Consider the following 230,686-nt stretch of genomic DNA (forward strand, 5'->3'; position numbering starts at 1 on the left):
GTGTTCCGGGTGGAGCCGCGTCGGTGCCCGCGGGTGTGGTGACGCCGCCTGCTCCGCCTGTGCCCGGTGGTGGCGCCGGGGTGCCCGGTGGTGTGGTTTCGCCTCCGGCGCCGGGTGTTCCGGGTGGAGCCGCGTCGGTGCCCGCGGGTGTGGTGACGCCGCCTGCTCCGCCTGTGCCCGGTGGTGGCGCCGGCGTGCCCGGTGGTGTGGTTTCGCCTCCGGCGCCCGGAGTTCCGGGTGGAGCCGCGTCGGTTCCGAGCGGGGCTTCCACCCCCGCGACGCCGCCGCTGCCCCCGGGATCGACCAACACCTACGTCAACTACCCGGCCCCGCCGGTGCCGCCGACCCCGCCGAACGGGACGAGCGTCACTACGGGAACCCCCGGGTCGCCAACCCCCGGGACACCCGGCAACACCGTGACGCTCACGGACCTGCTCACGCCTCCGGGTATCGCCAGGACCGTGCAGAACTCGGCGTCCTCGGTCATGGGCCTCACGCCGCCGGGAACCCCGCCGGTGCCCGGCACGTCCGGTGCCGTGAACGTCAGCGTTCCCGGGCCTCCGAGCCCGTTCACTCCGCTCGCCGCGACCGGTCTGTCGAACCTGATCAACCCGCCGTCGCTGACCATCCCGTCGATCCCGGGGATGCCGATTCCGTTGCCCAGCACCGTGCCGGTACCGTCGGATCTCCTCTGCGTCGGCACGGATTGGTCTGCCTCGCAGGATGATTCGGCCGCTGCACCGCCGAACACCGAGGCGCCCAGGCCGGTGGCTGTGGGGTCGCCCGCAACCCAGGGCCGCGACCGCTGGGACACCCGGTAGTCCGCGCTGCGAGTACAGCGATCCGGCAGCGTCTGAGGTCACCCCTCAGGCGCTGCCGGAACTAACCGCCGTCGCCGTTGGGGGAGAGCCTCCCGGCCACCAGATCGGAGGCGACCGCAGTCAGCGGCACGTTGGAGTTCTGCGAGAGTTTGCGCAGCAGCTCGAACGCCTGAACCGCGTCCACCCGATAGCGCTCCATGATCATGCCCTTGGCCTGGCCGATCACATCGCGGCTGGCCAACGCCTTCTGGAACTGCGACTCCTGCCGGGCCGAATTCCATGCCACCGACGAATGCGCGGCGAAGATCAGGCCGAGGGTTCGCGATTCGTCGCCGAAGGCGTTGGGTTCCTCGGCGTAGATGTTCAGCGCGCCGAGGCTCTCGTCGGCGATGAAGAGCTGGAACGCCATGATGGAGCGGATGGGAGTTTCCGCCAACGCGTCCCTGCGGTAGTTCGGGAAGCGGTCATCGGTCTCCAGGTCGCGGACGTGGACAGTTTGCTCGTCCCACGCGGCGGTCAGACACGGTCCCTCCAGGTGCCGCTGCTGGATCTTGTCCAGCAGCAGCGGCCAATGATGGGTCGTGGCAGGGGTTTCCACGTGCTTGGCATTGCGCGTGAGGGTGATTCCGGCGTATTGCGCGCCGGGGATCTCGGCGGCCGCATGTTCGGCGAGCTCTGCCACCACCGTGTCGGAATCGGTGTCGGGTCTGTTGTGCAGACCCTGTACCAACTCGGCCACCCGAAGATGTGCGGCCTCCACATCGGCTGAACTTTCCACCGTCACCGTCCGATACTTGCGCGTCAATATGGCTCTCTAGGCTACCGCCGAGAGCCACCGCGGGCGCGCGCATGGACAATGTCACGCAGTGCCAGTATGTCGGCCGGTCAGCGGCGCCATCGGCGGACGGCCGGACAGCGTTCGGCAGCCAGCGCACACCCACATCGGGGCGATCACAGCGAAGTAGCAGACCTTGTCCGACGGGGCTCGTCAGAGGGCCCGCAGATAGCGACCGGTCACGAATCGCTGCACCGCCGACGTGACGGGCGATGCCAGCCTGCTCCACCACGTCGCGTGCTTCGAGAACGCCGCGACCTCGGCATGGACCTCGCCTGTCGTCGCGTCGAAGCGGACCACGAAGAGCTCTTCGCCGCACTCCGCGTGGCCCGGCAGCGTGCCGTATGCGAATCCGCGGCGGTCGGGTTCGTCGACGACGTAGACGACGCGGCACGGGGCCACCACGGGGCCGAGGTGCACCAGCACGTCGGCGCCCACGGCTGCTATCGGCGCCGTCGCCTCGACCCGCAGACCGGCGCCGCGCAACATCCCCCAGCGCATTCCCGCGGCCGCCGCCTGCTCGAAACGCTCACGGCCGCGGCCGATCACCGACGATTTACGGATGTGGCGGTAGCCCGCGGGCATCGCCCCCGCGGTGGCGCCCACCTCTGAATACGTCAGTGCCCGGTCTGCGAGGTCGGTCAGCTTCACGATGTCAGCTTGACACCATCCGCGTACCGTCGACGACGTGACCTCACCGACGTTCGCCCTCGGCGGCGACCTCACCGTCAACCGGCTCGGCTTCGGCGCGATGCGTCTCACCGGCAAGGGCGTCTGGGGGCCGCCTGCCGACCGCGACGAGTGCCTGCGCGTGCTACGGCGCGCCGTCGAGCTCGGCGTCGACTTCATCGACACCGCGGACTCCTACGGGCCCTACGTCTCCGAGGACCTGATCCGCGAGGCGCTGCATCCCTACGACGGGGTCGTCGTCGCGACCAAGGCGGGTCTGCTGCGCACCGGGCCGGATGACTGGACGCCGCTCGGATTCCCGGCCCACCTGCGCCAAGAATGCGAGATGAGCCTGCGCAGGCTCGGCGTCGACACCATCGAACTGTTCCAGTTGCATCGCATCGACTCGAAGTTTCCGGCCGAGGATCAGGTCGGTGAGCTGTTGAAGCTGCAGCAGGAGGGCAAGATTCGGCACATCGGGCTGTCGGAGGTCACCGCCGAGCAGCTCGCCGCCGCGCGATCTGTTGCCCCGATCGTGTCGGTGCAGAACATGTACAACCTGACGATGCGTGCCGCCGAGCCCGTTCTCGACGTCTGCGAAGCAGAGGGCATCGCGTTCATTCCGTGGTTCCCGCTGGCGGCCGGTCCGCTCGCCGCGCCTGACGGTCCGCTCCAGCGCATCGCGGACGACCATGATGCGAGCCCCTCTCAGCTGGCGTTGGCGTGGCTGCTCAAGCGGTCGCCGGTCATGGTGCCGATCCCCGGAACGTCCAAAGTCGCCCACCTGGAGGAGAACGTCGCCGCAGCCCACATCGAACTCGGCGATGACGAGTTCGAGACGCTGAGCAAAGCCGGTGCGGCTCAGGGCTGAGGCACCACCTACGGTGAGCTGGTGAGCACCAACGACGCGGCCGAGGCGCACGTGGGCGGGGGATTCAACCCGCCCGAACCCACCAACCACGGCGGTCCGGACTACGGCCGATTCGTGGCAGCGGTCCGCGATCTGCAGGATCACGCGCGGGCCGCCGACGCTCCGGATGCCGTGATCACCGAGGCCGCCGATCTGATCGAGAAGGTGTCGGCGATGCTGGCGCCCTATGACGCCGACGAATGGTCGTCACCGTCGGGTCGCCGGATGGATCTTCCCAATCGCGGCAACATCCTGGGTGTCCCCGTCGATCTGCGGGTGACCGACGACGACCGAATCGCAGGCACTGCCCGGTTCCGCCGATTCCACCTCGGCCGCAACGGTGCGGCGCACGGGGGTGCGGTCGCCCATCTCTTCGATTCCCTGCTCGGGTTCACCGCCTTCAAGCTCAGCCGCAGCAAGGCTCAACGCACCGCGTTCCTGCATGTCGACTACCGCAAGATCGCGCTCGTCGAGAAGGACCTGCAGGTCGAGGCGGGGATCGACGACATCGTCGACCGCAAGATCTTCGTGTCGGGGCGTCTGCTCGACGGGGAGCACGTGCTGGCCGAAGCCCACTCGCTGTTCGTGAAGCTGAAACCGGGGCAGCCATGACACAGGACGACACCGCCGAGAACAAGAAGTCGTCGCCGTCGCGCTGGTCGCTGTTGAAGCGCCGCTGGGGACGCTGGAGAGACCGCCTCCGGGAGCGGCCCAGGACCGAGTTCTTCTACCGGATCGCCGTCGGCGTCATCGGGCTGATCGTGTTCGGGCTCGGCATCCTGGCCATCCCGTACCCGGGCCCGGGATGGGCCATCGTGTTCATCGGCCTGGGCATCCTGGCCACCGAGTTCGACTGGGCGCGCAAGCTGCTGGCCTACGCCCGTGAGCGATACGACAAGGTGATGGAATGGTTCCACCGCCAGCCCGGATACGTCCAGATGCTGGGCGGGCTGCTCACCGCCGTGATCGTCGCGCTCACGCTGTGGTTGCTCGGGGCGATGGACTGGGGTGCCGAACTGGTCGGCCTCAACCCGGACTGGTTCAACAGTCCCATCGGCCTCGGTGACTAGCCGCGCTCCCCGATAGCATGGTCGCGGTCCATCCCCACCGCGTCACCCGCCCTGACAGTTTGGAGAGTCGCCCATGAGCGCCCCCGCCCGCCCCGCCCCAGCAGCCCCGATCCGGGTCGCTGCCGGGACGACCGCCGGGCAGGCGGTGCGCGACGCCGGGTTGCCCGCCCGCGGCGAGGTGGACGCCGTCGTCGTCGTCCGTGACGCCGACGGCCGCCTGCGCGATCTCTCCTGGGTGCCCGACGCCGACGCCGAGGTCGAACCGGTCGCGGCGAACACCGACGACGGGCGCAGCGTGATCCGGCACTCCGCCGCGCACGTGCTGGCGCAGGCGGTGCAGGACCTCTTCCCCGACGCCAAGCTCGGCATCGGACCGCCCATCACCGATGGCTTCTACTACGACTTCGACGTCGCCGAGCCTTTCACCCCTGAGGATCTCGCGGCGCTGGAGAAGAAGATGCGCAAGATCGTGAAGGACGGGCAGCTGTTCGAGCGCCGCGTCTTCGAGTCCAAGGATCAGGCGCGCGAGGAGCTGGCGGGCGAGCCGTACAAGCTCGAGCTCATCGACGACAAATCCGGCGCCGACGATCCCGAGGTCATGGAGGTCGGCGGCGACGAGCTCACCGCCTACGACAACCTCAATCCCCGTACCCGCGAGCGGGTTTGGGGCGATCTGTGCCGTGGTCCGCACATCCCGACCACCCGCTACATCCCGGCTTTCAAGCTGACCCGCAGCTCGGCGGCATACTGGCGCGGCGACCAGAGCAACGCCAGTCTGCAGCGCATCTACGGCACGGCCTGGGAGTCTCAGGACGCGCTGGACCACCATCTCGAGCTTCTCGAGGAAGCGCAGAAGCGCGACCACCGCAAGCTCGGTGTCGAACTCGACCTGTTCAGCTTTCCCGACGAATTGGGTTCGGGCCTCCCGGTTTTCCACCCCAAAGGCGGTGTGGTGCGACGCGAACTGGAGGAGTATTCGCGGCGCAAGCACATCGAGGCCGGCTACGAGTTCGTCAACACCCCGCACATCACCAAAGAACAGCTCTACATCACCTCGGGCCACCTCGAGTGGTACGCCGACGGCATGTTCCCGCCGATGCAGATCGACGCGGAGTACAACGAGGACGGCACCGTGCGCAAGCCCGGGCAGGACTACTACCTCAAGCCGATGAACTGCCCGATGCACCACCTGATCTATCGGTCGCGTGGGCGGTCTTATCGCGAACTTCCGTTGCGGCTCTTCGAGTTCGGCAGCGTCTACCGCTACGAGAAGTCCGGGGTCGTGCACGGGCTGACCCGCGTGCGGGGGATGACGCAGGATGATGCGCACATCTACACCACCCGCGAGGAGATGCGGGAAGAGCTGACGCGGCTGCTGCAGTTCGTCCTCGAGCTGCTCGCCGACTACGGTCTCGACGACTACTTCCTGGAGCTCTCGACCAAGGATCCGGACAAGTTCGTCGGTTCCGACGACATCTGGGAGGAGGCCACCGACACGCTGCGTGAGGTGGCTGAGGCGTCGGGCCTTGAGCTGGTTCCCGACCCGGGCGGGGCCGCGTTCTACGGACCGAAGATCTCCGTGCAGGTGCGGGACGCGCTGGGCCGCAGCTGGCAGATGTCGACGATTCAGCTCGACTTCAACATGCCCGACCGCTTCGAACTGGAGTACACCGCGGCCGACGGGACCCGCAAGAGGCCGGTGCTGATCCACCGCGCGCTGTTCGGGTCGATCGAGCGGTTCTTCGGCGTGCTGACCGAGCACTACGCCGGCGCGTTCCCGGCGTGGCTGGCACCGGTTCAGGTGGTCGGAATTCCTGTGGCAGAAGCCCATACGGAGTATCTGGAAGGCATTGCGACCGATCTGCGAAAGCTCGGCATCCGTATCGAGGTCGACGCCAGCGACGACCGGATGGCGAAGAAGATCGTCAACCACACCAACCAGAAGGTGCCGTTCATGCTCCTCGCGGGTGACCGCGACGTCGAGGCGGGCGCGGTGAGCTTCCGCTTCGGTGACCGCACCCAGATCAACGGGGTGCCGCGAGAGCAGGCGGTGGAGGCGATCGTGGACTGGGTGAGACGGCGCGAGAACGCCACCCCCACAGCCGAACTCGTCGAGGTCGGGTCCGGCGCCGAAGCAGGTGAGGGGTGACGTGGAGCCCGAGGAATCGATCGTAGACCGCGGCGTCGGCGATCCAGACCATCTGCAGAGGCTCTGGACACCACACCGGATGACCTACATCGCCGACGCGGTCAAAGTCGGATCGGCGTCCTCGTCGGAACCGTTCACCGACATCCCGACCATGTCCGACGAGGACGGCCTGGTGGTCGCGCGCGGCGAGCTCGTCTATGCGGTCCTCAACCTCTACCCGTACAACCCCGGCCATCTGATGGTGGTGCCCTACCGGCGGGTCGCGGAGCTGGAGAACCTGACGGAGGCGGAAAGCGCCGAGCTGATGGCGTTCACGCAGAAGGCGATTCGCGTGATGAAGGCGGTGTCGCGGCCGCACGGCTTCAATGTCGGACTGAATCTCGGCACGTCTGCCGGCGGGTCGCTGTCTGAGCATCTGCACATGCACGTGGTGCCGCGCTGGGGCGGCGATGCCAACTTCATCACCGTCATCGGGGACTCCAAGGTCATCCCCCAACTGCTTCGCGACACCCGCAAGCTCCTGGCCGCCGAGTGGGACAACCAGACGTGAGCGACTTCTACCTGATGACCCGCGCGGCCTATGCGAAACTCTCGCGGCCGGTGGCCAAGGGGGCGCTGAAGGTGGGGCTCACACCCGACAGCGTGACGATCCTCGGTACCGCGGGGTCGGTGCTCGGCGCGCTGACGCTCTTCCCGATCGGGCAGCTGTGGTGGGGCGCCTTCGCGGTGTTCGTCTTCGTGCTCGCCGACATGCTCGACGGTGCGATGGCGCGGGAGCGCGGCGGGGGAACGAGATTCGGGGCGGTACTGGACGCGACGTGCGACCGGATCAGCGACGGTGCGATCTTCTGCGGCCTGCTGTGGTGGGCGGCGTTCGGGCTGCACAGCGCCGAACTCGTGGTCGCCACCATGATCTGCCTGGTCTCCTCGCAGGTCATCTCCTACATCAAGGCGCGCGCCGAGGCCAGCGGCCTCTCGGGCGACGGCGGACTCATCGAGCGCCCGGAGCGGCTGGTCATCGTGCTTGTCGGGGCGGGCCTGTCGGGTCTGCCGTTCATTCCCGACGTGCTTCTGGACATCGCGATGTGGGTGCTCGCGGTCACCAGCGTGGTGACGATCGGGCAACGGCTACACAGCGTGCGCACCTCGGAGTCGGCCATGGAGCCGCTCACCGTGCCCGAGGCCGGCGAGAAGCCGGAAACCACCGAGAAATGACACAGCAACCGGGCGCGTCGGGCCGCAGCGTCTCGCGTCTGCTCACGCTGCCTGCGGCGGTGGGCGGCCAGCTCAGCGACTGGGGCTACGCAACGGGCTGGCGACTGGTTCGCGCGGCCCCGGAGTTCGTGGCCCGCAACACTTTCGATGCGGGCGCGCTGTGGGCGTCGCGCAACGGGGGTCCGGATCAGCTCCGCAAGAACCTCGCCCGGGTCACGGGCACCACTCCTGAGCGCGTTCCGGGTTCCCTGATGCGGGCGTCGCTGGCCTCCTACGCCAGGTACTGGCGTGAGGCGTTCCGGCTGCCGTCGATGGATCACGCCGAACTGGGCCGCCAGCTCTGGGTCGACGACATCGACACGGTCTTCGCATCGTTGGAAGCCGGCAAAGGCGCGGTGCTCGCACTGCCGCACAGCGGCAATTGGGACATGGCCGGGGTGTGGCTGGTGCAGAACTACGGCGCCTTCGCGACGGTCGCGGAACGCCTCAAACCGGAGTCGCTGTATCTGCGGTTCCTCGCCTACCGGGAGAGCTTGGGATTCCACGTGGTGCCGGCGTCGGGCGGCGAGCGCCCGGCCTACGACGTGGTGCGCGACTGGCTCCGCGACAACGGCATCGTGTGCCTGATGGCCGACAGGGATCTCAGCCGCCGCGGCGTGGAGGTCGACTTCTTCGGCGAGCCGACGCGTTTACCCGCCGGGCCCGCCAAACTGGCCCTCGAGACCGGCGCCGCCCTCTTCCCGGTGCACTGCTGGTTCGAAGAACAAGGGTGGCGGACACAGGTCTTTCCGCAGCTCGATACGTCCTCCGGCGACGTCACCGCGATCACGCAGGCGCTGGCCGGCCAATTCGCCACGAATATCGCGGCGCATCCGCAGGACTGGCACATGATGCAGCCGCAGTGGCTGGCAGATCTGTCCGACGAACGCAGGGCCCGGCTGGCGGGCGGGTGACCTGATGCGTATCGGGATGGTCTGCCCGTACTCGTTCGACGTGCCCGGTGGTGTGCAGTCGCACGTGCTGCAGCTGGCCACGGTGATGCGCGACGACGGACACGAGGTCAGCGTGCTCGCGCCCGCCTCACCCGAAGCCGACGGATTGCCCGACTTCGTCGTCTCGGGAGGAAAGGCGATACCGATTCCCTACAACGGATCGGTGGCCCGGCTGCGTTTCGGGCCCGCCACCCACCGCAAGGTGAAGCGGTGGCTGCAGCAGGGCCAGTTCGACGTGCTGCACCTGCACGAACCGAACGCGCCCAGCCTGTCGATGCTGGCGCTGAACATCGCGCAGGGTCCGATCGTGGCCACCTTCCACACGTCGACGACGAAGTCGTTGACATTGTCGGTGTTCGAGCCGATCCTGCGGCCGATGCACGAGAAGATCGTCGGCCGCATCGCGGTCTCCGATCTCGCCCGCCGCTGGCAGATGGAGTCGTTGGGAAGCGACGCCGTCCAGATTCCCAACGGCGTCGACGTCGACAGCTTCGCCTCGGCGTCGCCGCTGCCCGGATATCCGCGGCCCGGCCGGTCGGTGCTGTTCCTGGGCCGCTTCGACGAACCCCGCAAGGGGATGAACATCCTGCTCGGCGCGCTGCCCGCCGTCGTCGAGCGGTTCCCGGACATCGAGATCCTGGTCGTGGGTCGTGGCGACGAGGACGAACTACGCGGCGCCGCGGGCCCGAACGCCGGTCATCTGCGTTTCCTCGGGCAAGTCAGCGACGCCGACAAGGCCTCGGCCATGCGCAGCGCCGACGTCTACTGCGCGCCCAACACCGGTGGCGAGAGCTTCGGCATCGTGCTGGTCGAGGCCATGGCCGCAGGCACCGCCGTGGTCGCCAGCGACCTCGACGCGTTCCGCCGCGTGCTCGACGACGGCGAGGCCGGCCGGCTGGTGGCCGTCGACGATCCCGCCTCCCTGGCCGAGGGTCTGATCGACGTGCTGGCCGACGACGCGGCGCGGGAGCGATACATCGCGTGCGCTGCCGAGGCGGTCCGGCGCTACGACTGGTCGGTGGTGGCGGCCCAGATCATGCGGGTGTACGAGACGGTCGCTGGGGCGGGCGTCAAGGTGCAGGTCGAGCCGTGAGGCGCTGGGGGCACCTCCCGCGTGCGGGGGAGAGCGCAGTGACCGGGGGATCGAATTGATCCCGTGGGTGACGGCGGTCGTCATCGCCCTGGCCGTGGCGGCGGTGCTGCTGATCCTGGTCTGGGCCTATCAGACCGCCAACCGACTGGACCGGCTGCATGTCAGGTACGACCTGTCCTGGCAGGCACTCGACGGCGCTCTGGCCCGACGAGCGGTCGTCGCCCGGGCGGTGGCCGTCGAGGCATACGGCGGGGGACCCGAGGGCAAGCGGCTCGCCGCGCTGGCCGATGCCGCCGAACGGGCGCCCCGGTCCTCACGCGAGGTGGCTGAGAACGAACTCTCGGCCGCGCTCGCCCGCGTCAACCCGTCGTCGCTGGCGGTGGCGCTCGTCGCGGAACTCGCCGACGCCGAGGCGCGTGTCCTGCTGGCGCGCCGCTTTCACAACGATGCCGTCCGCGACACGCTTGCGCTGCGCGAGCGCCCCCTGGTGCGCATCCTGAGACTCGGCGGAACTGCTGCGCTGCCAAGCTATTTCGAGATCGCCGAGGGAGGAGAGGAGTCGGCGCGGGAGCCCGCGCCCGCACGCAGACGCACCTCGGCGCGGATCGTGCTGCTCGACGAGGGCGGTGCGGTCCTCCTGCTGTGTGGATCGGATCCGGCGGCCGCGGGCCGGGAGAAGCCCGCGCCCCGGTGGTGGTTCACGATCGGCGGCGCGGCTCAGGTGGGGGAATCGCTGGCCCAGGCGGCGGTGCGCGAACTGGAGGAGGAGACGGGTCTGGTCGTCGCGCCCGAGGCGGTGGTCGGGCCGGTGTGGCGCCGCGATGCGACCATCAACTTCAACGGCTCGGTGATCCGCAGCGAGGAGATGTATTTCCTGCACCGCACCCGGCGGTTCGAACCGTCCGACGCGGGCAGGTCGGGGCTGGAACGCACCTACATTCACGGTCACCGCTGGTGCGATGCGACAATGATCGAAAAGTTGGTCGCCAACGGTGAGACCGTGTACCCGCTGCAGTTGGGCGAGCTTCTCGACGAGGCGAATGCGCTGGCCGACGCACCGGATGCACTGCCGGCGGGATCGTTGCAATCCATCCGGTGATCTGCGGATCGAATCGATTTGCGGCCGCCTTTAGACTGGATCAGTAGCGATTTAAGGAGTAAGCAGTGGAATCCGAAACGTCCGGGGCTCCTGCTCGCGGTACCGCACGGGTGAAGCGCGGCATGGCCGAGATGCTCAAGGGCGGCGTCATCATGGACGTCGTCACCCCCGAACAGGCGCGGATCGCCGAGAGCGCAGGCGCCGTAGCCGTGATGGCGCTCGAGCGCGTGCCCGCCGACATCCGCGCCCAGGGTGGGGTGTCGCGGATGAGCGACCCCGACATGATCGAGGGCATCATCGACGCCGTCACGATTCCGGTGATGGCCAAGGCGCGGATCGGCCACTTCGTGGAGGCCCAGATCCTGCAGAGCCTCGGGGTCGACTACGTCGACGAGTCCGAGGTGCTGACCCCTGCCGACTACGCCAACCACATCGACAAGTGGAAGTTCACCGTGCCGTTCGTGTGCGGGGCCACCAACCTCGGCGAGGCCCTGCGGCGCATCACCGAGGGTGCGGCGATGATCCGCTCCAAGGGTGAGGCAGGCACCGGCGACGTTTCCAACGCCACCACCCACATGCGCAAGATCGGTGGCGAGATCCGCCGGCTGACGTCGCTCTCGGAAGACGAATTGTACGTCGCGGCAAAAGAATTGCAGGCACCGTATGACCTCGTGGTCGAGGTGGCCCAGGCTGGGAAGCTGCCCGTGACCCTGTTCACCGCCGGCGGTATCGCCACCCCCGCCGACGCGGCCATGATGATGCAGCTCGGTGCCGAGGGCGTGTTCGTCGGCTCGGGGATCTTCAAGTCCGGCAACCCCGCCGAACGTGCCGCGGCGATCGTCAAGGCCACCACGTTCTACGACGACCCCGACGTGCTGGCCAAGGTGTCGCGCGGCTTGGGCGAGGCGATGGTCGGCATCAACGTCGACGACATCCCGGTCCCGCACCGGCTCGCAGAACGCGGCTGGTAAACAGACCTGCATGGCGATTGAAGAGATCCTCGATCTGGAACAGATCGAGGTCAACATCTATCGCGGCGGCGTTTTCAGCCCCGAGTCGGGGTTCCTGCAGCGCACCTTCGGCGGTCACGTCGCCGGGCAGTCGCTGGTATCCGCCGTTCGCACCGTCGATCCGAAGTTTCAGGTGCACTCGCTGCACGGCTACTTCCTGCGTGCGGGCGACGCCCGATCTCCCTCGGTGTACACCGTCGAGCGGATCCGCGACGGCGGCTCGTTCTGCACCCGCCGGGTGACTGCGATCCAGCACGGCGAGACCATCTTCTCGATGTCGGCGTCCTTCCAGAGCGACCAGAGCGGCATCGAGCACCAGGACGCGATGCCGGTGGTGGTGCCGCCCGACGGCATCCCGGATTTCAAGTCCGTGAGCAAGGTTTTCGACGACGCCAGCTTCCGGCAGTTTGACGAGTGGGATGTCCGCATCGTGCCCCGGGAACTGTTGAACAAGGTGCCGGGCAAGGCTTCTCAGCAGCAGGTGTGGTTCCGGCATCGCGACCCGCTGCCCGATGATCCGGTGCTGCACATCTGCGCGCTGGCCTACATGAGCGACCTGACCCTGCTCGGGTCGGCGCAGGTGAACTATCCCGAGGAGCGCAAGCACCTGCAGGTCGCCTCGCTCGACCACGCGATGTGGTTCATGCGCCCGTTCCGCGCCGACGAGTGGCAGCTCTACGACCAGTCGTCCCCGTCGGCGTGCGGTGGCCGGTCGCTGACGCAGGGCAAGATCTTCAATCAATACGGCGAGATGGTCGCGGCGGTCATGCAGGAGGGGCTGACCCGCTACACGCGCGACTTCACGCCGCAGCGCGGGTGAGCACGCCCACCGTCGGGGTGCTCGCTTTACAGGGCGACACCCGAGAGCACCTCGCGGCGCTGCGCGAGGCAGGCGCCGACGCTGTCACCGTCCGCCGCCTTGCCGAACTGGAATCCGTCGACGCGCTGGTCATCCCCGGCGGCGAGTCCACGACGATGAGCCACCTGCTGCGGGAACTGGGGTTGCTGGAGCCGCTGAGGGCGAGGCTGGCCGACGGCATGCCGGCCTATGGATCGTGCGCGGGGATGATCCTGCTGGCCACCGAGATCGCCGACGCCGGGGTGCCGGGACGCGAGGCCCTTCCGCTGCGCGGAATCGATATCACGGTGCGCCGCAACGCCTTCGGGCGCCAGGTCGATTCGTTCGAAGACGACATCGAGTTCGAGGGACTCGAAGGGGCCATGCATGCGGTGTTCATCCGCGCGCCCTGGGTGGAGCGGGTCGGTTCGGACGTCGAGGTGCTTGCGCGGGCAGCGGGGCACCCCGTCGCGGTGCGTCAGGGGCGGATGCTCGCGACGGCCTTCCATCCGGAGGTGACGGGCGACCGTCGCGTGCACAAGCTGTTCGTGGACTCGCTGGGCTAGCGATTTCGGCGTGCTTTTCGCCGCTGAGCGACGATTTTCACGCCGAAACCGCTGTTAACGCAGGGGTAGTCCGGTGATCGCGCGGGCCATCACCAGACGCTGAATCTCGCTGGTTCCTTCGAAGATCGTGAAGATCTTGGCGTCGCGGTGCATCCGCTCGACGGGATATTCGCGGGTGTATCCGTTGCCGCCCAGGATCTGGATCGCCTCGTCGGTGACATAGACGGCCGTCTCGCTGGCGACCAGCTTGGCCATCGACCCTTCTGCCGACTCGAAGGCCTTGCCGTTGCGGGCCATCCACCCGGCCCGGTAGACGAGCAGGCGCGCGGCGTCGATGCGGGCCTTCATATCGGCCAGTTTGAAAGCGACCGCCTGGAATTCGCCGATCTTGCGACCGAATTGCTCACGCTCGGTGGCGTAGTCGCGGGCGTATTCGTAGGCCGCCCGGGCGACGCCGACGGCCATCGCGCCGACAGTGGGACGGGTGCGCTCGAAGGTCGCCATCGCCGCCTGGCCCGCGGCCCTTTTGCCATCGCGAACCTTGGCGATCCTGGCGTCGAATTTCTCCTTGCCGCCGACGATGAGACGCCCGGGGATGCGGACGTCGTCGAGCACCACCTCGGCGGTGTGCGAGGCGCGAATGCCGTGCTTGAGGAACTTCTGGCCCTGGCTGAGGCCCTTCGTGCCGGGCGGGATGATGAACGACGCCTGCCCGCGGGTGCCGAGTTCGGGGTGCACCGAGGCGACGACGATATGGACGTTGGCGATGCCGCCGTTGGTCGCCCACGTCTTCGTGCCGTTGAGCACCCACTCGTCGGTGGCCTCGTCGTAGCGGGCACGGGTCAGGATCGCGCCGACGTCGGAGCCCGCGTTGGGTTCGGAGGAGCAGAACGCGGCGACCTTGGGGTCGTCGACGGTGCCGAACATCTGCGGCACCCATTCACCGACCTGCTCGGGTGTCCCGTTCGCGGCGACGGACGCGGCCGCCAGTCCGGTGCCGAGGATGGCCAACGCGATGCCGGCGTCACCCCAGAACATCTCCTCGAAGGCGACGATCATGCCGAGGCCGCTCGGCTCGGCCGTCTGCTCGGCGAAGAACTCCATCGAGTAAAGGCCGACCTTGGCGGCCTCTTGAATGATCGGCCACGGCGTGGCTTCGCGCTCATCCCACTCCGCCGCGGCGGGGCGGATGACGTCGGCAGCAAATTCGTGGACCCACTTCTGCACGTCCAGCAGGTCTGAGGACAACTCCAGCGAGAATGTCATGGTTCAGCACCTTACTCCGGAGTAAGATACCCGGCCAGAGGATGTGTTTCAGCTAACAGACCCCAGTACCGGCAGCAGCAGTCGCGATCCCGAGAACACGGTGTTGACAGTGCTGGTTCCGACGCCGGCATGCCGGAAGTTCATGATTGCCGGGCTGGTGGGGTCTTGATCGTCGCTGGCGAGCACCAGCCGAACCCGGTGACCCTCCCGGAACCGACGGGCGTTCTGTACCAGAGGGATCCGATACGTCACCACCTCGCCGACAGGAACGGCCAGTGCGTAGGTGCACGGGAGTACAGGCAACCCGTCGCTGCTTGCGGCCCCATCGACCGTGCGTAGGCTGGCCCGCATCCACCCCGCGGTCACATCGGTGGCCTCGCCCTCAGGTGAGACATCCTGCAGCGTGGCGATCCACGCGGTGTCGCAGGCCGTAGCCGATGCCTCAAGGCGCAGTTCGATCGGTCCGGCCACGTCCAGGTCGCAATCCAACAGCGCGGATGTCCAGGTCAAGGTGGTCGGTGGGTCGATCGCGCTGGCCTTGATCCGGTTGAGTCCGGCGCCGAGCGTCAGGTACTCGCGCTGACCGGGCGCTCCCTCGTCCGCGGCGAGTGCGCCGTCGGCCCGTAATGCCCAGGACAGCTGGGTGGCAGCGGGCGGCCACGTCGGACTCGTCTGCCAACCGTCGGCTCCGGGCACGACGTACCGCACCGCCGGGCCGTCCATGATCCCGGTGTCGGCACCCTTGAGCCAGTGGTCGTACCACGCGAGCGCCTCACGGTGCAGGCTCTCCCACGGCCAGGTCAGGCCGAACTTTCCCAGCATGGCCATTCGCACATTCTGGTTGTGCTGCAACGCCTTCCACGTGGTGAACGTGGAAGGCAGGTGTAACGGAACGTTCTCCCAGTCGCAACCGAGGTACACGGGGATGTCGACCTTGCTCAGCAGCGGCAGGAGATTGCGTTCCTCCCACCATTCGTCCCGCAGCGGGTGTTTGACCATCGCGTCGAGCCACAGGTCGTCCCACGGATGCGCGCTGTGGGGGAGTCTGAGCAGCTGCCGCATCATCGTCACCGCGGCCTCGCCGTTCATGGTGGCGAACTTTTCGTGCAACGCCGGTGTGCTGAGCACCCGGCGTGCCAGGGCGATCAGCGGATTGCGGCGCCAGAACGCGTCGCTGCGGTCCGACGTCAAGCCCATCATCGACAGGAACGGGGTGAGGAACGACGAGCTTGCCAGCCCGTGGTGGGAGGCCGCGTCGTAGAGATCGGCAGTCACCGCGACGGGGAAAATCGCCTTCAGGTGGGGAGGCCTCTCAACGGCGGCCTCCAACTGGGTCATCGCGAAGTAGCTGATGCCGATCATGCCGATGTTGCCGTCGCACCAGGGCTGGGCCGCGGCCCATTCGACGAGGTCGTACATGTCGCGGCGTTCCTGGGCGTCGAAAAGTCCGAACGTGCCGCCCGATCCTCCTGTCCCGCGCAGGTTGGCGATGACGTGGACGTAGCCGCGGGAAACCCAGAAGTCGGTGGCGCCGGCCTCGATGAAGCCGGCTGGAGCGCCGAGGTCCTGCATCTGCCGCGGATACGGGGACGCGGCGATCAGTGCCGGGTGCCTGCCCCCGGTGGCCGGGTGGTGAATGTCGGCCAGCAGGTCTATGCCGTCCCGCATCGGGACGTGCTGATTGATCAGGTGCGCGATGCCATACCGCGGCTGGCTGAGGTTGCGGTATTCACGGCCCGTGTCCTGCGGGCCGTTGAGGAGCCGTTCGCCGATCGACATAATCTCACGCTACGTTCAAACTAGTTTCAACGCAACGTGAAATTCACGCTATGCTGGGGCCGTGCCGAAGGCCAGTCCCGGTCCCCGTGACGAACGCGGCGTGTTGTCCGCGCGCATCCTCCGCGCCGCGCAGGAAGCGTTCGCAGACGCCGGATACGCAGGGACGACGATGCGGGCGGTGGCCCGCGCCGCCGATGTCGACGCCGCGCTCGTGTACCACTATTTCGGATCCAAGGAAGCGCTTCTCGACGCCGCGACAGCGCCCCCGCAGCGATGGTTGGACAGTGTGGCGACGACCTGGACGATGCCGGTTCCGCAGCTCGGAGAGGCCCTTGTCCGGCTGATGCTCAGCGCATGGTCGGACGCCGAGATCGGGCCGGTGCTGCGGGCAATCCTGCAGACCGCCGCACACGAGGCTGCCACGCGTGAGAAGTTGCGCCTGGTGGTCGAGCGCAGCCTGATGGGCGTTTCCCAACTCGGCACCGATGAACGCGACCGCATGGTGCGCAGCGGTCTGATCTCGTCGCAGATCATGGGCTTGGCGATGATGCGTTACGTCTGGGGCATCGAGCCGGTCGCGTCGATGGACGAGGATGAGCTGGTGGCGGCCGTGGCCCCGAACCTGCAGCGCTACATCGAGGAGGACCTCGGGTGACAGGCACGTAGACTGGTCAACCGGACTTTGACTTCGCGAGCCAAACTTTTGAGCCAGAAGAGGTAGCACTGCATGAGCGGCCATTCCAAGTGGGCCACCACAAAGCACAAGAAGGCCGTGATCGACGCGCGCCGCGGCAAGAACTTTGCGAAGTTGATCAAGAACATCGAGGTGGCGGCCCGCACCGGCGGCGGCGACCCGGGCGGTAACCCGACGCTGTACGACGCGATCCAGAAGGCCAAGAAGAACTCGGTGCCCAACGACAACATCGAGCGCGCACGCAAGCGCGGCGCGGGCGAAGAAGCCGGCGGCGCCGACTGGCAGACCATCACCTACGAGGGCTACGGGCCCAACGGTGTCGCGATCCTCGTCGAGTGCCTGACTGACAACAAGAACCGGGCTGCCGGTGAAGTGCGCGTCGCGATGACCCGCAACGGGGGCAACATGGCCGATCCGGGCTCGGTCTCCTACCTGTTCACCCGCAAGGGTGTGGTCACGCTGGAGAAAAACGGGCTGACCGAGGACGACGTGCTGACCGCGGTTCTGGAGGCCGGCGCCGAGGACGTCAACGATCTCGGCGAGACTTTCGAGATCATTTCCGAGCCCACCGATCTTGTCGCCGTGCGCACCGCACTGCAGGACGCCGGCATCGAATACGACTCGGCCGAGGCCAGTTTCCAGCCGTCGGTGTCGGTGGCGGTCGACCTGGAGGGCGCCCGCAAGGTGCTCAAACTCGTCGACGCGCTGGAGGACAGCGACGACGTCCAGGACGTCTACACCAACGTCGACATCCCCGACGACGTCGCCGCCCAACTCGACGAGGACTGATCCGCAGCGTCAGCGATATCCGTGGCGGCCGCCCAGGCCGAACAGCGGTCCGAACGGATAGGCGCCCCACGACTGGTAGTACATCGGAGGTGGGGTCGCGACGATCTGGGCGTTTCCCGGGGATTCGCACACGCTGTTGCCGTCGCCGGGATACGTGCAGTGCTGCGGACCCGACGGTGCGGCTGCGGCGACCGGCGCGAACATGAGTGCGGCAGCCGAGACCGCGGCCACAGCGGTGTCGATTAAGCGGGTGAACGTCATGATCTCTCTCCTCGGTGAAACGCCGAACAATGCGTCTCACCGGGAAAACGCCCAAATCGGCCCGATCTGTGCGGCCGGAGGCATAATCCGTTCGTGGAGAAGGTGACTGATCCCGACGGGGTGCAGTGGCGGGTCCGCCGCTGGTGGTGGAAGACCGTGCCGTGGGAGACCGGCTTCGCCACCCTGGACGCGCTCATCTTCCTCGTCGTGTTGCCGTTCATGGTGATGTGGCCGTTCTGGCTCGCGTCCAAGTGGCTCGGCGCCTCGTGGACCATCCTGGTCGAGCGCGACGGCACCCGCATCAGCCGTGAGCAGGTGCGTGGCTGGAGGAGATCGGGTCAGCGTGTCCGCGAACTGGCCGCGCAGGCGCAGGCGGGAACGTTGGAACAGACTCCGGAGCTCTCCGAGCGGCCGTGACGGCGAGGAACTGCGCGATCGCCCGCGCTGTTCGTTCCGGCTGGTCCAGCATCACGAGCACGTAGGCGTCGGCGATGGTCTCCAGTCGGCCCTGCGGCAGCAACTGTGCCAGTCGACGTCCGTGGTCGGCGGGCATCACCGGGTTGTCGGTCCACAGGATGAGTGCCGGTCGGTCGAAGTCCGCCAGTCGTTCGGTGGCTCGGATGAGCTCGCCGTCGCAGAACTTGGTGCGGCAGTACTTGACCAGATCGCGCCGCACCGCCTTGTCGGTCAGACCGACTTCCACCCACTTGTCGAAGATAGGTTGGGGCACAGGCTTTTTCGACATCATGCCGAACATCGGCCACTGCCGCCGCAGCCATCCGATCTTCAGCTGGCGCATCGCCAGCCACACCGTGCCGGGGGTTCGACTGGCCACCCACGCGACCTTGCCGGGAAAGCCCGGCGGAAAATTGTCGAAGGCTTCCGACGGGCAGATCACCAGCCGTGAGACCCGCTGGTCGCGTTTCATGTCGGTCAGGAAGAGCGGGCCGCCCCAGTCGGTGACCACGAGCGTGACGTCGACCAGGTCCAACGCGTCCATGAAGTCGGCGACGATACCGATCATGCCCGGCAGGGTCAGGTCGGCGTCCTCGCGCATGGCGACGCGGTGCCCGCCCATCGGCAGCACCGGCAGCAGATAGCGGAACCCGCGGGGCAGATGGGGGAGCGCGAGGTCCCACTGGGCGTCGTTCATCAGCAGGCCGTGCAGCAGGACCACGGGCGGCCCCTCCGGGTCGCCCTCTTCGCGGAACTCGAGTGTGCCGGCTCGGACCTGGACTGCTCGCATCATTCCTCCACTAGAACGACCATTCTAGAACGTATGCTCTAGCCTGGCACGAGGAGGTGACGATGGCAAGGTCCACCAGGGAGTCGATCCTGACCGCGGCTGCTGAGTTGATGCGGCACCGGGGTTACGCCGGCGTGGGCATGAAGGACATCGCCGAGGCGTCGGGTGCGCCGATCGGATCGCTGTACCACCACTTCCGGGGCGGCAAGGTCGAGATCGCGCGCGAGGCGCTGACGAACGCCGGCCACGCATACGGACTGCTGATCCCCGCCGTCGTCGACGGCTACGACGACCTCGGCGCGGCCGTGGAGGGGATCTTCGCGCAGGCGGCCGAGGACATGGCCCAGACCGGCTTTGCGAACATGTGCCCGGTGGCCAGTGTGGCGGGCGAGATCGCCGACACCGTCGAGGAATTGCGCACCGCAACCCGGGACGTCTTCACCGCCTGGATCGACGGCGGCACGGCGTACTTCGTCTCGCGGGGACTCGGGAGAACGATGGGCAGGCAGGTGACTTTGGCCATCGTCGGCGCTTTGGAGGGAGCGTTCCTGCTCGCCAGGGCGATGCGTGACGCCGAGCCGCTCCTGGCCGCCGGGGCGACCATGGCGCCACAGTTCCGCGGCATCGCGCTGGTCCCGCCGGCGCATGTCGGCGGGGCGACGCGCTCGGTGGCGACCTAGGACCCCGTGGTCATTGCCCGGTCATGGCGGTGGTTCGCCCCTATGCTTCGCCCATGCCAGTCCTCACGGATCCATCGGGCGTGCAGTGGTCGGTGCACCGCAAGCTGTGGCCGTTCCCGTCGCTGGAAGCGCTGCTCGACAACTTCGATTTCTTCGGCTGGGCGATTGCGCTCATCCTCTTCCTGCCGTTCGTGCTGCTGTGGCCGTTCTGGCTGCTCACCAAGTTCCTCGGGGCACGGTGGGTCGTCGTCGTGCGGCGCGATCACCAGGAGGTCGATCGCGAGCTCGTGCGCGGCTGGCATCGCTCCGGCGGCCGCGTGGCCGAGCTCATGCTCCAGTTGTCTCAGGGCTGGCGCTCCGGGCATTTCGCCATCTGACGCGTGTCCCTGCCCGTCGTGGTCGCCCCGCACGGCTAAGCTCTCGAACAAATGTTCTCTTGGGAGGAAACGGCGTGCGGGTGATGGGAGTCGACCCGGGGTTGACCCGGTGCGGGCTGTCGGTCATCGAGAGCGGGCGCGGCCGTCAGGTCATCGCTCTCGACGTCGACGTCGTGCGCACCCCGTCCGATCATCCGCTGGCCCACCGGCTGCTCGCGATCAGCGATGCCGTCGAGCACTGGCTCGACACCCACAGGCCCGACGTCATCGCGATCGAGCGGGTGTTCTCCAACCAGAACGCCAACACCGCGATGGGCACCGCTCAGGCCGGCGGGGTCATAGCGCTGGCTGCCGCCCGCCGGGACATCGACGTGTTCTTCCACACTCCGAGTGAGGTCAAGGCCGCAGTCACCGGCAACGGGCGCGCGGACAAAGCTCAGGTGACCGAGATGGTGACCAGAATCCTTGCGCTGCAACAAAAGCCGACGCCAGCGGACGCGGCCGACGCATTGGCTCTCGCCATCTGTCACTGCTGGCGTGCGCCGATGATCTCGCGCATGGCCGCCGCCGAGGAGATGGCGGCCGAACAGCGCCGAAAGTACAGGGCGACGCTGAAGGCGGCAGCGGGATCCAAGGCGAGCCCGATGTCGAAGAGCGCACGATGATCGCATCGGTGCGGGGAGAGGTACTCGACATCGCGCTCGACCACGTCGTGATCGAGGCGGCGGGCGTCGGCTACAAGGTGATGGCCACCCCGTCGACGCTGGCGACGTTGCGCCGGGGCACCGAGGCCCGGCTGATCACCGCGATGATCGTGCGCGAGGATTCGCAGACCCTGTACGGATTCGCCGACTCCGATGCCCGCGACCTCTTCCTGATCCTGCTCGGGGTGTCGGGAATCGGGCCGAGCATCGCCCTCGGCGCCCTGGCCATGTACGACGGCCCCGCCCTGCGCCAGGCGATCGGCGACGGCGACGTCACCGCGCTGACCCGAATTCCCAAGGTGGGCAAGAAAACCGCGGAACTACTCGTCCTGACGTTGCGCGACAAGGTTGGAACGCCGGGCGCCTCCGGTTTGTCTTCGGCAGGCGGGCACGGCATTCGAGGCCCCGTGGTGGAGGCGCTCGTGGGTCTGGGCTTTGCGGTCAAACAGGCCGAAGAGGCCACGGACAAGGTGCTGGCCAACGATCCAGAGGCGACCACGTCGAGCGCGTTGCGTGCCGCCCTGTCGATGCTGGGAAAGAAGTAGGCGGTGGGTCGGTTCACCGAGGACGCCCAGAACGAGCCCGACGACCGGGAGATGTCGCCGGCGCTGACGGTCGGCGAGGGCGACATCGACGCCAGCCTGCGCCCGCGGTCGCTGGGGGAGTTCATCGGCCAACCCCGCGTGCGGGAACAGCTGCAGCTGGTCCTGGAGGGTGCCAAGAACCGCGGCGGCACCCCCGACCACATCCTGCTGTCCGGGCCGCCCGGGCTGGGCAAGACGTCGCTGGCGATGATCATCGCCGCGGAGCTCGGAACGTCGCTGCGCGTCACATCCGGGCCCGCGCTGGAACGAGCAGGCGACCTGGCCGCCATGTTGTCGAACCTCGTCGAACACGACGTGCTCTTCATCGACGAGATCCACCGGATAGCCCGGCCTGCCGAAGAAATGCTCTACCTCGCCATGGAGGACTTCCGGGTCGACGTCGTCGTCGGCAAAGGTCCTGGCGCGACGTCGATCCCGCTGGAGGTGGCGCCGTTCACGCTCGTCGGAGCGACCACCCGCTCCGGCGCCTTGACCGGTCCGCTTCGCGACCGGTTCGGCTTCACCGCGCACATGGACTTCTACGAGCCCGTCGAGCTGGAGCGCGTGCTGGCCCGTTCGGCCGGAATTCTCGGTATCGAGCTCGGCGCTGAGGCCGGTGCGGAGATCGCGCGCCGGTCCCGCGGCACGCCGCGTATCGCCAACCGTCTGTTGCGCCGCGTCCGTGACTACGCCGAGGTGCGCGCCGACGGTGTCATCACACGGGACATCGCCAAGTACGCGCTGGAGGTGTATGACGTCGACGAGCTCGGGCTCGACCGGCTCGACCGTGCGGTGCTGTCCGCGCTGACACGCAGTTTCGGCGGCGGGCCGGTGGGGGTGTCGACCCTTGCGGTGGCCGTCGGTGAGGAGGCCACGACGGTCGAGGAGGTCTGCGAGCCCTTCCTCGTGCGAGCCGGGATGATCGCGCGCACACCCCGCGGCCGCGTCGCAACGGCACAGGCCTGGACGCACCTGGGGATGACTCCGCCGGCCGGTGCCGGGGGTCTCGGCCAGGTCGGCTTGTTCGACTGACACGAGGAGGACACATGGTGACGGCCGGCCTGATCGTGGCGCTTCTCGCGGCCCTGTTGCACGGCTACATCTTCGTGATGGAGTCCGTCACGTGGACCTCGCCGCGGACCCGGGCGGTGTTCGGCATGACCGAGGACGAAGCGCAGACCACGAAGCTGCTCGCCTTCAACCAGGGCTTCTACAACCTGTTCCTCGGCATCGTCACAGTCGTCGGAGTCGTCGCCGCATTCACCGGTGCCACAGCCGTCGGGGTCGCGCTGGTGTTCGCAGGCGTGGGGTCGATGCTGGCCGCCGCCGTCGTCCTGCTGGTCTCCGCCCGCGACAAGGCCCGCGCCGCCGTCACCCAGGGGGCGCTGCCCCTGGTCGCCACGGTGTTGACCGCGATCGGGCTGGCGTTGTAGCGCCGTCCGCCGGTTACCTCCGGGGGTGTCTGGGTACTCGCTGTGCACTCGTCTGAGGAGGAACCATGGTTGACACAACGACCCGGGCGCGCCGGGGCTCTATGAAGATCCCGCGCAGTCGCGGCGCGGTCAGCGGTCTGCTGGTAGTGCTGCTGGGAATCTGGGGCGCTCTCGTCCCGTTCATCGGCCCGCTCTTCGATTTCGCGTTCAGCCCCGACCGTCCGTGGGCATGGACCATGGGCCGCGGCTGGCTGCAGGTGCTGCCCGGCGTAGTGGCCGTCGTCGGCGGCCTGCTGATGTTCGCGTCGCGCAATCGCGCGACGGCGATGCTCGGCAGCTGGATGGCGGTGGCCGCGGGCGCGTGGTTCGTCGTCGGGCGGGCCGTGGCAGGTCCGCTGGGTCTGGGCGACGCCGGCCAGCCGGTGGCCGCCGACGAGGCGCAACGGGTGTGGCTCGAGCTCACGTACTTCTCCGGCCTCGGCGCGCTCATCGTCTTCCTCGGTGCGCTCGCCGCGGGCCGGCTGTCGGTCCGCACGGCCCGCGACATCGCTTACCGCGAGGCCCACACCCAGACCGTCGACCCTGTCGCGACGCAGCACACCACCTCGTGGGATCAGCCCGCCACGGCGGACGAGCCGGCGGAACGCCGGCGGACCGGCCTGTTTGGGCGTCGCCGCCGGCGTGTCCGGGACAAGCTCCCGATTTAGAGCAGGCCGAGCAGCTCCAGATCCGTCAGATACTTGACGATGACCTGGCGGCTGACATGCGGAATGTCCTTGTCGGGCCCGATCTTTGCGTCCTGAACCGCCGATCGGAAGTGATCGGTCGGGGCGATCGAGCCGCGAATCGGTATTTCCGGCCGCTGGTAGTTGTGCAACAGCGGCAGCAGCGAGGCCCGCCGTTGGCGGTCGGGGAGTGCGTTGACCGACATCGTGAATCTCTGCAACCACGTCGCATAGTCGCCTACGCGCCGCACCGGGTAACCGGCCTCGATGATCCAGTCGACAAACTCGTCGAGTCCGATGCCGTCGTCGTAGGGGTTCATGACGTGGTAGGTCTCGAAGCCCGAGATCGAGTCCGTGCCGACAAGCGCTCCGAGCGTGGAGATCGCCTCGGCGATGAATTCGACGGGGAGACCGTCATAGTGGGCCCGCTGCCGCTGACCGTCCGCATCCGTCTGGTAGAAGGAATCCGGCGCCACACCCGTGGCGACCAGGCTCAGCATGAGCCGGGTGAACATGTCGGGCACGTTGAGCTGACCTGCGTAGCTGGTGTCCGCCAGAATCAGGTCGCACCGGAACACCGCCGCCGGAAGCCCGCACAGGTCGTGGGCTTCTCGGAGTAACACCTCGCCCGCCCACTTGCTGTTGCCGTAGCCGCTGGCGTAGGTGTCGTCGACGGCGCGGGTGGCGCTGATCTGCCTGATGTCACCGTGTTCGGTGAACTTGCCGGGCTCGATACCCGCCCCGACGCCGATCGTGGACACATAGATGAACGGTTTGAGGTGTGTGGTCAGAGCCAAGCGGATCAGTTCGGCGGTGCCGACTGCATTCGGTCCGAAGAGTTGGCTGTAGGGAAGCACATGGTTCACCAGAGCGGCGGGGTCGACGATGAGATCGACCGTGTCGGCGAGCCGTTGCCATGTCCGCGGGTCCAGTCCCAGATCCGGCTCCCCCTTGTCACCCGCGATGACCTCAAGGTGGCCGTCGGCCAAGCGCCGGTAGTGCTCCAGCAGTCGCGGGTCGCCGCTGTCGAAGGTGTTCGCGAGCCTTTCGCGCGCTGCCTCGTCGTCTTTGGCTCGGACGAGGCAGACCAGCGTGCCGCCGACGATGGACAGCCGTTCCAGCCATTCGAGCGCGAGATAGCGGCCCAGGAAACCGGTCGCCCCGGTCAGCAGGACGGTGCGCACCTCGCTTCGGGGCCCCGGTAATTCAGGGGCCTGCGCCAGGGTTGCCGCGTCGATGAATTTGTCGAGGGTCAGGTCGCGAGCGTGTGCCTGGGTAGCGCCCTCGCCGTGTACAGACGCGAAAGTGGGTCTTGCCGAACCATTTTCGCTTTCTGCTTCGATGTAGCCGGCGAGGGCGCGCAGGTCTGTCGCGGGGCTGACGATGACGCCCACAGGAACGTCGACTTCGAAGATGTCCCGTAGGAGATTCGCAAATGTCAACGCAGACAACGAATCTCCGCCCAGGTCGGTGAAATGTGCATCGGGTCGCAGGTCGCCGGCTCCGGTACCGAGCAGCGCTCCGGCGGCGCGGCTCACCGTCTCCAGCACTGGCCGGTCGGCACCGGCCAGACGGAGTGCGCGAAGTTCCTCAGCTTGTCCTTCGGCATGTTCGGAGTACAGCGTTTCGAGCCGATCGCCATAGCGTTCCTTCAATTTGGGCCGCGCCAGTTTGCGGATGCCGGTCAGCAAGCCGTTCTCCAGCGTGAACGGCGTGGCCTCGATCAGGAAGTCGCGCGGTATCTCGTAGGACTGCAGGTCCGCGGCCTTCGCGATGCTGTGCAGCGATTCACCGATGAGCGCCTTCACATCGTCGAGTGCCAAGGCCGCCTCGGTGGGGACGACCACCGCGAGCAGGTAGGGGCGGGCGCTGTTGCCGTAGAGGTAGATCTGGCGGATCAGCGGGCTGTCGCCGAATATCGCCTCCAATCTGGAGACGGCGACGAACTCGCCCTGGGACAGTTTCAAAACGTTGTTGCGCCGGTCGAGATAGACCAACTGGTCGGGCCCGGTCTCGGCGACGACGTCGCCCGTCCGGTAGTACCCGTCGTCGTCGAACATCTCGGCTGTCACCTCAGGCCGCCGGTAGTAGCCGGGAAACAGGCTGTCGGACTTGACCAGAAGCTCACCGCGCGGGTGCGGCCGATCGGTGTGGAAGTAGCCGAGGTCGGGGACGTCGGCCAGCTTGTAGTCGACCACCGGCGGACGCTGCACCTGTCCGTCGATGAACACCATGCCCGCTTCGGTCGATCCGTAGCCGTCGGTCAGATGCAGATCCAGGAGTTCTTCGACGAAGCGCTTCATCTCCGCCGACAGGGGCGCCGAACCCGAGAGGGCAGTCACATACCGGCCGCCGAGCAGATTCTGACGCACCTCGGCGTAGATCTCGGCCTCGGACTCGCTGCGGCTCTCGAGTTCTTTGGCGACCTCGGCGTAGATGGTGTCCCAAATTCTCGGGACGAACGACAGCTGTGTGGGCCTGACCAGTGCCAGATCGTCGAGGAACGTCGAAAGATCGCTTCTGGCAGCGAAATAGGCCGTCCCGCCGGACCCGAGCGTGCCGTAGAGCTGCATCCGGCCCATCACGTGGCTCATCGGCATGAAGTTCAAGGTGATCGATGGGTCTGCGCCGCGATCGCCCCAGCGGGCACGGCCAGACGGCCGCCACACGTTGGCCACCATCTGCTGGGTGTACATCGCACCTTTGGGGGCTCCCGTGCTGCCCGAGGTGTAGATCAACAGCGCCAGCGCGTCGAGGTCGGGGGAGACGGACGGCTGCGCCGTCGTTGCGCAGCCTGCGATGACGTCGGACAAAGTTGCCACCGTGATGGCGCTGCCAGCGTGGTCGAGACGCTCGCGTGCAGCTTCCAGCGCGTCTCGCTGGTCGTCGACCTGCGGCAGGTAGTCGAAGACGATGATGCGGGTCACGGTCGGCGCGCCCGCGGCGAGATCCAGCGCGTCGTCGAGGTAGTCGATGGACGAGGCGATCACCACGGGTTCGGTCTCGGCGATGATGGGCCGCAGTGCCGGCACCGCAGATGCGGTCTGCAACGGCACGGACACGGCGCCGCGCAGTATCAAGCCGATGTCGATGGTCGCGTAGTCGACGCTGGTGAACCCGAGGAGGGCGACGCGGTCGCCGGGTCGGACCTCGGTGAGTGCATCGGCGAGGGCGCGGGCCCGCTCTGACACCTCGGCGTAAGTGAGCGTCGTGAACGCAGGCAGCAGCTCCGTGGAGGTTCGCCCGGTGGCAGGATCCTCGACGAACCGAATCTCGCGCTGTCCCAACGCGGGTCGATCGGCATACCTGTCGAACACCGTCGCGACGATGGAGCCAAGACTCATGTCGGGTGCGTCGAGGGCGGCAGCGACGGCCGGGTCGGGCGCGGCTGCGGCGAATTGACGATCGGTGGAATACAAAGTGGTGATGCGGCGCTCGAGGTGATCCTCGCGAGTCGACATGATGCCTCCTCGAAGACAATTAGAAGGGAAAGGCGGCGCAACGCTGCGCCTACGAATTGCTACGTCGGTGAATCCCAAGGTATTCCGTGAAATAGCGGTATCGGCCTGTCAAAGCGCTGTGAGTGTGGTGTGGATGCAGGGAGGCCACTGTGACGGCAATCGCTCAGTACGGTCCGATGTGTCGCTCGACACCCATCGACGCTGATCGAGCTGTGTCGGATAATCGAATAATGTTCGTACAGAACAGCTTCCGATTTTTGGCCGTGCCTTTCCGGGACACGGGAGATGCTCGTCGAGATGTTCGCGGCGCTAGCGTGGAAGCATGGCGGGAAACGACATGAACGTCGAGATGGACACGGTGCCCCGCATGGTGGCCGCCCGACTGCCGGTCGCCACCGCTGATGATCCTGCGGTCATCGTTCTGGGCGAACGACTGCACGGGCTTCTCGTGGCGCTCGGTGTGCCGCCGCGGGATTGGCTGGGGATTGCCAGGAGACTGGATGTCGCGAACTGCCGCGACGCGATCGGCGGCTACGTCGACGTTCTGGTTGCCGACCGCTGCCGTTGCCCCGGTGAGGATCTCGTGTCCGATCTGGTGGCCGTCGAAGTCGACGGTGGCGGGTTGACCGCGGACGAGATCAGGGCGATAGTCGTCGACCTCCTGACGTCCTAGGCGCAGTCAGGCCGCCGCGGCGTCCCGTACCCCGGCGTGACAGACCGCATTCCCCCCGGACCGCTTTGCCGTGTACATGGCGGCATCGGCCCTGGCAACCAACCGGTCGAGAGCGGCCCGGATGGCGCGCGGGTCCCGGGGCAGGCGCGTGGCGCTGTCGACCCCGACGCTCGCCGTGACGCCGAACTTGCCGTCGTCGAGTGCAGCGAGAACACGGTCGCCGAGATCGCATCGCGCACCCGACTGCACTTCGGCGATGAGGAACTCCTCACCGCCGAATCGGACCACGAGGGCACCGTCGTCGGCGGCCGCCCGCAGCGCCGCCCCGACATCGCACAGAACCCGGTCTCCGGTCATGTGCCCGAGAGTGTCGTTGATCCGCTTGAAGTGGTCTAGGTCGACCAGGGCGATCGTCAGTCGTCCGCCGGCGGTCCGCGCCAGCTGCTGCGCGAGTTCGTCTGCCGCGCTGCGAAATCCATGCCTGTTGAGAAGGCCGGTGAGTGCGTCGGTGTCGGACCGGTGGGCGTCGGCGCCGAGCAGCCGCGCCAGTAACTGCCCGGCGAAAGGCAGGATCACCAGTGCCACGACCGCCACCGGAATGATGCTGAGCGCCATTGCGATATCTCCCGCCAGTGCGAGCCGGACGACACAGAGCGAGACGGTGGCGACACCTCCTGCGATGACGAGGGCGAGGAGGCGGGCGCTGTGAACGAACGCGACATAACCGGCCAACACGGCGAAACCGGTGGATCCCAGCAGGCCGGCCTCAGGACTGGACTGGGCAGAGCAGACGAGGATCAGCCCTATCAGTGACAGCACCACGATGGCGATCGACGCGCGGACGGTCGGCCACCGCGTCATCCAGTACGCCGAGATGAACGCCGAGAACGCCACCACCGTGATGCACAGGGCGACTGCGGGCCCGCCCTGCGGTCCGTGCGGACTGAACAGCATCGCCGTCGCGGCCGTTCCGTACGCGGCCGTTCCTGCGGCGGACAAGGCCTGCACGGCACGCTGCAGGCGCCGCCGCGCGAGGTATCTGGTCATCAGCCGATGATGGTCCGGCGATCGCCACCAGTGGTCTATACCGCGCGTCACGCGAGCAGGCTAACCGTTAGCTGAAAACCTGTCTACTCAAGGGATTTCCGCACATCGCCCTTCGCTGGTGTCAATTCTGAGCGCTACCCCCATGTGGTCTAACTGCAAACACGTCAGTTTGTGAAGGGCATCACACGTTGCTGGTCGCGCACGCCCATTGGCCGCCGAGGTTGGCTGGGGTGCGCGGCCGTGGTCGCTGCGCGGTCAGAGGTCCCGGAGGATGAGCTCCAGGACGTCAAGGCCTTCGATCAGGAGTTCGTCGCTGATGGCCAGCGGCGGCAGGAACCGCAACACGTTGCCGTAGGTGCCACAGGTCAGCACGATCACACCGGCCTGGTGCGCCGCCGTGCTGAGGTTCTTCGTCAGCTCCGCATCGGGTTCGGTGGTGCCCGGTTTGACGAGTTCGACCGCGATCATCGCCCCCCGGCCGCGGACGTCGCCGATCCGGTCGTCCTCGGCCTGCATCCGGCCCAGCTTGTCCTTCATCAGCGCCTCGATCTGGGCGGCACGCGCGACCAGTCCGTCGGCCTCGATCGTCTCGATGGTGGCCAACGCGGCCGCGCAGGCGATGGGATTGCCGCCGTAGGTGCCGCCGAGTCCACTGACATGCGGGGCATCCATGATGTCGGCGCGGCCGGTGACGGCCGACAGCGGCAGGCCGTCCGCGATGCCCTTCGCGGTGACGATCAGGTCGGGCACGATGCCTTCGTGCTCGCAGGCGAACCAGGCGCCGGTGCGCGCGAACCCGGTCTGCACCTCGTCGGCGATGAACACCACATCGTTGGCCCGGCACCAGTCCAGCAACGTCGGCAGAAAACCCTCGGCGGGAACGATGAAGCCGCCCTCGCCCTGGATCGGTTCGATGATCACCGCGGCCAGATTGCCCGCGCCGATCTGCTTGTCGATCACCGAGATCGCCCGCCGGGCGGCGAGTTCGCCATCGGTCGCGAGTTCCTTGCCGCCGAATTCCGCGTCGCGGAACGGATAGGACAGCGGCGCCCGGTAGATCTCCGGCGCGAACGGGCCGAAACCGTGCTTGTAGGGCATCGATTTCGCGGTCAGGGCCATCGTCAGGTTGGTGCGGCCGTGGTAGGCGTGGTCGAACGCGACGACGGCTTGCTTGCCGGTGAACGTCCTGGCGATCTTGACGGCGTTCTCGACGGCCTCCGAGCCGGAGTTGAACAGCGCCGAGCGTTTGTCGCCGTCGCCGGGGGTGAGACGGTTGAGAGCCTCGGCGACCGCCACGTACCCCTCGTAGGGGGTGACCATGAAGCAGGTGTGCGTGAACTTGGCCGCCTGTTCGGCCACCGCATCCACCACCTTGGGGGAGGCGTTCCCGATCGTGGTGACCGCGATACCCGACCCGAGATCGATCAATCGATTGCCGTCGACGTCTTCGACGATGCCGCCGAAGGCACGCGCCGTGTAGACGGGCATGGTGTTGCCGACCCCTCGGGCCACCGCAGCGCTCTTGCGCGCGATCAGTTCCGTCGACCGGGGGCCGGGGATGTCGGTGGCGAGGTGGCGGCTCTGTTCGAGAGCGCTCACAGGAGACCTCCTTGGGGAGCCGTGGAGAAACAGAAGAAATCGACGACTGTGCGTGCTGCTCGAGCGTAGCCGTTGCGTGCACTGATCCGGCGACGACCGTGCCACTTGATAGCGGAATCAGCGGTATGGGCCCTCACAGGCAACGAAATCCGTGGCGTGGCTGCGGGTGCTCCTTGTGGTCTGTGCGCACCGTGCTCCTCGTGATGCGTGCGCACGGTGCGCCGCTGGATCTCTTCTCCGAAGTCTCCCGCAGACCGGGGGGCACGGACCCGGGCGCCGCTGATGGCACACTGGACAACTGAGTCACGTACGACGGGCTCCCGCCTCCGTTGGTCCGGGATCTCCGCGCGCACCATCACGACACCCGAAAATTCACACGAAACTCGAAGATCTCGTAGAGACCTAGAAAGACACTGCCGCCATGGATCTGGTCGTATTCCTGCCCCTGCTCATCATCATGGGCGCATTCATGTTCTTCGCCTCAAGGCGCCAGAAGAAGGCAATGCAGGCCACCATCGATCTGCACAATTCGCTCGCGATCGGCGATCGTATCCACACCACATCGGGTCTGCAGGGCACGATCACGGGCATCGGCGACGACTACATCGATCTGGAGATCGCACCCGGCGTCGTCACCACGTGGATGAAGCTCGCAGTGCGCGACCGCATCGTCGACGAGGTCGAAGACGACGAGGATGACACCTTCAACGAGACCGAATCGTCGGGCGTCGAGCTGACGAAGAGCCCGAACGAGAAGACTGACGGCTGAGATCTCAGCTGCAGCACGTACTCTTTGCGGTGCTGACGACCTGATCTCGAGGAGACTCTGACACGTGGCATCGTCTTCGACGGTTCACCCTGCCCGCTACCTGGCGCTGTTCCTGGTGCTGCTCATCGGCGCCTACCTGCTGGTGTTTCTCACCGGGGACAAGAAGCCGGACCCCAAACTGGGCATCGACCTACAGGGTGGCACCCGCGTCACCCTGACCGCCCGCACGCCCGATGGCTCTCAGCCGTCGCGCGAGTCGCTGATCCAGGCCCAGGAGATCATCAGTTCCCGCGTCGACGGCCTCGGCGTCTCGGGCTCCGAGGTGATCATCGACGGCAACAACCTGGTGATCACCGTCCCCGGCGACGACACCAGCGAAGCCCGCAGCCTCGGCCAGACAGCACGCCTGTACATCCGCCCCGTGATCCATGTGATCCCCGCGGGCCAGCAGCCGCCGCCGGAGGCCGGACCGGAGGGCACGCCACCGGGCGCGATCCCGGGCATGCCCCCCGGCGCGATCCCCGGCATGCCGCCGGGTGCCATCCCTGGTATGCCTCCGGGAGGCGCCGCCCCCGGCGTGCCGCCGGCCGGCGGACCCGCCGCTCCGCAACCGCGCCCGTTTCCGCAGCAGCCGGCTCCGTCGCCGGAGCCCACGCCCGCGCCGGCACCGGCCCAGCAGGCGCCGCCTCCCGGACCGGGAGCTCCTCCGGCGCTGCCCGGTGAGCGCGGCGACAGGCCGATCGCCGAGCAGATCCAGGATGAGAAGCAGCTGCGTCAGAGCAGCGAGCAGGCCATCCAGATTCTGGCGCTGCAGTTCCAGGCCACCCGCTGCGGCGAGGAGGACGTGCTCGCCGGCAACGACGACCCCAACCTGCCGCTGATCACCTGCTCGCAGGACGGCAATGAGGTCTACCTGCTCGACAAGTCGATCATCAACGGCGAGGAGATCGAGAACGCCACCTCCGGGCTGAATCAGCAGGCCGGCGAGTATGTCGTGGACCTGTCGTTCAAGGACGCGGGCGCCAAGACGTGGGCGGACTTCACCGCCGCCAACGTCGGCACACAGACGGCCTTCGTGCTCGACTCACGGGTTGTCAGCGCTCCGGTGATCAACGAGCCGATCCCGGGCGGCAACACCCAGATCACCGGACAGTTCACGCAGGACACCGCCCGTGAGCTGGCGAACGTGCTCAAGTACGGCTCGTTGCCGCTGTCGTTCGATTCGAACGAGGCCGAGACCGTCTCGGCGACGTTGGGGCTGTCGTCGCTGCGGGCGGGTCTGATCGCCGGTGCCGTCGGGTTGGCCGCGGTATTGCTGTACTCGTTGCTCTACTACCGTGCGCTCGGCGCCTTGATCGCGCTGTCGCTGGTGGCCTCGGGCGCGATGGTGTTCGCCATCCTCGTGCTCCTCGGCAGATACATCGGCTACACGCTCGATCTCGCGGGCATCGCCGGTCTGATCATCGGCATCGGTATGACGGCGGACTCGTTTGTGGTGTTCTTCGAGCGAATCAAAGACGAGATCCGCGAGGGACGATCGTTCCGGTCCGCGGTGCCACGAGGCTGGGCGAGGGCGCGCAAGACGATCCTGTCCGGCAACGCCGTGACGTTCCTGGCCGCCGCGGTGCTGTACTTCCTGGCCGTCGGCCAGGTGAAGGGCTTCGCGTTCACGCTCGGACTGACCACCATCCTCGACGTCGTCATCGTGTTCCTGGTGACGTGGCCGCTGGTCTACATGGCGTCGAAGTCGCCGACCTGGGCCAAGCCGTCCCTCAACGGATTGGGAGCCGTCCAGCAGATCGCCCGCGAACGCCGAGCTGCCGCGAACGCGGCGGGACGGGGATAGACCATGGCCACCAAGAACCGCATCGACGAAGAGTCGACCGCCCAGGAAGCGCCCGACCTGGAGTCGACGCCGGGTGAGGCGTCCAAGCACGGCTTCTTCGTCCGCCTCTACACCGGTACCGGCGCCTTCGAGGTGATGGGCAAGCGCAAGCTCTGGTACACCATCAGCGGCCTGATCGTCGCGATCGCCATCGGCGCCATGGTCATTCGCGGGTTCACCTTCGGCATCGACTTCGAGGGCGGCACCAAGGTGTCCTTCCCGCGCGGCGAAGGTCAGACCACCACACAGCAGGTCGAGACCGTCTTCAGCGACACGATCGGCCGGGCGCCCGACTCCGTGGTGGTCGTCGGCAGCGGCAACGACGCGACGTTCCAGATCCGCGCAGAGACGCTGTCCAACGACGAGATGATCAGGTTGCGCACCGCGTTGTTCGACGCGTTCCAGCCGGTCGGATCCAATGGACAGCCCAGCGAGCAAGCGGTGAGCGACTCGGCGGTCTCCGAGACGTGGGGTGGTCAGATCACCCAGAAGGCGCTCATCGCGCTGGTGGTCTTCCTGGTGTTGGCTGCCATCTACATCACCATCCGCTACGAGCGGTTCATGGCCATCGCAGCGCTCGCGACCCTGGGCTTCGACCTTGTCGTCACCGCCGGTGTCTACGCGCTCGTCGGCTTCGAAGTCACCCCGGCAACCGTGATCGGTCTGTTGACGATCCTCGGCTTCTCGCTCTACGACACCGTCATCGTCTTCGACAAGGTTGAGGAGAACACCGACGGTTTCGAGCACAGCACGCGCCGGACGTTCGCCGAGCAGGCCAACCTCGCCGTGAACCAGACCTTCATGCGATCGATCAACACGAGCCTGATCTCGGTCCTCCCGATTGTCGCGCTGATGGTGATCGCGGTGTGGCTCCTCGGCGTCGGCACCCTGATGGACCTGGCGCTGGTGCAGCTTGTCGGCGTCATCGTCGGCACCTATTCGTCCATCTACTTCGCCACGCCGCTGCTGGTCAGCCTGCGCGAACGCACCGACGCGGTGCGCAAGCACACCCGCAGGGTCCTCAACCGCCGCAAGACCGCGGCGGCCAGGGCAACGGGAATCGAGACCGACGACGCGCCGGCCGACGGCATCGCCGAGCCTGCCTCCGTCGCCGCCGCGCCGCAGGCGCCGCCTCCCGACAAGCCGCAGCCCGGCGCTCGACCCGTTCGGCCCACCAGCAGCAGGACCGGGCGACCTTCGGGTAAGCGCACCCCGCGGAACCGGTAGCGGCCGATGGCTGGCCGTCGCGCTGTCGCCGTTGCGGCGGTACTCGCCCTTCTGGGCGGACTCGGTCTCACGTCGTGCTCGGAACAGACGGCCGACTCGGTCGACTACGCCGTGGACGGCGCGCTGATCAGTTACAACACCAACACGGTCGCCGGTGCGGCCTCGGGGGGCCCGCAGGCGTTCGCCCGGGTCCTGACCGGCTTCAACTATCACGGCCCCGACGGTCAGATCGTCGGCGACCACGACTTCGGCTCGATCTCCGTCGTCGGGCGGTCACCGCTGATCCTCGATTACGAGATCAAACCGGACGCGGTGTACTCCGACGGGAAACCGATCACCTGTGACGACATGGTGCTGGCCTGGGCCTCGCAGTCGGGCCGCTTCCCGTGGTTCGACGCCGCCAGCCGCGCGGGCTACTCCGACATCGCGACCATCGACTGCGCGCCGGGGCAGAAGAAGGCGAGGGTCTCGTTCGCCCCCGAGCGGGGCTTCACCGACTTCGGCCAGCTGTTCACGGCGACGTCGATGATGCCGGCGCACGTCATCGCCGACGTCCTGGGTCTCGGCGACGGCGCCGTGGCGACGGCAGTGCTCAACAACGACGGTCCGGCCGTCGAGCGGATCGCCCAGGTGTGGAACAGCACCTGGAACCTGACACCGGATCTCGATCTGAAAAAGTTCCCGTCCTCGGGGCCCTACAAGCTGGAGGCGGTCACCGCCGACGGCGCGGTCGTCCTGGTGGCCAACGACAAGTGGTGGGGCGCCAAACCGGTCACCCCCGAGATCACGGTGTGGCCCCGCAGGCCCGACATGCAGGATCGGGTGAACGAGGGCGCCTACGACGTCGTCGACATCGCGGCCGGATCGTCGGGCACCCTCAACCTGCCCGACGACTACGTGCGCACGGATTCCGCGTCGGCCGGTATCGAGCAGATGATCTTCGCCCCGCAGGGCCCGCTGGCGGCGGTGCCTGCGCGCAGGGCGCTGGCGCTGTGCACCCCGCGTGACGTGATCGCGCGCAACGCCGAGGTGCCGGTGGCCAACGCGCGGCTGAACGCGGCCACCGAGGACGCGTACAGCGCCGCCGAAGCCACCCCGCAGGCCGACGAGTTCGCGGTCGGCAACCCGGAGGCCGCCCGCGCGGCGCTGGGCGGTCAGCCACTGCGGGTGCGGATCGGCTATCAGTCACCCAACGCCCGACTGGCCGCCGTGGTCGGCACGATCGCACAGGCCTGCGCGCCCGCAGGCATCACCGTCGAGGAGGCCGCGGGGGAGGACACCGGGCCGCTGGCGCTGCGCGACAACGAGATCGACGTGCTGATCGCCGGCACCGGCGGTGCGGCGGGCAGCGGATCGTCGGGCTCGTCGGCGATGGACGCCTATACGTTGCACAGCGCGAACGGCAACAACCTGCCCCGCTACCGCAACGAACGCATCGACGCGATCATCGCGACGTTGGCCGTCACTTCCGATCCGAAGGAGACGGCGCGTCTGCTCGGTGAGGCGGGTCCGATCCTTTGGGGCGATATGCCGACGCTCCCGCTGTACCGTCAGCAGCGAACACTGCTCACATCGACGAAGATGTTCGCGGTGAGTGGTAACCCGACGCGATGGGGAGCGGGATGGAATATGGACCGCTGGAAGCTGAGTCAGTGAGCGCAGACGAAGACATCGCCGAGGTCATCAAATCGCTGATGCGCGAAGTCCCCGACTTCCCCGAACCCGGCGTCCAGTTCAAGGACCTCACTCCGGTGCTCGCTGACGCGCACGGCCTCGCGGCGGTGAGCAAGGCGATCGCCGACAGCGCGCGCGGCGCCGACCTGGTGGCCGGGGTGGATGCGCGGGGGTTCCTGCTGGGCGGCGCGGTGGCGGTCACGCTCGGCATCGGCGTGCTCGCCGTCCGCAAGGGCGGCAAACTGCCGCCGCCCGTGCTCGGGGAGACTTACACGCTCGAATACGGTTCGGCCACCCTCGAAGTGCCCGCCAACGGGGTCGAGCTCGCCGGCCGCTCCGTCGTCGTGATCGACGATGTGCTCGCCACCGGGGGAACCCTTGCCGCGACGCACCAACTGCTGACGAAGGCGGGCGCCGATGTGACGGGCGCGGTGGTGATGATGGAGCTGACGGCGCTCGGTGGACGCGCTGTCGTGGAACCGCTCGAGGTCACCAGCCTGTACACCGTCTGAGCGGATATCCTGCGAAGAGCACAGCTCCTGGAGGTGAACATGGCCGACAAGGTTCGGACGGATCCCATCGCGAACCAGGCTGTGCAAACACCTCCGTCCTCGCCGGTCTCCAGCCCGGAGACCCAGCCGATGGAGATCGTCAAGCCCGCACCCACCAGCGCGTCGCGGCGGGTGCGGGCGCGGCTGGCCCGGCGGATGACCTCCCAGCGCAGCACCGTCAACCCCGTGCTCGAACCGCTGGTGGCGGTGCACCGCGAGATCTACCCGAAGGCGGACCTGACGCTGCTGCAGCGGGCCTATGAGGTCGCCGAGCAACGCCACTCCGACCAGCTCCGCAAGTCGGGCGACCCCTACATCACCCACCCGCTGGCGGTGGCGAACATTCTCGCCGAACTCGGCATGGACACCACGACGCTGATCGCCGCCCTGCTGCACGACACCGTCGAGGACACCGGCTACACCCTCGAGGCGCTGACGCAGGAATTCGGCGTCGAGGTCGGTCATCTGGTCGACGGCGTGACCAAACTCGACAAGGTCGCGTTGGGGACGGCGGCCGAAGGCGAAACCATCCGCAAGATGATCATCGCGATGGCGCGCGACCCGCGCGTACTGGTGATCAAAGTGGCCGACCGGCTGCACAACATGCGGACCATGAGGTTCCTGCCCCCGGAAAAGCAAGCCCGCAAAGCGCGTGAAACGCTGGAAGTCATTGCGCCCCTGGCGCATCGGCTCGGCATGGCCACGGTCAAGTGGGAGCTTGAGGATCTGTCGTTCGCAATCTTGCACCCGAAGAAGTACGAGGAGATCGTCCGGCTGGTTGCCGACCGCGCGCCGTCGCGCGACACCTACCTGGCCAAGGTGCGCGCCGAGATCAACGCCACCCTGAACGCGTCGAAGATCAACGCGACCGTCGAGGGCCGGCCCAAGCACTACTGGTCGATCTACCAGAAGATGATCGTCAAGGGCCGCGACTTCGACGACATCCACGACCTTGTCGGCGTGCGGATCCTGTGCGACGAAGTCCGGGACTGCTACGCCGCCGTCGGGGTTGTCCACTCTCTGTGGCAGCCCATCGCCGGCCGGTTCAAGGACTACATCGCCCAGCCCCGGTTCGGGGTATACCAGTCGCTGCACACCACGGTCGTCGGACCTGAGGGCAAGCCGCTGGAAGTGCAGATCCGCACCATCGACATGCACAAGACCGCCGAATACGGTATCGCAGCACACTGGCGCTACAAGGAAACGAAGGGCCGCAACGGCGTTCCGGCCAACAACGGCGCCACCGAGATCGACGACATGGCCTGGATGCGGCAGCTGCTGGACTGGCAGCGGGAAGCCGCCGACCCGGGGGAGTTCCTCGAGTCGCTGCGCTACGACCTTGCCGTGCAGGAGATCTTCGTCTTCACCCCCAAGGGTGACGTCATCACCCTGCCCACCGGCTCCACCCCGGTCGACTTCGCCTACGCCGTACACACCGAGGTCGGGCACCGGTGCATCGGCGCCCGCGTCAACGGCCGCCTCGTCGCTCTTGAGCGCAAGCTCGAAAACGGAGAAGTGGTCGAGGTTTTCACCTCCAAAGCACCCAACGCCGGCCCGTCTCGGGACTGGCAGAGCTTCGTCGTGTCGCCTCGCGCGAAGGCCAAGATCCGCCAGTGGTTCGCCAAGGAGCGCCGCGAAGAGGCGCTCGACACCGGCAAGGAAGCCATCGCCCGCGAGGTGCGTCGAGGCGGACTTCCCTTGCAGCGCTTGATGAATGCCGAGACGATGTCGGCGCTGGCGCGCGAGCTGCGCTACACCGACGTGTCAGCCCTCTACACCGCGGTCGGCGAGGGGCATGTGTCCGCACGCCACGTGGTGCAGCGGCTGGTCGCGCAGCTCGGCGGGGATGACGAGGCCGCGGACGAAATCGCCGAGCGGTCGACGCCGGCGACGATGCCGATCCGGCAGCGCACCAGCGACGACGTGGGTGTGTCGGTGCCGGGTGCGCCGGGCGTGCTGACCAAGCTCGCCAAGTGTTGCACCCCGGTGCCCGGCGACAACATCATGGGCTTCGTCACCCGCGGCGGCGGGGTCAGCGTGCACCGCACCGATTGCACGAATGCCACGTCGCTGGAACAACAGTCGGAACGGATCATCGAGGTTCAGTGGGCGCCGTCGCCGTCGTCTGTGTTCCTGGTGGCCATCCAGGTGGAGGCTCTCGACCGGCATCGGTTGCTGTCCGACGTGACGCGGGTGCTGGCCGACGAAAAGGTCAACATTCTGTCGGCGTCGGTGACGACCTCGAACGACAGGGTCGCGATCAGCCGGTTCACCTTCGAGATGGGCGACCCCAAACATCTGGGCCACGTCCTCAACGTGGTGCGCAACGTGGAGGGCGTCTACGACGTCTACCGCGTCACGTCGGCGGCGTGAAAACCTAGCCGACCGTGACCGATTCGATGGTCACCTCGGCAGCCGGTTCGCCGTCGTCTCCGCCGCCGTCCACCCCGGTCGCCGCGATCTTCTCAAGCACCGCAATACCTTTCGCGTCGATCCTGCCGAACACCGTGTACTGCGGTGGCAGCAGGGAACCGTTGTAGACCAGGTAGAACTGGCTGCCATTGGTGCCGAGACCCGAATTCGCCATCGCGAGTGTGCCGCGCGGGTACACCACGTCGGACTTCAGCGCCGGGTCGGTCAGCCGGTACTGATTGCTCGGATATTCGTTGGGAAAGCGGTACCCCGGCCCGCCCGTGCCGGTGGCGGTCGGGTCCCCGCACTGCAGCAGGCGTAGCTCGGGTTCGGCGGTGAGTCGGTGGCAGCGGGTGTCGTCGAAGAAACCCTGATCGGCCAGGCTGGTGAAATTGCGTACGGTGCAGGGGGATTTGGCGTTGTCGAGGTCGAGGCCGATGTCGCCGTGGTCGGTGACGATGGTGGCCGGAATCGTCGCGGGTGTGGTCGAGGTCCGCCCGTTCTGCGGCGGCCGGGCCGGCTTGGCTGCCGGTTCCGTCGTCGCGGGGTACTGGCAGTTGGAGCCCAGCGTGGCCGGCGGATCGAACGCCGGCAGCGGAACCCCCGTTGCCGGGGTCGGTTCGGCACGCGGCCTGCGGTTGGCGTTGTCGAACTCCTCGAGGGACTGCGCGAGAAGCGCCACCATCGCCACGCCGACCACCACGACGACGACCGTCGCCACGATCATCACGTAGCCGACGATCAGTCCGGCGAGGGCCAGACCGCGACCCTGCTCGCCGGTCTTCTTGATCTGCGACAGGGACATGTGGCCGAACACGACGCCGAGCGGTGCGAGCACGAAGGCGCACACCAGCGAGGCGATCGCGAGCGAGTTCGTCGGCCGCGGATGGCCGCCGCCGGCCGGGTACCCGCCGTAACCCGTTGGGTAGAGCGCACTTTCGTCGTACGGCGGCGGGCTCGGCACTGGCGTCAGTCCAGCTGGATCGTCTTCACCGTCGTGGCGAGTTTCGGCGCGCCGTCGGGACCGCCGTCGGCGACACCTTCCGCGGCGATCTTGTCGAGAGTCGCCAGACCCGTCTCGTCGATGGTGCCGAACACCGTGTACTGCGGGGGCAGCTGCGAATCCTTGTAGACGAGGAAGAACTGGCTGCCGTTGGTGCCCGGGCCGGCATTGGCCATCGCAAGTGTCCCGCGGGGATAGACCACCGGAGCGTTCAGTGCCGGGTCGTCGGGCTGGTACTGGTCGGTCGGGTACTCATTGGCGAACTGGTAGCCGGGGCCGCCGGTGCCCTCGCCGGTCGGATCCCCGCACTGCAGCACGCCGAGCGAGTCAGAGGTCGTGAGGCGGTGGCAGGGGGTGTCGTTGAAGTAGCCCTGCTGGGCGAGGCTCGCGAAGCTGTTGACCGTGCACGGCGACTTGCCGTTGTCGAGCTGCAGCCCGATATTGCCCTGATCGGTCTCCATGCTGGCGCTGACCTGGGCAGGATCGGTCGGCACCTCACCGGTGCGCGGGGCGTTGTTCGGCTTGCTGGCCGACTCGGCGGACTGCGGGTACTGGCAGTCGCTACCCAGGCCCTCGGGGGCCACGAATTCCGGCAACGCGCCGGCCTCGGCGGGAGGCGGCACGTCGAACGGCGACGACGTCTCGGTGGTCGAGGTCGAGGCAGACGCGGTCTGCGGTCCCGAATCGCGGTTGACCAGCACCACGGTCGCCACGACAGCGGCGACGACGAGCACGGCGCCCACCGCCGACCCGATGATCGTGTACTGGCGGCGCTTACGCTCCCGCTCGGCCCGGTTCTCGAGCTGACGCTCGAGCTTGCGCTTCGCTGTTTCACGCCGTTGTTCGTTCGTGGGCACGGCCGGTGTCCTCCTCGCAGTTGATCCGGTCGGCACCGAGTGTGCCAGTTGACGCTGAGCGAACGTGGCGCGACCCTCGTGAACTGGGCCGCGACCTGGGCATGGGAAGCTGGGTCGGTGTTGATCACCGGATTCCCGGCCGGCATGTTGGCGTGCAATTGCTACGTGCTGGCCCCGCGGCAGGGCGCCGACGCCATCGTCGTCGACCCCGGTCAGCGGGCCATGGGTCCGCTGCGCAAGATCCTGGACGACAACCGGCTCACCCCGGCGGCGGTGCTACTCACCCACGGCCACATCGACCACATGTGGTCGGCGCAGAAGGCCGCGGACACCTACGGCTGCCCGGTCTACATCCACCCTGCCGACCGCTACATGCTGACGGACCCGATCAAGGGATTCGGCCGTGGCTTTCTCGGCGGCCTGGCCCGCACCGCGCTGGGGGCCCTGTTCCGCGAGCCCAGACAGGTCGTAGAACTCGACCGCGACGGCGACAAGATCGAGCTGGGCGGCATCACCGTCGCCGTCGACCACACACCCGGCCACACCAAGGGCTCGGTGGTGTTCCGGGTGGAGCAGGGAACCGACCACGTCGCCTTCACCGGTGACACGCTGTTTCGTCAGACGGTCGGGCGCACCGACCTGCCCGGCGGCAGCGGACGCGACCTGCTGGAGTCGATCGTGACAAAACTGTTGGTACTCGACGACGACACCCTGGTATTACCGGGGCACGGCGAACGAACCACGATCGGCACCGAACGCCACACCAACCCCTTTCTCGAAGGTTTGACCCGTGACTGACAGTTTCAAAGCGCCCAAGGGCGTTCCCGACTATCTGCCGCCCGACTCGGCCGAATTCGTCGCCGTGCGCAGCGGGCTGCTCGACGCCGCACGCCGCGCCGGATACGGCGACATCGAGTTGCCGATCTTCGAGGACACGGCGCTGTTCGCACGCGGGGTGGGGGAGTCCACCGACGTGGTCTCCAAGGAGATGTACACGTTCGCCGATCGCGGCGAACGCTCGGTGACGCTGCGCCCCGAAGGCACCGCGGGTGTGATGCGGGCCGTGATCGAACACGGCCTCGATCGCGGCGCGCTTCCGGTCAAGCTCTGCTATGCGGGGCCGTTCTTCCGCTACGAGCGGCCGCAGGCGGGCCGCTACCGCCAGCTGCAACAGGTCGGGATCGAGGCGATCGGCGTCGACGACCCGGCGCTGGACGCCGAGGTCATCGCGGTCGCCGACGCCGGATTCCGGTCGCTGGGGCTCGACGGGTTCCGGTTGGAGATCACCTCCCTCGGCGACGACAGCTGCCGGCCGCAGTACCGCGACCTTCTGCAGGAGTTTCTGTTCACGCTGGACCTCGACGAGGACACCCGGCGCCGGGCGCAGATCAACCCGTTGCGGGTCCTCGACGACAAACGCCCGCACGTCAAAGAGATGACCGCCGACGCGCCGGTGATGCTCGACCACCTTTCCGATGCGGCCAAGCAGCATTTCGACACGGTGCTGGCCCACCTCGACGCGCTGTCGGTGCCGTACGTCATCAACCCCCGCATGGTGCGAGGTCTGGACTACTACACGAAGACGACGTTCGAGTTCGTCCACGACGGTCTCGGCGCGCAGTCCGGCATCGGCGGCGGCGGCCGCTACGACGGGCTGATGGGCCAGCTCGGCGGGCGCGACCTGTCCGGTATCGGGTTCGGGCTCGGCGTGGATCGCACCCTGCTGGCATTGCGCGCAGAGGGCAGGACGGCCGGGCAGACCGCCAGAGTCGACGTGTACGCGGTGCCGCTGGGCACTGACGCGAAGGTGCGCATGGCAGTACTGGGTGCGCAGCTGCGCGCCGCGGGAGTGCGGGTCGACGTGGCCTACGGCGACCGCAGCCTCAAGGGCGCGATGAAGGGTGCCGACCGTTCCGGTGCGACGATCGCGCTGGTGGCCGGTGACCGGGACCTGGAGGCCGGTACCGTCGGGGTGAAGAACCTGGCTACCGGCGAACAGATCGACGTCCCCGCGGATGACGTTGTCGCCGTGGTTCTTTCCCGCCTGAGCTGACAGCGGTCCGCTGCACCTAGGAAGTGCGCTTCCCAGAGTCGCCAGATCTGCGTAGTGCACTACGCACGACACACACGCCCGCCATCGCGACCGTTCTTGTCAGCCCCCCGGACCGTCGCGGGGATTCCTGACGAAAGAGGTGCACGATGGGAGCAGTCGAACGACGTCCCGGGGTGGCGGTCGGCCCGCTCGGTGACCGGATGATCGCATTCTTGCGGCGCTATCCGAAGGCCGATCAGATCTACATCACCAGTGGCAGGGACGGCGATCACGGTGCCGTCTCGCACCACTACGGTCTGCACTATCAGGGCTCGCCCACCGCCGCACTCGACATCGGTGCGGGGTCGCCGCCGGATGCCGCCCAGATGCGTGACTTCGCGAAGTGGTTGTACGACAACTATTCCGATGCATCCGTCGAGTTGATCCATTCCACGCCCTTCGCCGACGATCAGGGCTTCTACGTCAAGAACCAGGTCAAGGATCCCGGCGGAAGCATCTATGGCGGGCCGCAGGCCATCAAGCATTTCGACCACATTCACTGGGCGACGTCCGAGGCGCTGCTGAGTCACATCGAGCGCGGTGGGGAGACATCGATGGGCACGATCGCCGCGCGCAGTGCCAACGACGTCGCAGGCGTCGCCGACGTCGACCTCGTATGGGGTTGGGACGCTTCGGATCACGACTGGAAGCGCGGACCGATGAACCTCGTCGCGGCCCAGCGCGACGGCATCTCGTTCTTCGTGCACAAAGCCACCGAGGGCCGCACGTGGAAGGCCGAGCACTACCGAGAAGCGCTCGAACGGGCCCGCGGCGCGGGGATTCCCGTCCTCGGCACCTACCACTACCTCTGGCCGGACGAGATCGAGGCACAGGTGACCGAGTGGATGGACTTCGTCGACGCGCAGACTCCCTGGTGGCGCGACGTCCCCTGGATCTGGCAGATCGATGCGGAGGTTCCGAAAGAGGGTGTCCGCCCGCCCGATCCCGCGGAGATCACAGCAGCGGTGAACGCCGTCAACCGTCGGATGGCCGCACAGGGGACGCGCGGATATGTGATCGTGTACGCCCCGAACTGGGTGTACGGCGACACGCTCCCGCCCGGCTACGACCTGTGGAACAGCAACTACAACGGATCGGGAGCGCCGCGTACGTTCAAGGAGCAGTACCAGGGTGTGACCAACGCGCAGGCCGGATGGAATCCGATGTCGGGCCGCAAGCCCAGAATTCTGCAGTTCGCCTCAGACGGCCGGGTCGGCGACCAGAACACCTGTGATGTCAACAAATTCGACGGATCGCTGCACGATCTGATCCGCCTGTGCGGCCGCGACCCGGGCCGTGTGGACAACGCCCTCGTGGTCCCGGCCACCGAGAAGGTGCTGCCCTACGATCGCTCGATCCCGCTGGTACGTCAGGACACGGGCTTCTTCTGCGGTCCGGCCGCAACGCAGATCGTGCTCGACTCCCTCGGTATCAGGGTCAGCGAGCAGGAACTGGCGCCGAGGATGGGCACCGACCAGAACGGCACCGACAGTGTGCACAACATCAGACCGGTACTTGACGAACTCGTCCCGGGAGCAGGCTTCACCGCGGTCGAGATGCCCCACGACCCACCGAGTGCCGACGATCGAGAACGGTTGTGGAACAACATCGTCCGGTCGGTCGACAGTGGCCACGGGGTGGTGATGAACTGGGTGGCGCCAGTGGGCAACCACCCCCGACCCGTCAAGGGCTCGGCGGGCCCGAACTACGGCAATCGCACGGTGTTCCATTACGTCGCCTGCATGGGCTATGACAGCAACCCGGCCTTGCGCGCCCTGTGGATCGCCGACTCCGGTTTCAGCCCCTTCGGGTACTGGATCAGCTTCGATCAGGCGGCCACGCTCATCCCGCCGAAGGGCTACATCTACGCCGCTGCGGCGCAGCCGGTCGTGCCTGCGGCGGCGGAGGCGCCACCGGCGTCGCCCGCGGCGCATTCGCCTTCCGAGTCGGAGATGCTTCGCCTCGCCGTGGCGGGTGTGGATTCGGCGGGATGGCCCCTGCAGTGGCGCTACGCCTTCTCACGGTCCTCACGGGCGTTCAACGAGATCGTCGCCGACCCCGGGCGCGGACCGTGGCAGCGTGTGCAGCCCGACGGCACCACGGTGGCCGGCCACACCGATGCGTTCGAGCAGATCGTCCCCATCAGCGAGCAGATCGCCTGGCGGCACACCTTCTCCGACGGCCTGACCCGTGATCTCGCCGACGTCATGCTGGAACTGATGGAGTTCGCCATCCAGTGGCGTCGCGAAAATGGGGTACCGACAAGCGCATTCGTCGCCGCCGAAAGCAACGGTGCGCCTGCCGGCCGGCGCCGGGCGAGGAAGGCCGCGTCCCGTCCGCCCCGGAAGGCGACATCGCCGGCAGCCGAGAGCCGCCCTGCCGATCCGATCACCAACTGACCCGAGGGAGGAGATCCCATGCCTGCTGACCAAGATGTCCTCAACGGCATCAACGGCACCCTGATCGACGGCAGTCCGCGCCCCTGGGCGTGGGTGCGTGTCCGTGCCCGCACGGTGTTCGGAAACCTGCAGAAGAACAAACCGTTCACGCGCACGGTCGACGGGCGGCCGGTGGCGTCGTCGACGTCGCAACTCGACCACGACATCGGCACCAGCGAACAGGTCAGCTGGCGCTACGTGGCGAGCAACGGAATGGTGTTCGATCTCAAGGATTTCGTGCTGCTGCAGATTGAGCACTTCATCGCCAGCACCGACGAGGCAACCTTGGACGCCTACGTCGAGCGTGCCAGGCAACTGCGTCCGTACCCCGTGGGCTTCCCCGGGGATGTGCCGGGCACATGAGCGGGCTGTGGGCCCGGATCCGCGCGGCCAAGGAAGGTGTCGTCTACGCACCCGCCGGAACGTTGTTGACCGTGAACGGAACCGGTGTCCCGGACCCGTTCGGTCCCGGCTTTCCGGCGGATCTTGCCAGAGCGCTCGCCGACGCAGCCGAGGGCATGTGGAACTGGCAGCCCGTCGGTTATCCGGCGGCGACCTTCCCGATGGGGCCTTCGGTGCGCGCAGGCCGGGCCGAGCTGTGCGCCCAGATCGAGCGGCATGCCGGTCCTGTCGCCCTGAGCGGGTACAGCCAGGGCGCCCTGATCGTCGACACGGTGTGGCGCGACGACATCCTGTCCGCCGGCGGGGGGTTGCACCACCGCCTCGCCGACGTCGTGGCGATCGTGAACTACGGCGACCCGATGCGCTGCCCCGGCATCGCCAACGGCAACGCGTTCGCCGGACGACCGTTGCCGCGCGACGTCAACGGGTTCGTCTCGGGCGGAATCGCCGGACCGGGAAACCTCACGCCGGATCAGACCCCGGACTTTTTCTTGTCGTTCGCCAATGACGGCGATCTCTACGCTTGTGCACCAACGGGTGTCGATCCGTGGAACGACGAAACCGAGGTCGGGCACAACGAACGGATCATCTTCGACGTCGTCCAGGATGCGACGATCACGAGCGTGCTTGCGATCGCGACCGAGGTGGCCGAGATACTTGCCGAACCGTTCGAACAGGTGGTCCCGCTGGTGCAGGCGGTCGCCAACGGTGCCTTCTTCCTCGGGGCCGGCGTCGGCGGCCCGCACGCGCGTTACGACATCGCACCCGCTGTCCGGTTCCTCACCGAGGTGGGCGCCGACCTCCGCGTGCGCGCACTGCTCGATGCCGAGATGGCGCCGGTCCTCTGACGGTGCACAACGCGGGTCCTGGGTTCACGAGGACACCTGCGAGCACCTCGATAGGAGGCCGAGCGGTTGCGCCCTAGCTTTCACTCATCGGAGCCGGGGCCCGACAGGGAGTGGTTCACCACCATGGCGAGATGTGTGAGGCCGCCCGAGAGCGGATTGCCCCTGGCGACGACGCGCGGGCCATCGGGAGTGACGACAGACAGCTTCGCGGCTCCGAAACCCGTTGCTGTGCAACGCACCTGGGACAACTGAGCGATCATCTCGCCGTTGCCGTCGATGTAGGCGGCGCTTTCGCGGTCGAAGACGGCGAGGGGAGCCACGGTGTTCAGCGGTGTGCGTCGAGCGCGGTGCAGTGCACCGTTGGCCTTGATCATGGTCCTGAACGAGACGATGCCGATGCCGAGGAACAGCGCGCCGGTGACAAGGGATCGCGGTGTGAACTCACCCCCGGCGGCGGTGAACAGGGACACCGCGCCGAAACCTCCGAAAACCAGCGTCGAGATCGCCAGCAGCAAGACGGTGACTTCCGACGGTGTTCGACCGCGGTCGAACAGCATCACCCTGGGGCCGAGTTCGGCCACCGCGAACCTGCCGTTCTCGGCGAGGACGATCGGTTCGGGGGGTTTGTTCACCGGCACAGCATGCCCGATGACGGGGCGGCGGGTATGCCACAGCGTGAAACCTCGAGAGCAGGGAACACGACCAGCGCGGGTAGCTAGCCCACCGATCCGCCGAATGCCGCGGCGAGCGTGCATATTTGCACACGCTGGGCGGCGTGTCGGCGTGCAGACGCGCGCGCTCGCGGTGCAAAACGTCAGATTGCCATCGCGGCGCGGACGTCGGCTTCCGACGCCGAACCGCCTGTGCCGCTGGTGGTCACGCGGCCGGCCTCCAGGATGTAATACCGCTGCGACGATTCCAGCGCGAACCCGATGTGCTGCTCCACCAGAAGCACGCCGAGGTCGCCACGGTCGGTCAGCGCCGTGATCGCCTGTTCGATCTCGTGGACGACCGACGGCTGGATGCCCTCGGTCGGTTCGTCGAGGATCAGGCATTTCGGGGAGGTGATCAGCGCGCGGGCGATCGCCAGCTGCTGACGCTGACCGCCCGAGAGCAGGCCTGCGCGCCGCGTGAGCAGCTCCTTCAGCGCGGGGAACAGGTCGAGCTGTTCGTCGATCAGCGCCTTGCCGTTCTTGCGGCCGTCGGCAACGACCTGGAGGTTCTCCGCGGTCGTCAGCTGCCCGAACGACTGCTGACCCTGCGGCACGTACGCCAGGCCTCGGCCGACCCGCGCGCTGGGCCTCAGCCTGGTGATGTCGTCCCCGTCGAAGAACACCGTGCCCGACGTGCACTTCAGGAGCCCGACGGCGGCGCGCAGCAGGGTGGTCTTGCCGGCGCCGTTGTGGCCCATCACCGCGGCGACGCCGTCGGTGGGCACCTCAAGGCTTACGCCGTGAATGACCTCGCTGCGGCCGTAGCCGGTGCGGACGTCGACAAGTTGCAGCATCAGGAAGTCTCCTCGGCGAGTTCGATGCCGTCGGCCCCAGCCGCGGCGGTGCCCAGGTAGACCTCCTGGACCTTCGGATTGGCCTGCACGTCGGCCACCGAGCCTTCCGCGATCACCTGACCGCGGGCCAGCACCGTCACCGACGTCGCGAACGCGCGCATGAAGTCCATGTCGTGTTCGACGACGACGACGGTGCGTTCAGCACCGATGCGCCGCAACAGGTTTCCGGTCTCCTCACGTTCCTCGGTGCTCATTCCGGCCACCGGCTCGTCGAGCAGCAGCACGTCGGCGTTCTGCACCAGCAGCATGCCGATCTCCAGCCACTGCTTCTGCCCATGGGCGAGCACCCCTGCGGGTTTGTCGGCCAGGTGGGTCAGGCCGATCGTGTGCAGCGCCTGCTCGATCGCGGGCAGCACGCCGTTGCGCCGCCGCAGCAGCGTCCACACCGAACGGCCTGCGCCGGCCGCGATGTCGAGGTTCTGCAGCACGGTGAGCTGTTCGAACACGCTCGCGGTCTGGAAGGTGCGCCCTACACCGCGCCGGGCGATCTGGTGCACCTTCTTCCCCAGCAGTTCGACCCCTGACTTGTTGACCGAGCCCGTCGCCGGCACCAGGCCGGTGATGGCGTCGATCACGGTCGTCTTGCCCGCGCCGTTGGGGCCGATGAGGAACCGCAGATCACCTTGGAACAACGTGAGATCGACGTCGCTGACGGCCTTGAAGCCGTCGAAATCGACCGTCAGTCCCCGAACTTCGAGGTACTGCGTCCCCATGCCCACATTGCCGCCGACGGCCGGCTCCTTGCCCGCAATGCTGGCTTCGACTTCGCTCATGAGCGGGCGCCCACCTTCTCTGCGTCGGGGTCGGAGTCGGCGGCGTCCTCCGGTGGCGGCTCGGCTTTGGCCTTTCGCCTGCGTTTCAGCAGCACCGCGAGGCCCGCGAAGCCGGCGGGGAAGAACCCGACGACGACGATGAACAGCAGCCCCTGGGCATAGGTCCATTCCGACGGGAACCGTTCGGAGAACAGGGTTTGCGCCCATGCGACACCGATCGCGCCGAGCACCGGCCCCAGCAGGGTGGTGCGGCCACCGATCGCGACGCCGATGAGGAACGCGATCGACGGCAGGATGCCTACCTGGGACGGGGCGATGAACCCCACGATCGGGGCGAACAGCGCGCCCGCGATGCTCGCGAACAGCGCCGCGACCGTGTAGGCCACCACCTTGATGTTGGCGGGGTCGTAGCCGAGGAAGCGCACCCGCTCCTCACCGTCGCGGACCGCCACGAGCAGTTCGCCGTAGCGGCTCTGCATGAGCTGGCGCACCACCGCGACGACGATCAGCAGCACCGCGGCGGCGATGAAGTACAGCATCTTGCGGTTCACCGGATCGTTGAGCGCGAACCCGAAGAATGTGCGGAACCTGTTGAGACCGTTGGACCCACCCAGGCTGGTCTGACCGACCAGCAGGATCGCGAGCGCCGCCGCGAGCGCCTGCGACAGGATCGCAAAGTACGCTCCCTTGACTTTGCGTTTGAACACGCCGAGGCCCAGCGCAGCGGCGATGCCTGTCGGGATGACGATGATCGCGATGAGCGTCACCGCGGGCGATGCGAATGGCGCCCAGTAGCCGGGCAGTTCGCGCACCCCTTGGATCTGCATGAAGTCGGGCACCTCGTCGCCGCGCAGTTGCGCGTCGGCGATCTTCAAGTGCATCGCCATCATGTAGCCGCCGAGCCCGAAGAACACGCCCTGGCCCAGGACCAGCATGCCGCCCCGGCCCCAGGCCAGGCCGATGCCGACCGCCACGATCGCAAAGCACAGGAACTTGCCCAGCAGGCTGAGCCGGAAGTCCGACAGCACCGCGGGAGCGATCACGAACAGCACCAGCGCAGCGACCCCGAAACCGGCCCAGGTCTGCCAACGTCCTAGAACGGTTCTCACACGAGACTCCTTGTCCGAACGGTGAACAGACCCTGCGGACGCGCCTGCAGGAAGATCACGATGATGACGAACACGATGACCTTGGCCAGCGACGCCGTGGTGTTGTACTCGATGAACGAGTTCAGGAATCCCAGGGCGAACGCTGCGATGACGGTGCCCTTGATCTGACCGAGACCACCGACCACCACGACGAGGAACGCGTCGATCAGATAGCTCTGGCCGATCGTCGGGCTCGTCGAGCCGATCAACGTCAGCGCCACACCGGCCACGGCCGCCAGGCCGGACCCGATGAAGAAGGTGGTGATGTCGGTCTTCCGTGACGAGATGCCGCTGGTCTCAGCAAGATCGCGGTTCTGCACGACGGCACGGATGCGCCGCCCCATCGGGCTGACCTTGAGCACTGCGGCCAGCACTGCGACACAGACCACCGCCAGCACCAGGATGAAGATGCGGGTCTTCGGCACGACGGCGCCGAGGATCTCCATGCCGCCGGAGAGCCATTCGGGCGCGATGACGTTGACGGCCGGGGCGCCGAAGACGTCGCGCGCCACCTGCTGCAGGATCAGGCCGACGCCGAAGGTCACCAGCAAGGTGTCCAGGGGTCGGTGGTACATGCGCTGGATCAGCGTCACCTCCAGCAGCGCGCCCATCGCTCCGCCGATGAAGAAGCCGAGGACCAGCGAGATGATCAGCGAGACACCGGCACTCGACACGATCTGCTGCACCACGTAGGCGGTGTAGCAGCCGGCCATGATGAACTCGCCGTGCGCCATGTTGATGACGCCCATCTGGCCGAAGGTCAGTGACAGTCCCAGTGCGGCCAGCAACAGGATCGAGCCGAGGCTCAATCCTGTTGCCAGCTGTCCGATGACGACATCCATACGTGATCAACCGGACAGGCCGGCGGCCCACGGGTACGACTTCAGGAACGGATCCGGCTCGATGGGGCCGGGCGATTCCCAGATCGTGTAGATCAGTCCGTCGGGACGGATCTCACCGATTCGTGCGGTCTTGGTGATGTGGTGGTTTTCGCCGTCGATGGTGACCAGACCCTCCGGAGCGTCGAAGGTGACGCCGTCGGCGTTGTCCTGAATCGCCTTGACGTCGAACGACTGCGCCTTCTCGACGGTGTTCTTCCACAGGTACACCGAGACGTACGCGGCTTCCATCGGATCCGAGGTCGGCTTGTCCGCACCGAACTTGGCCTTGTAGGCCTGGACGAATTCGTTGTTCACCGGGGTGTCGATGGTCTGGTAGTAGTTCCACGCCGTCAGCTGGTTGGTGATGTTCTGGACACCGATGCCCCCGACCTCTTCCTCGGCGATCGACACCGAGACCACCGGCATGTCCTGGGGTGTCAGGCCGACGTTCTTGTACTCACGGAAGAACGCCACATTCGAGTCGCCGTTGAGGGTGTTGAACACCGCGTCGGCGTCGGCGGAACGCACTTTGTTGACGATCGTGGAGAAGTCGGTGCTGCCGAGAGGCGTGTAGTCCTCACCCTTGATCTCGATGCCGTTGGCCTCCGCGTAGGCCTTGATGATGCGGTTGGCGGTCTGCGGGAACACGTAGTCGCTGCCCACCAGGTAGAGGGACTTGACGCCCTTCTCCTTCAGGTAGTCCAGCGCGGGCACGATCTGCTGGTTGGTGGTCGCGCCGGTGTAGAAGATGTTGGGGGAGGACTCGAGGCCCTCGTACTGCACGGGGTAGTAGAGCAACGAGTTGGCGCTCTCGAACACCGGCAGCATCGCCTTGCGGCTCGACGAGGTCCACCCGCCGAAGACCGCGGCGACGCAGTCGCTGCTGATCAGCTTCTCGGCCTTCTCGGCGAACACGGTGGGTTCCGACGCGCCGTCTTCGCCGACGAGCTGGATCTGCTTGCCCATCACGCCGCCCGAGGCGTTGATCTGCTCCACCGCCAGATCGATGGCGTTGCGGACCGTGACCTCGGAGATCGCCATGGTGCCCGACAGCGAGTTCAGAGCGCCGACCTTGATGGTTTCGCCGGAGGTGTCCACGCACGACTCTGCATTTGCTGAATCGGTCTCGGTAGCCTTGCTGCCGCAGCCGGCGAGCAGCAGACTGGCGACAGCCACCACGCTTCCTGCTGTCAGCGCTGATCTGTTGAACGGGTGGCGTCGGGCGTGTTGCATGAACGGCCTTTCTGGCAGTCGGCAGCGCTCATCCGCTGATGAGGAGCCGAGTGGAGAGACTTCTGAACGACGAAGTTCCGACACCGCCCCGGTGTCGAATCGGGACGTTAGAGCGCCTGTGTTTCTGCCAAATGTCTGTGTGTGACAGCCGCGTTAACCTGTTGCCAGAAATGGCAGTTGGTTTGCCGTTCACCAAGCGGGCGACGGTGAAAACGGCACGGTCGTAACAATCCGGTAGCGTCCGGCGATGTGACCAACATGCGATCAGCTTTGCGAAGCACTTCAGCCAAAGTAGGAGCGGCGGTCGGGGCGTCACTGTTGGCGGCGTCCACGTCGGTGATGGTCGGTGCGCCTACGGCGGGCGCGCAGCCCGCGGGTCATCAGGTCCGGTACACGCTCGTCTCGGGCGGCGCCTACCAGTTCGACCTCTTCTACCTGACGAGCCAGCCGCCGAGCCTGGAGGCCTTCAACGCCGACGCCTACGCGTTCGCCAAGCGCGAGAAGGTCAATCTGGCCCCGGGTGTGCCGTGGGTGTTCGAGACCACGCTGGAGGACCCGAACTGGGCCATCCTCCAGGTGAGCAGCACCACCAAGGGCGGCCAGGCGGCTCCGAACGCGCATTGCGACATCGCCGTCGACGGGGCGGTCCTCACCGAGCACAACGACCCGTACAACGTGCGCTGCCAGCTCGGCAACTGGTGACCTAGAGGCGGGTCAGTCCCGTCAGGGCGGTCGGGAGCTCGTCTCGATGGAGCACGCCGAGGCGCTGGGTGGCACGCGTCAGGGCGACGTACAGGTCGGCCGCCCCGCGAAACCCCTCGGCGAGAATGCGTTCCGGATACACCACGAGCACCGCGTCGAACTCGAGGCCCTTGGTCGCCGTGGGCGGGACCGTGCCCGGCACCCCTGGCGGCCCGATGACGATGCTGGTGCCGTCTCGGCCGCCTTCCGTGCGCACGAATTCCTCGACGGCCACGGGCAATTCGTCATCGCTGACCTGCCGCGCCCACGGAGCGACACCGGTGGACCGCACTGATTCCGGTGGCGATACCGTGGGTGCGAATTCCCTCAGCACCGCGGCTGCGACGGCCATGATCTCCGAGGGCGTGCGGTAGTTCACCGTCAGTGTCCGGTACATCCAGCGGTCGGCCACATAGGGTTTGAGCATCGCATCCCACGAGGTCGCGCCCGCCGGCGAGCGACGCTGCGCGAGATCTCCGACCGTGGTGAACGACCGGCTCGGGCAGCGCCGCATCAGCACCCTCCAGTCCATCTCGGAGAGTTCCTGTGCCTCGTCGACGACCACGTGCCCGTACGTCCAATCCCGGTCGGCGGCAGCCCGTTCGGCGAGTTCGCGGGTGTCACGCTCCAGGAATCGCTCCGCGAGATCCTCGGCGGCGATCACATCCTGGGCCATCAGCCGGTCCTCGTCGTCCATCATGTCCTCGCGCCCGATCATCAGATCGAGTACGCCCGCTGCGTAGGCGGCCTCCTCCACCCGTTCGCGTTCCGCGGCTTCCTCGCCGGACTTGTCCCGCCCCAGCAGGTCGACCAGTTCGTCGAGCAGGGGCACGTCCGACAAGGTCCACGCAGCACCGTCCGCGCGATACAGCGCCGGATCCGCACTCGCCGCGCGGAGTCGGTCAGGTGATGAATACAGTTCGGCTAGAAGGGTTTCCGGCGTCAGGACGGGCCAGAGCCGATCGAGCGCGGCCTTGAACGCGGCGTGGTCCTCGAGCTCGTCGATCAGGTCGGCGCGCAGGTGTTCCCACGCGGCCTTGTCTTCGCGGGTGAGCCACCCTCGGCCGATCTTGGCGATCGCCCGCTCGGTGAGCGCCCAGGTGATGACGTCGACGAACGTCGTGCGGGCGTCGTTGTGCGGTTGATCGGTGGCGCGTGCCTCCTGGACGGCCCACTGGGCGATGTCGGCGCCGATGCTCACCGACACGTCGGACAGGTCGATCGGCAGCGGATCCTCCGGGACGCGCTGCCGGTCGGCGACCGCGGCTGCGAGCACGTCGAGGATGGCGAGCGATCCCTTGAGCTGCGCCGCCTTCGGGGTGTCGGCGTCGGTGACATGCAGGCCGGGGTGGAGGTCGCCGACTGTCAGGAACACCACGTTGGTTTCGCCGAGCGACGGCAGCACCCGGCCGATGTGACGGAGGAACGCCGCGTTCGGACCGACGACCAGCACGCCGTGGCTCTCCATGCGTTTGCGCTGTGTGTACAGCAGGTAGGCGACGCGGTGCAGGGCGACGACGGTCTTACCGGTGCCGGGGCCGCCCTCGATGACCAGCACGCCGGGATGATCGAGGCGGATGATCGCGTCCTGCTCCGCCTGGATGGTGGCGACGATGTCGCGCATCCCTTCGCCGCGCGGGGCGTTGACCGCTGCCAGCAGAGCCACATCGCTGGAACTGCCGCGCTGGCCGTCGGTCTCGTCGGAGCCCGGCCGGCCGAACACCTCGTCGGTGAAGTCGATGACGCGGCGTCCGATGCTGCGGAACTGCCTGCGCCTGCGCATGTTCTCCGGATGGGCGCCCGTCGCCACGTAGAACGCACGGGCCGCGGGCGCACGCCAGTCGATGAGCAGCGGCTCGTACTCGTTCTGCTCGTCGAGCACGCCGATGCGGCCGATGTAGATCCGTTCGCCGTCGACGCTGTCGAGGCGGCCGAAGCAAAGGCCGGCATCGGCAATGTTGAGCCGGTCCATCCGGGCGGCCGCCGCGCGCACTTCGGCGTCCCGGTCCACCATGGTGCCGCCGTCCTGGGCGTCGACGGGGGCGCCGAGCGCGGCGGCATATCTGGCTTTCACGCGCTCGCGCTCGGCGTCGAGCCGTTCGTACAGGCCTTCGACATATCTGCGTTCCGACAGCAGCTCGGCGTCGTAGTTCGTCGGTGATTTCTGAGTTGACATGTGCCCCTTTGGATATTGCGCAACGGCTGCGATTTTACAGCGGGTCGCTTGACAGCATGTCGAACATATGTTCGCATAGCTTATGCGCTGGGCAGGCCAAGGCATCGACGTCGACGACGGCGCGCTGCCCGGGCTGCAGCGTATCGGCTTGATCCGGAGCGTCCGGACCCCGCAGTTCGAAGGAATCACGTTCCACGAGGTGCTCTGCAAGTCGGCGCTGAACAAGATTCCCGCCGCGTCGATGCTCCCGTTCAAGTACACCGTAAACGGCTACCGCGGTTGCTCACACGCGTGCCGGTACTGCTTCGCCCGGCCCACACACGAATATCTCGATTTCGACGCCGGCCGGGACTTCGACAGCGAAGTGGTCGTCAAGACGAACGTCGCCGACGTCCTTCGGCGTGAACTGCACAAGCCGTCGTGGACGCGGGAAACCGTTGCGCTGGGCACGAATACGGACCCCTATCAACGCGCCGAGGGTCGCTACGCGCTGATGCCCGGCATCATCGGCGCCCTCGCCGATTCCGGGACGCCGTTCTCCATCCTGACCAAGGGCACGATGCTGCGCCGGGACCTTCCGCTGCTCACCGAGGTGGGCCGCCGGGTCGACGTCAGCGTCGCCGTATCGCTGGCGGTGGGAGATCCGGAGCTTCACGGCCGGGTCGAACCGGGAACGCCGTCGCCCCAGGCGCGGCTGGGTTTGATCGCCGCGATCCGCGAAGCGGGCCTGGACTGCCACGTCATGGTCGCGCCGGTGCTGCCGCGGCTCACCGACTCCGTCGAGCATCTCGACGACCTACTGGGGCGAATTGCCGCCGCGGGGGCAACCAGCGTCACGGTGTTCAGGCTGCACCTGCGGGGCAGTACCCGCGGCTGGTTCATGGACTGGCTGGCAAGCGCGTATCCCCATCTCGTCGGCGAGTACCGCAACCTGTACCGACGGGGCGCCTACCTGCCTGCGGACTACCGGGCGATGCTGGCCCAACGTGCGGCGCCGCTGATCGCCAAGCACGGGCTGACCCGTGACGGTCGGTCCTTCCGAGGGGCGCCGGCAGCGCCGCCGGCTGCCGCCCAGTCGGTTCAACCGGCGCTGTTCTAAGGCGCGTTCAGCTCTTGTTGCGCTTGACCTGATTGAACGGCACACCGCGGTCGGCTGCCGCCTCACGCGGGAACCCGAGGATGCGTTCACCGATGACGTTGCGTGCCATCTCGGAGCTGCCGCCGCCGAGAGAGCCGGTCTGCCGGGACAGATACCGCACACCGATCTCGGCGAATTCGGTGCGGTCCGGGGCATCCTCGAAACCTTCGTCGATGACGCCCGCGGTGCCGGCGATGGCCAGCGCCGTGTCGACTTCGAGTTCCGTGGTCTCGGCGTGGAACAGGCGGATCAACGTGCCCGCGTTCGGCGGCAGTGAGCCGTCGGCGATCGCATGGAACACGTGGTCGATCAGCTGTTCTTTGACGATCCGGTGCGTCAGCGCGCGGCCGGCGAGATCCTGGACGCGCGGATCGTCGCCCTGACCCGTGGCCTCGGCAAGCCCGACGTGATCGGGCGGCATCTCGTTGGCGTTCTCCGCGGCCGTGCCGCTGGCGAACTCCGATCCGCCGCCCACCGCGCGGCGTTCGTGGTGCAGCTGACGGGTGGCGACCTCCCACCCCTTGTTCACCTCGCCGACGACGGCGTCTTCGCCGAGCTCGAGGCCGTCGAAGAACTCCTCGCAGAATTCTTCGTTGCCGTTGACCTCCTTGATGCGGCGCATAGTGATGCCGGGGGAGTTCAACGGCACGAGGAACATCGTCAGGCCTTCGTGCTTGGGCACGGTCCAGTCGGTGCGCGCCAGCAGCAGACCGTAGTCACCGGCGAATGCGCTCGTGCTCCAGGTCTTGGCGCCGTTGATTATCCACTTGCCGTCCTGGTGGTCGGCGCGGGTGATGACACCCGCGAGGTCGGAGCCGCCGCTGGGTTCGCTGAGCAGCTGGACCAGGATCTCGTCACCGCGAATCGCGGCCGAGATGCGGTCCCGCTTCTGGGCTTCGCTTCCCACGTCGAGGATGGTCGCCGCGCAGATCGTGAAGGTCGGCACATTCAGGATCAACGGCATCTCGTAGCGGCGGCATTCTGCGTTGAACGCACGCTGGTAGGCATGGTCGAGGCCCAGTCCGCCGTATTCGCGCGGGAAGCAGATGCCGGCGAATCCGCCTTCGTACAGGCGCTTCTGGAGCTCCTTGGCGCGATCCCAGGACGCCTGCTCGGCGCGCACCGAGAACGGTGGATGGTCGGGATCGATGGCGGGCATGTTCTCGGCCAGCCAGGCGCGTGCGCGGGCGGCGAAATCGGCGACCGACTCGGTCGCCCTGGTGGCGGTGACGGTGTCGGTCATGCCGGAACCTCTGCCTTCCTGCTCAGCTGATAGACGACGCGGTGGTGATCTTCCGGTGAGCCGAAGACGGCCCGGTACAACGCCACCCGCCGCAGGTAAAGGTGCAGATCGTGTTCCCACGTGACACCGATGCCACCGTGCAACTGAACGCAGTCCTGCAACATCACCGGGGCACGTTCGGCCACATAGGCTTTGGCGACACTGACCAGTTTCTCGGCGTCGGCGGAGCGTTGGGCGACCGCCGCAACCGCTGCCGCCGTGGTGCCGCGGCACGCCTCGAACCACATCTTCATGTCCGCCGCGCGGTGTTTGAGGGCTTGGTAGGACGCCAGCGGGCGGCCGAAGCTGTGACGGTCCGAGAGCCACTGGTTGGTCATCGCGAGCACCGAGTCGAGAATTCCGACGATCTCGGCGCACTGCAGGATCAGGGCGATCTGACGCTGACGTTCGACGATCGCCGCGGTCTGTTCGGCGGTTCCCACCGCCGCGGCCTCGGCGACCTGCACCCCGTCGAATCGCACACGCGCGTAACGCTTCACCATGTCGACGGACTTCTGCGCCGTCACGGTGACTCCCGGTGTGTCCGTCGGCACCAGGAACTGGCGCAGCGCACCGTCGCACGTGGCGGTGACGAGCACCGCGTCCGCGTCGGCGCCGGCTTCCACGCGATCCTTGACACCGTCGATCCGATACCCGGAATCGGTTCGGGTGGCCGTGGTTTCGGCCATCAGCGGGGCGAACGGGCGTTTGGGCTCGTATACGGCCCACGCGGCGATCAGCTCACCGGAGATGAGGCCCTCGATGGACTCTTCGTGACCGGCCGGTGCCTCGGCGAGTCCGGCGAGCACCACGCTGACCGGATGCAGGGGACCGGGTGCGACGGTGTGGCCGATCTGCTCGGCGACGAGGGCGAGGTCTGCGACCCCGTCTCCCGAGACGCTGCCACCTCCGAGTTCCTCCGGTACGAGCAGGCTGGTCCACCCCAGTTCCGCTGCCCGCTGCCACCAGTCGCGCTGGAACGACACCTCGGAGGCGTGCAGCCCCCGGACGTGGGTGAGCGAGCCCTGTTTCTCCAGGAACGTCTGGGTGGTCGAGGCGAACAGCAGCTGTTCGGGGTTTACCGCGTCGGTCATGCGAATTGTTCTGCCTCTCAGGCGATGACGAGTGCGGGCACGTCGGGCTTGTAGACCACCTTGTTCTCGACCTTGAACAGGTCCACCATGTTCTTGCCCATGACCTTGCGGACGCCCTCGGCATCGAGTCCGTGCGCCTCGAGATCGGAGACCAGGTTGATCGGGTCGGCGAGGCCTTCGGGGTGCGGCCAGTCGGAGCCGAAGATCGTGCGGTCGATACCGCACAATTCGGAGATCTGCTTGAAATCGTCCTCCCAGAACGGTGCGACATACACGGCGCGCTTGAACGCCTCGACTGGGTTCTCCGGAAATGCCTGCGGCATCTTGGAATACACGTCCTCGAACTGGTGGAACAGGTAAGGCACCCAGGATGCGCCATTCTCGATCGACAGGATGCGCAGATCGGGGTTGCGCGTCAGCGCGCCGTGGCAGACCAGCGCGGCCATGCTGTCCTCGATGGGACGCTTGCCCATCGACACCATGCGGAATGCTGTCGGCTTGAATGGCAGGTACTCGTCGGCGGGTTCCCAGTCGTTGAGGTACTCGGCGTATCCGCTGTCCGACGCGTGCATCGCCACGGGGATGCCGGCTTTCCCGCAGGCCTCCCAGAACGGGTCGAACTCTTCGGTGCCGAACGACCGCGTGCCGCGGAAGCCGGGCACCGGCGCGGGCCGGACCAGCACGGTCTTGGCCCCGCGCTCCAGGCACCATTCGAGCTCTTCGAGCGCACGGTCGACGATCGGCAACGTGATGACCGGTGTCGAGAAGATGCGGTCCTCGTAGTTGAATTGCCAAGTCTCATACATCCATTCGTTGAGGGCATGGATGATGTCGTGGATGAGTTCGGGGTCGTCTTTGAGGCGCTCTTCGACCAGCGAGGCGAGCGTGGGGAACATCAGCGTGTAGTCCAGGCCGAGTCCGTCCATCACCTCAAGGCGCGCTTCCGGGTTGCGGAAGGCGGGGATGGCCTTCATGGGCTGGCCCATGATCTCGCGGAAGCTCTTGCCGCCGCTGCCGTGCCGGAAATACTCCTCCTGTGCGCCGGGCCGCGCGACCACCTCGAACGTCGGGTTCGGGATGTAGTCGCTGATGTGGTTGCGCACCATGATCTTGGTGCGACCGTGCACGTCGATGTAGTCGATGACGCCCTTGCGGTTGTCCGGCAGGAACTTGGTCAGCGCTTCCTTGGGTTCGTAGAAGTGATTGTCGGCGTCGAACACCGGATAGTCGAGGATGCGTGACGGCATGGTGGGCTCTCCTGGCGCGTCGTATTTGCACGAAACGGTAATGGCATTACCGCTGGTGGTAACGACATTACCACGCCCCAGTGTAACGACGCTAGGACATGTTTACGCAGTTCAGGGGGTTAGCGTGCCAGGCCCCGTAGGCAGAAGGTGTGAACGTGGCTTCCCTCGATGGGCATGTCGTTGAGTTCGGCGCCGAGGTCGCGCATGCGCAGTGTGCCCAGCACCGTCTGCATCAGGATCGTGGCGTCGGTGTCGACGTCGAGGTCGGACCGGAACGTGCCGTCGGCGATGCCGCGTCGCAGGATCTCGGCGATCAGTCGCTGCAGCGGCGCGAGCACCGTGGCGAACTCCTTGGGCCGTGTCTCCAACAGGTGGTCGTTGTAATAGGTCAACCCGCGATTGATGCTGTCCTGGGTGCTCGACTCGGCCGGTGCGCTGATGCGTTCGATGAGCACACGTAACGCGTCGCCACTGGACATTGCGCCGGTCTCGGCGCGCCACCGCTCGGTGGCATCGGCCATGATCTTCTCGACGAGCGCGAGTAGCAGCTCGTCCTTGGTGGCGAAGTGTTGGTAGAACGCCCGCAGCGAGGTCTTGGACCGCTCGACGACTTCGAGAACGGTGAAGTCGGTGCGGCCGGTTTCGCCGAGAATGTCCAGCGCAGAACGCATGAAGCGATTGGCGCGAGACTCCTGCTGGGTGCCGTCGCGTCGGGCCGTCGGATTCGGCTGAGCCTTCGCGGTCATCGGCACGCCATCCCTTCCTGTCCCGGGCACCTGATGGTAATGACGTTACCGCTTTGGGGGAACCTCGGTTACTGTTCCCTGCGACGGTCACCCAACGGAGGCGATGGACACATGACACAGGCGCAATGGACGGTCCAGGCACTGCTCGACCTGTTCGATGCGGAACCCGCAGGCGAGAACACTTTTACGGCGCAGACCGGCCCCGCCGGTGAGGACGAGCGCCAGGTCGTCGAGGGCACCCAGGTCCTAGCGCAGTCGATTGTGGCTGCAGCCAAACGCTTTCCGGAGAAATCGATACGGTCGGTGTATGCGGTTTTTGCCCGCGCCGTCATGGTCGCCGCGGGGCCGGTGGAATTGGAGATCGACGTCGTCAGCGAAGGTCGTTCCACCGCAACGGCCGTCGTGACCGCCAGGCAGAACGGCAAGCGCTGCATCACCACGACGATTCTCGCCGACGTGCCCACCGGCGACGTCATCCGCCATCACCTGCCCAAGCCCGACGTCGCGGCGCCCGCCGACGCGAACGAGTCGCCGATGCCGATGCCGGGCCGTCAGCTCCGACTGGTCGACGTTGTCGATGTCAACAGCCCCGACGAGGTCGGGCCCCCCGAATTGTACGCATGGCTGCATTACGACCCGATTCCGTCCCGTGACGACCTGGCGAAGGCGCTCATCGCGTATTTCACCGGCCACCTTGGCATTTCGACAACCATGCGGGCGCACGAGGGCATCGGGACCAGCCAGGCGCACCTCACCGTCTCGACCGCGCCGATGACGGTGTCGGTCAGTTTCCACGAGCCCGTCACGTGGGACGGTTGGCTGCTGTACACCCATGAGAGCACGCAGGTCGGCGCCGGCATGTCCTACGTGCGTGGTGCCGTCCACACGGAGGAAGGCGAGCTGCTTGCGTCGTTCACCCAGGATGCGCTGATCCGCCCGCTGCGTACGACGGACACCGCCATCAAGGAACAGTCGCGACTCTAGGCCAGCGCCGATCGCAAGACATCCAGGGGCAGCCCACCGAGGTCGAGGGCCCGGCTGTGAAAGTCCTTGAGCGACACGCCCCGCGCCAGGCTCTCGTCGCGCAACTGCTGCCAGATGCGTTGGCCGATCGCGTAAGACGGTGCCTGACCCGGCCAGCCCAAATAGCGGTCGAGTTCGAAGCGCAGGTTCTCCTCGGCCATCGCGCTGTGGGTCTGTAGGAACGTCCACGCCTTCTCCGCATCCCACACCCCGCCGTCGGGTGCGGTCAGCCCGCAGTGCACCCCGATGTCGATGACCACCCGCGCAGCCCGGAAACGTTGGGCGTCAAGCATTCCCATGCGGTTGCCGGCGTCCTCCAGCCAGCCTAGCTCGGCCATCAGACGCTCGGCGTACAGCGCCCAGCCCTCGCCGTGGCCGGACACCCAGCACCCGAGCCTGCGCCACCGGTTGAGCTCGTCGCCCAGCACCACGGCACGGCCGATCTGCAGGTGATGTCCGGGCACTCCTTCGTGGAACACCGTCGTCATCTCCTGCCACGTGTGGAACGTGTGCACGCCCGGCGGCACCGACCACCACATCCGGCCGGGGCGGGACAGGTCCTCTGACGGGCCCGTGTAGTAGATCCCGCCGGTCTGCGTGGGCGCTATGCGGCATTCCAGGTTGCGCAACTCGGGAGCGATGTCGAAGTGCTTGTCGGCCAGCGCATCCACGACGCGGTCGGAGAGCTCCTGCATCCACCGCTGAAGTGCGTCCGTGCCGTGGATCAGATAGCGCTCCTCGGTGTCGAGCCGTTGCAGCGCTTCGCCCGCCGATGCCCCCGGATACAGCCTGTCGGCGATCTCGGCCTGTTCGGCGACGATGCTCTCCAGCAGCCCCATACCCCACTCGTAGGCCTCGTCGACATCGACGGCCGCTCCGAGGAAGGTCCGCGACAGCACCGCATAGGCGTCGCGTCCGCACCCGTCGACATCGCGTGCGTGCGGACCGATTTCGTCGCGCAGCACGGTGGTCAACGATGCGTAGGCGTTCGCGGCGTGCTCGGCATGCGCACGGAGTTCGGCGTGGAGCAGAGGATTGTCCGGTGCGGCGTCGGCGACCATGCCGATGAACAGGTTGGCGATCTGCCCCGCCTGCTGGATTCCGCGGCGGACCTGCCGGGCCGCCGGGGCATGCCCCGACCTCGCGGCCGCCCGCAAAGCGTCGGCGTAATCTCCCACTCGCTCCGGGATGTGCGCGAGCCGCCGGCCGAACACGGCCCAGTCGTCCTCGGTGTCGGTGGGCATCAGGTCGAAGACGTCGCGCATCGTCTGCAGCGGGGAGGCGATGACGTTCAGTTCGCCGACATCGAGGCCCGCGTCGTGCATGTCCACGAGAACCCCGAGCCGCTCCCGCATCGCGGCGGCGGTGACGACGTCGGCCGCGTCGGCAGGCTCGGCCGCGTCGAGTTCGCGCAGCGCGGACTTGGCGGCATCGACGCGCGCAGCCACCCCGTCGGGGGAGTAGTCGGTGATCTCGTCATCGTGACCGGCGATGCCCGATTCCGTTGCCGCGCAGGGATCCAGAGCAGCCCAGACGTCCAGGTAGCGCTCGGCGACGGCATCGACCGCGGTGGTCTGCCTAGCCAAGGTTGTTCGTCGCGAAGGTGTCGCACTGGGCCGGGTCGCCCGTCCGGTAACCGGTGGTGAACCACTTCTGCCGTTGTTCCGACGAACCGTGCGTCCACGACTCGGGGTTCACCCGGCCGGTCGCCGCTTCCTGGATCCGATCGTCGCCGACAGCCGACGCCGCGGAGAGCGCATCGGCGATGTCCTTGTCGGTCAACGGTTCCAGGAACGGAACGTCGGTGCTTTCCTGCTTGGTGATTGCGGCGTGGTGTGCCCACACGCCGGCGTAGCAGTCGGCCTGCAGTTCGGTGCGCACGCCGCCGCCGGTCGGTCCCGTCGGGTCCTGCTGCGCGCGGCCGAGAACCCCCTGCAGGTTCTGCACGTGGTGACCGAACTCGTGGGCGACAACGTACTCCTGGGCGAACGGCCCACCGCTGGAACCGAACTGGGTGACCAGCGTGTCGAAGAAGCCGGTGTCGAAGTAGGCCGTCTCATCGCGGGGGCAGTAGAAGGGGCCGACGTCGCTGGTCGCCGAACCGCAGCCGCCGGTGTTCACGCTGTTGGTGAAGATCTCGACCTTGGGTCGGGTGTAATCGGGCATCAACTGGGCCCACACTCCGTCGAGGGAGTTGCCGGTAGCCACGACGCGACACTGCACGATGGTGTTGGCGTCTTCACCGGTCTTGCACTGGCTCAGATCGAAGCCCGGGGTTTCGACGCCCTGGGTGTCCATCGGCTGCTGGGAGAGCACCGAGCTGGGGTCGACACCGAGGAACAGCGCCACCACCACGATCAGCAACCCGCCGACGCCGCCGCCGACAGCGATGCCGCGGCCCGGACCGCGGCCGCCGCCGCTCGTCGATGTGGTGCTGGTGTCGATCCGCATGCCTTCGTTGAAGGTCATCGCGCCACCTCCATCTGAGTCGAACCCACCGCCTGGCGCCCAGGCCCCGTCAGCTTCGCACACTAGGATTCGGCATGTGGCCTTCGTCGTGGGGGATATCGGGGGAGATGTCGCCGGAGATCGCCCCATCCTGTCCACCCCGTCCGGCGACCTTCGCGGCGACACCGAGGGCGGCATCGGGGTGTGGCGCGGGGTGCCCTACGCCGAACAGCCGATCGGCCTGCGGCGCTTCGTGGCGCCCGAGCCGCTGACCCCGTGGACCGGTGTGCGCGACGCGATCGAGCACGGACCGCTGCCGCCGCAGGCGAAATCGTTCGTGGGCGGGGGGCGCGACGATCCGAAGACGCGCGATGAGGCGTGCCTGACGTTGACGGTGTGGTCGCCGGACACCGCGAAGTCGTTGCCGGTCATGGTGTGGATCCCGGGCGGAGCGTTCGTCTACGGGGCCGGCCAGTTCCAGTTCTACAACGGGTCGCGGCTGGCCGCCAACGGCGACGTGGTGGTCGTCAATGTGACCTACCGGATCGGTGTGTTCGGCGGGTTCGAGCTGGGCGACCTCGGCGACGGCTTCGACGACAACCTCGCGTTGCGCGACCAGATCGCCGCACTGCGCTGGGTGCGCGACAACATCGCGGCCTTCGGCGGCGACCCTGACCGGGTCACCGTGTTCGGCGAGTCGGCAGGGGCGACGTCGGTGCTGGCCTTGATGGCCACCCCCGAGGCGAACGGCTTGTTCCACCGCGCGATCGCGCAGAGTCCGGCGCTGCCGTTGATCGCCGACCGCGAGTTCCGCGCCGCCAACGCCGAAGAGTTCGTGCGCCGCCTCGGTGTCGATGCCGGCGAGCTGAAGGCGCTCCCACAGCGCCAGCTGAGGCGGGCTGCAGGCATTCTGCAGCTCAAAAGCACCAGGACCACCCCGACGCTGGCCTACGGGCTCACCCACGGCACCGACCTGTTGCCGCTGCACCCGGTGGAGGCGGCGCGTCGAGCAAGCATCGCCCAGGTGCCGTTGATCATCGGCACCAACAGCCACGAGGCGTCCATGTTCGCGTGGACGAAGCCGCCGATGCTGCCCACCACCCGGGTGTCGATCGACAACTACTTCGCGCGGGTGGCTCCGCACGCCAAACAGGCGGTCCTACAGGCATATCCGGGCTATCCACGGCGGAGCGCGCTGGTCGCCCTCGGGTCCGATGCGATGTTCGGCGGCCCGACATGGGCCTTCGCCGACGCGTACGCCGAGCACGCGCCCACGCGGATGTACCGGTTCGACCACTTCGGGATGAGCTTGCGCATGCTCGGTCTCGGTGCGACCCACGGCAGCGAGATCGTGCACATCCACCACAGCTACGCATCGTTCGTGGGGCGCAAGCTGCATCCGCTGGGCCGCCGGATCCAGCCCGGAGTGGGACGCCGGATGCAGCGCGCCTGGCTGGATTTCGCGAAGAACACCCAGGGCGTGGACGCCGAGCACTGGCCGCGCTACGACACTGCCAAACGCATGACGCGCCTGATCGCCTCCACCCGCGACGTGATGTCGTCCGACCCCGACCAGTTGCGGCGGTCGGCTTGGTCGGCCGTCTACTAGGTGGTCGCGAAACGTTCGTCGGTGTAGCGCCGCAGGTTGTGCAGGAAGCCCTGGAACATGCGGCCCATGATGGGTCTGCCGGCCAGCAAGCCGAACCGTCCCGCTAGGCCTTTCGGTTTCATCGCCATGATCCAGGTGAGGTGGCACCCCTCGGCGGTGGGGACGACACGGTAGTCCTCGGCGAACGCGGCGATACTGCCCGTACTGGCCGCATTGAAACGAAACGCCATGCGCGTGAACGGTTCCCACGCCAGGAAAACCTCGTCGCCGGTGATGCCGCCGCGCATGTCGACGGTGCGGGTGGTGCCGATGCCCCGCGGTTCGGCGCTCGTCCACGTGACGTTGGTGATGACGCTGGCCCAGTGCGGCCAGGACGTCTCGTCGGCGAGGACCTCGAATAGCTGTTCGGGGGTGATGGCCAGGTCGACGGTGCTGACGAACCGGTACGGGGCGGTGTCGACGAAATCCAGGCCGACGCGCTCGCAAGCATGCATGGCCATACACTTTAGGCCATTGTGGTTGGTCTGCCGTCGGCAAACTGCTCGCGCGGCCCCTCTAGACTGATCAGCTGACATTCCGTGCCGAACTAGGAGTACTTCGTGCTGCGCACCCGCACCGCCGGTTCATTGCGTCCTGACGATTCCGGTCAGACGGTGACGCTGGCGGGCTGGGTGGCGCGCCGTCGCGACCACGGTGGCGTCATCTTCATCGACCTGCGCGACGCGTCCGGGGTTTCCCAGGTCGTGTTCCGCGAGGGTGAGGTGCTCAGCCAGGCGCACCGCCTCCGCTCGGAGTTCTGCGTCGCCGTCACCGGTGTCGTCGAGGTCCGCCCCGAGGGAAATGCGAATCCCGATATCCCCACCGGCGATGTCGAGGTCAACGCGACGTCGTTGACGGTGCTGGGGGAGAGTGCCGCGCTGCCGTTCCAGCTCGACGAGACGGCGGGCGAAGAAGCTCGCCTGAAGTACCGCTACCTCGACCTGCGCCGCGAAGGGCCGGGACACGCAATTCGCTTGCGTTCCAAGGTCAATGCTGCCGCGCGCAGTGTGCTGGCCCAGCACGAGTTCGTCGAGATCGAGACGCCGACACTGACTCGCTCCACGCCCGAAGGCGCCCGTGACTTCCTGGTGCCCGCGCGTCTGCAGCCCGGTTCGTTCTATGCGCTGCCGCAGAGCCCGCAGCTGTTCAAGCAGCTGCTGATGGTGGCAGGCATGGAGCGCTATTACCAGATCGCGCGCTGCTACCGCGACGAGGACTTCCGCGCTGACCGCCAGCCCGAGTTCACCCAGCTGGACATGGAGATGAGCTTCGTCGACGCCGACGACGTCATCGCGGTGTCCGAAGAGGTGCTGCGGGCGCTGTGGGCGCTCGTGGGTTACGACCTGCCCCTGCCGCTGCCGCGGATCAGCTATGCCGACGCGATGCGCCGGTTCGGGTCGGACAAGCCCGACCTGCGGTTCGGCCTCGAGCTCGTCGAGTGCACCGAGTACTTCAAGGACACACCTTTCCGGGTGTTCCAGTCCGACTATGTCGGTGCCGTCGTCATGCCCGGCGGGGCGTCGCAGCCGCGGCGCACACTCGACGGCTGGCAGGAATTCGCCAAGCAGCGCGGCCACAAGGGGTTGGCCTATGTGTTGGTCGGCGACGACGGCGAACTCGGCGGACCGGTCGCGAAGAACCTCTCGGACGCCGAGCGTGACGGGCTGGCGGCACACGTGGGGGCCAAGCCGGGCGACTGCGTGTTCTTCTCCGCAGGGGCGGCGAGGGCGGCCAGGGCGTTGCTCGGTGCGACCCGAATCGAGATCGCGAAACGCCTCGACATGATCGATCCGCAGGCGTGGGCGTTCACCTGGGTGGTCGACTTCCCGATGTTCGAGCCCGCCGCCGACGCGACCGCCTCCGGGGACGTCGCCGTCGGCTCGGGTGCGTGGACGGCGATGCATCATGCCTTCACCTCGCCGACGCCCGAGTCGGAGGCAACGTTCGACTCCGACCCCGCAAGCGCGCTGTCCAACGCGTACGACATCGTCTGCAACGGCAACGAGATCGGCGGCGGATCGATCCGTATCCATCGCCGCGACGTTCAGGAGCGGGTGTTCGCGATGATGGGCATCGACCACGACGAAGCTCAGGAGAAATTCGGATTCCTGTTGGACGCGTTCGCCTTTGGCGCCCCTCCGCACGGCGGCATCGCCTTCGGCTGGGATCGCATCGTGGCGCTGCTCGCCGGCGTCGACTCGATCCGCGAGGTGATCGCTTTCCCGAAGTCCGGCGGCGGCGTCGACCCGCTCACCGATGCGCCCGCGCCGATCACGCCGCAGCAGCGCAAGGAATCTGGGATCGACGCCAAACCCGGCAAGACGGAAGGCGGCTCGAAGAATGACTGAACAGGAAAATGGCGTCGACAAGTCCGCGCTCGTCTCAGACACGGCGGCACTCGACGAGTTCAACCGCAACATCGTCGAGGAATTCCGTGCCAACGGCGGCAAGGTCGGCGGTCCGTTCGAAAGCGCCACGCTGCTGCTCCTGCACACGACAGGGGCCAAGTCGGGCAAGTCGCGGCTGTCGCCGCTGGCGTACCTGACGATCGACGACAAGATGATCATCGTCGGGTCCTACGCGGGTGCTCCCAAGCATCCGGCGTGGGTGCACAATCTGCGCGCCAACCCGAAGGCCTTCATCGAGGTCGGTACCGAGGCCTATGACGTCGACGTCCGCGAACTCCCGGACGACGAGCGGGAGGCGACGTACCCGAAGCTGACCGAGCTCGCGCCGGTCTTCGCCGAGTATCAGGCCAATACGACGCGGGCGATTCCGCTGTTCGAGCTCACGCGGGCGTGATTTCGGCGTGGTTTTCGCCGCTGAGCGACGATTACCACGCCGAAATCACCGCGTCAGAGCCGTTCGATGATGGTGGCGTTGGCTATGCCCCCGCCTTCGCACATCGTCTGCAGCGCGTAGCGCCCGTCACGCTGCTCCAACGCGTTGACGAGCGTGGTCATGATCCGCGCGCCGCTGGCACCGAGCGGGTGTCCGATCGCGATCGCGCCGCCGTTGACGTTGGTCCGCGCGAGGTCTGCGCCGGTGTCCTGGGCCCAGCTCAGCACGACGGGGGCGAACGCTTCGTTGACCTCGAACAGGTCGATGTCGGACAGTTTCAGGCCCGAGCGTGCCAGCACCTTCTCCGTTGCGGGGATGACACCTGTCAGCATGTACAGCGGATCCGAGCCCACCGCGACGGTGGTGTGGATGCGGGCGAGCGGGCGCAGGCCGAGCCTGCGGGCCGCCGCACCGCTGGTGATCATCACCGCGGCGCTGCCATCCGACAGGGGCGACGAGTTGCCCGGCGTGATGTGCCACCCGATCTGCGGGAAGCGGGCGCCGATCGCCTCGTTGAAGAAGGCAGGACGCAGCCCCGCCAGCGTCTCGACCGTGGTGTCGGGGCGGACGATCTCGTCGGTGGCCAGGCCCGCGATCGGGGCGAGTTCGTTGTCGAAGAGACCGTCCTTGGCGGCGCGGGCCGCCTTCTGGTGGCTCTCGGCGGAGAACTCGTCGAGTTGGGTGCGCGAGAGGTTCCACTTCGCGGCGATCAGCTCGGCACTGATGCCCTGGGCCACCAGGCCTTCGGGGTAGCGCGCCGTCATGTCGAGCCCGAACGGATTGCTTCCGGGAAGCACCGAGGACCCCATCGGAACCCGGCTCATCGATTCCACGCCGGCGGCGACCACGATGTCGTAGGCGCCTGCCAGCACACCTTGGGCGGCGAAGCTGATCGCCTGCTGGCTGCTGCCGCACTGCCGGTCGACGGTGGTGCCGGGCACGGTCTCGGGGAAGCCCGCTCCGAGCAGGGCATTGCGCGCGATGTTGACGGCCTGGTCACCGACCTGGGTGACCGCGCCGGCGATGACGTCGTCGATCTCGGCCGGGTCGACGCCGGTGCGCTTCGTGAGTTCGCGCAGGCTGTGCGCCAGCAGGTCGGCGGGCAGCACGTCGTGCAGTGCGCCGCGGGCCTTGCCCTTGCCGACAGGGGTGCGTACCGCGCCGACGATGACGGCGTCGCGGTCTAAATAGTGCGCCATGATTACTCCTACGATGACTCGTCGCTGAGTACTGCTCTCTATACTTAGATGTAACACCTAGGTTTAGTCACAACAACCCAGCCGGGGAGTGATGTCCATGACAGTCCTGCAGGGGCCGCTGACCGACCGCACCACATGGTCGGCAGTCGGCCGGTGCCCGATCGAGAAGACGATGGCGCTGGTCGGCACCAAGTCGGCGATGCTGCTGATGCGCGAGGCCTACTACGGCACGACCCGGTTCGACGACTTCGCGCGCCGCGTCGGCATCACGAAGGCCGCGACGTCGGCGCGGCTGTCCGAACTCGTCGAGGCGGGCCTGCTGACCAAGCGCCCGTATCAGGAACCGGGACAGCGGGCCCGCGACGAGTACGTCCTCACCGAGGCGGGCACGGAGTTCATGCCGGTGGTGTTCGCTTTGTTCGAGTGGGGTCGCAAGCACATCGACGACACGCCGCTGCGGATGACGCACCTGGGCTGTGGCGCGCAGGCGAGCGTCGAGATCGTCTGCGCCGAAGGGCATCACGTCCCGCCTGACGAGCTCGGTGTCCGGCTCGTCAGGCGCAGACGCGACGACGGGTGATCACGCCAGCGACGCGCGGAACTCCCTGGCGGCACCCATCAGTTCTTCGACCCGCGACTTCTCCGCGGCGTTGGCGAACAGGCCGTCCTTCTTGAAATAGGTGCCGACCACCGCGCCGTCGGCGACACCGAGCTGGGTCGCCACGTTCTCGGCCCGCACACCGGTGTTGACGAAGACCGGCACCTGGCCTGCGGCGGATTTGACGATTCGCAGCGCCTCGGTATCCGTCGGAGCGCCAGCGGTGGCGCCCGAGACGCAGATCGCGTCGGGGAGGGTGGCGAACACCGTGGTCCGGGTGATGGAAGCCAGGTCGCGGTCGGCGAGGTAGGTGGCGGACTCGGGGACGATGTTGAAGAGCAGCTTCACATTCGATCCGCCGACACGGGCGCGGTGGCGTGCCACCTCGCCGACGTTGGTGTTCCACAATCCGAAGTCGCTGGCATAGACGCCGGTGAAGATCTCGCGGACGAACTTCGCGCCGGTGGCCACCGCGAGGTCGATCGATGCGCGGCCGTCCCACAGCACGTTCACGCCGTAGGGGACCGAGATGTCGGGAAGCAGTTCGCCGATGATGCGCGCCATCGTGATCGCCGTGATCGGTTCGGTTTTCGTCAGGTACGGCAAGCTGAACTCGTTGCTGATCATGACGCCGTCGACGCCGCCGCTCTGCAGCGCTTCGAGTTCGGTGCGGGCGCGGGCGACGACCGCGGCGATGCCGCCTGCGGAGTCGAAGCCGGGATCGCCAGGCAGCGCGGACAGGTGGAGCATGGCGATGACGGGCTTCGTGACGTTGAAGACCTCGTCGAGCCAGGTGGTGGTCACTCGTGTGCCTTTCTCTAACAGGAAATTTGGGGGCGGCTGCCGCGTCAGTCCATGTACGCGCCGCCGTTGACGGCCAGCGCTTCGCCGGTGATGAAACGGGCGTCGTCGGAGAGCAGGAAGGCCACGGCGCGGGCCACGTCGTCGGGCTGCTCGAGCCTGCCCAGCGGGGTGTCGGCGATCATCATGGCCCGCACGTTGTCTCCGGTGGTGCCGCGCAGTTCGGCCTCCCACTCCAATTCCCTTGACTGCATGGGGGTCTCGACGAATCCCGGGCACACGCAGTTGACCGTGATGTGGTGTTCGCCGAGTTCGTAGGCCATCGCCTGGGTCAGCCCCACCACGCCGAACTTGGACGCGACGTAATCGGCCAGGTACGGCACGCGACCCTGCTTGCCCGCCATGGAGGCCGTGTTGACGATGGCGCCCGCCACGCCGGACCGCACCATCTCGCGGGCGGCGGCCTGCCCGCAGACGAACACGCCTTTGAGGTTGACGTCCATCGTCTGCTCATAGCGTTCGACCGGGGCGTCGAGGAAGCGGTGCATGAACGAGATGCCGGCATTGCTGACCCACGCATCGAGACCGAATCGCCGAGCAACGTCGGAGGCCACCCGGGCCGCGGCTTCCGGGGAGGTGACGTCCAGTTGCGCGGGCTCGTGTCCCGCGGACGTATTCGGCAGACCCGCGGCGACCTCGCGCGCCGCGGTGTCGTCGACATCGGTGACGATGACCCGCCAATCCCGTTGCGCCAGTGTGGTGGCGATGGCCCGCCCGATACCGGAGCCCGCGCCGGTCACCACGACAGTTCTCGTCATCTGTAGCTCGTGTTCCTCTCTGGTGTTCTCAGCCGGCGATCCGCCGGCCGGTGGTGGAGTCGAAGAGGTGCGTCGCGCCCGGGCGCACCGCCAGGTCGACGGCGGTGCCCTCGGTGATGCCGGTCAGCCGGGCAGTCTCGACGACGCTGGTCAATTCGGTGCCGTGTACGTCGATCGTGACGATCGCGCGGGGGCCCAGGTGCTCGATCAGGATCACCCGTGCCGAACTGTCGTCGGACGCCGCGGTGGGCAGCAGGTCGTCGGGCCGAACACCGAGCGTCACGGGACCGTCCGCAGCTGCCTCGACCGACAGGGTGAGGCCGTCGGGGTGCGAGAAGGTCGTACCCGACAGTGTCCCGTCGACGAGGTTCATCTTCGGGCTGCCCACGAAGGCGGCCACGAATGTGTCTGCGGGGCGGGCGTATACCTCCTGCGGGGTGCCTTGCTGGGCGATCTTGCCGTCGCGCATGACGACCATGCGGTCCGACAGCGTCATCGCCTCTTCCTGGTCGTGGGTCACGTACACCGACGTGATGCCGAGGCGGCGCTGGATCTGCAGCAGTTCGGTCCTGGTCTCGACGCGCAGCTTGGCATCGAGATTGCTCAACGGTTCGTCGAACAGGAAAACCGACGGTTCGCGGATGATCGCGCGGCCGATCGCGACACGCTGCTGCTGCCCACCGCTGAGGTCCTTGGGCTTGCGTTCCAACAGTTTTCCCAGCCCCAGCGATTCGCCGATCTCGGCTGCCCGGGCCAGCGCCTGGCGCCGAGGTGTCTTGGTGGCACGCAACGGGAAGGCGATGTTCTCGGCCACCGACAGGTGCGGGTAGAGGGCGTAGTTCTGGAACACCATCGCGATGTCGCGCTCCCGCGGCTCCAGATGGGTGACGTCGCGGTCACCGATCGTGATCGTGCCGGACGTGACGGTCTCCAGACCGGCCAACATCCGCAGCGATGTCGACTTGCCGCATCCTGACGGCCCGACGAGCACGGTGAAGGATCCGTCGGGCAGCTCGAGATCGAGATCACTGACGACAGAGGTGTTTCCGTACGCCTTGTTGACGCCGGAGAAGCGGACTTGCGCCATGTGCCTTCCCTAGAACTTCACCGCGCCACCGCTGATGCCCTGCACCAGCTTGCGCTGGATGAAGAAACTCGCGATGACGACCGGGACGACCGCGATGAGGATCGCCGCGCTCATCGAGCCGATCTGCACCCCGCGGAATGTGTTGAAACCTGCAATGGCCACCGGCAGAATCGCTGCTTTGCCCGGGGCCAGGATGAGGCCGTAGAACAGGTCGTTCCACGACAGGGTGAAGCCGAAGATGGCCGCGGCGCCGATGCCGGGCAGAACCTGCGGGAGCACCACGAGTCGGAACGCGGCGAAGCGACTGAAGCCGTCGACCTGCGCCTGCTCCTCCAGGGACCGCGGCACCGCTTCGAAGAACCCGATGAGGAACCAGGTCACCACGGGCAGTACGAAACTGAGGTGGGCGAAGATCACCGGCACCAGCGTGTCGGTCAGACGCAGCGCGTACGCCATCGTCAGGAACGGGAACACGAGCACCGCGGGCGGCAGAACCTGCGCGGCGAGCATGCCGAACCGCGTCAGCGTGCCGCCGGCCCGGTAGCGCGCGATCGCATAGGCGCCCATGCTGCCGACCACGACACTGATGCCGACCGTCACCAGGGCCACCACAGCGCTGCGGCCCGCGGCGCCCAGAATCCCCGACGACAGCACGTTCTGCCAGGCAGCGAAGTCGGGGGTAAAGGACAGCAGGAACGGATCATTGAGCTGCTCAGGCGTTTTGACGCTGGCCAGCGCGATCCAGACGATCGGGAACAACACCGAGATCCCTGCCGCCCACAGCAGGGCGATGCGCAATACGGTGATCACCGAGGTGCGGTTCATCGCGTCCCGTCCGCTCTGGCCTTATCCATCCGCCGGAATGCGAGCACGATCACCGCGAGCACGAGGACCAGGACGACGAACGCCATCGACGACGCGGATCCGAGCCGAAAGAACTGGATGCCGGTCTGATAGATGAAGTACTGCAATGTCTCCGTTTCGGTGCCGGGACCGCCGCGGGTGGTCGCGAAGACGTATTCGAAGACTTTCATCGCGTCGAGGGAGCGCAGCAGGATGGCGACGACGAGCACCGGCGCCAGCAGCGGCAGCGTGACCCGCCGCAGCACGTAGAGCCCGCCCGCGCCGTCGACGCGGGCGGCGTCGAGCGGTTCCTTCGGAATCGATTCCAGCCCGGCGAGCAGCAGCAGCACCATGAACGGCGTCCACTGCCACACGTCGATCAGCGCGAGGGTGAACAACGCTTTGCCCGGCCCGAAGAAGTCGTAGGAGATGCCGATCGTGTCGAGCATCGCAGGGATCGCCCCGAGTTGGTCGTTGAGCAGGAAGCGAAAGGTGAGCCCCACCCCGATCGGTGTGATGAACATCGGTGCGAGAAGCATCGACCGGGTGAGATCTTTGGCCCAGCGCTGCTTTTGGAGTGCGAGTGCGATGGCCAGCCCGACGGCGAGCTCCAGGCCGACGGCGACGGCGACATAGAGCGCCGTGGTGCCGAAGGCGTTCCAGAAGGCGGCGTCGCCGAACGTCGCGACGAAGTTGTCGGCGCCGACAAGTGCGGGTGTTCCGCGATCGGTCAGCTTGTAGTCGGTAACGCTCAGATACGCGGCGTACAGCAGTGGGAAACCGACCACCCCGACGAAAAGGGCGACGAGGGGGGCGACCATGCCGTGGTGAAATCGCATGCGGGATCTCACGGTGGTCTCGCTCCTTTCGTGGGGTGGTCGGCTTCCGGATCGGGTGTCGGTCAGCCCTGGATCTTCTCCGCCTCGGCCTGCGCGGCCGCCAGGGCGTCGTCGACGCTCTTGGTGCCTGCGACGGCCTCGTTGAGCTGAGTTCCGACGGCCTGGATCATCTCCTCGCCGCTGGGTCCCTGGCTCAACGGCGACGAGTTGGCCAGCAGCTGCTCGACGGTCCGGTAGTACTCCTCGCCGAACTGACCCTGCAGGACAGCCGGATCCTGGAGCGTGCTCTGGCGGATCGCGGCGCCGCCCTTCTCCGTGCGCGCAACATCGTTCGGCTTGGCGGTGATCCACGAGACGAACGCCCATGCGGCGTCCGGGGTGGCCGAGTTGGCCGGGATGGCCCAGCTCCACGAGCCCAGCACCTGCTTGCCGCCAGGGATGGGCGCGAGCTTGATCTTGCCTGCCGCGGGGCCGGAACCCGGCTCGTTGAGCGCGGGCAGCTGCCAGTTGTAGTTGATCATCGATGCGGCCTGGTTGGCCGACACCGAACGCTGCGCCTCGTCCATGCTCCAGTTGAGGCTGTTGGCGGGTGCGGCGGTGGTGTAGGTGTCGATGTAGGCCTCGAGCGCGCGCTTGGCCTCGGGGGTGTTGAGCGTGATCTTGCCGTCGGCGTCGTAGATCGACCCGCCCGCGGCGAACAGCCAGTTGCCCCACTCCTCGAAGATCTTGTAGCCGCGCTGCGGTTGCATCGCGATTCCGGCCCGATCGCCGTTCTTGAGTGCCTTGCTGGTCGCGACCAGTTCGTCGAGGTTCGTCGGCACCTGCTGGTTGGCGGCGGCCAGATCATCGGTGTTGTACAGGTATCCGAGCGCGTAGTTGTAGAACGGCACGGCGTACCGGGCGCCGTCGACGGTGGTGATGTCGGTCAGCGGCTTGAAGAAGTCGGCGGCGTCGTAGTCCGGGGTGCTGTCGATACGCGCATCGAGCGGCTGCAGGAACTTCGCGTCGGCGAAGTCGACCATCCACGGGTTGTCGACGACGATGAGATCGTAAGTGGGCGAGGATGACTGGAATGAGGACACCAACTTGTCGCGCATCTGGTCGTAGGTCAGCGACTCGATGTTGATCTCGACGCCGGGATACTCGGAGTTGAAGTCGGCGACCATCGACTTGACGATGTCGGTGTCGGGCACGTTCTCCATCAGGATGCGAACCGTGCCGGAGACGTCTGCGGAGACCTCACCGGTTCCGGTGGCCTCGGCCTGTTCGGGTCCGCCGGAACCGGCGCACGCGGACATCGCCAGCGTGAGCACGGCGAACAGGGCCAGCATGGCGGAGCGGACACCTTTCCCGCCCCGCCGGGGAGGGGGACATTGAGCGAATCTCATGACAGTGCTGTTCCTTTCATCGGGTGGTGCGGGCGATGGCGTGGGATATCGGGGTCATGGCGGTGCTGAGCTCGCGCCACGTCGCGTAGGCGAGGTCATAGACGTCGCTGCGGACCGGGTCGGGGGTCAACGGTGCGTCCAAGGTGACGAAGCGGGCGGCATCCGACCAGTCGTCCAGCGCCCCGACGCCGATGGCCGCGATCACCGCGGCACCCAGTGACGCCCCGGGGTGGCCGCTGACCGGGTGCATGTCCTGGCCGAGCACATCGGCATGAATCTGCTTCCACAGCGTGGATTTCGATCCACCGTTGGTGATCATGACCCGGGTGAAGGGGATTCCGATCTGTCCGAAGACGTCGACATGGTGCCGGAATCCGAACGCGATGGCCTCGAGTACCGAGCGGTACATGTCGGCGCGGGTGTGCCCGAGGTGCATGCCGGCGAAAACGCCGCGCAGATCGGGGTCGTGCAGTGGGCTCTTCTCGCCGAGAAAATAGGGCAGACAGAGTATTTCGGCGGGAGAGCGCACGGCGGCCTCGTCGTCGAGGTCGGACAGCGAGGCGCCGCCGACGAGAGCCTGGAACCACCTGATCAAGCTGCCGCTGGTCGCCATGCACCCGTTGGGAAGCCAGTGCCCCGGAACCGGATGCGCGTCGAGATAGAGTCGCGCATCGACGACCGGGGTGTCGCTGGCGACCAGGATGTCGCCCGCCCCTCCGAGTTTGACCAGGGCGTCCCCGGGGTTGTTGACCCCCGCGGCGTAGGCCGACAGGACGTGGTCGGCCCCGCCCACGACGAGTGCGGTTCCGGCGCGGAGTCCGGTGGCCTCGGCAGCGTTCGCGCTCAATTCGCCGACATGGGTGCCGGGTCGGTGCACCGGCGCCAACGTCGCCGGGTCCAGCACCGCGACGTCGAGGACAGCGCCTGCGGTAGCGCCACCGATGCTGAACAGGCCCGATTCCAGCGCCCAGTTCTGTTCGGTGTGCAGGGGTGCCCCCAGTGCCGAGAGCACCCAGTCGTAGGAACCGACCCAGTGTGCGGTACGCCGGTAGACGTCGGGTTCGTGCTCGCGCAGCCACACGGTGGTCGGGGCGACGGACTGTTGGGTCAGCGCAGACCCGGTGAGGGACACCAGATCTGTTCCCGCGAGCGCCTGAGAAAGCTCGGCGACCTCGCGGTGGGCTCGTGCATCGTTCTGCAGGATGGCATGACGCAACGCGTTACCCGCGCCGTCGACCGGGATGACGGCGGGCACCATGCCCGAGGTGGCGACGGCACCGATCTGCTCGGCGGGGACGGCGCTCTGTGACAACACTTCCCGGATGGATTCGACGACATTGCGGTACCACTGCGCGGTGTCCGCTTCGGCGAAGCCCGGGCCGGGGGAGTGCAAGGCGGTCTCCCGGGACGCCGTCGCGACGATCCCCGCGCCGTCGGTATCCAGCAGCACCGTCTTGGTTCCGGTCGTACCGATGTCGATGCCGACGGTGTAGCGGGTCGCGCCCGGGTGGGAGGTCACAGCGCCGCCGCCGCATCGTCGATCGAATCGTTCTGTCCGGCAACGCAGATGACCTCGACACCCATACCGCGGGCGGCCACCAGCGCAGGGTGGTCGGGCTCGCCGTCGCTGACGATCGTGTGGATTTGCGACAGCGCGGAGATGCTCACGAACGTGACCCGTCCTAGCTTGCTCTTGTCGGCGGCGACGATGACCCGGTCCGCGCGGCGGCTGGCCGCCCGCTTCACCCGGCTCTCGGCCTGGTGGTAGTCGGAGATGCCGCGGTCACCGTCGATGCCGGCCACACCCATGACATAGGTGTCGCAGTTGTAGTTCGCCAGCGTGTCCTCGGCCGTGGGCCCGATGAGGCTGAGTTCCCCGGAGCGTAGCTCGCCGCCGGTCAGAACGACCGTGGTGTCGGGTTCGTCGACCAGGGCCAGCGCGGCGAGCACGCTGGGGGTGACGACCGTCAGGCCGAGGCCGCGCCCCTTGAGCGAGTTGGCGACGGCGAGGGCGGTGCTCCCGGAGTCCAGGATCAACGTCTCGTTGCGGCCGATCAGGTCGGCGACGATGTCGGCGATGTGGATCTTCTCCTGGGCGGCGTCGGCCATCCGGGTTGCGAAGGACGGTTCGGTGTCCTTGCCCTGCACGGCGATCGCGCCTCCGACCACGCGGCGGACCACGCCGAGGGATTCGAGCGCTTCGATGTCGCGGCGGATGGTCATCTCGGACACGTCGAACTCGGCCGCCAGGTCGGCGAAGTTGATCTCGCGGGCGGACCGGACGCGCTATTCGATCCGGTCCCTGCGGGTTTTGACGTCCACGGCCACCTAAGCCACCACTTGCCTCGTTTGTTGATATTTCACAGCAATCTGCTCGTTGATGTGAATCTATAACAAGAAGGTGTGCAGTGCCCACCTTTGGACGTCATCCGTTCACTTCCGGTGCACGGGGCGGTCACGGCGCAGCGGTGGGCGCGAGGGTCCTGGGGCCCGAATGCGGGCCGCTCGGCCGCTGATGCTGCGTCATCGCGGCAACCTCTTCCCGCGCTCGGTGCAGACCTGACGCGGTCTGCGCTGCACAGTCCGGTGTGGTGGGATTTAGCGCTATGGGTATCAAGGTGGCCCTGGAGCACCGCACCAGGTACACGTTCGACCGCCTCGTGGAGGTACATCCGCACGTGGTGCGACTGCGGCCGGCGCCGCATTCCCGTACGCCCATCGAGGCGTATTCGCTACAGGTCGACCCGGCGGATCACTTCGTCAACTGGCAGCAGGACGCCTTCGGAAACTTCATGGCCCGGTTGGTGTTCCCGTCGAGAGCTCGCAGCCTCACGATCACCGTCGGCCTGATCGCCGACATGAAGGTCATCAACCCGTTCGACTTCTTCATCGAGGACTACGCCGAGACGTTCCCGTTCGAGTATCCGAAGAACCTGCTCGAAGACCTCAAGCCCTACCTGCGGCCGGTCGACGAAACCGACGAGGGCGCGGGCCCGGGCGATCTCGCCGAGGCGTGGGTGAAGAACTTCGTGATCGCCGACGGTACCCGGACCATCGACTTCCTGGTCGCGCTCAACCGCGCCGTCAACGCCGACGTCGGTTACTCCCTGCGGATGGAGCCCGGTGTGCAGACACCGGATTTCACCCTGCGCACCGGAATCGGGTCCTGCAGGGACTCGGCGTGGCTCCTCGTCTCCCTCCTGCGTCAGATGGGTCTGGCCGCCCGCTTCGTCTCCGGTTATCTGGTGCAGCTGACCTCCGACGTGGAGGCGCTCGACGGCCCGTCCGGGCCCGCCGCCGATTTCACCGATCTGCACGCCTGGACCGAGGTCTACGTCCCCGGTGCCGGCTGGATCGGGCTGGACCCCACCTCCGGGTTGTTCGCCGGCGAAGGTCATATCCCGCTGTCGGCGACGCCGCACCCGGAGTCGGCCGCGCCGATCACCGGCGCCACCGAACCGTCCGAGACGACACTGGAGTTCAGCAACGTCGTCACCCGCATCCACGAAGACCCGCGTGTGACGCTGCCGTACACCGAGGAGTCGTGGGCGGCGATCAACGCCCTCGGTAGCCGGGTGGACGCGAGGTTGGCCGCAGGCGATGTTCGCCTGACCGTGGGCGGTGAACCCACCTTCGTCTCGATCGACAATCAGACCGACCCCGAGTGGACGACGGCCGCCGACGGGCCGCACAAACGCGAGCGGGCCTCGGCGCTCGCGGCGCTGTTGAAGAAGGTGTGGGCGCCGCAGGGGCTGGTGCAGCGCAGCCAGGGTAAGTGGTACCCCGGAGAACCGTTGCCGCGCTGGCAGATCGGCCTCCTCTGGCGCGCCGACGGGAAGCCGCTGTGGCATGGCGAAGCGCTGCTGGCAGATCCGTGGCGCGAGAAGAGCGACCAGCCGGCAGCCCCACCGCATGCCGCCGGGCGATTGCTCCGTGCGATCGCCGACGGTCTCGGGCTGCCGGACCGCAAGGTGCGGCCGGCGTACGAGGATGCGCTGGCGCGCCTGGCCGCCGCGGTCCGGCAGCCGGAGGGTCACCCCGTCGTCGCCGGCGACGACCTGGCGGACGACACCGCGGACGGGCGGGCTGCGCTGCTGGCGCGGCTCGAGTCGTCCGTCGAGGAACCGACCGCCTTCGTGCTGCCGCTGCACCGCGCCGACGACGAGGATCGCTGGGCGAGCGCCGACTGGACGTTCCGCCGGGGACGCATCGTGCTGCTCGACGGCGATTCACCGGCGGGACTGCGCCTTCCGCTGGACTCCATCAGCTGGCGTCCGCCCCCGCCCTCGTTCGACGCCGACCCGCTCGAGCGCCGCCCCGCGCTGCGAACGGGCAGAAGTGCCGGATCCGCGGAACCGGTGTCCGCCGTGGCAGAGGACGAGGAAGACGAATGGGTACCGACGACCGCGTTGGTCGCCGAGGTCCGGGACGGCCTGCTGTACGTATTCTTGCCGCCCACAGAAGAATTGGAGCACTTCGTCGACCTGGTCGAACGTATCGAGGCCGCCGCCGCCGCGATCGGCTGCCCCGTCGTGGTCGAGGGATACGGGCCGCCGAGCGACCCGCGCCTCCAGGCGATGACGATCACCCCCGACCCCGGCGTCATCGAGGTCAACGTCGCACCCACGAAGAGCTTCGCCGAGCAGCGCGCCCAGCTGGAGACGCTCTACAGGCAGGCTCGGCTGGCCCGACTTTCCACCGAGCAGTTCGACAACGACGGTTCCCACGGCGGAACCGGGGGCGGCAACCACATCACCCTCGGCGGCATCACTCCGGCCGACTCTCCGCTGCTGCGCCGGCCCGACCTGCTGGTCTCGCTTCTGACGTACTGGCAACGCCACCCGGCGCTGTCATACCTCTTCGCCGGCCGATTCATCGGCACGACGTCGCAGGCGCCCCGTGTCGACGAGGGCAGGCCCGAGTCCCTCTACGAGCTCGAGATCGCGTTCTCCGAGATCGCGCGGCTGGCGTCGTCGCCGGAGGGCGCCAAACCGTGGCACACGGATCGTGCCCTCCGCCACCTCCTGACCGACATCACCGGCAACACCCACCGTGCCGAGTTCTGCATCGACAAGCTCTACAGCCCGGACAGCGCGCGGGGTCGCCTCGGACTGTTGGAGCTGCGCGGTTTCGAGATGCCCCCGCACCACCAGATGGCGATGGTCCAGTCGCTGCTCGTGCGCGCACTGGTGGCCTGGTTCTGGGACGAGCCCCTGCGCGCTCCGCTGATCCGCCACGGCGCCAACCTGCACGGCCGTTATCTGTTGCCGCACTTCATCATCCACGACATCGCCGAAGTGGCCGCCGATCTACGCGCCCACGGCATCGAGTTCGACACCAGCTGGCTGGACCCCTTCACCGAGTTCCGTTTTCCACGGATCGGGACCGCGGTGTTCGGTGCGGTGGAAATCGAACTCCGCCAGGCGATCGAGCCGTGGAACGTGCTGGGGGAGGAGGCCACCGCCGGCGGCACCGCACGCTACGTCGACTCGTCGGTGGAGCGGCTGCAGGTCAGGCTGATCGGTGCCGACAGGGCCCGCTATCTCGTCACCGTCAACGGACACCCGATCCCGATGCTGGCCACCGACAACCCCGACATCCAGGTCGGCGGGGTGCGGTACAGGGCGTGGCAACCGCCCAGCGCGCTGCACCCGACCATCACCGTCGACGGCCCGCTGCGATTCGAGCTCGTCGACGCTGCGACCGGGGTGTCGCGCGGAGGCTGCACCTATCACGTCTCCCACCCCGGGGGACGTGCCTATGAGACGCCGCCGGTGAACGCCGTCGAAGCCGAATCGCGGCGCGGCAGACGCTTCGAGGCGAGCGGCTTCACACCGGGCAAGGTCGACCTGGCCGACCTCAGGGAGAAGCAGGCGCGGCAATCGACCGATGTGGGCGCGCCGGGCATCTTGGATCTGCGGCGAGTGCGTACCGTTCTGCAGTAATGGCTGTCCCCGCAACGTCTCCGACGCCTCCCATGAGCTTCGGGGCGACCGACTTCGACCCGCTGGAACCCTACGGCTCCATGCGGGCGCAACAGGCGCTGTTCGACGTGCGGCCCCCGGCGAGCGGGTACGACGAGTTCGTCGACGCAGCTGGAGATGTGCGGCCGGCGTGGCAGGAGCTGGCCGACTGCGTCCGCGAGCGCGGCCGTGACGGGCTCGCCCGGCTGCGTGCGGCGGTCCGCGGTCTGGTCGACAACGACGGCATCACCTACATCCAGGTCGACAGGCACGGGGAGGCGATCACCGACACCGACGGCACCGCGGTGCCGGGACCGTGGCAGCTCGACGCTCTGCCCTTGGTGATCTCGGCTCCGGACTGGGATCGGTTGGAAGCCGGTCTCGTCCAGCGCTCACGGCTGCTGGACGCTGTCCTGACCGACCTCTACGCGAATCGACGCTCGATCACCAGCGGGGTACTGCCACCGCAGCTGCTGTTCTCCCATCCCGGTTACGTGCGGGCGGCACGCGGCATCGAGGTGCCCGGGCGTCACCAGCTGTTCCTGCACGGCTGTGACATCAGCAGGGCGCGGTCCGGGGAGTTCCTCGTCAACGCCGACTGGACGCAGGCGCCGTCGGGAGCCGGTTACGCGCTGGCAGACCGTCGGGTGGTCGCGCACGCGATCCCCGACCTCTACGAGCAGATCGGGCCGCGGCCCGCATCGCCGTGGGCACAGGCGCTTCGGCTGGCCCTCGTCGACGCCGCGCCGGAATCCGCCGAGGAACCCGTCATCGTCGTGCTCAGCCCAGGGATCCATTCCGAGACGGCGTTCGACCAGGCGTATCTGGCCAGCGTGCTGGGCCTTCCGCTGGTCGAGAGCGCCGATCTGGTGGTACGCGACGGCAAGCTGTGGATGCGCTCGATGGGCACCCTCAAGCGGGTCGATGTGGTGCTGCGCCGGGTCGACGCCGAATACGCCGACCCGCTCGACCTTCGGCCGGACTCCCGGCTCGGCGTGGTCGGGCTGGTCGAGGTGCTGCGCCGTGGGGCGGTCACCGTGGTCAACACGCTCGGCAGCGGTGTGCTCGAAAGTGCCGGGCTGCTTCGCTTCCTGCCCGAGCTCGCCGAGAAGCTGTTGGGCGAGACCCCGCTGCTGCAGACGGCCCCGCTGTACTGGGCAGGTATCGACATCGAACGGTCCCACCTCTTGGCGCACCTCGCGGAACTGCTCATCAAGCCGGTGACCGGCGGGGACCCGATCGTCGGCCCCGAACTGTCCGCAGCACAACTGGAGTCCCTGGGGGCCCGGATCTCGGCCACGCCGTGGCAGTGGGTGGGTCAGGAGTTGCCTCAGTTCTCCTCCGCGCCATCGGATTTTCTGCCCGGCGGACTGTCGTCGGCGAGCGTCGGTATGCGGCTTTTCACGGTGTCCCAGCACAGCGGATATGCGCCGATGATCGGTGGGCTCGGCTACCTGCTGGCGCCGGGAACAACGGCATACCGATTGAAAACCATTGCTGCCAAAGATATCTGGATCCGAACGCCCACCCGCGTCACCGCCGAGAAGATCCCGTCGACCGTCACGGCGGATCTCACCGCACCCGACGTCGCGCGCCTTCCCGCGCCGGCGACGTCGAGCCCCACCCAGGAGGTCAGCTCACCCCGCGTGCTGTCCGACCTGTTCTGGATCGGGCGTTACGCCGAACGCGCCGAACACATGTCGCGCCTGCTGACGGTGACCCGCGAGCGCTATCACGAATACCGCTACCGCCGCACGATGGCGGGCAGCGAATGTGTGCCAGTGCTGCTCACCGCGCTCGGTGCGATCACCGGAACCGATACCGGCGCCGGTGCCGACTACGCGGAGATGGTGGCCACCGCTCCGACCACCCTGTGGTCACTGACCGCAGACCGGCACCGTCCCGGGTCGCTGGCCCAGTCGGTGGAGCGCCTCGGCCTGGCGGCCCGCGCGGTGCGCGACCAGATGTCCAACGACACATGGATGCTGCTGTCCGCGCTGGAACGGGCACTGCTCTACGGACCGGACACACCCCCGGACTCGAAGGCCGAAGGGGACGCGTTCCTCGCCTCGACGAGCACGCAGGCGCTGGCGGGCATGTTGGCACTGTCGGGGGTGGTCGCTGAGTCGATGGTCCACGACGTGGGCTGGACGATGCTCGACATCGGCAAACGCATCGAACGAGCCCAGGGGCTGACCGCGCTGCTGCGGGCCACCTTGACGACCGTCCGGGCGCCGGATGCCGAGCAGACCATCACGGAGTCGACCCTCGTGGCATGTGAGTCGCTGGTCATCTATCGCAGGCGCAACCCGGGCAAGTCCAGTGTCGCCGGTGTGGCCGAGCTCGTGCTCTTCGACGCGGCCAACCCGCGCTCGCTGGTCTACCAGCTGGAGCGCCTGCGGGCGCACCTGAAGTCGTTGCCCGGCTCCTCCGGGTCTTCGCGCCCTGAGCGGATGGTCGACGAGATCGCCGCGCGCCTGCGTCGGATCGCACCGGCGGACCTGGAGGACGTCAGCGCGGACGGTGCCCGCGACGACCTCGACAAGCTGCTCTCCGCGATACACCGGGACCTGCGCGAATTGTCTTCTGTCATCACGGCGATCCATCTGTCGCTACCCGGCGACATGCAGCCGCTGTGGGGACCGGACGAGAGGCGGGTGGTGCCATGACCGCATATCCCGACGGCCCGACCGCGTCCGGCTCATCCCGCAGCTATGAGATCACGCACCGCACCGCCTATCGCTATTCCGACGTCGTCACCAGTTCCTACGGGCGGGGCTTCCTGACACCGAGAGACTCAGCGCGTCAGCGTTGCCTGTTCCATGAACTCGTCATCGAGCCGGAGGCCGCCGACAGCTCGATCAGCCGAGACGGGTGGGGCAACGTCAGCTCGTATTTCCACGTCACCGAACGCCACGAGGAGCTGACGATCACCAGCCGCTCGGTGGTCGAGGTCGACCCGCCCCCGCCGGACCTGTATCAGGGACCCTCGGCACGGGCGCCGTGGGAAATCGCCCGCCCGGTGGGAGCGGACGGTGCGCTGGCGACCGAGTTCACCCTCGACCTGGCGCCCCCGGAGATCACCGAAGAGCTGCGGGCCTATGCCGCACCGAGTTTCGCCGCGGGCCGGCCGCTGATCGAGGTATTGCGCGACCTGACCGCGCGTATCTTCACCGACTTCACCTACAAATCGGGGTCGACGACGGTGTCCACCCAGGTGAGTGAGGTTTTGGCGGCGCGCGAAGGGGTATGTCAGGACTTCGCGCGGCTCGCGATCGCCTGCCTGCGTGCCAACGGTCTGGCCGCCAGTTACGTCTCGGGTTACCTGGCGACCGACCCTCCGCCCGGGAAGGAACGCATGGTGGGAGTTGACGCGACGCACGCATGGGCGTCGGTGTGGACACCTCAGAACCAATGGCTCGGATTGGATCCGACCAACAATCAGATGGTCGACGAACGTTACGTGACGGTCGGTTTCGGCCGTGACTATGCCGACGTCCCGCCGCTGCGCGGCATCATCTACACCGACTCGGAGAGCAGCGTGATCGACGTGTCGGTCGACGTCGCGCCATACCGCGGGGGTGTGCTGCATGCGTGACTTCACCTGTCCCAACTGCGGTCAGCGGTTGTCATTCGAGAACTCGGTGTGTCTGAACTGCAAGAGCGCACTGGGCTTTTCGCTCGACGACATGGCGCTGCTGGTGATCGCGCCGCCCGAGGAAAGCGAGCACGCCGGAGCGGTGAGCGAACGCCAGTACCAGCTGTGCGCGAATCTCCATCTCGCCGAATGCAACTGGCTGGTGGAGAAGGGGCCGATCGCCAAGCTGTGCGTGTCGTGCGCGTTGACCCGCACGCGACCCAACGACGCCGACACCATCGCGCTGGCGGCATTCGCGACCGCGGAGAGGGCCAAGCGGCGCCTGATCGCCGAACTTCACGAACTCAAGCTGCCGATCGTCGGACGCGACCTCGACCCCCAGTTCGGGCTCGCGTTCGACCTGCTGTCGAGTCAGTTCGAGAAGGTGTTCACCGGGCACGAGAACGGGGTCATCACACTGGATCTCGCCGAAGGCGACGATGTGCACCGCGAACAGCTGCGGATCTCGATGGACGAACCCTATCGGACGCTGCTGGGCCATTTCCGTCACGAGATCGGCCACTATTACCAGTACCGGCTGATCGGCACGTCGCAGGACTACCTGGATCGCTATCACGAACTCTTCGGCGACCCCGAGGCCGACTACCAGGCCGCGCTCGACCGGCACTACAGCGAGGGCGCCCCGGCGGGATGGGAGGACAATTACGTGTCCTCGTACGCGACGATGCACCCCGCCGAGGACTGGGCGGAAACCTTCGCCCATTACCTGCACATCCGGGACACACTCGACACCGCCGCCGCGTTCGGGTTCGCCCCGGCCACGGCAACCTACGACCGAAGGGTGTTGGGCCCCAGTGGTTTCGACACCCTGATCGACCTGTGGTTGCCGTTGTCGTGGGCGCTCAACCAGGTCAACCGGTCGATGGGCAAGGAGGATGTGTACCCGTTCGTCCTGCCGCCCCCGGTGTTGGAGAAAATGCGGTTCATCCACACCGTCATCGACGAGATCACCTCCAACCCGGCCAAACTGGCCGAGGTGGGCGCGCCGGCGGACGCGCAGAGCCAGCAGCTCAGCTGACGGTCACCCGTCGAGGTCCGGCGCCCACGCCACCCCGTTGATGTGGGCGCCGCCGTCGACGAACAGCGTGTTGCCCGTCAGATATCGCGACCCCTCACTCGCCAGGAAGACCGCGACGGGCGAGATGTCGTGATACGGATCGCCCATGCGCCCCATCGGATTGGCCGCGTCGGCGAGGGCGACGAGTTCCGGATGCTCGCCGAGCGCGCGAAAGAACGCCTGGCTCTTGGCCGCCGGGCAGAGCGCGTTGACAGTGACTCCGATCGAGGCCCATTCGCGAGCCGCCGTCCGGGTCAACGCGCGCAACGCTTCTTTGGCGGCGTTGTACTCCAGCGAACCGACGTGGGCGTTGACCCCGTTCAGGCTGCACAGGTTGACGATCCGGCCCCAACCCGCAGCCTTCATGTGGGGGTGCGCGGCACGCATCGCCCAGAACGGGCCGAAATAGCCGACCGCCATGCCGTCGGCGAGCTGACGGTCGGTCTTGTGCTCGACGCGACCGATGGCGCCACCGCCCCAGGCGTTGTTGACCAGGATTTCGATCGACCCGTACTCCGACACCGCAGCCTCGACGGCGTGCTCGACCTGCGCGCGGTCGGAGACATCGGTGCGTACGAAGAAGCCTCCGATGCCGTCGGCCACCGTCCGTCCCGCATCCTCGTCGAGCTCCGCGACCACCACCCGGGCGCCCTCGTCGGCAAAGCGCCGGGCGATGCCCTCGCCGATACCGGCACCGGCGCCCGTCACCAGCGCGACCCGTCCGTCCAGCGCACCGCTCATGCCGAGGCCCCATCTGAAAGCAGTTGACGTGACTGAGGTTTCCCGTCGAGCGCCGCAGTAGTCCGGCTCGTGATCTGCCAGCGTCCGTCGATGCGGCGCAGGCGAAACAGGTTCGCGCCGGCCCGGCCGACCACGAAGCGGCCGTCGCGGTGAACCAGCAGTGCCGATTCGCACACCGCCACCGCGGCGTCACCGTCGACGGTCACGACCGCAGGGCCCAGGAAGTGACAGCACCCGCCGCCGATGAGGCCCTGATGTTCCGGCGAGCGGACCATCGCGACGATGTCGGCGCGACTACGCATCGACCAGCCCTCGACCTCGTAGGTGCCATCCTCGGCCCAGAGTTCGCCCACCGTCTCGGCGTCGCCGGCATCGACGAGCGGGCCGTAGCGTGCGATCATCCGCTCGATCGCGCGCTCGTCCTCGATCACAGACATTCGGCGCTCCAGGTCGGCCAGGCGGTCGGTACCCATCTAGTGCTCACCCATCAGTTGTCGCATGAACTGGTGGGCGCCGAGGACCACCTTGGCTCTGTCGGGGTGGTTGCGCCGCGCGACGTCGGCCTCGTTACCGCCGGCGATGTGCACCGGACCGAACGGCAGCCGTTGCAGGCCTTCGGCAGCGACGTCGGCAGGTTCGGCGACCCGCAGTCCCGGCACGTCGAAGTTCAACCCGACCCGTTCCATGGCCGGTGTGCGGGTGACACCGAGCACCAGCTCGAGAACGTGAACGTCGTGGTCTCGCAACTCAAGCCAGAGGCCTTCGGCGAAGATCCGGCCGAACGCCTTCACTCCGCCGTACACGGTGTGACGCGTCGAGCCCAGGTAGCCCGCCATCGAGCCGACCATCAGGATGCCGCCGCGGCGGCGTTGCCGCATGGGCCCGGCGAAGTGGTGCACCAGCGCCGTCATCGCGGTGATGTTGAGGTCGATCACCCTGCCGAAGTCGGGCAGCCCGCCGTCGAGGAACTCCTCACTGCACGTGTTGGCGCCGGCGTTGTAGATCAGCAGGCCCACCTCAAGATCGGAGGTCGCTGCGATCACCTGGGCGACGTCGTCGACGAGATCGACTGCCAGCGTCCGGGTTTCGACGCCCTGGCGGCGGCATCGGGCCGCCGTCCGCTCCAAGGGCTCCGGCTTGCGTGCCACGAGCACCAGATTTACACCGGCCTCGGCCAGCAGCGCCGCGAACTCCGCGCCGACGCCCTCCGAACCGCCCGCGATCACTGCCCACGGTCCGTAGGCCGACAGATCTGTCACCGCTCGATCATGGCGCACCGTCGACCGGACGGGGCCAGGTTCAGGTCATCCGGAGAAATGCCCGCCCCCTGTGGCACGATTCCGCAACACACGGCCGATGTTGGGCGGAGAGGGCGCCTCGTCTCCCTAGGATCACCCGGTGGCCGATCGCTATGGAACCGACATACTCGCCAGCAATCCGCACCAGTCGCGGAAGCCGCGCTCGACCGAGCAGGCGATCGAGATCGGGATGGTCGTCGAGGACGCGCAGACCGGATTCGTCGGCGCCATCGTGCGCGTCGAGTACGGCCGCATGGAGCTCGAAGACCGCAACGGCCGCACCAAACCGTTCCCCGTCGGGCCCGGCTACCTGATCGACGGCAAGCCCGTCATCCTGACCCCGCCCAAGAAGGCGGGGCCCGCGGCGCCGACACGCACCGCGTCGGGTTCGGTCGCCGTCAGAGGTGGGCGCGCGAAAGTCGCACTGGCGAGCCGGATCTACGTCGAGGGCCGTCATGACGCCGAACTCGTCGAACAGGTCTGGGGCGAGGACCTGCGCATCGAAGGGGTCGTCGTCGAATACCTCGGGGGCGTTGACGATCTCGCCGCGATCGTCGCGGACTTCCGGCCCGGGCCGGGCCGCAGGCTCGGGGTTCTCGTCGACCATCTGGTGCCCGGATCCAAGGAGGCCCGCATCGCCGACTCGGTGCGTCGCGGCCCGGGAGGCGAGCACACCCTCGTCGTCGGGCATCCGTTCATCGACATCTGGGAGGCGGTCAAACCCGCGCGCATCGGCGTCGAATCATGGCCGGTGGTTCCGAAGGGTCAGGACTGGAAGCACGGCGTGTGTGAGGCGCTCGGCTGGAGGCACCGCGATCAGGCAGACATCGCGAACGTGTGGCAGAAGATCCGCGGGCGTGTGCGGGACTGGACGGACCTGGAGCCGGAGCTGATCGGCCGCGTCGAGGAGTTGATCGACTTCGTCACCGCTCCCGTGTAAGCAGGGAGCGTGCCCGACAGTCTGTTCGATGTTCCCGGAGAGGCTCCCGCGGCCGGCGGGGTGCCGGCGCCGGGGAGCTCGTCGCCGCTGGCGGTGCGTATGCGTCCGGCGTCCCTCGACGAGGTGGTGGGCCAGGGGCATCTGCTGAAGCCGAACTCGCCGCTGCGTCGTCTGATCGAGGGGTCGGGCGCCGCGTCGGTGATCCTGTACGGCCCGCCCGGCACGGGGAAGACGACGCTGGCGTCGATGATCTCGCAGGCGACCGGCCGCCGGTTCGAGGCCCTGTCGGCGCTGGCGGCGGGCGTGAAGGAAGTCCGCGCGGTGATAGACGTCGCCCGGCAGGCGGCGGTTCGCGGCGAACAGACCGTGCTGTTCATCGACGAGGTGCACCGGTTCTCCAAGACGCAGCAGGACGCCCTGCTGGCCGCCGTGGAGAACCGGGTGGTGCTGCTGGTGGCGGCGACCACCGAGAACCCGTCGTTCTCCGTCGTCGCGCCGCTGCTGAGCCGCTCGCTGATCCTGCAGCTGCAACCGCTCACCCCGGCCGATGTCGAGACGGTGATCCGACGCGCTGTCACCGACGGGCGCGGCCTGGCCGGCAAGGTCGCCGTCACCGACGCGGCGGTCGACCTGCTGGTGCAGCTGTCCGCCGGCGACGCGCGGCGGGCGCTGACGGCCCTGGAGGTGGCCAGCGAAACAGTCGCAGAGACCGGCGAAGAAGTCACCGTCGAGGTCATCGAGCAGTCGCTGGACCGGGCGGCGGTGCGGTACGACCGCGACGGCGATCAGCACTATGACGTCATCAGCGCGTTCATCAAGTCCGTCCGCGGCTCGGATGTCGATGCCGCGCTGCACTATCTGGCGCGGATGCTGGTGGCGGGGGAGGACCCGCGCTTCGTCGCACGTCGGCTGATGATTCTGGCCAGTGAGGACATCGGGATGGCCGATCCGACGGCCCTGCCGACAGCAGTCGCAGCCGCCCAGACCGTGCAGCTGATCGGCATGCCGGAAGCGCAGCTGACGCTTGCGCACGCAACCGTGCACCTCGCGACGGCGCCCAAATCCAACGCGGTGACCACCGCGCTCGGGGCGGCGATGGCCGATATCCGCGCGGGCAAGGCCGGGCTGGTGCCGGCTCACCTGCGTGACGGGCACTACTCGGGCGCCCAGAAATTGGGCAACGCCGTCGGTTACAAGTACGCCCACGATCAACCGGGTGGCGTTGCGGCGCAACAATATCCGCCTGACGAACTGGTGGGGGTCGATTACTACCAGCCGACCGGCCACGGTGCCGAGCGGGATATCTCGACGCGGCTGGAGAAGCTGCGCGCGATCATCCGCCGCAGCCGCTGACTTCCTGAACACCCTTGACTCCGGAGGACAGGCGCCCTACCGTTGTAGTCAACCAAATGATTGATCAATAGAAGGGTTGATTATTGGCGAGTGACGGCGAGGGAGACACTCGGCTCGATCGGGCTTTCATGGCACTGGCGGACCCGGTGCGGCGCGCGATGGTGGCGCGCCTGTCGCGGGGTCCGGCGACCGTCAACGAGTTGGCCGCTCCCTTCGACATCACGAAACAGGCGGTATCCAAACACATTCAGGTGCTCGAGCAAGCGGGTCTGGTCACCAGGACCCGGGATGCGCAGCGCCGGCCGGTGCACTTGGATGCCACGGCGCTGGAGTCCCTGACCGCATGGATCGACCAGTACCGGCTCAACGCCGAACGCAATTACCGCCGGCTCGATGCGCTGCTGGCCACGATGACAGAAGAGGAGAAACCCACATGACGAACGCCCTTGATCTGACCGCTCCGGTCGACACCCTGGCCATGGAGTTCTCGCGCGAGTTCGACGCTCCCGTCGACGCCCTGTATCGCGCCCACGCCGAACCAGAGCTGGTCAAGAGGTGGCTCGGTCCGCACGGCCTCGAGATGGATATCAGCGAGTGGAACTTCACCGACCACGGCGGTTACCGCTACTCGCACAGGAACGAGCACGGCACGTTCCACTTCAACGGCACGTTCCACACCGTGCGGGCCAACGAATTCATCGTGCAGACTTTCGAATTCGAGGGGGCGCCCGGCATGGTGAACATCGAGTTCATGTGGTTCGAGGACCTCGGCGGTGGCCGGTCGAGGCTTCGTGGCCGGTCGATCTGCCCCAACATCGAGGCGCGCGACGCGCTGCTGGCCTCGGGAATGGAGGGCGGGATGACGGAGGGTTACGAGAAGCTCGACGCGCTTCTGACGAACATGTAGACCCCGAACAGAGGTGATCCCGGCCGGTCGGGGGCCCAGCCGGGATCACCATGGGTGGTGTCGGAGGTCAGCGCATGATGGTGCGCCGACGGCCCGTCAATCCGGTCCTGCGGCGGCCCATCAGAGCCGCGACCAGTGCTACGCCGACGGCCGCGACGACGACCTGGACGAGCAGCTCGAGCCAGTCGATGCCCCCGGTCGCGGTGGGGATGCCGATCGCGCGGGCCAGCGCGGTCCCGATGAACGCGGACACGATGCCCACCAGGATGGTGAGGAGCATGCCGATCGGCTGCTTGCCGGGCAGCACGAGACGGCCCAGCGCGCCGACAACGATGCCGACGAGAATTGCGGTGATGATGCCGGTGATGGTCATTTCTGCCTCCGTGGGATGTGTGGCTGCGGCAGAAATACCCTGGGTTCAGACGGAATAAACGGCTACGTCAATCGGGGTCAATCGCGGTCAGTCGCGTGCCGAGCGGTCGAGCCGTTCGCGCGCTGTGCCTCGTAGAGTCGGCGCACCTCGGCTCTGAGCGCTTCGATCTGAGCCGCGGTCGCAGCCTGGTTGGCGGTGTCTTCCTCCGCGACGCGCTGCACGATCCAGGACGCCAGCGTCGCGGTCACGATGCCCAGCAGGCTTATGCCGCCGATCATCAACAGCGCGGCCACAACTCGCCCCGTGGTGGTCACCGGTGCGAGATCGCCGTAGCCGACGGTCGTCACAGTCGTGATCGCCCACCAGAGTGCCTTGCCGAACGACGTGATCGCCGAGCCGGGTTGCTCACGCTCGGCGTCGAGAACGGCCAGCGAAGCTACATAGATGAGCAGCACGGAACCGCCGACGGTGTACATCGCCACTCGTCCCCGGATGGCGTCGCCGGCAGCGCGATGCATCGCGGTGATCAAGACGACCAGCCGAAGCAGCCGCAGTGGTCGCAGAAAAGGAAGGACGACGATGGCCAGGTCGGGAAGGTGGCGCACGAACCACCTGCCGCGGTGGTCGGCCAGCGTCAGCCGCATGACGTAGTCACCGAGGAAGGCGAGGTAGAGCGCGGTGTTCACCCACTCGAGCACGCTGTCGACGTGTGGACCCGGCTGAGCCAAGACCTGGACCGAATAGGTGGCCAGGAAAAGGAGGGCGATTCCCGCCAACGGCCATTCGGACCGTTTCTCCCATTGCTGAAGCGTGGACGGCTGCGTGACGGTCGACATTTCTCTTCCTGTGACTCACGACCACGACAAGCAGGCCGATCGGGAAAGCCGCCTGCCGTTTAGACGCAGTTCGGCGTTCCTAAACACGGCAGATGCACTCCGTAGGCTGAGGTAGATGAACACCGAAGTGCTCGACGTGGACACCTCGCGCCGCCGAATCGTGGACCTGACGTCCGAGGTGCGCGATTTCTGCGCGGCCCAGCAGGACGGCCTCTGCAACGTTTTCGTGCCGCACGCCACGGCGGGAGTGGCCGTCATCGAGACCGGCGCGGGGTCCGACGACGACCTCATCGAGACGCTGGAGCGGCTGCTGCCACGCGACGACCGCTATCGCCACAGCCACGGCTCACCCGGCCATGGCGCCGACCACGTCCTGCCGGGGCTGGTGTCACCGTCGGTGACCCTCCCGGTGGCAGGCGGCGAACCCCTGCTGGGCACCTGGCAGAGCATCGTCCTGGTCGACCTGAACAGGGACAATCCCCACCGCTCGGTCCGGCTGAGCTTCGTGGCGGGCTGACCAGGTCGTGCACCCGGTTATCCATGGAAACCTCGGGGACCCAGACCGGTACTGTGGTGCGGTCGAGTATTCGCAGGTTAAGCCGAAGGACAACAGCACGTGCAGACACACGAGATCAGGAAGCGGTTCCTTGATCATTTCGTGAAGGCAGGACACACCGAGGTGCCGAGCGCCTCGGTGATCCTCGACGACCCGAACCTCCTGTTCGTCAACGCCGGCATGGTGCAGTTCGTCCCTTACTTCCTGGGGCAGCGCACGCCGCCGTACGACACCGCGACGAGCGTGCAGAAGTGCATCCGGACCCCCGACATCGAAGAGGTGGGCATCACCACCCGCCACAACACGTTCTTCCAGATGGCGGGCAACTTCAGCTTCGGCGACTACTTCAAGAAGCGCGCCATCGAGCTGGCCTGGTCACTGCTGACCAACCCGGTATCCGAAGGCGGCTACGGGTTCGACCCCGAAAAGCTCTGGGCCACAGTCTATCTCGATGACGATGAGGCCATCGGGCTGTGGCAGGAGATCGCCGGGCTGCCTCTTGAGCGCATCCAGCGTCGCGGGATGGCCGACAACTACTGGTCCATGGGCATCCCCGGACCGTGTGGGCCGTGCTCGGAGATCTACTACGACCGCGGCCCCGAATACGGCGTGGACGGCGGCCCGGAGGCCAACGAGGACCGCTACATCGAGATCTGGAATCTCGTGTTCATGCAGAACGAGCGCGGCGAGGGCACCTCGAAAGAGGACTTCGAGATCCTTGGCCCGCTGCCGCGCAAGAACATCGACACCGGCATGGGTGTGGAACGCATCGCATGCCTGCTGCAGGGCGTCGACAACGTCTACGAGACCGACCTGGTGCGTCCCGTCATCGACGTCGTCGCGAGCATTGCTCCGCGTGGCTACGGGCAGGGCAACCACGATGACGACGTCCGTTACCGCATCATCGGCGACCACAGTCGCACGGCGGCGATCATCATCGCCGACGGCGTCACCCCGGGTAACGAGGGTCGCGGTTACGTCCTGCGCCGCCTGCTGCGGCGCATCATCCGCGCAGCCAAGCTGCTCGGGGTGGACCGCCCGATCATGGGTGAGCTGATGGCCACGGTGCGCGACGAGATGGGCCCCTCCTATCCGGAGCTGGTCACCGATTTCGACCGCATCAACCGCATCGCCGTCGCCGAGGAGACGGCGTTCAACCGCACGCTCACCGCGGGATCGCGGCTCTTCGAGGACGCGGCCGCGTCGACCAAGAAGTCCGGTGCTTCGGTCCTGTCGGGCAGCGACGCGTTCACGCTGCACGACACCTACGGTTTCCCGATCGACCTGACGCTGGAAATGGCCGCCGAGGCCGGTCTCAGCGTCGACGAGGAGGGCTTCCGCGGCCTGATGGCCGAACAGCGCCGGCGCGCGAAGGCGGACGCCGCGGCGCGAAAGCAGGCCCACACCGACCTGTCGGCCTACCGCGAGCTCGTCGACGCCGGCCCCACCGAGTTCACCGGGTTCGACGAATTGACCACCGAGGCAAGGATTCTCGGGATCTTCGTCGACGGCAAGCGCGTGCCGGTGGTGTCGCATGACGGACTCGACGCCGATCGTGTCGAGCTGATCCTGGACCGCAGCCCGTTCTACGCAGAATCGGGCGGCCAGATCGCCGACGAGGGAACCGTGACCGGAACCGGTGCGTCCGAGACCGCCAAGGCCGCCGTCACCGACGTGCAGAAGATCGCGAAAACACTGTGGGCGCACCGCATCAACGTGGAGTCCGGCGAGTTCGTCGAAGGTGACACCGTCGTCGCTGCCGTCGATCCGCGGTGGCGCCACGGCGCGACCCAGGGGCACTCCGGTACCCACATGGTGCACGCCGCGCTGCGACAGGTGTTGGGCCCCAATGCCGTTCAGGCCGGTTCGTTGAACCGTCCGGGATACCTGCGTTTCGACTTCAACTGGCAGGGTGCGCTGTCCGACGAGCAGCGGACCCAGATAGAAGAGGTCACCAACCAGGCCGTCGAAGCCGACTACGAGGTCCACAACTTCACCACCGAGCTCGACAAGGCCAAGGCGATGGGTGCGATGGCGCTCTTCGGCGAGAACTATCCGGACGAGGTGCGGGTGGTCGAGATCGGCGGACCGTTCTCGATCGAGCTGTGCGGCGGAACGCACGTGCGCAGCTCGGCCCAGATCGGGCCCGTCACGATTCTGGGAGAGTCGTCGGTGGGCTCGGGTGTGCGCCGCGTCGAGGCCTACGTCGGCCTGGACTCCTTCAAGCACCTCGCCAAAGAGCGCGCGTTGATGGCCGGGCTGGCGTCGTCGCTGAAGGTGCCGTCCGACGAGGTGCCCGCCCGGGTGGAGAACCTCGTGGAGCGGCTGCGCGCCGCGGAGAAGGAACTCGACCGGCTGCGGCTGGCCAACGCCCGCGCGGCGGCGGCGAACGCAGCCGCCGGCGCCGAGGAGATCGGCAAGGTGCGGCTGGTCGCGCAGCGGATGGCCGGCGGGATCTCCGCGGGCGATCTGCGCTCACTCGTCGGAGACATTCGCGGCAAGCTGGGCAGTGATCCGGCAGTGGTGGCGCTGATGGCCGAGGGCGACGACGACGCGGTGCCGTTCGTGGTGGCCGTCAACCCCGCGGCGCAAGACCTCGGATTCAACGCCAACAACCTGGTCAAGGTCTTGGGGGCCGCGGTGAACGGGCGCGGCGGGGGTAAGGCCGATCTCGCACAGGGTTCGGGCAAGGGGGCGGCAGGCATCGACGCCGCATTGGCATCGATACGCGCGGAGATAGGCCGGAGCTAGCTTCGTGCCCGACACCGATTGGACCAGCCGTGTGCCCGACCGGCCTGGTGATCCACACGCGGCTCCCGACCCGGGCCGCGGTCGCCGCCTCGGTGTCGATGTCGGCACGGTCCGGATAGGCGTGGCGATCAGCGACCCCGACGCGATCCTGGCGACACCCGTCGAAACGGTGCCTCGCGACAAGCGCTCGGGCAGGCATCTGAAACGGCTGGCCGCGCTGGTGGCCGATCACCAGGCGGTGGAGGTCGTCGTCGGTCTGCCGCGCACGCTCGCAGATCGGGCGGGGACCTCGGCGCAGGACGCCGTGGAGGTCGCCGATCTGTTGGCGTCGCGGATCGCGCCGGTGCCGGTGCGGCTGGCCGACGAGCGGTTCACGACCGTGACCGCGCAGCGCACTCTGCGGGAGGCAGGAGTACGAGCCCGTGGTCAACGGTCGGTGATCGACCAGGCCGCGGCGGTGGGGATCCTTCAGAACTGGCTCGACCAGCGGCGGGCAGCGCTGCCCGCACACGGAGAGGTCTTGGATGACTGACGACTGGCAGAGTGACCGCGCCGAGCCTTTGGCGGTGGGGCCGCCGCGGCGGCAGATGACGCGGCGCGAGCGCGCCCGCCAGGAGCGCTACCGGCGCAGGCGCAAGACCGGTCTGGTGATCGCGCTGTCGATGCTCGTCGTCGTGGTCGTCGTGGCGGTGTTCCTGGGTTCGAAGATGTGGCATTCGCTCTTCGGCGGCACCACCGACGATTTCGCGGGATCGGGTGTCAACGACGTCGTGATCCAGGTGCACGACGGCGACTCGACCACGGCGATCGGGCAGACGCTGCACGACAGCAACGTGGTCGCCAACGTGAAGACGTTCGTCGACGCCGCCGACGGCAACACCGCGATCTCGGCGATCCAGCCCGGCTTCTACAAGGTTCGCACCGAGATCCCCGCGGCCAGCGCCGTCGAGCGCCTCGTCGATCCGTCCAGCCGCGTCGGCAAGCTCGTCATTCCCGAAGGGCGGCAGCTCGACGACCTCCGCGACGTCAAGACCAATGCCGTCACCGACGGCATCCTCACCCTGATCTCGAAAGCGTCCTGCGTGGACCTCGACGGTGACCGTCGGTGCGTGCCGGCCGACGAACTGAAAAACATTGCGGGCGCGGCGAATCCGTCGGATCTGGCGGTGCCGGGATGGGCCACCGAGGCCGTCGACCGGATGGGGGCAGACCATCGCAGGCTCGAGGGCTTGATCGCCCCCGGCACCTGGAACATCGACCCGTCGGCCGAGCCGCAGGCCATTCTGTCGACGCTGATCTCGGCCAGCGCCGGCCAGTATGAACAGAGCGGCCTGCTCACGACCGCGACCGCGCTGAACATGTCGCCCTACGAGATCCTGACGGTGGCCTCGCTCGTGCAGCGTGAATCCACACCCGAGGACTTCTCGAAGGTGGCCCGCGTCATCTACAACCGGCTGGCCGAACGGCGCACGCTGGAGTTCGACTCGACGGTGAACTACGCGCTGGACCGCATCGAGATCGCCACCACCGACGGGGACCGGGCTCAGGCCACGCCGTGGAACACCTATGTGCGCCCGGGCCTTCCCGCGACGCCGATCTGCTCACCGGGCGCGCCCGCGCTTCTCGCCGCCGAGCAGCCGGAGCCGGGAGACTGGTTGTACTTCGTCACCATCGACATGCAGGGCACGACGCTGTTCACGCGTGAGTACGAACAACACCTGGCGAACATCGAGGTGGCGCGACGCAATGGCGTTCTCGACTCTGCGCGGTAGGCCGTGAGCGCCGGGGCGCGCCGGGCCGCTGTGCTGGGGTCACCGATCGCGCATTCGCGATCCCCGCAGCTGCACCTCGCGGCCTACCGGGCGCTGGGCTTGCGCGATTGGACCTACGACCGCATCGAGTGCACCGAGGACGAACTCGCGGCGGTGGTCGCCGGGTTCGGCCCGGAGTGGGTCGGGGTGTCGGTGACGATGCCCGGCAAGTTCGCCGCCCTACGGTTCGCCGACGAGGCGACGGACCGGGCAAAGCTGGTCGGTGCGGCGAACACGCTGGTGCGCACCGAGACAGGCTGGCGGGCGGACAACACCGACGTCGACGGCGTCGCGGGGGCGCTGGGGTCCGTCAGCGGGCCGGCCGCGGTCGTCGGGTCCGGCGGCACCGCGCCCGCGGCGGTGGTCGGACTGGCCGCGCTCGGGGTCACCGACGTCCAGATCGTCGCGCGCAATCGCGACCGGGCAACACCGTTGGTGGCACTCGCCGAGCGGATCGGGATCGGGGCGCGGTGGGTCGAGCTCGGTCAACCCGTCCGGGACGTCGCTGCCGTGGTGAGCACCATTCCCGCCGATGTGGCTGCAACCCATGCGAAGTCGCTCGCCGCAACGCCGGTGCTGCTCGACGCCATCTACGACCCCTGGCCCACACCGCTGGCGCTGGCGGTGGAGGCGGCGGGGGGCCGGGCTGTCAGCGGGCTGCAGATGTTGCTCAATCAGGCTTTCGCCCAGGTGGAGCAGTTCACCGGCAGGCCCGCGCCCAGGGATGCGATGCGGACCGCGCTGGTCGGCTCCTGATTGGTGCTCCTGGCACCTCGGCATCCGCCCTAGTCTGGCCAGGTGGGGGAGATCGCCGCGGTGGCGGTGGGCGGGTGGCTTGTTGCGTTGAGCGCGTTCGACATTCGACACCATCGACTTCCCAACGCGCTGACGTTGCCCGGGGCCGTGGCGGTGATGATCGCTGCGATCCTGCACGGCCGCGGCATCGCCTCGCTGACGGGAGCCGCCGTCCTGACCGCGGCCTATCTCGTCGTGCACCTGCTTACGCCGTCCGGAATGGGCGCAGGCGATGTGAAGCTGGCCGTCGGGCTCGGCGCACTCAGTGGCGCCTTCGGCGTGGAGGCGTGGCTATTGGCCGCCTTCGGTGCGCCCACGTTCACGACATTGGCCGGGCTCGCGAGTCGGCGGCGGGTGCTGCCGCACGGTCCGTCGATGTGCATAGCGACGGCCTCGGCGGTGCTCGCCTACCTCTGAGGTAATGGCTTCGCCGCTGCTGTCCCGCCATACTCGCAGTCATGGCGCAACCACCGATCCTGTTGCTGCACGGCATATTCGGGCGGCCATCGCTGCTCGAGCCGTGGGTACGGTTCTTCACCGAGGCTGGATTGCGTTGCCACGCACCGGCATTACCCGGGCGAGACCCGTCCGATGACGGCGTGCTGAGCCGCACCGGCGTCGCCGACATGGTGGACGCCGCCCTGGAGGCGTACGACGCGATCGGCGAACCGGCGATCGTCATCGGACACAGCATGGGTGGTCTGCTGGCGCAGAAGGTGGCGGCCGCACGCGACCCGTTGGCGGTGGTGCTGCTGGCGTCGATCCCGCCCGGGGTGCTGTGGCCGCAAATGCGCGTGCTGCCCGACTTCGTCCCGCTGATGCCGACCGTGCTGGCCGGGCGCCCCTTTCTTCCGTCGCCGGACGTGATGCGCAAGGTTCCGCTGAACACGTTGCCCCCCGACGAGCAGGAGCGGCTCATCCCAGACCTGGTGCGCGACTCGGGCCGGGCTTTCCGGGCGCTGCTGCTCGGGTCGCCGGTCACCCGTGTCAAGGCGGCCGATGTGCGCTGTCCGGTGCTGTGTGTCAGCGCCGGTTCCGACCGCAACGTCGCCCCGTGGATGTCGCGCAGGATCGCGCGACGCTATGGCGCCGAGCATCAGGTGCACCCTGGGCTGCCGCACTGGATCATCGCGGAGTCCGCGGTTCAGCAGGTGGCGCCACCCGTGCTCGACTGGCTCCGCAGGACGCCGGCGCTGAGCTGAGTTCGTCGCCATTTCGGGGCAGGGTGCCTGCCGTGCGAAAATGGGCCGCGTGTTGCGATGGACTACTGCAGGTGAATCCCACGGCCGGGCGCTGGTGGCCATGGTCGAGGGCATGGTCGCGGGTGTCCACGTCACGTCGGCAGACATCTCCGCCCAGCTGGCCCGGCGCCGCCTCGGCTATGGTCGCGGCGCGCGGATGAAGTTCGAGCAGGACCAGGTCACCATGCTGACGGGTCTCCGGCACGGCGTCACGCTCGGCGGTCCCATCGCCATCGAGATCGGCAACACCGAATGGCCGAAATGGGAGACCGTGATGGCCCCCGACCCGGTCGATCCCAGCGAACTGGCCGACAGTGCTGCGCGCAACGCGCCGCTGACCAGGCCGCGACCCGGCCACGCCGACTATGCGGGCATGCTCAAGTACGGCTTCGACGACGCCCGGCCGGTGCTGGAGCGGGCCAGCGCACGCGAGACCGCGGCGCGCGTCGCGGCAGGTACCGTCGCGCGGGCCTTCCTCCAGCAGGCGCTCGGCGTCGAGATCGTCTCCCACGTCGTGTCCATTGGTGCGTCCAAGCCCTATGACGGTCCGCCGCCCCTGGCGTCCGACCTGGCCGCTGTCGACGACAGCCCGGTCCGCGCCTTCGACAAGGGCGCCGAAGAGCTGATGATCGCCGAGATCGAGGCCGCCAAGCGCGACGGTGACACGCTCGGCGGCGTGGTCGAGGTGGTCGCGCACGGGCTGCCGATCGGCCTGGGTTCGTTCACCAGCGGTGACAACAGGCTCGACAGCCAGCTTGCCGGAGCCGTCATGGGCATCCAGGCGATCAAGGGCGTCGAGATCGGAGACGGGTTCGAGACGGCGCGCCGCCGAGGCAGCGTCGCCCACGACGAGATCTATCCCGGCGCCGACGGGGTGATGCGCTCGACCAACCGGGCAGGCGGGCTCGAAGGCGGGATGACCAACGGCCAGCCCGTCCGGGTGCGGGCGGCGATGAAGCCGATCTCCACCGTTCCCCGCGCCCTCGCGACCATCGACATGGCCACCGGTGAGGAAGCCGTCGCCATCCACCAGCGCTCCGACGTGTGCGCGGTGCCCGCGGCCGCGGTCGTGGTCGAGACGATGGTCGCCCTGGTGCTCGCCCGCGCCGCGCTCGCAAAGTTCGGCGGCGACTCGCTGAACGAAACCCGAGCCAACATCGACGGTTACCTGCGTGCGGTCGCCGAGCGGGAGCCGTCCACCAACGGCGCGAGGGCGTCGGGCTGATGGCGCCGAAAGCGGTCCTGATCGGGCTGCCCGGCTCGGGCAAGTCCACGATCGGCCGGCGGCTGGCCAAGAGCATGGACCTGCCGTTGCTCGACACCGACATCGCGATCGAGAAGACGACCGGACGCACCATCGCCGACATTTTCGCCACCGACGGGGAACCCGAGTTCCGCCGCATCGAGGAGAGTGTGATCCGCGACGCGCTCGCCACCCATGACGGCGTGCTGTCGCTGGGCGGCGGCGCGGTGACCACCGAAGGCGTCCGCGACGCGCTCTCGGGCCACACCGTGGTCTATCTGGAGATCAGCGCTGCCGAAGGGGTGCGCCGCACGGGCGGTTCCACCGTTCGGCCGCTGCTTGCCGGCCCCGATCGCAGCGAGAAGTTCAAATCGCTCATGGCGGAACGGGTTCCGTTGTACCGCCAGGTCGCGACGATCAGGGTCAACACCAACCATCGCAATCCGGGCGCGGTGGTGCGTTACATAGCCGCGCGGCTGGAGAACCCAGACGCGAAGTCCGAGCGCCGCCGGCGTCGGCCGGTCTGGCGCCGTGCGCCGCTGTCGCTGTCGGCATCCCCCTCCACCGAGGCGCCGCCGAGCCCGGCCACGGTCGCGGCAAGAAAAGGACGCGGCACTTCCTGTATGCGAAAGGACGCGCAGTGACGGAGCCGGTGACCGTAGAGGTCGACACCGATCCGCCCTATCCGGTGATCATCGGCAGGGGCCTGCTCGGCGAGCTGGCCCGTGTGCTCGACGGCAGGCACAAGGTCGCGATCCTGCACCAGCCCACGCTGACCCAGACCGCGGAAGCCGTCCGGAAACACCTGTCGGAGAAGGGGATCGACGCCCACCGCATCGAGATTCCCGACGCCGAAGCCGGAAAAGAGCTGCCCGTCGTGGGGTTCATCTGGGAAGTGATGGGCCGCATCGGCATCGGACGTAAAGACGCGGTCGTCAGCCTCGGCGGGGGAGCGGCCACCGACGTCGCCGGGTTCGCCGCGGCCACGTGGCTGCGGGGTGTCGACATCGTGCACGTTCCGACCACGCTGTTGGGCATGGTGGATGCCGCGGTCGGCGGCAAGACCGGCATCAACACCGATGCGGGCAAGAACCTCGTCGGCGCGTTCCACCAGCCCTCCGCCGTACTGGTAGACCTCGCGACCCTGGAATCGTTGCCGCGCAATGAGATCGTCGCCGGCATGGCCGAGATCGTGAAGGCCGGCTTCATTGCCGACCCCGTGATCCTCGACATGATCGAGGACGACCCCGAAGCCGCCCTCGACCCGGCGGGATCGGTGCTGCCCGAGCTGATCCGCCGCGCGGTCGCGGTCAAGGCCGAGGTCGTCGCCGCGGACGAGAAGGAATCCGCCCTGCGCGAGATCCTCAACTACGGGCATACGCTGGCCCACGCCATCGAGCGCCGAGAGCGCTATCAGTGGCGCCACGGCGCCGCCGTGTCCGTCGGACTCGTGTACGCGGCCGAACTCGGCAGGCTCGCAGGGCGACTCGACGACGACACCGCCGCCCGGCACCGGGCGATATTGACCTCGCTGGGGTTGCCCGTCACCTACGACGCCGACGCGCTGCCGCAGCTGATGGAATCGATGCTCGGCGACAAGAAGACCCGCGCCGGTGTGCTGCGGTTCGTCGTCCTCGACGGCCTCGCCAAACCGGGACGGCTGGAAGGGCCGGATCCGGCGCTGCTGGCCGCCGCCTACGCCGAGGTGGCGCGGGGCGCCGAGTAGCTGATCGCCGCGGTGCTAGTTCTCGCGCCGATCGACGGGGCGGGTCTGGTCATCGTCGGCCACCGCGACCGAGGACGTCTGCTGCTCGGCTTCGGTGCCGGTCTGCCGGGTCTCGTAGTCCTGCTGGTCCCGGTCGTCACGCACCGCGGCGAAGACGTCGGTGTCGGCCCGGTCGTCGTCCTCACGGCGCCGCGGCTGGTCGGGGGTCTTGCGGTCGACCAACCAGTGGCCGAGTGCGACGCCGATGATCGCGAACACGAACACCAGCAGCGCGGTGAACGCCGCGAACGTGGTGATCTCGTTGATGAGGCCCTCGACGTAGAGGTTCTTGTAGAACAAGCCGATCAGCCAGGCGACCGCACCGCTGACCACACCGGCGAACAGGCCGGCCAGCAGCCACGTCATCGCCAGATCGTCGCGGCGGTCGGGGTCGGGATTTTTGCGGGCGTCGGCCCGGCCGTCGGCATAACCCCAGATCAACACCACGAGCGCGTACAGCGCGACAAGGATGGCGCTGATCATCGCGGCCTTGGTCTCCCACGCGTTGATCATGGCTCCCTGCAGCAATCGCACGATCACCATGAGAGCTGCAAACACCAGTCCGCGCACCAACCACTTACTCATGGGGCCTCACCTTAGCGAGTAGCGTCAGCCCCTGTGACGATATCTGCGCGCCGCGAACGGCTGCGTCAGCAACTCGCGGCGGCCGAGCTGGACGCCATTCTGGTATCCGACCTGGTCAACGTGCGTTACCTGTCCGGATTCACGGGGTCCAACGCGGCACTACTCGTACTGGCCGACGACGAAACGCCGGTGCTTGCCACCGATGGCCGCTACCGCACCCAGGCCGCGCAGCAGGCGCCCGACGCCGAAGTCGTGATCGAGCGCGCGTGCGGGCCGCATCTGGCGGCGCGGGCCGCGGAGGCGGGCGTCCGAAAACTCGGGTTCGAGAGCCACGTCGTCACGGTCGACGGGTTCGCGGCGCTGACGCGGGCCGCGGGCGACAGCTGCGAGTTCGTGCGGGCTGCGGGCATGATCGAAGGGCTGCGGGAGATCAAGGACGCCGGCGAGGTCGCGCTGCTGCGGCTGGCCTGCGAGGCGGCCGACGCGGCGCTGAAGGACCTCGTCGAAGGTGGTGGCCTGCGTGCGGGGCGTACCGAGAAGGAGGTGCGCAACGAGCTGGAGGCGTTGATGCTCGTGCACGGCGCCGACGGCGCGTCGTTCGAGACCATCGTCGCCGCGGGGGCGAACTCGGCCGTCCCGCATCACCGGCCCACCGACGCGGTGCTCGCCGCCGGAGACTTCGTGAAGATCGACTTCGGCGCACTGGTGGCCGGCTACCACTCGGACATGACGCGCACCTTCGTGCTGGCCCCGATCGCCGAATGGCAGCGCGACATCTACAACCTGGTCGCCGATTCCCAGCGCGCGGGCCGTGAGGCGTTGGCGCCCGGTGTCGGCCTCAAGGACGTCGACGGGGCATCGCGGCAGGTCATCGCCGACGCGGGCTTTGCGGACAACTTCGGTCACGGCCTCGGCCACGGGGTCGGGCTGCAGATCCACGAAGCGCCGGGAATCAACGCCTCAGCCGCCGGTACACTGCTTGCTGGCTCTGCGGTGACCGTGGAGCCCGGTGTCTACCTGCCCGACCGCGGCGGTGTCCGCATCGAAGACACGCTCGTGGTCGCCAAGCGCCCCGAACTACTCACCCGGTTCCCCAAGGAGCTGGTGATTCTCAGCTAGGTTAGCGTTGTGCTTGACCTGCGTAAACAGGCGATATGGCTAACCGCTGCGCGCTGATTATCTTGGGGATCAGCTAACGGTCTATGCGAGGTAAATCACACACCTGTAAAATTGGCAGTCTCCGCCACTGAAACAGGGGTACCTGATGAGCCAGCCTGCTCCGCTCTACGTCGCCGCCGTCGAGCTGCCATCGGAATACGTCTACTCGAACCGCTGGTTCAACGGCGGAGGGCAGCCCAGCGACACCTACCCCATACGGGTGGGATTCTCGCGCTCAGTGAACGACTTCGAAATTGTCCTCCTGGCTAGATACGGGTTTCACGTACTAGAAGACGGCCAGTACGCACGTGGCTGGGCTCTGAAGACGTCCAGCATCGACGCAGCAGCGACGAACATCAAACGATGGGACCGCGAACTAGCGGACGCCGCCCAGCAAGCGCACAGAGCAGCCCAGGACGCTCAGGCGAAGACGGAGCACGAGCTATCGCTCGTTAGCCGGATCAACGAGCAGTTGAAGACGAGTGTGCCGGATCGGTACAAGCAGTAAAGGGACACCCGTGCTCAACGAAAGTTGGCCCCATCAGTACAGGCGCATGCGACGCGCCTTCGATCAGCTATGCCAGGCAGCCGCCAAGACGAGCACTCCCCACATCGACGCACGGGATGTTCTCACCGACTTCTGCCACCAGGTCTTGAACCTCATGTACTGGATGAACCGACAAACGGATAAGAGCCCAGACGCAAGCAAGCTGGTCTTCAAGAACCAACAAAGCAGTGAATGGTCCCTCGCCGTCGCCATCTGCGCTGACTTATCTAACGGCGCGAAGCACTTTGGCCACACCAAGACCAGTGCCGTCACAGGCCGGAAGTCCGGGCATGCCATCGTCACGCGCCAGCGCATTCACAAGAAAATGGCTCAAACGTGGGGAAATCAGCCCACTGTGCCGGGATACAGCACCGTCGTATGGACTCTTGATGCTGACGGAATCGAATACGACGCGCTTGAGATTGCGACCCAGGCTGTTGACGATTGGGATACGTGGCTAACCGCGCACGGCTTCAGCATTCCGCCCCCACCAACGACATGGTGATGCCCCCGCAGTCCGCAGACCACGAGGGCACCACATCGGGATGCAGCCCGACTAACTACACCCTTCCCGCATCTGACGGGAAGCTGATACACAACGCCCCCGGCTCAACCTCGGGAGTGAATCGGGGGAACCCGGGGGCGTGTGCTCGGGTGCGTCCCAATCTCCCAAAAGTTCTGCACCCTACGCACCGCAGGCAAACGCCAATAAGCCACGGTGCGTTGTCTTCTACTTGTGTTCGTTCTTCGCAGCCTCTTCGGCACGGCGCTGGAACTTCTCCTCAGCGGCCTTGCCGTCCTTGCCGGTGAACGGCGCGACGGCGTAGTACCTATCGGCAGTGCCGCTGACACGGACGTTTCGTTCAGTCATGTTGAATCCTTAAGTAGTCGAACGGGCTTCCACCCAGTAGTGAGACGGGGTTGTCCCCGTCAATGTGTTCTCACCGGTCCATAGCCGATCTGAGATCACCGCGTACAGATGCCCGTCGACCACCAGGCGGTCGTGCTGCTCCACGACCACCCCGGACTCCTGATCGAACGGAATCCCGATTAGACCCTCAGTCGAGACAGTGCCCCAAAAGTTGCGGACGGGCTGCACTGACGGGCCACCTATCACAACGCCGGTCACATCACCGATGTGGTAGTCCTCAAGCTTGCCGATGATCTGACCCTTAAAATTGTCCCTCTGCGGGCGGAATACCTGTGCCGTAGCCACTATTCTGCCCTCTTGCGGTACCTGTTCAGAGTGAACGTCTCAGCAACCGTCCACCCGGTGAACGCACCACGGAACGAAACCGACTGTGGTCCAACGCTCTCCGCTAGGTCGATGCCACGCGGGTTAGCGATCATTCGGCATGCTGCGGACAGGATCACTGCCCGCAACTCGTCGTTAGGTACCCCGTCCGCGAATCCCTCGCGACGGGTGTATGCCTTGACCATTGCCGTGATGTTCTGAATAACGGCGTTGCCCTGCTCCGGGTTAACCGCCCTGCCCATCAGTGCGGCAAGGTCAGAATACGTTGCCGCTGGCATGATTACGCCTCAGTCAACAGAGTGACAGCCTTAGCCTGCAGAACAGCAACATCGAAACGAGCCGTCACACGAATGCCGACAGTGTCGTAGTCGCCGAAAGTCTGATCAAGCACAGTCACCGAAGGGTTCTGGTCGCGGGCAACAACAACCTTGGAGAAGTCGACCAGTGCCACGCGTGCCTTACCCGGTGCGGTACCAACGTTGCCGATGTAGTCGGTAACGATGACCGGTAGTCCGAAGAGCTGGAATCCAACGCCGTTGGCAATGGTGTTCGGTTCGATCACGTAGCGGCGGTCACCGGTACCAACCTTCACCTTACGAATCGCGGCGAAAGCTGCAGGGGTCATCACCCAGTGCGTCGGGGAGACGTGGTTGCCCTGCGCTGCGGCGAGACCGTCAATCAGGCTATCTGGGTCGGCCAAGTCCAGGACGCCGGTCTGAATGCCGGTCTGGCGAAGAATGCCCTTGATGGTGTCGCTAGTACCAGTGCCATCCCACAGTGCGGCGTCAAGCACGTTCGACACGTCGGTGACCAAACGCGTCTGGACGACCTGCTCAAGAGCGCCGACAGTGTGCGCCGACTCGCGGATCAGTTCGTTGCTCAGCTTGGTCAGCGACTTAATGCCCTTCAAAGTGCTCGGAAGCAACTGCACCTCATCAAAGGTGACGTTGGAGTCGGTGATCTGTGCGCCTGCCGCGACGAAATTGGCCGAAGCGCCGGATGCGATGCGCGGCACACGAACCGGGCCAGAGCTGTCGATGATCTGAGGGCCAGCCGACAGGAACGTGCTCTGCTGCTCAAGCGGCTCGACTAGGAGCTTGGCTACCTCGGCGGCGGTAAGTGATGGGTTATTGGCGGGAGTCTGAATTGCCATTTCTGAATGTCCTTGTGTTACAGACGGATACCACTGTCATCAGGACAGGAGTTCAGGTAATGAGCATCAGGCTCAGGAATGAGAAGGGTTGCGAGTCAATCGCATTGGATCTCTAACTACTATTGTACTACTACACGGCCTGCGAAAGCCGCCCCATGAGGGAGAATGGTTCGTCCTTGGTGCCGGTCACACCCTGACCCACCGTGCCACCAACCTTGCGCTTGGCGTAGTGGGGATGCTTAGCCAATAGGTCATCGACGGCGGCGTCGAGTGCGTCATCATCGGCCAGTAGTTCGGCGTCATACTTCAGGTCTTCGGGGTCCGCCAGCTTGCCGTTGCGCTCAACCTTGAAACGGAACAGCTCACGGAGCGTCGCATCCAGGTTGGCCTCAGCGGTCTTCGCCCGCTCGCGGTAACCCTTGGATTCCTTGCGCAGCTTCTCGACATACTCGCGGGGGAACGTCTCGGCGTCATCAGCCTCGGGGTGGTCCTCGTGCTTCGGGTCGCTTTCGGGTTCATCCTCGGGATGCCCTGCAGTTACCTCGGGCTCGTTCAGTGCCGGATCATCTTCTGCAGCCATCGGGGCCGTCCTCTCAATAGTGGTTCGCGGGGGCTGTAGTCCACGCTGGGCTACAAACAGGCGGGGTGTGCATAAGTCCATGTGCCGGTTACAGCACAGAGGCAATCAGGCGATGTTCTTACTCCTGAACAAGCCCATTTCGGATGCCATGTTCGCGGCCCTGGCATCTGCAACGGCCATCTGCTCAGCGGTCGACGCTGTCAACTCCTCGGCAATCTCGTCTTCGCTTAGGCCGAGACGCTTGAGGACGCCTCGACGGGACAGGATGCCTGCCTGGTACAGCTTTACTGCGTAATCCGCCTCCTGGGCCTGACTACGCGTATCGGCTGGACTCCAGACGCAGCGGGCCGTCACGGTGTGCGGGTCGACGTTGTCGCGAACCGCGATCAGCAGGCGGGCCACCTGCTCCCAACCCACGCCGAACTGACGCTGACGCGCCTCAGCACGGGCCACCAACGCTGCCTCGGCGGCACGCAACGCATCGGCACTCGTCACCGAGTCCTGCAGTAGCCCAACATAATGCGCGGGCAGGCCGCTAACCATCATCGCCTGCGAGATGAGGACACGAACACCAGATTCGAAAGTCCTAAGGTCAGCGGCAGGCAGAGCGCCGAAACGCGACTCAGCCGCCTCACTGATCATCATCCTGTTTTCCTCAGGGAACGGGTTCTGAGCTTCCATCACCACTTCGCCGCTGTCTGGATCGGTGACCACGTCGCCGTTGGCGTCCAGCTTCGGTGCTTCCCTCAACTCGATACCGGTTGCAAACCTCCTCGGGCGACCGGCGTACTCGCTTGCAACGAGCATGTCGGTAAGGAGCTTGTTGATACCGTCCTGAATGGTCAGCAGATCATCAATTGCGCTGGCCTTGTCCTCGTGACCGATAGCCACGACAGGCACCAAGCCGAGACTGTGCGGCACAGTCTCCATGAGTTCATATCCGGCGTTACCGGCTGACGGCGTCAATGCGCGCCAGTGCTCTACCCGGTCGGGGTAGTACACCCACGCCTCAGTCGTCTTGCCGGTACGAACGCGCTTCACTGCCTTAGTGATGTCACGTGTCACCGGGTCACGCTGAACTGTCACCTGCTTCGGAGACTCGACCGTGGCGCGAGGATTACCGCTGGCGTCCTCCCACACGAGCGCATAACCGACGCCGTACAGAAGCGCATCCTTGTGAACCTGCGCCGCCAACTGATCCAAATCGCTGTACTCAAACAATGTCCACGCGTCGCAGCCCTCAATACCACTGGGACGCAATCGCTCCTGCAGGGACAGGACAGCAGTACGGCACAGGTTGCTACTTAGCTGATCGAAGTTCTTCAGCGCTACCTTAGCCTCACGACTCAAAAAGCTGAGCGGGCTCACACCCTGAAAGTAGTTGTCCAACAGCCCGTATCGGTACTGTCGCGAATCGAGGGCCTGTAGAAGGCCAATCAGATCATCAGTCATTAGTAGTCCTCTTAGAACGATGCAGCCCGAAGATGCTTCTTAGGGTTCGCCAGATGCCAGGCGCGGCGGTCGTAGGCGATGATCGCGGCCACGGCGGCGTCAACCTTGCGCGGCGAACCACGCTTGTCCTTCATGATCACGTCACCCTGCGCAGTCGGGCGGGCAACACAATGCGCGACGTGCGCGGCAAGACGCGGATCACCATCCTGAGTCACCGAACCGTCCACGATGGCCTGATACAGGCGGTCAGTCGCCGGTGCCATACGACCAACGAAACCCGTGTTGTATTCGACAACGCGCTTTGTCCCGTGCCTCTTACCCCACTGCTCAATCTCAGACCGCCAACCCCACGGGTCACAGGCAAGAGACAGAACTTCGTAGCGGTCGAACATCAAATCGACTGCATCACTGACGCGTTCGCGGGGCACTCGATAGTCAGGTGTGCCGTCGTTCTCCCAGAGGCCGATCAAGAACAGGTGCCCGTCCATGGTGCAGCCCACAAGGGCGGTGCTGTCACCAGACGCGGAACCGTCGAAACCCGCCACGATGGGGCCACGGATGCTCTGCTCAGACGCACATGCTTCCCAAGCACCGAACGGCAACCAACCGTCAACACCAGTGACCCACTGACCCAACCGAAGCTGACGAAAAACAGGTTCCCTCAGTGTCTTACGAACAGCCGCGATACCATCCTCGGCGAGGAACGGGTTCTCACAGGACAATGCCGGGTTAGCGATGCGCCACGCCTCACGGTTATCGGCGTCGCAGCCTTCAGGTGCCGCGAACTCGCGGAAATAGAACGCCGGATCGGTACCGCTGCGGCCATGCTCCACCAACCGCCACATCACCGAATCCGCCGAACTGGCAGGCGTCGAGATAGCCAAAGTGAGCGACTCAGGACGCTTACCGGCCATCGACGTGATGGCCTCCCACACAGCCTCAGTCACCACGTGCAACTCATCCACGATCAGCAACGACGGGTCATGACCATGCAACGCGCCAGGCTCAGCCGGTAGAGGCAACAGGGTGGCGTCGTTCTCAGGCAGATACAGGTGATCGGAATACACCTGCACGCGTTCGGCGAGAACAGGATTCAACTCAACAATGCGCTTTGCGTACTTCAAGACGATGGACGCCTGACGGAGGTCAGACGCAACCACGATCACCTCAGCAGACGGCGGACCAACGAACATCTCGGCGAGGGCCAGAAACGCCGCCAACATGGTCTTGCCGTTGGCCCTTGGAATACTTACGAGCGCCGTACGTACACCGTCACCGAATGCACCCGCAATGATGTCCCGCTGAAACGTCCTCAACCGCACCTTGCGGCCCACGCCAGCACCGCGAGGAACCGTCAAATACGACTGAATGAAACGCATACGACGCTTCGCACGGTCACGCGGGAACCCCCGAAAGCTCAAGGGCGCAACGGAAACCGCTGCCTTAGGTCCGGCGTGCATTTTGCTGAGTCCTTCGGGAGAGTAATCCGAACTTTGCTATCGCGTGGGCGTCCGCTGTTGTCGCTGGTCAGGGGGTACTCCCCAGGTCCAACAGTCACCGCATCGCAAGGCGCTGACCTGCAAAGACACGGAATCTACGCGTAGGGTCGGCTCACGTGCTGTCCACGTGACGCACCACGCTTCCGATTGCACTCCGCACAGACCACGGTGAGCAGGCCTGCGGCGACGTGCTTCAGGGTTAGGCGCTTGCCTTGTCCGACAAGCGTCCAAGCTTGTGGGGAGTGGTCAAGAGTGAGCGGATTGTCCGCTGTGCCTGGCGTCAGGCAGTCTGAGCACCACGGCTGTAACTGTCGTGCCCGGGCCGATAGCCGTGCCCACCAAGCGGGATAGCCTCTTGCTGTCGCACTGGCCTGCGTTCTGCGCCGCTTGTGGTCGGGGCACCGTGATCCTTCACAGGGCGTCCCACATTCGACGCATACCTTCATGTTCGTTTCGCTTTCCCGGCCTTCTGGTCGTGCAACACTCGGCTATGGCAGAGGAACAGATCAGGGCTGATCGAATCGGCGTCGGCAACACGATCAAGCACCCTGAGACCAGCGAATCGGTCAAGGTCGCCGATACCCGGAAGTTCGGGCAAGGCTCGCATCGAGAAGAGCCGCAACCGGGCGAGCCAAGTCGGGAATGGACCGGGGTCTATGTGACCTTAGAGTCCGGCGAAGAACTCACGTTCAAGAACGAAGATGAGGTGACGCGACGCAGGGACTAACGCTCAGGGCGGCGGTTCGAGCCGCGTTCACCTAGCACATCAGCGAGTCCGCTGGGGATGCCCTGAACGGCGTTAGCGATGACGGTTGCTACCTGTCGCAATCGCGGCCCGGACAGGGTGTAAGTGGTGAGGGTGCCGTCATCATCCATGAGGGATAGGACGTAGCCGGGGCCGTGCTTGAATGCTGCGATTGCGTTCAGGCCGTGTGTTGGGATCTCGTCGCCGATGTCACTGTCCGACAAGGGAATCACCTGCATTCTTCTGGTTAAGCTTCGCCCGGAGGTGTGCGGCTAGGTCGGCGGTCAACCGGATGGTGGTCACCGGTTCGGCGGTACCGGCGTCGATGACTAGATCGAATACGGCGGGGCCACCGATCAGATGCACGTTGTGAGGGTTGATCTCACGTGTCGGGCGTGTGGGACGTGTCCGCTTCACCAACTGGGGTTCGAAGTGGGCGCTCATCGGGTCACTGCGTTCATGTTCACGTTGTGCTGCTGAGACAGCCAGTAGTGCGAAGTGAGAAGGTCACTCCAATGGCGGGGAATACCGAAACACACTTGGTTCGTGAGGTCCGGGGCGCATTCCTTGTGGTGGATCGCCCAGTGGGTCACGCCCGTGGTGTGAAGGTATCCGTCACCGGGTAGCACGCGTTCTCCGCAGCGCTGGCACCTATAGATGGTTTCTTCCACGGCTCTGCTCCTGATCGTGGGCGTAATGGGCTTGTATCGGTCCTGTGCCGGGGTTTTATGGCAGGGATAAGGGAATGTGTCGGGTTTAGCTTCTGGGGCCGCGTCAGCGGCCATTCCCTGTAGGTGAAAGGAGCGAAGCGACTGGAACCGATCAATCTCTAGACAAGACCCCGTGACCAACCCGGGCTATTCGTGCGGGCTGCTTACCTACCCGTCGTCCGGGCCACCGTTACTCGACTGATCACCTTGCCAACGGGCCGTTACGTCGCCAAGCGAGGCAAGTTCCGAAAGGTGAATCTTCTTTTGATCCCTCTTTGTCGGGGACGGTTGCGTTCCGTGGGCTGCCGCAGTTTCGTAACAGCCCGGAGGGGTTGAGGGGCCGTCAGGCTCCGAACGTTGATCAACTGTTCCGAGCGGGCGAGGAACACCACCTACGTAAAATTGGCGACGTGATTTCAGAAGTTCCGATTTTGTGTGCTCGGTTCCTTCGCTTCGCTCATGCACCTCGGGCGGAAATGAATCAATTAGTTGGAGTTCCTAGTATTTAATACTGCTGGACGTCAACGAATTTCGGCCTAGGGGTCGCTCACGGTCATTTCAGATCCGCTTAGGGTGAGTACGCCTTTAATGCCACCCGGTTGACGGAAACAAGTTTCCGCCCGTCCCTTTCGATGTCCCATTACGGCGGTGCGTTGGAAATACTAGAGGGTCGTCCACCACGTCCGGTTATAGCGCCGAACCTGCCCGCTTTTTGAAAGTCCTTGTGCTACTTACGCTTATAAGTGTTCGGCTTGTACGACCTGCCCGCTGGGCGGAAGTCGCTCGGCTTGTGATGCCTGAACACGGTGTGCGTGCCACCGCCGGTGCGGCGGGTTGCGTTGCTAGTCATCATCTTTGCTCTCTAAGGTCAGTCTAGTCGGCAGATTCACAGAATCGACGCAAAGTCAATGTGATGTTCGCCACATTTAGTGTGATCCATTGGGAGTGCAGGCAGTTTGATCCCAAACTCGGGGTGGACTGCGCGCCCGTCGAACAGGCACATGTTGATTGCCTGCCCAGGGGTGACGGTACCCCACAGGATGGGGGCCAGAACTGAAACGTCACCCGCAAAAATGCGTTGGTCTCACGCGCGTGGGAGTGGCTTCAGTTCCGTAGAACAGGCGTTCATTCCACTTGAGGTAATGAGCACAACGCTGACACCATCCGAACGCACCCTACGGGCGCAGATCGCCGCTAACGAATCTTGGGCGAACTGCGAAGACCGCTCAGCACGAACACTTCCCGCACGCCTAGCCATGATGGAGAAGTTTGAGAAGCAGGTAGACCCGGAGGGCAAGTTGCTCCCCGCTGAACGAGCAAGGAGGGCCGAGAACGCCCGCAAGGCCCATTACCAGCGGATGGCCCTAAGGTCGGCGCAGGCCCGCCGACGTTAACCACTAAAAGCCGTGTCATCCGCTCGCGGTAGCTTCGAAGCATGTCCGCAGAGCAATGGTCTATAGCGACCGGTACCCCTTGCAACGAAGTTGAGAACTGGACTTCAGTGTGGGCAGATTTGATGCTTGCCGACATGATGCTGCATGAACGGCGACAACTCCCGGACAAGCCCTCCTCTGTGTATCAACGTCGGGGTCTATGGGAAGCCGCAGTGATCGCCTATAGCCGTGCTGATCAGAGCCAGTTCGAACGCCCGGTGCCGTTCAAACAGTTCGTACTAGACGTTGCCGGTGAGGCGGGCATCAGGACCCATGACCGGATCATGGACTGGCGTCACGGGCATGTAGCCCACCGCAACAGAGCGGAGTTTGAGACGGCGGAAACGATGATCAAGTATGAAAAGGGTTCGCCTGTTGGGCTTTACGTCGCTGTGACCAGTGACATCGGACCGGCAAACGGCAACCCGTTTTTACTGCAAGTTGAGCAGCACATACAGGCCATCCGTAACGCCGTCTGCGAACAGAAAATGGTGCCCTCCGCAATTGATCTTGCGCACGTCGTGCTGTTCACAGATCAGGTCGCCCTCTCGACCCCCGGACCCGCTGTCAGCCGGTCAAGCAACGAAAATTTGGTGATCACCTACGATCTCGCGAAGATCGAAGAACAACGTTCTTAGAGGTCGCCCAACCCCAGACCGCGAGCCTCAACCGCTGCCCTCTCAGACGCACTCGCACCTGTGTAGCGGTCCACCATTGACCGGCTAGACCAACCCGCGACGGCCATCAAGCCGCCCTCGGAACCATTGCTACGCAACCACCGCGTAGCGAAAGTATGTCTAAGCAAATGCAGATGGAATCCGCCGATGCCCGCACGTGTTGCTCGGTCCCGCAGCGTGTCATTCAGACCGAAGTAGGCGAACGACTTCCCGCCAACTCCAACCCACAACGCGTCAGTGTCCGCGAGCTTGTGACTGCGTCGCATTCTCAGGTAGCGGTCCAACGCCGCAGCAGTCTGCGGTCCAAACGGAGCGATGCGCCCTTTCGCGCCCTTGCCGCGACGAATGGTGACCAGACCGCGTTGCAGGTCCAGATCAGATACGGCGAGTGCGATTAGCTCATTTGATCGGATACCCGTCTCCGCCATCAGGCGCACAATGGCCTCGTCCCTGCGGTCCCGCAGACCCTTCCCTTTGCAGGCCGCGATCAGGTCCCGAAGTTGGTCATCGGTGAGTGCTTCAACGACCTTGGTGGGGATCTTGGGCTGCTTGATGCCCACTAGCGGGTCGTCGCTCAGCTCGGCCTCTTCCACGAGCCAGCGGGCGAACGCTCGAAGTGCCGCCAGCCGCAGACGTACCGTATTGGCCTCTTTGCCTTCTTCGATCAGCTCGGCAATGTAGGTCTGTACAAGGGGGCGGGTAAGCTCTGCCCGGTGTTCGGTCCTTTCGCACCACTCGATGAACAGGCGTACGCCCCGCTTGTAGCTGGTAATCGTGGTGGGCGATTTGTTGACAGCCCTCAGGGACAGTTCCCACGAGTCCAGCAGGGGACGGAGTTCTGGCAAAGGTTCGGGCATGCCCATTATCTTGGCATGATGCGTTGCGCTAGTGTTGTTATCTTGGGAATGAGTTTAAATACGCAGGTCAGAACGATTTGACCGCTCACCCGGTTCCCCAAGGAACTGGTGATCATCTAGAAAGCTAGGAGTACAACCCACCGTGGCATCGACCGCCGACTTCAAGAACGGGCTCGTCCTTCAGATCGACGGCCAGCTGTGGCAGATCGTCGAATTCCAGCACGTCAAGCCCGGCAAGGGGCCGGCCTTCGTGCGCACCAAGCTGAAGAACGTGGTGTCCGGCAAAGTCGTCGACAAGACCTACAACGCAGGTGTGAAAGTGGAGACCGCGACGGTGGACCGCCGCGACGCGACCTACCTCTACCGCGACGGCAGCGATTTCGTGTTCATGGACTCCGAGGACTTCGAGCAGCATCCGCTGCCCGAGGCGCTGGTGGGCCGCCTCGCCGGCTTCCTGCTGGAGAGCATGCCGGTGCAGATCGCCTTCCACGACGGGGCACCCCTGTACCTGGAACTTCCGGTCACCGTGGAACTGCTCGTCGCCCACACCGAGCCGGGCCTGCAGGGGGACCGCTCCAGTGCGGGCACCAAGCCGGCGACGCTGGAGACCGGCGCCGAGATTCAGGTCCCGCTGTTCATTAACACCGGCGACAAGCTGAAGGTCGATTCTCGCGACGGCAGTTACCTGGGAAGGGTTAATGGCTAGGTTGGGCGAGCGCAGCGCAGCGGAGCGACGGGGTGAGTGACCGCAAAGGGGATCGCGGGCGGCATCAGGCACGCAAGCGCGCTGTCGACCTGCTGTTCGAGGCGGAAGCGCGTGGCACCACCGCCGCCGAAGTGGCAGAAGGTCGAAACGCTTTGGCGGAGAAGCAGACCGAGGACATCGCGCCGCTGAACCCGTACACGGTGACCGTGGCGCGCGGGGTGACCGACCACTCGGCGCACATCGACGATCTGATCTCGGCTCACCTTCAGGGCTGGACCCTGGACCGGCTGCCGGCCGTCGATCGGGCCATCCTTCGGGTTGCGGTGTGGGAACTCCTGCACGCCGAGGACGTGCCCGAGCCCGTGGCGGTGGACGAGGCCGTCGAGCTGGCCAAGCAGTTGTCCACCGATGACTCGCCGGGATTCGTCAACGGCGTGCTCGGCCAGGTGATGCTGGTGACGCCGCAGATCCGCGCCGCCGCGGCGGCGGTGCAGGCCGGCAACGACGGCGGTAGCGGCACGTAGTTCGTGCGTGAACAAAATGTGCGCAATCTGGCGGTTCGCGCCGGTGCTCGCGACGATGGAAGCGTGACGGTCTCACCCTCTGCTGAACGCACCCGCAGGCCGCATTGGTCGTTGGCTCGGACCTGGTTGCTACAACCGGGGCTCCCCGGCTTCGTGGCCGCGACGGACAGTGATGTCGACGTCGTCGTCCTCGACATCGAGGACGGTCTGCCTGCTGCGGTCAAAGCCGATGGACGTGGCGCCGTCGCCGAGTATTTGTACGACGGCGGCAGCGCGTGGGTGCGGATCAACGATGTGTCCACACCCGAGTGGACGGAAGACCTCGCTGCGCTGGCCTCGGCGCCCGGTCTGGCCGGAGTGATGCTTGCGAAGGCCGAATCTCCGGACGATGTCGCCGCGACAGCTGCGAGACTGCCCGCAGGCACCCCGATCGTCGCGTTGGTCGAATCCGCTCTCGGCATCGAATCCGCGCTCGACATCGCCCAGTCCTGCTCGCGAATTGCGTTTGGCATCGGCGACTTTCGCCGCGACACCGGTATGTCGGCCGATCCGATGGTGCTTGCCTACCCGCGTGCGCGACTTGTGATCGCGAGCCGCGCCGCCGGATTGCCCGCACCCATCGACGGGCCGACGTTGCGGGACCAGACGCGTCATCTCGCCCGCGAAACCGAGGTCGCCAAGGCGGCCGGCATGACCGGCAGGCTGTGTCTGGATCCGGCCCACGCCGAGACGATCAACACGTTGCTGAGCCCGTCCGCACTGGAGATCGACGAGGCGCGACGCACCCTTGCCCGACTCGACGAACCGACCGGAGCCTACGACGGCAGCGCGGGCCCTACCCGTGCGCGCGCTGAAGCCCTGCTCGACCTCGCTGTGAAACTGGATGTGCTGTAAGCACTTCCGCGGTCAGGCGGCTTCGAAGGTGACGAGGTCGATGGTGTGGTGGGTGATGCGGGTGCCTGGTGGCGGCGGGGCGATCGAGTAATAGGTCGCGCAGGTCGGGGTGACGAATTGCGCGGTGTGGGTGCCATCGCCGTCCCGCGTGTTGACCTTCCATCCGGGTGCTTCTTTGGCGTAGTTACAGGCTTCGCAGAGCCCGAGCCCGTTGAGCGCACTGGTCTGCCCGCCGTCGCGGTCAGGGGTGGCATGGTCGTGGTGGCGGATCTCGGCGTTGCAGTAGGGGGTGCGGCAGGTCTGATCCCGCAGTCCGATGAACATCGCCAACCCTTTCGGGAAGATCCGCGCTGCTGATTCCATCGCCACCAACTGACCGGACTTCGGGTGGCGATACAGCCGCCGCAACGTCGCCTTCGCCTGTTCGTCGGCCAGGGCGTCACCGATGAGTTGGCGTGCCACCGCTGCAGGCACCGGCCCGTAGCCGGGCACAACGGCGGGACAGTCATCGCGGCCGGAGAAGGTCGTATCGGCCATCACCAGGTTCAGGTGCACCTCGGCAGGTTCGGTGCTGCCGCGCCCGGTGATTCGCTCGTAGGCGGTGTCGCACATCACCTGTCCGCGGGAGCGGCCGTCGCCGCATACGTCGGCTTCGCGTTTGAGGGCGGCGTACATGCCGATGCCCTGGGCCAGCGGCATCAGGAACGTCACGTAGACCATGCCGTTCGGTGCCGGCCTGGTTGTCACGCAGCGGTCTTTGACGGCTTTGTTGTTGCGCTCGACCACCGCCGCGGCATCCAGACGCGCCGTGATCGCCTTGGCCTCAGCTGCCACCCGCCGGTTACCCCACCCGTGGAACCCCTGGGCCAGCTCGCTGAGTTCGGCGTCGAGGGTTAAGCGATCCTGGACCGACAAGCACGCCGATTCCCGCACGACCAGCAATGCCCGGTACTCCGAGAGGATCCCGGATTCCAAAGCCGCCATCGTGTGCGGCATTTCCTCGACCAGCGCCCTGGCCATGCCCAGGTGGGTGTTCCCACAGGCAGGCGCATCGCGGCGCGCCAGCGCAATCTCGGCGGTCAGGCCCTTGCCACGCCGCCTGGCCGGCACCCCGGCAGCCTGCTCCGCCGCGGCACGCTTGGCCGCCCACAACGCCGTTGCCCGCGCTTGGGCCGCAGCAGCTTTGGACTTCAGCCCTTCGAAGCGCTCGACGAGGGTCCGTAGCTCCTTCTCGGACGCCTCCGGATCCACATCGAACATAAATTCGAACATGAATCCGACGCTACACCGACCTCCCGACAAGTCGGGCGGCTAAATCTCCAGACCCTGATAGGTGTTACGGACGAACTTCGGCTGCGCGCTCTGCAGCTTGGCGAGAGAGGTGTTGCCTGCCACCGCCGCGGCGGCATCCGCGGTCAGGTTGGGCAGGTTCTGGATCAGATAGATGAGGATGAGATCGGCGGAAGGGTCTGCCTGCCACCAGGTCCCGTATGCGCCGGGCCAGGAGAAGGTTCCGGGCCCACCGGGGCCGAACAACTGTCGCGACTTCGCGGGGTCGGTCACGACCGACAGGTTCAGGCCGAAGCCGCGACCGATCCAGAACGGTGCTCCGAGGAAGTCGTGCCGCTTCTGCTCGTCGGTCAGCCGGTCGGTACGCATCAGCGAGACCGACTCCTCCGAGAGCACCCGCACGCCGTCGAGTGTGCCCCCGGCCAACAGCATCCGTGCGAAACGGAGGTAGTCGTCGGCCGTCGACCACAGACCGGCCCCCCCGGTGCAGAAGGGGGGATCCACGATCGGGGCGGGACCCATGACGTCGTGGCGCAGGGTGTTGTCCTTGTCGAGCTGATACATCGTTGCCGCACGGCGCCTCCCGGCGGCGCCGACGCTGAAGCCGGTGTCCGTCATGCCCAGCGGTTCGAGGATCCGTTCGTTGAGTACATCGCTCAGCGGCTTGCCTTCGATGCGGGACAGCGCGATGCCGAGTACGTCGGTCGCGTGGCTGTACGTCAGCCGTTCGCCCGGTTGATGCGCCAGCGGCAGCGCTGACAACTCGGCCAGCCATCTGTCCTGGTCCTGCCGGGTGGGCAGTTTGCGGTACGCGTCGGCCAGCGGGCCGAGCACCGAGAACATGTAGGCCAGCCCGCTGCGATGCGTCATCAGGTCGTCGATGGTGATGTGGCGCTGAGCGGGCACAGTCCGATCCAGCGGACCGCGTGGTTCCGCGAGCACCCGCATGTCGGCAAGTTCCGGCAGCCACGTCGTCACCCGGTCGGTGAGCGAGAGCTTCCCCTCTTCGATCAGCGACATGGCCGCGGCCACGGTGACCGGCTTGGTCATGGAGGCAATGCGGAAAATCGTGTCGCGCTGCATCGGCAGCCTGGCGTCGACATCGCGATAGCCGAGTTCGTTGACCTGACGCACCTCACCGGCGTGCCACACCAGCGTCACGGCGCCGGCGAGCAGGCCCGCATCGATCGCGTCGACGACGGAGGTCTTGTTGCGGTCGAGGTTCACCCGGCAGAGGCTACCTGCCGGTTATCGGCGGAGAAGATGCGTCCGTACGTCACGCATCGCCATTGGCGAATCCCCACCTATCGCAACGACTTCAGCCCGGCTTACGAGACGCGCAGGCAGGCACCCCCGCACACCTGCTAAGCTCCCCGCAGTTTTCCGACATCCTTTAACGATCCGTCCCGTGAGGCGGAGAAGGAGGTCCGGCTCACACGTGGGCGCGCCAGACCAGACCGGTCACGACCGGGAGTTGATGTCCGCAGCGGACGTCAGCCGAACCATCGCTCGTATCGCCCACCAGATTATCGAAAAGACCGCGCTCGACGGCGCAGACAGCCCCCGCGTCATCCTCCTGGGTATCCCGACGCGTGGCGTCACCCTCGCCACCCGGTTGGCCCGCAACATCGCCGATTTCAGCGGCACCGAGGTGGCCACCGGTGCCCTCGACACCACGCTGTACCGCGACGATTTGATGAGCAAGCCGCCCAGGGCGCTCGCGTCCACCTCCATCCCCGAGGGCGGCATCGACGGTGCGCTCGTCGTGCTCGTCGACGACGTCCTCTACACCGGCCGCTCTGTGCGCTCGGCCCTCGACGCGCTCCGCGATCTCGGCCGTCCCAAGATCGTCCAGCTGGCGGTGCTGGTCGACCGCGGCCACCGCGAGCTCCCGATCCGCGCCGACTACGTCGGCAAGAACGTGCCGACGTCCCGCAGCGAGAACGTCAAGGTGCGGCTGACCGAAGACGACGGACACGACGGCGTCCGCATCGCACCGACCGGAGGGCCTGCCCGGTGATGAAGCACCTGTTGACCGCGGCCGATCTCAGCCGCGACGACGCCACCGCGATCCTCGACAACGCCGACCGCTTCCGCGAGGCGCTGGTGGGCCGCGAGGTCAAGAAACTGCCGACACTTCGCGGCCGCACGATCATCACGATGTTCTACGAGAACTCCACCCGCACCCGGGTGTCGTTCGAGGTGGCGGGCAAATGGATGAGCGCCGACGTGATCAACGTCAGCGCCTCGGGATCGTCTGTCGCGAAAGGGGAGTCGCTGCGCGACACCGCGCTGACGCTGCGCGCCGCGGGCGCCGACGCACTCATCATCCGGCACCCGGCCTCCGGCGCGCCGCAGCAGCTCGCGGCGTGGACCCTCGACGAGCACGGCGGGCCGTCGGTGATCAACGCCGGCGACGGCATGCACGAGCACCCGACCCAGGCGCTGCTCGACGCGCTGACGATTCGGCAGCGCCTGGGGTCCGTCGAGGGTAAGCGCGTCGTCATCGTCGGCGACGTCCTGCACAGCCGCGTCGCCCGGTCCAACGTCTCCCTGCTGCACACCCTCGGCGCCGAGGTCGTCCTCGTCGCGCCGCCGACCCTGCTACCGGTGGGTGTCGCGGACTGGCCAGTCACCGTGTCCCACGAGCTCGACGCCGAGCTGCCCCTGGCCGACGTGGTGCTGATGTTGCGCGTGCAGGCCGAGCGGATGAACGGCGGCTTCTTCCCGTCCTCCCGCGAGTACTCGGTGCGCTACGGCCTGTCCGAGAAACGGCAGGCCCGACTGGCCGACCACGCCGTGGTGCTGCACCCCGGGCCGATGCTGCGAGGCATGGAGATCGCGCACTCGGTGGCGGACTCGTCGCAATCGGCGGTGCTGCAACAGGTTTCCAACGGTGTGCACGTCCGGATGGCGGTGCTCTTCCACCTCCTCGTCGGATCAGAGCAGGAAGCGATCAGCGCATGAGCGTGGTCTTGAGAGGCGTCCGTCCCTACGGCGAGGGCGATGCGGTCGACGTCCTGGTCCGCGACGGCCAGATCGGGCAGATCGGCGACGGGCTCACCGGTGACGAGGTCATCGACTGCGCGGGCCAGATCCTGCTTCCCGGGTTCGTCGACCTGCACACCCATCTGCGTGAGCCCGGTCGTGAATACGCCGAGGATATCGAAACTGGTTCGGCCGCAGCGGCTCTCGGCGGATACACCGCCGTGTTCGCCATGGCCAACACCGATCCGGTCGCCGACACCGCCGTGGTCACCGACCACGTGTGGCACCGCGGCCAGCAGGTCGGTCTCGTCGACGTCCATCCTGTGGGCGCGGTGACGGTCGGCCTGAAGGGCAAGCAGCTCACCGAGATGGGACTGATGGCCGCGGGTGCCGGTCAGGTCCGGATGTTCTCCGATGACGGTGTGTGCGTTGACGATCCGCTGATCATGCGGCGGGCCCTGGAGTACGCGTCCGGTCTGGGCGTGCTGATCGCCCAGCACGCGGAGGAGCCGCGTTTGACCGTCGGCGCCGTCGCCCACGAAGGTCCCAACGCCGCCAGGCTCGGACTGGCCGGGTGGCCGCGCGCCGCCGAGGAATCCATCGTCGCGCGCGACGCGCTGCTGGCCCGCGACGCCGGAGCCCGGGTGCACATCTGCCACGCCTCGACCGCGGGCAGTGTTGAACTCGTGCGCTGGGCCAAGGAACAGGGGATCTCCATCACCGCCGAGGTCACACCGCATCACCTGCTGCTGGACGACACCCGTTTGCAGTCTTATGACGGGCGAAACCGCGTCAATCCGCCGCTGCGAGAGGCGAGCGACGCCGTAGCGCTGCGTCAGGCACTGGCCGACGGTGTGATCGACTGTGTCGCAACAGATCACGCCCCCCATGCCGAGCACGAGAAGATGTGCGAATTCGCCAACGCCCGGCCCGGCATGCTCGGCCTGCAGACCGCGCTGTCGGTCGTCGTCGAGACCATGGTGAATCCCGGTCTGCTGACCTGGCGCGACGTCGCGCGCGTGATGAGTGAGGCGCCCGCCCGCATCGTCGGTCTCCCCGATCAGGGCAGGCCGCTGGAGGTCGGCGAGCCCGCGAACCTCACCGTCGTCGACCCGGGGGCGACCTGGACGGTGAAGGGCGCGGCACTGGCCAGTCGCTCGGACAACACGCCGTATCAGGACATGGAACTGCCCGGGGCCGTCACGGTCACGCTGCTGCGGGGGAAGATCACCGCCAGAGACGGAAAGGCCGCCTGGTGAACACGCCCACGTTGGTCGCCTCGCTGATCATGGCCGCCGTGCTGGCGGTGTTGATCGCAGTGCTGATCAACGCGATGATGCGCGGGTGGCGGCGCCGCATCGAGCGGCAGGCGCAGATGATCGGGATGATGCCGTCGCTGCCCGACACCGTCGGTCCGGCGCTCGTCGCGGCCACCAAAGGGCTCTATGTGGGCAGCACGCTGGTGCCGCACTGGAACGACCGGGTCGCCGCCGGCGACCTCGGGTTCCGCGCGAAGGCCGTCCTCACCCGTTATCCCGAAGGAATCATGTTGCAGCGCACCGGCGCCGGCCCGATCTGGATCCCCGACGACTCCATCTCGGCGATCCGCACCGAGAAGAACCTGGCCGGCAAGGCACTCACCCATGAGGGCATCCTGGCGATCCGCTGGCGCCTGCCGTCCGGCGTCGAAATCGACACCGGCTTCCGCGCCGACGACCGCCGTGACTATCTGAAGTGGCTCACCGAGGAGGTCGCATGACGACACACAAAGCCGTCCTGGTTCTGGAGGACGGCCGCATCTTCACCGGTACCCCGTTCGGAGCGGTGGGCGAGACCCTGGGCGAGGCGGTGTTCTCCACGGGCATGTCCGGCTACCAGGAGACGCTGACCGACCCCAGCTACCACCGCCAGATCGTCGTGGCGACCGCGCCCCAGATCGGCAACACCGGCTGGAATCTCGAGGACAGCGAGAGCCGCGGCGACAAGATCTGGGTCGCCGGCTACGCCGTGCGCGACCCTTCGCCGCGGGCGTCGAACTGGCGTGCCACCAGCACGCTCGACGACGAGTTGCAGCGGCAGGGCGTCGTCGGGATCGCAGGCATCGACACCCGCGCCGTGGTGCGGCACCTGCGCAGCCGCGGCTCGATGAAGGCCGGCGTGTTCAGCGGGGCGGCCGCCGATGCTCCGGCAGACGAGTTGGTGGCCCGCGTCCGCGGACAGGAGGCGATGCTCGGCGCCGACCTGGCGGGCGAGGTCAGCACGGACACCGACTACGAAGTGGATCCCGGAGGGGCGCAACGGTTCACCGTCGCGGCACTCGACCTGGGTATCAAGACGAACACGCCGCGCAACTTCGCCGCGCGTGGTGTCCGCAGCGTGGTGCTGCCCTCGTCGGCGACCTTCGAGCAGATCGCGCAGCTCAAACCCGACGGAGTGTTCCTGTCGAACGGGCCGGGCGACCCGGCCACCGCCGACCACATCGTGGCGGTCACCCGCGAGGTCCTCGGTGCGGGCATCCCGCTGTTCGGCATCTGCTTCGGCAATCAGATCCTCGGGCGGGCACTCGGGCTATCGACCTACAAGATGGTCTTCGGCCACCGCGGCATCAACATCCCCGTCATGGACCACACGACCGGGCGGGTGGCCATCACCGCGCAGAACCACGGATTCGCCCTCGAAGGTGAAGCCGGCCAGACGTTCGACACCGAGTTCGGTCGGGCCGAAGTCAGCCACACCTGCGCGAACGACGGTGTGGTGGAAGGTGTCCGGTTGTCCAACGGACGCGCCTTCTCGGTGCAGTACCACCCCGAGGCGGCCGCGGGCCCGCGGGACGCCGAGTACCTGTTCGACCAGTTCATCGATGTGATGGCGGACGGTAAATGACAGTGAACGCACGGTCGTCGCGCGTGAGTGAGCGCTTTTGTACGGATTTTCGCGGAGTGTCGTGTGCAGACACGCGCGCTCGCGGTGAAAGGGGACAGTAGATGCCGCGTCGCTCAGACCTCAACCACGTCCTGGTGATCGGGTCCGGCCCGATCCTGATCGGCCAGGCCGCCGAGTTCGACTACTCCGGCACCCAGGCGTGCCGTGTGCTGCGGGCCGAGGGCCTGCAGGTCACGCTGATCAACTCGAATCCGGCGACGATCATGACCGATCCCGAGTACGCCGACCACACCTATGTCGAGCCCATCACGGCCGACTTCGTCGAGAAGGTCATCGCCCAGCAAGCCGAGCGCGGCAACAAGATCGACGCGCTGCTGGCCACCCTGGGCGGGCAGACCGCGCTGAACACGGCGGTCAAGCTCTACGAGACCGGCATCCTGGAGAAGTACGGCGTCGAGATGATCGGCGCGGACTTCGACGCCATCCAACGCGGTGAGGACCGGCAGAAGTTCAAGGACATCGTCAGCAAGGTCGGCGGCGAATCCGCGCGCTCGCGAGTCTGTTTCACGATGGAAGAGGTTCGCGAGACCGTGGCCGACGTGGGGCTGCCCGTGGTGGTCCGGCCCAGCTTCACGATGGGTGGCCTCGGCTCCGGCATGGCGTACTCGGTCGAGGACGTCGAACGGATGGCGGGCGAGGGCCTCGCCGCGTCGCCGACGGCCAACGTGCTGATCGAGGAGTCCATCTTCGGGTGGAAAGAGTACGAACTCGAGCTGATGCGCGACCACCACGACAACGTGGTCGTCGTCTGCTCGATCGAGAACTTCGACCCGATGGGCGTACACACCGGTGATTCCGTGACGGTCGCTCCGGCGATGACGCTGACCGACCGCGAGTACCAGACGATGCGCACACTCGGCATCGAGATCCTGCGCGAGGTCGGCGTCGACACCGGCGGCTGCAACATCCAGTTCGCCGTGAACCCGAGAGACGGTCGGCTGATCGTCATCGAGATGAACCCGCGCGTGTCGCGCTCGTCGGCGCTGGCGTCCAAGGCGACCGGTTTCCCGATCGCCAAGATCGCCGCCAAGCTGGCGATCGGCTACACGCTCGACGAAATCGTCAATGACATCACCAAGGAGACGCCCGCCTGCTTCGAGCCCACCCTCGACTACGTCGTGGTCAAGGCGCCCCGCTTCGCGTTCGAGAAGTTCCCCGGCGCCGACGCCACCCTGACCACGACGATGAAGTCGGTCGGCGAGGCGATGTCGTTGGGCCGCAACTTCATCGAGGCACTCGGCAAGGTGATGCGCTCGCTGGAGGCCACCAAGGCCGGCTTCTGGACGGGCCCTGACCCCGACGGCGACGTGGCCGAGGTGCTGGGACGGCTCCGCACGCCCACCGACGGGCGGCTCTACGACATGGAGTACGCGCTGCGCCTGGGCGCGACCGTCGAAGAGGTCGCCGAGGCCTCAGGCGTCGACCCATGGTTCGTCGAGCAGATCGCCGGGCTGGTCGCGTTGCGCACCGAGCTGATCGACGCGCCGGTCCTTGAAGCCGAACTGCTGCGCCGCAGCAAGCACAACGGGCTCTCGGACCGCCAGATCGCAGCCCTGCGACCGGAGTTGGCGGGGGAGATGGGCGTGCGCTCCCTGCGTCAGCGTCTCGGCATCCATCCCGTCTACAAGACCGTCGACACCTGCGCCGCCGAGTTCGAGGCCAAGACGCCGTATCACTACAGCAGCTACGAACTCGACCCCGCGGCCGAGACCGAGGTCGCCCCGCAGACCGACCGTCCCAAGGTCCTCATCCTCGGATCGGGCCCCAACCGCATCGGACAGGGCATCGAGTTCGATTACAGCTGTGTGCACGCCGCGACGACGTTGAGCGAGGCCGGGTTCGAGACGGTGATGATCAACTGCAACCCCGAGACGGTGTCGACCGACTACGACACCGCCGACCGGTTGTACTTCGAACCGCTGACGTTCGAGGACGTGCTGGAGATCTACTACGCCGAACAAGGCTCGGGCGCAGGGGGTCCCGGCGTCGTCGGCGTGATCGTCCAGCTCGGTGGGCAGACCCCCCTCGGGCTCGCCGAACGGTTGGAGAAGGCCGGGGTGCCGATCGTCGGCACCAAGCCCGAAGCGATCGACCTGGCCGAGGACCGCGGTGAGTTCGGCGAGGTGCTGCGCCGCGCCGGGTTGCCCGCACCGCGGTTCGGCATGGCGACCAGTTTCGACCAGGCCCGCCGGATCGCCGCCGAGATCGGCTACCCGGTGCTGGTGCGGCCCTCCTACGTCCTCGGTGGACGAGGCATGGAGATCGTCTACGACGAGAGCACCCTGGAGGGCTACATCACCAGGGCGACCCAGCTCTCGCCGGAGCATCCCGTGCTGGTCGACCGCTTCCTCGAGGATGCGATCGAGATCGACGTGGACGCTCTGTGCGACGGCACCGAGGTCTACATCGGCGGCGTCATGGAGCACATCGAGGAAGCCGGCATCCACTCGGGCGACTCCGCGTGCGCGCTGCCTCCGGTGACGCTCGGCCGCAGCGACATCGACGCGGTGCGCCGCGCCACCGAGGCGATCGCGTTCGGGATCGGGGTTGTCGGACTGCTCAACGTGCAGTACGCGCTCAAGGACGACGTCCTGTATGTGCTCGAAGCCAACCCGCGTGCCAGCCGCACCGTGCCGTTCGTCTCCAAGGCGACCGCGGTGCCGCTGGCCAAGGCGTGCGCCCGGGTCATGCTGGGCGCCACCATCGCGCAGCTCCGTGAGGAAGGGGTGCTGGCCAAGACCGGCGACGGTGCCACCACCGCCCGCAACGCGCCCGTCGCGGTGAAGGAAGCAGTCCTTCCGTTCCACCGGTTCCGCAAGTCCGACGGCAGCCAGATCGACTCCCTGCTCGGTCCCGAGATGAAGTCGACCGGCGAGGTGATGGGTATCGCGCACGACTTCGGTAGCGCGTTCGCCAAGAGTCAGACCGCCGCCTACGGCTCGCTGCCCGCCCAGGGGACCGTGTTCGTGTCGGTGGCCAACCGCGACAAGCGCTCGCTGGTGTTCCCGGTCAAGCGTCTCGCCGACCTCGGATTCAAGATCCTGGCCACCGAAGGCACAGCGGAGATGTTGCGGCGCAACGGAATTCCGTGCGACGAGGTGCGCAAGCACTTCGAGGAACCCAGCCCGGACCGGCCGGCGCTGTCGGCGGTCGACGCGATCAAGGCCGGTCAGGTCGACATGGTGCTCAACACTCCGTACGGCAACTCCGGGCCGCGCATCGACGGTTACGAGATCCGTTCGGCAGCGGTGTCGATGAACATCCCGTGCGTGACGACCGTGCAGGGCGCCTCGGCGGCCGTGCAGGGCATCGAAGCGGGCATCCGCGGGGACATCGGCGTGATGTCGCTGCAGGAACTGCACAGCACTCTGGGCTCCTGACCGTGGACGGGTTCGGGGACCGCCTGGCGGCCGCGATCGCGGCGCGAGGCCCGCTGTGCCTGGGCATCGACCCGCACCCCGAACTGCTACGCGCATGGGGTCTCGGCGTCGACCCCGACGGCCTCGCGCGGTTCAGCGAGATCTGCGTGACAGCCTTCGGCGGCTTTGCCGTGGTCAAGCCCCAGGTCGCGTTCTTCGAGGCCTACGGGGCGGCGGGGTACGCAGTGCTGGAGACCACCATCGCGGGGTTGCGCGGCGCGGGAGTTCTGGTGCTCGCCGACGCCAAACGCGGCGACATCGGCTCGACGATGGCCGCCTACGCCGCCGCATGGGCAGGGGAGTCCCCGCTGGCCTCCGATGCGGTCACGGCATCGCCCTACCTCGGCTTCGGGTCGCTGCAGCCCCTGCTCGACGTCGCCTCCGAACACGGGCGCGGCGTCTTCGTCCTCGCGGCGACGTCGAACCCCGAGGGGGCGTCGGTGCAGCGCGCCGACCACGGCGGACGCACCGTCGCCCAGTCGATCGTGGACGCCGCCGCCGCACTCAACCGGTCCGGTGGTCCCGGCTCGGTCGGCGTCGTCGTCGGTGCGACGTTGACCTGCCCGCCCGATGTCAGCGGGCTGAACGGGCCGGTCCTGGTGCCCGGTGTCGGCGCTCAGGGCGGCCGTCCCGACGCCCTGGCCGGCCTGGGAGGGGCCACCGCGGGGCAACTGCTGCCCGCCGTCTCCCGGGAGGTGTTGCGCGCGGGTCCGGACGGCCCTGCCTTGCGGGACGCCGCCGAGCGGATGCGCGACGCCGTCGCCTACCTCGCCTGAGCTGCGTTCGTTACCGGGCCGATGCGCAACCGCGACACGCCCGACACGCTTGACCTGGGAAAATTCTCAGCCCGACGGACGCTTGGCGCTCACTGTGCGGCGGAGCGGCCTGCACCGGCGCGGTGCCGGCGACGCCGAACATGCCGTAAAACCGGCGATAAGCAGGTGCTTTGCCGCAGGCCGGCAGTCCTGGACAACCCTTCCGGTTGCGGCGGCCCAGGGCTGCCGTGGTGGGTCCGCCCGGCCTACACGCTGGGCTTTTGACGCGACAAGCCGGGGGTGGGGTTAGCTTTCGTCAGCGTGCGTGGGTACGGTCGTCCACGCTGGCTGGTTATGGTTCCGCCACTACCAGCCGAGACAAATCAGTAATGGTGACGAAGACGGAGGAACCCGTGGCCCTTCCCCAGTTGACCGACGAACAGCGCGCGGCAGCGTTGGAGAAGGCTGCTGCCGCACGGCGAGCGCGAGCAGAGCTCAAGGACCGGCTCAAGCGCGGCGGCACCAACCTCAAGCAGGTGCTCAAGGACGCCGAGACCGACGAGGTCTTGGGCAAGATGAAGGTTTCCGCACTCCTGGAGGCCCTGCCGAAGGTGGGCAAGGTCAAGGCGCAGGAAATCATGACCGAGCTCGAGATCGCCCCGACCCGCCGCCTGCGCGGTCTGGGAGATCGTCAGCGCAAGGCCCTGCTGGAAAAGTTCGACTTCTCGTAAAGGGAGGTCAGTGAGCGAAGGCGGAGGGCCGGGCGACACGTCCGGGGCCGCGGTCCTGGTGTTGTCCGGCCCGTCTGCCGTCGGGAAGTCCACCGTCGTCCGGTGCCTGCGGGAGCGTGTCGCCGACCTCTATTTCAGCGTCTCGGTGACGACGCGGGCGCCGCGCCCCGGCGAGGTCGACGGCGTGGACTACAGCTTCGTGACGGCAGAGCAGTTTCAGCAGCTCATCGATGACGGCGCCCTGCTGGAGTGGGCGGAGATCCACGGCGGTCTGCACCGCTCGGGAACACCCGCCGGGCCCGTCCGGGCTGCGACGGCGGCCGGCCGCCCCGTCCTCATCGAGGTGGACCTCGCCGGCGCGCGAGCAGTCAAGCAGGCGATGCCCGAAGCCACCACGGTGTTTCTCGCCCCTCCCAGCTGGGAGGCGTTGGAAAGCCGCTTGACCGGGCGCGGCACCGAGACGCCCGAGGCGATGGCCCGCCGGTTGGAGACGGCGAAGGCAGAACTCGCCGCTCAGGGCGACTTCGACGAGGTGGTCGTTAACAGTCAATTGGAGTCTGCCTGCGCGGAATTGGTATCCTTGCTGGTGGCCCACGCGCCGGCACGGCGCGATCAGCCCTAACATCCAGAACTTTTTCAGGAGATTTTCTACGTGAGCACCCCCGATACGCGGCTCGCCGCGGTGGACATCGATCCGTCCGCCGCCAGCGCCTACGACACGCCGCTGGGCATCACCAACCCGCCCATCGACGAGTTGCTGGACCGCGCGTCGAGCAAGTATGCGCTGGTCATCTACGCCGCCAAGCGTGCTCGCCAGATCAACGACTACTACAACCAGCTCGGCGACGGCATCCTCGAGTACGTCGGACCGCTGGTTGAGCCGGGCCTGCAGGAGAAGCCGCTCTCGATCGCGATGCGCGAGATCCACGGCGACCTTCTCGAACACACCGAGGGCGAGTAGCAGAGCAGACCGCGGTGAGCCCCAAGCGGATCATCGTCGGCGTCGCCGGCGGAATCGCCGCCTACAAGGCGGCGACAGTCGTCCGTCAGCTCACCGAGGCCGGGCATTCCGTCCGGGTCGTCCCGACTGAATCCGCGTTGAAATTCGTCGGGGCCGCGACCTTCGAGGCCCTCTCCGGAAACCCTGTTCACACCGGGGTCTTCGAGGACGTCCACGAAGTTCCCCACGTCCGCATCGGCCAGGCCGCCGACCTCGTTGTGGTCGCCCCCGCCACCGCTGACCTGCTCGCCCGCGCCGCGAGCGGACGCGCCGACGACCTGTTGACCGCGACGCTGCTGACCGCGCGATGTCCGGTGCTCTACGCCCCGGCGATGCACACCGAGATGTGGTTGCACCCCGCCACCAGCGACAACGTCGCAACCCTGCGCAGGCGCGGGTGCACGGTGATGGAACCGGCATCCGGCCGGCTGACCGGCGCCGACACCGGGCCGGGCCGGCTGCCCGAAGCCGAGGAGATCACCACGCTGTCGCAGTTGCTGCTCGCGCGCAACGATGCCCTGCCCTACGACCTCGCCGGGGTGAAGGTCCTCGTGACCGCGGGGGGAACCCGCGAACCGATCGACCCTGTGCGCTTCATCGGAAACCGCAGCTCGGGCAAGCAGGGTTATGCGATGGCCCGCGTGATGGCACAGCGCGGCGCGGAGGTGACGCTGATCGCGGGCAACACCGCGGGGCTCATCGATCCAGCCGGTGTGCACGTCACGCATGTCGGCTCCGCCGCGCAACTCAGGGACGCGGTGTCCAAACACGCTCCGGACGCGAACGTTCTCGTGATGGCCGCCGCGGTCGCCGACTTCCGGCCTGCTCATCTGGCTACGAGCAAGATCAAGAAGGGGCCTGACTCCACGACTGACCCGGCGATCGAGCTGGTCCGCAACGACGACGTGCTCGCCGGCGCGGTCCGTGCCCGCCAAGACGGGCAGCTCCCGAACATGGCTGCCATCGTCGGGTTCGCCGCGGAGACCGGCGACGCCAACGGCGACGTCCTGTTTCACGCCAGGGCAAAGCTGAAGCGCAAGGGATGCGATCTGCTCGTCGTCAATGCCGTCGGCGAGAACCGGGCCTTCGAGGTCGACCACAACGACGGCTGGTTGTTGTCGGCCGACGGAACGGAGGCGGCCTTGGAGCACGGGTCGAAGACCGTGATCGCGAGCCGTATTGTGGACGCGATCGTGGCTTTCCTGCACACCGGTGCAAGGTAGAGCGACGAGCGCACATCGTCAGCATGCGCGTAAGGGTTGCGCGCAGCGGGGGGACACGCTTGGGTGCTTAGGGCGCCGGAGTCTCGTGCCATCGCGACAGGTATAGGTTGACTGACAGTTATCAGTTGACTGACTAACTATCTCAGGCGTGCTTGAGTGAAAGGGATCGAACGTGAGTGAAGCTCGGCTGTTTACCAGTGAGTCGGTGACCGAAGGGCACCCCGACAAAATCTGTGACGCCATCAGCGACTCGGTGCTGGACGCTCTGCTCGCCGGAGACCCGAAGTCCCGCGTCGCCGTCGAGACGCTGGTCACCACCGGCCAGGTGCATGTTGTGGGCGAGGTGACCACCTCGGCCAGGGAGGCGTTCGCCGACATCACCAACACGGTCCGGGCCAGGGTCCTCGAGATCGGCTACGACCACTCCGACAAGGGCTTCGACGGCCTCACCTGCGGCGTGAACATCGGCATCGGCGCGCAGTCGCCCGACATCGCGCAGGGCGTCGACACCGCTCACGAGACGCGCGTCGAGGGCGCGGGCGATCCGCTCGACGCCCAGGGCGCGGGCGACCAGGGCCTGATGTTCGGCTACGCGATCGCCGACACTCCCGAGCTCATGCCGCTGCCGATCGCGCTGGCACACCGGCTCTCGCGCAAGCTGACCGACGTCCGCAAGAACGGCACGCTGGACTACCTGCGCCCCGACGGCAAGACCCAGGTCACCGTGCAGTACGACGGCACCACCCCGGTGCGGCTCGACACCGTCGTGCTGTCCACCCAGCACGCCGACGGCATCGATCTCGACGGCCAGCTGACCCCGGACATCAAGCAGCACGTCATCGACACGGTCCTCACCGAGTTGGCCCATGACACGTTGGACATCTCGAACCCGCGGATCCTGGTCAACCCGACCGGCAAGTTCGTGCTCGGCGGCCCGATGGGCGACGCCGGCCTGACCGGCCGCAAGATCATCGTCGACACCTACGGCGGATGGGCCCGGCACGGCGGCGGCGCCTTCTCCGGCAAGGATCCGTCGAAGGTCGACCGTTCCGCGGCGTACGCGATGCGTTGGGTGGCCAAGAACGTCGTGGCCGCAGGGCTGGCTCAGCGCGTCGAGGTCCAGGTCGCCTACGCCATCGGCAAGGCCGCCCCGGTGGGCCTGTTCGTCGAGACGTTCGGCTCGGAGACCGTCGATCCGGTCAAGATCGAGAAGGCGATCGGCGAGGTGTTCGACCTGCGTCCCGGTGCGATCATCCGCGACCTCGATCTGCTGCGCCCGATCTATGCGCCCACGGCCGCCTACGGTCATTTCGGCCGCACCGACATCGAACTGCCCTGGGAGCAGCTCGACAAGGTCGACGACCTCAAGTCCGCGGTCTAGACACACATCGCGAAAGCCCCGTGGCCGGATGGCCACGGGGCTTTTCGCGTCGGTGCGCAAGCTGGGCTATAGTCCAGAAAACCTCTTCCGCGTGCATGCGTGCCGCATGAGCAGTCAGATGTTGGTGGAGATGAGCAACGAGCAAACGCTGGATGATCCGCGGGCCTCGAGCGTCGAGCAGCGGCGCCCGTCACGGGCGCGGTGGGCGCCGGTCGTCGCGATCGGCACGCCCACGTTGCTCGTGGGTCTGCACGCGCTGGTGTATGGCCGCTGGATCATCGACGACGCCGCGATCACCTTCGCGTACGTGCGCTCCATCTCGACCGGCCTCGGGCCGGTGCTGCAGGCAGGAGCCGACCCCGTCGAGGGGTACTCCAACCCCGCCTGGCTGGCGCTGCTGGTCGCCGGGCACAAGTTGGCGCTGTTCGATCACAGCACCCTCTTCGGTATCCCCGACGTCGTCGCGTTCCCGAAGCTGCTCGCCCTGATCGCCTGCGCGGCGCTCTACGCCGCGTTCTACCGCACGGCCAAGGCGCTCACGCGGTGGCCGGTCACGGTGACAATCGTGGCGGGGGCGATCACCGCGGCGATCCCGTCGTTCGTCATCTGGTGCTTCTCCGGGCTGGAGAACTCCCTGCTGGCCGCCGCCGTCGGATGGCTCGCCGCATGCATCGCCACGGCGGTGGCCGGCGGCCGGTTGCTCACGGTCCGGACCGCGGTGGTCTGCGGCCTCGTCGCTGCCCTTGCGGGCCTGACCCGCCCCGACGGGATGATCTACCTGCTGGCCTATCCGCTGGCGGTGTTGCTGCTGGGACGCGCGCCGCGCTCTGACACACTGCGCTTCGCGGCCATCGGTGCCGGCGCCTTCGCGATCCCACTCGGCGCGTTCCTGCTGGGGCGTTACGCGACCTTCGGCGAACTGGTGCCCAACACCGCCATCGCCAAGGCGCAGGGCCTGCCCGATCTCATCGGCATCGCGCGTCCCTTCGAACTCGTGCTGTTCACCGGGGTGGCGCCGGCGGTGCTCGGCACCGCGTTCGTCGTGGTTGCGGTGCGCCGCAAGGCCGTCGGGACCCGCGGACTTCTCGCGTTGCTCCTGGTGTTCGGGCTGGCTGCGCTGGCGTTCGCGATCCTCGAAGGCGACTGGATGGGGCAGCGCAGATTCGCGACGCCCATCTGGGCGACCGGCGCGCTGATCATCGCGGTAGCCGGCGCCCAGGTCCTCGCAGGTGCCGACGCGCGGGAACGGCGCCGCCTGTGGATCGCAGGCGCGGTGACCGTTGCCGTCGCCGCGCCCGTTCTCGCGCACTCCGCCTTGACTTTTCGTGCCGATCCAACGGTGCCGATGTGCGCCGTCGCCAGCTATGCCGGGTGGACTGTCAACGAGTACGCCGAGACGCTGGGCCTGAACGAGGCGACGGTCGCCACACCCGACATCGGAGGAACCGCTCTGGTCAGCGATCTGCGGATCATCGACCTCGGGGGACTGGCGGACGCCCAACTCGCACGCCGCTGGGCGGCGGGAGACGCGGCCGGACTGCGTGACGACGTGTTCGCGGCCCGCCCCGAGTTCATCGAGACCCACCACGAGTGGTCGGATACCACCGGGCTGATCGACGACCCGCGCCTGGCCGCCGATTACGTGGAAATCGTCCGCACCTCGCGTACCGACGGCCTGTGGGTGCGCCGCGACCTGGCCGCGCGGCTCGAGGCGCACGGCTTGCCGGTAGCGCCGAAGTCGTTGCCGCTCAAGGCCGATGACCCCTATCAGCTCGCCGATCCGCTGGCCTCCTGCGGACGGATGCGACCCTAGGAGGCGAACACGTAGTCGTCGATCGGGAACCGGCGACTGCGCCAGTGGGCTTCGACGGTGGTGGCTGGGCGCAGCGGCACGTCGCCGTGCTTGTCGAAGTAATAGCTGTTGGCGAGACGGCAGCTGTCCTGCCAGAAGATCTGCCGGTGCCGCTTGCGCATCATCTCCGCGAAGTAGCGGTCGTTGGCTTCCCGGCGCACCTCGACGCGGATGGCCCCGCGCCCCCTGGCCGTTTCCAGGCAGCGCACGATATGGCCGGTCTGCGCTTCGATCAGCGCGAAGTACGACGAGCCGACGTACCCGTAGGGCCCGAACACGGTGAAGAAGTTCGGGAAGCCCGGAACGCTCACGCCTTCGTAGGCCTGCATCCGGTTCTCGTCCCAGAATCGGGCCAGCGAGAGGCCGCCCGGTCCGATCACCGGGAACGTCGGGACATTCTCGGTATCCAGCACTTTGAACCCGGTTGCCAGGATCAGCACGTCGACCTCACGGAGCGCGCCGTCGTCGGTGGCCACCCCCGAGTCGGTGATCTTGTCGATCGGCTCGGTCACCAGCTCGACGTTGTCGCGGTTGAATGTCGACAGATAGGTGTTGTGGAATCCGGGGCGCTTGCAGCCGACCGCGTAGCGGGGCGTGAGCTTGTTGCGGACCTCCGGATCGTCGACCTGCTTGCGCAGATAGGCTTCGCCCAGCGACCCCATACGCTTGGCCATCGGGTTGACCGTGAAGTACTGCGCGGCAAGCGGAAACGTCAGCTCGACGTAGGCCTGGCTGACGAAGCGCTGCAGCGTCTGGCCGAACGGCAGCCGCATCATCGCCCTGGCCGCCCTGGACAACGGAACGTCGAACTTCGGGAAGCACCAGATCGGGGTGCGCTGAAACACGCTGAGCTGCTTGACGATCGGTGCGATTTCCGGGATCACCTGCACCGCCGACGCGCCGGTGCCGATGATCGCGACGCGCTTTCCCGCGAGGTCCTGGCCGTGGTCCCAGCGTGCGGTGTGCATGGTGATACCGGCGAACGAGTCGACGCCCGGGATGTCGGGCAGCTTCGGGACGGTCAGGACGCCGCTGGCATTGACCACGAAACGCGCGGTCACCTCGGTGGTGCTGCCGCCAGATTCCAGTGCGAGGCGCCAGATGTCCTCGGCCTCGTCGAATTCGGCGCCGCAGACCTTCGTCGCGAACCGGATCTTGGGCCGCAGGCCGTACTTGTCGACGCAATGCGCCGCGTAGGCCTTCAGTTCGTGGCCTGGCGCGTAGGTGCGCGACCACGCGGTGCTCTTCTCGAAGGAGAACTGGTAGGAAAACGATGGGATGTCCACCGCGATGCCGGGGTAGGTGTTCCAATACCACGTCCCGCCGGGCTCCTCGCCGGCCTCGATGACGAGATAGTCGGGCATACCCGCACGGTCGAGCTGAATCGCCGTTCCGATGCCCGAGAATCCGGCACCGACGATCACCGTTTCGTAATCAGGCACCGTTTCGTAATCAGGCACGGTCATTCTTTCACGCTAGCGCGGCATGCAACGCTTTCAGGCCGCGTTCGGTGGCTTCGGTGGCTGCGGGCACGATTCCGGCGTACCCGAGGTACCCGTGGACCAGTGTCTCCGCGTTGTGCAGTTCGACCGAAACCCCTGCAGCGGTCAGAAGTTCCGCGTAGCGAGCGCCGTCGTCGCGCAGCGGGTCGTGCCCCGCGACGGCGATGTAGGCCGGGGGCAGCCCCGCGAGTTCGCCGCGGGCCGGGATCAGGGTGACGGGCGGGTCTGAGAGGTCCAGGTCGCCGACGTACCAGCGGCTGAAGCCCTTGCACGACGCGAGGTCGAGGATCGGCGCGTGTGCGTTCTCGGCGAACGACGGCAGTGACGTGTCGAACGTCGTCGACGGATACCACAGCAGCTGGAAGCGCAGGGGTATCCCGGCGTCGCGGGCCGATTGGGCGACGACGGCGGCCAGGTTTCCACCCGCGGAGTCACCGGCGACCGCGATCCGGGCCGCATCGACGCCGATGTCCGAGGCGTTCTCCGTCACCCAGAGGAGAGTCGCCCACACGTCCTCGACCGCTGCGGGGAAGGGATGTTCGGGCGCGAGCCGGTAGTCGACCGCGATCACGACGGCGTCGGCGCCGGTGGCGTGCATGCGTGCCTGGCCGTCGTAGGTGTCGAGGTCGCCGACCGTCCAACCGCCGCCGTGGATGAACATCACGGCGGGAAGCGTCGGCGCGTCGGACGGAGGCCGGTAGATGCGCACGGTCAACGGGCCGCCCGGGCCCTCGATGGTGCGGTCGTGGGCTTCGACCTCGGGCAGGATCGGGCTGCGCGGCAGCTCGTTGAAACGCCGGCGGGCCTCTTCGGGTCCTCCGTCCGTCGTCAGCTGGAACGGAACGACCTCGAGGACCTGCTGCAGCACGGGATCAAGGGAAGCCATGGCACACACCGTACGCACCCGGCCCCGCCCCGGGCCGCCGGACGTAGGCCCCTACGACGGCTGCACTTCCTCGACAATCGACGCAACCGACAGAGAGAGGATCGCCGTGAGGTTTGCGTCCGGCCGTCGCCCGATCTCGCTGGCCCCGTTGACCGTTCTGGAACTGAGCCCTCCCGAACTCGTGGCGTGCGCCGCCGAGACCGGCTACGACGCCGTCGGCCTGAGGCTCATCCGCGCCACCCAGGAAGAGCCGCTGCGTCCCACGATCGGGTCGACACCGATGATCCGCGAAACGCGGCAGCGGCTCGACGACAGCGGACTGTTCCTGCTGGACATCGAGGTGCTGCGGCTTCGCCCGGACACCAGGGTGCGCGACCATTTCGGTGGGTTCCTGGAGACGGGTGCCTACCTGGGTGCCCAGCAGATCCTGGTCACGGGCAACGATCCCGACCACGCGCGCCTCGCCGACAACCTGGCCGAACTCGGCGTGTTCGCAGGGGAATTCGGTATGGCGCCGAACCTGGAACCGATGCCGTGGACCGACGTCCGCGATCTCGACGAAGCCGCCGCGATCATCCGCCGCTGCGCCGGCGGCAATGTCGGCGTGCTGGTGGACGCGATCCACTACGACCGCGCGCTGGCCACGCCCGAGGATCTGAGGTCCCTGCCCCGCGCGTGGACGCGGTACGTGCAGATCTGCGACGCGGTGCTTCCCCGGCCGACATCGATCCACGAGTTGCGCCATCAGGGCCGCAACGCCCGGCTGCTTCCCGGTGAGGGCAGCATCGATCTGGTGGCGATGCTGCAGGCACTGCCCACGGTGCCGGCCAGCATCGAGGCACCCGTCGAGTGGAAGGCCCCGCCGGGTGTGCGCGCTCGGGCCGCCCTGCGTGCCGCGCGCGACGTCGTGACACGCGCCGACGCGGGTCGGCCACAATTGTCTGCGTGACGGATGGCCTGACACCGACTCCGGCCGACGCGCCCCCCACACCAGCTCGCCCGTTTCGAACGTTCGCAGCCCTTGTAGGTATCGGATGCTCGGTCTGCGCCGGCCTCGGCGTGGCCGCGCATTTCTTCGGTCCCGTGAGCACCGCCGTCACACTGCTCGCATCGTTCACACCGCTGTTCGTAGCGCTCGCGGCGGTGTCCGCGGTGATTCTCGCTGCCGCGCGCTTCTGGTTCGCGGCCCTCGCCACCGCAACCGTTGTCGCGGTCGGGGTGGGGTCACAGCTTCCCCTCTACGTCGGCAGGCATCCGACCGGGTCTGCGGGACACCCGACGATCAGGGTTCTGCAGGCCAATCTGCGGCTCGGTGAGGCCGACTCTCGCCCCCTGGTGGATCTGGTTCGCGACACCCGGGTCGACGTTCTCACCGTCGCCGAGCTGACCGGCTCCGCGGTCAGGAAGCTGGCGGCAGCCGGCATCGAGCAGTGGCTGCCGTACTCGTATCTGCAACCGCGCCACGGTGGCGGCGGCGAGGGCATCTACTCGCGTCATCCGCTCACTGACACCGCCGAACTCCCGGGTCTGCAGCACAGCAACCTGCGCGCAACGATCCGGCCGCCCGGCTCGGGTGTGGTCGCCGTGTACGCGCTACACCCGCTGCCGCCCTATCCGGAGCCGGCGTGGCGGTGGGCTGCAGAGCTCGAAAGGATCGGAAAGATCCTGGCCGACGAGGCACACCCTCTCATCGTCGGGGCCGATTTCAATTCGACCTACGACCATGAGCGCTATCGGCGCCTGGTGAGGGCGAGCAGCAGGGACGGGGCGGCGCTCGTCGACGCCGCCGAGTATCTCGGCTCTGGCATCGTCGCCACTTTTCCCGCCGACAGGTGGTTTCCCGCGGTGCTCGCGATCGACAAGATCCTCGCCCGCGGTGCCACGCCGCTGTCGTTCGGCCGCGTCGACCTTCCGGGCTCTGACCACCACGGAGTCCTGGGGGAGATCCAGGTGGAGCCCGCTGCACGCTGAGTGGCAGGCGCGACTGTCCGCGTCGCGAATCCGCGTGCGCCCCTCGCCGTAGTCCGGTTCGCACGGCAGCGTTGTTCCCATGTGCAAAATTTGTCGCGACCGTGCAATGAGGGCTAATGCAGATAGCTGTTGCTAAAAATGCGCGTGCTGCGTCAATTTACGGAGTGCAACCGGTTGTCGTACGTCGGTGGCTGACGGCACTCCACGCCCCGCAGCATTCGTGTCAGGCGGCTGCCACTTTCGGTTGACACTTCATTTGAGCACGTAAACGACCGCGCCTGGCGCAGCTGTAATGACAGCGAAGATTACTTAGGTCTACCAATTTTGTGATGCTGGTCATAAGGTGTGCGGCAGGGGTGACAAATTTCTCTGATGTTCGCTAACGTTCACTCCAGTTACGCAAGCGACCTATTTGACGGCGGCGTCAGTCAGTGGTGGCCCGCGTCTCGACTTCGGAGCCGAATATGCAAGCGAAAAGGAGATCCGCGACGTGACGGATATTGCCCCGGAGGCTCTGCGGCCCGCGACGTCCGACTTCGGCGCACCAGCGTGCGATCTCCACGAACCCTCGTCCGGGTCGGCGAACGCACCCACCGTGACGGTGGTGCTACCCACCAGGAACGAAGCCAAGAATTTGCCCTACGTGGCGAAACGCATGCCGCCCGTGGACCAGATCGTGGTGATCGACGGGGGATCTGTCGACGGCACCGCCGATGTGGCCCGCCGGCTGTGGCCTGACGCCACCATCATCGAGCAGACGAGGGCAGGAAAGGGCAACGCGCTCGCGTGTGGCTTCCTCGCTGCCACCGGCGACATCATCGTCATGATCGACGGCGACGGCTCGACCGACCCCGCGGAGATACCGCTGTTCGTGGCGGCACTCGTGGCCGGTGCGGACTTGGCGAAAGGCAGCCGGTTCTCCCGCGGCGGCGGCAGCGATGACATCACCCACCTTCGGCGCCTGGGCAACAAAGGCCTCAACGGGCTCGTCAACTGGTTGTTCAAGACCGAGTTCAGCGATCTCTGCTATGGCTACAACGCCTTCTGGCGGCGCAATCTCGAAAGCCTGGCCCTGCCCCCGGTCGAACTGGCCGAGCCGCAGTGGGGTGACGGTTTCGAGATCGAGACCGTCATCAACGTGCGGGCGGCCCGCAGTGGCTGGGCCATCCGCGAGGTGGGCAGTTTCGAAGGCAAGCGCATCTATGGGCGCAGCAATCTGAATGCAGTCTCCGACGGCTTGCGCGTGTTGCGCACCATCGGCCGCGAGCGCCGCGAACACCGGGCGGCGCGCGCCGCAACGGTTGCCGGCTGGGCATAGTGGCTGCGCCGTCCGTCCCGCGTGACCATCTCTGTGCTGCTGCGATCTCGGTCAGCGTGGTCATTTGTTGCTATACGCAGCAGCGGCGCCGAAGCCTGGCGGCCGCAACCGATGCCGCACTCGCTCAGCTGGCTTTCGGTGACGAACTGATCCTCGTCGTCGACGGCAACGACGACCTCTTCCGGGAATTACGCGACTCCTACGGCGATCGACTGCACGTCGTGCAGAACCGTTTCCAGCGCGGTCTGTCGGGAGCCCGCAACACCGGACTCGACGTGGCAGCCGGTGACGTCGTTGTCTATCTGGACGACGACGCGGTGCTCCTGCCCGAGGCGCTGGAGTGTGTTCGCTCGTCTTTCGCCGACGTCGGCATCGCCGCGCTGGGCGGAGCGGTACACCCTGCCTGGCAATGCGGCTCGCGGCCGGCGTGGTTTCCGCCCGAGTTCGGCTGGGTTGTCGGATGCGACTACCGGGGGCTGCCGGCGGACGGCTCGCAGATACGAAATCCGATCGGTGCCGCGATGGCCGTCCGGCGTGAGGACCTCATTGCCATCGGAGGATTCAGCGACCGGCTCGGCCGCGTCGGGGCCCTCCCGACGGGCTGCGAGGAAACCATGATGGGCATCGAGCTCGTGCGCCGAAATCCGCAGGCCCGGATCGTGCGCCAGACACGTTTCGGTGTCGCGCACGAGGTCCCAAGGAATCGCTCCACCGTGTCGTACTTTTTGCATCGGTGCTACTACGAGGGCCGAAGCAAGGCCATCCTCAGCCGGCTGTGCGGCCAGCGATCCTCGCTGGAGAGCGAACGCGCGTACACGACGCGAACGCTGCCTTCCGGTATGTGGCACGCCCGCAGGAATCCCCGGCGCGCCCTGGCGCTCGTCGCGGGACTGCTCGTCACCGCCATCGGCTACCTCGTGGGTCTCGCTCATACGGTGCGAACCTCTTCGAGTCGATAATGCTCAGAGCCTCAGGCTGGCTCGTCAACCCTCGTGTCACCGGGTGGATATCGCTGACGACGCTGTTGTTCTTCACCGCCGAATGGATCGTCTCGGCGACCTGGCGCGGGCACTACAGCTACGTCCAGGACCTGCTGGGTCCGCTCGGGGTCGCGTTCTGCGGGCCGATGGGAAACTGGCCGTGCAGCCGGCTCTACCCGCTGATGAACGTCAGCCTGCTCGCCACAGGCTTCGCCGTCACCGTCGTCGCGGCGAGCTTCCTCGTCCAGCGGGTGACCGATCGTGGCCACGCGATCCTGCTGATGGCCGCCGGCGTCGGCATGTACTTCTCCGGCTTGTTCACCAACGATGTCGACTACTCCTGGAACCTCACCGCGATCCTGGCGTTCATGTCGCTGGGGTCGGTGAGCGTGCTGTTCGTCGCGATGGGGTCGAGGACGAAGATGACCGTGGAGCGCCGCGGCGTGGCGGTGATCGCAGGCGGCGTCAGCATCCTGGGCTTCCTGGCCTTCGTGGGCGGGACGAACCTGTTCGGGCCTGGTGGTGCGCAGCGCATGGCCGTATACGGCATCCTGGTGGCCGTGACCGCGTTGGGTACTGCACAGATACGGCATCGGCCGCCCGCAGGGCGGCACGCCGCGACGCGGGAGCTCGCAGGAGCGTCGCGGTGACACGAAATCGGCTTCCGCTCAGGCTGTGCCGCGTAGCCGTCATGATGTGCGTCCTCGCGGCGACCGGGTGCGGTGTTCCCACCGTCGGGCGCGCCGAACCGGCCGGACCGCAGGTCGTGTTCTCCGACGACTTCGACGGACCGGCGGGCGCGTCACCTTCTCCCCAGTGGCGATTCCAAACCGGTGGAGGCGGTTGGGGCAACAACGAGATGCAGACCTACACCGACGATCCCGCGAACGTCGGCCTCGACGGCGCCGGCCATCTGGCCATCTCGGCGCGGGGCACCGCGCTCGATCGGATCACGTCGGCGCGCATCACCACGCAGGGCACCTTCGACTTCATCTCGGGACGGGCCGAAGCGCGGATCCAGTTGCCCGGCGGGGCCGGCCTCCATCCGGCGTTCTGGCTGTTGGGCAGCAACATCGACGAGGTCGGGTGGCCCGAAGCGGGCGAGATCGACGTGATCGAAACCCTCAACGACGCACCGGAATTCCACACCGGCATCCACACCCCGAGCCTGGGATCCGAACGGGGGGAGCAGGTCTCGGCCTCCGGGCCGGTGCCGTTCCCGCTCGCCGGTCAGTTCCACACCTACTGGGTGGACCGGAGCCCGGGCCGGATCGTCACCGGCATCGACGAACTCACGCTGTTCACCGTCACCCCCGCCGACCTGGCTCCCGAGAGCCGCTGGGTGTTCGACGCGCCATTCTTTCTGCTGCTCAACGTCGCCGTCGGAGGCGACTGGCCGGGCCCGCCGGACGCGTCGACCCCAAATCCGTCCACGATGTTGGTCGACTGGGTGCGGGTGACGGCCCGATGAGTTCCCCGATCTCGCTCGAACCGGCGATGCCCCCGCAGGCCGTATCGACCTGGCCGCGTGGGCGCTGGATCGGCATGCTCGATGTCGACGATTGCGCCGTGGGGGATGCGGTCGAGTTCACGCCCCTGCACGCGGACGGGTACGAGCAGGTGCGCGTGCTGGTCCGGCACCGCGGCACACCGGTCGGCTTCGTCGAGGCCCCGATCACCGAGGGCGTCGTGCGTCTGCCGATTCCTCAGTGCCAGACCGTTCACGAGCCGGCGCCGGAGGTTGAGCTGCCCGCCATCTCGGTGGTGCTGTGCACCAGAGACCGGCCCGAGCAGGTGGCCGATGCGCTGCGCTCGATTTCGATGTTGGACTACTCGGACTATGAGGTCGTGGTCGTCGACAATGCGGCGCGCACCGACGCCACCGCAGAGGTGGTGCGCCGTCTCGGCGATCCTCGGGTCCGATTGGTCTCCGAACCTGTGCCGGGACTGTCGACCGCGCGCAACACCGGCCTTCGGGCCGCCCGTCATCAGGTGGTGGCCTTCACCGACGACGACGTGGTCGTCGATCCGCTGTGGCTGCGAGCCATCGCCCGGGGTTTCTCCCGCGCTCCGTTCGTCACCTGCGTTTCGGGTCTCGTACCGAGCGGGGAACTGCGCACCGCCGCGCAGGCATACTTCGATCAGCGGGTCTCCTGGGCGGGATCGCTGGATCCGCGGCTGTACAGCATGGCCGAACCACCCGCTGACCAACCGTTGTTTCCTTTCCAGGTGGGCAGATTCGGGACCGGGGCCAATTTCGCCGTCAGACGTGACCGGATCCTCGAGCTCGGCGGGTTCGACGAAGCTCTCGGTGCAGGCACCGCCTCACAGGGCGGCGAGGATCTCGACATCTTCTTCCGGGTGCTCACCGCCGGCGACATCCTGGCGACCGAACCGGCGGCGATCGTGTGGCACCGGCACCGCAGCGACAACGACGCGCTGTTGAAGCAGGCCCGGGGCTACGGCCTGGGGCTGGGCGCCTGGCTCACGAAGGTCGGCATGAACCCGGCGCACCGCCGACTCGCGGCTCGGATCATCCGCCGCAGATTCGGCTCGTCGCTACGGGCAGGCGCCGACTACGGCGCGATGGCATCGCCGAACCGGATCCCTCGCGGCCTCGGCAACGACGTCCCACCGTCGGTGGGACGCACCGAGGTGCTGGCCGTGCTCGCCGGACCCAAAGCGCTGTGGCAGGGCAGGCGGCAACAGGCGCGCAACGTCGCGCTGTCGGGCCGCCGATGACGGCGACGCTCGAGCGACATGCGGAGGTGGCGTCGCAGCCACCCAGGCGTCACCGAGCGTCCTCCACGACAGGCCCGACACCTCCCGGACACCGCAAACCGGCCGCACACCGCAAGGCTCCGACGGGACGGCGCATTCCCGCCATGCCCGTCCGCATGGTCGACCTGGCGGCGGTCGGCGCGGTTGCCGGCACCGTCGCCCTGATGTCGCTGCCCAGTACGGTCCGCGCGATCGCGCTCGTGGTGTTCATCGCGATCGGACCGGGCGCCGCGGTGCTGACGTGGGTGCGCATCCCGCGACGTGCGCTGCTCTCGACGGTTCCCGTCCTCGGCATGGCGATCGTGACGCTGGTGGCGATCACCGCGATGTGGTCCTACCGCTGGAACCCCGTCCTGATCTTGTGGGTGCAGGTGGTCGGCGTCGGGGGCAGCACCGTCTACTGGTACTACCAGCACCGCGACAGCATCGTCAGCGCTGCGCGCCGCTGGCACTGGCGCCGTGTCGGGGGGCACCGGTGGCTGCGGAAAAGCTTTGTCCTGCGGCATCTGTCGCTGTTTCTGAGCGCGGCGGCCGTCGCGGTCTGGGCGGCGGCCGTTCCGGGACTGCCGGGTGTGGACGCCGGCTACTACGGCCTGTTGTTCTCGGGGACGGGACCGCTGCTGGCCGTGTCCATCGTGCTGTGCACATGGGCGATGCTCGTCGCGGTCCGGCAGCGGCAGCTCATGCCGGCCGCGGTCGCGCTGATCGCCGCGATCATCGTCGCGCGGGTGACGACGGTGGTGGCCACCGAGGTTCCGCTCTACGACTGGACGTACAAACATCTGGCCGTCGTGGACTACATCATGGTCTACGGGCGAATCCAGCCCGATGGCACCGACATCTACGCGCAATGGGCAGCGTTCTTCACGACCTGGGCGTGGTTCTGCGACGTGACCGGCATCCCCGCGATCACCGTCGCGCACGTGTTCGCCCCGGCGATGCACGTATTGGTGGCGCTGACCGTCTACACGGCCGCCAGGGTCATCGGCCGATCCCGCCGCACGGCACTGACGGCGGCGTTCATCGCGGAGATCGTGAACTGGGTGGGGCAGGACTACTTCTCGCCCCAGGCGTGGACCATCGTGCTGGTGTTCGGCATGTTCGTGCTGCTGCTCGCATCGCCGCGTAGCCGGGCGTGCGGCGTCCTCGCGATCCCGGTGTTCGCCGCGACGGTACCGACCCACCAGCTCACGCCGTTCTGGGCGATGGGCGCGGCGTGCCTGCTGTGCCTGTTGAAACGGGCCAGGCCCCGGTGGGTGGGTCTGGTGATGGTGCTGATCGCCGTGTGTTATCTGCTGCTCAACCTGGAAGCGGTGGCGCCCTACGGCCTGCTGTCGGGGGGCAGTCCGATCAGCAACGCGTCCAGCAACATCGAGTCGTCAGGCCTGCCCGCCAAGGACTTCACCTCGGCCGTGGTTCGAGGGTTGTCGATCGTTGTGGTGCTGACCGCTTGTGCATGCGCGGTCTGGATGTGGCGCCGGAAACGGCCCGTGTTGACGCTGTCCATCATGGCGTTCAGCTCGTTCGGCCTGCTGCTGGGGCAGAGCTACGGCGGCGAGGCGATCTTCCGGGTGTACCTGTACTCGATCCTGGGGTGCGCGCTGCTGATCGCACCCGCTGTCGTTGCGGCGATCGACGGTGTCAGGGGGCGAGCGCGGTTGCCTGCGCGCACGGCGGCGGTGCTCGGCGTGACCGGTGCGTCGGTGGCGGGATTGCACGGCTATGTCGCGTTGTGGCCCATGATCTTCGAGACCCGTGCCCAGGTCGACCTGATGGACGGCCTCACCAGGGACGCCGACATCCGGACCCGGTTCGTCATGCTCCGCATCGGCGGGATGCCGTCGCGACTCAATGCCGGCTATGCCGATGTGACCCTGTTCAACCCGTACTTCGACGAGCCCGTGAGCTATGACCTGTGGGACCCGTCGGATCCGAACCTGGCAGAGCGCAAGGCGACGTTCCCCAACGAAGAAGATCTCAAGACGCTCAACACCGAGATGACCAGTGGCGGCTATGTGGTGTACGTGATCTTCAGCGAGCAGTCCAACAAGGCGATCCGGTACTACGGCGACTTCCGCCCCGACGCCGTGGAGGTCGTCCAGGACGCGCTTCGTGGGGCACCCCAGTGGACGTTGATCTACGACGAGGGGCAGACCAAGGTGTGGCGCAGCGTCAACGAGGACCTGGCACCGGAGAACCGCACCGGGCCCTAGCGCAGGTCCTGGCGCAGTAGTTGCGCCGCGTGCTCGGGCACCGAATCCAGTGCCGCGCCGACCTTCTCGGCGTCGAACAAGGTGTCGTGGAACTCGGCGGTCAGCCACAGCGACCCCATGACCGACGCGGTCGTGACCGTGACACCGCACGGGCTGACCGGGTCACTGGCCACCATGATGCCTGCGCGTGCGGGATCGCTGAACGACCATGGTCCGTGGGGAACGTTCCCGACGCTGGAGTGCAGCAGCTGTACCCGCCGCCGCGACGGGACGAGCCACCGAGGGTGCCGTCGTGAGCGCATCGCCATGCGCGTCTTCGCCGTCCCCGCCATGAGGTTGGCGACCGGACGTGCCATCTGCGCCGCCGCGGCCATGTCGGACTGCAGGCCGCGGGGGCCCGAATCGCGGCCCAACCGGAAGTCCAGCCCCGCGGAGAACGACGCGAGTGTGCTGCGGCCCTCCGGCAAATAACGCCGCACGTCGAACGGGAGCGTCACGGTGGGATCGACGTCGAATCCTGTGGCGGCGAAGGCGTCGTGCAGTGCGCAGGTGTAGAGGGCGAACATGGAGACATCGGGCAGCGCGGAATCCCGTTGGCGGCGAAGGTCGGTCACGACGTCGGCAGGGATCCGCGCGAACCGGGTCGCGGGTGACGGCGCGATGTCGGTGCCGCCGGCATCGACGAACCCGTCGTGCAGCGCGGAGTTCCGGCGGTGCTGACGCCACAGCGGCAGGAGCCGTTGTGGCCGACCCCCGATCGCACGAGCACCCGCAACGACAAGCGGCGAGAGGCGATGCCGGTAGGGCACCCACACCGCGTCGTCCGTGGGATCCACCGCGCCCAGCAGCACCCCGATGAGCAGATCGAGAAGTGGTACCTCGCCGAGGCCGTGGCTGAAGTCGATGGCGAGATAGTCCCCACCCGCCAGGATCCGGATCCCGTCACCCGGGCGCCGGCGCAGCGCAGACAGCAGCGCGAGCGGATCCGAGCCCGGCGGGCGGGTCGTGGTGGCGAAGACCTCACCGGCCAGGGCGGGAGTGTGCCGCCAGCGGGTGGCCGCGGTGGACGGTTGCAGACAGATCCTGGCCTCGGGCCCGGCGGCTGCCATCGCCGCGAAGCGCGCGGTGAGCAGGTCGACGGGCGGCACGTCGACAGGTCCGAGAACGACTGCCGACCGCCGGTAGCTGTGTTGCACATCGAGTGTCGAGACCCTGACGGTGCCCGGTTGCGGGCTCCGTCGAAGTCTGGGCATTGCCTGTGAACCTATCAGAGCAGCCCCCCAGCCCGATCTGATGAATTTAGTAAGTTTCTCCCCATGACACGCACGCTGTGGACGGCTGCTGCGATCGTTGCGGCCTGCTATGGCGTCTTTCTCATCGTAACCGCGACCCGGGTGCCCGCAGGCGCCGAGCTCACCGGCCAGTTCGCGCTGCAGCCCGCCGTCAAGGCGCTCGCCGCGGTGCTGCTCGCGGGTGCAGCGCTTTTCCATCACATCGCGCGGGAGCGGACCTGGCTGGTCGCGGCACTGCTGTTCTCTGCCGCAGGCGACTACCTACTGGCAATGCCGTGGTGGGAGCCGTCGTTCGTGTTCGGGCTGGCCGCGTTCCTGATCGCCCACCTGTGTTTCCTGGCGGCGCTGCTACCGCTGGCCACCCGTACCCCGAAGCGGCTCGTCGCTGTCGCGGCGACGGCGGCCGCGTGCGTGGTGCTGCTGGTGTGGTTCTGGCCGCGGCTGCTGGAGCAGGGGATGGCGCTGCCGGTGACCGTCTACATCGCGGTACTGGGCGCGATGGTCAGCGTGGCGCTGCTGTCCGATCTGCCGACGCCGTGGACCGCGCTCGGGGCGGTGTGTTTCGCGGTGTCGGACGCGATGATCGGCATCAGTAAGTTCGTTCTCCAATCCGAGGCGCTGGCGGTGCCGATCTGGTGGGCCTACGCGGCGTCGCTGCTGCTGATCACGGCGGGTTTGCTGTTCGGCAGGGCGTCTGTGCCGTCTGCTACACCTGCGCTGTGACGAATCTTCGGCAGCCCGCCGAACACGAGCCGATCGCCCGTGTTCTGCCGATGCTGACGGTGCCGCACCTCGACCGCGAGTTCGACTACCAGGTGTCCGCCGAGCAATCCGACGACGCGCAACCGGGCGTTCGAGTCAAGGTCCGGTTCCACGGCCGGCTCGTCGATGCGTTTGTACTCGAAAGGCGTTCGGACACCGATCATGTCGGCAAGCTCGGCTGGCTGGAGAAAGTTGTCTCGCCCGAGTGCGTGCTGACGCGCGACGTGCGCAGGCTCGTCGATGCGGTGACGGCCCGCTACGCCGGGACACGCGCCGATGTTCTCCGGTTGGCCGTGCCTCCGCGGCATGCCAGTGTCGAGAAGCGAGCCACTGAACCTCTGGAGCCGTTGTCTGCCAGAGACATCGACACCGCGGCGTGGGACGCCTACAGCGGGGGAGCGCAGTTCGTCGCGGCGTTGAGGGACGCCCGGGCCGCCCGCGCGGTCTGGCAGGCCCTGCCCGGCGAATCCTGGCCTCACCGGTTGGCGGAGGCGGCCGCGGTCACGGTGAACTCCGGTCGCGGCGTGCTGGCCGTGGTGCCCGATCAGCGCGACGTCGACCTGCTCCACGCGGCCGCCGTCGAACACGTCGAGGGCGCGAGGGTGGTGGCGCTGTCGGCCGGCCTCGGTCCCGCGGAACGCTACCGGCGCTGGCTGTCGGTTCTCCGGGGCAACGCTCGTTTCGTGATCGGTACGCGCAGTGCGGGTTTCGCGCCGGTGGGCGACCTGGGTCTGGTGATGGTGTGGGACGACGGTGACGACTCGCTGGCCGAGCCCCGCGCGCCCTATCCGCACGCCCGCGAGGTCGCGATGCTGCGCGCCCATCAGTTGCGGTGCGCGGCGATGATCGGCGGCTATGCGCGCACCGCGGAAGCGCACGCGTTGGTGCGCAGCGGCTGGGCGCACGACCTGACCGCGACAAGGCAGACGGTGCGCGTGCATGCGCCACGCGTGATTGCGTTGGAGGACAGTGCTTTTGCGCACGAGCGCGACGCGGCCGCCCGCACCGCGCGGCTGCCGACCGTCGCTCTGGACGCAGCCCGCGCGGCGCTCGCCGCCGATGCGCCGGTCCTTGTCCAGGTGCCCCGACGTGGCTACGTGCCCGCACTGTCCTGCGCGAAATGCCGCACCGTCGCCCGTTGCAGGCATTGCACCGGGCCGTTGTCGCTGCCCGGCCGCGACGCCCCGGGCGCGGTGTGCCGGTGGTGTGGCAGGGAGGAGTTGGCGCTGCGCTGCGCGCGATGCGGATCCGACGCTGTGCGTGCCGTCGTCGTCGGGGCCCGCCGCACGGCCGAGGAACTCGGAAGGGCGTTTCCGGGAGCCCAGGTCATCACGTCCGGCGGAGACGACGTCGTCGCCTCGGTGCCGCAGCGCGCGGCCGTCGTCGTCGCGACACCGGGGGTGGAGCCCGCCGCCGCGGGTGGTTACGGCGCCGCGCTGCTGCTGGACAGCTGGGCGTTGCTGGGGCGCCAGGACCTCCGGGCCGCCGAGGACACGTTGCGGCGCTGGATGGCCGCGGCCGCGCTGGTCCGCAGTCGCGCCGACGGCGGTGTGGTCGCTGTCGTCGCGGAATCCGCGATCCCGACCGTGCAGGCGCTGATCCGGTGGGATCCGGTCGGTCATGCCGACGCCGAACTGGACGCGCGCACCGAGGTCGGGTTGCCGCCCGCCGTGCACATCGCGGCCGTCGACGGTGCGCCTGCAGCGGTGGATGCGCTCCTCGAGGCCGCCGCACTGCCCGACACCGCCGACGCGCTGGGGCCCGTCGAGCTTCCGCTCGGCGCGCGCAGACCCGCGGGGCTGGCGGCGGACGCGCCTGTGAGCAGGATGCTGGTCCGTGTCGCGCGCAACGGTGGGCTGGAACTGGCGGCCGCGCTGCGCCGGGCCACCGCGGTGCAGAGCGCCCGCCACGATCAGGAGCCGGTTCGCGTCCAGATCGACCCGTTGCACATAGGGTGATGCCCATGACGGCGGGGCGGGTGCTCAAGGCGCTGATTCCGTTGATCTTGATTGCGCTCGGTGTGCTGTGGCCGGTGATGTTCTCGTCCGGCTCCGGCAGCTCCACCGGGATCGACGACCCGGTGGTGATCACCGATTACGACGTGAACATGGTCGTGGATGCCGCGGGTGAGATGAGCGCGGTCGAGACGATCACCACCGCGTTCTACAGCACCGACCGCCACGGCATCTTCCGGTACTGGGATGTCGCCAACCAGAACGATCCGCGGCTGCGGCAGAAGCCCGAGATCGAATCCATCACCCTCGACGGCGAACCGGTGTCCTATCAGATGCTCTGGGAGGACGGCGGGCGGTTCCGGGTGGCCAAGATCGGCGACCCCGACGTGTACCTGAGCGACGGCACCCACGTCTTCGAGATCCGCTACACGATTCCCGGGGTGCTCGATCCGGGCAGCCTGGGCGCCGAGCGCACGTTCGCGGCGGCGACGGGCCGGGGCCCGTCGCCCTCGGTCTTCTTTTGGAACGTCATCGCCCCTGCCTGGAACAACCGCATCGAGCGCGCCGACATCACGCTCACCCTGCCCGGAGACGTCGGAAACGCCCAGTGCTCGGTCGGTTTCGGGACGGGCACCGCCTGCGACGGCCTGTCGGTGAACGGCAACCGGGTCCGGTTCAGCGCCGAGGAGCTGCCGCCGCGCACGCCGGTGACGGTCCGCGCGGGTGTCGACGTCCCGACCCCACCCCAGGTGCGGCTGCCGTGGCCCTACACCTGGGACCGGGTGCTGGGTCAGTCGGTGACCGGCGCCATCGTGGTCGGCGCGCTGACCGTGCTGTTCGGTGCCGTCGCGCTGATCTGGTTCCGCAGTGTGCTGGAGAAATCGCCGGGCTTCCCGCTGCAGTACGCGCCCCCGCCGGGGCTGGGGCCGGTGCAGACCGAGTACATCCGCACCGAGTCCGTCCCCGAGCACGGGCTCACGGCCACGCTGTTCTTTCTCGCCGATCGCGGCCTGATCACACTGCGGCAGGTCAGCGACAAGCACTGGACCATCAAGAGCATCGCCGAGCCCGGGGCCTGGGCCGACGTCGACCCGGTCAGCATCGCGGTGGCCTCCCGGTTGAAAGTCCTCAACAAGGGCTCCGAATTCGAGGCCAAGAAGACGGTCACATCGGGCAAGAAGCTCAACAGCGCCAAGGAAGACATGGCCACGGCCGTCAAGAAGTGGGCGACCGAGGAAGGCCTGTTGGTGCCACGCAAGAAGGAACTGTGGCTGCGGGCCCTCAACGCGGGCGCCTTCATCCTGATGGTCTGCGGCTTTTTCCGCTGGGGCTTCCCAACCACTATGTGGGCGCTGCCGTTCGCCGCCTTCTTTCTGCTGTCGGTGGGTTCGTGGCGCGACGGCATCGGCACCCGTCGCACCCCCGCGGGTCGCCAATTGTGGTCGCGCGCCGGCGGATTCCATCGCGTGCTGTCCACCGACTCGGCCGAGACGCGGTTCGACTTCTCGGCGCGCAAAGACCTCTACATCGCCTACGTTCCGTTCGCGGTCGCGGCAGGGGTCGCGGCGCTGTGGGCCAAGAAATACCAGACCGACACGGGTACCGTTGCGCCGCAACCGGACTGGTACACCACCTCGGCAGCATCGTCTAGCGGGTCGAGCATCGCCGGCGGATCCGGCGGCGCCGATTTCGACAGCTTCGAATCGGCGCTGTCGTCGTCCATCGGCGCATACACCGCGTCGCAGGCATCATCCTCGTCGTCATCGGGCAGCAGCGGCGGGAGCAGTTTCAGCGGTGGTGGCGGCGGTGGCGGCGGCGGAGGAGGAGGCGGTTCATGGTGAGTTTTCTGCTCATCGTCATTCTGGTGTTGGCTGTCCTGGTGCTCATCGGATTCGTGATGGGATACAACAGGATCCGCTCGGCCGACGTGCGGGTCGCCGAAGCGCTGTCGGGCATCGACGTGGAGCTCACGCGCCGCGCGTCGCTGATCCCGAGCCTGGTTCACACCGTGCAGACGTTCGCGGCGCACGAGAAGGGCATCCTCGATCACGTGACCACCGCCCGGGCGGCGCTGACGTCGGCCACCAGCGGGAAATCGGTCGCCGAACGCAGCGCGGCCGAAAAGCAGCTGGACTCGGCGTTGGCTCCGCTGCTGGCGCTGGGGCAGAGCTACCCGCAGCTGAACTCGTCGAACAACTTTCTCGACCTGCAGCGCAACCTCGCCGACACCGAGGACAAGCTGGCGTTCGCCCGGCAGTACTACAACGACGCGGTGGCCACGCTGAACCGGCAGCTGACCACGATTCCGTGGATGTTCGTCGCCCCGCTGGCCGGGGTGGGCGAGAAGGAGTACTACCAGACGCCGCGCTGAGGTCCGGCGATCGTCGCTCCCTAGACTGGCGCGGTGCGTCTCGTCTTCGCCGGCACCCCGGAGCCCGCCCTGCCGTCCCTGCAACGGTTGATCGATTCCTCGCGCCACGACGTCGTCGCGGTGCTGACCCGTCCGGATGCCGCAGCGGGCCGACGCGGCAAGCCGTCTCCGTCACCGGTGGCGGAATTGGCCGCCGAGCACGGCATACCGGTGTTGAAGCCCGAACGTCCCAATTCGGAGGAGTTCGTCGCCGAGTTGAAAGCCTTGTCCCCGGACTGCTGCGCCGTCGTCGCCTACGGAGCGCTCCTGAAGGAGGCGTTGCTCGACGTACCCGACCACGGGTGGGTGAACCTGCACTTCTCGGTCCTTCCGGCCTGGCGTGGCGCGGCACCGGTGCAGGCGGCCCTCGCCGCGGGTGATGAGGTCACGGGTGCGACGACGTTCCAGATCGAACTCAGCCTGGATTCCGGACCGGTCTACGGTGTCGTGACCGAGACCATCCGTCCCTCCGACACCGCGGGCGACCTGCTCGATCGCCTCTCGGTGTCGGGTGCCGGCTTACTGGAGGCGACCATGGACGGCATCGAAGGCGGGACCCTCAATGCGGTTCCGCAGCCGACCGAGGGGGTCAGCGTCGCGCCCAAGGTCACGGTGGACGATGCGCGGATCCGCTGGGAGCTGCCCGCGCACGTGGTCGATCGGCGGATCCGCTCGGTCACCCCGAACCCCGGCGCCTGGACGATGATCGATGAGCAGCGTGTCAAGGTCGGCCCCGTCAGCGTGCCCGCCGACGGGCCGAAAGGACTTGCCCCGGGCGAGATCTCGGTGGACAAGAAGTACGTCCATGTCGGCACCGGCTCGGATGCTGTGCTGCTCGGCGCGGTGCAGCCGCCCGGCAAGAAATCCATGGGCGCGGCGGACTGGGCCAGGGGAGCCCACCCGCAGGGGCCGGCGCGATGACACGGCCCGACAGGAAGCGCCATCCCAGGCGCAAGCGGCTCGACCCCGCGCGGCAGGCCGCCTTCGACGTCCTGCGTGCGGTGTCCGAGCGGGACGCGTACGCCAACCTCGCCCTGCCCGCAATGCTGCGCGAGCGTGGAATCACCGGTCTGGACGCGGCTTTCGCGACCGAGTTGACCTACGGCACCTGCCGCAGCCAGGGCCTGCTCGACGCGGTGATCGCGGCGGCCGCGGGCCGGCCGGTGGACCGGATCGACCCGGTGCTGCTGGACCTGCTGCGGCTCGGCGCCTACCAGATCCTGCGGACGAGAGTCGAAGATCACGCCGCGGTGTCCACCACCGTCGAGCAGGCAGGAATCGAATTCGACACGGCGCGGGCGGGATTCGTCAACGGCGTGCTGCGCACCATCGCGCGCCGCGACGAGGCGTCCTGGGTCGGGGAGCTCGCCCCGTCGGCGAAAACCGACCCCGTCGGGCATCTGGCCTTCGTGCACGCCCATCCGCGGTGGATCGCCCAGGCGTTCACCGATGCGCTGGGCGCGCGCGCCGGCGAGCTCGGGGACCTGCTCGCCAGCGACGACGCCCGGCCCGAGGTGCACCTGGCGGCACGTCCCGGTGCGATGACGGCCGCCGAACTCGCCGCACAGGTCGACGGAACCGAAGGCGCCTATTCGCCGTATGCGGTGTATCTGCGTGAGGGCGATCCCGGCGAGCTGGCCGCGGTGCGCGCCGGCAGTGCGCTGGTGCAGGACGAGGGCAGCCAGATGGTCGCGCGGGCGCTGACGCTGGCGCCGCTGGAGGGCGCCGACGGCGGCCGGTGGCTGGATCTGTGTGCCGGGCCCGGAGGCAAGACGGCCCTGCTCGCCGCGCTCGGCCAACCCGCAGGCGCCTCGGTCACGGCGGTGGAACCCGCGCCGCGGCGCGCCGAACTCGTCGAACGCAACACCGCCGGCCTCCCGGTCGAGGTGCTCCGCGTGGACGGCCGCGAGTCAGGGCTGACACCGGGATTCGACCGCGTCCTCGTCGACGCACCGTGCACCGGGCTGGGCGCGTTGCGCCGCAGGCCGGAGGCGCGCTGGCGGCGCCGGCCCGGCGATGTCCCGCAGCTGGCTAAGTTGCAGCGCGAGTTGCTCTCCGCGGCGATCCGCCTGACCCGGCCCGGCGGCGTCGTGGTGTACGCGACGTGCTCGCCCCATCTTGCCGAGACGGCGGGCGTCGTCGCCGACGCGGTGCGAAGGCATCCGGTGGCCCCGCTGGACACCCGCGAGCTGTTTGAGCCCGCGCAGCACACCGGTGACGGTCTGTCGGCACAGTTGTGGCCGCATCGCCACGGCACCGACGCGATGTTCGCCGCCGCCCTGCGGGTGGATGCGCCCGGTTAGGCTGGGCGAATGCCGAAACCCCTCATCGCACCCTCGATTCTGGCCGCCGACTTCGCACGGTTGGCCGACGAGTCCGCCGCGGTCGAGGGCGCCGACTGGCTGCACGTCGACGTCATGGACAACCATTTCGTGCCCAACCTGACGCTCGGTCTGCCGGTGGTGGAATCGCTGCTCAAGGTCACCGACATCCCGATGGACTGCCATCTGATGATCGAGAACCCCGAGCGGTGGGCCCCGCCGTATGCCGAGGCGGGCGCCTACAACGTGACCATCCACGCCGAGGCGACCGACAACCCGGTCGGGGTGGCCCGCGACATCCGAGCGGCGGGGGCCAAAGCGGGGCTCTCGATCAAGCCGGGGACGCCCATCGAGCCGTACCTGGAGATTCTGCGGGAGTTCGACACCCTGCTGGTGATGTCGGTGGAGCCCGGTTTCGGCGGACAGAAGTTCATCGCCGAGGTGCTGCCGAAGGTCGGCACCGCGCGCCGTCTCATCGACGCGGGGGAGCTGACCATCGTGATCGAGATCGACGGCGGTATCAACGCTGACACCATCGAGGCCGCCGCCGAGGCGGGGGTGGACTGTTTCGTCGCCGGATCGGCGGTCTACAGCGCCGACGACCCAGCGGTCGCGGTCCAGGCACTGCGCAAGAAGGCTGCTGCGGCGTCCAAGCACCTGACGTTATGAACCTCGACGCCGCGATGGCTGCGGCCGTCGAGCAGTCCGACGGCGTGAAGGGCCGCACCTATCCCAATCCCCCTGTGGGAGCGGTGATTCTGGACCGCGACGGCGAGATCGCCGGGGTCGGGGCCACGGAACCGCCCGGCGGCCCGCACGCCGAGATCCTGGCGCTGCGGCGCGCGGGGGAGCGGGCCGTCGGCGGAACCGCGGTGGTCACGCTGGAACCCTGCAACCACTTCGGGCGCACCCCACCGTGTGTCGATGCACTCCTGGCGGCCGGGGTCACCGACGTCGCGTTCGCCGTCGCGGATCCGAACCCGGTGGCAGCAGGCGGTGCGGCCCGGCTGGCCGAGTCCGGTGTCCGCGTCCATCCCGGCGTGCTGTCCGACGCGGTCGCCGGCGGGCCGCTTCGGGAGTGGCTGCACAAGCAGCGCACCGGAATGCCGCATGTGACATGGAAATTCGCAACCAGCGTGGACGGTCGCAGCGCTGCCGCCGACGGGACGAGCCAGTGGATCACCAGCGAGGCTGCCCGCGCAGACGTGCACCGCAGGCGCGCGACGGCCGACGCGATCATCGTCGGTACGGGCACGGTGTTCGTCGACGATCCGGCGCTGACCGCGCGGCGCTCCGACGGCAGCCTTGCCGATCACCAGCCGTTGCGCGTCGTGGTCGGCATGCGCGAAATCTCGCCTGATGCAACGGTTCTCAATGACGACTCGCGCACGATGGTGATCCGCACCCGCGACCCCCACGAAGTCATCAAGGCGCTCTCGGATCGCACCGATGTGCTGCTCGAAGGTGGGCCGACACTGGCCGGTGCGTTCCTGCGGGCCGGGGTGATCGACAGGATCCTGGCCTACGTCGCCCCGATCCTGTTGGGTGGACCGATCACGGCGGTCGACGACGTCGGGGTGTTCAGCATCGCCCAGGCGCAGCGCTGGCGGTACGACGGCGTGCAGCCGGTGGGGCCCGACGTGTTGCTGAGCCTCACCCGCAACTAGCGCAATTCTGGTTGTTATCCAATCGTTTTCATGTGTTAACCGATTGTTTCCCCTCAGACATGGGTGCTGCGTCTCACACCCGCACCGCCGCGCCGCAGACCCCGTTCCGGCGGTGCCGGACCGGTAGACTCGGTCGGGAATTCGCGCCTTCACCGACGAGTTGCGCATGGTGAGCACGAGCAAAGGACAACGAGCATGACTGCACTGCAGGACTGGCTCAGCTTCAGTCCGGTCGATCCCCGCACCATCACCGGTGCGATCCGCGATGCGTGGCGAGGACTGACCACGGACGACGCGGCGCCGACCGACGAACCTCAGCTGATGGGCCGCGGGCTGGAGCGCTGCTGATCCAGATCGGCGGGCTCCGGATCGTCGGCGTGCTCATTCTTGCCGGCGATCAATAGTCCGAGCACCGCACCGACCACGCACACGATCGCTGTGATCGTGAAGATCTCGCCGTACTGCAGGACGTAGGCCTCCCGCACCCTGGTCGCTTCGGCCGCCAGCCGTTCCGCCAGCGAGCCCCCCGCCGTGCTGGCCGGCAGGTCCGCCAGGTGCTGGTTGAAGCGGTACAGGCCCCATGCCGACAGCGACGCGATACCGATCAGCATGCCGATCATGCGGGCCACCACGACGGCGGCAGAGGCGATGCCGTGCTGTGCGGCGGGCACCACCCGCAGCGTGGCCGACGTCAGCGGCCCGATGACGAGACCGAGGCCCAGGCCCGCGATCGCGAGGTCGGTGTCGAAGGTGGGGAGGGCAACGATGCCCAGATCGTGGTGGTCGGTCAGCACGTCGATGGTCCAGTGGGAGATCAGCCAGTAGCCGCCCGCGGCGATGAGCAGGCCGACACACGCGACGATCCGGTCGCCGATCCTGGTGGCCAGCCAGCCGCCCAACAGCGCGCCGATCGGGAGGGCGCCCAGGAACCACAGCAGCATGAAGACCGCTTCGCTCTGCTCCTTGCCCAGGACACCCTGGGCGAACAGCTCGATGTTGACCAGTGTCACCATCAGCGCGGCGCCCGCGGTCAGCGAGGCGCCCAGCGCAGCCAGGAACGGCCGGAACCGCACCCCGGCGGGCTCGATGAGCCTGGTGGCGGCGAATTTCTCCCACACGAAGAACGCGATCGCGGCGACGGCTGCCGCGAGCAGCACCGGAAGGCCGTAGCTGGGCAGTACCTGCTTGCCGTCCGGTGTCTGGTTGTAGAGGCCCACGACAGCGAGTCCCAGCGCCAACGCCAGCAGCAGCCCGCCCACCACGTCGACCTTCTCGGAGGGCGCGTCCTTGGCTCGACCGGGGAGGCTGAAGTGGATCATCACCATCGCCACGGCGGCCAGCGGCAGGTTGACCCAGAACACGGCCTGCCAGTGGCTGAAAAGCGCGACGAGGGCGACCCCATAGAGCGGACCGAGCACGCTGCCGAGTTCCTGGGCGGCGCCGACCCCGCCGAGGACGGCGGCACGGTTTCGCCTGACCCACAGATCCGCTGCGAGAGCCAAGGTGACGGGCAGCAGCGCGCCGCTGGCGGCGCCCTGGACCGTGCGGCCGATGACCATCATCACCAGATCGGTCGACATCGCGGTAATCACCGACCCGACCGCGAATGCAGCCAGGCTGACCTGGATCAGAGCTTTGCGGCCGAACTTGTCCGAGGCACGGCCCAGCAGCGGCATCGCCGCGATGTAGCCCAGCAGGTAGCTCGTGATGATCGGCGTCACCCGCTGGATCTCGTTGATGCCGATGCCGACATCGCTCATGATGTCGCGGATCACCGAGATCACCACGTAGGTGTCGAGCGCGCCCAGCATCACCGCGAGGCTGCCCGCACTGATGGCCATCCAGCGGTTGGTCGCTCCCTGCGCGACCGGGGGAGCCTGGTGCATCACGCCACAGGTTTGTCGACGGTGACCGGCTCGCCCCACTTCGACAGCGTCATCGTGACGCTGTTACCGGGGCTGGGTTCCAGCCGGACCTGCATGAGCTCGTGGTCGCCCTCCTCGGTCACCCAGGCCGTGCCGGGAACCGGTCCTGTCGCGCCGATCTGCGGCGCGATCTTGTTCACCGCGTCGGCGCTGACCTCCCCGGTGATACGGACGGTCTGGGTCCCTTCGACCGTCTCGCGGCCGTCGGCGCTGGGGTTCGAGAAGTTCGCGAGCACGTTGGCGAGGCCCACGTCGGGGTTCAGGATCGCAGCGACGTCGTAGACGTCGGCGGCGGGCCCGAAGTTGGACAGGGCGCCGCCGGCGGTGATCGTGGCCCACAGATCGCCGTCGGAGACGACGAACTCCACGTCGTTGAGGCGCTGGCCGAGGAAGATGATGTTCGCGGTGCCCTTGGCCGCGACGGCGGGCGCCTGGGTCAGGTCGCCTTCGAGGGTTTCGACGGGTAGCTCGGGGATCTGGCCCTGTACCGACAGCTTGAGGTGGGCGCTGGTCTGACCCTTCGTGGTCTCGCTGGACTCCGAGAGGAGGGTCGCGGCGTCGGGGAGGTCCTTCCCGGAGTTCTCCGACGAAGATCCCGAGCACCCTGCGACGAGGGCGGCGACAGCGAAAAGGGCGGCGAAGATCGCCAACAGGCGGGTCTGCATGCCTGCATCGTAGAGGGTGGGAAGGGATGGACGTGCGCTCCGGTGCCCGGCGGCGCGCCGGTTAACTGCGTCTGACCTGCAGGTTCAGCACGTCTGGCCGGACCTCAAATGATCGGGGGTTCGTCGGGCCGCAGCACCCGCAGCCACCGGTAGCCGTAGGGGTCGAGCTGCATTTCGACGCGCCCGCGTTCATCGAGAGGAAATTCCCCGCGCCCGTCCAGCAGATCCACCAGCACCGAACCGGGCGGGACGTCCTGCAGCTGCAGCGGCACCAGGCATCCTTCGGTGCCGAAGTTGTGCAGGCCCACCATCGCCCATCCGGACGGTTCCCGGCAGACGTGCGCGAGCACGGCGGGGTTGGGCTGTTCGAGGATCTCCGGGGTGGACCAGCCGATCTCGGGTTGCTGGCGGTAGGTGTAGATGAGGTCGCGCACGAACCACCAGAAGGACTCGTGGTCGTGGCGCTGGTCGGCGGCGTTGACGTGCTCCGGTCCATAGAGTCCGTCGGGCAGGGGTCGTGTCAGCCGGCGTTTGGCGGCCGTGGAGAACCCGCCGTTGGTGCCCGCGGTCCACTGCATGGGCGTGCGCACCGACAGCCGGCCGGGGATGTCGAGGTTCTCGGCCATGCCGATCTCCTCGCCGTAGAACAGCACCGGGGTGCCCGGCAGCGAGAACGCCAGCGAGTAGACCATGCGCATCCGGCGCTCGTCGCCACCGAGCATGGCGGGCAGCCGCCGCCGCAGGCCGCGCCCGTAGAGCTGCATCTCGGGTTCGGGGCCGAAGGCGTCGAACACCTCCTGGCGCTCGGTGTCGCTGAGCTTGTCGAGGGTGAGTTCGTCGTGGTTGCGCACGAAGTTGGCCCACTGGCTGGTGATGTCGAGGGGAGGCCGCTCCTGCAGGGCTTCGGCGATCGGGCCTGCGTCGCCGCGTGCCAGCGACAGGTACATCCGTTGCATGCCGATGAAGTCGAACTGCATGTTCAGCCCGTCGCCGTCGGGCCCGCCGAAGAACGACTTCTGGTCCTCGTATTCGACGTTGACCTCGCCCAGCAGCACGGCGTCGCCGAGCCGGCGGGTGATGAAGTTGCGGACGTCGCCGAGGTATTCGTAGGGATCGAACGCGCCGGGGTCGCCCGGTGCGCCGTCGCGGGCGAACAGGAACGGGACCGCGTCGACGCGGAAACCCGAGACGCCGAGCTGCAGCCAGAAGCCTAGGGTCCGTGAGATCTCCTCCTGCACAGCAGGATTGGCGATGTTCAGGTCGGGCTGATGCTTGTAGAAGTGGTGCAGGTACCACTCGCCGGTCTTCGGGTCGCGCTCCCACAGGCTGTCCTCCTGGTCGGGGAACACGACGTCGGCCGAGGTGTCTGGCGGTTCGGTGTCGGTCCAGACGTAGTAGTCGCGGTAGGCGTCGTCGGTGCTGCGGCGGGCGGACTTGAACCACGGATGGGCGTCCGAGGTGTGGTTCATGACGAAGTCGACGATCACCCTGATCCCGTTGGACCTGGCCGTCCGGACCAGTTCGACGAAGTCGCCGAGGGTGCCCAACCGGCTGTCCACGCCGAAGAAGTCGGTGATGTCATAACCGTCGTCTTTGCGGGATGTCGGATAGAACGGCATCAGCCACAGGCAGGTGATGCCGAGGTCGGCGAGGTACTCGATGCGTTCGGTCATGCCGCGGATGTCGCCGCAGCCGTCGCCGTTCCAGTCGTAGAACGTCTCCACGTCGGCGCAGTAGAAGACGGCGTTCTTCCACCACAGGTCGCCGGTCTCGATCTTCCTCATGCCGGAACCGCCGGTGCCGTCGGGGACAGCTGCGGAAGGACGTGCTCTCCGAACGCATCGATGAACGGCTGTTGGTGCTGTCCGACGAAATGCAGGTACAGCTCGTCCCAGCCCTGCTCGAGGTACTCGTTGAGCCACGCGGCGTGCCTGCTGAGGTCGCTGGATATCAGCACCGACTGGGCGACCTGCTCGAGCGTCACGTTCTCGCCGACGACGTCGAACGCGTCTACGGTCTCCAGGTCCCAGCACGCCGGAGGAGCGAAGACGTTGGTGCGCCACTGGTCGTGCGCGATGGCCGCGGCGTCGTCTTCGGTGGGTGCCCAGCTCAGGTGGATCTGAAGGCGCGCCGGCCCGCGGCCGCCTGCGGACCGATACGAGTCCAGGACCTTCTTCAGCGTCTCGTGTGGCTGGTTGACGGTGATCAGCGCGTCCGCCCATGACGCATGACGGGCGGCCGTCGCCGGCGTCACGGCAGGGCCGACGAGGTCGGGCACCCGGTCGGGCAGCGTCCACAGCCTGGCGCGGTTGACGTGGATGAGACCGTCGAAGCTGACTTCCTCGCCGTTGAGCAGGCGGCGAATCACGTCGACACATTCGACGAGACGTTGATCGCGAACCTCTTTGCGGGGCCACACTTCGCCGTTGATGCGTTCGTTGGACGCCTCACCGGAACCCAGTGCGGCCCAGAACCGGCCGGGGAACATCTCCGCAAGCGTCGCGATCGCCTGGGCGATGATCGCGGGGTGGTAGCGCTGCCCGGGGGCGTTGACGACGCCGAACGGAAGGTTCGTCGTGGCCAGCGCCGCGCCGAGGAACGACCACGCGAACCCCGACTCGTTCTGGCGCTCACTCCATGGGCTGAAGTGGTCCGACGACATCCCGGCCGTGAAGCCGGCGCGTTCGGCGTGCTGGACGTCGCGCAGCAGTTGCCCGGGCGCGATCTGTTCGTGGGAGCAGTGGAATCCGATGACCGCCATGCGCACCCCATACCCCGATCCGGGCCGGTCTAGGCTGGTCTGCGTGTTCACCGGAATCGTCGAGGAGCTGGGCGAGGTCGTCGGCAAGGAGGAACTCGCCGACGCCGCGCGGTTCGTGATCCGCGGGCCGGTCGTGACCGCCGATGCGAGCCACGGGGATTCGATCGCGGTCAACGGCGTGTGTCTGACGGTGGTCGACGTGCTCGCCGACGGATCGTTCAGCGCGGACGTGATGGCCGAGACGCTCGACCGGTCGAGCCTGGCGAAGGTAGACGTCGGATCCGTGGTCAACCTCGAACGAGCGGCGGCCCTCAACAGCAGGCTCGGCGGCCACATCGTCCAGGGGCACGTCGACGACACCGGTTTCGTGATCTCACGGGCACCGTCCGAGCACTGGGACGTCGTGCGGATCTCACTTCCGGTCGCGCTCGCCCGCTACGTCGTCGAGAAGGGCTCCATCACCGTCGACGGCATCTCGTTGACCGTGTCGGGTCTGGGGCCGGACTGGTTCGAGGTGTCGCTGATCCCGACGACCCTGCAGCTGACGACGCTGGGGCGCGCCGAGGTCGGAACGCCGGTCAATCTGGAAGTCGACGTCATCGCCAAGTACGTCGAGCGACTCCTGGGCAACCGGGACACCGCCGGGCAATAACCGCCCACCTTCTGTGGTTCATACTGAAGGGTATTGACACGTGGTTCCGGCCTGTCCGGGGCCGGCAAGGGTGGTGAGGATGACGAGGCTGGATTCGGTCGAGCGCGCGGTGGCCGACATCGCCGCAGGCAAGGCCGTCGTCGTCATCGACGACGAGGACCGGGAGAACGAAGGCGACCTGATCTTCGCCGCCGAAAAGGCGACGCCCGAGCTTGTGGCCTTCATGGTGCGCTACACCTCCGGCTACCTGTGCGTCCCACTGGACGGCGAAATCTGCGACAGGCTCGGCCTACTGCCGATGTACGCGGTCAACCAGGACAAGCACGGCACCGCCTACACCGTCACCGTAGACGCGAAAAAGGATGTGGGAACTGGCATTTCGGCCTCGGACCGCGCCAAGACGATGCGGCTGCTCGCCGATCCGGACGCCGTCGCCGACGACTTCTCCAAGCCGGGCCACGTGGTGCCGTTGCGCGCCAAGGACGGTGGCGTGCTGCGCAGGCCCGGTCACACCGAGGCGGCGGTCGATCTGGCCAGGCTGGCCGGTCTGCAACCCGCGGGTGCGATCTGCGAGATTGTCAGCCAGAAAGACGAAGGGGAGATGGCGCAGACCGACGAGCTGCGGATCTTCGCCGACGAGCACGACCTCGCGCTGATCTCGATCGCCGACCTGATCGAGTGGCGCCGCAAACACGAAAAGCACATCACCCGCGTCGCGGAGGCGCGCATCCCGACCCGCCACGGCGAATTCCGGGCGGTCGGCTACCAGAGCATCTACGAAGACGTCGAGCACGTCGCGCTGGTCAAAGGTGAGCTGTCGGGGCCGCACAGCGACGGGCACGACGTGCTGGTGCGGGTGCACTCCGAATGCCTGACCGGGGACGTGTTCGGTTCGCGGCGGTGCGACTGCGGGCCCCAGCTCGATGCGGCGCTGGCCATGGTGGCCCGTGAGGGCCGCGGCGTCGTGCTGTACATGCGCGGCCACGAAGGCCGCGGCATCGGCCTCATGCACAAGCTGCAGGCCTACCAACTCCAGGACGCCGGCGACGACACCGTCGACGCCAACCTGAAGCTCGGCCTGCCTGCCGACGCCCGCGACTACGGCATCGGCGCGCAGATCCTCGTCGACCTCGGAGTGCGCTCGATGCGCCTGTTGACCAACAACCCGGCCAAGCGCGTCGGGCTGGACGGCTACGGCCTGCACATCATCGAGCGGGTGCCGCTTCCGGTGCGGGCCAATGCCGAGAACATCCGCTACCTGATGACCAAGCGCGACCGCATGGGCCATGACCTGGTGGGCCTGGAGGACTTCGACGAAGCCGTGCCGGGTGAGTTCGGCGGTGCGGTATGAGCGGAGGCGGCGTTCCCGATCTGCCCGCACTCGACGGCAAGGACCTGAAGCTCGCGATCGTCGCGAGCACCTGGCACGAGACCATCTGCGACGCCCTTCTCGACGGCGCGCGCAAGGTGGCCGCCGACGCCGGGGTGAGCGACCCGACAGTCGTCCGGGTGCTCGGTGCGATCGAGATCCCAGTCGTCGCACAGGCTTTGGCTCGGACCCATGACGCGGTGGTCGCGCTCGGTGTGGTGATCCGGGGCGAGACACCGCATTTCGACTACGTCTGTGACGCCGTCACCCAGGGGCTGACCCGCGTGTCACTCGACGAGTCCAAGCCGATCGCCAACGGCGTGCTCACCGTCAACACCGAACACCAGGCGCTCGATCGGGCCGGGCTTCCGCACTCCGGTGAGGACAAGGGTGCCCAGGCGGCGGCCGCGGCGCTGTCGACCGCGCTGACGCTGCGTGCGCTGAAGTCGCGCTCATGAGCCGGGACCAGTGGGACCTTGAGGTCAAGCCGCACCTGACGCCGTACTTCGCCTGGGGGGCAGCGGTAGTGATCGTGGCGGCGCACGTTGTCGTCGGCGCGCTGCTCAAGATCGGCTCCACCGGGGTCGTGTTCCGCACCTACGACCAGGTCGCCATCGCGATGGTCGGGGTCGTCATCGCCTGCTTCGTGTCGCTGTTCGCCCGGCCGCGGCTGCGAGTCGGGCCGTCCGGGGTGGCGGTGCGAAACCTGTTCGGCTACCGACTGTTTCCGTGGGACGAAGTGGTCGACGTGTCGTTCCACGAGGGTGCACGCTGGGCGCGGCTGGATCTTCCCGACGACGAATATGTCGCTGTGATGGCGATTCAGGCCGTCGACAAGGGGCGCGCCGTCGAATCGATGGACAACGTTCGCGCGCTGCTGGACCGCTACAAGAACGACGTCAATTCACGTCGCCCATGACGACGCCTTCACGGCGGGGGTCGGCGCCGCCCGTCCACCCCGACGCGGTGCGCACGATGGCTGACAACCCGCTCGACTGATCGGCCAGATCGACCTTGTGGCCGAGTTCGCGAAGCCCTCGGACCAGCGGATCGCTGCTGCCGTCATCGGACGTGTCGATGACCGGATGCTCGCCTCCGACATTGGTTTCGGGTGAATTGTCCGCGCCGAAGTCCACCATTGACACCGCCTGCTGCGGATCGAGGCCCCAGTCCAGCATCCCTACGATCGTCTTGACCACGAACTGGATGATCGTGCCGCCGCCGGGGGAGCCCGCGACGGCGTACAAGGTGCGGGGAGCGCCGGGCGTGGCCGGGTCGAAGATCAGCGTCGGCGCCATCGTGCTGCGCGGACGCTTCCCGGGCTGTACCCGGTTGGCGAGCGGTACGCCGTCGGGGCCCGCGGGTTCGGCGGAGAAGTCGGTGAGTTCGTTGTTGAGCAGGAATCCGTCGACCATGTGAAAGGACCCGAACGCGGATTCGATGGTGGTGGTCAGGGAAGCGGCGTTGCCCTGCTTGTCGACGACGCTGACGTGGCTGGTGCCGTGCTCGGGAATCGGCGGCACCGGTGCGGCGGGCGGTCCGAACTCGCCGGGTTTCGCGGTTCCCATGGAGCGGTCGGGTGAGATCAGTGCCGCGCGGCCGGCGAGATAATCGCTGCCGAGGAGCGTTTCGGGTGACCCGCCCGGCAGCGCCACGAAGTCGGTGTCCGCGACGTAGCGGTCCCGGTCGGCATAGGCGAGCCGTTCGGCCTCGGAGATGAGGTGTACGCCCATCACGGACGGCCGGCCGCCGTTGCGGTCCACATCGGTGGGCTTGTGCGCACCCATCGGGAAGTGTTCGAGCATGCCGAGAGTGGCGGCGACCGCGATCCCGCCCGACGACGGCGGGGGCATGCCGCAGATTTCTCTGCCTCGATAGGGCGCGCACAGCGGTTCCCGCTGTTTTGTGGTGTAGGTCGCGAGATCCTCGGCCGTCATCAGGCTGGGGGTTCGCCCGGCGGAGGTATCGGCCGCCTCGGCCACGATGTTGCGGGCGATCTCGCCGGTGTAGAAGTTGTCGGGATCGGTTGCGATGGCGCCCAACGTCTTTGCGTAGGCCGGGTTGGTGAGCCTGGTGTCGGTGGGCTTCGGGGATCCATCGGCGTTGAGGAAGTAGTCGGCCGCCTCCCGATCGATGCGCAACCTCGGGGCAGCGTCTTCTATGGCGGCGGCCAGCCGCGCGCTGATGTCGAATCCGTCGTCGGCAAGCCTCACCGCAGGCGCGAACAGGTCTCGCCAGGGCGTCGTCCCGTGCTCGGCGTGCACGTCGGCCAACATCCGCACGATTCCGGGGACCCCGATGGAGCGCCCGGACGAGCGGGCGTCGGGAACGGGTTCTGTCCGGTCGGTGTCCGAGATCCAGCGCAGGTAGTTCTCGGTCGCGGCCGCGGGGGCGGTTTCGCGGCCGTCGAAGGCCTGCACGGAGTCGGCGGCGGCGTCGTAGTACAGCAGGAACCCGCCGCCTCCGATGCCCGAGGATTGCGGCTCGACGAGGCCGAGCACCGCTTGCGCGGTCACGACCGCGTCGGCCGCGGTGCCACCGTCGCGCAGGATCTCGCAGGCGGCCTTCGTGGCGAGTGGATTCGCGGTAACGACCGCGAAGGTCTTCGTGCGCACCGCTTCCATGTCGCTGCGGTATCCCGTCGCGGTTTCGGGGGCGGACGCGTCGTCGCGGGTCTGGTCCTTGGACTCGGGCGTGCCGTTCGTCACGATCTCGCACGGCCCGGTGCGGGACACGAGGTTGTCCGGTCCGGAGGCGCACGCGGCAAGCACCAACATCAGGCCCAGGGCTGGGGCAATCGTCCGACGGGTGGCCCGCATCACTGCCACGGTAGTGGCTCTACCCCGTCGGAGCGCGGCAGTAACCTGGGACCGTGCCCGATCCAGCGACGTACCGACCCGCTCCCGGGTCCATCCCCGTCGAACCGGGCGTCTACCGCTTCCGCGACCCGCACGCCCGCGTCATCTATGTCGGCAAGGCCAAGAGCCTGCGCAGCCGGCTCAACTCGTACTTCGCCGACCTCTCGGGTCTGGCACCGCGCACGCGCCAGATGGTGACGACCGCAGCCAGTGTCGAGTGGACGGTGGTCACCACCGAAGTCGAGGCGCTGCAGCTCGAATACAACTGGATCAAGGAATTCGATCCGCGGTTCAACATCCGCTACCGCGACGACAAGTCCTATCCGGTGTTGGCCGTGACCCTCAACGAGGAGTATCCGCGGCTCAAGGTGTATCGGGGTCCGCGCCGCAAGGGCGTGCGTTACTTCGGCCCGTACTCGCACGCGTGGGCGATCCGGGAGACGCTGGATCTGCTCACCCGGGTGTTCCCGGCCCGCACCTGCTCCAACGGAGTGTTCAAGCGGCACAGCCAGATTGATCGCCCCTGCCTACTGGGTTACATCGACAAGTGCTCGGCGCCGTGCGTCGGTCGGGTCAGTGCCGAGGAGCATCGCCGCATCGTCGGGGACTTCTGCGACTTCCTGGCAGGCAAGACCGATCGGCTGATCCGCGAGATGGAACAGCAGATGAACGCGGCGGCCGAGGACCTCGACTTCGAGAGGGCCGCCCGGCTTCGCGACAACATCGGGGCGATGCGTCGGGCGATGGAGAAGCAGACGGTGGTGTTCGGCGACGGCACCGACGCCGACGTGGTGGCCTTCGCCGACGACGACCTCGAGGCCGCCGTGCAGGTGTTCCACGTCCGCGGCGGCCGGGTTCGCGGCCAGCGCGGCTGGGTCATCGAAAAGTCCGGCGAACCAGGCGAATCCACGCTGGAGTACCTCGTCGAGCAGTTCCTCACCCAGTTCTACGGCGACCAGGCCGAACTCCGCGGTGCTGCCGATGAAGGAGGGGACGAGGCGACGAACCCGGTGCCCAAGCAGGTGCTCGTCCCGGTGCTGCCCGACACCGCCCACGAACTGGAGACGTGGCTGTGCCAGCTGCGCGGGTCCCGGGTGGCGCTGCGCGTGCCCCAGCGGGGGGACAAGCGGGCGCTCGCCGAGACCGTCAAGCGCAACGCCGAGCAGGCGCTCAATCAGCACAAGCTCAAGCGGGCTGGTGATTTCAACGCCAGAAGTGCTGCGTTGCAGAGCATTCAGGAGGCGCTGGGGTTGGAGGACGCCCCGCTGCGCATCGAGTGCGTCGACATCAGCCATGTGCAGGGCACCGACGTCGTCGCCTCGCTGGTGGTGTTCGAGGACGGTCTGCCGCGCAAGTCCGACTACCGCCACTACGCGATCCGGGAGGCCGCCGGCGGCGGGCGCTCCGATGACGTCGCGTCGATCGCGGAGGTGACGCGGCGCCGGTTCTACCGCCACCTGCGCGACTCGGAGGAAACCGCCGATGTCGCCGCCGGGACGGCTCCGGAAGGACGTCCGCGCCGATTCGCCTACCCGCCCAACCTGTTCGTCGTCGACGGTGGCGCCCCGCAGGTCAATGCCGCGCAGGCGGTGCTCGACGACCTGGGAGTCACCGACGTCGCGGTGATCGGGTTGGCGAAACGCCTCGAAGAGGTGTGGGTACCGGTCGAACCGGATCCCGTCATCTTCCCGCGCAACAGCGACGGCCTCTATCTTCTGCAGCGGGTGCGCGACGAGGCGCACCGGTTCGCAATTTCCTACCACCGCAGCAAGCGCTCGAAGCGGATGACCGCGTCGGCGCTGGACTCGGTGCGCGGCCTCGGGGAGCACCGCCGCAAGGCGCTGGTCACCCATTTCGGCTCGCTGGCACGGCTCAAGCAGGCCACCGTGGAGGAGATCACCGCTGTCCCGGGCATCGGGGCCGCCACGGCAAGGGCCGTGCTGGAAGCCCTCGGGATGGAGACGACGCCCGATTCGGGCGCGCCCGAGGCGGTTATCGGCAATGATCAGAGCAGGGCATCGGGATGACAGAGCGGGGCATGCACGAGGAACTGGGTGGGGGAGCCGTCGGCGGTGCCGAAGACAACGGGATAGACACCGGGATAGATGTGGTCCTGGTGACGGGTCTGTCCGGCGCGGGCCGAGGCACCGCCGCCAAGGTGCTCGAAGACCTCGGCTGGTATGTCGCCGACAACCTGCCCCCAGAGCTCATCGCGCGCATGGTCGACCTAGGCCTGGCGGCGGGATCGCGCATCACCCAGCTCGCCGCCGTGATGGACGTGCGGTCGCGTGGCTTCACCGGTGACCTCGACTGGGTGCGCAGCGAATTGGCCACCCGCGGCATCGTGCCTCGTGTCCTGTTCCTGGAGGCCTCCGACGACATCCTGGTGCGGCGCTATGAGCAGAACCGCCGCAGCCATCCGCTGCAGGGCAACCAGACGCTGGCCGAAGGTATCGCCGCCGAACGCACGATGCTGGCACCGGTGCGGGCGACGGCCGACCTGGTGATCGACACGTCGTCGCTGTCGGTGCACGGACTGCGCGAGAGCATCGAGCGGGCGTTTGCCGCGGAGACCGTCGCGCACACCAATGTGACCGTCGAATCCTTCGGCTACAAATACGGTCTGCCGATGGACGCCGACACCGTGATGGACGTCCGCTTCCTGCCCAACCCGCACTGGGTGGACCGGTTGCGCCCGCACACCGGACAGCACGCCGAGGTCCGCGATTACGTGCTCGGCCAACCCGGCGCCGTGGAGTTCCTCGACTCCTACCATCAGCTGCTGGACGTCGTGATCGACGGCTACCGCCGGGAGGGAAAGCGCTACATGACCGTCGCCATCGGCTGCACGGGCGGCAAGCACCGCAGTGTAGCCATGGCCGAGGCGCTGGCGGAGCGCCTGCAGGACGCGGCGCTGACGGTCCGGGTGCTGCACCGGGATCTGGGGCGCGAGTGAGCGCCCGCATCGTGGCACTGGGCGGCGGGCACGGTCTCTACGCCACACTGTCGGCGGCGCGCCGCCTCACCCCGCACGTCACCGCGATCGTCACGGTCGCCGACGACGGCGGATCGTCGGGTCGGCTGCGCAGCGAGCTCGATGTCGTCCCACCCGGTGATCTGCGAATGGCGTTGGCCGCGTTGGCTTCCGACAGTCCTCACGGCAGGCTGTGGGCGACGATCATCCAGCACCGCTTCGGCGGCAGCGGCGCGCTGGCGGGCCACCCCATCGGTAACCTGATGCTCGCCGGCCTCAACGAGGTGCTCGCCGATCCGGTGGCCGCGCTCGACGAGCTCGGCAGAGTCCTCGGCGTCAAGGGTCGGGTGTTGCCGATGTGCCCGGTCGGGCTCGGCATCGAGGCCGACGTCGTCGGTCTCGAATCGGATCCCCGGGTGAGCCGTTCGATCCGCGGTCAGGTCGCCATCGCCACCACCGTGGGCAAGGTGCGCCGGGTTCGGCTGCTCCCGCCCGACCCGCCGGCGACACACCAGGCGATCGACGCGATCATGAACGCCGATCTGGTCGTGCTCGGCCCCGGCTCCTGGTTCACCAGCGTCATCCCGCACGTGCTGGTGCCGCAGCTGCTGGCCGCGTTGCAGGCGACGACGGCGCGGCGCGCCCTCGTGCTCAACCTGGTGGCCGAGCCCGGAGAGACGGCAGGCTTCTCGGTGGAACGTCACATCCACGTGCTGGCCCAGCATGCACCCGGCTTCACCGTGGATGACATCATCGTCGACACGGCGCGCGTTCCCAGCGACCGCGAACGCGAACAACTGCGTCGGACCGCCACAATCCTCGATGCTCACGTTCAGTTCGCCGACGTCTCCAGACCTGGTACACCTTTACATGACCCGGCGCGGTTGGCCGCGGCCTTGGAGGGGGTCCGCAAGCGGGGCGCGGCGCCGAGTGCAACGGCGCAGCCGACGCAACCGACCCCGACAGTGAACGGACCGAGAGGTGACGACCCGTGGCGATGACTGCCGAGGTCAAAGATGAACTGAGCCGCTTGGTGGTGAACTCGGTCAGCGCGCGTCGCGCCGAGGTCGCATCGCTGCTGCGGTTCGCCGGCGGATTGCACATCGTGTCGGGACGTGTCGTCGTCGAAGCGGAGGTCGACCTGGGCATCATCGCGCGCCGGCTGCGCAAGGACATCTACGACCTGTACGGCTACAACGCGGTGGTGCACGTGCTGTCGGCCAGCGGTATCCGCAAGAGCACGCGCTACGTGGTGCGGGTGGCCAAGGACGGGGAGGCGTTGGCCCGACAGACCGGCCTGCTCGATCTGCGTGGCCGCCCGGTGCGGGGACTACCCGCGCAGGTCGTCGGCGGCAGCGTCGCGGATGCCGAAGCTGCTTGGCGTGGAGCGTTTTTGGCGCACGGCTCGCTCACCGAGCCCGGCCGCTCGTCGGCGCTGGAGGTCAGCTGCCCGGGGCCCGAGGCGGCGCTGGCGCTTGTCGGCGCGGCCCGCAGGCTCGGGGTCAGCGCCAAGGCCCGCGAGGTGCGCGGCAGCGACCGGGTGGTGGTGCGCGACGGCGAGGCCATCGGGGCGCTGCTGACCAGGATGGGCGCCCAGGACACGCGACTCACCTGGGAGGAGCGCCGCATGCGCCGCGAGGTGCGCGCGACGGCGAACCGGCTGGCCAATTTCGACGACGCGAATCTTCGGCGGTCGGCGCGCGCGGCTGTGGCCGCCGCAGCGCGGGTGGAACGCGCGCTGGAGATCCTCGGCGACACCGTGCCCGACCACCTGGCCGCCGCGGGCAGCTTGCGCGTCGCCCACCGGCAGGCCTCCCTGGAGGAACTGGGCCGCCTCGCCGAGCCGCCGATGACCAAAGATGCTGTCGCAGGCCGCATTCGGCGTCTGCTGTCGATGGCCGACCGTAAGGCCAAGCAGGACGGCATCCCCGACACCGAGTCGGCCGTCACGCCGGATCTGCTGGAAGACGCTTAGCGCGTCCAGCGTGGGGGATATGCACGCAGAAATGCCCGTTGTGCGTGCACAGCACCCACGCTGGCCCGCCGATCACCGACGGAGGCGGGACCCCAGCTGGCGAAACGCCTCCCACAGCAGAAGGCCGGCCTGGATGCCCAGCGCAATCGAGATCATCGAGATCAGCGTGACGGCAACGGCGCCGTCGCTGCTGCCCCCGACGAGTTCGGTGACGCCGATGAATCCCAGCGACCCCGGCACCAGCAGCCAGAAGCCGGGAAGCAGCAGCGTCGCCGCCGGCGGGGTGTCGGGTCGGTGCGCAACCAGCAGGGCGCACACGGTCAGCGCGATCCCGCCGCCGAAGCCGCTGGCGTAGCTGCCCAGACCGGCGTTCGCGACGACCTGACCCGTGTACGAGACGAACAGGATCAGCACCATCCAGCCCATGAAGCGGGTCGGAGGCCCGTGGTACAGGAACAGCCCGACGGCGTAGACCGCGACGCCCAGCCACGGCGACCACGGCCCGAAGCGGTCCACGGATGCGACGCTGAGCTCGTCGGTGGACAGGCCGACCACCTGGGCCGCGATGAGAATGCCGAATGCCAACTGCGCGAACCGAATTGCACCGGCCATGAGGCGCGCGGACCCGGCTACCACGTCGCGCCCGCTGAGCTCGATGACAGCCAGCGTGATCGCCGAGCCCGGCAGGAACATCACGAGCGCGGGCGCCAGCGCGCGCAGGCTGCCCTCACCGAGATGCAGCAACCGACCCATGAGAAACGCATAAAGCGCCACGAGGAACGCCGCGATCACCGGCAGCAGCTGTGTCAACGGCTCACTGCGGCGGGCGAACAGGCCGAGCAGCCCGACGCCGAGGCCGAGGGTGATGGCCGCCAGCAGCGCGATCACGTTGGGTTGCAGGATCAACGCGAATGCCGCGCTCTGCAGCATGTAGCCCAGCACGAACGCCCACGCCGAGAACCGCGGACGCATCGCTTCGATGCGGTCCAGTTCCGCCAGGCCCTCGTCCGCGGTGACCTGGCCGCGCTCCGCCCGCTCCACGAGCACGGCCAGTGGGAACGTCTGGTCGAAACGCAGGCTCTTCTCGGCGCTCTCGACGCGCATCGTGGTGCCGTCGGGGTGTTCGCCGCCGCCCCCGAGCTGGATGTAGTTGGGCAGGATCAGCATTTCGCGCGACACCCCGTAGCCGTCGGCAGCGGCGGCCAGCGCGCGCCGGACCATGCCGATCGGGTAGCCGGCGGCGATCATCGCCGCGCCCAGCCGGGCCAGGAAGGCCATCGGCTTGCCGTGTGCCGCCATCGGCTGCGAGCCAACCTCCGGTACGTCCTCCACGGGCCGGACAGTAGACCTCTACCGTGGCCTCATGAGTGATTTGCGGGTCGGTGTGGCCTATCCGGATCCGCCCTTCAACGCCATGCCCGGTCACGGCGGCCTCGACATCGACGTGATGACGGCGTTGGCGGGCGCGGTGGGCGAACGGGCCGAGTTCGTCGCCTATGACGGCGCGGACTTCGACGGCATCTTCGACCGGCTCGCCGCCGGCGACTACGACTGCGTCATCGCAGGCACCACCGTCACCCCCGAACGACAGAGCCGGGCGGCGTTCCTGCCCCCGTATGTGATCACCGGGCAGGGCCTGGCGGTCGACACGTCCCGGCTGCCCCACGTCCGGTCGGTCGACGACCTGGCAGGTCTGACCATCGGCGTGCAGCGCGGCAACACGAGCGAACCGATCGCCCGTCAGTTGGTCGCCGACGGGAAGGCCGAGCGTGTCCGCGTCTACGACCACGGCGCGATCAGCACCGCGATCGCCGACCTGCTGACCGGCGGCTGCGATGCCGTCATGAAGCTTGCGCCTGCACTGGTCGAGCTCGTCAAGGCGGTACCCGAGGTGGAGGTCGTGCAACGCGGCCTGTCCGTCGAGGACATCGCGATCGCCGTCAACCCGGCCGACCAGCAGCTTCTCGCGCGACTGCAGGTCGCGCAGGCCGAACTCGAAGCCAGTGGCGAGTTCCAGCGCATCCGGCGCAAGTGGCTCGGCAACCCGTATGTCGACCAGAGTTCAGGGGTGCTGTAGCAGCGGTCCGGGGCGAGCCGCGCGGCGTGCAGGCCAACTACTAGGCTGAGTGCCGAGCTGTGCAGGAGCATCGAGTCAAGAGGAGAGACACGTGACGATCCGGGTAGGCGTGAACGGCTTCGGCCGCATCGGGCGCAACTTCTTCCGCGCACTGGACGCGCAGAAGGCCGAGGGCAAGAACACCGACATCGAGATCATCGCGGTCAACGACCTCACCGACAACGCCACGCTGGCGCACCTGCTGAAGTTCGACTCCATCCTGGGCCGGCTGCCCTATGACGTCAGCCTCGAAGGCGACGACACCATCGTCGTCGGCGACCACAAGATCAAGGCGCTCGAGGTCAAGGAAGGTCCGTCGGCGCTGCCGTGGGGCGACCTGGGCGTCGACGTCGTCGTCGAGTCGACCGGCATCTTCACCGCCCGCGCCAAGGCGCAGGGCCACCTCGACGCCGGCGCCAAGAAGGTCATCATCTCGGCGCCCGCCAGCGACGAGGACATCACGATCGTTCTCGGCGTCAACGACGACAAGTACGACGGCAGCCAGAACATCATCTCCAACGCCTCCTGCACCACGAACTGCCTCGGGCCGCTGGCCAAGGTGCTCAACGACGAGTTCGGCATCGTCAAGGGCCTGATGACGACGATCCACGCCTACACCCAGGACCAGAACCTGCAGGACGGTCCGCACAAGGACCTGCGCCGCGCCCGCGCCGCCGCGGTCAACATCGTGCCGACCTCCACCGGCGCCGCCAAGGCCATCGGCCTGGTGCTCCCGGAGCTCAAGGGCAAGCTCGACGGGTACGCGCTGCGCGTGCCGATCCCCACCGGTTCGGTCACCGACCTGACCGCTGAGCTGAGCAAGTCGGCAACCGTCGACGAGATCAACGCCGCGTTCAAGGCCGCCGCCGACGGCCCGCTCAAGGGCATCCTCAAGTACTACGACGCGCCGATCGTGTCCAGCGACATCGTCACCGATCCGCACAGCTCGCTGTTCGACTCCGGCCTGACCAAGGTCATCGACAACCAGGCCAAGGTCGTCTCCTGGTACGACAACGAGTGGGGCTACTCCAACCGCCTCGTCGACCTGGTCGGCCTGGTCGGCAAGTCGCTGTAGACGATGGCTATCAAGTCCCTCGAAGACCTGCTCGCAGAGGGAGTTTCGGGTCGGGGCGTGCTGGTGCGCTCCGATCTGAACGTCCCGCTCGACGGGGACACCATCTCTGACCCGGGGCGCATCATCGCGTCGGTTCCGACGTTGAAGGCGCTCAGTGACGCCGGTGCGAAGGTCGTCGTGACCGCGCACCTCGGCAGGCCCAAGGGCGAGCCGGACCCGAAGTTCTCTCTCGGCCCTGTCGCGAAAGCGTTGGGGGACAAGCTCGGAAGGCATGTGCAGCTGGCCGGCGACGTGGTCGGCAGCGACGCACTCGCGCGCGCCGAAGGGCTGACCGACGGCGACATCCTGCTGCTGGAGAACATCCGCTTCGATGCCCGCGAGACCAGCAAGGACGACGCCGAGCGGCTGAAGCTGGCCAAGGCGCTCGTCGAACTCGTCGGCGAGGACGGCGCGTTTGTCTCCGACGGCTTCGGGGTCGTGCACCGCAAGCAGGCGTCGGTGTACGACGTCGCGACGCTTCTGCCGCACTACGCGGGCACTCTGGTCGACACCGAGGTCAAGGTGTTGGCGCAGCTGACAGAGTCCACCGAACGCCCGTACGCGGTGGTACTGGGCGGATCGAAGGTGTCCGACAAGCTCGCGGTCATCGAGAACCTCGCCACCAAGGCCGACAGCCTCGTCATCGGCGGCGGGATGTGCTTCACCTTCCTTGCCGCGCAGGGTCTTTCGGTGGGCAGCTCGCTGCTCGAAGAAGGCATGATCGAGACCTGCCGCAAGCTGCTCGACGACTACGGCGACGTGCTGCACCTCCCTGTCGACATCGTCGTCGCCGAGAAGTTCGCGGCTGATTCGCCTGCCGAGACGGTGGCCGCCGACAAGATCCCGTCCGACAAGATGGGCCTCGACATCGGCCCTGAGTCGGTGAAGCGGTTCACCGCGCTGCTGTCCAACGCGAAGACCATTTTCTGGAACGGCCCGATGGGCGTGTTCGAGTTCCCGGCGTTCGCCGCGGGCACCAAGGGAGTGGCCGAGGCCATCATCGGCGCCACGGGCAAGGGTGCGTTCAGTGTCGTGGGCGGTGGCGATTCCGCCGCCGCGGTGCGTCAGCTCGGCCTTGCCGAGGACGGTTTCTCGCACATTTCCACCGGTGGCGGCGCCTCGCTGGAATACCTTGAGGGCAAGACGCTGCCCGGCATCGACGTTCTGAACTAGAACTAGGAGACTCACGTGTCCCGCAAGCCGCTGATCGCCGGCAACTGGAAGATGAACCTGAACCACTTCGAGGCGATCGCGCTGGTTCAGAAGATCGCATTCTCGTTGCCGGACAAGTACTTCGACAAGGTCGACGTCACGGTCATCCCGCCGTTCACCGATCTGCGCAGCGTGCAGACGCTGGTGGACGGCGACAAGCTGCGGCTGACCTACGGGGCGCAGGACGTCTCGCAGCACGACTCCGGCGCGTACACCGGCGAGATCAGCGGCGCGTTCCTGGCCAAGCTGGGGTGCACCTTTGCCGTTGTCGGACACTCGGAGCGGCGGACCTACCACGGCGAGACCGACGAGCTGGTCGCCGCCAAGGCGCTTGCCGCGCTCAAGCACGGGCTGTCGCCGATCGTCTGCATCGGCGAGCAGCTCGAGGTGCGCGAGGCGGGTGACCACGTCGAGTTCAACGTGAACTCGCTGCGCGGGTCGCTGGCCGGCCTGTCCGCCGAGCAGATCGGCCAGTCGGTCATCGCCTACGAGCCGGTGTGGGCGATCGGCACCGGCAGGGTCGCAAGCGCAGCGGACGCGCAGGAGGTCTGCAAGGCCATCCGCGACGAGCTCGCCAACCTGGCGTCCCCCGAGATCGCTGCCGGCGTCCGCGTGCTCTACGGCGGCTCGGTCAACGCCAAGAACGTCGGCGAGATCGTCGGGCAGGGCGACGTCGATGGCGCGCTGGTCGGCGGCGCCTCACTGGACGGCGAGCAGTTCGCGACGCTGTCGGCGATCGCCGCGGGCGGGCCCCTGCCCTGACTCTGACAGTGCCGTACCCCTGATAAAGTTGCCCCCATGCAATTGGCTCTGCAGATCACCCTGGTCGTGACCAGTGTTCTGGTCGTGCTCCTGGTCCTGCTGCACCGCGCCAAGGGCGGCGGCCTGTCCAGCCTGTTCGGCGGCGGTGTGCAATCAAGCCTGTCCGGCTCCACCGTGGTCGAGAAGAACCTCGACCGGCTGACGCTGTTCGTCACCGGCATCTGGATCGTCTCCATCATCGGCATGGCTCTGTCCATCAAGTACGGCGTCTAGAGCGTTCACGCCTGACGAGCCTCGCTCTGCGGGGCCGACGGGCAACCCGGATACTTGACCGATGTCTTCCCCTTCGGCTGTTCCCGACCTGTCCTTGGAGCCGATCGGCGCCGTCCAGCGCACCCAGGTGGGCCGGGAAGCCACCGAACCGATGCGCGAGGACATCCGGTTGCTCGGGGCCATCCTGGGCGACACGGTCCGTGAGCAGAACGGTGACGACGTCTTCGATCTCGTCGAACGTGCCCGCGTCGAGGCTTTCCGGGTGCGTCGTTCCGAGATCGACCGCGCCGACGTGGCCAAGCTGTTCGACGGTGTCGACGTCCACCTCGCGATCCCGGTGATCCGCGCGTTCACCCACTTCGCCCTGCTGGCGAACGTCGCCGAGGACATCCACCGCGAGCGCCGGCGCAGAATCCACGAGGCGGCGGGGGAGCCACCCCAGGACAGCCGGCTTGCCGCCACCTACCTCAAACTCGACGACGCCGACCTCGACGCCGCGACCGTGACCGAAGCGCTGCGTGGCGCATTGGTGTCCCCGGTGATCACGGCACACCCGACCGAGACGCGCCGTCGCACCGTGTTCGACACCCAGCACCGCATCACCGAGCTGATGCGGCTGCGCCTGCACGGCCAGACCGAGACCGCCGACGGTCGTGATGTCGAGCGCGAGCTGCGCCGCCACATCCTCACCCTGTGGCAGACCGCGCTGATCCGGTTGTCCCGGTTGAAGATCCAGGACGAGATCGAGACCGGGCTGCGCTATTACCCGGCCGCGCTGTTCGAGGTGATCCCGCAGGTCAACGCCGAAGTGCGTGCGGCGCTTGCGCAGCGGTGGCCCGACGCGGACCTGCTGGAGGAGCCGATCGTGCGGCCCGGTTCCTGGATCGGCGGCGACCGTGACGGCAACCCGAACGTCACCGCCGAGGTCGTCAGGCTCGCCACCGGCAACGCCGCATACACCGCGTTCGCCCACTACCTCGCGGAGCTGACCGCGCTCGAGCAGGAGTTGTCGATGTCGGTGCGCCTTGTGCACATCAGCGACGGCTTGGCCCAGCTCGCCGATGCGTGCAGCGAGCCTGCCCGTGCCGACGAACCGTACCGCCGGGCCCTGCGTGTGGTGCATGCCCGGCTGACCGCCACCGCGCAACAGATCCTCGACCGTCAGCCCGAGCACGAACTCGACCTCGGCATGGACGCCTACCTCGCACCGGGTGAACTACTCGACGACCTCGACACCGTCGATGAGTCGCTGCGCGCCAACGGCAGCGCCGCCCTGGCCGACGACCGGCTGGCGCGGCTGCGAGAGGCCGTGCGCGCCTTCGGTTTTCACCTGTCCGGGCTGGACATGCGGCAGAACTCCGACGTGCACGAGGAGGTCATCGCCGAGTTGCTGGCCTGGGCCGGGGTGCATTCCGACTACGCCTCGCTCAGCGAGGACGAACGGGTCGAGGTGCTGGCGGCCGAACTGGCCACCCGCAGGCCGCTCATCGGGCCGGACGCCGACCTGTCCGAGCTTGCGCGCAAGGAGCTCGACATCGTGTTCGCCGCCGCCCGCGCGGTGCACGTCTTCGGGCCGCAGGCCGTGCCGAACTACATCATCTCGATGTGCCAATCCGTCTCGGACATGCTCGAAGCCGCCATCCTGCTCAAAGAGGCGGGGCTCCTCGACGCATCCTCGGAGCATCCGTACGCGCCCGTGGGGGTCGTGCCGCTGTTCGAAACCATCGACGACCTCCAGCGCGGCTCGTCGATTCTCGAAGCAGCACTGGACCTTCCGCTGTACCGGGCGGTCGTGGCCGCCCGCGGCGACAGCCAGGAGGTGATGCTCGGCTACTCGGATTCCAACAAGGACGGCGGCTACCTGGCCGCAAACTGGGCGCTCTACCGCGCCGAACTCGACCTCGTCGACACGTCGCGCAAGACCGGAATCCGGCTGCGGCTCTTCCACGGCCGCGGCGGTACCGTCGGGCGAGGCGGGGGTCCGAGCTACGACGCCATCCTGGCGCAGCCGCCGGGTGCGGTGCAGGGATCGCTGCGCATCACCGAGCAGGGCGAGGTGATCGCCGCCAAGTACGCCGAGCCGAGGATCGCGCACCGCAACCTGGAGACGCTGCTGGCCGCCACGCTGGAAGCGACACTGCTCGATGTCGAAGGACTCGGTGACGCCGCCGAACCCGCCTACGAGGTCCTCGACGACCTCGCGGCGCGGGCGCAACGTGCCTACGCCGAACTCGTGCACGACACACCGGGATTCGTCGACTACTTCAAGGCGTCCACGCCCGTCAGCGAGATCGGTGCCCTCAACATCGGCAGCCGGCCCACCTCCCGCAAGCCGACGACGTCGATCTCGGATCTGCGGGCGATCCCGTGGGTGCTGGCCTGGAGCCAGTCCCGGGTGATGCTGCCGGGCTGGTACGGCACCGGGACGGCATTCGAGGACTGGGTGGCTGAAGAGGACGGCAGGCTGGAGATCCTGCAGGACCTCTACCGGCGCTGGCCCTTCTTCGCCACGGTGCTGTCCAACATGGCCCAGGTCCTGTCGAAGTCGGATCTCGGCCTGGCGGCGCGGTACTCGGAGCTCGTCGAGGATGAGGCGTTGCGGCGCAGGGTGTTCGACAAGATCGTCGACGAGCACGCCCGCACGATTCGTATGCACAAGCTGATCACCGGGCAGGACGACCTGCTTGCCGACAACCCCGCGCTCGCCCGCTCGGTGTTCAATCGCTTCCCGTACCTGGAGCCGCTGAACCACCTGCAGGTGGAGTTGTTGCGCCGCTACCGGTCTGGCGACGAGGACGAGCTCGTGCAGCGAGGCATCCTGCTGACGATGAGCGGTCTGGCTACCGCACTGCGCAACAGCGGATAGGCAGCGGTCGGCGGCTCGTGCGAGGCCGCCGATCTGCGCCGGCGCCGACCTGGGGTGGCTGGCCCAGTGGGGCGTGATGGTCTAGCGGCTGAGCAGAAAGCCCGTCGCGGTCAGCGAGAACGGTCCGTCGTCCGTCACAGGCCGGCGGTGCGGCGGACTCTGTCGAGAGCCCCGCGGATCGCCTGCTCGGTCGCCGCCAGCGGCAGGATGACCGACTCGCCCAGTCCGACGATGCGCTCCACGCGGGAGACGATGCCTTCCATCCGGTCGACGACGGCGATGAGGCGAGGGGCCAGCTCGTTGATCTGGCTGATGGTGCCGTTGAACCGTTCCAGGGTGGCGTCGAGCTTCTCCGTGGAGTGGTTGAGATCCTCGAGCGTCTCGCTCAACCCCTCCAGGATCGTGTCGACCTGCTCCACGGTGACGTCTGCGTTCAGTGCCGCCTGCGCCAGCTTGCGGATGCGCTCGGGACCGGTCCGAACCGGTCTGCCCCCTTTGTCTGCCATCCGGCCAGTATGGCCCAATCATGTTGCGTCGAATGCAGTGCGGGGCAATGTCGGATGTCAATATGTACTTGACAATATCCGGAACGTTAAGGAATGGTTGACGTATGTCGGATTCGTTCTCGGAGACCGGTCAGCAACTGCACCGGCAGCTCGGCCAGATCTTGGCCGCTCCGGTTCTGCGCGGTGAGCACGACCCGCTCGGCCTGGTGCGGGCCGCCCGCGAGGTTCAGGACGGGGCCGAGTTGCTGATGAAGGCGGCGGTGCGGCAAGCGCGCGATGCGGGGCGCACCTGGCAGGAGATCGGTGACGTGCTCGGCGTGACGCGCCAGGCCGTCTTTCAGCGGTACGGCAAGCCGATCGACCCACGGACCGGAGAAGCAATGAACACCATCGCACTTCGCGACGCTGACGAGCTGGCCAGGACCGTCATCGATGACCTCGCGCACGCGCGCTGGTCCGATGTCAGTGCCCGCTTCGACGCGACGATGCGTGAGCGACTCACCGACGAGGGACTTGCCGAGGCGTGGGCCTACATCGCGGGCCTGGCGGGGGCCTACGAGAACCATGGCGACACGGAGGTCGTGCGCGCGGGCGACTTCACCACCACCAACACGCCTCTGAGCTTCGAGGCCGGCGATTTCGTCGCGCGCATCACCTTTCGTGACGACCGCACGATCGCCGGGTTGTTCATTCTCGATCCCGACGCTGCCCGCCGCTAGCTACGGCAGTTTCGACGCGGCTGCCTCGTCGAGAAGCCACACCGTGGCCTCGCTGCCCGCCGCACCGGCCGCTGGGATGTCGACAGGTTCGGCCCCGCCGACCGCGGCCGCCACCGCCTCTGCCTTGCCTTCTCCCGAGACCACCAGCCAGACCTCACGGGACCGCGCGATCGCGGGCAGCGTCAGGGTGATCCGCCTCGGCGGTGGCTTGGGGGAATCCGTGACGCCGACGACGAACCGCTCGGTTTCCTTGACGGCGGCTGTGTCCGGGAACAGCGAGTTGACGTGTCCCTCAGGGCCCATGCCCAACAGGTGCACATCGAACTGGGGCCCGGTGGTCTCGAAATTGCCGATGACGACCTGCTCGTAACCCGCCGCTGCCGCGTCCAGATCGTCGCCGAACTCACCGTCGGTCGCCGCCACGGCGTGCACGTTGGTCTCGGGGATGCCGACGTGATCCAGCAGCGCCTCACGCGCCTGCTTGTCGTTGCGTTCGTCGTCGTCGGCAGGAACGAATCGCTCGTCGCCCCAGTAGATGTGAACCTTCGTCCAGTCGATCTCGCCGCTGCGCTCACCGACGCGCTTCAGCAGGCCGATGCCGGTGCCACCGCCGGTGAGCACGATGGTCGCCTCGTTGCGCTCCGAGATCGCCGCATTGATGGCATCCACCAGCCTGTCGCCGGCCGCGGCGACCAGGGCGTCGGTGTCGGCGTACTTCTCGATTGTCATCGTCATACGTACTGCACCTTCTCGATTCCCTTCAGTGCTTCGAAATAGATCTCGTCGGCATCGAGGCGACGCATGTCCTCGGCCAGACATTCACGAGTTTCCCTGCGCGCCAACGGCACCAGTGCCTCCGGCTTCGCGGTTCGGGTGATCTTCGCGGTCACCCCCTCCTGCGGGCGGCTCAGGACGATCGTCTCGCTGTCGCGAACGAGTTCGACTTTGAGTTCGCCGACCGCGCGCTGGACCGGCCCGTCGATCCGGCTGGCCAACCAGCCCGCAAGGACGTCGAGTGCGGGTTCGGTGGCCAGGCCCGAGACCACGGCCGAATTGATCGGCTCGTGTGGCGATTCGTCGACCGCAGCGGCAAGCAGCGCCCTCCAGTAGGTGATCCGGCTCCACGCCAGATCGGTGTCACCCGGGGTATAGCCCTGCAGCCGGCCCTTGATCGACTCCAGGGGGTCGGGACCGTTGGTGGCGTCGGTGATCCGGCGAAGTGCCAGCCGGCCCAGGGGATCCTGCGCGGGCACAGGGGGAGCGACGTCGGGCCACCAGGTGACCACCGGGGTGTCGGGAAGCAGGAACGGCATCACCACGCTGCTGGCATGGTTGGCCAGTGGTCCCGAAAGTCGCAGTACCACAACCTCGTTGGCGCCGGCATCGCTGCCGACGCGCAGCTGGGCATCGAGCCGGGCCTTGTCCGCCCGCCGATCGCCCGGCGCGACGACGATGACGCGGCAGGGGTGCTCACGGCTCGCCGCATTGGCCGCATCGATGGACTCCTCGAGAACGGCTTCCGTGTCCGGTGCGATCACCAGGGTCAGCACGCGACCCAGGGTGATGGCGCCACCCTCTTCGCGCAGAGCCTGAATTCTCTTGTTGATGGCCCCGGTATCCGAGTCCGGCATGTCGATGAGCATCAGAGTCTCCGGTTCCTCGCGCGAGCGCTTGTCACGGCCGCCTCCATTCCCGGCCCGTGCGGCGCAGCATCTCGAACGCCGAATCCGGGCCCCAGCCCCCGGACTCGTAGGGGTCGGGTTTGCCATGGGACGCCCAGTACTCGAGCGCGGGATCGAGGATCTTCCAGGCCAACTCGACCTCTTCGTTGACCGGGAACAGCGACGGCTCTCCCAGCAGCACGTCCAGGATCAGGCGTTCGTAGGCCTCCGGCGATTCCTCGGCGAACGCCGAGCCGTACGAGAAGTCCATGCTGACGTCGCGGACTTCCATCTTGTTCCCCGGCACCTTGGAGCCGAAGCGCATGGTGATGCCCTCGTCGGGCTGTACTCGGATCACCAGCGCGTTCTGCCCGAGTTCCTCGGTCATGGTCGCGTCGAACGGCAGGTGCGGCGCCCGCTTGAAAATGAGCGCGATCTCGGTCACCCTGCGCCCCAGGCGTTTTCCGGTGCGCAGATAGAACGGCACGCCCGCCCAGCGACGTGTGTCCACGTCGACGGTGATCGCCGCGTACGTCTCCGTCGTCGACGTCGTCGAGAAGCCCTCCTCTTCGAGCAGCCCCACGACGCGCTCGCCGCCCTGCCACCCCGCCGTGTACTGGCCGCGCGCAGTGGTCTGGTCGAGCGGTTCGGCGAGACGGCTGGCCGACAGGACCTTGATCTTCTCGGCCTGCAATTCGTTGGGGGAGAAGCTGACCGGTTCTTCCATGGCGGTCAGCGCGAGCAGCTGCAGCAGGTGGTTCTGGATGACGTCGCGGGCTGCTCCGACGCCGTCGTAGTAGCCGCCTCGCCCGCCGAGACCGATGTCCTCGGCCATGGTGATCTGCACGCTGTCCACGTAGTGCGAGTTCCACACCGGTTCGAACAACTCGTTCGCAAAGCGCAGCGCCAGGATGTTCTGCACCGTCTCCTTGCCGAGGTAGTGGTCGATCCGGAAGACCGATGACTCGGGAAAGACGTCGTTGACGATGGAGTTGAGCTCCTCGGCGCTCTTGAGATCGTGGCCGAAGGGCTTCTCGATCACCACCCGGCTCCAGTGGCCGTCGGCCTTCTTGGCCAGCCCGGTGCGCGAAAGCTGTTCGAGCACCTGGGGAAACGCCTTCGGTGGGATCGACAGATAGAACGCGTGGTTGCCGCCCGTGCCGCGTTCGGCGTCGAGTTTGTCCAGCGTCTCGGCCAACCGGGCGAACCCGGCCTCGTCGTCGAAGGTGCCCTGGACGAACCGGAAGCCCTCGGCGAGGCGATCCCACACCTCCTGCCGGAACGGTGTGCGGGCGTGCTGCTTGACGGCGTCATAGACGACCTGCCCGAAATCCTCGTCGGCCCAGTCCCGCCTGGCGAACCCGACCAGTGCGAACGACGGCGGGAGGAGGCCGCGGTTGGCGAGGTCGTAGATCGCGGGCATCAGCTTCTTGCGTGCCAGATCGCCGGTCACGCCGAAGATCACCACGCTGCACGGTCCCGCGATGCGAGGCATGCGCTTGTCGCGCTTGTCCCGCAGCGGGTTTTGCCAAGCGCTCATCGGCACGTGCGCCTCACTTCTTTTCGTCGAGCTGACCCTGAGTGGCTTCCAGCAGTTCGTGCCAGGACTTTTCGAACTTCTCGACGCCCTCGTTCTCCAATACCAGGAAGACGTCGGTCAGGTCGATGCCGATCGCGGTGAGCTGGTCGAACACCTGCTGCGCCTCGTCGGAGCGGCCGGTGACCGTGTCGCCGGTGACCACGCCGTGGTCGGCAACGGCGTCAAGGGTCTTCTCCGGCATGGTGTTCACCGTGTTCGGCGCCACCAGCTCGGTGACGTAGAGCGTGTCGGAGTAGTCGGGATTCTTCACACCGGTCGATGCCCACAGCGGCCGCTGCACGCGGGCGCCGTCCTGCTTCAGGGCTTCGAACCGGTCGCCGCCGAGGAAGATCTCCTCGTAGGCGGCGTAGGCGAGCCGGGCGTTGGCGACACCCGCTTTGCCACGCAGTCCCAGCGCCTCATCATTTCCGATCTTTTCCAGCCGGTTGTCGATCTCGGTGTCGACGCGGGACACGAAGAACGAGGCGACGGAATGGATTCGGGACAGATCGTGACCCGCCTCCTTGGCCTTCTCCAGGCCCTGCAGGTAGGCGTCCATCACCAGGCGGTAGCGCTCGACGGAGAAGATCAGCGTCACGTTCACCGAGATGCCCTCGGCCAGAACGGAAGCGATGGCGGGTACGCCCGCCTCTGTGGCGGGGATCTTGATCAGCAGGTTGGGCCGGTCGACGATCTTCCACAGCTCGATCGCCTGCAGGATCGTCTTGTCGGTGTCGTGCGCGAGCCTCGGGTCGACCTCGATGGACACCCGGCCGTCGACACCGCCCGACTGCTCGTAGATCTTGGCGAACACGTCGCAGGCGTTGCGGACGTCGTCGGTGGTCACGGTGCGGATCGTCGCGTCGACGTCCGCACCCCGTTCGGCGAGTTCCTTGATCTGGTCGTCGTAGGCGTCACCCTTGGACAGGGCGGCCTGGAAGATCGACGGGTTCGTGGTGACCCCGACGATGCTCTTGGTGTCGATCAGCTCCTGCAGGTTGCCCGTCTGCAGCCGTTCCCTCGACAGGTCGTCGAGCCAGACGGATACGCCGGCTTCGGACAGTGCGGCCAGATTCTCGTTCTGGGTCATGATGGTTGCCCTTCGTATGGGTTTGTCAGTTCGCGATGGAACGTTCGGCCGCGGCTGCCACTGCCTCGGGGGTGAAGCCGAACTCGCGGAACAATGTCTTGTCGTCGGCGGATTCGCCGTAGTGCTCGATCGAGACGATCTCGCCGGTGTCTCCGACGAGCTTGTACCAACTCTGCGCGACCGCCGCCTCCACCGCGACCCTGGCCGACACCCCGGGCGGAAGGACGCTGTCGCGGTACTCCTTCGGCTGGGACTCGAACCACTCGACGCACGGCATGGAAACCACCGCGGCGGTGATGTCCTTCTCCGCCAGCAATTTCTTCGCTTCGACCGCCAACTGCAGTTCCGATCCGGTTCCGATGAGGATGACGTCGGCGGCTGTGGCGTCGTCTCCACCGAGCACGTACCCGCCGCGTCCCACGCCCTCGGCGTCGGTGCCCTCCAGAACCGGGATGCCCTGCCGGGTCAGGATGAAACCGACCGGACCGCTGCCGTTTCCGCGCGCGATGATGCTTCTCCACGCGTATGCGGTCTCGTTCGGATCACCCGGCCGGACCACCGACAGGTTCGGGATCGCCCGCAGCGCGGCGAGGTGCTCGATCGGCTGGTGGGTCGGTCCGTCCTCACCGAGCCCGATCGAGTCGTGGGTCCAGATGTAGATCGTGTCGATGTCCATCAGGGACGCCAGCCGGACCGCGGGACGCATGTAGTCGGAGAACTGCAGGAACGTGCCGCCGAAGGCGCGGGTGGGCCCGTGCAGCACGATGCCCGACAGGATCGAGCCCATCGCGTGCTCACGGATGCCGAAGTGCAGCACCCGGCCGTACCAGTCGGCGGTGAAGTCGTCGGTCGAAATCGACGGCGGTCCAAAGGACTTCACGTCCTTGATCGTGGTGTTGTTGGAGCCCGCGAGGTCCGCGGAACCACCCCACAGTTCCGGGAGCTTGGGCGCGACGTCGTTGAGCACCTGGCCGAACGCCGCGCGGGTGGCCACGGCCTTGGAGCCCGGCTCCCAGTAGGTGAGGTCGGAATCCCAGCCTTCGGGCAGCTCCTGGGCCAGCAACCGGTCGAGCAGCTTCTTGCGCTCGGGTTCGCGCTCGGCCCAGGCGTCGAACTCCGGCTGCCACTTCTCGTGCGCTTCCTTGCCGCGCGCCTGCAGCCCGCGGGTGTGCGCGATGACCTCGTCGGTCACCTCGAAGGTCTTGTCGGGATCGAACCCGAGGATCTTCTTCGTCGCGGCCACCTCGTCGTCACCGAGTGCCGAACCGTGCACCCCGCCGGTGTTCATCTTGTTCGGCGCGGGATAGCCGATGATGGTGCGCAACGCGATGAACGACGGCTTGTCGGTGACCTTCTTGGCCTCCTCGATGGCCTGCTCTATTGCGGTGACGTTCTCGCCGCCCTCGATCTCCTGGACGTGCCAGCCGTAGGCGCGGTAGCGGGCGGCCACGTCCTCCGACAGGGCGATGTCGGTGTCGTGCTCGATGGAGATCTGGTTCTTGTCGTAGAACACGATCAGGTTGCCCAGCTGCTGAGTCCCCGCCAGCGAGGACGCCTCGCTGGTGACGCCTTCCTCGATGTCGCCGTCGGAGGCGATGACGAAGATGTGGTGGTCGAACGGGCTGGTGCCGGGTGCGGCGTCGGGGTCGAACAGCCCCCGCTCATAGCGGGCGGCCATCGCCATCCCGACCGCGGAAGCCAGGCCCTGGCCGAGCGGACCGGTGGTGATCTCCACTCCGGCCGTGTGGCGGAACTCGGGGTGCCCAGGCGTCTTCGACTTGAAGGTCCTCAGCGACTCGATGTCGGAGAGCTCCAGCCCGAACCCACCCAGGTAGAGCTGGATGTAGAGGGTCAGGCTCGAGTGGCCGCAGGACAGCACGAAGCGGTCGCGCCCCAGCCAGTGCACGTCGTTGGGGTCGTGGCGCATCTGGCGCTGGAACAGCGTGTAGGCCAGCGGGGCCAGGCTCATCGCGGTACCCGGGTGACCGTTTCCGACCTTCTGCACGGCGTCGGCGGCCAGGACGCGGACGGTATCGACCGCGCGCGTATCGAGTTCTGTCCAGTCGTCCGGGTGGTTAGGGCGGGTGAGGGAATTGATCTCTTCGATCGTGGTCACGAAGCGCGCTCCTAAAGCTCGACGGGCGGTGTCAATCCGCTTTTTCCACCCTAGTGGTGAACGCTGCGGCGTCGCAGAGGTCATCCCTCCTTTCCAGGTGAACGGACCCTGCATTTTCAGACACCGCCCTCGGCGGTCTACCATCCTCTGTAGTAGACGCCTGCCGGGGTCATCGCCGTGTTGCTGAGGAGTTGGTTGCGTGAGGATTCGCGAAGGCCACCTCATCGACGATGCCGCCGAGGGGCCGATCCGATTCCGCACCCGCCTCATGGGTTACATCGGGCTGACTAAGCCCCGCGTCATCGAGCTCCTTCTCGTCACGACCATCCCGGCGATGCTGCTGGCCGACCGCGGAACGGTCGACCCTCTGCTGATCCTCAACACGCTGGTGGGCGGCTTGCTGGCCGCAGCGGGCGCCAACACGCTCAACTGCGTCGCCGACGCGGACATCGACAAGAAGATGAAGCGCACCGAGCGCCGGGCCCTGGCCCGCGCCACCGTGCCCCGCAGCCACGCGCTGATCTTCGGTCTGACGCTCTCGGTCGCCTCGTTCTTCTGGCTGTGGTGGACCACGAACATGCTCTCGGCGCACCTTGCCGGCGCCACCATCGCCTTCTACGTGCTTGTCTACACACTGCTGCTGAAGCGGCGGACCTCGCAGAACGTCGTATGGGGCGGTGCGGCCGGCTGCATGCCGGTGATGATCGGCTGGTCTGCGGTGACCGGCACGATCCAGTGGCCCGCCCTGGTGATGTTCCTGATCATCTTCTTCTGGACGCCACCGCACACCTGGGCGCTGGCAATGCGCTACAAGGAGGATTACGAGGCCGCCGGTGTGCCGATGCTGCCCGTGGTGGCCACCGAGCAGCAGGTCACCAAGCAGATCCTGGTGTACACCTGGCTGACCGTCGCCGCGACGCTCGCGCTCGCGTTGACGACAGGCTGGCTCTACACCTCGGTCGCGATCCTGGCGGGCACCTGGTTCCTGGTCATGGCTCATCAGCTCTACGCCGGGGTGCGCCGCGGCGAGCCGGTGAAACCCCTGCGGCTGTTCCTGCAGTCCAACAACTACCTGGCCGTGGTCTTCTGCGCGCTCGCGGTGGACTCGGCGCTGGCCCTGCCGACGCTGCTGCCCGTCTGACCTTTCAGCAGGCGGTTCCGGACTAGGGGACCAGCACCACCGAACCGACGGTCTTGCGTCCCTGCAGATCGCGGTGCGCCTGCTCGGCCTCGGGCAGTGAGTACCGGTGACTGACGGTGACGTTCAGGGTGCCGTCGGCGATGGCGGTGAGCAGTTCGCCTGCGCGCCAGGAGAATTCGTCGGGAGTCCGGGTGTGATGCGCGAGGTTGGGCCTGGTGAGGAACACCGAGCCCGCCGTGTTGAGCCGCTGCGGGTCCACCGGCGGCACCGGCCCGCTGGCGGCGCCGAACAGCGCGAGCGTACCTCTGACGGCAAGGCTGGCGAGACTCGCCTCGAACGTCGACGCGCCCACTCCGTCGTACACAGCCGCGACACCCTCGCCGTCGGTCAGCTCCCGGATCCGGTCGCCGAACGCCTTCGGATCCTCGGGATAGTCGAGTACCTCGACGGCGCCCGCCTGCCGCGACAACTCGGCCTTGTCCGGGGTGGACACCGTCGTGATCACCGACGCGGCCAAGCTGGTGATCCATTGCGTCAGGATCAGACCGACGCCGCCTGCGCCGGCGTGCACCAGCACGGCGTCGCCCTGCTGCACCGGGTAGGTCGACTTGATGAGGTAGTGGGCCGTCATGCCTTTCAGCAGGGCCGATGCCGCCACCTCCGCCGCCACGCCGTCCGGCACGTACGCCACGAAATCTGCAGGCGCCAACGAGTATTCGGCGTAGGCGCCGAGGGCTTTGTCGGTGACCACCCGATCGCCGACATTGAGCGCCGCGACGTCGTCCCCGACCGCCTCGATGACCCCGCACACCTCCGAGCCGACGACGAACGGCGTCTCACGCGGGTAGAGCCCGGAGCGGAAGTAGGTGTCGATGAAGTTCACGCCGATCGCCTCGGCCCTGATGAGCACCTGGCCCGGCCCCGGCTCGGGTCGGGGCTTCTCGACAAAGGACAGGACTTCGGGTCCGCCGGTCTCGGCGACTTCAATGGCGTGCATGCGAACTATCATCCTCTCGTCATGAAACTCGCACGCCCCGACGTCTACCATCCACGCATCGTGCTGGCAGGCTGCCCGGCGCTGCCCGGCGGCGACGGCGACGACGCCGGACTTGTCGAGGCGCTGCGCGGCCGCGGTCTGCACGCGCGGTGGCTGCCGTGGGACGACCAGGCGACCCTGGACGCAGACCTGGTGATCTTGCGTGCCACGTGGGATTACATCGATCGACTCGACGACTTCCTGGCCTGGACCCGGCAGGTGAAGAACCTGCTCAACGCGCCTGATGTAGTGGCATGGAATGCCGACAAGACGTACATGGCAGACCTGGGTGCGGCGGGTGTCCCCATCGTGCCGAGTGCGTTCTTCGCGCCGGGGGAACGGGTCCGCATCCCAGACGGTGAAGTCGTCGTCAAACCATCCGTCGGCGCCGGTTCGGTGGGAGCGCTGCGATTCTCCGACGCCGACTCCGCACACACCCACGCAGAGTCGCTACAGGCGGCCGGACGCACCGCGGTGGTGCAGCCCTACGACCCGCGCGTGGGTGACGGAGAGACCGCACTGGTTTTTCTGGGCGGTCAGCAGTCCCACGCCTTCACCAAGGGACCGATGTTGCCGCCGCCGGGGCAGTCGCCGGTGTTCGACGAATCCGGCACCTACGCCGAGGAGAGCCTGCAGCCCGCCGACCCGGATTTCGAACTGTGGGACCTCGGGCACCGGGCCCTTGCCGCGGCAGCGGCGCATTTGGGCATCGACGTCACCGACCTGCTGTACGCGCGCGTCGACGTGCTGGGCGCGGCGGACGCTGCTGTGCTGCTCGAACTCGAGCTCATCGAACCCTCGTTGGGATGGCGGCAGCTCTGCGCCGGCGACAGGCGGGCCGCGCAACGCCGATTCGCTCTCGGCGTCGAATCAGCTCTGGCGCGCCGCGGTCTCGGTCCGCTCTCGCATCGACGCCCATAGCGCCGCGGTGGCCGCGGTGCACGCAGCTGCCCCCGCCACGTGGAGAGCCACCAGTGCCTCGGGGACGCCGGTGAAGAACTGGATCGCGCCGAGCGAGCCCTGCGCGGCCACGAGGACCACGACGACCGCCAGCCGGGTCCTCACCGGCTGTGGCGCGTGCACCGCCAGCAACGCGAATCCCAGGGCCACCAGCAACGCTAGATACGCCACCAGCAGCGACGAATGCATGTGCACCAGCGTGGTGATCTCGATCTGCAGGCGGGGCACCGGTCGGTCGAGGCTCTTGTCCCCGGCGTGCGGGCCCGCGCCGGTCACCATCGTTCCGGTCACGAGCACGGCCGACAGCGTCACCGCCGACAGAACCGTCAACTGCCGCAGCGGTTTCGGGACGCGCGTCGTGTACACCCCGGCGTCGGGCTCGCCGATCTTGGCGTAGAGCAGCACGGCCAGCCACACCATCGCCATCGACACCAGCAGGTGGATCGCGACCGTCCACCAGAGCAGACCGGTCAGCACCGTGATCCCGCCGATGACGGCTTGCACCACTGTCGACGCCGGCATCAGCCAGGCGTAGACGAGCACCTCGCGACGACGCCGGGCCCGAGTGACGGCGACGACCGCCGCGGCCGCGGTCAGCACGACCAGGAACGTCAGCAGGCGGTTGCCGAACTCGACCGCCTGATGAATGCCGGGGACCTCGGCATGAGGCACCGGCGTGAAGCTGCCGGGAAAACACTGCGGCCAGGTCGGGCATCCGAGTCCGGACGCGGTGACCCGCACGATGGCCCCGGTCACGGCGATCCCGCCCTGGGTCAGGATGACCGCCGCGGCGACGATCCGCTGCACGCGCAGGCTCGGTTCGGGAAGCACATCGACGAGCCGCAAGAAAAGTCGACCGACGGGCACGCTCCGATCGTAGAGGCTCGTTAACTACCGCTCGTAGTAGGGGGCGTTCGAGGGATGCGCCAGTGGCAACATCACCTCGTCGACCAGCCGGGTCACGAGGTCGTCGTCGATCGGGTCACCGGTGATCAGAAGGCGGTGCCACAGCACGCTTTGGCCGAGCTCGCGGAGCAGCCCGACAGGAGCGTCGGCGCGGACCTCACCCCGCTCGATGCCGCGGTCAAAGATCGCATCCATCTCCTGCTTGCGCATCCCGATCACCTCGGTGCGGAATGTCTGCTCCAGCTCCGGGTCGGCGGCGACCGCCATCAGCACCGACCTCATCAGCGGCCCGCTGTCGCCGGTGAACAGCCTTTTCCACGCGTGCAGCACCGCGACGATGTCCCCGCGGAAGCTTCCGGTGTCCTCGCTGGGCAACGAGGTGGTGGCGACGCCCATGAGCGTGTCGCGCAGCAGCGCCCGGCGGTCGGGCCAGCGCCGGTAGAGGACGGGCTTGCTGGTGTGAGCGCCTGCTGCGACGGCCTCCATCGTGACCGCGTCGGGCCCGTGCGCGGCGAGCAGTTCCAGCACCGCCGTCCGGATGGCGGAGTCGAGTTCCGCGCCGCGTCGTCTAGTCATGTGTGATCCCGGTCTCCGTTTGTAGAAACGCTTGCGTATCTTATGCGCTCGTCTTACCGTCTCCAATATAAGAAACGCAAACGTATCTTGGAGGACCTCATGAACGCTACTCCGTCGCTACCGGTGCTGTATCCGCTCCGCGCGGTGGACACCGCCACCGTCCACTTCACGGACTGTGCGCGGGGACGTCGACGGATCACCATCGACCACCGACCGCTCGCCGGGGTGACCCCGGCGATGCTGCTCGACTGGTTCACGCATCTGGGCGGCACGATGGAGTACGGCGGCGCGGTCGTCGACCGCTATCACGCCTGGCATCCGATCGACCACATCCGTTGGGAGCTGGCCCGGCCCGCACCGACGGGCGGTGCCGGTGAAGGAGCCCGGTTCCACATGGTCGAGGCTTTCGGCGCACGCCCCGAGTTCACGGTCGACGAGGTGGCCCGCGTGGAGAAGCTCGACGAGACCGGCATCAGGTTGGTGCTCCGCATCGCCGGGGTTCCGATCTTCCAGCTGGAGCACACCTGGTCCGCCGGTGCCGACGGCGCGCACTACGTGACCGTGATGGATCTCGGCGTCCGGTCGCCCCTGCTGGCGCCGCTCAACCGCGTGCTGCACCGCAAATTCTCGGGCGAGAAGGCCCTCGCGTGGGTCAAGCACAACATCGAAGAGGTGGGCCAGCTGGAATACCTGCTGCCGTCGCTCAGCTCGTCAGGTGAACCTGAACCACCTCAGGGCGCCGAGTGCGGCGACAGCGCCCCAGACGGCCAGCGTGGCGAGGCCGAACCAGTCCACGGACAGCTCCATCGCGCGTGACAGCGCTTCGGTGAGCGCGCCCGACGGCGTCAGGCGAGCCACCCACTGCACGGCTGTGGGCACCATGCCGCCCTCCAGCGTCAGCGCGCCCAGACCTGCGAAGACGAACCACAGCAGGTTGGCGACGGCCAACACGATCTCGGCGCGCAGCGTGCCGCCGAGAAGGAGGCCGAGTGCGGCGAACACCGCGGTGCCCAGCGCGATGATCACCGCACCGAGCGCGAGGCCCGCGAGGGGTGGACGCCAGCCGAGCGCAAAACCGATGGCGCCGAACAGAATCGACTGCAGGAACACGACAGCCACCACCGCCAGCGATTTCCCGGCGACGATGCCCCAGACCGGCAGCGCGGTGGCCCCCAGCCGCTTGAGGGCGCCATACCGGCGGTCGAATGCGACCGCGATGGCCTGACCCGTGAACGCCGTCGAGATGACCGCGAGCGCCATGATGGCGGGGACGAAGGTGGCGGCGCGGTCGGGGCCGAAGGATCCGAGGGGCAGCAGCGTCAGACCGATCAGCAGCGTGATCGGGATGAACATCGTCAACAGCAGCTGCTCGCCGTTGCGCAGCAGTAGTCGAAGCTCGAGACCGAACTGCGCGGCCACCATCTTCGATACCGCGGCGGGGCGCGGATCCGGCGTGAAAGTGCCTGGTGCGAAACGATTCACGAGCGAAGGTCCCGTCCGGTTAAGTCGAGGAACACGTCTTCGAGGCTGCGCTGTTCGACGCGCATGTCGGTGGCGAGCACGTCGAGGCGCGCGCACCAGGCGGTGACGGTGGCCAGCACCTGAGGGTCGATGTGTCCCTCGACGAGATATTCGCCGGGTGCGGTCTCGGAAGCGCGGTAGTCCTCGGGCAATGCCGAGATCAGCAGCGAGAGGTCGAGCATGCGCGGCGCGCGGAACCTCAGCTGGTTCTCGGCGCCGCTGCGCATCAGCTCGGCCGGACTGCCGGTCGCGACGGCGGAGCCGTGGTCGATGATCAGAATGCGGTCGGCGAGTTCCTCGGCCTCGGCGAGCTGATGGGTGGTCAGCACCACCGTGACCCCGTCGCGGCGCAGCGCATCGATTAACTCCCACACCACGATGCGTGCGTGGGCGTCCATCCCGGCGGTCGGCTCGTCGAGGAAGACCAACTCTGGGCGCCCCACCACCGCGCAGGCCAGCGCGAGGCGCTGTTGCTGCCCGCCGGAGAGGCGGCGATAGGTGGTCCGCGCCGACTCGGTGAGGCCCAAGGTGTCCAGCAACCACTGGGGATCCAGCGGGTTGGCGGCGTAGGAGGCGACCAGGTCGAGCATCTCGCCCGCCCGCGCCGCCGGATACGCGCCACCGCCCTGCAGCATGACGCCGACGCGGGCCCGCACCTCGGCGTTGTCGGCGACCGGATCGAGGCCCAGGATCCTGATCGACCCGGCGTCCGGCTTCAGGAAGCCTTCGCACATTTCGACCGTCGTCGTCTTGCCCGCGCCGTTGGGGCCCAGCAGCGCGAAAACCTCCGCGGCCTGCACGTCGAGATCGAGCTCCGAGACGGCGGTCGTCGACCCGTAGCGCTTGCTCACCCCGCGCAACAAGACGGGAGGAGAGCCAGGAGGAACGGAGGTCACGAAGACTCAGCGTAGGCGTCGGCCTTGGCCCTGGGCGGTGCCGGTTCCTCCGGCACCGGCCGCCACGGCAGCCAGCGATACGTCACCACGACCAGCATCACCAGGATCAGGAAGCTCGCGGCCGTCGCGAGCGCTATCTGGAACAGCGCGAATCTGTCCCCGTTGGCGGTGGGCCCGAAGATCCCGACGACGAGCGTGACCGCGATGGCCGCCGCCCGGAACCGGGGGCGGGTGGCCCATGCCGCGAGCGGGATGATCGCCCACAGCACATACCAGGGCTGGACCACCGGGAACAGCAACAGGGTGGCGCCCAGCGCGACGCCGAGTCCGCCGACCGGGTGCAGCCGGCCGCGCAGCACCGCGAAGAGCAGCCACAGCACGATCACCGCGATGAGGCTGACGCCGATAGCGCGGGTCAGTGCGAGCACCGCAGTGGTGTGGTCACCCAGCCCGAGCAGGATGCCGACCTGACCGGTGCCCAGTGCCAGCAGCGTCGGGGGAGACATCCAGCTGCGGACGACGTTGGCGGTGCCCAGGGTGAACAACCAGCCGAAGCCCAGTCCGCTGGCCCAGCCGATCAGCGCCATGACCGCCAGCGCCACCGCGCCCAGAGACCCGCCGGCCAGGAAGAACGCTTTGACCGTGCCGCCCCAGCGGCAGGCCAGCGCCATCGCCACGAATCCGAGTGCCAGCAGCGAGGGGAGTTTGACCTGAGACGACAGCGCGATCAACACGGTTCCCGCCAACAACATCGCCACCGGATACCAGCCCAGCCACTGCTCGCGGTCACGCGGCCACGCCAGCGGTCGCGGGATCAACCGGGTCGCGGCGTCGACCCCGCGCAACGCGAATTCGGTGCCCGCGAGCATCAGGCCCAGCATCAGTGCCTCGTTGTGAATGCCGGCCACCAGGTGCATGAACAGCAGCGGATTGGCCGCGCCGAGCCACAGTGCGCTGACCTCGGCGACGCCGCAGCGGCGCGCCAGGCGCGGGGTGGCCCACACGATCATGCCGACACCGAGCAGCACGACGAGGCGGTGGAAGAGCACGGCCTCGACGATGTTCTCGCCCGTGATCTGTGAGATGCCACGCCCGATCCACAGGAACAGCGGCCCGTACGGCGCCGGGGTCTCGCGCCACATGCTGGGCACCGAGAGGGTGAAGACGTGATCCAGCCCGAGGCCGGGTGCGGGACCCACCTTGTAAGGGTCGTTGCCCTGCAGCGAGATCTCGCTCTGGGCCAGATAGGAGTAGACGTCCTTGCTGTACATGGGCGGGGCCAACAGCAGCGGTATCGCCCACAGCAGCAGCGTGCGGTCCAGCTGGCTACGCGTCATCTTGCGCTTGCCGAGGGCGAACCGGCCCAGCATCAGCCAGGCCAAAGCCATCATCACCGCGCCGGTCGTCGTCATCGTCAGCGACACGGTCGCGATGCGGGAGGGCAGGTTGAGCAGCCGGACGCCGAAGGTCGGGTCCTGCACGACGGGACGGGCTCCGGCGCCGAGAGCGCCGATCGCCATCAGCACGGTGCCGGTCGCGCCGAACAGGCGCGTCCGTCGCATCGACACCAGCTCGGCGGCGGTCAGCGGGCTGCCGACAGTTCGCTCATCGCCGTGCAGGCCGGCGATGGTCGAGCTGAGGGAATGCTGGCGAGCTGCCACGAGGGCAGCGTAGCGGGCGCTTATTCCCAGGATCCGACCGTGACAGCTGTGACTTTTCTGACCCGACGCTAAGGGTCCCCTTGCTAGACCCACTTCTGTAATTGCGTCACACTGGTGTTGTGAAAATCCGTTCGCAGAGCTCGGGCGCGCCGACACCGGTGCCGTCCCATGCCGGCGACGGTGACACCAGGCAGGCGATCATCAGGCTCCTGCTGGAATCCGGCCCGACCACCGCAAGCCATATCGGTGAGCGCCTCGGACTGTCGGCGGCCGGTGTGCGCAGGCATCTCGACGCGCTGATCGACACCGGCGAGGCGCAGGCCAACGCCGCCGCGGCGTGGCAGCAGGAAGGCCGCGGCAGGCCCGCCAAGCGTTATCAACTCACCGCCGCGGGCCGGGCCAAGCTGGAGCACACCTACGACGATCTGGCCTCGGCGGCGATGCGCCAACTGCGGGAGATCGGGGGCGACGACGCCATCCGTACATTCGCACGCAGACGCATCGATGCGATCCTGGCCGACGTCGAGCCTGTGAGCAGCGCAGCGTCGGGGGACGAGGTCGAAGCAGCGGCCGACCGGGTCGCCGACGCGCTGACGGGCGCGGGCTATGCGACGACGACCACCCGGGTGGGCGGTCCGTTGCGCGGGGTCCAGATCTGCCAGCATCACTGCCCGGTCTCGCACGTCGCCGAGCAGTTCCCCGAATTGTGCGAGGCCGAGCAGCAGGCGATGTCCGAGGTTCTGGGTACTCACGTACAGCGGCTGGCGACCATCGTCAACGGAGACTGTGCCTGTACCACCCACGTCCCGCTTGTGCCGGCCGAACGATAGCCAAGAGCGAAACCTTCGGCGCACAGCCCGTGCCGGAGGCCACAACAAAGCAAAAGGAGTGTGTCGCAATGACACTCACACCGGAGGTCAAGCCAGAGGCGCTGACCCAGGAAGAGACCATCGCGTCCCTGGGTAAGTACGGCTACGGCTGGGCCGATTCCGATGTCGCAGGCGCCAGCGCGCAGCGGGGGCTGTCCGAGGCCGTGGTCCGCGACATCTCGGCGAAGAAGAGCGAGCCGGAGTGGATGCTCGACATTCGACTCAAGGCGCTGCGCACCTTCGACAAGAAGCCGATGCCGAACTGGGGCTCCGACCTCGACGGCATCGACTTCGACAACATCAAGTACTTCGTGCGCTCCAGCGAGAAGCAGGCCGCCACGTGGGACGACCTGCCCGCCGACATCAAGAACACCTACGACAAGCTGGGCATCCCCGAGGCGGAGAAGCAGCGACTGGTGTCCGGTGTCGCGGCGCAGTACGAATCCGAGGTCGTCTACCACTCGATCCGGGAAGATCTCGAGGCTCAGGGCGTCGTCTTCCTCGACACCGACACCGCGCTCAAGGAGCACCCCGAGCTGTTCAAGCAGTACTTCGGCACTGTCATCCCGGCCGGCGACAACAAGTTCTCCGCCCTGAACACCGCGGTGTGGTCGGGAGGCTCGTTCATCTATGTGCCGAAGGGTGTGCACGTCGACATCCCGCTGCAGGCCTACTTCCGGATCAACACCGAGAACATGGGCCAGTTCGAGCGGACTCTGATCATCGTCGACGAAGACGCCTACGTGCACTACGTCGAGGGCTGCACCGCGCCGATCTACAAGAGCGACTCGCTGCACAGCGCCGTCGTCGAGATCATCGTCAAGCCGGGCGGCCGTTGCCGCTACACGACCATCCAGAACTGGTCGAACAACGTGTTCAACCTCGTCACCAAGCGTGCCCGCGCCGAGGCAGGCGCCACCATGGAGTGGGTCGACGGCAACATCGGCTCGAAGGTCACCATGAAATACCCGGCCGTGTGGATGACCGGTGAGCACGCCAAGGGCGAGGTGCTCTCGGTCGCATTCGCCGGTGAGGGTCAGCACCAGGACACCGGCGCCAAGATGCTGCACCTGGCGCCCAACACGTCGAGCAACATCGTCTCGAAGTCGGTGGCCCGCGGCGGTGGCCGTGCGTCCTACCGCGGCCTGGTTCAGGTCAACAAGGGTGCGCACGGCTCGAAGTCGAGCGTGAAATGCGATGCGCTGCTGGTCGACACGGTCAGCCGCTCCGACACCTACCCGTACGTCGACATCCGCGAGGACGACGTGACGATGGGCCACGAGGCGACGGTGTCCAAGGTCAGCGAGGACCAGATGTTCTATCTGATGAGCCGCGGCCTGACCGAGGACGAGGCCATGGCGATGGTGGTGCGCGGCTTCGTCGAGCCGATCGCCAAGGAACTCCCGATGGAGTACGCGCTGGAGCTCAACCGGCTGATCGAGCTGCAGATGGAAGGCGCGGTCGGATAACAGTGACATCGAACCTTACTGAGGCAGCCGAAGGGATCATCAAGAACAAGGGCGAGCTGTTTTCGTCCTTCGACGTGAACGCCTTCGAGGTTCCCGGCGGCCGCGACGAGCTCTGGCGCTTCACCCCGTTGAAGCGGCTGCGTGGGCTGCACGACGGATCGGCACCCGCTACAGGCACGGCGGGGATCACCGTCAGCGAAGCTCCCGGCGTCACCGTCGAGACGGTGCAGCGCGGCGACGAGCGGCTCGGGCAGGCCGGCGTGCCGTCCGACCGCGTTGCGGCGCAGGCATTCTCGTCGTTCGAGTCGGCGACCATCGTCACCGTCGCACGTGACACCGAGATCGCCGAACCCGTCGAGATCACCATCGACGGTCCCGGCGAGGGTGCGGTCGCTTACGGGCACCTGCAGATCCGGGTCGAGGAACTCTCGCGGGCGATCATCGTCGTGGACCTGCGCGGCAGCGGCATCTACGCCGACAACGTCGAGATCATCGTCGGCGACTCGGCCGGCGTGGGCGTCATCTGGATCGCCGACTGGGCCGATGACACGGTGCACGTCAGCTCCCACCATGCCCGGCTGGGCAAGGACGCCGTCCTCGGGCACGTCAACGTCACCCTCGGCGGCGATGTCGTCCGCACGACGGCCGCGGTGCGCTATGACGGGCCCGGCGGCGACGCCCAGATGCTCGGCACATACTTCGCCGACGACGGACAGCACTTCGAGGCGCGACTGCTGGTCGACCACTCCCAGCCCAACTGCAAGTCCGATGTGCTGTACAAGGGTGCGCTGCAAGGCGATCCGGAATCCAAGAAACCCGATGCGCACACCGTGTGGATCGGCGACGTGCTGATCCGGGCCGAGGCGACCGGTACCGAAACCTTCGAGGTGAACCGCAATCTGGTGCTGACCGACGGCGCTCGCGCCGACTCGGTGCCCAACCTCGAGATCGAGACGGGCGAGATCGCCGGCGCCGGGCATGCCAGCGCCACAGGGCGTTTCGACGATGAACAACTTTTCTACCTGCGTGCGCGCGGCATCCCCGAGGATGTGGCCCGACGCCTGGTGGTGCGCGGCTTCTTCAACGAGATCATCGCGAAGATCGCCGTTCCCGCTGTGCGCGAACGCCTCACCGAAGCCATCGAACGAGAACTAGCAATCACCGAAGCGAGAAGTAACTAGCCATGACCACACTCGAAATCAAGGACCTGCACGCCTCCGTCTTCACGCCTGAAGGGGACGAGGTGCCGATCCTCAAGGGCGTCAACCTGACTGTGAAGTCGGGGGAGACCCACGCGGTGATGGGCCCCAACGGCTCCGGCAAGTCGACGCTGTCCTATGCGATCGCCGGCCACCCCAAGTACACCGTCACCTCCGGCTCGATCACCCTCGACGGTGAGGACGTGCTGGAGATGAGCATCGACGAGCGTGCCCGCGCCGGCCTCTTCCTCGCGATGCAGTACCCGGTCGAGGTGCCTGGCGTGTCGATGTCGAACTTCCTGCGCACCGCGGCAACTGCTGTTCGCGGTGAAGCGCCGAAGCTGCGGCACTGGGTCAAAGAGGTCAAGGGTGCGATGACCGACCTCGACATCGACCCGTCGTTCGGCGAACGCAGTGTCAACGAAGGCTTTTCGGGCGGCGAGAAGAAGCGCCACGAGATCCTGCAGCTCGGTCTGCTGAAGCCGAAGATCGCCATCCTCGACGAGACGGACTCCGGTCTGGACGTCGACGCGCTGCGCGTCGTCAGCGAAGGCGTGAACCGGTACAAGGGCGCCGAAGACGGTGGCGTTCTGCTGATCACCCACTACACGCGGATCCTGCGCTACATCAAGCCGCAGTTCGTGCACGTGTTCGTCGGCGGCCGGATCATCGAATCCGGCGGCCCCGAGCTGGCCGACGAGCTCGAAGAGAACGGCTACGAGCGCTTCACGCAGGCTGCCTCCGCAGGAGCCTGACATGACGGCCGTTCGGGACCTCACAGGGCTGGCCAGGGTCAGGGCCGACTTCCCGATCCTGAGCCGGGTGATGCGCGGCGGGAACCAACTGGCGTATCTGGACTCCGGGGCGACGTCACAGAAACCGCTTGCCGTGCTCGACGCCGAGCGGGAGTTCCTGCTGAACTCCAACGGCGCGGTGCACCGCGGCGCGCATCAGCTCATGGAGGAGGCCACCGACGCCTACGAGCAGGGGCGCGAGGACATCGCGTCGTTCGTGGGCGCCGACTCCGACGAGCTGGTGTTCACCAAGAATGCCACCGAGGCGATCAACCTCGTCGCGTACACGCTGGGGGACAAGCGTTTCGAGCACGCCGTCGGGCCCGGCGACGTCATCGTGACCACCGAGCTGGAGCACCACGCGAACCTCGTGCCGTGGCAGGAACTCGCGCAGCGCACCGGGGCAAAGCTGAAGTGGTACGGCGTTACTTCTGAAGGGCCTGAAGCCGGTCGCATCGACCTCGATTCGCTGCAGCTCGACGACAACGTCAAAGTCGTTGCCTTCAGCCATCATTCGAATGTAACGGGCGCTGTCGCGCCTGTCGCCGAACTGGTGTCGCGGGCCAGAGCCGTGGGTGCGCTGGTGGTTCTGGACGCGTGCCAGTCGGTTCCGCATCAGCCGGTCGACTTCCATGCTCTCGATGTCGACTTCGCCGCCTTCTCAGGGCACAAGATGCTCGGCCCCACCGGGATCGGTGTGCTCTATGGGCGGCGCGGGCTGCTGAACGCGATGCCGCCGTTCCTCACCGGCGGGTCGATGATCGAGACCGTCACCATGGAAGCGACGACGTTCGCACCTGCGCCGCAGCGTTTCGAGGCGGGCACCCCGATGACGTCGCAGGTGGTCGGATTGGCTGCTGCAGCAAGGTATCTGGACTCGATCGGCATGCCTGCCGTGCAACAGCACGAGAACGAGTTGGTGGCGGCCGCACTGGACGGTCTGGTGGGTATCGACGGGGTCCGGATCATCGGGCCGATGTCGATGGAGCACCGCGGTTCGCCGGTGTCGTTCGTGGTGGACGGCGTGCATGCGCACGACGTCGGCCAAGTTCTCGACGACGACGGCGTCGCCGTCCGGGTGGGCCACCACTGCGCGTGGCCACTGCACCGCCGCTTCGGTATCGCCGCCACCGCGCGGGCATCGTTCGCGGTGTACAACACCCTCGACGAGGTGGACAGGCTGGTCTCCGGTGTGCGCCGCGCCGTCGAGTTCTTCGGGCGGGACTGACTCGTGCGGCTCGAGCAGATCTACCAGGAAGTGATCCTGGATCACTACAAGCACCCGCACCACCGCGGTCTGCGGGAACCGTTCGCCGCGGAGGTGCATCACGTCAATCCGACGTGCGGTGACGAGGTGACGCTGCGGGTGGCGCTGTCCGACGACGGTGACACCGTCACCGACATCTCCTATGACGGTCAGGGCTGCTCAATCAGCCAGGCGTCGACGTCGGTGCTCACCGATCAGGTCATCGGGCAGACGGTGGGGGATGCGCTCAAGACGGTGGCGGCGTTCTCCGAGATGGTGTCGTCCCGCGGGAAGGTCGACGGTGACGAGGATGTCCTGGGCGACGGCATTGCGTTCGCGGGCGTCGCAAAGTATCCGGCCCGGGTGAAGTGTGCGCTGCTGGGATGGACAGCCTTCAAGGCAGCATTGGCGGAGGCCCACGGGCCCGAGAATTCCGAGGAGAACCGATGAGTGACACGGCAGTCCCGAATGAAGAATTGCTCGCCGACGTCGAGGAGGCGATGCGCGACGTCGTCGATCCCGAGTTGGGGATCAACGTCGTCGATCTGGGTCTGGTCTACGGCATCAACCTGGAGAGCAGCGATGACGGGCAGGTGGCGTTGATCGACATGACGCTGACGTCCGCCGCGTGTCCGTTGACCGACGTCATCGAGGATCAGTCCCGCACTGCGCTCGTGGGAGCGGGCCTGGTCAATGAGATCAAGATCAACTGGGTGTGGAATCCCCCGTGGGGTCCCGACAAGATCACCGATGACGGTCGCGAGCAGCTGAGGGCGCTCGGCTTCACGGTCTAGCGGACCCCGAGCTGTTCGGGTCCTCGGCGGAAGGTTCGACCGTCCCCGTGCGGTCGCCGACAACGGGATGGTGGTGGCTCTTGGACCCCATCCCGCCCGCCCAGCAAGCCATCTGAGCCCCGCGGGCGACAATCGAGCCGTGGTCACCATCCCTGCCTTCGTATGGCGCGGCGGCGTAGTTCGCCGTGCGTTGACTCTCGGCGGATCGGTCGGACTGTGCCTGGGCGTGCTCGCCTGGCTCGATTCCGGTTTCTGGTTGACCGGCGTGATCGTGTTCGTGGTCGTCGGCGCCTTCTACGGCACCTGGATGGCCAGGCGAATGACGAAATACTGGCCGCAGTGGGTCGACCTCGCCGCCGACGAGCGAGTGTCGGTCGTGTCCGCGGCGCGCACCGGAGGGCAGCTCGCCGAGGCGCGGCTTGCCCCTGCGCTCGTCACCTACGTCCGCGGACTGCACGCCGCAGCCGAGGACGCCCGTCCCTTGCGATGGGTCGTCATCGTGGTCCTCATCGTCGCGATCGGGACAGCCGTGTGGGACGTCGTCCTCGGCACGTGGGGCAACGCGATCGTCTCCGCGGTCTATCTTTTCGCACTGATGATCGAAATTCTGTGGTGGCCGAAGAGGCAGAAAACGCTTCTCGACAACGCGGACAGAGCAGCGCGGCCGCGGCCCTGACCTGCTGCGTGTTTTGCTCCCACCCTGTCGGCAATTTTTGCTTCGCTGCGCTCGATCGGCCGCCGGCGGTGAATGACGTTGTGTTCCAGCGATATTCGGTGGGCAGGCTCCCGCCGCGGCTACCTTAGCAAATCAAAGAGCCTGCGCCATAAATACATTTACCGAATTGTAATTACGCACTTCTACGTTGCCACTCTACAATGGCATTCACATTCTGTCGACCATTTAATGTGAAATCGCGCGCAGACGTCGAGGCTTCGATAACGTTTGCTGTGCACACCACGTTGGCCGCAGAGGGGAGCTGGCAGAGGGTATGTTTACTGGCTTGTAGCTCGGTGCTGGGCTTATGTCGCGTCACGCACCGCTAGACGGATCGATTCGCTCATTAAATCGGGTTAATCAATGGCAAATTCATTGTCGATTTCGAATTTTGTTACCTAAATAGGAATTGGATGTGCAATGAAAAGAGGTCGGCGCACCAAGCCTCGCGTCGCGGGCGGCAAACACTGGTTGGCGGGCGGTGTGATGGCGGCAGGGCTCGGTGCCGCGGTCATGACCGGAACGGCGACGGCATCGGCAAGCACCGATGATCCGAGTTCTCCGGGAACTGCCACCTCGGCAAGTGCCGACACGGAGACGTCGCAGTCGACACGCGAGCGGACGACCAAGCGCTCGCGGGCGGTGGCCGAGACCGAAAAGGGCACCGACGACACCTCAGACGTCGCCGCCGAGGATGCCGACGCCGCCCCCGACGAGACGGACCAGGCGGATGGTCAGGACGATGCCGACGTTCCGGCTGACGATGCCGCCGAGGAATCGACCGACGACGTGGTCATTCGGGACGACGAAGACTCCGAACCCGCGATCGAACGCACCACGACGAAGGAGAGCGCACCCGCGTCCGGGACTGCCCACGAACCGGCCGCGGAACCCGCCACCGCCGCAGTGGAATTGCGCTCCACCGTGACCACTGCCACCACCGCCGTGGCGGATCCGGTGCTGGTCGCCGCGGCCACATCCACCAAGGTGACGCTCGGGTCGATGATCGTCGACATGCTGTACTCCTGGGGCATCCGAAGCAGCAAGATGGGTACCGACTGGCTGGACATCAAGGTGTCCAACTCCACCGCCACCCGGTGGCTCGCGCGGCGCGCGGAGATCTACCGCAACGTCGTGATCCCCCAGCCGGAGGATCCGACAGGCCCATCGGATCCGAAGTTGTTGTGGGAGACCAATTTCTCCAGCCTCGAAGAGGCGATGCGCTACTGGGGTTTCCACACCGGACGCTGGGGCCAGTCGGCGGGGGAGAACCAGTACTACACCGACGGGGACAACGTCTACATCGACGCCGACGGCAATCTCGTCATCGAAGCGCGCCGGGAGGCGGCGCCCGACGGCCTCGGCGCCCCCTACAACTACACCTCGGCTCGCGTCGTGACGATGGGCAAGCAGTCGTTCGGTGTCGGCACCCGTGTGGTGGCTCGTATCCAGATGCCGGTCGACAAAGGGGTGCTGCCGGCGTTCTGGTCGGTCGGGCTCGAGCCCGGCCACGAATACGACTGGCCCCGCCAGGGCGAGATCGACATCGTCGAGATCCCCACGGTGGGTACGCCGTCCTCGGCATCGACCTGGACGGGGAACATCCACGGTCCCTCTGCCGCGAACAACACCGTCGACGTCAAACTGCACAACGTCTTCAAGGACATCGGGGTCGACCTGTCACAGGGCTTCCACGACTACGGCATCGACTGGCACGCCGACAAGATCGTGTGGCACGTCGACGGCATCGAGGTGGGCCGGATCACCAAGGCCCAGTACGAGGCGCTGGGCGGCAACTGGACACCGTTCTCAGGAGCGTGGGAGCACTACCTGATCCTCAACGTCGCCGTCGGCAACCCGTGGAACGGTGACCCGGATCCGACGCAGCCCTTCGAGGCGCAGATGAAGGTCGACTGGGTGAAGGCCTACTCTTTGGGGTAGGGACACAGGTGAAGGAACATCACACCCGGACGAGACGTTGAGGTACACGTGGCTACCAGAGACATCACCGCACAAGAGTTCAACGACACCATCAACGACAACGACATCGTTCTGGTGGACTTCTGGGCGTCGTGGTGCGGGCCGTGTAAGGCGTTCGCACCCACTTTCGCCGCCTCGTCGGAAAAGCACCCCGACGTCACCTATGTGAAGGTCGACACCGAGGCCGAGCAGCAGCTCGCCGCTGCGGCCGACATCCGCTCCATCCCGACGCTGATGGCCTTCAAGAAGGGCAAGCTGGTGTTCAACCAGGCTGGTGCGCTTCCGCCTGCCGCCCTCGAGGACCTCATCCAACAGGTGAAGGACTTCGACGTGGACGCCGCCATCGCCGCCCAGGACAACGGGCAGAGCTGACCCGCTAACGTGCATCCCGTGACCGAAGCCACGGGATTCGTCCTCGTCGAACGACCGCGACCCCACGTCGCACTGGTGACGCTGAATCGCCCCGAGCGGATGAACTCGATGGCGTTCGACGTGATGGTGCCGTTGAAGGCCACGCTCGACGAACTGACCTACGACAACGACGTCCGCGTGGTGGTGCTCACCGGCGCGGGCGCCGGCTTCTCTTCGGGCGCCGATCACAAATCCGCCGGTTCGGTTCCCCACGTCGACGGGCTGACCCGCCCCACCTTCGGGCTGCGGTCCATGGAGGTCCTCGACGACGTCATCTTGGCGCTGCGGAAGATGCACCAGCCGGTCATCGCCGCTGTCAACGGCGCCGCCATCGGGGGCGGACTGTGCCTGGCGCTGGCCGCCGACATCCGCATCGCCTCGACCGAGGCCTATTTCCGGGCGGCGGGCATCAACAACGGGCTCACCGCCAGCGAGTTGGGTCTGAGTTATCTCCTGCCCCGGGCGATCGGGTCCTCGCGGGCGTTCGAGATCATGCTGACCGGGCGAGACGTCGATGCCGCGGAGGCGGAACGGGTGGGCCTGGTGTCGCGCTGCGTGCAGCCGGGGGAGCTGCTGGAGACGTGTTATGCACTCGCCGAACGGATCGCAGCATTCTCCCGTCCCGGAACCGAGCTGACCAAGCGAACGCTGTGGAGCGGTCTGGACGCCGGTTCGTTGGAGGCGCACATGCAGGCCGAAGGACTCGGGCAGCTCTACATTCGCTTACTGACGAGCAACTTCGAGGAAGCCGTGGCAGCCAGGAAGGGCAGGCGGGCGCCGGTCTTCACCGACGACAAGCGCGAGACTCCATGAGTGCGCCGACGACGGCGTCGATGTGGGGTGTCCGCACGATCGAGTGGTGATCGCAGTCGAGCACCATCGACCGCACGTCGCCCGTCAGGATCCGCGGCCACAGTCGCGGGTCGTCGGCGTTGAGGTGGCTCAGGATCAGCAGCGTGCGCCCACCCCACGGCAGCGGGCGGTGCCGGTAGCCCGCGATCATCCCGACCTCCTCCACCGCACGGGTCTTGCGGTCGTGGTCACCGGAGAACAGGCCGGCCAGCGGAACCGTCTTCTGACGTTCCCACCAGGTCCTGAATCCGTTCGCGTCGTCGGTCTGCAAGGTGACGGTGGCACCGGGAATCTCTCGTGCGACTCGGGGAGACAGCCACGGGTCCAGCATCACGACCAACTCGACGGTTTCGCCTTCGGCCTCCAGTTGGCGGGCCGTTTCCAGCGCGATGTGCGCCCCCAGGGAGTGGCCTATCAACGTGTACGGTCCGCGGGGCTGAATGCGACGCAGATCTGCGCGGTGCCGCTGCACCGCACGCTGGATCGACCAGTCGGGAAAGGCGCCCCTGTTCAAGCCGCTGGGTTCGAACGCATACACGGCGGTCTCGGCGCCGACTCGCTGGGCGAGCGGAACGAAGCACAGCGCCGAGGCGCCCGCCCCGGTGAAGCAGAACAGCGGAGCGCCGGTGGTGCGGGGCGAAACCGGCCTCAGTGCCACCGTGGTCGGCCGGAATTCGGCGACGGGACGGCCCTGCCCGAGCCGCTGGGCGAATTCGGCGACGGTGGGGGCGCCGGCCAGGTCCGACGGCTGAAGCGCGACGCCGTGCGAGTGACGGAGTTCGACCAGCATCTCGGCCACCGACAGCGAATCGCCACCGAGGGCGTAGAAGCTGTCCGCTCGACCCACCGTCTCGACGCGCAGGACCCGCGCCCAGACCATCGCCACCGTCGATTCGTCAGGCCCGCAGGGAGATTCGAAAGGGATACGGTGCGGCTTCGGCAGCGCCATCCGATCGACCTTGCCCCGGTCCCCGCGCGGTAGCGCGGCGAGGACGTCGATGTGGGCGGGCACCATCCAGGGCGGCAGGTCGCGGTGCAGGCGGGTGCGCAGATCCGCGACCGACGGTGTCCGTGCCGTCGCGCTGGGAGCGACGTAGGCCACGAGCTCGGGCGTTCCGGATGTGCTCGGTGCGGCGACGACCGCGACTTCACGGATGTCGTCGTACGACGCGAGCGTTGCCTCGACCTCGGCGGGCTCCACGAGGTATCCGCGGATCTTGACGGTGTTGTCGGCGCGGCCGGAGAACACCAGATGTCCGTTGTCGTCCCACCGTCCGACGTCACCGCCCGAGTACGTGGTCGTGCCGTCACCGTTGTCGACGAACGTCGCCGTCGACGCAGAGCTGTCGAGGTACCCGCGGCCCAGATACGGCGAGGTGACGGAGACGGCTCCCGTGTCTGAGATGTCGATTCTCTTGTGCGGCGCGGGGATCCCGACCGGAACGATGCCGCGCGGCAGCGGCGCCGAAGGCGCGATGTCGTGGCTGGCGATCGCCAGGGTCTCGGTCGATCCGACCCAGTTGGTGATGACCGCCCCGGGTGCGAGCTCTCGGGCCAGTTTCACGTGCCGCGCCTGGATCGGCTCGCCGGTGGTGACGATGCGTTCGACAGACGGTGCGGTGGCCCCCCGCGCAGCGTGGTGCAGCGTATCCACGAACGACGGTGTGCAGGCGATCACCTGGGCGCGTGACGCCCGGATACGTTCGAACGCCTCCGCCGCGGTGTACTCCCGCGGATCGACCGCGACGATCTCGGCGCCCCCCATCAGCGAACCGAGGAGGACGTTGAGGCCGCCGGCGAAGCTGATCGGCATGCACAGCGCGACCCTGCGACCGGCGGCAAGCCCGAACCGATCGTTGAGCAACTGCGCGTCGGCCAGCCAGAGACCGTTGGTGTGCAAGACCGCCTTGGGTGTGCCGGTCGATCCGGAGGTGAACTGGATGCTGGTGACCACGTCGGGGGTGAACCCTCCGCACAGCGGCGGGAGGTCGGCGATCGCGTCGGGGGCCGAGCGCGGAATGTCCGGCGGGACATCCATCGGTGTCACACCGTAGCCGTGCCCGGTGAGGATCTCTGCGAGCTTCGCTACGCGATTGGTCGGCATCTCGGCGTCCAGGGACACCAGCGTGGTGCCGTGGGCGAACAGTCCGAGGATCACCGATACCGTTGCGGGAGTGAGGGATCCGGGTACCAGCGCGGCCCGGGGCGCGGCGTCGCGCAGGGTTGCCGCACCGCGTGCGGCGTGGGCGGCGACGAGCAGCTCGCCGTAGGTCACCGATCGATCCGGGAAATGGAGCGCGATGCGCGCGGGGTCGCGGCGCGCAGTCGCCTCGAAGTGCGCTGCGACCGTGGGATGGTCGAGCGGGCGTTCGGGCGGGACGGCGGTCGGGGCCGGGGGCCGGGCGACCCGCGGTTCGGTGGACCGCGCTCCGTCGCCGCGTCCCCCCGCCCGCGTGGCGGCGACGGCGAGAATTCCCGCTGCGGCCAGGCAGCCGGCGAACGTGATCTGGCGTCGTAGAGGCGTCCTTCGCACGTGCAGGGACCCTAGCGTAGGTTAGCCTAACCATGTCAATCGTCGGTGTGGCGAGATGGGTAGCCCCCACAGCGGCGCGGAAAGCGGTTAGTGTGCTCGGTCGCAGGCGCCGGCAGGTGAGCGCCAGGGGGACGAGATTTGCCAGGAGGCTGACCGGCGTGCCTAGGCATGGCGCTGCCGAGCTCGACCTGTCGCCGCGGCAACATTGCGCAGGTTTGCCGTAATCTGCTGTAAGGCAATCACTTTGAATTACCTGACCGCGATGCAGAGACGCGAGGGTAGTGCTCGCATGTTCGCTTAGCCTGTGCTAACTTTCCTCAAATTGACTTTGCCGTTGGTTCGTGGGGCCGTCACGGGCGAGCCCGGGCCTGCGCGTGGAACGCGTGGAAGAGGTAGGGAACTTCGTGGTCGAGAGGTCGTCTTTGACCCCCATCGCCGTGATCGGGATGGGGTGCCGACTGCCAGGAGGCATCGAGTCGCCGCAGCGACTGTGGGAAGCGTTGCTCAGCGGCGCAGACCTGGTCACCGAAGTTCCGCCTGCCCGCTGGGACGCCGAAGAGTTCTACGACCCCGAGCCCGGCGTGCCCGGCCGATCGGTCTCCAAGTGGGGCGGCTTCCTCGACGACGTGGCGGGTTTCGACGCCGCCTTCTTCGGGATCGCCGAGCGCGAGGCGACGGCGATCGACCCCCAGCACCGACTGCTCCTCGAAGCATCCTGGGAGGCCGTCGAGCACGCCGGCATCGACCCGGTGACCCTGGCGGGCTCGGCGACCGGCGTCTTCGTCGGGATGACGCACAACGACTATCAGTTGGTCACCGCCGACGCGGATGCGATCGCGGGGCCCTACGGATTCACCGGCAGCAACTACGGTCTGGCATCGGGGCGCATCGCCTACCACCTGGGCACGCACGGGCCGGCATTCACCGTCGACTCGGCGTGCTCCTCCGGACTGCTCGCCGTGCACATGGCGTGCCGCAGCCTGCACGACGGGGAGAGCTCAGTCGCGCTCGCCGGCGGGGTCAACATCCTTCTCGAACCGCGCAAGCTCTCGTCCGGATCGGCTCAGGGAATGCTGTCGGCGACCGGAAGATGCCGCGCGTTCGACGCAGGAGCCGACGGGTTCGTCTCCGGCGAGGCAGCGGTGATGCTGCTCTTCAAGCGCCTTTCCGACGCGGTGCGCGACGGGGACCGGGTGCTCGCCGTCGTGCGCGGCACCGCGACCAACCAGGACGGCCACACCGTCAACATCGCCACACCGTCTCGCTCCGCGCAGACGGCGGTCTACCGGTCGGCTCTCGACGTGGCGGGTATCGACCCCACCACGGTCGGCTACGTCGAGGCGCACGGCACCGGAACGCCGGTCGGCGATCCGATCGAGTACGCCGGCCTCGCCGAGGTGTACGGCACGGCGGCGCCCTGCGCACTCGGTTCGGCGAAGACGAACTTCGGGCATTCGCAATCCGCCTCGGGGGCAGTCGGGCTGATGAAGGCCGCGCTGGCGCTCAGCCACGCGCAGGTGCCCGCCAGTCTGCATTTCCGGCAGCTGTCCGACGAGACGGCAGGGATCGACACCGGCCTTTTCGTCCCACTGGACGTGACGGAATGGCCGCGGACCGGCGATCACCCCCGCCGTGCGGCAGTGTCGTCCTACGGACTGTCCGGCACGAACGTACACGTCGTCCTAGAGCAGGCCCCCGACCACGCACCGGCGGCGGCAACCGGCGAGGCCATCGCTGCGCCGTGGTTGTTCCCGTTGTCGGCCACCTCAGCAGAAGCATTGTGCAGCACCGCTTCTCAACTCGCCGACTGGGTGTGTGCCCGACCGGACGAGCTGGACCTCCGAGACCTTGCCTACACGCTCGCGCGCCGGCGCGCTCACCGCACCGTGCGCACCGCCGCGCTGGCGGGTACCGCCGACGAGCTCGTCGGTGCGCTGCGTGCGATAGCGGCCGGCGATGTGCCGCCACAGGCGACCGCGCCGGATCCCGGCCGCGGCCCGGTCTGGGTCTTCTCGGGGCAGGGGTCGCAGTGGTCGGCAATGGGCGCGGGGCTCCTCGCCGCCGAACCGCAGTTCGCAGCGTCGATCGCCGAGATCGAACCGCTGATCGCGGCGGAGTCCGGCTTCTCGGTGACCGAAGCCATGACCGTCCCCGAGCCGGTCAGCGGCATCGACCGCGTTCAGCCCACGGTGTTCGCGCTCCAGGTGGCCCTCGCCCGCACCCTGGCCGCGTACGGGGTCCGCCCCGGCGCGGTCATCGGTCATTCGATGGGGGAGGTGGCAGCTGCGGTCGTCGCGGGGGCCCTCAGCGTCGAAGACGGTGTCAGGGTCATCTGCCGGCGGTCACGGCTGATGCAGAACGTGGCCATCGACGGTGCCGCAGCCGGCGCGATGGCCTCGGTGGAACTTCCTGCCCAGCAGGTGCTTTCGGAGCTGGCCGCGCGTGGAGCCGGCGATGTCGTGTTGTCGGTCATCGCGTCCCCGCAGTCGGCGGTGATCGGTGGCGCGAAGTCGACGATCAGCGCGCTGGTGCAGGAGTGGGAGGACCGCGGCGTGATGGCCCGCGAGGTGGCTGTCGAGGTCGCCTCCCACTCGCCGCAGGTCGACCCGATCCTTGACGACCTGATCGAGGCGCTCGACGATCTCGAACCGAAGGACCCGGCGATTCCGTATTACTCGGCGACACTTTACGATCCGCGGGAACCCGTCGACTACGACGCGTACTACTGGGCGGACAATCTGCGCCACGCGGTGCGTTTCGCAGCTGCCGTGCAGGCCGCGCTCGAGGATGGCCACCGGGTCTTCGCCGAGCTCTCGCCGCACCCGCTGTTGACCCACGCCGTCGACCAGAACGCCGAAAGCCTCGACGTCAGCGCTGCCGCGCTGGCGACGATGCGCCGAGCGCAGGAGCTCCCGCACGGTCTTCGTGAGGTACTGGCCGATCTCTACAGCGCCGGTGCCGCAATCGATTTCGCGGCACTGTATCCGGACGGGATGCTGGTCGACGCCCCGCTGCCCACGTGGACACGCCGACAGCTGATGCTCAGCCGGGACGCACAGCGTCCTATCGTCGGCGCCGCACCGGCCACGCACCCTCTGCTGGGTGCGCACGTGCGACTCGCCGAAGACCCGGTACGTCATGTCTGGCAGGCCGACATCGGCACCGACGCCCATCCGTGGCTGGCCGACCACCGCATCCATCACGTCGCCGCGTATCCCGCCGCAGCGTACTGCGAGATGGCCCTCGCGGCGGCGCGCACGGTGCTCGGGGACACCGCCGAGGTACGCGACGTCAGCTTCGAGGCCGCGCTGCTGCTCGACGGATCGACCTCGGTCACCGCGTCGGCGTCGCGGAACGCCCACGGCATCGCGAAGTTCACCGTCGACAGCCATTCCGACGGCGAGCGTGTGCGCCACGCAGGCGCCACCCTTGCCGAGTCCGGTGACGTGCGCGAGCCCGCTCCGCATGACATGCCCGCCCTGCTGGCTGCCCACCCCGTGACGCTCGATGGAGGCGGCCTGCGCGCCTGGTTCGACGAGCGTGGGGTTCAGTACGGTCCCGCGTTCGCCGGGCTCAGCGCGGTTCACACGGCCGGCGAAGGGAACTCGGTGCTTGCCGAGGTCGCGCTGCCCGGATCGCTGCGGTCGCAGCAGGGCGCCTACGGTATCCAGCCCGCGCTGCTCGACGCGTGCTTCCAGGCGGTCGCCGCCCACCCCGCCCTGCAGGCGGATCGGTCCGCAACCCTGATGCTGCCCTTGGGAGTTCGCCACATCCGGTTGTGGCACTCTGCGCGCGGCGCGCGCTTCTGCCACGTTCGCGTGACCGCGGTGACATCCGCGGGAGTCGACGCGGATCTGGAGGTGCTCGACGAGGGCGGCGCCGTACTGATGTCACTGTCGGGGCTTCACCTGGGCACCGGCGTGTCGGAATCGGCTCGGCGCGAGAGGCTGTTCAACGACCGCTTGCTCAGCATCGACTGGCATCCCGCCGAACTCCCCCAGGCAAACAGGGCGGGTGACGGGCGGTGGCTCGTCGTCAGCACGTCGCGGGCTGCCGACGAACGGGCCGGCGGGCTCGCCGCGGCGTTGCGGGGCAGGGGTGCGGATGTCGGCACCGGCTCGTGGCCCGTGGGCGACATCGCCCACGAGGCGATCACCGGCGTGGTCGCAGTGGTGTCCGGGCGCGGAGCCGAGGCGGTGTCACGTCTCGTCGAGGTCGCCCGCGGCGTGGCCGACATCGCGGGCGCGCCGCCCCGGTTGTATGCGCTGACCGCTCACGCCCAATCGGTGTTCCCGGAAGACGAGGCCGATCTCGACCACGCGGGTGTGCGGGGACTCATGCGGGTTGTCGGGGTCGAGCACCCCGGACTGCGCGCCACCCAGATCGACGTCGACGCGCTCACCGATCTCGACCTCGTTGCCGCGCAGTTGGTTTCCGGATCCGAAGAGGACGAGACCGCGTGGCGCAACGGCGCCTGGAATGTGGCGCGGTTGACTCCCGGCCCGGTCCGTCCCGAAGATCGCTTCACCACCACCGTCAAGCACGAATCCGAGGGAATGCGGCTCCGCATCCGCAAACCCGGTGATCTGCAGTCGCTGGAGCTCGTCGCAGCCGAGCGCACCCCGCCCGGCCCCGGCCACATCGAGGTGGCGGTGTCGGCGTCGAACCTGAACTTCGCCGACGTCCTCGTGGCCTACGGCCGCTACCCCAGCCTCGACGGCAGACTGCCCGAACTGGGTGCCGATTTCGCGGGTGTGGTGACGCGCATCGGGGCGGGTGTGACCACCCACCAGATAGGTGACCGCGTCGCGGGAATCACCGCCGACGGCGCGTGGGCCACCTACGTCACCTGTGACGCGGACATGGCCGTGACGCTGCCTGCCGGTCTCGCGGAGGACCGCGCCGCCGCGGTTCCCAGCGCCCACGCGACCGCTTGGTACAGCCTGCACGACCTGGCCAGGATCTCGTCGGACGACAAGGTGCTCATCCATTCCGCGACGGGGGGTGTCGGCCAGGCCGCCATCGCCATCGCGCGCGCCGCGGGCGCCCGGATCTTCGCCACTGCCGGCAGCCCGGCTCGTCGAGAACTCCTGCGCAGCATGGAGATCGACCATGTCTACGATTCCCGCTCGGTCGAGTTCGCGGATCAGATCCGTCGCGACACCGATGGATACGGTGTCGACATCGTGCTGAACTCGCTTCCCGGCGCTGCCCAGCAGGCGGGTCTGGAGCTGTTGGCGTCCGGCGGCCGTTTCGTCGAGATCGGCAAGCGGGACATCTACGGCGACAACACGATCGGGCTTTACGCGTTCCGGCGCAACGTGTCCTTCTTCGCCGTCGATCTCGCTCTGCTCACACTGACCCGGCCCGATGTGGTTCGGCGCGTACTCGCGACGGTGTTCGGCAAGATCGCCGACGGCGCTCTCCCGCTGCCGGAAACCAGCCACTATCCGTTGACCGACGCGGCCACCGCGATCCGGGCGATGGGGGCCGCCGAGCACATCGGCAAGCTGGTCCTCGACGTGCCACGCGAAGGTGACAGCCGGGTCGTGGTGCCGGCCGCGCAGACGGTGGCCTTCCGCGGCGACGGTTCCTACATCATCAGCGGCGGCCTCGGCGGACTCGGCCTGTTCGTCGCCGAGCGGCTCGCCGAACTGGGCTGCGGGCGCATCGTGCTGACCGGGCGATCCGAGCCCGGCGACGCGGCGCTGGCTGTGCTGGAACGAATCCGACTCGGGGGCACCGAGGTCGAGGTGTGCCTGGGCGACATCAGCGATTCCGCGGCGGCCGACCGGGCGGTGGCAGTGGCCGCCTCCCGTGGCAGGCCGGTGCGCGGGGTCCTGCACGCCGCCGCGATCGTCGAGGACGCGGCACTGGCGAACATCACCGACGAACTGATCACCCGCTGCTGGGCGCCGAAGGCCGCGGGAGCATGGAATCTGCACGAAGCCACCGTCGACCAGCCCCTGGACTGGTTCTGCATGTTCTCGTCGGCGGCGGCGATGGTCGGGTCACCCGGCCAGGGCGCCTACGCTGCCGCCAACAGTTGGCTCGACGCATTCAGCCACTGGCGGCGCGCACACGGTCTGCCCGCGACCACGATCGCGTGGGGTGCGTGGGCCGAGATCGGTAAAGGCCAAGCGCTGGCGCAGAACCCGGCGATGGCAATCGCCCCGTCGGAGGGCGCCTATGCGTTGAAGTCGCTGCTTCGGCTCGATCGCGGCTACAGCGGCTACGCCCCGACGGCGGGTGCCCCGTGGCTCACGGAGTTCGCACAGCACAGCACGTTCGCCGCAGCGTTCCGCTCGCTGGGGGAGACCCGGTCGCAAAGCAGCGCCTTCCTGCTGGAACTTCGCACGCTGCCAACGGAGGAATGGGGCGGCCGATTGAGGCGGCTCATCGTCGACCAGATCGGCGTCATCCTGCGCCGCACAGTCGACCCGGACCGCCCCATCGCCGAGTACGGCCTCGATTCCCTTGGTGTGCTGGAGGTCCGGACCCGGATCGAAGCCGAGACGGGCGTCCGCGTCGCCACCACGGACATCACCACCGTCCGTGCCCTCGCAGAGAAGCTGGCGGCGGTGCTGACCCACGAGCTGCCTGTGGACGGGGGCGCGCACTGATGGTGGCGTTGAGATCGATCCACGACTGGGTGGGCGAACCGGGGCGTGTCGTGTCCTGGCACCCCTCGCCTGCGACGGTCGCCAAGATGCGCGACGCTCCGGTCAGCCCGGTACCTGTCAGTTACCAGCAGGAACAACACATCCGGACGTTCCGCAGACGGCAGGCGGCCGGCGCCGACATGGCCCGGCTCAACATTCCTGCGTGGGACATGCCCGGCCAGTGCGATCGGCGGGCGATGTCGCATGTGCTCAATGCCTACCTGAGGCGCCACGACACCTACCACAGCCGGTTCGAGTTCGACGACGACGACGCCATCGTCCGCCGCAGGCTGCAGAACCCGCGCGACCTCACGTTCGTTCCCACCGAGCACGGGGACATGACCGCGGCTCAGTGGCGCTCGCACATCCTTGCCACCCCGGACCCCCTGCGGTGGGACTGCTTCCATTTCGGCATCATCCAGCGCAAGGACCATTTCACGTTCTACATCAGCGTCGACCACGTCCACACCGATGCGCTGTTCATGTGCCTGGTGCTGGTCGAGATTCACCTGATGTACCTGACCCTCGTCAACGGCGGTGCACCCGTGGCACTGCACGAGGCGGGCAGCTACGACGACTACTGCGTCAGGCAGCGTCGATTCACCTCCGCGCTCACACTGGAGTCACCGCAGGTCCGCGAGTGGATCCAGTTCGCCGAACGCAACGACGGCGCCATGCCGCAGTTCCCGCTGCCGCTCGGTGACCTTTCGCAGCCCTGCGGCGGCGACATGATGGTCGTGCAGCTCCTCGATGCCCGGCAGAGCAGGAGTTTCGACTCGGCCTGCACCGGCGAGGGCGTCCGGTTCAGCGGCGGTGTACTCGCGTGCGCCGCCTTGACCGACCACGAATTCACCGGTGCGCCCGTCTATCACGGCATCACACCCACCACGACGCGCAGCACCCCCGCCGAGTTCATGATTACCGGCTGGTTCACCGGGCTCGTCCCGATCACCGTGCCGGTGAACCCCGGATCGTTCGGCGCCACCGCGCGCAGCGCCCAAGCTTCCTTCGACGCGCGTGTCGACCTCGCGCACGTCCCGTTCGACCGGGTCCTCGAGCTTGCCGACGGCCGGTTCGGTCTGCGCGGTGCGGGCCCGGGCGTGCAGATGGTGTCCTACCTCGACGCGGGCCTGCCACCGCTGTCGCCGGCGATCATCGCCGAATGGGAGCGGATGAACGGAAAGATCTACTGCGACAGCAGGTCTGCAGACCAGATCGGGATCTGGGTCAACCGCACCGAACGGGAGACCGTGGTGACGGTCGCGTTCCCGGACAACCCGGTGGCCCGCGAATCGGTGCAGCGCTACCTGAACGTCATGAAGCAGATCTTCCTCCGCGTTGCCGAATCCGAAACCTCGCACGCCGTCCGCCACGGCGTCGCCCTGCACCACGGAAGCCGGCTGTCCCCGGTCTCGGGGAACTGACATGACGGTGCTCGACTACGTCGATCAGGCCATGTACCTGGGGTTGCGCGCCACCGGGCAGGCCGCCGCGATGCAATGCGTGTGGGTGTACGAGCACGCGGTCGACATCGACGCCGTCCGGCGCTTCCACCGCAACTTCGGAAACGGGCTGTGGGGGCGTTGCATCGAACGCTCCGCGGTGCCGTTCGGCCGGCACCGGTGGGTGAGGGCCGTCCGGCCTCCCACCGACATCGACATCGAGACGCGGCCCCGACCGCGCGGCGAACTCGGCGGCTGGATCGACGAACGGGCGGTGCTGCCGGTCGACCCGGAGTGGGGGCCGAGTTGGCACCTCGGTGTGCTGCCGATGACCGACGGGTCGACGGCGCTGTGCCTGACGATGTCGCACTGCATCAGCGACGGCGGCGGCGCCGTCGCGACGATCCTCGACGCCATCACCGGCGAGATCCGCGACTTCGGCTATCCCGCTGCGCGGTCGCGCACCCGGGGCCGCGCCGTCGTCGAGGACCTGAAGCAGAGCCGGCGTGATCTGCCCGACGTGACACGGACTCTGGCCACCGCGGGCCGGATCGCGCGCCGCCGCTTCCGGGACCGGCCGGTGCGCTCGGCACGGAGGACCGCGGCAGGAAGAGAGTTCGACGACAGCCGTCACGTGGCGGTGCCGACGGTGTCGGTGTTCGTGGATCTGGATGCGTGGGATGGGCGGGCCGCCGCACTCGGCGGCAACACCTATTCGCTGCTGGCGGGATTCTGCGCGCGACTGGCCGATTCCATGGGTCGGCGTGCCCCGGATGGGAAGGTGTCGCTGATCATTCCGATCAACGACCGTGCCGATATCGCCGACACCCGGGCCAATGCCGTCCAATTGGCCAGTGTGCGAATCGATCCCGCACAGGTGTGTGCCGACCTGTCGGATGCGCGGGCAGAGATCCGGCAGACCCTCGCGACGCTGGGGGAGACTCCGGAGGAAGCCGAACAGCTGCTGCCGCTGATCCCGTTCATGCCGCGAGTCGCGGTCAGGCGAGGCGCCGAGATGGCATTCAACTTCGCCGAGCAGCCGGTGTCGTGTTCCAACATGGGCACTGTCTCGTCCGCCGTCGCGCGTCTGGACGGCACGGACGCCGAATACGTGCTGATGCGCGGTGTCGACCAGCATGTCACCCGTCGGGTCCTGGAGCAGCGGCACGGCCTCCTCACGATCGTGAGCGCACGTGTCAGCGGCCGGATCTCGCTGGCTGTCGTGGGATACGCCGGCGGCGCCGTCGAGACGAGATCCGCATTGCTCGACCGGGTGGAGCGCACGCTCTCCGATTTCCAGCTCACCGGCACGGTCGTCTGACATGCGCGACGACCGGCTCGCCCATATCGACCAGGCCACATTCCTGTCGCTACGCGCGACGGGACAGGCTCAGGTGGTACAGCTCGTATGGGTCTACGACCATCCCGTGGATCACGTCGGGCTGAAGCGATTCCACGAGAATTTCGGCTACGGGCTCGCCGGCCGACGCATTGAGCGATCGCCGCTGCCGTGCGGGAGGCACCGGTGGATATCCTCGACCGGCCCCGCGAGCGACATCGATGTCGCTGGCGAACCCCGCCCGCGCGCAGAGCTGAGCGACTGGATCGACGAACGGTCGCAGGTTCCGGTCGACCCCGAAACCGGCCCGGGCTGGCATCTCGGCGTCCTTCCCATGACGGACGGTTCGACGGCCGTCACCCTCGTTGCATCGCACTGTCTGATGGACGGCCTCGGTCTGGCGCAGACGCTGGTCGAGGCGATCACCGGATCGGTGCGCGAGTTCGATTATCCCGCGCCGAACGCACGCACCCGTGGGCGCGCGCTCGCTGAGGACGCGCGAGAAGCGTTGCGTGGCCTCGGTGCGGCCGGTCGCGCCGTCGCCGCCGCGGTCACGTTGGCACGGCGACGCCGGCATGAGACGCCTCCGAAACCGAGCCGACGCAGCCCGGCCGTGAATTCCGATGAGATCGTCGTGGTGCCCGCCGTGTCGGTCCTGGTCGATCTGACCGAGTGGGACCGCGTCGCCGAAAGAATCGGGGGAAACAGCCATTCGCTGTTCGCCGGTTTCTCGGCGGGCCTCGCGTCTGGCATGGACCGGTGCCGCGCCGACGGGACGGTCGACCTCGTCTTGGCGCTCTCCGACCGTACCTGGGACGACACGCGCGCCAACGCGTTGCGGTTTGCGGATGTCAACATCGACCCGGTGCGCGCCGCCGACGACCTCTCGCAGGCCCGCACGACCATTCGCACCGCGGTCGCGGCATTGCGCGACGATCCCGACGAGACTTTCGCGCTGCAGCCGCTGACTCCGTTCATCCCCAGGCGCGCCGTTCGGCGGCTCGGCGCCACGGTGTTCGGCACTCTGCCGGTGTCGTGTTCCAGCGTCGGCGAGCTGCCCGAAGCCGGCTTGCAGATCGACGGCACCGTCGCCGAACACGGGTATCTACGCGCAGTGGACCAGAATGTGCGCCGGTCCCAGATCGAGCGCGGCGGAGGTCAACTCGTTCTCGTGGCGGGCCGCGTCGGCGGGAAGATGAACATCGGGGTGACGGCCTACCAGCCCGGAGTGGCCACTACCAAACCACGCTTGCGTGCCCTGGCGGCCGATGTGCTGGCCGGGTACGGCATCACCGGCGAGATACTGTGACCGGTATCCGACCTCTCACTGCCGAAGCTTCGACGAGATCTGCTGCGGAGGAACGACTTTGTGCAGGTGTCGCCATACGTGCCGCCAGCTCGGTCGCGCGCTGCGCCGATGCGGGCGCGAGTACCGTGCGCAACCCGGCGAGGAGGGACTCGGCCGTGACGGACGTGAATCTCTGCGCAGCGCCGACGCCCAGCCTTTTGACAGTGGCGGCCCACACCGGCTGTTCGGCGCCGATCCACAGCACCAACGTCGGGGCGCCCGCGCGCAGTCCCGCTGCCGTCGTGCCCGCACCGCCGTGGTGGACCACGGCCCGGCACCTCGGGAACACGGCCGAATGATTGACCGAACGAACCACTTTGATGTGGTCGGCGGTGTCGGCACAGTCGACATCCCACACGCCCGAACAGATCAGCGCACGCTCACCGAGCTCGGCGCACACCGCGGAGATCATCGCGACGGCGGCGGCGGGGGATTCGACCGGCATGCTGCCGAAACCGAAGTAGATCGGCGCTGTGCCCGCATTCATCCACTCCGAGGTCGTGGCGTCGGTAGGGGCATCGAGTTGCAGCGTCAGGGCGCCGGTCAGAGGTCTGCGGTCGCCCCACCGCTCGGCAAGCCCCGGAAAGAGCTCCTTGTCGTAGGCCTGGATCTCCAGGGCGCCGCCGTCGGTCATCCGGCGGATCGCTCTGACCCGGGTCGGCGGCAGCCCGAGTTCGCGCCGTTGTTCGTCCTCGGCGCGCCGGATCACCCTCCAGTGCAGCGACTCCACAACCGGCCACACCGATTCGACCACGGCTGCGGGCAGCGGGGCGGGCAGTACGTAGGGGTTGGCGCGGAACGGGAAGTAGTGCAGGGCCGCCAGCGGAATGCCCTGGCGTTCGGCCACATTGGCGGCCAGCTCCTGGTATGTGGTGCCGGTCAGGATCAGGTCGGCCTCGGAGGAAAGACGCACGAGAGTCCTGCTCATCTGCGCCCACCCTTGCGTCATGTAGTCGCGGACCTCCCGAAGCGCGACCCACGGCTGTCGAAGTCGAAACGGCTCGCGGAAGACGTCGTCCTCGAGCTGCTGCTGCGAATCGACGCCGTAGGCCGCCGCAGGCCCGAGGCCGGCGTCCTCGACGAACGACACCAGGTTGGGCGGCACCGCCACGCGGACCTGGTGGCCACGGCGAACCAATTCCAACGCGACCGCCGCGCACGGCTCGACATCACCCCGAGTTCCATGGACGGCCACCGCGAACCTCACGCGTCGTCCTTCCTCGGAGCCGTAAATGTTTGAGCGCGGGGGGCTTCCGGCGCTGGGCCGTGCGATCGTGCGTCACCCCGTGGTCGTGATCGTAGCCTGGGTCGCGACCGTGGTGCTGCTCTTCCTCACGGTGCCACCGCTCGCCGTTGTCGCGCAGAAGAACCCGCCCCCGTTCCTGCCCGAGGATTCCCCGGTTTTCATCGCGAGCCAGAAAATGGAGGCGGCGTTCGGGGAGGCGGGCTCGGGCAACATCGCGGTCGTCATCCTGAGCAACGAGAACGGGCTGACGCCTGCTGACGAAGCCGTGTACAGGACCGTCGTGGACGATCTCAAGGCCGATACGGCCAACGTCGAGTCGGTGCAGGACTTCGTCTCCACACCCGAACTGCGGCAGGTGATGTCGAGCGAAGACGGCAAGGCCTGGAACCTGCCTGTCAGCATGACCGGTGACATGGGAGCTCCGAGCGGGCAGGAGGCCTACCGGCACGTCGCCGCGTTGGTCGAAGACGCGACCGCGGACACCGCAGTGAGCGTTAACCTCGTCGGCGCCGCAGCCACATTCGACGACATCAACGCGATCGGTGCCCGCGACCAGCTCATCATCGAGATCTCGACCGTCATCACCGTGCTGCTGATCCTCATCGTCGTCTACCGGAACCTGGTCGCGATGATCATCCCGCTGCTGACCATCGGCATCTCGCTGGGCATCGCGCAACAGGTGGTGGCGGCCCTGGGCGAGATGGGTCTCGGACTCGGACCGCAGACCATGGTGCTGATGACCGGCATGATGATGGGCGCCGGGATCGACTACGCGGTGTTCCTTTTCAGCCGTTATCAAGAGCTCGTACGCTCCGGCCTGGAGTCCGACGACGCGCTCGTGGAAGCGCTGCGCTCGATCGGAGAGGTGATCGCCGGATCGGCAGGCACAGTCGCCCTGACGTTCCTGGCGCTGTCATTCGCCACCCTCGGGGTGTTCTCGACAATCGGTCCGGCACTGGCGATCACGATCGCGATCGGCTTCCTGGCGTCCATCACGCTGCTGCCCGCGTTCATCGTGTTGACCGGCCGGCGCGGATGGATCAAGCCGAGGAAACAGGAACTCACACGCCAATTCTGGCGTCGCTCCGGTGTCAACATCGTGCGCAAGCCCGTCGCCCACCTCATGGCGAGCCTTCTCGTGCTGGGTGGGCTGGCCTCGTGCGTGCTCTTCATGAACTACAACTTCGACGACCGCCAGTCTCTGCCCGACGACGCGCAGAGCAACATCGGCTATGAGGTGATGAATCGGCATTTCCCGATCAGCACGACTCTGCAGCAGTTCGTCACAGTCCATTCCCCGGACCAGGACCTGCGGACACCGAAAGCGTTGGCCGACATGGAGCAGATGGCGGGCCGCATCGCGCAGGTACCCGACATCGACATGGTGCGCGGAATCACGCGGCCGTCGGGCGAAACCCTGGAGCAGGCACGCGCCACCTATCAGGCGGGTGAGGTCGGGGGCAGACTCCGCGAAGCGTCGACGCTGATCAACGACAACGACGGGAACCTCGACACGCTCAGCGACGGTGCGGGCCAACTCGCCGACGTGCTGGACGAGATCCGCAACGGCGTGGTCGGCGCTCTCGGCAGCGTCCGGGGCCTGGCGGGCGCCCTCGACGACATGTCAACCCGCTTCGGCGGCGAGGAGACGCTCGAAGAGATCGACAAGACAGCGACTCTGGTGGACAACATGCGTGCGCTCGGTGGTTCCCTCGGCGAGAACATCGAGCGGGTCAACAACTTCTATGTCTGGGCCACCCCCGTCGTCAACGGACTCAACACCAGCCTGACCTGCAACCTGGACCCCGCCTGTGTGAGCGCGCGGGCAGAGTTGCAGCAGATCGCGGCCTCCCGCGATGATGTCGCCCTCACCCGCATCACCGAGCTGTCCCGACAGCTGCAGACCACCGACGGCACCGACTCGGTGTCCGAGGCGCTGCGCGGTATCGGCCAGAACCTCTCCGCGGCTACGCAAGCGGCCCGCGATCTCGGGATAGGGGAGCCAGGTGGCGTCCAAAAACAACTCGACACCATGCTCGACGGCGCCAACACGCTCGCGGATTCGAGCCGCCAACTCGCCGAGGGTGTTCAGCTGCTCGTGGATCAGACACGGCAGCTGGGCGGAGGTCTGAACCAGGCGTCGTCGTTCCTGCTGGCAATGCGCACCGATGCGGCAGAACCGCCGATGTCCGGGTTCTACATCCCGCCGGAGGTGCTGACCCAGCAGGAGTTCGAGAAGGCCGCGAAACTGTTCGTGTCCGAGGACGGGCGCACCGTCCGATATCTCGTGCAGACCGCACTGAATCCGTTCGGCCGCGACGCGATGGACCAGGTCGGCGAGATCATCGCCGCCGCCGAAAGCGCGCGGCCGAACACGACTTTGGCCAACGCCGAGATCTCGATGGTCGGCTTCTCCGCGGTGAACGGCGACATCCGGCATTACTACAGCGGCGACAGTCGGTTCATCATGATCTCCACGTTGGTCGTGGTGTTCGTCATCCTGGCGTTGCTGTTGCGAGCCATCGTCGCCCCGCTGTATCTGGTGGCGACGGTGATCCTGTCCTATGGGTCGGCGCTCGGCATCGGTGTCCTGTTGTTCCAGTTCATCCTCGGCGAGGAATTGCACTGGAGTGTGCCGGGTCTCGCGTTCCTCGTGCTGGTGGCGGTGGGGGCGGACTACAACCTGCTGTTGATTTCCAGAATCCGGGACGAGTCGGCGAAAGGTGTGCGCACCGGCGTCATCCGCACCGTCAGCGCGACGGGCGGCGTCATCACGTCGGCCGGTTTGATCTTCGCGGCGTCGATGCTCGCCCTGACGGTGAGCAGCATCAGCACGATCGTGCAGATGGGCTTCGTCATCGGCGTCGGCCTGCTGCTGGACACCTTCGTCGTGAGGACGGTGACGGTACCCGCGGCTTGCGTGCTGATCGGAGACAAGAACTGGTGGCCGTCCAGAGGACCTCGGGCGGCGCCGAAGCCGCGGCCGGTGAAGGCGGTGGCCCCTGCCGACAGGGTGGACGACGACGAACACGACTGGGGTGACTGCGAATACGGGGCGGCGACGCACGCCGCGAGTCGTGTCTCGTCTGCGTGGCGCGACCGGTAGTTATCCCCAAACCCGACTTCATCCACAGCCCGGAACTCCGGGCTCGTCGGGTGGCGCCGGGCCGACTACCTTCGAAAGGGTGTTCGAGAAGATCCTGGCGGCCGTGTCGACGGCACGCACCCCCGGTGAGGGGGTCCGCGCGTGCGCTCGGCTGGAGAACGCCGCCTGCGCCTCGCGGCTCGGACACATGGCCGACATGCTCGACGCGGCGTATGCGGCGTCCGGATCGGCGCAGCGCGATCAGTGGCGCTTCGACAACTGGTCGTCGGTGTGCGCGCAGATCGGTGCCGCCCACGAGGTGACCAGCGGGGTAGCCACAGGACTGCTGACCGATGCGGTGGTGCTGCGCGAGCGTCTGCCACGGGTGGCAGCGGTGTTCGCCGAGGGTTTGATCTCCTACCGCCTGGTCCACGCAATCTGCACTCGCACAATGCTTGTGAAAGACCCTGACGCGCTGCGCAAGATCGACGCCGAGCTGGCTGAACGGTTGCTCACGTGGGGTGCGAAGTCACGCGAAAGATCCGAAAGCGACATCGACGAGCTCGTGCTGCGGCACGACCCCTACGCGGTTCGTCGTACGGAGTCGGCATGCCGGGGCGCGCACGTGGACGTGCAGACCGACTCCGCCAACGGCGTCTGCCACGTGACGGCGACGGTGTTGGCGTCTGACGGTGAAGCGTTCGACACGCGGGCTGATGCGTTGGCGCGCACGGTATGTGACCGCGATCCGCGTACCCTGGACCAGCGCCGCGCCGCCGCACTCAGCGCGATGGCTTTCAGCTGGGACAGGCTGCCCTGCATGTGCGAGTCCGAAGGGTGCGACGAAGCCTGCCGGCGGAGGCGTGGTGATCCACGTGATCGCGCGACAGGGCATCGTCGACGCCGCACAGCCCGGCGCGGGGCGACGAGCCCGCTGACGCAGGCTCCCCCCAGCCCGCCGCCGGTGATCTCACCTCGCAGCGGCGTGCCCTCGCCGGCGAGAATCCGCCGCTGCTCCCGAGGCCGTGGCAGTCCTACACGCTGTCCGCGTTGGTTGACGTCCTCGCCGCCGATCGTGGTGAGTTCTGCCCGGCGCGGCCCGCGAAAATCCTGGGTGGCACGGTCATTCCGGCTCCGGTTGCCGCGCAGGTCGCGATGCACGCCACCATCAAGCCGCTGATCCACCCCGGGCAGGCGCCCCCCAGAGCGGGGCTACCGGCCATCCCGCAAGCTGGCCGACTTTATCCGGTGCCGAGATCAGACGTGCCGGTTTCCCGGCTGTTCGAGACCGGCCTCGATCACCGACATCGACCACACCATTCCGTACCCGTACGGGCCGACCTGTGCGTCGAATCTCGCTTGTTTGTGCCGGGCACCATCTCCTCAAGACCTTCTGGCCCGGGTGGAGCAGCGTGCAATCGCCCGACGGCACCATCGTGTGGACGGATCCCGGCGGCTGCACCGCCACGACCCACCCGGGGAGCAGGTCGCTGTTCCCCGAACTGTGCGCGCCGACAGCCGAAGTCCCACGCACGGCAGGCCTGCCGCGCAAGCACACCCAAGGTCTGACGATGCCCAAACGAGCGATCACTCGCGCCGACTCGCGCAGGCAACGCATTGACGACGAACGGCGACGCAAACGGTCAGCCCGCGCCGCCGGATTGGGCGGCTCGGCGATAGCCGCGCACCGCCAACGGGCCGAAGACGGCCAGAAGCGCTGCCAGCCAGATAGCGCCGGCAAGCATCGAGGGCCCGGCGGCGTCGCCGTCGGCGAGCGCGCGCATCGACTCGACCACCGGCGTCAGTGGTTGCAGCCGAATCAGCGGCTGAAGCCATGACGGGAACAGCTCGACGGGCGCGATACCGCCGGTGCAGAACGACAAGCCGATTGCCGACCCGCCGAGCACTGTCAGCAGCGCGGTGCTCTGCCGCGTCACCGCGACCGACGCGACGATGGTCGCGAAGACCACCACGACCAGCACGGGTATCAGCAGGAACGGCACCACGGCAAGCGGACTGCCCTCGAATCGAAGCCCGAGAGCCATGCCCACGACCACGATGACGATTCCGGCGACGAGCGTCCTGAGCCCCTCTGCGGCAAGCGTTCCCGCCAGGAACGTGTACCGCTTCACCGGCTGCACCCAGAACCGGCTGAGCAGGCCGCTGTCTCGTTCGGTCGGCAGCTGGAACCCTGCCCCGATCGCCCCCATCATCGCGCCCGCGACCGTGCACATCGGCACCAGCGCGCTCAGATTGTCGGTGCCGGTGAGCCGCACCATCGACGTGCTGACAACAAGGTGGTACGTCAGCAGAAGCAGCGTAGGCAACAGCAATGACTGCATCGGGATCACCGGATTCCTGCGCCAATGTGTCACCATGCGCTCGGCAAGGATCGCCGTTGCCGTGAGTGGAGTCGCCGTGAATGGCCCCGTTCTCACCGCGCCCGCCTCTGCGTCCGCACCGCAAGAGCCCCGAAGACCACGAGCAGGCCGACACACCAGGCCGCTGTGATCAGAACCTCGCCGCCCGCCGCCCGCCCGACCGCGAGATCGCGCAGCGTGTCGGTGATCTGTGACACCGGTTGGTGCGCCACGAACGGCTGCACCCACTCGGGAAAGGACTCTGCCGGAGCCAGACATGTCGACACGAGGATCAAGACCAGCTGAGGAACGAGCAGCAACTGACCGGCGCCCACCCTGCCGATCCAGGTGCCCGTCGCGTCGGCGCCCAACGACAATGCCACCGTCAGCAGCAACGGGACGACGAGAAACGCCGCGGCGCTAGGCAATCCGACCGACATCCGGAAGCCGAGCAGGTACGCCGTCGCCACCGCCGCCCCCATCGCCAGCGAGCCCCGCAGCAGGCAGTACAACATCCGCGCGGTCATCGGGGCCAGCAGAGAAATCGGCTGTGTCCCGAGCCGCACCGCGAAACCCGATGCCCTTTCCCAGCCTGCCCTGTCCGCAGTCGTCACCGCGCCGAGCAGCATAGCCTGCACGATGACACCGGGGAGCAGGTAGTCGGCATAACTCATGTCCCCGGTGTCGATCACATGCCGCAGCGCGAAATTGAGGCCGAGCAGCGTCACCACGGGTGCGACCACGCCGAGGACGAGGTCGAAGTCGCGCAGCGCGATCCGGACCATCCGTTCGGTCAGTGCGGCAAGGGAATTCACGGCGCCAGCGCCGCCGGGGTCAGATTGAGGAACACCTCGTCCAGCGTCGGCCTGCGCAGCGTGATGTCGATGAGCTCCACGCCAAGGCGATCGGTCCGGCGCACCACCTCGCTGAGCGTGCCGACGCCGTCGACGGCCCGCACGGAGACCGTGTTGGCGTTCTCGTCGGCGTCGACGTCGGACATCCCGGCGAAGGCGGCGGACACCCGGGCGATGTCGTCGGGGTGGACGAGGGTCACCTGACAGTAGGTGGCGCCGGTCTGCGCCTTGAGGTCCTCTGCAGTCCCGCTGGCCACCACCCGCCCGGTGTTGAGGATGACGATCGAATCGCTCAACACGTCGGCCTCTTCCAGATACTGCGTGGTGAGCAGCACGGTCACGCCCTGAGATGCCAGCGACGACACCAGCTCCCACACCTGTCGTCTGCTGCGCGGATCCAGTCCCGTGGTGGGCTCGTCGAGGAACAGCACCCTCGGTGTGGTCACCAGTCCGATGGCGATGTCGACGCGCCGCCGCATCCCGCCCGAATACGTCTGCACAGCACGGTTTGCGGCGTGCCCCAGCTCGAACTGCTCGATCAGCTCGTCGGCCCGCTGTCGGGCGGCCTTGCGCCGCATACCGCGCAGCCGCCCGAACAGGATCAGATTCTCCCGTCCCGTGAGAAGTTCGTCGAGGCAGGCGCTCTGGCCCGTCACGCCGATGCTGTTGCGGACCTCGTCGGCCTGTTCGACGACGTCGTATCCGGCGACCCGCACGCGCCCCGAGGTCGGAGGTATCAGGGTCGACAGAATTTGCACCGTGGTGGTCTTGCCGGCGCCGTTGTGACCGAGGAGCCCCAGCACCGAGCCCGTCGGCACCGCGAAGCTGACCTCGGTGAGCGCCGCGACGCCCTCGTCGAAGAACTTGCAGAGCCCGGTCACCTCGATCATCGGACCACCGTCCATTCCTTGCTGGCAGACCGGCGGAAAGCGAAGACCGACACCGAGTTCGAAAACCATTGCCACAGCAGGGTGCGCCAACCGACGGTGTGTGCCCGCCGACCCGAGTGGTACACCGTGAGGCGGCTCTCGAACCGCGTTCGCCCGATCCGGGACAGCCGACGGAACAAATCCATGTCTTCGGCAGCGGGCAGCGACTCGTCAAAGCCGCCGACCCTCCGGAACGCCTGGGCGGCGATCATCTGGAACTCACCGCCCGAGCCGCCGATGCCGAACACATTGTTCTGCAGCAGGAATTGCAGACCGAGCATCGTGAACACGTATTTGTCGGCAGCCGTGGCGTTTTCGGGGACGACACGGTATTTCCCGGTGAGGGCCACCACGCGTTCGTCGGCGTCGAATGCGGCATGGGCGATCCGGAAGAACTCGTCGATGTCGGGCACCAGGACGTCGGCGTCGACGAACACGAGGTAATCGCCGCGGGCGGCGGCTGCTCCGAGGTTGCGGGCTTCGGCGATCGTCTGCCTGCATGCTTCCTCGTGCACGATGACGCGGTCGGCGAACCTGCGGCAGATCTCGACGGTGCCATCGGTGCTGTTGCCGTCGGACACCACGATCTCGTGCTCACCCGAATACCCGCTGAGACAGTGCAGTGTCTGCTCGATCGTCTGCCGCTCGTTGAGGGTCGGAATGA

The 230,686-nt window shown here is 67.4% G+C and carries 207 protein-coding genes and 2 pseudogenes (1 of these 209 cut by a window edge); 133 read left to right on the top strand and 76 right to left on the bottom strand.

Annotated elements, in window-relative coordinates:
- A pseudogene (locus ACAG24_RS17110) lies at nt 1-821 on the top strand (hypothetical protein); the annotation flags it as partial.
- A gap of 61 nt (nt 822-882) precedes the next feature.
- Here the strand turns inward: ACAG24_RS17110 and ACAG24_RS17115 are convergent.
- Nucleotides 883-1,599 (bottom strand): GAF and ANTAR domain-containing protein, encoded by a 717-nt coding sequence (locus ACAG24_RS17115; protein WP_374150789.1) that lies wholly within the window; start codon nt 1,597-1,599, stop codon nt 883-885.
- 210 nt (nt 1,600-1,809) lie between these two features.
- Nucleotides 1,810-2,307, bottom strand: a complete 498-nt coding sequence (locus ACAG24_RS17120; RefSeq protein ID WP_370473878.1) for a DUF1990 domain-containing protein — start codon at nt 2,305-2,307, stop codon at nt 1,810-1,812.
- Nucleotides 2,308-2,344: 37 nt separating this feature from the next.
- On the opposite strand from ACAG24_RS17120, the gene ACAG24_RS17125 reads away from it, so the two are divergent.
- The 12 genes from ACAG24_RS17125 to pdxT all read left to right on the top strand — a co-directional run bounded on the left by ACAG24_RS17125 (nt 2,345) and on the right by pdxT (nt 13,267).
- On the top strand, nt 2,345-3,196 hold the full coding sequence (locus tag ACAG24_RS17125) for an aldo/keto reductase (RefSeq protein WP_370473879.1): 852 nt from the start codon (nt 2,345-2,347) through the stop codon (nt 3,194-3,196).
- Between the two features lie 21 nt (nt 3,197-3,217).
- The gene (locus tag ACAG24_RS17130; RefSeq protein WP_370473880.1) at nt 3,218-3,847 is read left to right on the top strand and encodes a PaaI family thioesterase; all 630 of its coding nucleotides are present in this window, start codon (nt 3,218-3,220) and stop codon (nt 3,845-3,847) included.
- Nucleotides 3,844-4,305: a TIGR02611 family protein gene (locus tag ACAG24_RS17135; protein WP_370473881.1), complete on the top strand. Its 462-nt coding sequence runs from the start codon at nt 3,844-3,846 to the stop codon at nt 4,303-4,305. The genes ACAG24_RS17130 and ACAG24_RS17135 overlap by 4 nt, the downstream gene beginning before the upstream one ends.
- Nucleotides 4,306-4,378: 73 nt before the next feature.
- Nucleotides 4,379-6,454, top strand: a complete 2,076-nt coding sequence (gene thrS, locus ACAG24_RS17140) for a threonine--tRNA ligase (RefSeq protein WP_370473882.1) — start codon at nt 4,379-4,381, stop codon at nt 6,452-6,454.
- Nucleotide 6,455: 1 nt separating this feature from the next.
- On the top strand, nt 6,456-7,004 hold the full coding sequence (locus ACAG24_RS17145; RefSeq protein ID WP_445206203.1) for an ATP adenylyltransferase: 549 nt from the start codon (nt 6,456-6,458) through the stop codon (nt 7,002-7,004).
- Nucleotides 7,001-7,669: a phosphatidylinositol phosphate synthase gene (gene pgsA, locus ACAG24_RS17150; RefSeq protein WP_370473884.1), complete on the top strand. Its 669-nt coding sequence runs from the start codon at nt 7,001-7,003 to the stop codon at nt 7,667-7,669. The genes ACAG24_RS17145 and pgsA overlap by 4 nt, the downstream gene beginning before the upstream one ends.
- Nucleotides 7,666-8,622: a phosphatidylinositol mannoside acyltransferase gene (locus ACAG24_RS17155; RefSeq protein ID WP_370473885.1), complete on the top strand. Its 957-nt coding sequence runs from the start codon at nt 7,666-7,668 to the stop codon at nt 8,620-8,622. Before pgsA ends, ACAG24_RS17155 begins: the two co-directional genes overlap by 4 nt.
- Nucleotides 8,623-8,626: 4 nt before the next feature.
- The gene (locus ACAG24_RS17160) at nt 8,627-9,754 is read left to right on the top strand and encodes a glycosyltransferase family 4 protein (RefSeq protein ID WP_370473886.1); all 1,128 of its coding nucleotides are present in this window, start codon (nt 8,627-8,629) and stop codon (nt 9,752-9,754) included.
- Nucleotides 9,755-9,809: 55 nt separating this feature from the next.
- Entirely contained in the window at nt 9,810-10,853 is a 1,044-nt protein-coding gene (locus ACAG24_RS17165) for an NUDIX hydrolase (protein ID WP_370473887.1), read from the top strand.
- A gap of 122 nt (nt 10,854-10,975) precedes the next feature.
- On the top strand, nt 10,976-11,824 hold the full coding sequence (pdxS, locus tag ACAG24_RS17170; protein ID WP_370474173.1) for a pyridoxal 5'-phosphate synthase lyase subunit PdxS: 849 nt from the start codon (nt 10,976-10,978) through the stop codon (nt 11,822-11,824).
- Between the two features lie 10 nt (nt 11,825-11,834).
- Entirely contained in the window at nt 11,835-12,683 is an 849-nt protein-coding gene (gene tesB / locus ACAG24_RS17175; RefSeq protein WP_370473888.1) for an acyl-CoA thioesterase II, read from the top strand.
- Nucleotides 12,680-13,267: a pyridoxal 5'-phosphate synthase glutaminase subunit PdxT gene (gene pdxT / locus ACAG24_RS17180; RefSeq protein ID WP_370473889.1), complete on the top strand. Its 588-nt coding sequence runs from the start codon at nt 12,680-12,682 to the stop codon at nt 13,265-13,267. The genes tesB and pdxT overlap by 4 nt, the downstream gene beginning before the upstream one ends.
- Nucleotides 13,268-13,321: 54 nt before the next feature.
- Here the strand turns inward: pdxT and ACAG24_RS17185 are convergent, their stop codons facing one another.
- Complete coding sequence (locus tag ACAG24_RS17185) at nt 13,322-14,533, bottom strand: acyl-CoA dehydrogenase family protein (protein ID WP_370473890.1); 1,212 nt, start codon at nt 14,531-14,533, stop codon at nt 13,322-13,324.
- Between the two features lie 48 nt (nt 14,534-14,581).
- On the bottom strand, nt 14,582-16,312 hold the full coding sequence (locus ACAG24_RS17190) for a CocE/NonD family hydrolase (RefSeq protein ID WP_370473891.1): 1,731 nt from the start codon (nt 16,310-16,312) through the stop codon (nt 14,582-14,584).
- 61 nt (nt 16,313-16,373) lie between these two features.
- On the opposite strand from ACAG24_RS17190, the gene ACAG24_RS17195 reads away from it, so the two are divergent.
- Both ACAG24_RS17195 and ACAG24_RS17200 read left to right on the top strand, forming a co-directional pair.
- A complete protein-coding gene (locus tag ACAG24_RS17195) occupies nt 16,374-16,967 on the top strand; it encodes a TetR/AcrR family transcriptional regulator (RefSeq protein WP_370473892.1) in 594 nt (197 codons plus the stop codon).
- 72 nt (nt 16,968-17,039) lie between these two features.
- Nucleotides 17,040-17,795 (top strand): YebC/PmpR family DNA-binding transcriptional regulator, encoded by a 756-nt coding sequence (locus ACAG24_RS17200; protein ID WP_370473893.1) that lies wholly within the window; start codon nt 17,040-17,042, stop codon nt 17,793-17,795.
- A 9-nt stretch (nt 17,796-17,804) separates the two neighbouring features.
- Here ACAG24_RS17200 and ACAG24_RS17205 read toward each other — a convergent pair whose 3' ends face one another.
- Nucleotides 17,805-18,056, bottom strand: coding sequence for a hypothetical protein (locus ACAG24_RS17205; protein WP_370473894.1), 252 nt, complete (start codon nt 18,054-18,056; stop codon nt 17,805-17,807).
- Nucleotides 18,057-18,149: 93 nt separating this feature from the next.
- Here ACAG24_RS17205 and ACAG24_RS17210 point away from each other — a divergent pair, with 93 nt between their 5' ends.
- Nucleotides 18,150-18,473 carry a hypothetical protein gene (locus ACAG24_RS17210; protein WP_370473895.1) on the top strand — a complete coding sequence of 108 codons (324 nt, stop codon included), beginning with the start codon at nt 18,150-18,152 and terminating at the stop codon, nt 18,471-18,473.
- On the opposite strand, the gene ACAG24_RS17215 is transcribed toward ACAG24_RS17210, so the two are convergent.
- Nucleotides 18,358-19,302, bottom strand: a complete 945-nt coding sequence (locus ACAG24_RS17215; protein ID WP_370473896.1) for an alpha/beta fold hydrolase — start codon at nt 19,300-19,302, stop codon at nt 18,358-18,360. The genes ACAG24_RS17210 and ACAG24_RS17215 overlap by 116 nt on opposite strands.
- A gap of 62 nt (nt 19,303-19,364) precedes the next feature.
- Between ACAG24_RS17215 and ACAG24_RS17220 the strand changes: the two genes are divergently transcribed.
- The 7 genes from ACAG24_RS17220 to ACAG24_RS17250 all read left to right on the top strand — a co-directional run bounded on the left by ACAG24_RS17220 (nt 19,365) and on the right by ACAG24_RS17250 (nt 23,787).
- Nucleotides 19,365-19,982, top strand: a complete 618-nt coding sequence (locus ACAG24_RS17220) for a TetR/AcrR family transcriptional regulator (RefSeq protein WP_370473897.1) — start codon at nt 19,365-19,367, stop codon at nt 19,980-19,982.
- A 53-nt stretch (nt 19,983-20,035) separates the two neighbouring features.
- On the top strand, nt 20,036-20,359 hold the full coding sequence (locus tag ACAG24_RS17225) for a hypothetical protein (protein ID WP_370473898.1): 324 nt from the start codon (nt 20,036-20,038) through the stop codon (nt 20,357-20,359).
- A gap of 74 nt (nt 20,360-20,433) precedes the next feature.
- Nucleotides 20,434-21,024, top strand: a complete 591-nt coding sequence (gene ruvC, locus ACAG24_RS17230; protein ID WP_370473899.1) for a crossover junction endodeoxyribonuclease RuvC — start codon at nt 20,434-20,436, stop codon at nt 21,022-21,024.
- Nucleotides 21,021-21,608: a Holliday junction branch migration protein RuvA gene (ruvA, locus tag ACAG24_RS17235; protein WP_370473900.1), complete on the top strand. Its 588-nt coding sequence runs from the start codon at nt 21,021-21,023 to the stop codon at nt 21,606-21,608. The genes ruvC and ruvA overlap by 4 nt, the downstream gene beginning before the upstream one ends.
- A gap of 3 nt (nt 21,609-21,611) precedes the next feature.
- Nucleotides 21,612-22,679, top strand: a complete 1,068-nt coding sequence (gene ruvB / locus ACAG24_RS17240) for a Holliday junction branch migration DNA helicase RuvB (protein WP_445206204.1) — start codon at nt 21,612-21,614, stop codon at nt 22,677-22,679.
- Nucleotides 22,680-22,693: 14 nt separating this feature from the next.
- Complete coding sequence (locus tag ACAG24_RS17245; RefSeq protein WP_370473901.1) at nt 22,694-23,080, top strand: DUF1304 domain-containing protein; 387 nt, start codon at nt 22,694-22,696, stop codon at nt 23,078-23,080.
- Nucleotides 23,081-23,145: 65 nt separating this feature from the next.
- Nucleotides 23,146-23,787 (top strand): hypothetical protein, encoded by a 642-nt coding sequence (locus tag ACAG24_RS17250; protein ID WP_370473902.1) that lies wholly within the window; start codon nt 23,146-23,148, stop codon nt 23,785-23,787.
- Here ACAG24_RS17250 and car read toward each other — a convergent pair.
- A complete protein-coding gene (gene car, locus ACAG24_RS17255; RefSeq protein WP_370473903.1) occupies nt 23,784-27,266 on the bottom strand; it encodes a carboxylic acid reductase in 3,483 nt (1,160 codons plus the stop codon). The genes ACAG24_RS17250 and car overlap by 4 nt on opposite strands.
- A gap of 322 nt (nt 27,267-27,588) precedes the next feature.
- On the opposite strand from car, the gene ACAG24_RS17260 reads away from it, so the two are divergent.
- Entirely contained in the window at nt 27,589-27,939 is a 351-nt protein-coding gene (locus ACAG24_RS17260) for a hypothetical protein (RefSeq protein ID WP_370473904.1), read from the top strand.
- A gap of 6 nt (nt 27,940-27,945) precedes the next feature.
- Here the strand turns inward: ACAG24_RS17260 and ACAG24_RS17265 are convergent, their stop codons facing one another.
- Both ACAG24_RS17265 and gabT read right to left on the bottom strand, forming a co-directional pair.
- Nucleotides 27,946-28,986: a GGDEF domain-containing protein gene (locus ACAG24_RS17265; protein ID WP_370473905.1), complete on the bottom strand. Its 1,041-nt coding sequence runs from the start codon at nt 28,984-28,986 to the stop codon at nt 27,946-27,948.
- Between the two features lie 255 nt (nt 28,987-29,241).
- The gene (gene gabT / locus ACAG24_RS17270) at nt 29,242-30,585 is read right to left on the bottom strand and encodes a 4-aminobutyrate--2-oxoglutarate transaminase (protein ID WP_370473906.1); all 1,344 of its coding nucleotides are present in this window, start codon (nt 30,583-30,585) and stop codon (nt 29,242-29,244) included.
- Between the two features lie 421 nt (nt 30,586-31,006).
- On the opposite strand from gabT, the gene yajC reads away from it, so the two are divergent.
- The 6 genes from yajC to ACAG24_RS17300 all read left to right on the top strand — a co-directional run bounded on the left by yajC (nt 31,007) and on the right by ACAG24_RS17300 (nt 39,064).
- Nucleotides 31,007-31,354, top strand: a complete 348-nt coding sequence (gene yajC, locus ACAG24_RS17275; protein ID WP_370473907.1) for a preprotein translocase subunit YajC — start codon at nt 31,007-31,009, stop codon at nt 31,352-31,354.
- A 64-nt stretch (nt 31,355-31,418) separates the two neighbouring features.
- The gene (gene secD / locus ACAG24_RS17280) at nt 31,419-33,200 is read left to right on the top strand and encodes a protein translocase subunit SecD (RefSeq protein ID WP_370473908.1); all 1,782 of its coding nucleotides are present in this window, start codon (nt 31,419-31,421) and stop codon (nt 33,198-33,200) included.
- Between the two features lie 3 nt (nt 33,201-33,203).
- The gene (secF, locus tag ACAG24_RS17285; protein ID WP_370473909.1) at nt 33,204-34,466 is read left to right on the top strand and encodes a protein translocase subunit SecF; all 1,263 of its coding nucleotides are present in this window, start codon (nt 33,204-33,206) and stop codon (nt 34,464-34,466) included.
- Nucleotides 34,467-34,472: 6 nt separating this feature from the next.
- Nucleotides 34,473-36,122, top strand: coding sequence for an ABC transporter substrate-binding protein (locus tag ACAG24_RS17290; RefSeq protein WP_370473910.1), 1,650 nt, complete (start codon nt 34,473-34,475; stop codon nt 36,120-36,122).
- Complete coding sequence (locus ACAG24_RS17295; protein ID WP_370473911.1) at nt 36,089-36,652, top strand: adenine phosphoribosyltransferase; 564 nt, start codon at nt 36,089-36,091, stop codon at nt 36,650-36,652. The genes ACAG24_RS17290 and ACAG24_RS17295 overlap by 34 nt, the downstream gene beginning before the upstream one ends.
- A 39-nt stretch (nt 36,653-36,691) precedes the next feature.
- On the top strand, nt 36,692-39,064 hold the full coding sequence (locus ACAG24_RS17300) for a RelA/SpoT family protein (RefSeq protein ID WP_445206205.1): 2,373 nt from the start codon (nt 36,692-36,694) through the stop codon (nt 39,062-39,064).
- A gap of 4 nt (nt 39,065-39,068) precedes the next feature.
- Here the strand turns inward: ACAG24_RS17300 and ACAG24_RS17305 are convergent, their stop codons facing one another.
- Nucleotides 39,069-40,067 (bottom strand): peptidylprolyl isomerase, encoded by a 999-nt coding sequence (locus ACAG24_RS17305; RefSeq protein ID WP_370473912.1) that lies wholly within the window; start codon nt 40,065-40,067, stop codon nt 39,069-39,071.
- A gap of 5 nt (nt 40,068-40,072) precedes the next feature.
- Entirely contained in the window at nt 40,073-40,963 is an 891-nt protein-coding gene (locus ACAG24_RS17310) for a peptidylprolyl isomerase (RefSeq protein ID WP_370473913.1), read from the bottom strand.
- A gap of 117 nt (nt 40,964-41,080) precedes the next feature.
- On the opposite strand from ACAG24_RS17310, the gene ACAG24_RS17315 reads away from it, so the two are divergent.
- The 5 genes from ACAG24_RS17315 (at nt 41,081) to ACAG24_RS17335 (ending at nt 46,743) form a co-directional block, all read left to right on the top strand.
- Nucleotides 41,081-41,761 (top strand): MBL fold metallo-hydrolase, encoded by a 681-nt coding sequence (locus ACAG24_RS17315; protein ID WP_370473914.1) that lies wholly within the window; start codon nt 41,081-41,083, stop codon nt 41,759-41,761.
- Nucleotides 41,754-43,016 carry a histidine--tRNA ligase gene (gene hisS, locus ACAG24_RS17320; RefSeq protein WP_370473915.1) on the top strand — a complete coding sequence of 421 codons (1,263 nt, stop codon included), beginning with the start codon at nt 41,754-41,756 and terminating at the stop codon, nt 43,014-43,016. The genes ACAG24_RS17315 and hisS overlap by 8 nt, the downstream gene beginning before the upstream one ends.
- Before the next feature lie 146 nt (nt 43,017-43,162).
- Complete coding sequence (locus ACAG24_RS17325; RefSeq protein WP_370473916.1) at nt 43,163-45,454, top strand: GH25 family lysozyme; 2,292 nt, start codon at nt 43,163-43,165, stop codon at nt 45,452-45,454.
- A gap of 18 nt (nt 45,455-45,472) precedes the next feature.
- The gene (locus ACAG24_RS17330; RefSeq protein WP_370473917.1) at nt 45,473-45,856 is read left to right on the top strand and encodes a hypothetical protein; all 384 of its coding nucleotides are present in this window, start codon (nt 45,473-45,475) and stop codon (nt 45,854-45,856) included.
- Nucleotides 45,853-46,743 (top strand): hypothetical protein, encoded by an 891-nt coding sequence (locus ACAG24_RS17335; RefSeq protein WP_370473918.1) that lies wholly within the window; start codon nt 45,853-45,855, stop codon nt 46,741-46,743. The genes ACAG24_RS17330 and ACAG24_RS17335 overlap by 4 nt, the downstream gene beginning before the upstream one ends.
- Nucleotides 46,744-46,823: 80 nt before the next feature.
- Here ACAG24_RS17335 and ACAG24_RS17340 read toward each other — a convergent pair whose 3' ends face one another.
- The 6 genes from ACAG24_RS17340 to urtA all read right to left on the bottom strand — a co-directional run bounded on the left by ACAG24_RS17340 (nt 46,824) and on the right by urtA (nt 52,345).
- Nucleotides 46,824-47,375: a hypothetical protein gene (locus ACAG24_RS17340; RefSeq protein ID WP_370473919.1), complete on the bottom strand. Its 552-nt coding sequence runs from the start codon at nt 47,373-47,375 to the stop codon at nt 46,824-46,826.
- Nucleotides 47,376-47,557: 182 nt separating this feature from the next.
- Nucleotides 47,558-48,250 carry an urea ABC transporter ATP-binding subunit UrtE gene (gene urtE, locus ACAG24_RS17345; RefSeq protein ID WP_370473920.1) on the bottom strand — a complete coding sequence of 231 codons (693 nt, stop codon included), beginning with the start codon at nt 48,248-48,250 and terminating at the stop codon, nt 47,558-47,560.
- On the bottom strand, nt 48,250-49,083 hold the full coding sequence (gene urtD, locus ACAG24_RS17350; RefSeq protein ID WP_370473921.1) for an urea ABC transporter ATP-binding protein UrtD: 834 nt from the start codon (nt 49,081-49,083) through the stop codon (nt 48,250-48,252). Before urtD ends, urtE begins: the two co-directional genes overlap by 1 nt.
- Nucleotides 49,080-50,192, bottom strand: a complete 1,113-nt coding sequence (urtC, locus tag ACAG24_RS17355) for an urea ABC transporter permease subunit UrtC (protein ID WP_370473922.1) — start codon at nt 50,190-50,192, stop codon at nt 49,080-49,082. Before urtC ends, urtD begins: the two co-directional genes overlap by 4 nt.
- Nucleotides 50,189-51,073 (bottom strand): urea ABC transporter permease subunit UrtB, encoded by an 885-nt coding sequence (gene urtB, locus ACAG24_RS17360; RefSeq protein ID WP_370473923.1) that lies wholly within the window; start codon nt 51,071-51,073, stop codon nt 50,189-50,191. Before urtB ends, urtC begins: the two co-directional genes overlap by 4 nt.
- Nucleotides 51,074-51,079: 6 nt before the next feature.
- Nucleotides 51,080-52,345 (bottom strand): urea ABC transporter substrate-binding protein, encoded by a 1,266-nt coding sequence (gene urtA, locus ACAG24_RS17365; protein ID WP_370473924.1) that lies wholly within the window; start codon nt 52,343-52,345, stop codon nt 51,080-51,082.
- A 258-nt stretch (nt 52,346-52,603) separates the two neighbouring features.
- Between urtA and ACAG24_RS17370 the strand changes: the two genes are divergently transcribed.
- Complete coding sequence (locus tag ACAG24_RS17370; RefSeq protein WP_370473925.1) at nt 52,604-53,047, top strand: Rv2576c family protein; 444 nt, start codon at nt 52,604-52,606, stop codon at nt 53,045-53,047.
- 1 nt (nt 53,048) lies between these two features.
- Here the strand turns inward: ACAG24_RS17370 and helR are convergent, their stop codons facing one another.
- The gene (gene helR / locus ACAG24_RS17375; protein ID WP_370473926.1) at nt 53,049-55,262 is read right to left on the bottom strand and encodes an RNA polymerase recycling motor ATPase HelR; all 2,214 of its coding nucleotides are present in this window, start codon (nt 55,260-55,262) and stop codon (nt 53,049-53,051) included.
- Between the two features lie 82 nt (nt 55,263-55,344).
- On the opposite strand from helR, the gene ACAG24_RS17380 reads away from it, so the two are divergent.
- Entirely contained in the window at nt 55,345-56,361 is a 1,017-nt protein-coding gene (locus tag ACAG24_RS17380; protein WP_370473927.1) for an Rv2578c family radical SAM protein, read from the top strand.
- A 7-nt stretch (nt 56,362-56,368) separates the two neighbouring features.
- Here ACAG24_RS17380 and ACAG24_RS17385 read toward each other — a convergent pair whose 3' ends face one another.
- The 4 genes from ACAG24_RS17385 to ACAG24_RS17400 all read right to left on the bottom strand — a co-directional run bounded on the left by ACAG24_RS17385 (nt 56,369) and on the right by ACAG24_RS17400 (nt 60,769).
- The gene (locus tag ACAG24_RS17385) at nt 56,369-57,643 is read right to left on the bottom strand and encodes an acyl-CoA dehydrogenase family protein (RefSeq protein WP_370473928.1); all 1,275 of its coding nucleotides are present in this window, start codon (nt 57,641-57,643) and stop codon (nt 56,369-56,371) included.
- Complete coding sequence (locus ACAG24_RS17390) at nt 57,640-58,776, bottom strand: acyl-CoA dehydrogenase family protein (RefSeq protein ID WP_370473929.1); 1,137 nt, start codon at nt 58,774-58,776, stop codon at nt 57,640-57,642. The genes ACAG24_RS17385 and ACAG24_RS17390 overlap by 4 nt, the downstream gene beginning before the upstream one ends.
- 17 nt (nt 58,777-58,793) lie before the next feature.
- Nucleotides 58,794-60,023 carry an amidohydrolase family protein gene (locus tag ACAG24_RS17395; protein WP_370473930.1) on the bottom strand — a complete coding sequence of 410 codons (1,230 nt, stop codon included), beginning with the start codon at nt 60,021-60,023 and terminating at the stop codon, nt 58,794-58,796.
- 119 nt (nt 60,024-60,142) lie between these two features.
- Entirely contained in the window at nt 60,143-60,769 is a 627-nt protein-coding gene (locus tag ACAG24_RS17400) for a TetR/AcrR family transcriptional regulator (protein ID WP_370473931.1), read from the bottom strand.
- Between the two features lie 111 nt (nt 60,770-60,880).
- Between ACAG24_RS17400 and ACAG24_RS17405 the strand changes: the two genes are divergently transcribed.
- Nucleotides 60,881-61,753 (top strand): acyl-CoA thioesterase, encoded by an 873-nt coding sequence (locus ACAG24_RS17405; protein WP_370473932.1) that lies wholly within the window; start codon nt 60,881-60,883, stop codon nt 61,751-61,753.
- On the opposite strand, the gene ACAG24_RS17410 is transcribed toward ACAG24_RS17405, so the two are convergent.
- Complete coding sequence (locus tag ACAG24_RS17410) at nt 61,750-63,378, bottom strand: DUF885 domain-containing protein (protein WP_370473933.1); 1,629 nt, start codon at nt 63,376-63,378, stop codon at nt 61,750-61,752. The genes ACAG24_RS17405 and ACAG24_RS17410 overlap by 4 nt on opposite strands.
- Nucleotides 63,371-64,261 carry a KPN_02809 family neutral zinc metallopeptidase gene (gene ypfJ, locus ACAG24_RS17415; RefSeq protein ID WP_370473934.1) on the bottom strand — a complete coding sequence of 297 codons (891 nt, stop codon included), beginning with the start codon at nt 64,259-64,261 and terminating at the stop codon, nt 63,371-63,373. Before ypfJ ends, ACAG24_RS17410 begins: the two co-directional genes overlap by 8 nt.
- Between ypfJ and ACAG24_RS17420 the strand changes: the two genes are divergently transcribed.
- Entirely contained in the window at nt 64,182-65,849 is a 1,668-nt protein-coding gene (locus tag ACAG24_RS17420; RefSeq protein ID WP_370473935.1) for a carboxylesterase/lipase family protein, read from the top strand. The genes ypfJ and ACAG24_RS17420 overlap by 80 nt on opposite strands.
- Here ACAG24_RS17420 and ACAG24_RS17425 read toward each other — a convergent pair.
- Nucleotides 65,846-66,349 carry an SRPBCC family protein gene (locus ACAG24_RS17425; RefSeq protein ID WP_370473936.1) on the bottom strand — a complete coding sequence of 168 codons (504 nt, stop codon included), beginning with the start codon at nt 66,347-66,349 and terminating at the stop codon, nt 65,846-65,848. The genes ACAG24_RS17420 and ACAG24_RS17425 overlap by 4 nt on opposite strands.
- A 99-nt stretch (nt 66,350-66,448) precedes the next feature.
- Between ACAG24_RS17425 and aspS the strand changes: the two genes are divergently transcribed.
- Together aspS and ACAG24_RS17435 are read left to right on the top strand one after the other, a co-directional pair.
- On the top strand, nt 66,449-68,236 hold the full coding sequence (gene aspS / locus ACAG24_RS17430; protein WP_370473937.1) for an aspartate--tRNA ligase: 1,788 nt from the start codon (nt 66,449-66,451) through the stop codon (nt 68,234-68,236).
- Nucleotides 68,229-68,690, top strand: a complete 462-nt coding sequence (locus ACAG24_RS17435) for a nitroreductase family deazaflavin-dependent oxidoreductase (protein ID WP_370473938.1) — start codon at nt 68,229-68,231, stop codon at nt 68,688-68,690. Before aspS ends, ACAG24_RS17435 begins: the two co-directional genes overlap by 8 nt.
- Nucleotides 68,691-68,743: 53 nt before the next feature.
- On the opposite strand, the gene ACAG24_RS17440 is transcribed toward ACAG24_RS17435, so the two are convergent.
- On the bottom strand, nt 68,744-69,928 hold the full coding sequence (locus ACAG24_RS17440; RefSeq protein WP_370473939.1) for a thiolase family protein: 1,185 nt from the start codon (nt 69,926-69,928) through the stop codon (nt 68,744-68,746).
- 97 nt (nt 69,929-70,025) lie between these two features.
- On the opposite strand from ACAG24_RS17440, the gene ACAG24_RS17445 reads away from it, so the two are divergent.
- Nucleotides 70,026-70,508, top strand: coding sequence for a winged helix-turn-helix transcriptional regulator (locus ACAG24_RS17445; protein ID WP_370473940.1), 483 nt, complete (start codon nt 70,026-70,028; stop codon nt 70,506-70,508).
- On the opposite strand, the gene ACAG24_RS17450 is transcribed toward ACAG24_RS17445, so the two are convergent.
- The 8 genes and pseudogenes from ACAG24_RS17450 to ACAG24_RS17485 form a co-directional block, all read right to left on the bottom strand.
- Nucleotides 70,509-71,330: a BtpA/SgcQ family protein gene (locus ACAG24_RS17450; RefSeq protein ID WP_370473941.1), complete on the bottom strand. Its 822-nt coding sequence runs from the start codon at nt 71,328-71,330 to the stop codon at nt 70,509-70,511.
- 44 nt (nt 71,331-71,374) lie between these two features.
- Nucleotides 71,375-72,145 (bottom strand): SDR family NAD(P)-dependent oxidoreductase, encoded by a 771-nt coding sequence (locus tag ACAG24_RS17455; RefSeq protein ID WP_370473942.1) that lies wholly within the window; start codon nt 72,143-72,145, stop codon nt 71,375-71,377.
- A 28-nt stretch (nt 72,146-72,173) separates the two neighbouring features.
- On the bottom strand, nt 72,174-73,232 hold the full coding sequence (locus tag ACAG24_RS17460) for an ABC transporter ATP-binding protein (protein ID WP_370473943.1): 1,059 nt from the start codon (nt 73,230-73,232) through the stop codon (nt 72,174-72,176).
- A 9-nt stretch (nt 73,233-73,241) separates the two neighbouring features.
- Nucleotides 73,242-74,057 carry a carbohydrate ABC transporter permease gene (locus ACAG24_RS17465; protein ID WP_370473944.1) on the bottom strand — a complete coding sequence of 272 codons (816 nt, stop codon included), beginning with the start codon at nt 74,055-74,057 and terminating at the stop codon, nt 73,242-73,244.
- Complete coding sequence (locus tag ACAG24_RS17470; protein WP_370474176.1) at nt 74,054-74,914, bottom strand: carbohydrate ABC transporter permease; 861 nt, start codon at nt 74,912-74,914, stop codon at nt 74,054-74,056. The genes ACAG24_RS17465 and ACAG24_RS17470 overlap by 4 nt, the downstream gene beginning before the upstream one ends.
- 62 nt (nt 74,915-74,976) lie before the next feature.
- Nucleotides 74,977-76,302, bottom strand: a complete 1,326-nt coding sequence (locus tag ACAG24_RS17475; RefSeq protein WP_370473945.1) for an ABC transporter substrate-binding protein — start codon at nt 76,300-76,302, stop codon at nt 74,977-74,979.
- 16 nt (nt 76,303-76,318) lie between these two features.
- Nucleotides 76,319-77,821: an FGGY-family carbohydrate kinase gene (locus ACAG24_RS17480; protein WP_370473946.1), complete on the bottom strand. Its 1,503-nt coding sequence runs from the start codon at nt 77,819-77,821 to the stop codon at nt 76,319-76,321.
- Nucleotides 77,818-78,630: pseudogene (locus tag ACAG24_RS17485) on the bottom strand (DeoR/GlpR family DNA-binding transcription regulator). The gene ACAG24_RS17480 and the pseudogene ACAG24_RS17485 overlap by 4 nt, the downstream one beginning before the upstream one ends.
- A 278-nt stretch (nt 78,631-78,908) precedes the next feature.
- Here ACAG24_RS17485 and ACAG24_RS17490 point away from each other — a divergent pair.
- Genes ACAG24_RS17490 through ACAG24_RS17505 form a run of 4 tightly spaced genes read left to right on the top strand, consistent with a single transcriptional unit; the run spans nt 78,909 to nt 86,941 of the window.
- Complete coding sequence (locus ACAG24_RS17490) at nt 78,909-82,247, top strand: transglutaminase family protein (protein ID WP_370473947.1); 3,339 nt, start codon at nt 78,909-78,911, stop codon at nt 82,245-82,247.
- Complete coding sequence (locus tag ACAG24_RS17495) at nt 82,247-84,934, top strand: circularly permuted type 2 ATP-grasp protein (protein ID WP_370473948.1); 2,688 nt, start codon at nt 82,247-82,249, stop codon at nt 84,932-84,934. The genes ACAG24_RS17490 and ACAG24_RS17495 overlap by 1 nt, the downstream gene beginning before the upstream one ends.
- Nucleotides 84,931-85,863: a transglutaminase family protein gene (locus ACAG24_RS17500; protein ID WP_370473949.1), complete on the top strand. Its 933-nt coding sequence runs from the start codon at nt 84,931-84,933 to the stop codon at nt 85,861-85,863. The genes ACAG24_RS17495 and ACAG24_RS17500 overlap by 4 nt, the downstream gene beginning before the upstream one ends.
- Nucleotides 85,856-86,941 carry a zinc-binding metallopeptidase family protein gene (locus ACAG24_RS17505; protein ID WP_370473950.1) on the top strand — a complete coding sequence of 362 codons (1,086 nt, stop codon included), beginning with the start codon at nt 85,856-85,858 and terminating at the stop codon, nt 86,939-86,941. The genes ACAG24_RS17500 and ACAG24_RS17505 overlap by 8 nt, the downstream gene beginning before the upstream one ends.
- A 3-nt stretch (nt 86,942-86,944) precedes the next feature.
- Here ACAG24_RS17505 and ACAG24_RS17510 read toward each other — a convergent pair whose 3' ends face one another.
- The 3 genes from ACAG24_RS17510 to ACAG24_RS17520 are packed head-to-tail and all read right to left on the bottom strand — an operon-like array spanning nt 86,945 to nt 88,980.
- The gene (locus ACAG24_RS17510; RefSeq protein ID WP_370473951.1) at nt 86,945-87,721 is read right to left on the bottom strand and encodes an SDR family NAD(P)-dependent oxidoreductase; all 777 of its coding nucleotides are present in this window, start codon (nt 87,719-87,721) and stop codon (nt 86,945-86,947) included.
- Complete coding sequence (locus ACAG24_RS17515) at nt 87,718-88,194, bottom strand: nuclear transport factor 2 family protein (RefSeq protein ID WP_370473952.1); 477 nt, start codon at nt 88,192-88,194, stop codon at nt 87,718-87,720. Before ACAG24_RS17515 ends, ACAG24_RS17510 begins: the two co-directional genes overlap by 4 nt.
- Nucleotides 88,195-88,980, bottom strand: coding sequence for an SDR family NAD(P)-dependent oxidoreductase (locus tag ACAG24_RS17520; protein WP_370473953.1), 786 nt, complete (start codon nt 88,978-88,980; stop codon nt 88,195-88,197). It abuts the gene before it with no gap.
- A 139-nt stretch (nt 88,981-89,119) separates the two neighbouring features.
- On the opposite strand from ACAG24_RS17520, the gene ACAG24_RS17525 reads away from it, so the two are divergent.
- From ACAG24_RS17525 to ACAG24_RS17540, 4 genes are all read left to right on the top strand, one after another.
- Entirely contained in the window at nt 89,120-89,959 is an 840-nt protein-coding gene (locus tag ACAG24_RS17525) for a DUF3097 domain-containing protein (RefSeq protein WP_370473954.1), read from the top strand.
- Nucleotides 89,960-89,968: 9 nt separating this feature from the next.
- Entirely contained in the window at nt 89,969-91,312 is a 1,344-nt protein-coding gene (locus ACAG24_RS17530) for a replication-associated recombination protein A (protein WP_370473955.1), read from the top strand.
- Between the two features lie 128 nt (nt 91,313-91,440).
- On the top strand, nt 91,441-91,749 hold the full coding sequence (locus tag ACAG24_RS17535; protein ID WP_370473956.1) for an ArsR/SmtB family transcription factor: 309 nt from the start codon (nt 91,441-91,443) through the stop codon (nt 91,747-91,749).
- A complete protein-coding gene (locus tag ACAG24_RS17540) occupies nt 91,746-92,219 on the top strand; it encodes an SRPBCC domain-containing protein (RefSeq protein WP_370473957.1) in 474 nt (157 codons plus the stop codon). Before ACAG24_RS17535 ends, ACAG24_RS17540 begins: the two co-directional genes overlap by 4 nt.
- Before the next feature lie 67 nt (nt 92,220-92,286).
- Here the strand turns inward: ACAG24_RS17540 and ACAG24_RS17545 are convergent, their stop codons facing one another.
- Together ACAG24_RS17545 and ACAG24_RS17550 are read right to left on the bottom strand one after the other, a co-directional pair.
- Nucleotides 92,287-92,592 (bottom strand): GlsB/YeaQ/YmgE family stress response membrane protein, encoded by a 306-nt coding sequence (locus tag ACAG24_RS17545; RefSeq protein ID WP_370473958.1) that lies wholly within the window; start codon nt 92,590-92,592, stop codon nt 92,287-92,289.
- 77 nt (nt 92,593-92,669) lie between these two features.
- Complete coding sequence (locus ACAG24_RS17550; RefSeq protein WP_370473959.1) at nt 92,670-93,428, bottom strand: potassium channel family protein; 759 nt, start codon at nt 93,426-93,428, stop codon at nt 92,670-92,672.
- A gap of 115 nt (nt 93,429-93,543) precedes the next feature.
- Between ACAG24_RS17550 and ACAG24_RS17555 the strand changes: the two genes are divergently transcribed.
- The 10 genes from ACAG24_RS17555 to aroB all read left to right on the top strand — a co-directional run bounded on the left by ACAG24_RS17555 (nt 93,544) and on the right by aroB (nt 103,551).
- Nucleotides 93,544-93,945 (top strand): secondary thiamine-phosphate synthase enzyme YjbQ, encoded by a 402-nt coding sequence (locus ACAG24_RS17555; protein ID WP_445206206.1) that lies wholly within the window; start codon nt 93,544-93,546, stop codon nt 93,943-93,945.
- 99 nt (nt 93,946-94,044) lie between these two features.
- Nucleotides 94,045-96,735, top strand: coding sequence for an alanine--tRNA ligase (gene alaS / locus ACAG24_RS17560; protein ID WP_370473960.1), 2,691 nt, complete (start codon nt 94,045-94,047; stop codon nt 96,733-96,735).
- A gap of 4 nt (nt 96,736-96,739) precedes the next feature.
- Nucleotides 96,740-97,267: a Holliday junction resolvase RuvX gene (gene ruvX, locus ACAG24_RS17565; protein WP_370473961.1), complete on the top strand. Its 528-nt coding sequence runs from the start codon at nt 96,740-96,742 to the stop codon at nt 97,265-97,267.
- Nucleotides 97,260-98,507, top strand: coding sequence for an endolytic transglycosylase MltG (locus ACAG24_RS17570; protein WP_370473962.1), 1,248 nt, complete (start codon nt 97,260-97,262; stop codon nt 98,505-98,507). Before ruvX ends, ACAG24_RS17570 begins: the two co-directional genes overlap by 8 nt.
- Nucleotides 98,508-98,510: 3 nt before the next feature.
- Nucleotides 98,511-99,302 carry a shikimate dehydrogenase gene (locus tag ACAG24_RS17575; protein WP_370473963.1) on the top strand — a complete coding sequence of 264 codons (792 nt, stop codon included), beginning with the start codon at nt 98,511-98,513 and terminating at the stop codon, nt 99,300-99,302.
- A gap of 42 nt (nt 99,303-99,344) precedes the next feature.
- Nucleotides 99,345-99,758, top strand: a complete 414-nt coding sequence (locus ACAG24_RS17580) for a prepilin peptidase (RefSeq protein ID WP_445206207.1) — start codon at nt 99,345-99,347, stop codon at nt 99,756-99,758.
- 41 nt (nt 99,759-99,799) lie between these two features.
- Nucleotides 99,800-100,543, top strand: a complete 744-nt coding sequence (locus ACAG24_RS17585; RefSeq protein ID WP_370473964.1) for an alpha/beta hydrolase — start codon at nt 99,800-99,802, stop codon at nt 100,541-100,543.
- Between the two features lie 49 nt (nt 100,544-100,592).
- Entirely contained in the window at nt 100,593-101,807 is a 1,215-nt protein-coding gene (gene aroC / locus ACAG24_RS17590; RefSeq protein ID WP_370473965.1) for a chorismate synthase, read from the top strand.
- Nucleotides 101,807-102,469, top strand: a complete 663-nt coding sequence (locus tag ACAG24_RS17595) for a shikimate kinase (protein WP_445206208.1) — start codon at nt 101,807-101,809, stop codon at nt 102,467-102,469. The genes aroC and ACAG24_RS17595 overlap by 1 nt, the downstream gene beginning before the upstream one ends.
- Nucleotides 102,466-103,551 carry a 3-dehydroquinate synthase gene (gene aroB, locus ACAG24_RS17600; RefSeq protein ID WP_370473966.1) on the top strand — a complete coding sequence of 362 codons (1,086 nt, stop codon included), beginning with the start codon at nt 102,466-102,468 and terminating at the stop codon, nt 103,549-103,551. Before ACAG24_RS17595 ends, aroB begins: the two co-directional genes overlap by 4 nt.
- A 15-nt stretch (nt 103,552-103,566) precedes the next feature.
- On the opposite strand, the gene ACAG24_RS17605 is transcribed toward aroB, so the two are convergent.
- Nucleotides 103,567-104,175, bottom strand: a complete 609-nt coding sequence (locus tag ACAG24_RS17605; RefSeq protein WP_370473967.1) for a B-4DMT family transporter — start codon at nt 104,173-104,175, stop codon at nt 103,567-103,569.
- Between the two features lie 33 nt (nt 104,176-104,208).
- Between ACAG24_RS17605 and ACAG24_RS17610 the strand changes: the two genes are divergently transcribed.
- The 3 genes from ACAG24_RS17610 (at nt 104,209) to ACAG24_RS17620 (ending at nt 106,385) form a co-directional block, all read left to right on the top strand.
- Complete coding sequence (locus ACAG24_RS17610; RefSeq protein ID WP_370473968.1) at nt 104,209-105,294, top strand: M24 family metallopeptidase; 1,086 nt, start codon at nt 104,209-104,211, stop codon at nt 105,292-105,294.
- 145 nt (nt 105,295-105,439) lie between these two features.
- Complete coding sequence (locus ACAG24_RS17615; protein WP_370473969.1) at nt 105,440-105,841, top strand: hypothetical protein; 402 nt, start codon at nt 105,440-105,442, stop codon at nt 105,839-105,841.
- Nucleotides 105,842-105,887: 46 nt separating this feature from the next.
- Nucleotides 105,888-106,385 carry a hypothetical protein gene (locus ACAG24_RS17620; RefSeq protein ID WP_370473970.1) on the top strand — a complete coding sequence of 166 codons (498 nt, stop codon included), beginning with the start codon at nt 105,888-105,890 and terminating at the stop codon, nt 106,383-106,385.
- Nucleotides 106,386-106,610: 225 nt separating this feature from the next.
- Here the strand turns inward: ACAG24_RS17620 and ACAG24_RS17625 are convergent, their stop codons facing one another.
- From ACAG24_RS17625 to ACAG24_RS17645, 5 genes are all read right to left on the bottom strand, one after another.
- On the bottom strand, nt 106,611-106,751 hold the full coding sequence (locus ACAG24_RS17625) for a hypothetical protein (protein WP_370473971.1): 141 nt from the start codon (nt 106,749-106,751) through the stop codon (nt 106,611-106,613).
- Between the two features lie 664 nt (nt 106,752-107,415).
- Nucleotides 107,416-108,288, bottom strand: a complete 873-nt coding sequence (locus ACAG24_RS17630; RefSeq protein WP_370473972.1) for a phage major capsid protein — start codon at nt 108,286-108,288, stop codon at nt 107,416-107,418.
- 130 nt (nt 108,289-108,418) lie between these two features.
- A complete protein-coding gene (locus ACAG24_RS17635; protein ID WP_370473973.1) occupies nt 108,419-108,868 on the bottom strand; it encodes a hypothetical protein in 450 nt (149 codons plus the stop codon).
- Between the two features lie 105 nt (nt 108,869-108,973).
- Entirely contained in the window at nt 108,974-110,320 is a 1,347-nt protein-coding gene (locus ACAG24_RS17640; RefSeq protein WP_370473974.1) for a phage portal protein, read from the bottom strand.
- Nucleotides 110,321-110,331: 11 nt separating this feature from the next.
- Nucleotides 110,332-111,699 carry a terminase large subunit domain-containing protein gene (locus ACAG24_RS17645; protein WP_370473975.1) on the bottom strand — a complete coding sequence of 456 codons (1,368 nt, stop codon included), beginning with the start codon at nt 111,697-111,699 and terminating at the stop codon, nt 110,332-110,334.
- 610 nt (nt 111,700-112,309) lie between these two features.
- On the opposite strand from ACAG24_RS17645, the gene ACAG24_RS17650 reads away from it, so the two are divergent.
- Nucleotides 112,310-112,546, top strand: a complete 237-nt coding sequence (locus ACAG24_RS17650) for a hypothetical protein (RefSeq protein WP_370473976.1) — start codon at nt 112,310-112,312, stop codon at nt 112,544-112,546.
- On the opposite strand, the gene ACAG24_RS17655 is transcribed toward ACAG24_RS17650, so the two are convergent.
- Nucleotides 112,543-112,803, bottom strand: a complete 261-nt coding sequence (locus ACAG24_RS17655) for a hypothetical protein (protein WP_370473977.1) — start codon at nt 112,801-112,803, stop codon at nt 112,543-112,545. The two genes, ACAG24_RS17650 and ACAG24_RS17655, sit on opposite strands and share 4 nt — an antisense overlap.
- Before the next feature lie 1,906 nt (nt 112,804-114,709).
- On the opposite strand from ACAG24_RS17655, the gene ACAG24_RS17660 reads away from it, so the two are divergent.
- Nucleotides 114,710-115,345, top strand: a complete 636-nt coding sequence (locus ACAG24_RS17660; protein WP_370473978.1) for a hypothetical protein — start codon at nt 114,710-114,712, stop codon at nt 115,343-115,345.
- On the opposite strand, the gene ACAG24_RS17665 is transcribed toward ACAG24_RS17660, so the two are convergent.
- Nucleotides 115,342-116,241 carry a tyrosine-type recombinase/integrase gene (locus ACAG24_RS17665; RefSeq protein ID WP_370473979.1) on the bottom strand — a complete coding sequence of 300 codons (900 nt, stop codon included), beginning with the start codon at nt 116,239-116,241 and terminating at the stop codon, nt 115,342-115,344. The genes ACAG24_RS17660 and ACAG24_RS17665 overlap by 4 nt on opposite strands.
- A gap of 142 nt (nt 116,242-116,383) precedes the next feature.
- Here ACAG24_RS17665 and efp point away from each other — a divergent pair, with 142 nt between their 5' ends.
- The 3 genes from efp to ACAG24_RS17680 all read left to right on the top strand — a co-directional run bounded on the left by efp (nt 116,384) and on the right by ACAG24_RS17680 (nt 118,365).
- Nucleotides 116,384-116,947: an elongation factor P gene (gene efp / locus ACAG24_RS17670; RefSeq protein ID WP_370473980.1), complete on the top strand. Its 564-nt coding sequence runs from the start codon at nt 116,384-116,386 to the stop codon at nt 116,945-116,947.
- 32 nt (nt 116,948-116,979) lie between these two features.
- Complete coding sequence (gene nusB, locus ACAG24_RS17675) at nt 116,980-117,471, top strand: transcription antitermination factor NusB (RefSeq protein ID WP_370473981.1); 492 nt, start codon at nt 116,980-116,982, stop codon at nt 117,469-117,471.
- Nucleotides 117,472-117,534: 63 nt separating this feature from the next.
- The gene (locus ACAG24_RS17680) at nt 117,535-118,365 is read left to right on the top strand and encodes an HpcH/HpaI aldolase/citrate lyase family protein (RefSeq protein ID WP_370473982.1); all 831 of its coding nucleotides are present in this window, start codon (nt 117,535-117,537) and stop codon (nt 118,363-118,365) included.
- Nucleotides 118,366-118,377: 12 nt separating this feature from the next.
- Here the strand turns inward: ACAG24_RS17680 and ACAG24_RS17685 are convergent, their stop codons facing one another.
- Nucleotides 118,378-119,637 (bottom strand): HNH endonuclease, encoded by a 1,260-nt coding sequence (locus ACAG24_RS17685; RefSeq protein WP_370473983.1) that lies wholly within the window; start codon nt 119,635-119,637, stop codon nt 118,378-118,380.
- 39 nt (nt 119,638-119,676) lie between these two features.
- Entirely contained in the window at nt 119,677-120,882 is a 1,206-nt protein-coding gene (locus ACAG24_RS17690) for a serine hydrolase domain-containing protein (RefSeq protein ID WP_370473984.1), read from the bottom strand.
- 211 nt (nt 120,883-121,093) lie between these two features.
- On the opposite strand from ACAG24_RS17690, the gene pyrR reads away from it, so the two are divergent.
- From pyrR to ACAG24_RS17755, 13 genes are all read left to right on the top strand, one after another.
- Nucleotides 121,094-121,675 (top strand): bifunctional pyr operon transcriptional regulator/uracil phosphoribosyltransferase PyrR, encoded by a 582-nt coding sequence (gene pyrR / locus ACAG24_RS17695; protein WP_370473985.1) that lies wholly within the window; start codon nt 121,094-121,096, stop codon nt 121,673-121,675.
- On the top strand, nt 121,675-122,622 hold the full coding sequence (locus ACAG24_RS17700) for an aspartate carbamoyltransferase catalytic subunit (protein ID WP_370473986.1): 948 nt from the start codon (nt 121,675-121,677) through the stop codon (nt 122,620-122,622). Before pyrR ends, ACAG24_RS17700 begins: the two co-directional genes overlap by 1 nt.
- Nucleotides 122,619-123,902 carry a dihydroorotase gene (locus ACAG24_RS17705; protein ID WP_370473987.1) on the top strand — a complete coding sequence of 428 codons (1,284 nt, stop codon included), beginning with the start codon at nt 122,619-122,621 and terminating at the stop codon, nt 123,900-123,902. The genes ACAG24_RS17700 and ACAG24_RS17705 overlap by 4 nt, the downstream gene beginning before the upstream one ends.
- Complete coding sequence (locus tag ACAG24_RS17710) at nt 123,899-124,402, top strand: PH-like domain-containing protein (protein WP_370473988.1); 504 nt, start codon at nt 123,899-123,901, stop codon at nt 124,400-124,402. The genes ACAG24_RS17705 and ACAG24_RS17710 overlap by 4 nt, the downstream gene beginning before the upstream one ends.
- Entirely contained in the window at nt 124,399-125,526 is a 1,128-nt protein-coding gene (gene carA, locus ACAG24_RS17715) for a glutamine-hydrolyzing carbamoyl-phosphate synthase small subunit (RefSeq protein ID WP_370473989.1), read from the top strand. Before ACAG24_RS17710 ends, carA begins: the two co-directional genes overlap by 4 nt.
- 101 nt (nt 125,527-125,627) lie before the next feature.
- A complete protein-coding gene (carB, locus tag ACAG24_RS17720; RefSeq protein ID WP_370473990.1) occupies nt 125,628-128,966 on the top strand; it encodes a carbamoyl-phosphate synthase large subunit in 3,339 nt (1,112 codons plus the stop codon).
- A gap of 2 nt (nt 128,967-128,968) precedes the next feature.
- The gene (pyrF, locus tag ACAG24_RS17725) at nt 128,969-129,781 is read left to right on the top strand and encodes an orotidine-5'-phosphate decarboxylase (RefSeq protein WP_370473991.1); all 813 of its coding nucleotides are present in this window, start codon (nt 128,969-128,971) and stop codon (nt 129,779-129,781) included.
- 392 nt (nt 129,782-130,173) lie between these two features.
- A complete protein-coding gene (gene mihF, locus ACAG24_RS17730) occupies nt 130,174-130,491 on the top strand; it encodes an integration host factor, actinobacterial type (protein ID WP_003932123.1) in 318 nt (105 codons plus the stop codon).
- Between the two features lie 10 nt (nt 130,492-130,501).
- Complete coding sequence (gene gmk / locus ACAG24_RS17735; RefSeq protein WP_370473992.1) at nt 130,502-131,113, top strand: guanylate kinase; 612 nt, start codon at nt 130,502-130,504, stop codon at nt 131,111-131,113.
- Between the two features lie 30 nt (nt 131,114-131,143).
- On the top strand, nt 131,144-131,452 hold the full coding sequence (gene rpoZ / locus ACAG24_RS17740; RefSeq protein ID WP_024447654.1) for a DNA-directed RNA polymerase subunit omega: 309 nt from the start codon (nt 131,144-131,146) through the stop codon (nt 131,450-131,452).
- Between the two features lie 14 nt (nt 131,453-131,466).
- The gene (gene coaBC, locus ACAG24_RS17745) at nt 131,467-132,714 is read left to right on the top strand and encodes a bifunctional phosphopantothenoylcysteine decarboxylase/phosphopantothenate--cysteine ligase CoaBC (RefSeq protein WP_370473993.1); all 1,248 of its coding nucleotides are present in this window, start codon (nt 131,467-131,469) and stop codon (nt 132,712-132,714) included.
- A gap of 172 nt (nt 132,715-132,886) precedes the next feature.
- Nucleotides 132,887-134,095: a methionine adenosyltransferase gene (metK, locus tag ACAG24_RS17750; RefSeq protein ID WP_370473994.1), complete on the top strand. Its 1,209-nt coding sequence runs from the start codon at nt 132,887-132,889 to the stop codon at nt 134,093-134,095.
- 130 nt (nt 134,096-134,225) lie between these two features.
- Nucleotides 134,226-135,908: a DUF8728 domain-containing protein gene (locus tag ACAG24_RS17755; protein ID WP_370473995.1), complete on the top strand. Its 1,683-nt coding sequence runs from the start codon at nt 134,226-134,228 to the stop codon at nt 135,906-135,908.
- Here ACAG24_RS17755 and ACAG24_RS17760 read toward each other — a convergent pair.
- Nucleotides 135,905-137,413: a flavin-containing monooxygenase gene (locus ACAG24_RS17760; protein ID WP_370473996.1), complete on the bottom strand. Its 1,509-nt coding sequence runs from the start codon at nt 137,411-137,413 to the stop codon at nt 135,905-135,907. The two genes, ACAG24_RS17755 and ACAG24_RS17760, sit on opposite strands and share 4 nt — an antisense overlap.
- Nucleotides 137,414-137,417: 4 nt before the next feature.
- On the bottom strand, nt 137,418-138,335 hold the full coding sequence (locus tag ACAG24_RS17765) for an alpha/beta hydrolase (RefSeq protein ID WP_370473997.1): 918 nt from the start codon (nt 138,333-138,335) through the stop codon (nt 137,418-137,420).
- A gap of 106 nt (nt 138,336-138,441) precedes the next feature.
- On the opposite strand from ACAG24_RS17765, the gene ACAG24_RS17770 reads away from it, so the two are divergent.
- From ACAG24_RS17770 to ACAG24_RS17805, 8 genes are all read left to right on the top strand, one after another.
- Nucleotides 138,442-139,284: a sugar phosphate isomerase/epimerase family protein gene (locus tag ACAG24_RS17770; protein ID WP_370473998.1), complete on the top strand. Its 843-nt coding sequence runs from the start codon at nt 138,442-138,444 to the stop codon at nt 139,282-139,284.
- Between the two features lie 134 nt (nt 139,285-139,418).
- Entirely contained in the window at nt 139,419-140,306 is an 888-nt protein-coding gene (locus tag ACAG24_RS17775; RefSeq protein ID WP_370473999.1) for an endonuclease/exonuclease/phosphatase family protein, read from the top strand.
- A 490-nt stretch (nt 140,307-140,796) separates the two neighbouring features.
- Nucleotides 140,797-141,624 (top strand): glycosyltransferase family 2 protein, encoded by an 828-nt coding sequence (locus ACAG24_RS17780; RefSeq protein WP_370474000.1) that lies wholly within the window; start codon nt 140,797-140,799, stop codon nt 141,622-141,624.
- On the top strand, nt 141,624-142,583 hold the full coding sequence (locus ACAG24_RS17785) for a glycosyltransferase family 2 protein (RefSeq protein ID WP_370474001.1): 960 nt from the start codon (nt 141,624-141,626) through the stop codon (nt 142,581-142,583). The genes ACAG24_RS17780 and ACAG24_RS17785 overlap by 1 nt, the downstream gene beginning before the upstream one ends.
- Nucleotides 142,583-143,254, top strand: coding sequence for a hypothetical protein (locus tag ACAG24_RS17790; protein WP_370474002.1), 672 nt, complete (start codon nt 142,583-142,585; stop codon nt 143,252-143,254). The genes ACAG24_RS17785 and ACAG24_RS17790 overlap by 1 nt, the downstream gene beginning before the upstream one ends.
- Before the next feature lie 44 nt (nt 143,255-143,298).
- Nucleotides 143,299-144,075: a glycoside hydrolase family 16 protein gene (locus ACAG24_RS17795; RefSeq protein WP_370474179.1), complete on the top strand. Its 777-nt coding sequence runs from the start codon at nt 143,299-143,301 to the stop codon at nt 144,073-144,075.
- Nucleotides 144,072-145,346 (top strand): glycosyltransferase family 2 protein, encoded by a 1,275-nt coding sequence (locus tag ACAG24_RS17800; RefSeq protein ID WP_370474003.1) that lies wholly within the window; start codon nt 144,072-144,074, stop codon nt 145,344-145,346. The genes ACAG24_RS17795 and ACAG24_RS17800 overlap by 4 nt, the downstream gene beginning before the upstream one ends.
- Nucleotides 145,347-145,489: 143 nt before the next feature.
- On the top strand, nt 145,490-147,598 hold the full coding sequence (locus ACAG24_RS17805) for a hypothetical protein (RefSeq protein WP_370474004.1): 2,109 nt from the start codon (nt 145,490-145,492) through the stop codon (nt 147,596-147,598).
- On the opposite strand, the gene ACAG24_RS17810 is transcribed toward ACAG24_RS17805, so the two are convergent.
- On the bottom strand, nt 147,595-148,851 hold the full coding sequence (locus tag ACAG24_RS17810; RefSeq protein WP_370474005.1) for a hypothetical protein: 1,257 nt from the start codon (nt 148,849-148,851) through the stop codon (nt 147,595-147,597). The genes ACAG24_RS17805 and ACAG24_RS17810 overlap by 4 nt on opposite strands.
- A gap of 63 nt (nt 148,852-148,914) precedes the next feature.
- Here ACAG24_RS17810 and ACAG24_RS17815 point away from each other — a divergent pair, with 63 nt between their 5' ends.
- From ACAG24_RS17815 to ACAG24_RS17855, 9 genes are all read left to right on the top strand, one after another.
- The gene (locus tag ACAG24_RS17815; RefSeq protein ID WP_370474006.1) at nt 148,915-149,613 is read left to right on the top strand and encodes a lysoplasmalogenase; all 699 of its coding nucleotides are present in this window, start codon (nt 148,915-148,917) and stop codon (nt 149,611-149,613) included.
- 50 nt (nt 149,614-149,663) lie between these two features.
- Entirely contained in the window at nt 149,664-151,610 is a 1,947-nt protein-coding gene (locus ACAG24_RS17820) for a primosomal protein N' (protein WP_370474180.1), read from the top strand.
- A 5-nt stretch (nt 151,611-151,615) separates the two neighbouring features.
- Nucleotides 151,616-153,448, top strand: a complete 1,833-nt coding sequence (locus tag ACAG24_RS17825) for a DUF2207 domain-containing protein (protein ID WP_370474007.1) — start codon at nt 151,616-151,618, stop codon at nt 153,446-153,448.
- Nucleotides 153,442-153,978, top strand: coding sequence for a LemA family protein (locus tag ACAG24_RS17830; protein ID WP_370474008.1), 537 nt, complete (start codon nt 153,442-153,444; stop codon nt 153,976-153,978). The genes ACAG24_RS17825 and ACAG24_RS17830 overlap by 7 nt, the downstream gene beginning before the upstream one ends.
- Nucleotides 153,979-154,011: 33 nt before the next feature.
- Nucleotides 154,012-154,938 carry a methionyl-tRNA formyltransferase gene (fmt, locus tag ACAG24_RS17835; protein ID WP_370474009.1) on the top strand — a complete coding sequence of 309 codons (927 nt, stop codon included), beginning with the start codon at nt 154,012-154,014 and terminating at the stop codon, nt 154,936-154,938.
- On the top strand, nt 154,935-156,320 hold the full coding sequence (locus ACAG24_RS17840; protein ID WP_370474010.1) for an RsmB/NOP family class I SAM-dependent RNA methyltransferase: 1,386 nt from the start codon (nt 154,935-154,937) through the stop codon (nt 156,318-156,320). Before fmt ends, ACAG24_RS17840 begins: the two co-directional genes overlap by 4 nt.
- 9 nt (nt 156,321-156,329) lie before the next feature.
- The gene (gene rpe, locus ACAG24_RS17845) at nt 156,330-157,007 is read left to right on the top strand and encodes a ribulose-phosphate 3-epimerase (RefSeq protein ID WP_370474011.1); all 678 of its coding nucleotides are present in this window, start codon (nt 156,330-156,332) and stop codon (nt 157,005-157,007) included.
- A complete protein-coding gene (gene ribD, locus ACAG24_RS17850; protein WP_370474012.1) occupies nt 157,004-158,005 on the top strand; it encodes a bifunctional diaminohydroxyphosphoribosylaminopyrimidine deaminase/5-amino-6-(5-phosphoribosylamino)uracil reductase RibD in 1,002 nt (333 codons plus the stop codon). Before rpe ends, ribD begins: the two co-directional genes overlap by 4 nt.
- Before the next feature lie 195 nt (nt 158,006-158,200).
- Entirely contained in the window at nt 158,201-158,353 is a 153-nt protein-coding gene (locus tag ACAG24_RS17855; RefSeq protein ID WP_370474013.1) for a hypothetical protein, read from the top strand.
- On the opposite strand, the gene ACAG24_RS17860 is transcribed toward ACAG24_RS17855, so the two are convergent.
- From ACAG24_RS17860 to ACAG24_RS17875, 4 genes are all read right to left on the bottom strand, one after another.
- A complete protein-coding gene (locus ACAG24_RS17860; protein ID WP_370474014.1) occupies nt 158,320-159,891 on the bottom strand; it encodes an MFS transporter in 1,572 nt (523 codons plus the stop codon). The genes ACAG24_RS17855 and ACAG24_RS17860 overlap by 34 nt on opposite strands.
- The gene (locus tag ACAG24_RS17865; protein ID WP_370474015.1) at nt 159,891-160,595 is read right to left on the bottom strand and encodes an LppX_LprAFG lipoprotein; all 705 of its coding nucleotides are present in this window, start codon (nt 160,593-160,595) and stop codon (nt 159,891-159,893) included. Before ACAG24_RS17865 ends, ACAG24_RS17860 begins: the two co-directional genes overlap by 1 nt.
- Before the next feature lie 104 nt (nt 160,596-160,699).
- Nucleotides 160,700-162,379: an alpha-amylase family protein gene (locus tag ACAG24_RS17870; RefSeq protein WP_370474016.1), complete on the bottom strand. Its 1,680-nt coding sequence runs from the start codon at nt 162,377-162,379 to the stop codon at nt 160,700-160,702.
- Nucleotides 162,376-163,356, bottom strand: a complete 981-nt coding sequence (locus ACAG24_RS17875; protein ID WP_370474018.1) for a TIGR03885 family FMN-dependent LLM class oxidoreductase — start codon at nt 163,354-163,356, stop codon at nt 162,376-162,378. Before ACAG24_RS17875 ends, ACAG24_RS17870 begins: the two co-directional genes overlap by 4 nt.
- A 43-nt stretch (nt 163,357-163,399) precedes the next feature.
- On the opposite strand from ACAG24_RS17875, the gene ACAG24_RS17880 reads away from it, so the two are divergent.
- The 4 genes from ACAG24_RS17880 (at nt 163,400) to ACAG24_RS17895 (ending at nt 166,296) form a co-directional block, all read left to right on the top strand.
- Nucleotides 163,400-164,008, top strand: coding sequence for a riboflavin synthase (locus ACAG24_RS17880; protein WP_370474019.1), 609 nt, complete (start codon nt 163,400-163,402; stop codon nt 164,006-164,008).
- 79 nt (nt 164,009-164,087) lie between these two features.
- On the top strand, nt 164,088-165,359 hold the full coding sequence (locus ACAG24_RS17885; protein ID WP_370474020.1) for a bifunctional 3,4-dihydroxy-2-butanone-4-phosphate synthase/GTP cyclohydrolase II: 1,272 nt from the start codon (nt 164,088-164,090) through the stop codon (nt 165,357-165,359).
- Complete coding sequence (gene ribH, locus ACAG24_RS17890) at nt 165,356-165,835, top strand: 6,7-dimethyl-8-ribityllumazine synthase (protein ID WP_370474021.1); 480 nt, start codon at nt 165,356-165,358, stop codon at nt 165,833-165,835. Before ACAG24_RS17885 ends, ribH begins: the two co-directional genes overlap by 4 nt.
- Nucleotides 165,832-166,296, top strand: a complete 465-nt coding sequence (locus ACAG24_RS17895) for a PH domain-containing protein (protein ID WP_370474022.1) — start codon at nt 165,832-165,834, stop codon at nt 166,294-166,296. The genes ribH and ACAG24_RS17895 overlap by 4 nt, the downstream gene beginning before the upstream one ends.
- Here the strand turns inward: ACAG24_RS17895 and ggt are convergent.
- Nucleotides 166,277-168,196 (bottom strand): gamma-glutamyltransferase, encoded by a 1,920-nt coding sequence (gene ggt, locus ACAG24_RS17900; RefSeq protein ID WP_370474023.1) that lies wholly within the window; start codon nt 168,194-168,196, stop codon nt 166,277-166,279. The genes ACAG24_RS17895 and ggt overlap by 20 nt on opposite strands.
- Before the next feature lie 53 nt (nt 168,197-168,249).
- On the opposite strand from ggt, the gene uvrC reads away from it, so the two are divergent.
- The 4 genes from uvrC to whiA are packed head-to-tail and all read left to right on the top strand — an operon-like array spanning nt 168,250 to nt 173,184.
- Entirely contained in the window at nt 168,250-170,262 is a 2,013-nt protein-coding gene (gene uvrC, locus ACAG24_RS17905; protein ID WP_370474024.1) for an excinuclease ABC subunit UvrC, read from the top strand.
- Complete coding sequence (rapZ, locus tag ACAG24_RS17910; RefSeq protein WP_445206209.1) at nt 170,259-171,191, top strand: RNase adapter RapZ; 933 nt, start codon at nt 170,259-170,261, stop codon at nt 171,189-171,191. The genes uvrC and rapZ overlap by 4 nt, the downstream gene beginning before the upstream one ends.
- Nucleotides 171,188-172,210, top strand: a complete 1,023-nt coding sequence (locus ACAG24_RS17915) for a gluconeogenesis factor YvcK family protein (protein WP_370474025.1) — start codon at nt 171,188-171,190, stop codon at nt 172,208-172,210. The genes rapZ and ACAG24_RS17915 overlap by 4 nt, the downstream gene beginning before the upstream one ends.
- A complete protein-coding gene (gene whiA / locus ACAG24_RS17920; RefSeq protein WP_508506430.1) occupies nt 172,201-173,184 on the top strand; it encodes a DNA-binding protein WhiA in 984 nt (327 codons plus the stop codon). Before ACAG24_RS17915 ends, whiA begins: the two co-directional genes overlap by 10 nt.
- Nucleotides 173,185-173,256: 72 nt before the next feature.
- On the opposite strand, the gene ACAG24_RS17925 is transcribed toward whiA, so the two are convergent.
- Nucleotides 173,257-174,516, bottom strand: a complete 1,260-nt coding sequence (locus tag ACAG24_RS17925) for a threonine/serine exporter family protein (protein WP_370474026.1) — start codon at nt 174,514-174,516, stop codon at nt 173,257-173,259.
- 31 nt (nt 174,517-174,547) lie between these two features.
- On the opposite strand from ACAG24_RS17925, the gene ACAG24_RS17930 reads away from it, so the two are divergent.
- The 6 genes from ACAG24_RS17930 (at nt 174,548) to ppc (ending at nt 181,527) form a co-directional block, all read left to right on the top strand.
- Nucleotides 174,548-175,261, top strand: coding sequence for an ABC transporter substrate-binding protein (locus ACAG24_RS17930; RefSeq protein ID WP_370474027.1), 714 nt, complete (start codon nt 174,548-174,550; stop codon nt 175,259-175,261).
- A 91-nt stretch (nt 175,262-175,352) separates the two neighbouring features.
- Nucleotides 175,353-176,375 carry a type I glyceraldehyde-3-phosphate dehydrogenase gene (gene gap, locus ACAG24_RS17935; protein ID WP_370474029.1) on the top strand — a complete coding sequence of 341 codons (1,023 nt, stop codon included), beginning with the start codon at nt 175,353-175,355 and terminating at the stop codon, nt 176,373-176,375.
- Between the two features lie 3 nt (nt 176,376-176,378).
- Nucleotides 176,379-177,587 carry a phosphoglycerate kinase gene (locus tag ACAG24_RS17940; protein ID WP_370474030.1) on the top strand — a complete coding sequence of 403 codons (1,209 nt, stop codon included), beginning with the start codon at nt 176,379-176,381 and terminating at the stop codon, nt 177,585-177,587.
- Between the two features lie 15 nt (nt 177,588-177,602).
- Nucleotides 177,603-178,388 carry a triose-phosphate isomerase gene (tpiA, locus tag ACAG24_RS17945; RefSeq protein ID WP_370474031.1) on the top strand — a complete coding sequence of 262 codons (786 nt, stop codon included), beginning with the start codon at nt 177,603-177,605 and terminating at the stop codon, nt 178,386-178,388.
- A 36-nt stretch (nt 178,389-178,424) separates the two neighbouring features.
- Entirely contained in the window at nt 178,425-178,661 is a 237-nt protein-coding gene (secG, locus tag ACAG24_RS17950) for a preprotein translocase subunit SecG (protein ID WP_370474032.1), read from the top strand.
- A 61-nt stretch (nt 178,662-178,722) separates the two neighbouring features.
- Nucleotides 178,723-181,527: a phosphoenolpyruvate carboxylase gene (gene ppc / locus ACAG24_RS17955; protein WP_370474033.1), complete on the top strand. Its 2,805-nt coding sequence runs from the start codon at nt 178,723-178,725 to the stop codon at nt 181,525-181,527.
- Nucleotides 181,528-181,661: 134 nt separating this feature from the next.
- On the opposite strand, the gene ACAG24_RS17960 is transcribed toward ppc, so the two are convergent.
- Nucleotides 181,662-182,033 carry an ATPase gene (locus ACAG24_RS17960; RefSeq protein ID WP_370474034.1) on the bottom strand — a complete coding sequence of 124 codons (372 nt, stop codon included), beginning with the start codon at nt 182,031-182,033 and terminating at the stop codon, nt 181,662-181,664.
- A gap of 104 nt (nt 182,034-182,137) precedes the next feature.
- Here ACAG24_RS17960 and ACAG24_RS17965 point away from each other — a divergent pair, with 104 nt between their 5' ends.
- On the top strand, nt 182,138-182,752 hold the full coding sequence (locus tag ACAG24_RS17965; protein ID WP_370474035.1) for a DUF3887 domain-containing protein: 615 nt from the start codon (nt 182,138-182,140) through the stop codon (nt 182,750-182,752).
- Here the strand turns inward: ACAG24_RS17965 and pgl are convergent, their stop codons facing one another.
- The 5 genes from pgl to tkt are packed head-to-tail and all read right to left on the bottom strand — an operon-like array spanning nt 182,753 to nt 189,198.
- Nucleotides 182,753-183,487, bottom strand: coding sequence for a 6-phosphogluconolactonase (gene pgl / locus ACAG24_RS17970; RefSeq protein ID WP_370474036.1), 735 nt, complete (start codon nt 183,485-183,487; stop codon nt 182,753-182,755).
- A complete protein-coding gene (gene opcA, locus ACAG24_RS17975; RefSeq protein WP_370474037.1) occupies nt 183,484-184,395 on the bottom strand; it encodes a glucose-6-phosphate dehydrogenase assembly protein OpcA in 912 nt (303 codons plus the stop codon). Before opcA ends, pgl begins: the two co-directional genes overlap by 4 nt.
- A 31-nt stretch (nt 184,396-184,426) precedes the next feature.
- Nucleotides 184,427-185,953, bottom strand: a complete 1,527-nt coding sequence (gene zwf, locus ACAG24_RS17980) for a glucose-6-phosphate dehydrogenase (RefSeq protein WP_370474038.1) — start codon at nt 185,951-185,953, stop codon at nt 184,427-184,429.
- A gap of 13 nt (nt 185,954-185,966) precedes the next feature.
- Nucleotides 185,967-187,082 (bottom strand): transaldolase, encoded by a 1,116-nt coding sequence (gene tal, locus ACAG24_RS17985; RefSeq protein ID WP_445206210.1) that lies wholly within the window; start codon nt 187,080-187,082, stop codon nt 185,967-185,969.
- Nucleotides 187,083-187,107: 25 nt separating this feature from the next.
- The gene (tkt, locus tag ACAG24_RS17990) at nt 187,108-189,198 is read right to left on the bottom strand and encodes a transketolase (protein ID WP_370474039.1); all 2,091 of its coding nucleotides are present in this window, start codon (nt 189,196-189,198) and stop codon (nt 187,108-187,110) included.
- Nucleotides 189,199-189,397: 199 nt separating this feature from the next.
- Between tkt and ACAG24_RS17995 the strand changes: the two genes are divergently transcribed.
- Nucleotides 189,398-190,339 carry a heme o synthase gene (locus ACAG24_RS17995; RefSeq protein ID WP_445206211.1) on the top strand — a complete coding sequence of 314 codons (942 nt, stop codon included), beginning with the start codon at nt 189,398-189,400 and terminating at the stop codon, nt 190,337-190,339.
- Nucleotides 190,340-190,361: 22 nt separating this feature from the next.
- Here the strand turns inward: ACAG24_RS17995 and ACAG24_RS18000 are convergent, their stop codons facing one another.
- Entirely contained in the window at nt 190,362-191,336 is a 975-nt protein-coding gene (locus ACAG24_RS18000; RefSeq protein ID WP_370474040.1) for a quinone oxidoreductase family protein, read from the bottom strand.
- A 21-nt stretch (nt 191,337-191,357) separates the two neighbouring features.
- Between ACAG24_RS18000 and ACAG24_RS18005 the strand changes: the two genes are divergently transcribed.
- Nucleotides 191,358-192,296, top strand: coding sequence for an ATP-grasp domain-containing protein (locus ACAG24_RS18005; protein WP_370474041.1), 939 nt, complete (start codon nt 191,358-191,360; stop codon nt 192,294-192,296).
- Here ACAG24_RS18005 and ACAG24_RS18010 read toward each other — a convergent pair.
- The gene (locus tag ACAG24_RS18010; RefSeq protein ID WP_445206212.1) at nt 192,246-193,202 is read right to left on the bottom strand and encodes a COX15/CtaA family protein; all 957 of its coding nucleotides are present in this window, start codon (nt 193,200-193,202) and stop codon (nt 192,246-192,248) included. The two genes, ACAG24_RS18005 and ACAG24_RS18010, sit on opposite strands and share 51 nt — an antisense overlap.
- A gap of 24 nt (nt 193,203-193,226) precedes the next feature.
- Nucleotides 193,227-193,817, bottom strand: a complete 591-nt coding sequence (locus tag ACAG24_RS18015; protein WP_370474042.1) for a TetR/AcrR family transcriptional regulator — start codon at nt 193,815-193,817, stop codon at nt 193,227-193,229.
- Nucleotides 193,818-193,916: 99 nt separating this feature from the next.
- Between ACAG24_RS18015 and ACAG24_RS18020 the strand changes: the two genes are divergently transcribed.
- Complete coding sequence (locus ACAG24_RS18020) at nt 193,917-194,633, top strand: hypothetical protein (RefSeq protein ID WP_370474043.1); 717 nt, start codon at nt 193,917-193,919, stop codon at nt 194,631-194,633.
- On the opposite strand, the gene ACAG24_RS18025 is transcribed toward ACAG24_RS18020, so the two are convergent.
- From ACAG24_RS18025 to mptB, 3 genes are read right to left on the bottom strand one after another with little or no spacing between them, the layout of a single operon-like run.
- Nucleotides 194,529-195,299, bottom strand: coding sequence for an ABC transporter permease (locus ACAG24_RS18025; RefSeq protein ID WP_370474044.1), 771 nt, complete (start codon nt 195,297-195,299; stop codon nt 194,529-194,531). The two genes, ACAG24_RS18020 and ACAG24_RS18025, sit on opposite strands and share 105 nt — an antisense overlap.
- The gene (locus ACAG24_RS18030; protein WP_370474045.1) at nt 195,296-196,234 is read right to left on the bottom strand and encodes an ABC transporter ATP-binding protein; all 939 of its coding nucleotides are present in this window, start codon (nt 196,232-196,234) and stop codon (nt 195,296-195,298) included. The genes ACAG24_RS18025 and ACAG24_RS18030 overlap by 4 nt, the downstream gene beginning before the upstream one ends.
- Nucleotides 196,231-197,895, bottom strand: a complete 1,665-nt coding sequence (gene mptB / locus ACAG24_RS18035; protein ID WP_370474046.1) for a polyprenol phosphomannose-dependent alpha 1,6 mannosyltransferase MptB — start codon at nt 197,893-197,895, stop codon at nt 196,231-196,233. Before mptB ends, ACAG24_RS18030 begins: the two co-directional genes overlap by 4 nt.
- A gap of 101 nt (nt 197,896-197,996) precedes the next feature.
- On the opposite strand from mptB, the gene ACAG24_RS18040 reads away from it, so the two are divergent.
- The 11 genes from ACAG24_RS18040 to ACAG24_RS18090 all read left to right on the top strand — a co-directional run bounded on the left by ACAG24_RS18040 (nt 197,997) and on the right by ACAG24_RS18090 (nt 208,185).
- Nucleotides 197,997-198,725, top strand: coding sequence for a helix-turn-helix transcriptional regulator (locus ACAG24_RS18040; protein ID WP_370474047.1), 729 nt, complete (start codon nt 197,997-197,999; stop codon nt 198,723-198,725).
- Nucleotides 198,726-198,793: 68 nt separating this feature from the next.
- The gene (gene sufB / locus ACAG24_RS18045; RefSeq protein WP_370474048.1) at nt 198,794-200,233 is read left to right on the top strand and encodes a Fe-S cluster assembly protein SufB; all 1,440 of its coding nucleotides are present in this window, start codon (nt 198,794-198,796) and stop codon (nt 200,231-200,233) included.
- 2 nt (nt 200,234-200,235) lie between these two features.
- Entirely contained in the window at nt 200,236-201,414 is a 1,179-nt protein-coding gene (sufD, locus tag ACAG24_RS18050; RefSeq protein ID WP_370474049.1) for a Fe-S cluster assembly protein SufD, read from the top strand.
- Between the two features lie 2 nt (nt 201,415-201,416).
- Nucleotides 201,417-202,187: a Fe-S cluster assembly ATPase SufC gene (sufC, locus tag ACAG24_RS18055; protein WP_370474050.1), complete on the top strand. Its 771-nt coding sequence runs from the start codon at nt 201,417-201,419 to the stop codon at nt 202,185-202,187.
- A 1-nt stretch (nt 202,188) separates the two neighbouring features.
- Nucleotides 202,189-203,454, top strand: coding sequence for a cysteine desulfurase (locus ACAG24_RS18060; RefSeq protein ID WP_370474051.1), 1,266 nt, complete (start codon nt 202,189-202,191; stop codon nt 203,452-203,454).
- Between the two features lie 3 nt (nt 203,455-203,457).
- Nucleotides 203,458-203,922: a Fe-S cluster assembly sulfur transfer protein SufU gene (gene sufU, locus ACAG24_RS18065; protein WP_370474052.1), complete on the top strand. Its 465-nt coding sequence runs from the start codon at nt 203,458-203,460 to the stop codon at nt 203,920-203,922.
- On the top strand, nt 203,919-204,266 hold the full coding sequence (locus tag ACAG24_RS18070; RefSeq protein ID WP_370474053.1) for a metal-sulfur cluster assembly factor: 348 nt from the start codon (nt 203,919-203,921) through the stop codon (nt 204,264-204,266). Before sufU ends, ACAG24_RS18070 begins: the two co-directional genes overlap by 4 nt.
- A gap of 139 nt (nt 204,267-204,405) precedes the next feature.
- On the top strand, nt 204,406-204,942 hold the full coding sequence (locus ACAG24_RS18075; RefSeq protein WP_370474054.1) for a hypothetical protein: 537 nt from the start codon (nt 204,406-204,408) through the stop codon (nt 204,940-204,942).
- A 459-nt stretch (nt 204,943-205,401) separates the two neighbouring features.
- A complete protein-coding gene (locus ACAG24_RS18080) occupies nt 205,402-206,922 on the top strand; it encodes a glycoside hydrolase family 16 protein (protein ID WP_370474055.1) in 1,521 nt (506 codons plus the stop codon).
- A gap of 48 nt (nt 206,923-206,970) precedes the next feature.
- Nucleotides 206,971-207,333, top strand: a complete 363-nt coding sequence (trxA, locus tag ACAG24_RS18085; protein ID WP_370474056.1) for a thioredoxin — start codon at nt 206,971-206,973, stop codon at nt 207,331-207,333.
- Nucleotides 207,334-207,351: 18 nt separating this feature from the next.
- Entirely contained in the window at nt 207,352-208,185 is an 834-nt protein-coding gene (locus tag ACAG24_RS18090; RefSeq protein ID WP_445206213.1) for an enoyl-CoA hydratase, read from the top strand.
- Here ACAG24_RS18090 and ACAG24_RS18095 read toward each other — a convergent pair.
- Nucleotides 208,157-210,757: an alpha/beta fold hydrolase gene (locus ACAG24_RS18095; protein ID WP_370474058.1), complete on the bottom strand. Its 2,601-nt coding sequence runs from the start codon at nt 210,755-210,757 to the stop codon at nt 208,157-208,159. The genes ACAG24_RS18090 and ACAG24_RS18095 overlap by 29 nt on opposite strands.
- 368 nt (nt 210,758-211,125) lie before the next feature.
- Here ACAG24_RS18095 and pks2 point away from each other — a divergent pair, with 368 nt between their 5' ends.
- From pks2 to ACAG24_RS18115, 4 genes are read left to right on the top strand one after another with little or no spacing between them, the layout of a single operon-like run.
- A complete protein-coding gene (gene pks2, locus ACAG24_RS18100) occupies nt 211,126-217,380 on the top strand; it encodes a sulfolipid-1 biosynthesis phthioceranic/hydroxyphthioceranic acid synthase (protein ID WP_370474186.1) in 6,255 nt (2,084 codons plus the stop codon).
- Complete coding sequence (locus ACAG24_RS18105; RefSeq protein WP_370474059.1) at nt 217,380-218,843, top strand: condensation domain-containing protein; 1,464 nt, start codon at nt 217,380-217,382, stop codon at nt 218,841-218,843. Before pks2 ends, ACAG24_RS18105 begins: the two co-directional genes overlap by 1 nt.
- 1 nt (nt 218,844) lies before the next feature.
- Nucleotides 218,845-220,182: a hypothetical protein gene (locus ACAG24_RS18110; protein WP_370474060.1), complete on the top strand. Its 1,338-nt coding sequence runs from the start codon at nt 218,845-218,847 to the stop codon at nt 220,180-220,182.
- Nucleotide 220,183: 1 nt separating this feature from the next.
- Nucleotides 220,184-221,509 carry a hypothetical protein gene (locus tag ACAG24_RS18115; protein WP_370474061.1) on the top strand — a complete coding sequence of 442 codons (1,326 nt, stop codon included), beginning with the start codon at nt 220,184-220,186 and terminating at the stop codon, nt 221,507-221,509.
- Here the strand turns inward: ACAG24_RS18115 and ACAG24_RS18120 are convergent.
- Nucleotides 221,490-222,755 carry a glycosyltransferase gene (locus ACAG24_RS18120; protein ID WP_370474062.1) on the bottom strand — a complete coding sequence of 422 codons (1,266 nt, stop codon included), beginning with the start codon at nt 222,753-222,755 and terminating at the stop codon, nt 221,490-221,492. The two genes, ACAG24_RS18115 and ACAG24_RS18120, sit on opposite strands and share 20 nt — an antisense overlap.
- Before the next feature lie 25 nt (nt 222,756-222,780).
- Here ACAG24_RS18120 and ACAG24_RS18125 point away from each other — a divergent pair, with 25 nt between their 5' ends.
- Nucleotides 222,781-225,900, top strand: coding sequence for an MMPL/RND family transporter (locus tag ACAG24_RS18125; protein WP_370474063.1), 3,120 nt, complete (start codon nt 222,781-222,783; stop codon nt 225,898-225,900).
- A gap of 79 nt (nt 225,901-225,979) precedes the next feature.
- Entirely contained in the window at nt 225,980-227,059 is a 1,080-nt protein-coding gene (locus tag ACAG24_RS18130) for a DUF222 domain-containing protein (RefSeq protein WP_370474064.1), read from the top strand.
- A gap of 463 nt (nt 227,060-227,522) precedes the next feature.
- Here the strand turns inward: ACAG24_RS18130 and ACAG24_RS18135 are convergent, their stop codons facing one another.
- The 4 genes in view from ACAG24_RS18135 to ACAG24_RS18150 are tightly spaced (each overlapping or abutting the next) and all read right to left on the bottom strand, a layout consistent with a single transcriptional unit that may run on beyond the window.
- Entirely contained in the window at nt 227,523-228,317 is a 795-nt protein-coding gene (locus ACAG24_RS18135; RefSeq protein WP_370474065.1) for an ABC transporter permease, read from the bottom strand.
- Nucleotides 228,314-229,054 carry an ABC transporter permease gene (locus ACAG24_RS18140; RefSeq protein WP_370474066.1) on the bottom strand — a complete coding sequence of 247 codons (741 nt, stop codon included), beginning with the start codon at nt 229,052-229,054 and terminating at the stop codon, nt 228,314-228,316. The genes ACAG24_RS18135 and ACAG24_RS18140 overlap by 4 nt, the downstream gene beginning before the upstream one ends.
- Nucleotides 229,051-229,983 carry an efflux ABC transporter ATPase subunit, DrrA-related gene (locus ACAG24_RS18145; protein WP_370474067.1) on the bottom strand — a complete coding sequence of 311 codons (933 nt, stop codon included), beginning with the start codon at nt 229,981-229,983 and terminating at the stop codon, nt 229,051-229,053. The genes ACAG24_RS18140 and ACAG24_RS18145 overlap by 4 nt, the downstream gene beginning before the upstream one ends.
- A protein-coding gene (locus ACAG24_RS18150; RefSeq protein WP_370474068.1) for a glycosyltransferase crosses the window boundary here: on the bottom strand, nt 229,980-230,686 show its 3' portion. 13 nt of this gene lie beyond the right edge of the window; the window shows 707 of its 720 coding nt (coding positions 14-720); the start codon falls outside the window, past its right edge — the gene reads right to left on this strand; it ends in the stop codon at nt 229,980-229,982. The genes ACAG24_RS18145 and ACAG24_RS18150 overlap by 4 nt, the downstream gene beginning before the upstream one ends.

Origin of the sequence: Mycobacterium bulgaricum, from assembly GCF_041287165.2 — a bacterium.
Classification (GTDB): Bacteria; Actinomycetota; Actinomycetes; order Mycobacteriales; family Mycobacteriaceae; genus Mycobacterium; species Mycobacterium bulgaricum.

What these genes read in the sequence shown, in the direction of transcription:
- ACAG24_RS17825 (WP_370474007.1), top strand. Translation starts at nt 151,616, where the DNA reads ATGACGGCGGGGCGGGTGCTCAAGGCGCTGATTCCGTTGATCTTGATT.
- ACAG24_RS18115 (WP_370474061.1), top strand. Translation starts at nt 220,184, where the DNA reads ATGCGCGACGACCGGCTCGCCCATATCGACCAGGCCACATTCCTGTCG.
- ACAG24_RS17135 (WP_370473881.1), top strand. Translation starts at nt 3,844, where the DNA reads ATGACACAGGACGACACCGCCGAGAACAAGAAGTCGTCGCCGTCGCGC.
- pdxS (WP_370474173.1), top strand. Translation starts at nt 10,976, where the DNA reads ATGGCCGAGATGCTCAAGGGCGGCGTCATCATGGACGTCGTCACCCCC.
- tal (WP_445206210.1), bottom strand. Translation starts at nt 187,082, where the DNA reads ATGACCCAGAACGAGAATCTGGCCGCACTGTCCGAAGCCGGCGTATCC.
- ACAG24_RS17295 (WP_370473911.1), top strand. Translation starts at nt 36,089, where the DNA reads ATGGAATATGGACCGCTGGAAGCTGAGTCAGTGAGCGCAGACGAAGAC.
- ACAG24_RS17160 (WP_370473886.1), top strand. Translation starts at nt 8,627, where the DNA reads ATGCGTATCGGGATGGTCTGCCCGTACTCGTTCGACGTGCCCGGTGGT.
- pgl (WP_370474036.1), bottom strand. Translation starts at nt 183,487, where the DNA reads ATGACGATGACAATCGAGAAGTACGCCGACACCGACGCCCTGGTCGCC.
- tesB (WP_370473888.1), top strand. Translation starts at nt 11,835, where the DNA reads ATGGCGATTGAAGAGATCCTCGATCTGGAACAGATCGAGGTCAACATC.
- ACAG24_RS17290 (WP_370473910.1), top strand. Translation starts at nt 34,473, where the DNA reads ATGGCTGGCCGTCGCGCTGTCGCCGTTGCGGCGGTACTCGCCCTTCTG.
- ACAG24_RS17620 (WP_370473970.1), top strand. Translation starts at nt 105,888, where the DNA reads ATGCGACGCGCCTTCGATCAGCTATGCCAGGCAGCCGCCAAGACGAGC.
- ACAG24_RS17800 (WP_370474003.1), top strand. Translation starts at nt 144,072, where the DNA reads ATGAGTTCCCCGATCTCGCTCGAACCGGCGATGCCCCCGCAGGCCGTA.
- ACAG24_RS17965 (WP_370474035.1), top strand. Translation starts at nt 182,138, where the DNA reads ATGTCGGATTCGTTCTCGGAGACCGGTCAGCAACTGCACCGGCAGCTC.
- rpe (WP_370474011.1), top strand. Translation starts at nt 156,330, where the DNA reads ATGCCGAAACCCCTCATCGCACCCTCGATTCTGGCCGCCGACTTCGCA.
- ACAG24_RS18105 (WP_370474059.1), top strand. Translation starts at nt 217,380, where the DNA reads ATGGTGGCGTTGAGATCGATCCACGACTGGGTGGGCGAACCGGGGCGT.
- thrS (WP_370473882.1), top strand. Translation starts at nt 4,379, where the DNA reads ATGAGCGCCCCCGCCCGCCCCGCCCCAGCAGCCCCGATCCGGGTCGCT.
- ACAG24_RS17875 (WP_370474018.1), bottom strand. Translation starts at nt 163,356, where the DNA reads ATGGCGGTCATCGGATTCCACTGCTCCCACGAACAGATCGCGCCCGGG.
- ACAG24_RS17570 (WP_370473962.1), top strand. Translation starts at nt 97,260, where the DNA reads ATGACTGACGACTGGCAGAGTGACCGCGCCGAGCCTTTGGCGGTGGGG.
- ACAG24_RS17385 (WP_370473928.1), bottom strand. Translation starts at nt 57,643, where the DNA reads ATGACCGACACCGTCACCGCCACCAGGGCGACCGAGTCGGTCGCCGAT.
- ACAG24_RS17840 (WP_370474010.1), top strand. Translation starts at nt 154,935, where the DNA reads ATGACACGGCCCGACAGGAAGCGCCATCCCAGGCGCAAGCGGCTCGAC.
- urtE (WP_370473920.1), bottom strand. Translation starts at nt 48,250, where the DNA reads ATGCTGCAACTTGTCGACGTCCGCACCGGCTACGGCCGCAGCGAGGTC.
- ACAG24_RS17755 (WP_370473995.1), top strand. Translation starts at nt 134,226, where the DNA reads ATGAGCAACGAGCAAACGCTGGATGATCCGCGGGCCTCGAGCGTCGAG.
- ACAG24_RS17895 (WP_370474022.1), top strand. Translation starts at nt 165,832, where the DNA reads ATGAGCCGGGACCAGTGGGACCTTGAGGTCAAGCCGCACCTGACGCCG.
- ACAG24_RS17435 (WP_370473938.1), top strand. Translation starts at nt 68,229, where the DNA reads ATGACTGAACAGGAAAATGGCGTCGACAAGTCCGCGCTCGTCTCAGAC.
- ACAG24_RS17700 (WP_370473986.1), top strand. Translation starts at nt 121,675, where the DNA reads ATGAAGCACCTGTTGACCGCGGCCGATCTCAGCCGCGACGACGCCACC.
- ACAG24_RS17510 (WP_370473951.1), bottom strand. Translation starts at nt 87,721, where the DNA reads ATGAGCGGTGCGCTGGACGGACGGGTCGCGCTGGTGACGGGCGCCGGT.
- ACAG24_RS17220 (WP_370473897.1), top strand. Translation starts at nt 19,365, where the DNA reads ATGGCAAGGTCCACCAGGGAGTCGATCCTGACCGCGGCTGCTGAGTTG.
- secF (WP_370473909.1), top strand. Translation starts at nt 33,204, where the DNA reads ATGGCCACCAAGAACCGCATCGACGAAGAGTCGACCGCCCAGGAAGCG.
- ACAG24_RS17930 (WP_370474027.1), top strand. Translation starts at nt 174,548, where the DNA reads ATGAGTGATTTGCGGGTCGGTGTGGCCTATCCGGATCCGCCCTTCAAC.
- ACAG24_RS17605 (WP_370473967.1), bottom strand. Translation starts at nt 104,175, where the DNA reads ATGAGTAAGTGGTTGGTGCGCGGACTGGTGTTTGCAGCTCTCATGGTG.
- ACAG24_RS17960 (WP_370474034.1), bottom strand. Translation starts at nt 182,033, where the DNA reads ATGGCAGACAAAGGGGGCAGACCGGTTCGGACCGGTCCCGAGCGCATC.
- ACAG24_RS18005 (WP_370474041.1), top strand. Translation starts at nt 191,358, where the DNA reads ATGAAACTCGCACGCCCCGACGTCTACCATCCACGCATCGTGCTGGCA.
- ACAG24_RS17640 (WP_370473974.1), bottom strand. Translation starts at nt 110,320, where the DNA reads ATGACTGATGATCTGATTGGCCTTCTACAGGCCCTCGATTCGCGACAG.
- ACAG24_RS17810 (WP_370474005.1), bottom strand. Translation starts at nt 148,851, where the DNA reads ATGCCCAGACTTCGACGGAGCCCGCAACCGGGCACCGTCAGGGTCTCG.
- ppc (WP_370474033.1), top strand. Translation starts at nt 178,723, where the DNA reads ATGTCTTCCCCTTCGGCTGTTCCCGACCTGTCCTTGGAGCCGATCGGC.
- ACAG24_RS17515 (WP_370473952.1), bottom strand. Translation starts at nt 88,194, where the DNA reads ATGGGTACCGACCGCCTGGCCGACCTGGAGCGCCGAATGTCTGTGATC.
- ACAG24_RS17215 (WP_370473896.1), bottom strand. Translation starts at nt 19,302, where the DNA reads ATGCGAGCAGTCCAGGTCCGAGCCGGCACACTCGAGTTCCGCGAAGAG.
- ACAG24_RS17940 (WP_370474030.1), top strand. Translation starts at nt 176,379, where the DNA reads ATGGCTATCAAGTCCCTCGAAGACCTGCTCGCAGAGGGAGTTTCGGGT.
- ACAG24_RS18000 (WP_370474040.1), bottom strand. Translation starts at nt 191,336, where the DNA reads ATGCACGCCATTGAAGTCGCCGAGACCGGCGGACCCGAAGTCCTGTCC.
- ACAG24_RS17420 (WP_370473935.1), top strand. Translation starts at nt 64,182, where the DNA reads ATGCCGCGGCCCGGACCGCGGCCGCCGCCGCTCGTCGATGTGGTGCTG.
- ACAG24_RS17190 (WP_370473891.1), bottom strand. Translation starts at nt 16,312, where the DNA reads ATGTCGATCGGCGAACGGCTCCTCAACGGCCCGCAGGACACGGGCCGT.
- ACAG24_RS17635 (WP_370473973.1), bottom strand. Translation starts at nt 108,868, where the DNA reads ATGGCTGCAGAAGATGATCCGGCACTGAACGAGCCCGAGGTAACTGCA.
- ACAG24_RS17585 (WP_370473964.1), top strand. Translation starts at nt 99,800, where the DNA reads ATGGCGCAACCACCGATCCTGTTGCTGCACGGCATATTCGGGCGGCCA.
- ACAG24_RS17595 (WP_445206208.1), top strand. Translation starts at nt 101,807, where the DNA reads ATGGCGCCGAAAGCGGTCCTGATCGGGCTGCCCGGCTCGGGCAAGTCC.
- ACAG24_RS17380 (WP_370473927.1), top strand. Translation starts at nt 55,345, where the DNA reads ATGCGCTGGGCAGGCCAAGGCATCGACGTCGACGACGGCGCGCTGCCC.
- ACAG24_RS17820 (WP_370474180.1), top strand. Translation starts at nt 149,664, where the DNA reads ATGCTGACGGTGCCGCACCTCGACCGCGAGTTCGACTACCAGGTGTCC.
- ACAG24_RS17540 (WP_370473957.1), top strand. Translation starts at nt 91,746, where the DNA reads ATGACGAACGCCCTTGATCTGACCGCTCCGGTCGACACCCTGGCCATG.
- sufC (WP_370474050.1), top strand. Translation starts at nt 201,417, where the DNA reads ATGACCACACTCGAAATCAAGGACCTGCACGCCTCCGTCTTCACGCCT.
- ACAG24_RS17625 (WP_370473971.1), bottom strand. Translation starts at nt 106,751, where the DNA reads ATGACTGAACGAAACGTCCGTGTCAGCGGCACTGCCGATAGGTACTAC.
- ACAG24_RS17200 (WP_370473893.1), top strand. Translation starts at nt 17,040, where the DNA reads ATGAGCGGCCATTCCAAGTGGGCCACCACAAAGCACAAGAAGGCCGTG.
- ACAG24_RS17655 (WP_370473977.1), bottom strand. Translation starts at nt 112,803, where the DNA reads ATGCAGGTGATTCCCTTGTCGGACAGTGACATCGGCGACGAGATCCCA.
- ACAG24_RS17300 (WP_445206205.1), top strand. Translation starts at nt 36,692, where the DNA reads ATGGCCGACAAGGTTCGGACGGATCCCATCGCGAACCAGGCTGTGCAA.
- ACAG24_RS17455 (WP_370473942.1), bottom strand. Translation starts at nt 72,145, where the DNA reads ATGACGAGAACTGTCGTGGTGACCGGCGCGGGCTCCGGTATCGGGCGG.
- ACAG24_RS17325 (WP_370473916.1), top strand. Translation starts at nt 43,163, where the DNA reads ATGGGAGCAGTCGAACGACGTCCCGGGGTGGCGGTCGGCCCGCTCGGT.
- ACAG24_RS18080 (WP_370474055.1), top strand. Translation starts at nt 205,402, where the DNA reads ATGAAAAGAGGTCGGCGCACCAAGCCTCGCGTCGCGGGCGGCAAACAC.
- ACAG24_RS17335 (WP_370473918.1), top strand. Translation starts at nt 45,853, where the DNA reads ATGAGCGGGCTGTGGGCCCGGATCCGCGCGGCCAAGGAAGGTGTCGTC.
- ACAG24_RS17865 (WP_370474015.1), bottom strand. Translation starts at nt 160,595, where the DNA reads ATGCAGACCCGCCTGTTGGCGATCTTCGCCGCCCTTTTCGCTGTCGCC.
- carA (WP_370473989.1), top strand. Translation starts at nt 124,399, where the DNA reads ATGACGACACACAAAGCCGTCCTGGTTCTGGAGGACGGCCGCATCTTC.
- rapZ (WP_445206209.1), top strand. Translation starts at nt 170,259, where the DNA reads ATGACAGAGCGGGGCATGCACGAGGAACTGGGTGGGGGAGCCGTCGGC.
- ACAG24_RS17790 (WP_370474002.1), top strand. Translation starts at nt 142,583, where the DNA reads ATGCTCAGAGCCTCAGGCTGGCTCGTCAACCCTCGTGTCACCGGGTGG.
- ACAG24_RS17855 (WP_370474013.1), top strand. Translation starts at nt 158,201, where the DNA reads ATGACTGCACTGCAGGACTGGCTCAGCTTCAGTCCGGTCGATCCCCGC.
- car (WP_370473903.1), bottom strand. Translation starts at nt 27,266, where the DNA reads ATGTCGACTCGCGAGGATCACCTCGAGCGCCGCATCACCACTTTGTAT.
- ACAG24_RS17630 (WP_370473972.1), bottom strand. Translation starts at nt 108,288, where the DNA reads ATGGCAATTCAGACTCCCGCCAATAACCCATCACTTACCGCCGCCGAG.
- ACAG24_RS17545 (WP_370473958.1), bottom strand. Translation starts at nt 92,592, where the DNA reads ATGACCATCACCGGCATCATCACCGCAATTCTCGTCGGCATCGTTGTC.
- ACAG24_RS17205 (WP_370473894.1), bottom strand. Translation starts at nt 18,056, where the DNA reads ATGACGTTCACCCGCTTAATCGACACCGCTGTGGCCGCGGTCTCGGCT.
- ACAG24_RS17555 (WP_445206206.1), top strand. Translation starts at nt 93,544, where the DNA reads ATGAACACCGAAGTGCTCGACGTGGACACCTCGCGCCGCCGAATCGTG.
- ypfJ (WP_370473934.1), bottom strand. Translation starts at nt 64,261, where the DNA reads ATGACCTTCAACGAAGGCATGCGGATCGACACCAGCACCACATCGACG.
- ACAG24_RS17490 (WP_370473947.1), top strand. Translation starts at nt 78,909, where the DNA reads ATGGGTATCAAGGTGGCCCTGGAGCACCGCACCAGGTACACGTTCGAC.
- ACAG24_RS17440 (WP_370473939.1), bottom strand. Translation starts at nt 69,928, where the DNA reads ATGGCGCACTATTTAGACCGCGACGCCGTCATCGTCGGCGCGGTACGC.
- ACAG24_RS17425 (WP_370473936.1), bottom strand. Translation starts at nt 66,349, where the DNA reads ATGGCCATGCATGCTTGCGAGCGCGTCGGCCTGGATTTCGTCGACACC.
- ACAG24_RS17185 (WP_370473890.1), bottom strand. Translation starts at nt 14,533, where the DNA reads ATGACATTCTCGCTGGAGTTGTCCTCAGACCTGCTGGACGTGCAGAAG.
- ribD (WP_370474012.1), top strand. Translation starts at nt 157,004, where the DNA reads ATGAACCTCGACGCCGCGATGGCTGCGGCCGTCGAGCAGTCCGACGGC.
- ACAG24_RS17260 (WP_370473904.1), top strand. Translation starts at nt 27,589, where the DNA reads ATGGCGGGAAACGACATGAACGTCGAGATGGACACGGTGCCCCGCATG.
- zwf (WP_370474038.1), bottom strand. Translation starts at nt 185,953, where the DNA reads ATGAGCGCTTGGCAAAACCCGCTGCGGGACAAGCGCGACAAGCGCATG.
- ACAG24_RS17465 (WP_370473944.1), bottom strand. Translation starts at nt 74,057, where the DNA reads ATGAACCGCACCTCGGTGATCACCGTATTGCGCATCGCCCTGCTGTGG.
- ACAG24_RS17505 (WP_370473950.1), top strand. Translation starts at nt 85,856, where the DNA reads ATGCGTGACTTCACCTGTCCCAACTGCGGTCAGCGGTTGTCATTCGAG.
- ACAG24_RS17395 (WP_370473930.1), bottom strand. Translation starts at nt 60,023, where the DNA reads ATGCCGTCACGCATCCTCGACTATCCGGTGTTCGACGCCGACAATCAC.
- urtA (WP_370473924.1), bottom strand. Translation starts at nt 52,345, where the DNA reads ATGCAACACGCCCGACGCCACCCGTTCAACAGATCAGCGCTGACAGCA.
- ACAG24_RS17650 (WP_370473976.1), top strand. Translation starts at nt 112,310, where the DNA reads ATGGCAGAGGAACAGATCAGGGCTGATCGAATCGGCGTCGGCAACACG.
- secG (WP_370474032.1), top strand. Translation starts at nt 178,425, where the DNA reads ATGCAATTGGCTCTGCAGATCACCCTGGTCGTGACCAGTGTTCTGGTC.
- ACAG24_RS17885 (WP_370474020.1), top strand. Translation starts at nt 164,088, where the DNA reads ATGACGAGGCTGGATTCGGTCGAGCGCGCGGTGGCCGACATCGCCGCA.
- ACAG24_RS17370 (WP_370473925.1), top strand. Translation starts at nt 52,604, where the DNA reads ATGCGATCAGCTTTGCGAAGCACTTCAGCCAAAGTAGGAGCGGCGGTC.
- ACAG24_RS17795 (WP_370474179.1), top strand. Translation starts at nt 143,299, where the DNA reads ATGTGCGTCCTCGCGGCGACCGGGTGCGGTGTTCCCACCGTCGGGCGC.
- ACAG24_RS17475 (WP_370473945.1), bottom strand. Translation starts at nt 76,302, where the DNA reads ATGAGATTCGCTCAATGTCCCCCTCCCCGGCGGGGCGGGAAAGGTGTC.
- urtD (WP_370473921.1), bottom strand. Translation starts at nt 49,083, where the DNA reads ATGAGCGAAGTCGAAGCCAGCATTGCGGGCAAGGAGCCGGCCGTCGGC.
- ACAG24_RS17265 (WP_370473905.1), bottom strand. Translation starts at nt 28,986, where the DNA reads ATGACCAGATACCTCGCGCGGCGGCGCCTGCAGCGTGCCGTGCAGGCC.
- ACAG24_RS17470 (WP_370474176.1), bottom strand. Translation starts at nt 74,914, where the DNA reads ATGCGATTTCACCACGGCATGGTCGCCCCCCTCGTCGCCCTTTTCGTC.
- carB (WP_370473990.1), top strand. Translation starts at nt 125,628, where the DNA reads ATGCCGCGTCGCTCAGACCTCAACCACGTCCTGGTGATCGGGTCCGGC.
- ACAG24_RS17500 (WP_370473949.1), top strand. Translation starts at nt 84,931, where the DNA reads ATGACCGCATATCCCGACGGCCCGACCGCGTCCGGCTCATCCCGCAGC.
- ACAG24_RS17405 (WP_370473932.1), top strand. Translation starts at nt 60,881, where the DNA reads ATGACACAGGCGCAATGGACGGTCCAGGCACTGCTCGACCTGTTCGAT.
- ACAG24_RS17155 (WP_370473885.1), top strand. Translation starts at nt 7,666, where the DNA reads ATGACACAGCAACCGGGCGCGTCGGGCCGCAGCGTCTCGCGTCTGCTC.
- ACAG24_RS17660 (WP_370473978.1), top strand. Translation starts at nt 114,710, where the DNA reads ATGTCCGCAGAGCAATGGTCTATAGCGACCGGTACCCCTTGCAACGAA.
- ACAG24_RS18125 (WP_370474063.1), top strand. Translation starts at nt 222,781, where the DNA reads ATGTTTGAGCGCGGGGGGCTTCCGGCGCTGGGCCGTGCGATCGTGCGT.
- ACAG24_RS18020 (WP_370474043.1), top strand. Translation starts at nt 193,917, where the DNA reads ATGAACGCTACTCCGTCGCTACCGGTGCTGTATCCGCTCCGCGCGGTG.
- ACAG24_RS17495 (WP_370473948.1), top strand. Translation starts at nt 82,247, where the DNA reads ATGGCTGTCCCCGCAACGTCTCCGACGCCTCCCATGAGCTTCGGGGCG.
- ACAG24_RS17445 (WP_370473940.1), top strand. Translation starts at nt 70,026, where the DNA reads ATGACAGTCCTGCAGGGGCCGCTGACCGACCGCACCACATGGTCGGCA.
- ACAG24_RS17870 (WP_370474016.1), bottom strand. Translation starts at nt 162,379, where the DNA reads ATGAGGAAGATCGAGACCGGCGACCTGTGGTGGAAGAACGCCGTCTTC.
- opcA (WP_370474037.1), bottom strand. Translation starts at nt 184,395, where the DNA reads ATGCTCATCGACATGCCGGACTCGGATACCGGGGCCATCAACAAGAGA.
- ribH (WP_370474021.1), top strand. Translation starts at nt 165,356, where the DNA reads ATGAGCGGAGGCGGCGTTCCCGATCTGCCCGCACTCGACGGCAAGGAC.
- ACAG24_RS17830 (WP_370474008.1), top strand. Translation starts at nt 153,442, where the DNA reads ATGGTGAGTTTTCTGCTCATCGTCATTCTGGTGTTGGCTGTCCTGGTG.
- yajC (WP_370473907.1), top strand. Translation starts at nt 31,007, where the DNA reads ATGGATCTGGTCGTATTCCTGCCCCTGCTCATCATCATGGGCGCATTC.
- ACAG24_RS18060 (WP_370474051.1), top strand. Translation starts at nt 202,189, where the DNA reads ATGACGGCCGTTCGGGACCTCACAGGGCTGGCCAGGGTCAGGGCCGAC.
- ACAG24_RS17615 (WP_370473969.1), top strand. Translation starts at nt 105,440, where the DNA reads ATGAGCCAGCCTGCTCCGCTCTACGTCGCCGCCGTCGAGCTGCCATCG.
- ACAG24_RS17550 (WP_370473959.1), bottom strand. Translation starts at nt 93,428, where the DNA reads ATGTCGACCGTCACGCAGCCGTCCACGCTTCAGCAATGGGAGAAACGG.
- ACAG24_RS17390 (WP_370473929.1), bottom strand. Translation starts at nt 58,776, where the DNA reads ATGACCGACGCGGTAAACCCCGAACAGCTGCTGTTCGCCTCGACCACC.
- ACAG24_RS17225 (WP_370473898.1), top strand. Translation starts at nt 20,036, where the DNA reads ATGCCAGTCCTCACGGATCCATCGGGCGTGCAGTGGTCGGTGCACCGC.
- ruvA (WP_370473900.1), top strand. Translation starts at nt 21,021, where the DNA reads ATGATCGCATCGGTGCGGGGAGAGGTACTCGACATCGCGCTCGACCAC.
- ACAG24_RS18015 (WP_370474042.1), bottom strand. Translation starts at nt 193,817, where the DNA reads ATGACTAGACGACGCGGCGCGGAACTCGACTCCGCCATCCGGACGGCG.
- ACAG24_RS17685 (WP_370473983.1), bottom strand. Translation starts at nt 119,637, where the DNA reads ATGTTCGAATTTATGTTCGATGTGGATCCGGAGGCGTCCGAGAAGGAG.
- ACAG24_RS17245 (WP_370473901.1), top strand. Translation starts at nt 22,694, where the DNA reads ATGGTGACGGCCGGCCTGATCGTGGCGCTTCTCGCGGCCCTGTTGCAC.
- ACAG24_RS18110 (WP_370474060.1), top strand. Translation starts at nt 218,845, where the DNA reads ATGACGGTGCTCGACTACGTCGATCAGGCCATGTACCTGGGGTTGCGC.
- urtB (WP_370473923.1), bottom strand. Translation starts at nt 51,073, where the DNA reads ATGGATGTCGTCATCGGACAGCTGGCAACAGGATTGAGCCTCGGCTCG.
- ACAG24_RS17815 (WP_370474006.1), top strand. Translation starts at nt 148,915, where the DNA reads ATGACACGCACGCTGTGGACGGCTGCTGCGATCGTTGCGGCCTGCTAT.
- ACAG24_RS17535 (WP_370473956.1), top strand. Translation starts at nt 91,441, where the DNA reads ATGGCACTGGCGGACCCGGTGCGGCGCGCGATGGTGGCGCGCCTGTCG.
- ACAG24_RS17250 (WP_370473902.1), top strand. Translation starts at nt 23,146, where the DNA reads ATGGTTGACACAACGACCCGGGCGCGCCGGGGCTCTATGAAGATCCCG.
- ACAG24_RS18070 (WP_370474053.1), top strand. Translation starts at nt 203,919, where the DNA reads ATGAGTGACACGGCAGTCCCGAATGAAGAATTGCTCGCCGACGTCGAG.
- ACAG24_RS17765 (WP_370473997.1), bottom strand. Translation starts at nt 138,335, where the DNA reads ATGGCTTCCCTTGATCCCGTGCTGCAGCAGGTCCTCGAGGTCGTTCCG.
- ACAG24_RS18145 (WP_370474067.1), bottom strand. Translation starts at nt 229,983, where the DNA reads ATGATCGAGGTGACCGGGCTCTGCAAGTTCTTCGACGAGGGCGTCGCG.
- ACAG24_RS17805 (WP_370474004.1), top strand. Translation starts at nt 145,490, where the DNA reads ATGCCCGTCCGCATGGTCGACCTGGCGGCGGTCGGCGCGGTTGCCGGC.
- ACAG24_RS17645 (WP_370473975.1), bottom strand. Translation starts at nt 111,699, where the DNA reads ATGCGTTTCATTCAGTCGTATTTGACGGTTCCTCGCGGTGCTGGCGTG.
- ACAG24_RS17760 (WP_370473996.1), bottom strand. Translation starts at nt 137,413, where the DNA reads ATGACCGTGCCTGATTACGAAACGGTGCCTGATTACGAAACGGTGATC.
- ACAG24_RS17665 (WP_370473979.1), bottom strand. Translation starts at nt 116,241, where the DNA reads ATGCCCGAACCTTTGCCAGAACTCCGTCCCCTGCTGGACTCGTGGGAA.
- ACAG24_RS17400 (WP_370473931.1), bottom strand. Translation starts at nt 60,769, where the DNA reads ATGACCGCGAAGGCTCAGCCGAATCCGACGGCCCGACGCGACGGCACC.
- ACAG24_RS17705 (WP_370473987.1), top strand. Translation starts at nt 122,619, where the DNA reads ATGAGCGTGGTCTTGAGAGGCGTCCGTCCCTACGGCGAGGGCGATGCG.
- sufB (WP_370474048.1), top strand. Translation starts at nt 198,794, where the DNA reads ATGACACTCACACCGGAGGTCAAGCCAGAGGCGCTGACCCAGGAAGAG.
- ACAG24_RS17860 (WP_370474014.1), bottom strand. Translation starts at nt 159,891, where the DNA reads ATGCACCAGGCTCCCCCGGTCGCGCAGGGAGCGACCAACCGCTGGATG.
- ggt (WP_370474023.1), bottom strand. Translation starts at nt 168,196, where the DNA reads ATGCGGGCCACCCGTCGGACGATTGCCCCAGCCCTGGGCCTGATGTTG.
- helR (WP_370473926.1), bottom strand. Translation starts at nt 55,262, where the DNA reads ATGTCAACTCAGAAATCACCGACGAACTACGACGCCGAGCTGCTGTCG.
- ACAG24_RS17330 (WP_370473917.1), top strand. Translation starts at nt 45,473, where the DNA reads ATGCCTGCTGACCAAGATGTCCTCAACGGCATCAACGGCACCCTGATC.
- ACAG24_RS17460 (WP_370473943.1), bottom strand. Translation starts at nt 73,232, where the DNA reads ATGGCGCAAGTCCGCTTCTCCGGCGTCAACAAGGCGTACGGAAACACC.